We start from the raw sequence: 230,686 nt of genomic DNA on the forward strand, positions 1-230,686 counted from the left end.
CCCGGAGTTTCAACGCGCGGTACTCGATTCGCTGCGCCAGCCGCTAGAGACAGGCACAGTCAGCGTCGCGCGGGCCAACGCGCACGTCACCTTCCCAGCACGCGTCCAGCTGATCGCGGCGATGAACCCGTGTCGGTGCGGGCACCTCGGCGATGCGAGTCTCGCGTGTGCGAGAGCGCCCAAATGCGCAGCCGATTATCAGGCAAAGGTATCAGGCCCTTTGCTCGACCGGATCGACCTTCACATCGACGTCCAGGCGGTCAGCGCCGCTGATCTGATTCTCCCACCACCAACCGAGGGGTCGGTCGAGGTCTCCGTCCGCGTCGCCGCCGCTCGCGCGCTCCAATCGGAACGCTATCGCGACCACCCGGTTCGTACGAATGCAGAGGCCGATGGCGCGTTGCTCGATGTCGTGGCCACGCCTGACGACGCCGGTCGTCGATTGCTCGCACAAGCGGCCGAAGCGATGCACCTGACCGCGCGCGGCTACACGCGGATCCTCCGCGTCGGTCGCACCATCGCCGATCTTGCCTGCTGTGAAACCGTCGGCCGACTCCATATTGCAGAGGCGCTCAGTTACCGTCGCCAACCTCCAAAAAATTGACCGCTGCGTTTTCCGATCAAGACGGCTTGCGGTGGACGAACGCTTCGTCTAGCCAACCCGCCGCTGCCCCTGTGGCGAAATTGGTAGACGCGACCGACTCAAAATCGGTTGCCGCAAGGCATGCTGGTTCGATTCCGGCCAGGGGCACCAACCACTAATTCCAACGCATCCCGACCCGTCCCAAAAGGGGCGGGTTTCGTTGGTTTTGCGGGGTTGTACGCGGTCCCGTCGCGTCCCATTGTTACCCAATGCAGCGACGATTGTTTGGGGGCACTTCGGGGGCACTGGTTTCCGTGCTTGGGGGCACCGGATGCTGACGGATACGGCTATCAAGAAGGCGAAGCCGAAGGAGAAGGCTTACAAGCTGGGCGACTCCGGCGGGCTATATTTATTTATTATGCCGAGCGGCTACCGCAGCTGGCGCATGAAATTCCGTTTTGGCGGCAAGGAGAAGCGTCTGGTGTTCGGTTCGTATCCGGACACGACGTTGATCCAGGCGCGCGCCATGCGGGAGAACGCGGCGAAGCTATTGCGCGAGGGCATCGACCCTTCCGTCCACAAGGTGCAGCAGGCTGCGGCGCAGGTTGCGCGCGTCGGTGCCACGTTCAAGACGATCGCCGAGGATTGGTTAGCCAGCCAGGACGCGACCTGGTCGAAGCGATATGCGCAGAACGTGAAGAACAGCTTCGTGCAGGACGTCTACCCGAAGCTCGGGCATCTGCCGATCGACGCGATCACTACGCCGCTGGTGCTGAAGGTTCTCCGTCCGGTCGAGGAACGCGGGGCGGTCGAGACGGCACATCGTATCCGACAGCGGATCTCGGAGGTGTTTGCCCGCGCGATCGGGAGCGGCATCGTCGCGGCGGATCCCGCTGCGGTCGCGCAACGCGCGTTGTCACCGATCAAGCGTGGCAAGCAGCCAGCCGTACGGACCGTCGAAGCCGCGCGTATCGTGCTGCGCAAGGTCGAGCAGCAGCCAGCCCATCCGCTAACCAAGCTCGCGTCGCGTTTCCTGTCGCTTACAGCGGTACGGTCGGGCGTGCTGCGGATGGCCGAGCCGAAGGAATTCGAGGGCTTGGACGGGCCGGAGCCGCAGTGGCGTATTCCTGCCGCCAAGATGAAACTGGTGGTGGATCAGAAGGAGGATGCAGCCTTCGAGTTCATCGTTCCTCTGTCGCGCCAGGCGGTCGAGACGATAAAGGTCGCGATGGAATTTGCGGGGAAGGGGCCGCTGATCTTTCGCAGCGTGCGCCATCCCAGAAGGCCGCTCAGCGACAGCACGCTGAGCAAGGCGTATCGCGAGGCTGGATTTACGGGGATCCACGTTCCGCACGGCTGGCGGTCGACGTTCTCCACGGTGATGAACGAGCTGGCGGGCGTGGAGAGCAGAGTCGGGGATCGCGCGATCATCGATCTGATGCTGGCACATGTGCCGGGCAACACCGTCGAGGCCGCGTACAATCGTGCGGCATACATGCCGCGCAGGCGCGAGCTGGCGCAGGAATGGGCGGATATGCTGGTCCAGGACCTCGCGCCGCTGGAATCGTTGCTTGCGGGGCTCAGGCAACACGCCTGATCCTGGAGGGGGCAGTGGCATGACCGCGCGCTCCCTTTTCAAGATCGTCGGCGGTAAAGCCGCGAAGGGGCATCGCACAGGGCAACCCGTACGCCGCAGCAGCTATCGCGCCGGCGAGCGCGAGCAGCGGTACTGGAGGCCATTCAACAAGGCAGAACGCAACGCGCGCATGCGCGCTGCCGAAACCTACGACCGAAAGCACAAGATCGCGGGCAAGCGTAACGGTCCGCTGGGCGCGATCGGCGTCGACGTGCTGCGCGAGCTGATGCGAATGATCGACTTCAAGACGGGTAGGCTCGAACCCGCCATCGCAACGCTGGCCGATCGGTTGCGCCGTTCGCGCGGCGCGATCGTCAGCGCGCTCGCGCGTCTCAAGGATCACGGTTTCATCAACTGGATCCGGCGGTTCGAACCGATCGAAGACCCCGACGCCTTCGGTCCCCAGGTGAAGCAGGTGACCAACGCGTATTGGTTTGGCCTACCGAAGGAAGCGGCCGACATGGTCCGCCGGATGATGGGCAAGGGGCCGATGCCGGACGACGAGGTAACCCGTAGGAAGGCCAACGAGGAGGAAACCGCGGCGATGCTGGCGACGATCTCGGCCGAGGACCTGGCGGCATTCCGTGCCGGCAACGAGTCCCCTCTCGCGAAAGCTCTCGCTTCGCTAGGCCGTCGCGTCGACCTCTGTAACGCGAATTCACTGGGTGGTCAGAACCCGACCCTACAAGGTTAAATATAATAGGAACGCCGTTGGCGTGCGCAGATTTCCTGCTCCACCAAGCCCCGAGGCCCCGAACCCAACAGGTTCAACATCCAGCGACCGCGGGTGAGCGTGCCGGCTTGCGCCGTCCCGTGCATCCTGGGGAGGATGCGCAAAATCGGTGCCAGATCGGCAACGCACGTCGGGCTTGCTGAAACGCTCGAGGTGCATCAAAACGCAACAGGCCGGACGACCCAGACCAGCCGTGGAAGCCACGGTTTCACGCCGTGCTGCATCAATCCCGCCGACTGCATCGAAAGCCACACAAAAAGCTCGCGGGCGAGGCGGGGGTTCTTGCGCGGTATTTGGGGTAATGAGACGAGAGAGCCACGAGGCGGCCTAGGAGGGGGGGGGCGAGGTGAGGGGATTGATTCGACACGCGGGGCCGGGGTGCCAGTGTCGCTGGGGTGCCGGGGCCTTGCCCAAACGCCTCGCGACTCCCACTCCCCACAAGCTGTACCCCGGCCACAACCAAAGTGCACCAAACTGCACCCACGCCGCGCCGGTTCTAAACGCCGCGCGCCCCAGGACCTGGGCCGGCTTCCGGCCGGTCTGGGATTGCACCTTTTGCGACACAGAAAGTACGCGGGCGAGGCGGGGGGATAAGCGTGTTAAATGGGGGTTGCGGGTGCATCGGTTCGCATCACCGCAGGATGAATCATGGCGCCGTGGGGGCCAAGTGTTTATTCCGCCGCGCATCAGATACCCCGACTGCATCAAAAGGCACATGGCAAGCTAACGGGCGAGGCGGGGGGCTTGCGCCGTATGAGGGTGTGCAACTTGGAACCGACGAAATTGGTGGAAAGCGGCCTGTCCGGTTTCGGGCGGCGATCGGCATGAACGGACGTTCGTTCAGGCGGTGGGGCAGGGGCGCATCCGGCCGCTTGCTGGTGGACACCCGCCCGTCCGCTATCGGGCGACTGCTACCGTAAACAGTCGTTCGTAGAGCGGGCGCGGCGCCAGATACAGGAGGTGGGAGAGGTCCGAACAGCTTCTTTGGTCTGTAGTCTTCGACGATTTGATCGCCCGCAATGTAACTGCTGGGTTACGAATTCGTCGAAATTCGAAGCGATCGGCCGATCAGGGAAAAGAATGCGCGACTGGCGTCGCTGACCGCGACATCCCATTCGGGATGCCATTGAACGGCGACGACGTCACCGCCGCAGGGCCGCGCGGAGAAGGCCTCGATCAGGCCGTCGTCGGTCGCAACCGCCTCCACGCGGAGCCCCCCACCAAGTCGGTCGACGCCCTGGCGATGCACCGACGTCACCGTGACGCTCGACCGCGCCATCGCCGTTTCGAGCAGGCCGCCGGTCTGCAAGGCGACATCGTGGACATGATCGAACAGCGTTTCATACGCCGTCGCGTCGCCGGTCTCACGGTGGTGCCCCGCTTCGGTATCGGTCAGCGTGCCGCCGAACAGAACGTTCAGTTCCTGCAGTCCGCGACAGATGCCGAAGACCGGTCGGCCCGCCTCGATCATCCGCGCGGCAAGATCGAACGCGACGGTATCGCGGTCAAGATCGAGCGCATTATCCTCTGCGTCGATCCCGCCATAGCGATCGCCCGCCACATTCGACCGGGATCCAGTGAGCAACAGGCCATCGAGCCGCGTCGCCAGCGACCGGGAGTCCAGCGCATCCGCGACTGCGGGCACCAGCAGCACCGTCGCGTTTGCATATTGCACGAGCGGATCGATGAAGCGGGTGGCGACCGTCTGGATCGGACGATCGGCGACCTCGTTGCAGCATACCACGCCGATCACCGGGCGCTCGGGTTCCGCATCGTGACGGCCGGAATCACGACACGAGGGAAAGAAGCGCGTCATGCCGAGCGCCCACGCAAGGTCTCGTGCAACTGAGTGGCGGCGTCGCCCTTGAGGTTCACCGCGGTCGGCTGCGCCACGACGCTGTCGGGCGGTACATCCTCCAGCAGCCAGACATTGCCACCAATCGTCGCGCCGCGTCCGATCGTCACGCGCCCCAAAATCGTTGCGCCCGCATAGATCACGACGTCGTCCTCAACGATCGGATGGCGGGCCAATCGCTCGCGCACGGACATGTCCGTCACGCCGAGCGGGCTGCGCGCGCCGAGTGTCACATGCTGGTAGATCTGGACCCGGTCGCCTACGATCGCGGTCTCGCCGATCACCACGCCGGTGCCGTGGTCGATGAAGACACCCCGCCCGATCGTGGCGCCGGGATGGATGTCGATGCCGGTACGCGTGTTGGCGAGTTCGGACACGATTCGCGCAACGATCGGCGCTCCCAGATTGTAAAGCGCATGCGCGATGCGGTGATGGAGCATCGCGACAATACCGGGATAGCAGATCAGGATTTCATCTGCGCTGCGTGCCGCCGGATCGCCGAGAAACGCGGCCCGGACATCGGCGTCGACCAATTCTCGGATCGCGCCGAGTTCACCGACGAAGAGGCGGACGATCATCGCCGACTGGCCGGGATCGAACGCTTGCGCTGACTCCTCCTGCCAATAGGCGAATTCGCTTTCGACCTGTCGCTGCAAGATCGTTAAAGCGCGGCGCAACGCTGCGGCGACGAACCTGTCTTCCCCCGCGCTATCCCCGGCATAGCCGCCAAGTCGCCCGGGAAACAGCGCGACGACGAGATCGCCGATCGCGCGCTCGACCTCGATGCGCGACGGGAAATGAGCGACGCTGTGTCGTCCACCATCTTCGCGTCGCCAAGCGGCGCGTGCGGCGCGCAGGTCCGCGATGGCGTCATCGAGATCGGGCACTTGGTGATGCGGCGCAGCGGTCATCGCAGGTCCGGATAGCCGAAGCGGATCGCGGTCTGCTCCAGCGCGCGGATCGGGTCCAGCGCGTCGGCGTTTGCCGTGACGATACCCGTTAGCCCGAGCATGGCGCGATCGTCCGCGAGACGAGAATCCGTCATGACCTGCTGCAAGGCCCGCCGAAGCGCTGCAATCGTCTCGATGCTCGTGGCCGCGGACGTCACGAATGGCAGCGTCGGCGAGGCGGGGCTGCGCGCGACGATCTTGAACGGGGCGGTCAGATCGGGCTCGCGCCGCACCAGCGTGGCATAGGTGACGGCGTCGATCGCGGCGATATCCGCGTCCCCGGCAGCGATCGCCGCGACACTGGCGCGGTGGGATCCGGTCTGCACCACGCCGGCGAAGAAGACATTCATCTCGGCGATCGGCGCCAGCGTCGCGCGGAACAGGTTCATGCCGGTGTTCGACTGCGGATCGTTGATCGCGGCGCGGGTGTCGCGGTAATCGACCAGCGATCTCCGCCCATCGTTCGCGCGCGCCACCAGCACGCTGGCATGCATCGCGTCGCCACTCGTCGACCCCGACATAGCGTAGATCGGCAAGGCGATGACTTGCAGAGCAAGGCTATCGTCGGCGATCAGCGGATAGCCGCACGCCTGCCCGAACAGCAGGTTCGGGTCCCGCCAGAGGTCATGAACGTGGCGCGCCCGGTCGAGGACATCGGGCACCTCTTCTACCCCGCATGTGCGCAGGATACGGACGATTGCGGACCAGATTCGGTCGTTCGCGCCCTGTTGTGCCGGGTGATCGTACATCCCGAGCGAAGCGACTAGTCGCGTCATGCTGACTGTGCCCGGTGATCGGGATGAAGCATGTCGTCATGCGATCGAAACGCGAACCGCCGGATGATCTCACCATAGCCGCGATAGATGGGCGCTCCCTGTTCGACGAACCGTTCACGGTGGCTGTTGTGATAGGACGGCAGGCGATACCAGGCCAGCCGCGGACGTTCGTGGTGGGCGGCATGAAGATTGTTATTTAGAAACAGCACTGCGAGCAGGCCCCCGCGCTCGACGATGGCAGCCCGTCCAGGGCTCGCCAAGTCGGCGCGATGCTCCGCGTACGACCGTAACATCGTCAGCGCGGTGCCTGGATAGACGAATGCGATCAGATAAGTGGCAAGGTTCATTCCGACATGATCCAGCCACCACAAAACCGCGGCTACGCCGATCAAATGCGGTGTCCAGTCTTGTGCGACGGCGGCAGGGCTGCGTACGGCACGTCGCGCCTCGCCGATCAGGAATCGGCCGATCGACAAGGCCGGGCCGAAGATCACCTGGCCGACCAGGGTCGACTGCAGTGAAGCGGCGAGGGCGCCGTGCCGCGATAGACGGTAACGCGATTCGGGATCGTGTCGGGGATCGGTGATCACTTTGGCGCCATGATGCGCGAGATGGCTTCGGCGATACAGCCGGTACGGCAGCCAGAGCGACAGGGGCGCAAAGCCGATCGCGCCGTCGATCCAGCCGATCGCGGTCGGATGGCCGTGGATCGTCTCGTGTTGCAGCGATCCCTGCCAGGCGATCAGCCATCCGCCGAGGACGACCAGCACGGGTAGCGGAACCTGCGCGTGAAACGCGGTAAGCGCGATCCAGCCGGTGTAGATCAGGATCGCGACCGTGAGCGTGGGCCACTCGATGACGGTCATCCTTGCGACGAAATCTCGCATATCCAGCTCCTTTGCTCTGGCAACATCCCCTGGATCGATGGGAATTGAAAGCAAGCAAAGGTGCGCCGCTGGAATAGGTTTGCTTCGTCATGAAGTTACGGACGCGAGCCGCCCCAACCGTGAAGTATGGAGATTTCCCACAGCGTGCTCACATTGCCCGATTTTAGGCCGGTCTCACTTAACGGCCGCCGTGCAGCTAGGCGTCACCGATTGCCTGGATGATACGATGCGCGGCAACGACGTCGCGATTGACGACGGCGGAAGTGAAGCGATCGATGATGGCGCGTAGGCGGCTGGTCGGCGCCATCGCCGCATTCAGTAGCGGGCCATCGATGAGGCGACTGCCCCATTCCACGCCCAAACGCTGCGCTTCGTCATCGGCACCTACGACGATCGACGGGAAGGGCAACCCGATTTTCGGTGCCGCAAAATGACCGTGATGCGAGCCCGCGCCTTCGGGGGCGACCAACAGGGCGCCGGCAACGTTCGCGGTATAGGTTCTAGGCGACAGTCGGGCCCACCATGCGGCGGCCGCACAGGCACTACCCTGTGCCAGGAGCATGACGGCACGATCGGACGCCGATACGGCGGCATCAATCCGCGCGGCCAGCGCCGTTCGCTCAGCAGCGGTACGACTGTGAACAGCGATATGCTGCGCATCGCCAAACCGCGGAAACTCCCGGATCCGCCCGAATATAGAGACGGCCTTGTCGGGGACGAGTGCGATGAGCGTCAGCCGACGGCTATCCAGGATAGCAACAGACACAATCGGTCTCCCTTTGCGTGAGCGGTTGATGCTGCCTTCATCCGGTCAGTGGCGCAACGTAGCTGCTCAGATACGCGCCAGACCGTTCTATCTTGGGCCTCGACCGATCTCAGGACCGCTGGATTACGCTGCGATATGACTGTCCTGGCCACCAAATCATGCAAAGCGGCGCTGTCCACCTTCGGGCTCAGTGAGGTCCTTCAGCGTGAAAAGGCTTTTCGGGGTGCATGAAGAACGACAGACCGGCGCCGACCAAGAGTAGCGCCAGCGAGGCGCAGAACGGGATCGACCAGCTGCCAGTCAGGTCTACCGCCGCGCCGAACACCAGCGGAGAGAGGATACCGGCAATGCCGAAGCCGAAGTTCATCATGCCGCTGGCGGTGCCGGCATATTGCGGCGCGATATCCATCGGGACGGCCCAGATCGGCGCCACCACGAGCTCGGAGAAGAAGAAGGCGAGCGACAGGCATATGGCTACCGTCGTCAGATCATGGGTGAGGACCACGGGCACGAGAAACACGAAAGCGCCGACCATCCCGACAATGATCAGATTGCGCCTCGCCGCCTGCAGGCTGCCGGTCTTGCGGTAGATATAGTCACTGGCTGCTCCACCGACCCAGTCGCCGATCACGCCACCCAACAGCACGCCGCCCGAGAACAGCGCCGAGTGCTTCAGGTCGAGACCATAATTTTTGAAGAAGAACGAAGGGAGCCAGGTCAGGAACACCCACAACGTCCAGCCATAGCAGAAATCGACGGCCGTTACGGGCGCGATCCGTCGCGCGAGCCGCCACCACGGGACGGGAGGCGTGCTGGCAGCCTGTTGCGCGGCCGGGGCCAGTTCGGCGCGTTCCTCGTCGGACATGCCGGGGTGGCGTTCAGGGTTCTCCCGCGCGACCACCAGCCACAGGACCACCCAGACCGCGCTCGCGACTCCGAGCACCACGAATGCCCCCCGCCAGGATACGAGGGCCATCAAACCGACCAGCAGCGGCGGGGTCAGCGCATTGCCAAGCCGCGCTGCGGCGTGCGTGATCCCTTGTGCAAAGCCCCAGCGCGCCGGTGGCAGCCATGTCGCCATGGCGCGCGTCGCAGCGGGAAACGCGAACCCTTCGCCGATGCCGAGCGCGAGACGCAGCGCAAACAGCGACGCCATCCCGCCGACCAGCCCCGTCAGCACCGTCGCCACGCAGACGATGGCGCCGCAGATCACCAACATGCGCCGCGGCCCGAAGCGGTCGATGACCCGACCACCGAAGAGCTGGATGAGTGCGTACGGATAGGAGAAGGCGGAGATCGCCAGGCCGAATTGGGTGTTGCTCATCCCCAGTTCGGCGGTCATCCGCGGCCCCACCGTCGCCAGGTTCACCCGGTCGATGTAAAGGACCAGATACATCAGGCAGAGCACCGCGAGGATGCGGTTCGGGATGCTCATCCACCGCGGTACGCGACGCGCGACCGCGTCGGACCGGTTCAGGCCATGCCCTGTCATGCAGGTCGGCCCGTCCCCTTGATCTGCGTCCTGTGCATCACGCGCCGTGCGGCCGGATCGAACGCATCACGCCGGTGCATCGTGCACCGATTGTCCCACAGCACCAGATCGCCCTTGCGCCAGTGATGGCTCCAGCCGAACCGGTCGCCGTCGACATGATCCCAAAGCTCGTCGAGCAGCGCTTCGGACTCGGCCAGATCCAGACCATCGATATACGCATTACGGCGGCGGCCGAGATACAGCGCGGGGCGACCGGTTTCCGGATGCGTGTAGACCAGCGGGTGCAAACTACCCGGCGCCTCGCGCGGATCGTCGCTTGGCGTGACGCCCTGGCGCAGGAAACCACCGCTATTGTAGGTGCCGTCGTGCTTGACGCGGCGTCCGGCGATGCGCGCCTTCAAGTCATCGGGCAGCGCCTCGTACACGGCGTACATATCGATAAAGCTCGTATTGCCGCCCGTCGGTGGCACTTCCAGCGCATAAAGCGCGCTCGCCTGGGGCGGGACTTCGACATAGGACATGTCCGTGTGCCAGACCGCTTCGCCGTTGCCGAGGCTGCCGATCGGGACGCCGCCCTCGACCACGTTAGAGACGACATAGAGTTCGGGCAGTCCCTCGACGAAGCGGCGGCCGGTCTCCTGGATCGGCGCGAGATCGAGGTCCCCGAACCGGCGGCTGAAGGCGATCAGATCCGCGTCCGAAAGCGACTGGTCCCGGACGAGCAGGACCAGATTGTCGAGCCAGGCCTGGTGCAGGTCGGCGAACTGTTGGTCATCGAGCGTCCGAAGATCCATACCGCGAACCTCCGCGCCGACGCCCTTCCCCGTTTCGACCAGGTCGAGGCCAAGTCGATTTTCCAGCAGATCGCCCATCATCCCGTACTCCATCATCGCACGTTAGCAGCCGACGAGGGTCAACCGCCGCATAATCGTTTTAACGATTGACCCCCGACGTGGACCGCAAAGCATTTGTTTGGGCCGGTCAAACGGGGCATATTTGTGTGCTGCAGTGGCGCAAATTGGCCGCTGCTTTGATCGCTGAAGGCGGTAGAGGCATTTCCACATGGGTCATGATCCCGACCAGCCTCACGCCGATTATCCGTCCTCAATGATACCGGTCCATACTAAGGAACTTTGCATGGTGCGCATCACGCTTGAACTTGCCAGCAAGATTATCACAGCGACGCTGGAGAGGAGGGTGGAACTGGGTTTAAAGCCGCTTTGCGTGACAGTGCTCGACGCCGGTGGGCACCTCGTCGCACTGCAGCGTGAAGACGGAGCCTCGATGCTGCGACCTCAGATCGCGATTGCCAAGGCGAGCGGGGCGCTCGCGCTCGGAATCTCAAGCCGGAAAATTGCCGAGATGGCGTCGGAGCGACCAACGTTCGTCGCGTCGCTCGGGCCAATCTCTCCGCACGGCGTCGTGCCTGCGGCGGGGGGCGTGCTCGTTATCGACTCAGACGGCCAGTTGGTCGGGGCAGTGGGTGTGACCGGCGACACCTCGGATAACGATGAAGCATGTGCGCTCGCAGGTGCCGCTGCCGCCGGGTTGTCAGCCTTGGATTGAAATCCGCAAACTGGTCGTGATGACTGCCTCCATCCCACTTGGGCCGGCTGACTTTGCGAACGAAGCGGCAATTCGCGGTTACGTGGACGGGATCGCCACGTTCGATCGATCAGCCCGCTATCGCAGTAAGCGCGAACGTTCCCACCCAAAGCGCTATATCAGGAATGCTTAGGATTAGTTTGCTACCGTCGGCGATAATGGCTTTGGCGGATGAAGCTGAGAATCGTGCCAGAGATGTTCAAAGCGTCCGCTCTCCACGTCCGGTAACCGAACGTCTGCTGCCAGCAACCAGCCAACATGAGCCAAACTCTGTAGCTGAATGAACGGCAGAAATCGGGAACCTGCGAGTGGCGCGTGAATGACCGACTCTGGGTCTGGCCGGAAGCCGTAGGGCAGGGCGTGCTCGCCCAGTTTCGGCCATCCCAGAATTTCATCCACGTTCCTGATTGCGGCCATTCGTTCCGGAGCTAAAACGCGGGCGGAGCCTAAAATTTGGGTGTGTGGCACGCGTAAGGGCGTCCGTCTGGTGGCATGAGACGTTGCCCGTGATTTTTTAAATACGGAAAGTAGATCGCTCAGCATTTTCGTTGTTTCGCCGACGCTGGATGTTGACCGTATCAAATTTTTGATTTGGATTGGCGAGACTGATAACGGTGTAAAAGCTGCCTGTGATCAACGGTCTGGAGGATTTCTGATGAAGTACAGCGTCCTGTTAGTTGCTGTTGCGTTGACGAGTTGGCCGGCGTCGTCACAAGTTCGCCGGTCCATGCCATATCCGACAACTGCGCAGCTTAAGGCGGCCGGCGATTCTTATCAGTTTCAATCGCGTCAAGATGGTCTTTCGCCACTTGATTTTTCCAAAGATCGGCGTGATCGGCGTGAATGCCTTACCCGCCGCAAGACGGGACGCGTCGAATGTAGGACACGCGAGCAGTGGCAGCGGCTTGCAGCCCGTATAGGCACCCAAGATCACTAAGCGCAATTTCCTCATCGGCGGGCCTATCGACGCGGGCGTCTCGATCGCCATTCTCAACCGACACTAAAGCTGATCTGGACCGTTCGTTGATCTAAACAGCCGATGTAGTTGGTAGAGTATGCAGTGCCGATTTTCCTAAAGTAGACCTCGACAGCGGAACGTCTGCTTCCTTCCCGTATCGGCCGTTTAGCTCGTCGGCTCGCCAGCCCGAAAGCAGCCATTTTCAGGGAGATCTTTCCCACCCCGGTCATTCCTGATGCAAAAATCAAAAGTATTGCATCAGCCCCGATACGGTCAGCCACGTTGCTCACCGACCTCGACGAATGATCTCGAAACGGCCTAGAAGAACGATATATCTACGTCGGAGGAACGTGAGAATGATGCGCTTTGCTGCGGTTGGCATAACAGGTCTGGCGACGCTTGTTACCCTGAAGGCGATAGGCGTGGCGGTTTCGCCGGCAGCCGTAGGAGTAGCAGTGGGTGTGATCATTGCTTTGATTCTCGGACGTCGAAAACGGAAGCTGCTATCTAAAGGCACGTTGGCCTAAAGCGGGCTGACGACCAGTATCTGCATCGAGTTGATGCAAAGATCACAGGTTTTGCATCAACAGGGCACCATAAATTATCTGTCGACTGATGCTCATTTGGGGGCGGAATAAACCACGTCGATCGCGCGGACATGATAGCGTCCAGGCGGCAACAGCAAGCCGATGTCCTCACCTGGCCGGATTGCTACTCGATCAATCGGGACCGAGGTATCCGGCTCACCCAAGGGGCGGGCCTCGATCACACGCCACCCCTTTGCCGGTCGCAATTTGCGGGGAATGGTAATGATCCTGTCGCCTGCCACCTTACGCCAATCCGGCCGTCCGCGAGTGAACCGCTCGGTTGGATGGTCGATGATTAGATCGAATGTTCCGGCGGGATGGTCCGAAGGTAAGGTCGCGAGCCGCATGGTTTCGCTACCGCCCCGGCATGTCGTTTGTGAGATAGTAAGAGGATCAATACCGGTCTTTTCTTTAAGCCGTGCGGCCATCCATTTCTGACCATCGGCCCGAGGAACTTCGGTTGCATGCGAATAGCCTACATGAATCAACAGCTTGGCGGCCGGGTGACTCTTTAGGAATGCCGCTAGGGTGTTCGCCTGGGCTTCTTCTCGAAGAGCAATCTGCTCGCTCTGACTGACACCTTTGCTCGGCTCGTTGTGTGTGTTGTCCTCATAAGGCAGCAGGCGATAGCCAATGGCCTTGGCTTGCCGCCCGAGCCGCCCGTAGCCCGCCTCTGAAGAGTAGTGGCCGTCGTCATCGGAAAGATAGGGCAGGTCCGGATGGCCAAGAAGCGAGGGTAGATACCGCTGCGGTACAGTAGCCGGCGGATTAGATAGCGTTTCCAGCCCCAACGTATCGTAACCCAGTGGGCGCAGGCGTCGTGCTACTTCCGCAGTAAACCAGCGGTGACGCGATCGTTCGTGGCTTTCGTTGATAATGACTATGGAAGTCCGCCCGGCTCTACGCACGACTTCATCGACAGCCGCTGTCGCCAGCGCAGATGGTGAGCAGTTCGTGGGTTTATAATCGTCGCTAGATGCTGCGATTAGGTCCTCACGCCCGAACAGGCTGAGGGTCTGTGTGTCGCCATCCGATACAATGGGATTGTCTGGATCGATTTCCGACAGGCTCTCCAATTTCCAAGAGATCATGGAAGGCAGACTATTTGTTTGAACGATCTCGAATGGCTGTGAGAGTATTACGCGCTGCCCCGAGACATCGGGTTGGTCTGTTGCACACGAGCTAAGCGAGGCAACAAAAATTGCCGCAATGAGCATTGGTGAACTCAGATCTGGAATAAGTATGCGCATATCGAATGCTACCGGTCGCCTTTTTCGATTTCAACTTTTTTGGCGAGAGTGAGAGCTCCCGCGTTTTCAAGCTTCTGATGCAAAAATCACGGATTTCGTATCAGCCCAAGGACGGTAGGAAACCAACGGGGCCGGCAATGCAAAAGACTGATGCAACTGGGATACCCATTTAGTGGTCGGTTTCTTGGGGTGGGTGCCCCAAAGCAGGCCGTCCGCTTTCCTCCCATCCCGGCCATTCCCAAAATTCGATCCCAATCGGGAACGAAAGAAGCGTTGTCGTTATTGCGGAATGCAGATTGATCAGCCCAAAATTGCAAAGTCCGAGAGGCCAGATGCCAATGTATCGAACACCGCTCGACACCTGCTGCTGGTCCGAAGGTCCTCATGCATCACGAGCCAAAGCGGAAGGTCGAGACTGAATGCCTCGGGTAAGACGCGGACCAGTCCATCGTCCCGTGCAGCGATCATGGTCTGACATATCCCGATGCCGAAGCCAGCGCGCAGCATGGCAAGCTGGACCAGATTGCTGTCGACACGCATGGCGAAGTCGGCATGGCTCACTCGCGGAAGCATCCCCATGATCGCCTGGCCGGTAGTCGATAGCGTATCCATACCGATCAGGTCGTGGGCGGCAAGGCTGACCACATCGGCCGGTCTACCTCGGCGTTCCAGATAATCCTGCCGCGCGAACAGCCCGAGCGTCACCTTGCCAAGCCGGCGTGCAATAAGGGCGTGCTGGGTCGGATCGGTCATGCGCAGCGCGATATCCGCTTCGCGCTGAAGCAAGTTGGTGACTGCGTCTGTAGGTGCCAGCTCGATCGACAACGCCGGATGTTTGCGGCGCAGTTGCGCCAGCAGCGGTGGCAGATGCTCGGCCGCGAACACCTCGGCCGCCGTCACGCGGACTGTGCCGGCGACCTCGTCGTCCGCTGCCGAAGCTGCGCGCAGCAACGCATCCGTCGTCTTGACGAGTTCGTCGGCGAACGGGCGCAGGGACAAGGCGCGATCGGTAGGCGATAGTCCGCGCTGCGACCTTAGGAAGAGCGTGCCGCCAACCGCCTGTTCCAGCGTCTCGACATGGCGTGCGACGCTGGGCTGGGTGAGTCCTAGCAGACGTGCCGCGCCCGACATAGAGCCCGTCCGCATCACTGCGGCGAACGTCCGGTACAGATCCCAGCTCGGCCTTGTGTTCATTCATTATCGTATACCTATGCGCCGTTTTTCGTCAATTCCGTGGTGATCGCCTCTGCTCCATCTTCCGGCAGCAATATGGAGGCGGTAATGACACGAACGGCTTTAGTGCTGGGCGCAACGGGTGGGATCGGAGGCGCGGTAGCGCGCCGGCTGATACAATCGGGCTGGTCCGTCCGCGGGATGGTCCGCGACGGCGGTGCAAAGCGTCTTTCTGCAGGCGTACTACCGGTCATCGGCGATGCCTTGGATGCGGCTGCGGTCGCGAAGGCCGCGATAGGGACTGAGTTGATGGTGCATGCGGTCAACCCACCCGGCTATCGCAACTGGCGCCAGCTGGTCCTGCCGATGCTCGACAACAGCATTTCTGCGGCTAGCGCAGCCGGTGCACGACTTCTCCTTCCTGGAACCGTCTACAATTACGGACCCGACGCATTCCCGGTCATTGGCGAGCAGGCGCCGCAGCGACCCCGGACGCGCAAGGGCGCGATCCGTGCCGAGATGGAACTTCGCCTTCGCGATGCCGCTGAGGCCGGCGATCTAACGTCGTTGATCGTGCGAGCGGGCGATTTCTTCGGACCCGGCGCCGCCAACAACTGGTTTAGTCAGGGATTGGTGAAGCCCGGTACGCGTCCGACGATCATCCATAACCCCGGTGCACGGGGAGTGGGTCATCAATGGGCCTATCTGCCAGACGTCGCTGAGACGATGGTCCGCCTCGTCGAGGAAGCCTCGCTGGCACCGTTCGACACCTTCCACATGGATGGTCACTGGGATGCGACCGGCACGACGATGACGAACGCGATTGTGCAGGTTTTGGGCGATCCAACCATGCCGGTTGGGCAGCTTCCCTGGGGGCTGTTGAAGATCGCAGGACTGTTCGCCGCCACCCCGCGTGAGCTCGTGGAAATGCGCTACCTGTGGCGCGACCCGGTTCGTCTGGACAATGCTCGCCTGCTGGCGACGCTCGGGTCGGAGCCCCGCACGCCTCTCGATGACGCGGTGCGAACGACGCTAAGTGCCATAGGGTGCCTTCCAAGTTCTCGAATGAACAACGGCAGCGGGCTTTGATAATGCTAAAACTTTCCCAAAACTCGATCCTTTTCAGGAAAGGGCGGCCGCGCCGGTAACGTCCGCTAACGCCATCTGCCTCCCGAATAGCTCCCGGTCCGCTTTCCTTCCCATGCCGGCCATTCCGCTTACGCCCACACCCGGACGTTCACGCTGACGATCCGGGCGTCCAATAACGGCCATTCGTTCAGCGCGATCTTTCCCGTTTCTCCGTCTCCGATTGGCCATTTTGGGAAAAAGCAATCGGGAACAGATTTTGGGAAAGCGAAACCCGCAGGCATCCGTCAGCGCGATCGAAGCGGCGAGATTCCCGCCTGACGTTCCCTTGTGGGAAGCGGCTCAACCTGCTGGCGACGAGCCTTGCTGCATGCGCTCGGTCCTGTCACGCTGAAGCTATGAGCATGATCGGCTTTATCCTAGCAGCGGCAACGTCCGTGAATCCGTGTGCACCGATGCCTGGCGCAGTCGAAATTGTAGATCAAACCCGCACCAAATGGATCATGCTGGGTGAGATGCATGGCACTGTTGAGATGCCGGTAGCCGTAACAGATTTTACCTGCTCCGTAGCGGAGAAACGCGGTCCGTTGACAGTGGCTGTAGAGCAGACGACTGACAATCAGCAAGGCATCAGCGACTTCATCAAGTCGAACGGTGATGCCGCCTCTCGCGCGGCGTTTACTAAAGCTCCCATGTGGCAAACGAAGGGCAAGGACGGCCGATCGAGCGTAGCCATGTTCGAAATGTTTGACCGTCTTCGTGTCCTTTATCATGCTAAGAAGATTACTGGAGTGGTCGCAATCGACCCGATCGTCTCTAACAGCTCAGCCGACCGGAATGCGAAAATGGCGGAAAATCTCCTCGCCATCAAAGTAAGGGCGAACGGTCTGGTACTTATTTTGATTGGGGGTCTTCATGCCCAGAAGGCCGATATTATCGTTCCAAGCGGGCGTTGGCCGTCCACGGCCAGCCTCATGCCGAAGGATCGTACGGTCACTCTGATGATGATGGGAGGCGCTGGTACAGCTTGGGTCTGCTTCGAAATCTGTGGTTCTCACCCAATCGGCGAACCTCGTGACAAACCGCGAGGTGTGCAGATTGCACCGATGACCGGGGACTTTCCTTTTGACGGGACACTAGAGATCGGGTCGGGAACGTCGGCTTCTCCGCCTTGGATTAATGCAAAATAGGCAATTGGGGTGTGCTAAGGGAAGCTCTGACGCTCCACCCGACCGTTCATTTGCGAGATCACGCTGTGTGGGTTACTTGGTAGTGTATGTCGATGTGGCTGACCATGGCCTTGCAAACGGCGCAGCCGCTGCCCGATGCCGCCTCATTTGATCTGGCAAAAATCGATAAGTCTCGCGAAATCAGCAATATGTCGGTAATCGCAAGATGTAGCGATTCCACATCATCAAACGAGATCGTTGTCTGCGGGGCACGACAAGATCGATATAGGTTGCCACTCCCAGTTGAGCGTCCAAGTGCAGAACGAGGGCGGGGTGAAGCCCAGACTGGTACGGCTGCGCTCACCCCAGCGGCTCCGTGCGGCATCTTTGAAGGTCAAAGGCGGTGTTCGAAGAAGGAAGCAGCTCAGTATGGATATGGCAGCGGACGCGACCCAATTACGGTGCTAAGCCGCATTGCTGGAAAGATATTTGATGCGGACGATAACTAGACTCTGCGTCCCTCACCTTTTGCGCTGGCTAGCAAGCTCTTCTATCAGAGTGACCCGCTTACTGGAAACACAGGTAGAAAGATCACGCTTGACGCTTTCCTTCATCGCAAGACGCGTATCTTTCGGAAGCGAATTTTCATCGGTCGCGGTGATTTGGGATGCCAACTGATCGGCGCAAGCATCAAATGCTTTGCAGCCAAGAGCGTCTATATCCCGATCACCGCTCGATGATTTGGTCGAGCAGCGTAGCTTGCTCCCGCGAATTGCGTACTTGCCTGTCCAATGTGATAGGCGCTGTCCAATGACCACGATTTCCGTTTCTTCGGGTGCGCTCATAGCTTGTTGAGCCACGAGCAAAGCGGTCATTAGGATCAGCATTTACCTTCCAGCTTCGCACGCCTCTTGATCATAAGCGACGACACAGAGGACCATATCAGGCTCGGGATCGAAAGCCAGCCATCCCGATATTCGATCCTTTTTGGGAAAGGGCGGCTGCGTCAGGGACGTCCGCTAACGCCCTTCGCCTTCCCAATAGCGGACGGTCTGCTTTCCTTTCCAACCCAGACATTCCCGAATTCGATTGGTTGTGGGAACGCTCGCGCGAAGATCGACAATCCCGCGATCTGATCGCTACGAAGGGCTATGTCCGTGCCCAGCCACTATAAGAGGCAGCGCCCGTCGTCATATCGATCACAAAGGTGTCACCGCCGATCCGGCTTGCATAAAATCGTCCTTCGATATTGCTTATGGCGGAGAAGGTGTCGGTCGCGGGGCGGGTCGCATCGAACTTCCGGTGCATGTCGTCCGTCGCGCCTGGTTCCGGTGCGATCTGCCAAACGGGCCGGTTGCCGGCGTCGAACAAGAACACCTCTCGCCCCCAGATTTCGCGGTGAATGACATCCCTCGTCGGATACGCTTCGAATAGAACCAGACGCCCCGAGCCGGGCACCGGTAAGATCATGCCGATAGGGTAAGACTGCACAGCCTGATCCGATATTCTTGTTCCACACACCACAATACGAGGCAGCGGTTAATTCCTCAAACTCGATCCTTTTCGGGAAAAGCTGAGCCCCGCAATGTCGGCTAATGCCACCTGCCTTCCCGAAAGCTGCCGTTCCGCTCCCCTTCCCCATCACGACATTCGCGAGCGGCTAGCCGGGCTTCAAAATCGGGCATTCGCAAAGATGAACCAGCGTCCGAAGTTGGGGAGCGAGGGAAGGGGCGTGAACGTCCGCAACTGGGTCCGCGCCGCCACGCCGCTGACGGCAGCTCTCGACCAACTCAAGCCGTTCGTGACGCGAATTGCGAATGGCAGCTTCGGACGGAACCCGTTATTCGACGAGGCCATAGCGATCGGCGGTCGCCTATCCTTGCAACCGAGCGTGTCTGGTAACCCGTCTTGAACACCGTCGTTCCTGAGGTCACTGGGCAGCAGCAGCGAGACGATTGGCGATGGGCCATTGCCAACGGGCAGATATCTAGCACCTCGGTACGGATAGCTGACGTACGTAGGCCTTTCCTGCACATTGTTTTCCGAACCGGTTGATGAACATCGGCCCGCGGCAAAAGCCGGCTCTGGCCGGCCCGTATGCGGTGTTCGGAAAACGGCCGTTTTCTGCACACCGCTGCCATCAGCCGATTCTCAAACGGGATCGTAAATTTAGAAGGTTGGCCTCGGAAATCTCAAACTAGCCAACTCTGACATATCCTTTATGCTGGATATATGGAAAACGATACGGCCATTGCTGCACTTAGCGCTCTCGCACAAGGCACACGCCTCGACGTGTTTCGCCTACTGGTCCGGCACGAACCAGATGGAATGGCGGCCGGCGAAATCGCCCGTCAGCTCGACGTGCCGCAAAACACTATGTCAGCGCACCTTGGCATTCTCGCGCGTGCCGGCATCGTCCGTTCCGAACGACATAGCCGCTCGATCGTCTACCGCGCCGATCTGGACGGGCTGCGCGCACTGACCCTGTTCCTCGTCAAAGACTGCTGCGCCGGCTCACCCGAACTATGTGCGCCACTCCTAGCCGAACTCACCCCATGCTGCTGAAAGGACGTCCCGTGGCCGTCGATATCGTGATCTATCACAACCCCGAATGCGGCACGTCGCGCAACACGCTGGCGATGATCCGCAATGCCGGCATCGAGCCGCATGTGGTCGAATATCTGAAGACACCGCCTGCGCGCGCGCTGCTGGTCGAACTGATCGATCGCGCTGGGATCACGCCCCGCGATCTGCTGCGTGAGAAGGGGACTCCTTATGCGGAGTTGGGCCTGGGCGACACGTCGTTGTCCGACGAAGCGCTGGTGGACGCGATGATGGCGCATCCGGTCCTGATCAACCGGCCGCTGGTCGTCTCGCCGCTTGGCGTGAAACTGTGTCGTCCGTCCGAAGCGGTCCTCGATCTACTGCCTGAGCCGCAACAGGGTGCGTTTGCCAAGGAGGACGGCGAACAGGTCGTGGACGCCTCGGGCCAGCGCGTCGCCTGATGTTGCTCGCGCTCGCTATCTTCGTCGCCACGATCGCGCTCGTCATCTGGCAACCGAAGGGCCTTGGCATCGGGTGGAGCGCGACGGGCGGCGCGGCGATCGCGCTGCTCGTCGGGGTCGTCTCGCTCGCCGACGTGCCGGTGGTGTGGGGTATCGTCTGGAACGCGACCGCGACATTCGTCGCGATCATCATCGTCAGCCTGTTGCTCGATGAAGCCGGGTTCTTCGAATGGGCGGCGCTCCACGTCGCGCGCTGGGGCCGGGGGCATGGTCGCAGGCTGATCGTGCTGATCGTGCTGCTCGGCGCGGCTGTGTCGGCGCTGTTCGCCAATGACGGCGCAGCGCTGATCCTAACGCCGATCGTCATCGCGATGCTGCGTGCGCTGGGATACAAGGACAAGGCGACGCTGGCGTTCGTCATGGCGGCGGGGTTCATAGCCGATACCGCCAGTCTGCCGTTGATCGTCTCCAACCTCGTCAACATCGTGTCGGCCGACTTCTTCCGGATCGGCTTTGCCAATTATGCTTCGGTGATGGTGCCCGTCGATCTGGCGTCGATCGCCGCGACATTGGTTGCGCTGCTGCTGTTCTTCCGGCGCGACATACCGGCAAGCTATGACGTGGCGCAGCTTCGTACGCCTGCTGACGCAATCCGCGATCCTGCAACGTTCAAGGCAGGCTGGGTCGTTCTGGCCCTGCTACTCGCCGGCTTCTTCCTGCTCGAACCTATCGGCGTGCCGGTCAGCGCCGTTGCCGCTGCCGGCGCGGTCCTCCTGCTCGTCATCGCCGCGCGCGGCCATGTCATCCAGACGCGCAAGGTGCTGGCCGGTGCGCCCTGGCAGGTCGTGATCTTCTCGCTCGGCATGTACCTGGTCGTTTACGGTCTGCGGAATGCTGGCCTGACCAACCACCTTGCCAGCTTGCTCGATCGCACCGCGCAAGGCGGCGTGTGGGGTGCGGCGTTCGGCACCGGCATCATCGCCGCGCTGCTGTCATCGGTGATGAACAACATGCCGACCGTGCTGGTTGGCGCGCTGTCGATCGACGCGACGCACGCCACGGGCCCGATCAAGGAAGTGATGATCTACGCCAACGTGATCGGGTGCGACCTTGGCCCGAAGATCACGCCGATCGGTTCGCTCGCGACGCTGCTCTGGCTGCACGTCCTCGGACAAAAGGGCATTCGGATTGGCTGGGGCTATTACTTCAAGGTTGGTGCGACACTAACGATCCCGGTGCTGCTGGTGACACTCACGGCACTCGCGATCAGGATCAGCATGGTATGACGGCACTCGTATATCTGGCCGCGTCGCTCGCGGAAATCGCGGGCTGCTTCGCCTTTTGGGCATGGTTGCGGCTGAGCAAATCTCCCCTGTGGCTGGCTCCAGGCGTGGTCTCGCTTATGCTGTTCGCCTGGCTGCTGACACGGGTGGATAGCGATGCAGCGGGGCGGGCCTATGCGGCCTATGGCGGCGTCTACATCTGCGCATCATTGATCTGGCTGTGGGCTGTCGAAGGGGTGCGGCCCGATCGCTGGGATGCTGGTGGAGCGGCACTCTGCCTGATCGGCACCTGTATCATTCTGCTTGGCCCAAGGACTGCCTGATGCCGCTCCGCACTATCTCCGATCCTGATAATCTGCCCGCGCTCGATCGGCGCTATTCGCTCAATCGTCCTGCCCTTGGGCTGGGCGCTGGTGATCCGCCTCCGCGCATCCTGTTGCTCTACGGCTCCCTGCGGGAGCGGTCGTTCTCGCGACTGTGTGTGGAAGAAGCTGCTCGCCTGCTGCAATTCTTCGGCTGTGAAACGCGGATCTTCGATCCTTCGACCCTGCCGGTACCCGACCAAGTGACGGGCGACGATCACCCGGCCGTCCACGAACTGCGCGAACTGTCGATGTGGTCGGAAGGGCATGTGTGGTGCAGCCCCGAGCGGCACGGCCAGATTACCGGGATCATGAAGCTGCAAGTCGATCACCTGCCGCTGTCGATGGGGGGGATGCGCCCGACGCAGGGCCGCACGCTCGCCGTCATGCAGGTATCGGCCGGGTCGCAGTCGTTCAACAGCGTGAACACCCTGCGCGTCCTCGGCCGTTGGATGCGAATGGTGACGATCCCCAACCAATCCAGCGTCGCGAAGGCGTTTGCCGAGTTCGAAGAAAACGATCGAATGAAGCCTTCGGCCTACTATGATCGGATCGTGGACGTGATGGAAGAATTGGTACGCTTCACGGTCCTGCTACGCCCGCACACCGCCCAACTGGTCGATCGCTATTCCGAGCGAAAGGAGGCAGGCGTGCCGATCGATAGCGCCACGGACCTTTCGAGCATCGCAACCTCGCCAACGTACCGGAAAGGCGAGTAAAGTCAACTTAGTGTGGCAAACCGCTCCTGCGGCATTGTACATGACTGAGGGTGCTTCTAGATGCATCCGATGAAACGCCGGGCTCGCCCACTATCCAAGATATTGCATTCCATGGCGTTTTTCGTCCTGGCGGTGATGTTGCTGGTCCGGCTTGGCCCGATCTGCGAGACGATGGCGATGGCCGCGCCTCCGGCTGCTTCCGCGATGATGGACTGCGCCAGCAAATCAGCAGGCGCTCCCATCAAAAAGGCCCCTGCGTCGGCCTGCGCCATACCGTGCGTTGCTGTTGCCGGCGAAACCGTCGAGCATATCGGGCTGGTTCCGTCCTCCCGTCTATCGCCTTGGCCGGCTCCACAGACCGGCCTTTTGGGCATGGCATACGCTCCGGCCACACCCCCTCCGCAAACCGTGTGACGTCGAACACCATCACACGTAAATTTCGGAGAATATCATGACCAAGTTCAAGCTCATCAGCGCTGCCTTCGCCCTCACCCTGTCGACTGGCGCATTCGCCGCTGTCGCCAATTGCTGCGCCGACATGGCGTGCTGCAAGGACGGTGCGGACTGCTGCAAGGATGGCGCAAAAGCCAAGGCTGCTGACTGCTGCGATCATGCCAAGGGCGGCATGAAGCACGGCTAAAGGATGGATAGGGGCGGGCAACCGCCCCTATTTTCTAGTCTACGTCTACTCGGCGCGGCACGCCGTCCCGCCACGGTCGCTGCGACGAGCGAAGAGTTACCCGCAAGGTTGAGGCTCTCCCCCGAACCGCATCCATCGTTCGTCCCATCTCGCGCGCGATTACCGCCAGCGTCTGCCTGGCCTCGATACGCCGACGAAGCTCGGCATTATCATCATCGGTCCAGGACGTTCCACGTCGAGCGGTCAGCCCAATACCTCCTCAATCAGGAGCAATCCCAGAAACCCGATGAAGAACATCGCGCTGATAAGCGGGGTGTCAGGCTTCTCGTGCGCCTCGACCAATAGCTCCTCCGTCACGAGGTAGAGCAGCGCCATCAGACCGAAACTGAGAAACCCGGCGATGACGACGGGCGGAAACGTCGCAACAGGCGTCGCTATCGCCGCGCCGATCGGCAGCAACAACGCGATCCCCATCGTAATCCCGATGATACGTGCCTTGGACTTGATCGTCTCACCCAACTCGGTCGTTACGGTCAGTCCGAGAAACAGCACCTCCAGCGTCAACGCGATCGTCAGCAACACGCCGGCCTTCCCGCCAGCGACGAACGCTAATCCGAGAACAAGCCCGTCGATCAGGATATCGACTGCAACTGCCCCGAGCATAGCGATCGGTCCACTGGCGCGACCCTCAAGAGCTTTGAGCGACAGCATCACGAGAATGCCAAGCGCGCCGCCAGTGAATGTCGCGATCGGTGAACCTTCGTGCATCACCTGGGGCAGGATCTCGGCTGCCGCTGCGGCGAACACAACGCCTGCCGCCAAGTGCTGCATGGCGCTTACGAAGGCATCACTTGGCCGTCTCGATACCGCGAATAGCGAACCGATCAGTACGGCAACGACGGGAATGAGAGTGAAGGCAACGGCCTGCATAGCTTAGGCCCTCGCGCTGTCATGAGCCAAAGGCGGCAGTTCGATGTGTCCCCCTGATGGGACTGGCAACTCGCGCCGTCCGAAACGAGCGTAGAGCGTCGGCAGCACGAACAAGGTGAGCAGAGTTGCGGATATCAGACCACCAATGACGACGGTCGCCAGCGGCTTTTGCACCTCTGCTCCAGCACCATGACCAAGCGCCATCGGCACGAAGCCAAGCGACGCAACGAGAGCCGTCATCGCAACCGGCCGGAGCCGCGCCAGAGCGCCTTGATGCGCCGCTACCGCACGATCCATGCCTTGCCGCATCAGATCATGGATGGACGACACCATGACCAGCCCGTTGAGAACCGCGACACCTGATAACGCGATGAAGCCGACTGCCGCTGAAATGGAGAACGGCATGCCTCTTAGCACCAGCGCAAGGATGCCTCCGACCAACGCCAGCGGAACGCCGGTAAACACGATCAACGCATCCCTGACGGAGCCTAGCGCGCCGTAGAGCAGGAACATGATGACCACGAAACAGATCGGCACCACAACGCTGAGCCGATCGCGGGCGGATGCCAGGTTCTCGAACTGACCGCCCCATTCGAGGTACGTGCCGGCCGGCAATTTCACCTGAGCGTCGATGGCTGACCGGGCATCAGCCACAACGCCGGCCACGTCTCGATCGCGCACGTTGGCCTGCACCACGACACGCCGCTTGCCGTTCTCGCGACTGATCTGGTTGGGACCATCGACCACGGCGATATCCGCCACAGTCGATAACGGTACGAAGCCGCCACTGCCGGTCGGTACCGGGACCTGAGCAACCGCCGTCAGATCGGATCGTGAGCTTTCCGCCATCCGGATCACGACCGGGAAACGACGATCGCCTTCAAAGATCACGCCCGCCTGTCGGCCGCCAATGGCTGCGGCAACCGTGTCCTGCACGTCACCGGCCGTTACCCCGACGCGGGACATGGCAGTGCGGTTCGGTCGGATATCGAGCATCGGCAAGCCTTCGGTTTGCTCAACCCGCACGTCCGCTGCACCCCGCGTCTTTCGCAGGATGCCGGCGATCCGATCTGCGGTCGCGTTCATCTCGCCAAAATCGTCGCCGAATACCTTGATCGCGATATCGCCGCGTACGCCTGCAATCAGCTCGTTGAACCGCATCTGGATCGGCTGGGTGATCTCATAGGCGTTGCCCGGCAGGGTAGAGAGACGCTTTTCAAGCCGCTCCACCAGCTCTTCCTTGGACAGGCCGGGGTCGGGCCACTCCTTCTTCGGCTTCAGGATGACGAAGGTGTCGGTCGCGTTAGGCGGCATTGGGTCCGATGCAATTTCAGACGTGCCAGTGCGGGAGAAGGCAAACCGTACCTCCGGTGCCTTGGCGAGCGCCTTTTCCACCTGAAACTGCATCGCCTGGCTCTGATTGACCGACGTGCCGGGGATGCGGACTGCCTGCACGAGGATGTTGCCCTCATCGAGCTGCGGCAAGAACTCCTGCCCCAATGTCGTGAAAGCGGCACCGGCAAGCGCCAGCGCGCCGATCGCGACGCCGATGGTGAGGGTGGGCCGGCGCATTGCCGCATCGAGTCCCGGCTCGTAGCGCTGCCGGAGGAATGTGACGACGCGGCTTTCCTTCTCTTCGACCCGCTTGCTGAGCCAGATCGCAATCGCTGCCGGTATGAAGGTCAGTGACAGGATGAAGGCGAACACCAGCGCGATGATGACCGTCAGCGCCATCGGCTCGAACATCTTGCCTTCGACGCCCGTGAAGGTGAGCAACGGCGCATAGACAAGGATGATGATAGCCTGCCCGTACACCGATGGCCGGATCATCTCGCGCGCCGATGCCGCGACAATCCCGAGACGTTGCTCGATCGTCAGCACGTCACCCCGACCATGCTGCGCCTCGCCCAAACGCCGTAATGCGTTCTCCACGATAATGACCGCGCCATCCACGATCAGACCAAAGTCGAGCGCGCCAAGGCTCATCAGATTGGCCGAAACACCCGCCTTCAACATGCCGATGCTGGTCAACAGCATCGTGATCGGAATAACGCAGGCCGCGATCAGCGCCGCGCGGAAATTGCCAAGCAGCGCAAACAGAACGACGATCACTAGCACCGCACCCTCGGCAAGGTTGCGGGCAACCGTGGCGATCGTGGAGTTCACCAGCTCGGTCCGGTTCATAACCGGCTTCACGACAACATCGACCGGCAACGAGCGGCCGATCTGCGTCAGCCGTTCGGCAACGCCCGTCGACACCGTGCGGCTATTCTCCCCGATCCGCATGACCGCGGTGCCGACGACAACCTCATGTCCGTTTTCCGACGCCGATCCCATGCGTAGCGCCTGCCCGGTGCGAACGGTCGCGATCTGGTTGAGCAGAATCGGAACGCTCTCGCGCGTGGCAACGACGGTACGGGCCAGCTCGTCGGCGTTGCGGACACGCCCATCTGATCGAACCGCTAACCCTTCGCCGTTGCGGTTGACCACGCCAGCGCCCGCGCTGGTATTGCTGCGCTGAAGGGCGGTGGTGAGATCCTGAAGCGTCAGCCGCATTGCCGCCATGCGCTGTATGTCCGGAATAACGAGATATTCTTTGGTGTAGCCACCAAGGGAGTCGACGCCAGCAAGCCCGGCCGTGCTTTTGAGCTGCGGCGTGACGATCCAATCCTGCACGGTGCGCAGGTAGGTCGCCTTGTCGGCGTCGCTGACAAGGTGATCCCCCTCGGGGGTGATATAGCTGGCATCGCGCTGCAAGCCGGGTTCGCCGTTGCGGTGGTGAACTTGGTCCAGCTCGCGATATTCGACCGTCCACATGAAGATATCGCCGAGGCCCGTGGCGATCGGCCCCATCTCGGGGTTCACACCTTCGGGAAGGTCCTCCTCAGCGGTTCGCAGACGTTCCGCGACCTGCGCTCGCGCAAAGTAGATATCGGTCTTTTCACCGAAAACCGCTGTGATCTGGGCAAAGCCATTGCGACTTAGCGAGCGGGTATATTCAAGGCCGGGAATGCCCGCGAGCGCGGTTTCGACCGTGAACGCAACCTGCTTCTCGATCTGATCGGGGGAGAGGGCAGGAGCAACGACGTTAATCTGCACCTGGTTGTTGGTGATGTCGGGTACGGCGTCGATCGGAAGCTGACGCAGCGCGCCAATCCCGAGCAATGCAGCCGCGATGGTGAGAAGCAGGACGAGCCAGCGCTTCTCGACGGAGAGGGTGACGATGCGACCGATCATGGCTCAGTCCTCATCCCCGCCCGCACCCTTGCCGAGTTCGGCTTTGAGCGTGAAGCTGTTGGTGGAAGCGATGCGCTCCGAGCCGGTAAGGCCTGCCGTTACGGTGACCTGCCCGCCATTGGTGCGGCCAAGCGTCACCGGAATTGCCCGGAAACCTGTCGCGGTCCGGACGAACACGAACGACTTGTCCTCGATCATCTGCACTGCGGCCGATGGCACGGCGACGGTGCGGTCCCCGGTCGCAGGAACAAGGATCGATACGTTGACCGTCTCACCAACACGCCATGTGCTGCCGGCGTTGTCGAGGGTAGCGATCACCGGCACCAATCGCGTCGTCTCGTCCAGAATGGGGGACACGAACGTGACGCGCCCCTCCTGACGCCGCCCCGGTGCCGTCACTTCGACACGCACGCCAGGTTTTACCCGACCGGCATCGGTGGGGACGAGTGATGTGGTGACAGTCACCTTCGACAGGTTGGCGACACGGAACAGCTCTGCATCGGCCGCGACGGCCTGCCCGAGGGTCGCCGATCGCGCGATGACCTGGCCGGCGATCGGCGAGCGGACCGCGATGCGGTTGAGCGCGCCGCCTCCGCTGCCCGTCGCTGACAACTGCTGCTGCGCCAGGCGAAGGGCAATACTGGCCTCCGTTGCGGCCGTTCGCGCTGCGACCAGATCCTGCTCTGGCGAAACCCGTTCAGCGAACAAACGCTGTTCGCGGCGAAGGTTCGATTGGGCGAGTGCGGAACGCGCGCGCGCGGCTTCTACCTCCGCTTTCAGTGATGCCGCTTCCCGGCTTTCGATGATAGCCAGCGGGTCCCCCCGGCTGACTGACTGCCCAAGATTGCGGGTGAGGGAAACGAGCCGACCGCCTACGGAGGTGGACACAACCTGCACACCCTGAGGATCGCCCTCGATCGTTGCCGATAGCTCGATCGCTCCGGCCACGCCGCCTACTGTAGGTCGCGTAACCTCTATCCCGGCATCCGCGATCTGCTGCGCGGACAGGGTGACGATATCCTTTGGACCCTCCTTGGCTTCGCCGGCCTCGGCACCTTCGGTCTTCTCGGCTCCGGCCTTCTCACCGGCCTCGCTGTTGCCACCCCCGCCGCACCCGGCAAGGAGGATAGCCAGGGTCACAGGCGCGAGCGCCCGTATGATAATCTTCGTCATTGATTGGTTTCCTCGGGCGAGGGCGCTGCGGCAACGAGCCGTTCGAGGCGTGCCTTGGCGTCGTGATAGGTGGCGAGCGCATCGATCGCGGCGGTTCGTGTTTCGGACAGGGTACGTTCGGCATCGAGCAAATCGAGCTGCCCGAACTTGCCCTCCCGGTAGCCGATCCTGGCAATACGAGCGGCTTCGCTTGCCGATGCCAATGCCGGCCCGCTGGCGTTACGAGCGGTCGTCGCAGCATTCGCGACGTTCGCCTGTGCGCTTGCGATATCCTGCGCGGTATCCAGCTCGGCGACGCGACGTAGCGCCTGCGCCTGATCGGTCTGCGCCCGCGCCTGCGCCACTGCCGCCTTACCGTTGTTGAACAGCGGAAACGGGATCGACAGCCCGAACACTGCTGCCACGTCGTTCGTAGCCTCAAGCCGGCGTGCGCTTGCGCTCAGTGTCACGTCGGGAATGCGCTGCGACCTGGCAAGCCGCACCTGTGCCTCTGCCGTTGTCACGTCCGCGCGCGTCGCCGCCAATGCCAACGTCCCTGCGGTCTCGATCGGCCGCGCTGGACCAAAGCCCTCGACACGGCCGAACCACGCCAAATCCAAGGGTCCTGTGAGAGGTTGGCCGATCCGTCGAGCAAGATTGCTCCGCGCAACCTCGGCAAGCCGTTCTGAGCGCTCCACAGCTGTTTCGGCGTTGATCCGCAATACATCGGCGCGCTGCTGTTCGAGCGGCGATGCTCGCCCCGCCTGAACACGGACACCGGCTGCGCGCGATGCCTCACGGGCGATGCCGGCCTGCTCGCGCGCTGTCACAAGTCGGCGTTCCGCTGCTGTCGCTTCGATGTAGAGCTGAGTGACGGCAAGCCGTAAATCAGCCTCGGCCAATGCCGTGCCTATCCGCGCTCGATTACCAATCGCATCGGCGACGGCGATCCGTGCCGATCGTTTGCCACCCAGCTCGATCGGTAGTGCCAGACCGGCCGTTGTCTCCGCGCTGCGAAGACCGCGATATTGACCGCTGCCGGCAATGTTCTCGGTCTCGGCGACGATCGACGGGTTCGGCCGATAGCCGGCAACCGTGCGGCCTGCTTCTGCTGCCCGGACGCCAGCCGTGGCGGCCTCAAGGCTGGGGGCGCTGGCTCCGGCAAGTGAAAGCGCCTGCTCAAGAGTGAGCGGGGGACTGGTCGATGTTGGATCGGCTGACTGCGCCTGTGCGATCGACGCGCACGACGCCACGGCCAATAAGGCCGCAATAAAACGGTGCATGGGTAACGGACTCCTGACGAACCTTGGGCGTCCGCACGGGCTTTCCCGGCGGAATTAGGCGTTGGTCAGGCTTGGGGAGGACGTAGGGCTGGGTCCGACGCTACCGGGGCCTTGGGCGCATTGCGCCACAGCGATGCAGTCATACGAACGCTGCTAGCTGGTCCGGTTGAATCGGACGCGATCGGCACGCCGACATGATGGCCGTGGCAACCGCCATGATGGTGAGGATACGCCTTGTCGGCGTCTGCCGGCACTTGGTCGGCATCACCGTCGCAATGATCGAGGGAGCTGACCGCTGTGGTATCAACGCACGTCACGCCTTCGGTCGCATGCGCAACTGATCCAAGCCCGAGCATAAGCACGAGCATGAAACTGAGGAACAGGGCGGAAAGGCGGTGCATCGGCCCGCGCCTTAGCAGCTTACCGACTGCCATGTAACGACTGCTGGTAAGTAGCGGGGGCGGGTGAGGGCTCGCTACGCATTTCGGCGCGCGCCTGCCGCATGATCTGAAAACCGCCCGATATTCCCAACACCGCCATCAAGGCGGCGACGGCAAGATCAGGCCACGCACTGTTGAGGCCGAACACGCCGCCTGCGGCCAGTACGACGGCGATGTTGCCGATCGCGTCATTGCGCGAGCAAATCCACACGGACCGCATGTTCGCGTCACCGCTTCGGAAGCGGTACAGCATGACCGCGACGACAAGGTTCGCGATCAGCGCCGCGATGCCGACCACGCCCATAATCTCGGCATGGGGCGTTGCGTCGTGGAGCGCTCCCCATCCCGCCGCGAACAGGACATAGACGCCTAGCAAAGCGAGCGTCGCCCCCTTCAACATGGCCGCGCGCGCGCGCCAGGCTATCGCCATCCCGGCAACGCCAAGGCTGATCGCGTAGTTCGCCGTATCCCCGAAAAAGTCGAGCGCGTCGGCTTGTAGCGCCTTTGATCCGCCCGTGATGCCGGCAACGATTTCGATAACAAACATGGTGGCATTGATGGCGAGCGCGATCCATAGCGCCCGCCGCCACTTGGGGTCGTTGAAAGTGCCCGCCTTGTCGGACGCGCAGCTTGTGCAGGCCATGTTCGCCACCTCGATGGAATCGATCTGACAGCCTATATGCACCCTCTAGTCGCTAGAGGGTCAAGCGCTGTGTCTGAGAAACTGACGATCGGAAAACTGGCCGGTGCGACCGGTACGAAGGTCGAAACGATCCGCTACTATGAGCAGATTGGCTTGCTGCCGGCACCTGCGCGATCGGCGAGTAACTATCGGACCTATGAGGGCACGCATCTGCGCCGCCTGTCCTTCATTCGGCGTGCGCGGGATCTTGGCTTTTCAATCGACCAGGTGCGCGAGTTGATGGGGCTTGCCGATCACCGCGATCAGTCGTGCATCGCTGTCGATGTCGTTGCCAACCAACACCGCGACGCGATCAGGCGCAAAATCGCAGACCTCACCGCGCTTGCTGGTGAACTCGACGCGCTGATAGATTCCTGTAGCCGCAACACCGTCGCCGACTGCCGGATAATCGAAGCACTTGCCCCTTCCGCATAACGCCTTGCGACTGACCAACTCTCAAAAGGGAACGTCGACCGGGAAACCTGACCCGTCGATCCGACTGACAGCCGCAGACGGGTGCGCTTTCTCAAAATCTTTTCCCAATTTGAAATTCTCGAAATTGCGAATTTTCACGGCAAACTGGGAAAGCTGCCGATCGCTCTTGGGCGGATATGGGGTGACGTCTATACCCAAACCTGAAGCCCGGTGCTGATGTACACAACACCCTCAGCAGCATCGTCCGCGTATGTTCAACAAACGGGTGGGCGCCTGTGAACAGTTCAACGAGAGTGGTTGCTAACGACGGGCAACGCGGAAAACCGGTCCGATCGCACCTACCCTAAAGGCGCTGCCGAGGCGGCCACATCCGAGCGTTTGCCGTCTGGAGACCCCCTGCTGCGAGCGTCTGCTTCTATCCGATCCCGCCGTTCGCGCCCGACGACTTCAAAGACCGCTTTGTCCCACTTCTCGCCGTTTCCAGCTTCGTCGGCTGTCCCTCCGACTTCTATGAACCGACGTGAACGAACGTCCGCGGTTGGGCAGCGGGGCGTGGGGGGGGGCTGAATGGCGACTTATGGGTCTCGCCGGCCCCAACCGGCCGGGCCATCAAGGACCGATTGTCGACGTTCGCGGCTGGCTGATCCAGAGAAAATTACGGTAGCAGGCAGGCGTAAGCTACGAAGAACGAGATCGTCATAGTGACAAGCACGATGCCTATCTCGAGCCAACCATTGAGAGGTGGCTTCTTCGAGGTGCTGGCTTCGCGAGATGCCTTTGTCATGCGGCGGCTACAGGCTCGAGCGGCTTCCGACGAAACCTAAGCCGGGGTTAAGGGCTGTTCCATCCTGTGCGGATGATGCAAAATTCAAATCTGCGTCAGTCGGCTGTGGCGAGCTGTGCCATCATGAGTTGGCGAGCTGTGCCATCATGAGTTGGCGCACTGCCTCGGGACGAGAAAGTAGGCTCGGCTGGCGGTCGATCCATGCATCCAGCGCGGCGAGTTGATCAGGAGCCAAGCGCAAGTTGATGGGTGTCGAACCCACTTGCGGCCTTCCGCGACCTCTTTTGTTGGTGCCAACAATTGACATGGTTAATAGTTGATGCCAGATATGACGAGCTGACGCAAGGCTTAGGACCCTCGCGCCAGCTCTGACCACAACCGATCGAGTGGAGATCGAATATGGCTGCTGAAGCCCCTTATAGGGGTGTGCGAACCCGTGCACCCGAAATTGATGTCGCCGACGTCCCTTTGATCGAAATGGCCGACCGCGACATAGTCATGAGCGGTTCCAGCGACGTCCAAGAGGGCGGAGACTCGATCAACGCGCTGATACTTGGCGTCGAGGTTTTGATCGAGCGGCAGCGTGGAATTATGCGTCATCAGCACGCCGACGCCTTCCTGATCGATAACGAGCTTTGGGGTGCAATTGCGTCGTTGCTTACGATGGTCCGGACCAAGGCAACCGAGATCGTCGACGTCGGTGGGGAAATGGAGAAGGCCGGCCAGCGTTTGCCAAAGGGCATGGCAGCGTGAGGGCCGCGTTGCAACGGAAGGCCGCAGATAGCTTGGTAAGGGAGGGCGAAGTGTTCGCCGTCGCTAAGTCGGTTGCGCCGGCTGCGCTCGAATGCGTCGACGGCATCCGGATTGGCAATCTGATCGAAGCGTTGTTTGGATTGCTTAACCAAGCCGCAGGCGATCCGGACTTGAAAGACGGAGACCTAGACCGCGGCACGGCGGGCGAAGACGGCCCAATAGCAGAAGCGCGGCTCGATCCCCTTTGGCAGAATGCAGCGTGACAGGCACCGGCTTTCCAAATCGTCGCTTGCGGAGTGATCTTTAGTCACTTAGGAATGAGAGCCAGTCGAAAACAAGGATGGCCGATGCCAACCAAAAAGCCGATTCTACGCGGCGATATCATGGCCAAGGCTGAAATCCCTAGGGACGTCATGACGTTCTGGGTTAGGGGCGGCGTGCTGCGCCCGATCGACGCTCCGAAAACGGGCACCGGCTTTAAGTTGCGGTTCGAATGGTACGAGGCGAACATCGCCGCGATCATGAACCAACTCCGCATCCTTGGCGTCAGCATCAAAGGGATGCTGTCGGTCTGCAAGGTCTATCGCGACGCTATTGCGTTCTTCGATGGTCGCGGCGCGACTCGCGACGAAGTTCACGCCATGTGGACGCTCGACATGATCGAGCGCAACGTGATCGCCCGCAGGGTGAAGCGCTGGGGGTATCGCGACATAGTTGAAGCCCCCGGCTTCGACCCAGAAACGAACCCACGGATTGCCGCAGAAGCGGCCGATAATATTTCCATGGAAGACGAGCTTTGGGCCGAGATCGTGCCGTGGACCGCTGAAATCCACGGCGCGCAGAAGGTAACGGTGCGCGTCATGGAGTTGTGGGAAGGGATGCCGCGCGAGGAATTTCGCCGCCACCTCGATCCCTATGTGAACATCACCGAGCAGGCCGAGGTGAGCTATGCGCCCGACGGCGTTGCATCCCCCGAGGAATTGACCTTTTTCTGGCGGGTTGGAGAGACTGACGACTACCGCTTCAGATGGGGTCCCGACGCAGGCAAACTGGCGCGCGCGGATGGCGCAAAGTCCATGATCGCGATCGACGTCTCCGCGGTTCTGCGATCGGTCTGGCACACACCAGAAGGCGGAGCTTCCGCATGATCGCGATGCCTCGCGAACCGGCCGACCTCTACGCTCCGCTGGAGACGGTGCCGAAGCCCCGTCCGATCGGCGAGGTTTTCCAGGTCTTATTGGTCCGCTGGTGGCTGACGCTACTGGTCGAGGCGTACCGCGTGACCAGTAAGCCGCGCCTGCGACCGCCCAAGGCCAAGCGCACCCGCTAATTTCGACACATCCGCCCTACCCCATCGCTCGGAACGCGCTTCCGAGAACGCCACCGCCTTGCCGGAACGCATCTGATGATAAACGCCAAGCCTGTAGCCGCTCCCGCAGCGGCTTCCATTGCAGCCAACGACAACCGGCAGGCTCCGCGTATCGGACCGCCGCGCATGATCGCGCAGCCAATCCCTCACGACGTCGGGATCGCTCTGTTCATGAGGGGGGGGCGGCGTGTCGATGGGTGTGATCGCCGCGACGATCGCTCCGCAATGGCAGCCGAATCTCCACCAGTGGGATATTCATGATGAGCACTGCAGCGACTGTTGAAACCCACGTGAATGAACCATCGAAGCAGCTAGCTGCCTGTTCCCCAATTCGGGAACAGGGCCGCACTTCAGCTGGGAGTGCCTTAAGGCGGGAACAGGTAGCATTCCCTATCGAGGTCGTGCGGATGATGGGCCTGGATACCGCAGTGGGGTTGATGGGTAAGGGCCGCCGTGCAGACGAACTCTGCACCACCGTTCGCGCACTTAATTACAAAATCAGCGGCGAGCGTGGCGCGTCCGATGCCGACATCAGGTCTGCAGCGGCCGCCCGCGAGGGAAGGGGCGAACGGCTCCTCCCCCATGCACGCAGGCTTCGCGCCGTACTCGCCCGCCTATTTGAACACGATTGCCTCAAGGAAGCCGCATGACCGCTATGACCCTCGCTACCGCCAGACAACGCGGCGCGGCCAGCTCCGGCGGTCGCTTCCTGCGCGTACCTGACGTGATGAAGACCACAGGCCTTGGTCGATCGACGATCTACCGCATGGTCGCGGCCGGTACGTTCCCTCAGCAAGTGAAGCTGACCGTGCAAGCCAGCGGCTGGTGGCAGGCCGACATCGATGATTGGATGCGTGAACGGCTAGCAGCGTGCCCCCTACGCCCCTGAGGATGGGGGCACTTAAGGGGGCACATCGTAAATCTACCAGCTATGAAAACGCAGGAAAAACAATATCATGATCGGCGAAAATCGGCGGAGGCCAGGGGCACCATTCACGCATTTTACTGCATCTCGGCAATGTCACATGCGGCGGGATGTAGCTGAGCTCGCCGCTTAGGAGCGGCGACTTGTTGCTATTTCGTCCGGGGTCGGTGATCGAACGACGGACAGCGCGTTCCCAGCCAGAATGATCAGGCCCATCTCGGCGAACGCGTCAAGCCAACCGTGCATCGGCCAGATTCCCCAGATTTTGCGAAATTGCCGGGCGTTGTGGACTATGTCGGCAAAATGCTGGAGCGGCGGGTCGTAGGTTGCGTGATGCTGATGACACGCGATTGCGTCGCCAACGAAAAATAACCGTACGCCAGCCGCATCCGCCCGGAAGCCGAAATCGGTGTCCTCTGCACCATACCCCGAAAAGCGCTCGTCGAAGCCCCCTAATCCCGTAAACCGCTGTCGGCGAATCGCGAACGCCAGCGACCAGAAGAGACCAGGGTTTGGCTCCCAGCGAACCCCGGAGCGGGGGAAGTCGCGGACCGGGTGCGGTGTACCGGCGGCAAGAAGATCGTGTTCGGTCCATATACCGCGCGCATCGTTGGGGCCAAGATAACGGACGTTTGCGCACAACAATGCGTCTTGGTCGAGAAGTATGTCGTCCAGCGTGGCGAGGCAGGAGTGGAGGGGGATGCAGTCGACGTCGAGGAAGATCAGGCGGAAGCCGGTGCTCGCCGCCACGGCCAGGTTGCGCGCGGCCGCCAGGGGAAGCCCATCGGTTTCCAGGCGGACCATCTTCACGGGAAAGTCCGTGTTCGGGGCGGCCAGCGGCGTGTCGCTCATGTCGACCACGACCAGTTCGGCCGGCTGACACGACGAACGGCGAAGGCCCTCGACCAAATTGGCGAAATGCGCACTTCGGTTGCGGACGATCGTGAGAATGCTCAGCCCGGCGCGATGCTCGGTCATCGACGCCGCCATAGGTCCAGCCGATAGCAGTCCGTCCGTTCGGCATGCTCGACGGCAACGGCACCACCGACCGCGTCGTGAAGCTTGGCCACGGCGGCGTCGCCGGTCTGGGGATAGTCGGTGGCGCCAACCCAGTGGACCAGCAATATGCGTCCACCCGCGGCAACGTGCGTCCGCAGCCATGCCCCCGCGGTCAGCAGGTCGGCATCGCTCCAATAATAGACGACTTCGGACAGCATGACGAGATCGAGCGGTCCCACCACGGGAAGCGCGCCCGGGAACGCCTTTCGCTCAAACCGGACCTGGGGCAACATGCGGCAGCGCTCGCGGGCGTAGGCGATGGCCTTTCCGGCAATGTCGATCGCAAGCAGGTCGGCACAGAGCGGCGCGAGCTGCCGGGTGAGCACGCCGTGCGCACAGCCGATCTCCAACGCCGATGCATAGCGGCGGTCGTCGAGCACGGCGATGGTGCGCGCGAACTTCGCCGCTTCGTAGGCGCTGCTCGCCAGCGACCAGGGATCGTCGTCATGCGCGAAGATCCCGTCGAAATAGCCGGCATCGAGACTGGCATTGGCGGCGCGGTGGTCAACGGGCATCGGCGATCCTGCTCAGGTGAAGAACGTCGCGCGACGGCATCCGCCACGCGGCGCGGGCGAGCCGGAAGCCCGGACCGTAAGCTGCGCTTGTCTGACTGCGATGCGCCAGCAATGCGTGACGCCGCTGGCCCGGCGGGATCGCGCGGGTCGTCAACGTCGTCCGGGCAGGCGGTAGCGCCGGATCGGTCCAGACACGGTAGTCGAACAGCGTCACGGGTCGGCGCGAAACGCGGAGCGCCGCACGCGCGAGCGCATGGAATGCGGCGTGATCGCAATGCGGTTCCTCCGCACCGGTCACGGCGACCGCGTCGACGCACCGGGCGCGAAAAAGCGCGGCCAGACGACGCACCGTCCTGCGCCAATCCGCGCTGCCCGGCTGATGCGGGTGCGCATCGGGCCAGTCGAGGAACACCGGACGAGGGGCGTCGGCGCCCGCGAGCCTGCGTCCCGCCAGTGCCGCCTCGCGGTGTCGCAATCGGGCAAGCCATGTGCCGCCATCGTCGTGTGAGCCGGCGCCATCGGTGAGATAGATCGTGCCGGCGAAGCGCCCTGCAGCAGCCGTCTCGGCGATGAGCGCGCCTGCACCCAATGTCTCGTCATCGGCATGTGGGGCGAGCACCAGCCAGCGGGCGCCGGCGAACCGGCTCGCGTGCAGGGGGCGGGCGATGCTCACCACAAGCGATCCTCGCCCCAGCAATCATGGTCGAGCCAGTCGCGTATCGCGGTATCGCGGACCTGGTCTGGTCCGGCCTGGCGCAGATAGAGTCCGAGATCGCGAATGATCTTGTCGACCCGCTGCCCCTCGAAACTGCTCCGGGTGCCGATCAGTCGGGCGGCGTGCTCCATGACGTCGAGCCCGGCGCGTTCGACCACCCCGCGGGTCATGCGTGCGAACGCGGCGGCATCGGCGTCCTCGCGCGCGGCGCGTATCGCTGCCTCGCGCACCCAGAGACCAGCGGTGCGGGTCCCCACGATGGCATGTCCCAAGGCGGCGCGCGCGAGCGGATCGGCGCGGGCGGTGTCCGACAGCGCGGCGCGCGTTTCGGCGAGCAACGCCTCGATCCCGCCGAGCTGCACGGCGGTGAAACGCCATGCCCCGCTGGTGAAGCGCGGTTCGCGGTCGTAATCGCCCGGCTGCCCCAGCAACGCGGCCTCGTCGATCGGATAGCCGGTCAGGTCGTAGCTGCCGCTCATGCTCGCGCGCATGCCGCGGACACGCCAGCCGCTTGCGTCGGTGCGGGCGACGTCGTCGGCAGCGACGATCGCCAACCGACGGTCGCCATGTTCGGGCTGGACGGTGACGATCGCGTAGCGGATTCCGCCGGCGCCGCTGGCGAAACTCTTCGCCCCCAGCAACGAAAGGCCGTTCGCGGTATCGACCAGCGCGACACCCGGTGCGGGCTCGGTCGCCCATACGCCGAACGTCGCACCGCGATCCAGGACGTCGCGCAACCATGCCTTCTGCGCGGCGGTCGCATACCAATCGAACAGCGCCATCGCGTTGACATGCCCCTCGTAGAGCCGGCCGACGCTCAGGTCGCCGCGACCGATCCGGCGCAGCGAATCGAACATGGCGTGGTGTCGGGCGGCGGCGTCGGCGAAGCGATCGCCTCCGGACTCGACCGGTGAATATCGTCGTAACAGCCCGGCCTCGGCTAGCCGTTCGATGCTGTCGGCGGGGTGCGCGCGAACGGCATCGTAATGGTCACCGAGCCGCGCGAGATCGCGGACCAGCGGATCGTCAAGCACCGGCATCATCGTCTCGCTCATCCGCGGTCTCCATCGGCCAAGGCTATCACATAGGCGGCGAGACGGTCCGCGCCACGGGGATCGTCGAGCGCGGCTTGCGCAGCGGGATCGCGGTGTTCGACCTTGGCGAGCAGCGACGGCCAGTCTGCCGTCGCGGGATCGTTGCAGGACAGCGCCGCCCCCGCTGCAACCAATTGGCGCGCTTTTGACCGTTGTTCGTCGAATGGTCGATCCTCGGGCAGGCAGACAAACGGCCGCCGCGCCGCCAGTACCGCGCCGACGACGCCGTCCCCGGCGCTGCCGACGACGATCGCTGTCCGCGCGATCCGCGCGGCCGCGTCGTCGACCCAACCGAAACGTTCAAGATTGCCCGGCGGATCGACGATCGGCGTGCACGCGCCGATGACGCGCCAGGTCCGGTCGGGCGTCGCGCGGGCGGCGCGCGCCCACACCGCGCTGTCGATCGGTGATCCGCCGCCCCCGCCAACGACGAGGACCGAACCGGGCTCGACCGCATCCGGATCGGCGCGGTTGGTTACGCCGGGGCAGTATCGTGTCTTGCGTCGTACCCAATCGGGTGTTTCCGGATCATCCAGCGCAGCGGCGAACGGCGCGACGATCGCCGTCGCGGCGCGGAAGGCATCGAGGTGCGGGATGTCGTTGCGGACCCCGTTCAGCCTGACGAACACGGTCGGGACCGATGCCAGCCGCGCGAGCATGGCGATCTCGCAGGAGACATCGACGACCATCAGCGCTGGCCGATGTTCGGCGATCCACTGCGTGACGGCGGCGACCCGGCGACGGATACCGTCATGATCGAGCGGGGCGTAATGCAGTGCCGCGGGACGGTCTCCGCCCGAATCGTCTCCGTCGAACGCCGCATGCAGACGATCGTCGGGAAGATCGACATAGGCATGCGAGCCGGTCTGCCCGGTCAGGTTCGTGCCGATCAGCGTGACGCGGCCATCGGCACGCTCGGCGACCGCCAGCGCGCGTGCGCGGTGCCCGGCGCCGTGGTGATGAACATAATAGCCGACCGGTCGGGTCATCGCGACACTGCCGCGCCAGCCGGGACCGACCCTGGCAGCGCCATGTCTGCCGGCATCGGTGGCAGCGTGGCCTCGTGCGTCAGCATCGCCGCGACGCCATGGGCTGCCCGCTCGGCGCGGCGCCACTGCGCCCGCGCGCGCCAATGTTCGAAGGCCGGTACCTGCGGCGCGGTGCCGTCGGCCAGCGTCGCGGCCAGATCGGCCATCGCGACGGCCATGCCACCCTCAGCGCGACCATCGGTGCGTGCCGATACGCGCGTCCACACCGATGGCGGGTGGACCAGTCGCCCGCCCGCCGCGACCGCGTCGATGACCATCTTGCGATCCTCGCCGGACGCAATCGGCGTGACTCCGCCGATCGCGTGGAACAGCGCGGCGTCTATCGCAATGCTCGCGCCGGTGTGGTCGCCGTGACGCGGCGCCGGATCGTGAGGGGCGGGGTCGATCGCATCCTCGATCGCGCGCACCGCCGCCCAATAGTCATCGAACCGCGCCCGCAGCGCGACGACCGCCGGGGCGATCGGCTCCGCATCGTCGAGGACGATCCGCCCGCCGACAATGTCCGCTCCGGCATCGATCGCGGCCAGATTGGCGGCGATCCAGGTGGCGGGCGGGCGGCAATCCGCATCGGTCGAGATGAGTACGCCCTCTCCGTCGAGCCAGGCATGCCCCATCGCCATCGCGTGCCCGCGGGCACTACCGGCATGGGCACGCGGTGGAGGGAATGTGCAGGCCTCGGCCCGGATATCCAAACGCCCGCGGTGACGCAGCGCGGCGTCCTGCGCCACCGCGAGGCTGTCATCGTCGCTATTGTTGATGCAGACGGCTACCCGGATGCGCTCGCGCACGGCCTGCGCGGCCAGCGCGTCGAGCAGGATCGGCAGACGCTGGACTTCATTGCGCGCTGGCACGCAGACGCAGAATGCGGGGGTGGTCATCCCAAGCGTGCGCCGGTCGCCGGTTTGATCCCGGCCATGCCCCCGCGCGCGGGCCACATCGCGGACATCGCCGCGGCGGCCGGCTCGGGGATCGGCACGGGGCGCGCCGTCATCTCGGCGTAGAGCGCCTCATAGCCGTCGATCATCGTTTCGGCATCGCAGATCGCCTCGGCCCGCGCGCGGCTGTCCGACCGGTCGAGCCGCATCGCCTGGATCGCCGCGTTCGCCAATGCACCGACATCGTCGGGATCGGCGAGCACGCCGCTCGTGGCGTCGAGCAGCGTCGGTATCGCACCACGCGCAAAGGCCGCGACCGGCGTCCCGCACGACAGCGCTTCCGCGACCACCAGGCCATAGGGCTCGTCCCAGCGTGGCGTGCACAGAAACGCCCGCGCCCCGCCGATCAAATGCGACAGGTCGGCATGATCGAGATGGCCGACATAGCGGATCGCGGCATCGAGGTGCGGCGCGATCTCGGCGGCATAATAGGTCGGATCGGAAATCGGGCCGGCGATCCGCAACGGCAGACCGATGTGCCGTGCCGCCGCGATCGCCAGATGAAGGCCCTTCTCGGGAACGATCCGGCCATACCAGACCAGATATGCTTCGGCATCGGGCTGCGCGCGATACGGGAAGCGATCGAGATCGATGCCGTTGCCGACCACGCGATCGATCGGCACGATCGGCGACCACATCGTGCGGATCGCCTCCGAGACCGCAACGAACCGGGTCGCTTCGGCACGGCACAGCCGGATCCCGCTTTCGAGCCAGCAGAAGGGCGGCGTGTGCAGTGTCGTCACCATCGGCATCGGCAGCGTATCCGCCATCGCCACGGGCAAATAATGCAGCGAATTATTGTGGACGATATCGAACGCGCCCCGGCGGAGTTCGGACATCAGCCTGAGATAGGCATGATGTTCGCGAAAGAACGCGATGTCGGTCGCCTCCGCAACGCCTGTCGCCATCAACGCGGTTTCGTCGCAGATCGCGGTCAGCCCGGTCGCCGGATCGGACCGCGTCGAAGCGAACAGCGTCACGTCATGGCCGCGTGCGCGCAGGCGGGTCGCGAGCAGGTGCGTGTGCATCTCGAGCCCGCCCGCAAACGGTTCGACGATGGCATGCTTGAGATGGGCGATGATCGCGATACGCATGATCGGACTGAACCATCCACACAATAGTTGAGCGGACGTAACGACCGTGGAGCGCCACTGGGTCCGTATACTATTGCAAAATCGTGCTGATAGGGATCAAGCGTTGCACTATACTATTGGCCGGCCTGGATATTCGATGCCCGCGCAACAGGGTCGCTCGAAAGCTATGCCCGGGTTCCATGCGCCTGGCGCACTTCAAATACGACACGCGTAGCACTGGCAGGTCGATTAACCCGGTCGCGCCACTTGTTGCCGATCAATGGGACGAATAGTTGGTCTGACGTTCGACCGGTGCCGGGCAATCGGCCGCCCCGCTCTGCTCCGTCAGCTCGATGGCATGCTGAAGATGACAGGCGGCGAGAATTTCCAAGTCGCGATCTAGCAACGCGAGCGCCATTTTCATCAAAGACAGGGCGGTTTCAGAACGTCTTGGCATGATCCATGTTAGAATAATGCAGAATGCGAGACAAGGGAAAGCCGCGTGGGGAAAGGGCTTTCAACGGGTTTGGATATGATTCTTCGGTCGCAGAGCCGCTGGCGCGCGCATGCACGTCAGTTCAGCATGCCCGCATAGCTTTGGGGTGGCGCCTGAAGCGTCATGCGTGCGGCTGTCCCGGCGACGATCACCAGCAGCAGCGCGGCCAGGCCGACGATCACCACGCGCCGCGGCGGTGCATGATCGGCGAGCAGGACGATGGCGATGGCGGTCGCGATCATCGGCCACAGATGATAGCGCAGATCCGAGGCGATGCTGAGGACGCCGAAACTGGCTTCCAGCGCGAGCGCGGACACAAGCAGCGCGATCGCCAAACGCCGCGGCGCGTCGTCGGGGCGTGCCAGCGCCGCGGCGAGCGCGACGATCGCAAGCACGATCCAGACGATCGGCCAGCCGAGCGGCATCTCGACGATCGCAGCGGTCACGGTTTCCCAGCGCTGCGCTGCTGGGTTGGGGCTATCGAGACCGAGCGTGTTGGGCTCGGATGCGGCCGGCGGCGCGGCACCGGGCCAGTGGAACGGGACGAGCCAGCGGTCGGTCGAGTTCAGATGCGCCAACCGATGCGCGGCATAGGCGACCGGATGGTGAAGTGCCGCAGACGCGAGCGTCAGGTAGAGCGACGACGCGGGCAGCGTATGCAAGCGTGCCATCGTCGGCGCACAATGCTCGTCGTCGCCAAGCGGATCCCAGAAGAACGGCTTTGCGCAGTGGCGGGCGACGATGGCGGCGGATTCGGACGGGGTCAGGCCTGTGCTCGTGCTGTCGGGCGCGCGGGCGGCGATGCCGGCAAGATCGTAGAGCGCCTGGGTCGCCTCGACCCCGCTGTGGTTCGCGCGGAGCACCTGGTGGTTCACGAGGGGGGCGACGCCCAGTATGACGATGACCGCGATGCAGGCCGTGGCGAGTTTGGCGCGCGCACGCGCGGGGCGGGGCGACAGCATCACGCTCAGCGGCACGACGATGAAGACGGCGTTCGCGCGAACGAGCACGGCATAGACGAGCAGCAACGCGACCGGGATCATCGCCGAAGCCGGTGTCGGTCGGTTGGCGAGACGCCACCAGCCGACGATACCGACCGCGGCGAGCAGCGCGCCGACAAGTTGCGCATCTTTGAGCACGACACCCTGCCAGCCGAGGAACGGCGGCAACACGCCGATGACGAGGATCACCACCGCGCTGCGGGTGCGTCCGGCACGGGCGAGTGCCGCGGCGAGCAGGCCGAGGCCGAGCCAATAGGTGGCGAGCTGGAGCACCAGCATGGGCGTCGCGCCGGGTCCCAGCGTGGCGAGCAGCGCCCAGATGCGCGCCATCGCGGGCGGGTGCCAGTCATCATACACGCCCGACAGGACCTGACGATATTGCGCGACGGTGTCGTACATCGCGACCCCGGGCCAGAACAGTGCAAGCGAGGCGATCCACAGCGCACTCGCGACGAGGGCGATGTGGCGCGGTTTGAGACGGGACGCAGGTTCGATCGACATTCGCGGGTCCTGCACCGATGGGCGATACGTCGCGGATCCCGCGAACGGGGAGGCGTGACGCGGCGACCTTGCGGGGCCGTCCGCCTAAGGGTCAAGGGCGATAGGGCCGAAACGAGACGGTTTGCCCGGCGCGGTCGATCGGCCGGGTACCGGGATGGTCGATGACGCTGCCGGATCAAGGCATCGCTGGATCACGCGAGTGGTGACTTTGCCGACGGCGGGCATGCTGCGTAGCGAGCACCCGGGTCCTGCCTCCGCCCCGATGGCGGGGAGGGCAGCCCGATCGCCGGCACGGATTCTTACGCATAAGGGGGGCCACTTGGCAGGCGGAGGGGGCGGGAAGCAGCCACGTCTGCGCCGTGTTCCCCCTCCGACACCTCAGCGACCGCCCCCTTGCGGGGGAGGATACCGCGATCAGTAGTGGATCGACCGGCCGTAGGCGCCGAGGACGCTCTCGTGCATCATCTCGCTGAGCGTCGGGTGCGCGAACACCGTCTCCATCAGCTCGGCCTCGGTCGTCTCGAGCTGGCGCGCGACGACATAGCCCTGGATCAGCTCGGTGACTTCCGCGCCGACCATGTGCGCGCCGAGCAGCTCGCCGGTCTTCGCGTCGAACACCGTCTTCACGAAACCCTCGGCCTCGCCGAGCGCGATCGCCTTGCCGTTGCCGATGAACGGGAATTTGCCGACCTTGAGCTCATAGCCGGCTTCCTTGGCCTTCGCCTCGGTCATGCCGACGCTCGCGACCTGCGGGCGCGAATAGGTGCAGCCGGGGATGTTGGCCTTGTCCATCTGATGCGGCGACCCGCCCGCGATCTTCTCGACCGCGATGATGCCCTCATGGCTGGCCTTGTGCGCGAGCCACGGCGCGCCGGTGACGTCGCCGATCGCCCAGATGCCGTCGACATTGGTGCGGCCATATCCGTCGGTCTTGATGTGCCCGCGGTCGGTTTCGACGCCGAGCGCTTCCAGCCCGATATTCTCGGTGTTAGGGACGATGCCGATCGCGACGATCGCGTGGCTGAACGTCTCCTCGACGACCTTGCCGTCCTTGTGCTTGATCTTCGCGGTGACGCCGCTGCCCGATGGCGCCAGACCTTCGAGTCCGGTGCCGGTCAGCAGCGTGATGCCCTGCTTGGTCAGCGCCTTGTCCATGAACGCGGAGACTTCCTCGTCCTCGACCGGCAGGATCCGCGGAAGCATCTCGACGATCGTCACGTCGGCGCCCATGTCGTTGTAGAAGCTGGCGAACTCGACGCCGATCGCGCCCGATCCGATGACCAGCAGCTTGGTCGGCATTTCGGTCGGCACCATCGCGTGACGATAGGTCCAGATAGTCTTCCCATCGGCCTTGGCGAACGGCAGGTCGCGCGCGCGCGCGCCGGTCGCGACGATGATGTTCTTGGCTTCGAGCTCGACGGTCTTGTCGCCCTGCTTGACGCTCAGCTTGCCCTTTGCGGTCACGGTGCCGACGCCTTCGACGACGGTCACCTTGTTCTTCTTCATCAGGCCCTTCACGCCCGCGTTAAGCTGGCCCGCGACCTTGCGGCTGCGGTCGACGACCTTGGCGAGATCGAAGCCGACATTGTCGGCCTTTAGGCCATAGCTCTCGGCGTTCTGCATGTAGTGATAGATTTCCGACGTACGCAGCAGCGCCTTGGTCGGGATGCAGCCCCAGTTGAGGCAGATGCCGCCCAGGCGCTCGCGCTCGACGATCGCGACCTTCAGGCCGAGTTGCGACGCGCGGATCGCGGCGACGTAGCCGCCGGGGCCCGAGCCGAGGATGACGAGATCATAGGTATCAGCCACGGTAGAGTCCTTTGGATTAGTTGGTTGCTGCTTAGCTAGAAGCGGGCGGCACGGGCCGCGGTTTGCGGTCGTCGTCGACCGCCACGAAGATGAAGCGCGCCTGGGTCACCTTGCAGCTGTCGTTGCTGTGCCGCGCGCGGCGCCAGGCCTCGACCTCGATCGTCATCGAGGTGCGACCGACCGCGAGCAGATGCGCGTAGACCGACACCTCGTCGCCGACGACGACGGGCATGTGGAATTTCATCGCATCCGCCGCGATCGTGACGGCTCGGCCGCCGCTCCGCCTGGATGCGACCGAGCCGGCGGCGAGATCCATCTGGCCCATCAGCCAACCGCCGAAGATGTCGCCATAGGGGTTGGCGTCGGCGGGCATCGCGGTGACGCGAATGGTAGGAGCCTTTTCAGGCGGTAGTTCGGTCATGCTTCAGTCCTGCGGGTCGCCTGATCGAGACGGCGGGCGCGACGCAGTGGCCCAGCGCCCATCAGCAAGGTCGCGACCATTGCCGCGGCCCCGCCCGCCCAGATCACGTCTCGCCCGAGCGGATAGGACCATGCCGCCGCCCAGGTAATTGCGACCGCCACGCCGAGCCCGGCGAGAATGTGAAAGATCTCGATGGTCGTCTTCTTCATGTCGAACATCCCCCTAAACCGTTCGTGTCGATCGCAGTCGAGGTCCATGCGTCTCATGTCCTTCGACTTCGCTCAGGGCGAACGGAGTGGGAGACGTGACGTCCATGTCCGTCAGCTTACGCCAGCATGCCCAGCGGGTTCTCGACGAGGTGCTTGAACGCCTTCATGAACTGCGCGCCGTCCGCACCGTCGATCGCGCGGTGATCGAAGCTGCCGGTCGCGGACATCACGGTGGCCACGGTGAGTTCGTCGCCGACGACGTACGGACGCTTCTCGCCCGCGCCGATCGCGAGGATCATCGCCTGGGGCGGGTTGATGACCGCATCGAACTGCGTGATGCCGAACATGCCCATGTTGCTGATCGACGCGGTGCCGCCCTGATATTCCTCGGGCTTCAGCTTGCCGTCGCGGGCGCGGGCGGCAAGGTCCTTCATCTGCGTCGAGATCGACGACAGCGAGGCGGTGTCCGCACCGACGATGATCGGCGTGATCAGCCCCGATGGCGTGCTGACCGCGACCGAGATATCGGCGCGCTGGAAGCTGATCAGCTGGTCTGGCGTGAACATCACGTTGCAGGTCGGCACCTGCATCAGCGCGACGGCCTGTGCCTTGATGAGCAGATCGTTGACCGACAGCTTCACGCCACGCGCTTCGAGGCTCTTGTTCAGCTCGCCGCGCAGCTTGAGCAGCGCGTCGAGACGGATGTTCACCGTCAGGTAGATGTGCGGAACGGTCTGCTTCGATTCGGTCAGACGACGCGCGATTGTCTTCCGCACGTTGCTGAGCTTGGTCGCCTCGTGCGGGATATCCGGCACGGTCGCAGGCTTGGCGGCAGGCGCGGGGGCTGCAGCAGCGGCAGTCGGCGCAGCGTCGGTCCTGGCAGCAATAGGTGCCGCACCTGGCTTTGCGCTCTCGACGTCGGCCTTGACGATGCGACCCTTGGGCCCCGAACCCGAGACAGAGCCAAGATCGATACCCTTGTCGGCGGCCAGGCGGCGGGCGAGCGGGCTCGCCTTCACACGGTCACCGCTGGCGGGCGCGGTTGCAGACGCAGTGCCCGCATCTGCGGGACGACCGTGATCCTCGGCCGAAGCCTCCGTGCGTTCGACCGGCTTGGCCTCGCTGCCGGTGTCGTTGGGATCCTTCGGATCGGGCTTGGCTTCCGATTCCTTGGCGGCCGGCTCGGGCGTCTCGCTCTTGGTGGGTGCGGACACCGACGATGCGTCCTCGCCCTCTTCGGCGATGATCGCGATAACCGTGCCGACCTTCACGTTGTCGGTACCCTCGGCGACGAGGATCTTGACGACGGTGCCCTCATCGACGGCTTCGAATTCCATCGTCGCCTTGTCGGTTTCGATCTCGGCCATCAGGTCGCCGGATTTCACGACGTCGCCTTCCTTGATCAACCATTTGGCGAGGGTTCCCTCCTCCATGGTCGGGGACAGCGCAGGCATCTTGATCTCGATCGACATGGATTTCCCCAGGGCGTGATGTAACGGCATGCCTACTCGCGCCCTCGTCCGCTCGGGTCAACCCCGCCGCACTTGCGTATCGACCCGCTGCGGCCCAATTACCGGCAATAACGGGGGCGAAAATGCGCATTTATCTGGTGGTGATCGACGACAGTCCCGAAGCGGGCATCGCGTTGCGGTTTGCCGCGCGGCGAGCCGTGAAGACCGGCGGCGGCGTCGAGATACTCACCGTCATCCCGCCGCAGGAGTTCATCGCGTTCGGCGGCGTCCAGGCGACGATCGAGGAGGAGGCGCACCTCCATGCGCAAGGCCTGGTCGCGGCGGCGGCGGGCACGTTGTTGGAGGAATCGGGGCTGCGTCCATCGATCACGGTGCGCGAGGGCGAAGGCCCCAAGATCATTCGCGCGATGATCGCGGCGAACCCCGAAATTGCGGCACTGGTGCTCGGCGCTGCCGCAACGGGCGCGCCGGGCGAGTTGATCGCGCATTTCACCGGCGCCGACGCGGGCGCGCTGCCAGTGCCGGTGATGATCATCCCGGGGTCGCTGACACGCGAGGCGATCGATCGGCTGAGCTGATCGTCAAACAGGCGATCACGCCGCCGTCTCGGCCGGCCGCTCCTGCAAAAGACGCTCGACGCGGCGAATACCGGTCGGCGAGAGCTGGACGGCGTTGCGGAGTGAATCGACCGGCTCGATCAGATCCCTGCCAAGCAACACGCGAAGCCAGCGTTCTACGGTTGTCGCCGGGAGAGCAAGATGGTCGGCGATTGCCGGAGGCGTCGCAATCCAGCTTTCGGCCTCGGATAGATAGATCAACAGCAACATTCCCCAGGCATGATCGGCGAAGATGTCGGCGCCCAGCGCGGCGTCGCGCGCGCGCATGACCCCAAGCAGATCCTTGGCCCGCAGCCACAGGCGTTGGGGGATCTTGTCGGCATTGGCGACGAGATCCGCCTGGTTGACGGTGGCGAAGGTACCCACAAGATAACTCGAATCGCCATTGCCGAGACGGGACACCTGCACATCCAGCGTGATGATCCCGCCCTCTCCGCCGATATAGCGTTTGCGTATCATCGACGGGCCGCCATTGGTTTGCAGTGCCGCGACCCGGTTCAGGCTGCGGGCCATATCCGCTGCATGCGTAATCGCCAGATAGGACAAGCCGATGAGATGCTTCTGCGTGCGCTGCAACAGCATCGCGACGGGCTCGTCAATCGCTTGGAGGATCCCGCTGGCATTGGAAATGGAATGCCCGATGATCATCTCTAAGTCCCGATTTTTGCACTATATCATGTAGTAGAAATACGTATCTCCCTCAAACCTGGATCATACATCACGATAAATCATACTGATCTGCATCAACATGTGGCGAATAATCTGAATTAGTAAGGCTGGGTGCGATTGCTTACCGCGATCGGCAACAAGACGCTTGAGCAGGCGCGCCGATCGCGTCACGATAGGCGATGATCGTTCTCGCTCTTCCGTTGCTCGCCGCCGCTGCCGCCGCAACGCCGCCGCTTCCCGCTCCCTCCGCCGACCGATTGAAAGCGGACGTCGCGACGATGGTCGGGTTCGGCACGCGCCATACCGCATCAACGACCACTGATCCCAAGCGCGGGATCGGCGCGGCGCGCGATTGGGCGGCGCGGCGCTTCACCGCGATCGGTGCGACCTGCGGCGGGTGCATCACGGTCGACCGGATTTCGCGCAGGTTCACCGGACCGCGCGCGCCGACCGGGGTGGTCGTCGAGGATGTGCTGGGCATCCAGAAGGGCCGCGACCCGAATCGCGTCGTGATCGTCGGCGCGCATATCGACAGCCGCGTGACCGACGTGATGAACGCGACCTCCGATGCACCGGGCGCTAACGACAACGCATCGGGTGTCGCGCTGGTCCTCGAAGCGACGCGGCTGCTGGCGCAGCGCAAGTTCGACGCGACGATCGTCTACGCCGTATTCTCGGGCGAGGAGCAGGGGTTGTGGGGTGCCGAACTGCTTGCCGACACCGCCAAGGCGCGCGGATGGCAGGTTTCGGCGATGCTCAACAACGACATCGTCGGCAACACGGTCGGGCAGGGCGGTGTGCGTGTCGCCGACAAGGTCCGGGTGTTCTCCGAAGGGATTCGCGCCTCCGAAGATCTGGTCGCGCAGCAGGGCCGACGCGCCGAAGGCGGTGAAGACGATGGTCCGAGCCGCGCACTCGCCAAGGCGATCGACGGGATCGCTGCTGGGATCCCCGGCGGTCTCGACGTGATGCTCGATCGCCGCCCGGATCGGTTCGGGCGCGGCGGCGATCACGAACCGTTCCTCAAGCTGGGCTACCCGGCGGTGCGGTTTTCGGTCGCGGCCGAGAATTGGGACCGCCAGCACCAGGATCTTCGGTCCGAGCAGGGCGTGGTCTATGGCGACACGATCGAGGGCATGGATTTCCCGTATCTCGCCAAGGTCACTGCTATCAACGTTGCGACGCTCGCCCGGATCGCAGGGGCGCCCGCCGCCCCCGAGGACGTTGCGATCGCTGGCGCGCTGTCGCGCGACACCACTGTGAAATGGTCCGCGGTCGCGGGCGCGGCCGGATACCGGGTCCGCTGGCGTAGCAACGATGCGCAGGACTGGACGCAGACGCGTGACGTGCCGGGGACGAGCACGGTGCTGGTACAGGTCCCGGTCGACGATAATTTCGTCGGCGTCTCCGCGCTATCGGCTGATGGAGCGGAAAGCGTGGTGAGCTTTGCAGGGCGCGACCGGCGTCGGTGATGCGGCTTGAGGGCCGGTGGCGGTGATGCGGCTTGAGGGCCGGTGGCGGTGATGCGGCTTGGTAGCCGGTGGCGGCCCCTGCAGTGCGATCAGGCGGCCGCCGCCTCCTTCCATCCGCGATTGGCGAGCGCGCGTGCCTCTTCGGGGGACATCGGGCGGCCGAAGTAGAAGCCTTGCACCCTGGTGCAGCCCAGGTCGTGAAGCGCCTTATATTCGACTTCGGTCTCGACGCCCTCGGCGGTCGTCGCCATGCCGAGGCTGTCGGCCAGCGCAATTCCCGCACGGACGATCGCGACTGCCTCGCGGAGCCCGCTGGCGGCGTCGCGGACGAAACTACGGTCAATCTTGAGCGACGAGAGCCGGGTGCGCCCGAGATAGCCCAGCGAGGCGTAGCCGGTGCCGAAGTCGTCGAGGCTCAGATGCACGCCAAGCTCGGCGACGCGATCGAGAATCTGCGTTGCGCCAAGACCTTCGTGCATGAACACGCCTTCGGTCACTTCGAGTTCAAGCCGCTCCGCCGCCACGCCGGTATTGGCCAGCGCGGCCGCGATCGTCGTCACAAAGCTCGGGTTGCGTAGCTGATCGGCCGAGACGTTGACCGCGATCCGCATCTCGGACGGCCAGTGCGCGGCTTCCTCGCAGGCGGCGCGGACGACCCAGGCGCCGATCGGTCCGATCAGTCGCGTTTCCTCGGCAAGCGGGATGAACTTGGTCGGTGACACGCTGCCGAACTCGGGGCTGGTCCAGCGCAGCAACGCCTCGAACCCGCACAGCGTCTCGCTGCCTGCCTTGACGATCGGCTGGTAGACGAGATGCATCTCGCCCTTCTCGATCGCGCCGCGGAGCGCCATTTCGAGGACGCGGCGCTCTTCCGCCTGGACATGCAACTCCGGCTCGTAGCGGCGGAAGACGCCGCGGCCCGCGTCCTTGGCGCGGTACAGCGCGAGATCGGCGGAGCGCACCAGCATGTCGGCGGTGCGACCGTCGCGCGGACCGATCGCCAGGCCGACGCTCGTGCCGATGTGCAGCGTATGCGCGTCGATCTCATACGGGCGTGAAAGTGACTCGATGATCCGTTCGGCGAGCTGTTCGACCGCGGCCAGATCGCTGGCATCGCGAACGACGACCGCGAATTCGTCGCCCCCAAGACGTCCGCAGGTTTCATTGACGCCCATCAGCTGGTTCAACCGTTCCGACACGCGGCCGAGCAGCCGATCGCCGATCGGGTGGCCAAGCGTATCGTTGACCGCCTTGAAGCGATCGAGATCGAGCATCATGAACGCATAGCGTCCGCCCCAGCGATCCGCGTCGGCCATCGTCTTGACCAGCGTTTCGTTGACCATCAGCCGGTTGGGCAGCCCGGTCAGCGTATCGAACCGCGCCATCCGGTTGACCTTGTCCGCCGACGCGCGCTGTTCGGTGACATCGGAGCCGACCCCGCGAAACCCGATGAACTCGCCGTGATCGTCGAAGCGCGGCGCGGCGGCCAGGTCCCACCAGCGTTCTTCGCCGCCGATCTGGACCGGTAGGCGCAGATTGCGGAAGCTTTCGCGACGTTTCAGGCGGTCCGCGAGCGTGTGAAGTCCGGTATCGAATTCGCCCGTTTCCCAGCCTGGCCCGGCGAGCAGCTGCAAGAGCGGCATGTTGTCGATGCTGGCAGCATCGACCCCGCACGCGAACGCGAACCGCGCGCCGGGCTTGACCACGCGCCGCGTCGCATCGGTCTCCCAAAGCCAGTCGGCGCCGCCCCCCTCGAACTCGCCGAGTAACAGACTGACCGTCTCGTCGCGATCGTCGAGCACGATTTCGCCGGCGCGGATCAGGACCAGTGCGCGCGCGCGGTGGAGACAGGCAGTCATCAGCAGCAGTGTGAACAACAAAAGACCGGCGGCGGCGGCAAACGTCCCGGCAAAGGAGAGCTGGACGACGATCGCCGCGCCAAGATACCCGAGGAATATTAAAGTCGCGAGCGCGAGCGGCGCCATTGCCAGCGCGACGGTGGTCATGAGCACCGCGAGCGTCAATCCCAGCCCGGTCGTCGTTCCCGACGATGCGTGCGTGCAGAACACGACCGGCACTGCCGACCAGACAAATGCGAGAATGCAGCCGTCCGACACGGTGGTGCGGAGATCGCGCAGGCTGGCATAGCCGTCGCCGCGATCGTGCGTTGCGAGCCGGCGGAAGCCGACCCATACTGCCGCAGCGATCACCAGCGCTTCCCAGCTGGCGATCTGCCAATGCGGGATCTCCGCACGCAACAGGAACGCGATGACCAGCGAGGCCATGACGTTTGTTGCCAACAGGAATAGCGCGGCCCGACGGACGGCGAGCAATTGCGCGGCGCGTATCCGGCCCCAGACCATCGGATCCTTACCCTCGCGCAGTCCCAACAGAGTCGGGATGGCTACGGAGATACGAGGCGGGAGGGAGGGGGGGATCTTGGACACGGCGGAGAGATAGACGCGCTCTGGTTAGCAGAACGTTTGCACTGCACCGATTTGGATCCAATTCCTGTCGTTTTTTGGGGTAATATGTCGCCGGCGCCGTTGGTCCCGGCTGACTATGCCCGTCAGGCAGCGATATCGTAGGGTTTTATGTCGCCACTGAGATACAGGTTGCGCGCCTTGGCGCGGCTCAACTTGCCCGACGAGGTGCGCGGCAGCGTGCGCGGCGGGATGAGTTCGATCAGGCAGTTCATGCCCGTGACCGAGCGGACCCGCTCGCGGATCTCGTCGCGCAGACGCAGCCGCTCGGACTCGTCCGAGCTGCGGCACTGGACCAGCACGGCGGGGGTCTCCTCGCCGCCAGGGGTGGTGATCGCGAACGCGGCAATGTCGCCCGCCTTGAAGCCCGGCAGCTGTTCCACCGCCCATTCGATGTCCTGCGGCCAGTGGTTCTTGCCGTTGACGATGATCATGTCTTTGGCGCGGCCGACGATGTAGATATAGCCATCGGACATATAGCCCATGTCGCCGGTATCGAGCCAACCGTCGGCCATGCACGCCTGCGTCGCGGCATCGTCGCGGAAATAGCCGACCATTACCGACTTGCCGCTGCACCAGACCTTGCCGATCGCGCGGTCGGGGAGAGGGGTGCCGTCCTCTTCGCGGATCTCGATCCGCATGTCGCGGACGGGCTTCCCGCAATTGACGATCGCGCGGTAGCGTTGCGGGCGGTCATTCCCACGGCTGCCGCCCGAAAGCTGCGTTTCCTCGACGAGTTCGACGCGGATGCCTTCGCCCGGCGGCATCAGCGAGACCGCGAGCGTCGCCTCGGCAAGGCCGTAGCTCGGCAGGAACGCGGTGGCCTTGAAGCCCGCATCGGCGAACGCGTCGACGAACGACTGCATCACGTCGGGGCGGATCATGTCGGCGCCATTGCCCGCCACGCGCCAGCGCGACAGGTCGAACCGGTCGCTCGCCTTGGTCTGCGACGACATGCGGCGCGCGCAGATATCGTAGCCGAAGGTCGGCGAATAGCTGAGCGTCGTGCCGGTGTTGCGGCTGATCAGATCGAGCCAGGCGAGCGGACGCCGCGCGAAATCCTCGGTCTTGAGGTAATCCGTCGAGACCTGGTTGGCGATCGGCGACAGGAAGCAGCCGACCAGCCCCATGTCGTGATACCAGGGCAGCCACGAGACGCAGCGATCGGTGCCGCAGACTTCCATGCCGTAACTGTGCGCGGCGAGGTTGTTGAGCAACGCCGCGTGCGTGATGACGACGCCGTGCGGGAACCGCGTCGAGCCGCTGGAATATTGCAGATACGCGATGTCGTCGGGCTTTGCCTCGGGCAGCGTCGCGACGGGGGCTTCGCGGGTGGCGAACTCGGACCAGTCGATCCCGACGGTGCCCGATAGGCGTGCGGCCTCGCCCGCCATCTGCGCGAGTTCGGGCGGGAAGATCAGCATCTTCGGGTCGCAACTGGCAAGCTGGACGCGAAGCTGTTCGATGTAGGAATCGCGGCCGCCGAACGAGGTCGGCAGCGGCAGCGGCACGGGCCAGGCGCCGGCGTAGACGACGCCGAAGAAGAGCGCGGCGAATTCGGGGCCGGTTTCGGCGACCAGTGCGATGCGATCGGCAGGGCCGACGCCCGCGGCGATGAGGCGATCGGCCATTGCGCGCGCATCGGTGCGCAGCTGTGCATAGGGATAGGGCTGCGACAACGTGCCGCGCGCATCATGGAAATTAAGCCCGCGGTTACCGGTTGCGGCGTAATCGAGCGCTTCGCCCAGCGTCGCGAAATCGGCGAAACGGCGCGGCAGCGCGTCCTCGGTCGGCGTCGCGACGATCGTCGCCGCGGTCTGGCCGTCCTTGTGAAGCGTTTCGGTCGTCATCGCAGTTCCTGTCTCTGGCATCGTGCCCGGCATGGCGGCTGAACGCACCACCCCTAATCTCAACTCTAGCCGTTCAACTTCGGGTGTCAGTGTGGCACAATGATGGCGTGTCCGACGATGACGACCCCGATCAGACGCCTGGGCGTCGCGAAAACCGCGGTAACGCGCGTCCCGCCGGGCGTGGTGGCGCGCGTGCTGGCGGACGTGGTGGGGGCCGTGGCGGCGAGCGGGCGCCGCCCAAGCCGCTCGACGCCGCGGCGCTGGAGCGGCTGGCGCTGCGCTATGTCGAGCGGTTCGCGACGACACGGGGGCGGCTGACCGACTATCTGGTGCGCAAGATCCGCGAGCGCGGCTGGGACGACGGCGCGGCGGCGGCACCGGCCGATCCCGCCGAACTCGCACAGCGCATGGCCGATCTGGGGTATGTCGACGACCGTGCCTTTGCCGAACAGCGCGCGGCGGCGATGCAGCGCCGCGGGCTGGGCGCGCGGCGTGTCGCGGGGGCGTTTCGCGAGGCCGGAATCGACGAGGGCGATGCGGATGCGGTCGCGCCCGCGATCGCGGATCGCGCGGTCGAATCGGCGCTCGCCTTTGCGCGGCGCAAGCGAATCGGGCCCTATGGCAGCGGCGAGGGCGACCGGAAGCTGCACGACAAACAGCTCGGCGCGATGCTGCGCGCGGGGCACCGTTTCGATCTCGCCCGCAAAATTGTTGCGATGCCACCGTCCGATGCGCCCGAAACGGTGGTTTTCGACGCCGATTAGCAACGGATTCATTGCGACCGCGACGAAGCGTGCTAGCAAGGGGATCAGGGGTGTAACAATGCGTAGACGCAGCAGGATGCGGACATGATGACGCAGACCGGATCGGCGATGGTCGCGGTTGGCCACGACCTCGGGGGCGACCGTGTGGGCGAATTGGGGGGCGAGCCAGGGAGGGCCGTCCCGGAGACCGCCATGCCCGCTGGCGACGTGCGTGCGATCGGCGGCGTGATCAAGTGGTTCGACGTGACGCGCGGGTTCGGCTTTGCGGTCGCGGACGACCCGACGGTCGGCGATATCCTCGTGCATTTCTCGGTATTGCAACCGCATGGCCGTCGCAGCCTGCCCGAGGGCGCGCGCGTCGAGACGCTGTCGGTCCAGCGTGGCCGCGGGTTCCAGGCGCGCGAGATCGTCTCGATCGACATGACCAACGCGGTCGAGGAGATCGTCCGTGTCGCGGCATCGCCAGACCGGATCGATCCGATCGCGATGATCGACGCCGCCGGACCGTTCGAGCCGGTGTCGGTCAAATGGTTCAACCGGTTGAAGGGCTATGGCTTTCTGGTACGAGGGTCGGATGGCAGCGACATCTTCGTCCATATGGAAACGTTGCGTCGCGCCGGAATCGAGACGGTCGAGCCCGAGCAGCCGCTGCGCGCGCGCGTCGTCGCGGGACGCAAGGGGCCGCTCGCCGTCGCAGTCGAAGAGGGCCTTGGATGAGTTTGGTTGCGAAGGCCGTCCTGGCCGGGATGCTGGCGCTGGGCGTCGGCGCCGGAAGTGTGGCGTATATGAACGGCAGCGATGAATCCGAAGCGGCCAAGGTCGCGACGCTGAAGCTGACGATCAAAAGTACAAACGGGACGCACGCGTTCACCGTCGAGCGCGCCAGGACGCAGGACGAGCAGGCGCGCGGGCTGATGTATCGTACCGACCTGAGGCCCGATGGCGGGATGTTGTTCTGGCCTTATCCTTCGACTGGGGGTGCGCCGGTGGATGCGAGCTTCTGGATGAAGAATACGCCGAGCTCGCTCGATATCCTCTATATCCGGGCGGATGGCACGATCGCGCGGATCGCGGAGAATACGGTGCCGTTCTCGGAGACGCCGGTACCGTCGGGCGAGCCGGTCGGGGCGGTGCTCGAGCTGATGGGTGGCCGGTCGGCCGAACTGGGGATCGCCGAGGGCGACCTGGTGACGTGGTACAAGCGCTCGGACTAAGCGGGCGGACTAAGCGCTCGGACTAAGCGGGCGGACTAAGCGGGCGGGCGAATACGTTTTATCGGCTGGGTATCGGCTGGGCCGCGCTCCCGATCACGGAGTTTCCCGCCCTGCCGCATCATCATGGTTGAAGCCCGCCCCCACTCGGGTTAAGCGCGGCGCATGGGCTTTCTCGCATCGACTTTCACGTGGTGGAACGGCGCCACCCTCGGCACCAAATTCGGCCTGCGCAGCATGGCGAAGATGGGCGAGGACGCGCTCGGCAACGTTTATTACCAGGGCGGCAAGGACACGTCAGGTAATCCGCGCCGCTGGGTGATCTATCAGGGCGCCACCGACGCGAGCCGCGTGCCGCCCGCGTGGTTCAGCTGGCTGCATCACCAGGTCGACGACGTGCCCGAGCGCGCGCTGCCGCCGGTGCGCGCGTGGCAGAAGCCGGCCGTGCCGAACATGACCGGTACCGCGCTCGCCTATCGGCCGTCGGGTGCGCTCGAAAAGGGTGGCAAGCGCGCCGCCGCGACGGGTGACTACGAAGCCTGGACGCCCGAAGGGTGATCATGCGCTGGCTCGCCGCGGCCGTGTTGGTCGTGGTGCTGGGGGTGGGCGGCTGGTTCGGATACCGCGCGCTCACCACGCCCGTGGCGACGGTGGCTGCGGTCCAGCAGGAGCTGCCGGGCGCCGATGAGCCGGCGAATTCCTCGATCGAGACGATCGACGCCGGTGCCGCGACGATCGCCACCGGCGGCACGCCGATGGCGCAGCGCGTGGCCGTGCTCGGCCTGCTCAACAAGCGGAACGGCGAAACCCGAGCGGTGACGCTCAGGCCCGGCCAGGCGACCCGGATGGGCGATGTCGTGCTGCGGCTACGTGCGTGCGAACAGACCGCGCCATGGGAGCAGGAGCAGCTGACCGGCGCGTTCGTCCAGGTGCTGGTGCGCGGCGTCGATGCGAAATGGCGGCGGAGCTTTTCGGGCTGGCTGTACAAGGAACGCCCCGCGCTGAACGCGGTGCAGCATCCGATCTACGACGTGTGGACCAAGAGCTGCGCGATGACTTTCCCCGCGACCGGGCCCGATACGGCGCCGGTCGCCGAGGCCTTGCCCGCCAAGCGATCGAGCGCGCGGAAATCGCCTGCTGCTGCGACGCCGGCGGCCGACGACGCGGGGCCGAGCGCGCCGTCTAGCGCACCTGCCAGCAACGCTACGTAATCCGCGCGGTCGATCTCGATCGCGCCGAGCGAGGCGAGGTGCGAGGTCTGGAACTGGCAATCGAGCAGGGTGAACCCGCCGGCGCGCAGCCGCGCGACGAGGTGTGCCAGCGCGACCTTCGATGCGTCGGTGGCGCGGCTGACCATGCTTTCGCCGAAGAACGCGCGGCCTAGCGCCAGGCCATAGAGCCCGCCGACGAGCTTGCCGCCGTCCCAGCATTCGACCGAATGCGCGAACCCCATCGCGTGCAGCGTCTGAAAGACGCGTTCGATGCCGTCGTTGATCCATGTCTCGGGCCGGCCCTCGACGCTTTCGGCGCAGAGCTGGACGACTCGGTCGAACGCGGTGTCGATGGTGATCTGGAACCGGTCGGCGACAATCGTCTTCCTGAGCGAGCGTGAGAGCTGGAAACCGTCGAGCGGCAGGACGGCGCGGCGGCGCGGCTCGACCCAATAGACGCTGGCGGCGTCGCGGCTGTCGGCCATCGGGAACACGCCGACCGAATAGGCGCCGAGCACGATCTGCGGATCGAGGATGTCGCTCATGCGGTAAGCGTGTGTTCGATCCGGCGCCACAGATCGGCGAACGCCTGCGCGGCGGCCGACCGGGGCGCGAACACGCCGACCGGCGCGCGCCTGACCGCCATCGCTTCGATCCCGCTGGCCATCGGAATCACCGGCCAGTCGGGGTGCCGCGCGAGTGCCTCGGCATGGAGCGCACGGCGCTTGTCGACCATGACGTGGACGGGGAGCAGCGCGGTGCGGCCGCCGAGATGCTGGACGACCGCGTCATAGGCGCGCGTCGAGAGCGGGGAGGGGATGACGGGGATCACGATCAGGTCGGCGGCGCGCATGACCTGGTCCGCGGTCTCGGTCAGCCCGGGCGGGCAATCGAGGATCACGCGGTCATAGCCCGCGAGCTCGCCCAGCAGCTTGGCGAGGCGCTTCTTCTTGTCGAGATCGTGGAACAGCTGGTCGAGCCCGCGCAGCGACGCGTCGGCGGCGATCAGGTCGAGATGGCGATAGGCGGTCGGCCGCGCCTGCTTGGCGACGGCGACGTCCTTCGAGAACATCGCCTGCGCCTGGTCCGCCTTGCCGGGGCCGCCGAGGACCCAGGTCGACGCGGCCTGCGGGTCGAGATCCCAGAGCAGGGTCCGCCGGGCCGATAAGGTCGCGGCGCACCACGCCAGGTTCACCGATAGCGTCGTCTTCCCGACGCCGCCCTTGAGGCTGTAGATCGCGACTGTTGCCATCACGCTACGGTGCCGGTCCGGGGCGGTAAGGGCAAGAGCGCGCGGCACAAAGAAAAACGGCCGGCGGATGATCCGCCGGCCGTTTCAGAAACCATCGCGATCGATGCTCGACGCGGTGCGGGTCCGCTTACGCGTGGCAGATCTGTGCCGACTTGCCCGGCGCGGTCAAAGTCACGCTCGTCTCGGTGCCGGTCATCGACCAGCCGCCCTCGGCGGTCTTCGGCGCGCCGGCGACGTCCGACTTGAGCGTCGTCGCGGTACCGTCCTTCTTGGTGCGGACGACGGCCTGCTTGTCGCCCTGGAAGAACGTCACGTAGAGCAGGCTGTTGTCCTTGCAGCGCAGCGTGGCCTCGGACTTGATCGAAGGCGGCAGTTCGACCGGCGCTGCGTTGGCGAGCGTGTTCGCCATCGGATCCGGATTGGTGTCGACCACCTCGGGCGAAGCAGGCTTGGAGTTGCAGGCGGCCAGCACGAGCAGCGCGGCGGCGGCGGAGAGGGGGAGGATTTTCATAGCGGAACCTCGCTTCGCGCATGCAGCATGGAGCGTCAAGGACTATGGCCTTTCATTCATGCGGCGTTCGCCCGGCGGGTGTGTGAGCATGACGAACCGTTCTGCACGTCGGATACGCGACCGACTACTTGCTGTCGGCCGTGTCGTCGCTCTCCGTCACGATGACGATGCCGGCGATGATCGCGGCAGCGGCGAGAATCGCGACGACGAAACCACCGCCGCCCGCCAGCCTGTCGCGCGACGTCGCCTGTCCGCCGGTGCGGATCGATTTCGCGAGCGACAGCCGCGCCGCCGACTGGCTCACTGATGCGCTAGCTGTCGTCCGAGGCGCAGTCGCGGACGGCGCCGCCATGGCAGGCGATACCGACAGCGCAGACGTCGTGATAAGCGTGGTAACTCTGGCCAGTCTCATGCTGCCGTTGCCTCTCACAAGATGAGCCACGCTGTCACGCGGAAAAAGCCGGGGCAAATAGGAATACCTGCAAACCGGTGAGGCGAGACACTTTCGGGGCAAGGCGAAGCGAGGGCAAAACTGCGTGATGCCGCGCCGGTATTGGTAGGCGGTTATTGATGGCGACGGAGGAACCGAGCTTCGCGCGCAGCGGGCGATTTGGGCGTGACAAAGTTTCGCTCGCTTGCCCGGTGCGGTCTGCGAGGCCACATAGCCGCGATGCACACTATATCCGACACGCTCGCCCTGATCGGCAACACGCCGCTTGTCCGCCTGAAAGGTCCCAGCGACGCGACGGGCTGCGATATCTTCGGCAAGTGCGAATATGCGAACCCCGGCGCGTCGGTGAAGGATCGCGCGGCGTTGTTCATCGTCGAGGATGCCGAGCAACGCGGTTTGCTCCAGTCCGGCGGCACGATCGTCGAGGGGACTGCGGGCAATACCGGGATCGGCTTGGCCTTGGTCGCCAACGCGAAGGGCTACAAGACGATCATTGTCATGCCCGAGACGCAGAGCCGCGAGAAGATGGACACGCTTCGCGCGCTGGGCGCCGAACTGGTGCTGGTGCCGGCCGCCGCCTTCTCGTCGCCATGCCATTTCGTCCATACCTCGCGGCGGATTGCCGAGGAGACGCCGGGCGCGATCTGGGCCAATCAGTTCGATAACATCGCCAATCGCCGCGCGCACATCGTCGGCACCGCCGAGGAAATCTGGGCGCAGATGGACGGACGGATCGACGGCTTCACCTGCGCGGCGGGGACCGGCGGGACGATCGCTGGCGTCGGTCTCGGGCTGAAGGCGAAGGACGAGGCTGTCTGTATCGCGCTGAGCGATCCGCATGGTGCCGCGCTGTATAACTATTACGCGCATGGCGAGCTGAAGTCCGAGGGATCGTCGGCTGCCGAGGGGATCGGGCAGGGCCGGATCACCGCCAACCTGGAGGGCGCGCCGATTGACACGCAGTTCCGGATTTCTGACCAGGAAGGCTATGCCTGGGTCCGTCGCCTGCTCGACGAGGAGGGCCTGTGTCTCGGGTTGTCGTCGGGGATCAACGTCGCCGGGGCGGTGGCGTTGGCGAAGCATCTCGGGCCCGGCAAGCGCATCGCGACGATCCTGTGCGATACCGGATTTCGCTATCTCTCGACGCTGTACGACCCGACGTGGCGCGCGGCGAAGGGGCTTGGTTGAGTGGCGGCATGAGCGGGAATCGACAGAGGCGCGGTGGTCAGGTATCTTGGCGCGGCAAGATGAAGTTACACCATGAACCCTCGCAAAGCCTGCAGCGCATCAAGGTCGGCATGATCGGCCTCGCCGCGGTCGTGCTGCTGATCGGATTGGCCAGCGCGATCATCGGTTCGGCGAGCCGCGAGCGGCCAGTCGCGACCGCCGGCGCTGCGCAGGCGGACGTGGTCGCGAACATGGGAGTTTCGAACGTCATCGATGCCAAGAGCGCGGGAGAGCCGCTGGCCGAGATGGGCGTGGCGCCGAGCGCCAATTCCCAGGCACCCGCACCGTAGGTAATCCGTCCTCGTCGTGAGCTCGTGTCCGGCTTCTCCATTCAATTAACCAAAGCGCAGGGCCCGTTGGAGGGATGTGCCTCATATCCTTGCACAAAGTCCCGGCTGTCGCCAAAATGACAGTATCGACAAGGTGAGGACATCGACGGCATCGAAGGTGAGTCTGCTCGATACAGCCGCGGATGACGTCCACGGGCGCCAGCTGGTGAAGATATGGGCCTATCCCCAGATTTCCCGCATTCAGATCCCCGTTGATGCGCCGATAAAATCCGATCTGCTCGCAATTCGCTCCGAACCGACGCGCGAAACTCGTCGCAAAAACCCGAAATCCCCAAAAATCCCGTTGCGTCCCCGGACCTCTATGGTAGATGGAGGTTAATACAGGGGCACGTTCACCGTTAGCTGTTAGCGCGGTCGGATCGCGGCGAGGGCCGTGGTCCGAGATGGTGAGGCGTGTGCGCCATTTCGAAGGGTTTTGGCGTGTCGGTACGGGGTCGCTATCAGGGAGACGGTATCGGCCTTGTCGACGACAAGGGCCGGGTAGCCATCCCTTCGGCGCTTCGCACGACCCTTTCCGCAAATGCGCCCAAGGCGAACGGCAAGGACGGCGGGACCATCATCATCGGCGCGCATCAGAAGAATCGCTGCCTGGTGGCGTATGATCCGGGCTATGTCGACATCCTCGCCGAGCGCCTCGACCGCCGCGAATCCGAGAATACGTCCGAGAACGGCGAGTATGATTACAACATCAAGCGCGCCGCGGCATCGGGCGAAGCCGTCCCCTTCGACGGCTCCGGTCGCTTCATCATGCCCGCGTTCCCGCGCTTCTATGCAGGCATCAAGGGCCATGCGTTCTTCTATGGCGTGCTCGACTATATCGAGATCTGGGACCCCGCGACGCTGATCGCCACCGACGGCATGCCCCCCGTCGTCAAGGAAATGGCGCGCTTCTACATGGCCGAGAAGGGGATCCAGCTGTGAGCGGTCCCGACGCGCCGCATATCCCCGTCCTGCTCGACGAAGTCCTGGCCGCGCTCGCCCCCGAGCCCGGTGAGACGATGGTCGACGGCACGTTCGGCGCGGGCGGCTATACACTGGCGTTGTTGAAGTCCGGTGCTCGCGTCGTCGCGTTCGATCGCGATCCCGATGCGATCGCCGCCGGCCGCGGAATCGAGGAGGCCGAAGACGGGCTGACGCTGATCGCCGCGGACTTCTCGGCGATGGCGTCCGAGCTCGAGACGCGCGGGTTGGCGCCGGTCGATGGCGTGACGCTCGACATCGGCGTGTCGTCGATGCAGCTCGATCAGGCGGAGCGCGGCTTCTCGTTCCAGTCGGACGGCCCGCTCGACATGCGGATGGCGCAGGCCGGCATGTCGGCGGCGGACTTCGTCAACGAGGCGGACGAGAACGAGATCGCCGACGTGCTGTATCAGTATGGCGACGAGCCCAAGTCGCGGCGCGTGGCGCGCGCGATCGTCGCGGCACGCCCGCTGACGCGGACCGGCGAGCTGGCGCACATCGTCCGCCGCGCGCTCGGCTACAAGGCGCACGACAAGAAGGACCCCGCGACGCGCGCGTTCCAGGCGATCCGCATCCACGTGAACCGCGAGCTGGGCGAATTGGCGGACGGATTGCTGGCCGCCGAACGCGTGCTGAAGCCCGGTGGCCGGCTCGCGATCGTGACTTTCCACAGCCTCGAGGACCGGATGGTGAAGCGCTTCCTGCGCACCCGTTCCGGAGGCTCGCCTTCAGGTTCCCGTCATCTTCCGCAGGTGAAAGCCGTTGCGGAACCTAGTTTTTCTCATGTCGGCCGCGGTGTTCGCGCCGGCGAGGCCGAGGTCGCACGCAATCCGCGCGCGCGCTCGGCGACATTACGGACGGCGCGGCGGACCTCCGCGCAACCCTGGACGGAAGAGGTGACGACATGACGGCGGCGTATCGGATGAAGGGTGTGGGCTGGTTCGGGGGCTGTGTCGCCGTCGTGCTCGGTTTCTACCTCGTGTCGCTGCAGGTTGCCGCCGAGCGCAAGAAGCTGGAGGCGGTCAATGGTCAGATCCGGTCAGCCGAGCGCGATATCCGCGCGTTGGAGACCGAGTTCGACACGCGCGGCAACCTCGCGCAGCTCGAACGCTGGAACGGCGACACGCTGGCGCTGTCGGCGCCGACCGCGGGCCAGTTCGTGGTAAGCGAGGCCGCGCTCGCGGCGCTCGACGTCGACAGCCTGCGCGCGGACGGGGTCCAGACCGCCGCGCTGCTGGTGCCGTCGGGGGCCGGGTCGGTCGTGTCCACGCCGGTCGTTCCGGTGACCGCGGCGCCCGCCGTCGTGAAGCTCGCGCCCGCGCCGGTCCAGATGGCGCAGGCGAGCGCGCCGCGCGCGATGAACGTCGCGATCCAGGCCGCATCGAAGACCGCGCTGAAGCCGGTGGTGATCCGTGCGTCGGTGGCGACGCCGCGGTCGACCGAGGCAGCGCTCGTCCGCGCCGCCAAGACCGATCGTCTCGCGGCCGTCGCCAAGGTCCGGCCGCAGGCGGTCGCGATGCTCGACCGCAAGCTGCTGTCCGATACGACTCTGGGTGACATCATGAGCGGTGCGCGCTCCGAGAGCGGCCGGCGGCGGTGACGGCCTTGGTCGCCCGGCCTGTCGCGCAACATCGTAGCGCCAACCAGCGTCACGCGCTGGTGGCGACCGCGCACACGCGCCTGATGATGCTGATGTTCCTGTTCGGCGCGGCGGTGCTGGTGGTGATCGGGCGGCTGGGGATGCTGGCGGTGCAGGCGTCGCTCGCCGATCCGCAGGCGCGGGCGGCGACGATCGCGGCGCGCGGCGACATCGTCGATCGCAACGGCGCGCCGCTGGCGCGGACGATCGATGCATGGACGATCGCGGTCCACCCCAAGAAGCTGATCGGCGATCCGACCGAGGTCGCGAGCAAGCTGGCCGCGCTGATGCCCGAGGCGGGCGACCAGGCGCATTATTATGCGCTGCTGACGTCGGGCAAGAGCTTCATCTATCTGCAGCGGCGCGCGTCGCCCGCGCTCGTCGAGCAGGTCAATGCGATCGGCGAGCCCGCGATCGTGTTCGACCGCGACACGCAGCGCCTGTATCCGCAATCGACGATGGCGGCGCATGCGCTGGGCTTCCTGTCGACTGCGGGGCACGGGATGAGCGGGATGGAGCGCGTGCTCGACGAGCGGCTGACCAATCCGGCGCTCAACGGCACGCCGGTTGCGCTGTCGCTCGACAACCGAGTCCAGGCGGCGATGGAGAGCGAGCTTGGCCGCGCGATGACGACCTTCTCGGCGCGTGGCGCGGGTGGGATCGTGCTCGACGTGGCGACGGGCGAGGTGATCGCGATGGTCTCGCTGCCGACCTTTAACCCCAATCGCGTCGGGATGGCGGGTAGCGAGGAACTGCGCAACGTCACGACGCAGAGCGTGTTCGAGCTGGGATCGACGTTCAAGCCGATCACGATGGCGACCGCGATGGATACCGGCGTCGTCACGTCGTTCGCGCGGCGGTTCGATGCGACGCACCCGCTGCAGGTCGGCCGCTTCACGATCCATGACGAGCGGGGCGACCCCAAGCGCTGGCTGAACATGGCCGAGACGCTGATCTATTCGTCGAACATCGCCACTGCGCGCGTCGCCGACGAGGTCGGGCCGGCGCGGATGCAGACGATGTTCAAGAAACTGGGCTTCGATACCAAGCCCGATATCGAGCTGCGCGAGAAGGGCCGCCCGTTGTGGCCGAAATACTGGGCGCGCACGACGACGATGACGACCGCCTATGGCCACGGCATCGCGGTGACCCCGCTGCATCTCGCCAGCGCCTATGCGGCGTTGGTCAATGGCGGGATCTGGCGGCCGGCGACGTTGCTCAAGGTCGCGCCGGGGCATGCGCCGGTCGGGCGTCGCGTGATCAGCGAGCAGACGAGCGCACGGATGCGGCAGATGCTGCGGCTGATCGTGCAGCGCGGCACGGGGCGCAAGGGCGATGCGCCGGGCTACCGCGTCGGCGGCAAGACCGGCACGGCCGAGGCGGCGGTGTCGGGCGGCTATGACCATTCGCGCAACGTGGCGACGTTTGCCGCCGCGTTCCCGATGGATGCGCCGCGGTACGTAGTGCTGGCGATGCTCGATTCGCCGCTCGGCACGAAGGAAACCGGCGGGTGGAAGACCGCGGCGTGGAACACCGCGCCGGTGGTGGGCCGGACGATCTCGCGCGTCGGCGCGATGCTGGGCGTGGTGCCCGATGCGCACCGCGACATCGACGTGTCTGACATCGTGCCGACTTTGTGGCAGGACCCGACCCGCACGCAGCCAACCGGGCAATGAGGACGACCAGATGAAGCTGTCAGCGCTGACCGACGGGACGGAAGAGGCGCAGGTGACGGGGTTCGCGATCGATCACCGCAAGGTTGCGCCGGGTACGGTATTCGGCGCGTTCGAAGGTGCGCGCGTCAACGGCGAAGACTATATCGCCGACGCGATCCGCTCGGGCGCGATCGCGGTGGTCGCGCGGCCCGGGCTGACCGTCGAGGGTGCCGCCTATATCGCCGACGACAGCCCGCGCGAGCGGTTCGCGCAGCTGGCGGCTAAGTTCTTCGCGCCGTTTCCCGAGACGTCCGTGGCGATCACCGGGACCAACGGGAAGACGTCGTGCGTCGAGATGACCCGGCAGCTGTGGCGGATGGCGGGCTTTCATGCGGCGTCGATCGGCACGCTGGGCGTCACGACCGCCGACGAGCGCGTGACGACCGGGCTGACGACTCCCGACGTGGTGACGTTCCTGTCGAACGTCGCGGGGCTGGCGCGCGAGGGCGTGACGCATCTGGCGTTCGAGGCGTCGAGCCACGGGCTGACGCAGTACCGGACCGAGGGGCTGAAGGTGGCCGCGGCGGCATTCACGAACCTCAGCCGCGATCACCTCGACTATCATGGCGACATGGCGGCGTATTTCACCGCCAAGATCCGGTTGTTCTCCGAAGTGCTGTCGACCGATGGCACCGCGGTGGTGTGGGCGGATGATCCGCAGGCGGCGCGCGTGATCGACCTGGCGCGCGAACGCGGCAACCGGCTGATGACGGTCGGCACGCAGGGCGAGACGCTGCGGCTGGTGGGACGCGATCCGACGCTGCTGGGGCAGGGGCTGACGATCGAGGCCGAGGGGCGGACGTACAAGGTGACGCTGCCGCTGATCGGGGCGTATCAGGCGGCGAACGCGCTTGTGTCCGCGGGGCTGGTGATCGCGACGGGCGGCGATGTGGCCGCGACGATCGCGAACCTGGCGCGGTTGCAGCCGGTGCGCGGGCGGCTCGAGCGCGCGGTGATCGCGAAGTCGGGCGCGCCGGTCTATGTCGATTACGCGCATACGCCCGACGCGCTGGAGGCCGCGATCGCCGCGCTGAAGCCGCATGCGGGCGGCAAGCTGATTGTCGTGTTCGGCGCGGGCGGCGACCGCGATACGGGCAAGCGCGAGACGATGGGGCAGGTGGCGGTGCAGCATGCCGACCGCGTGATCGTGACCGACGACAATCCGCGGACCGAGGATGCGCGCGCGATCCGGAACGACGTGCTGAAGGGCGCACGCGGGGCCGAGGAGATCGGCGACCGGCGCGCGGCGATCGCGGCCGCGGTGCGCGAGGCTGGGCCTGAGGATATCGTGCTGATTGCGGGCAAGGGGCATGAGCAGGGGCAGATCGTCGGCGATATGGTTCTGCCGTTCGATGACGTGAGCGTGGCGCGGGAGTGTGTTGCGTGAGGGGGGCTAGATCTTCATTCCCCTCCCGCTTGCGGGAGGGGCTAGGGGAGGGCGCGACGTACGTACTGGCGTCCGGCCTGTTTGGTCAGCCCCTCCCCCGACCCCTCCCGCAAGCGGGAGGGGAGCAGTGAGTCTGTGGACTTCGGCCGAGATCGCCGCCGCCACTGGCGGTGTGGCGTCGGGGGACTTCTCCGTTTCTGGCGTCGCGTTTGATTCGCGCGAGGTTGGGCCCGGCGATCTGTTCGTGGCGATGAAGGGCGAGGCGAGCGACGGCCACCTGTTCGTCGACCAGGCGTTTGCGCAGGGTGCCGCGGGGGCGATCGTGTCGGAGCCTTGCGACCACCCGCATGTCCTCGTCGCGGACAGTTTCGTCGCGCTCAACGCGCTTGGCGCCGCGAGCCGCGCGCGCAGTGGCGCGACGATCATCGGCGTCACGGGATCGGTCGGCAAGACCAGCGCGAAGGAGGCGCTGTTCGCGTGTCTCGAGCGGGCGGCGCCGGGCGCGGTGCATCGCTCGGTCAAGAGCTACAACAACCATACGGGCGTGCCGCTGAGCCTCGCACGGATGCCGCGGGACACGACGTTCGGCGTGTTCGAGATGGGGATGAACCATGCCGGCGAACTCGCCGAACTGACTCAGCTGGTGCGGCCGCATATCGCGATGATCACCGCGATCGCGCCTGCACATACCGCCTTCTTCCGCGACGAGAGCGCGATCGCGGATGCCAAGGGCGAGATCTTCGCCGGGCTGATGCCGGGCGGCACCGCGATCGTGCCTTATGACAGCCCGCATCGCGACCGACTGCTCGGCCATGCCGCGGCGCATGCCGCGCATGTCGTGACCTTTGGCAGCGAAAAGGGGGCCGACGTGCGCGCGATCGAGGCGATGCGGCTGCCGACGGGCGGGACGTTCGTCACCGCGCGGATGGGGCAGGCCGCGGACCACGAACTGAGCTTCACGATCGCGCAGCCGGGCGCGCACTGGGTGTCGAACGCGCTGGGCGTGCTGGCGTGCGTGCAGGCGGCGGGGAGCGATCTCGGGCTCGCGGGGCTGGCGCTTGCCGAGCTCGGCGGGCTGCAGGGGCGCGGCGCCCGATCCATGGCCGCGGTCGGCGACGGCGAGATCCTGGTGATCGACGAGAGCTACAACGCGAACCCGTCGTCGATGCGCGCGACGCTCAGCGTCCTGAGCCACGAAGCGGGGCGACATATCGCGGTGCTCGGCGAGATGCGCGAACTGGGCGACGCCTCGGCGGACTATCATGCCGGGCTTGCCGAACCGATCCTGGCGGCGCGCGTCGAAATGGCGCTGTTGGTCGGTGAAGCGATGGTACCGCTTGCGCAGGTGCTTGAGGGACAGATCGAAACCGTCCATGTGGGCGACGCTGCGACCGCGCTGGCTACGCTACGGACGCTTGTCGCGCCGGGCGACGCCGTGCTCGTCAAGGGATCGAACGGGGTTGGGCTCGCTCGGGTCGTGGCAGGTCTCTTGAGCGGGAAAAACTGAATGCTGTACTGGCTCGCCGAGCATCTGGGGTTTCCCGGTCTGCTGAATCTTATCCGGTACCAGACGGTGCGGACCGGCGGTGCGGTGGCGACCGCGCTGATCATCGGCCTGATCATCGGGCCCAGGTTCATCGGCTGGTTGCGCGTGCGGCAGGGCAAGGGCCAGCCGATCCGCGCCGACGGCCCGCAATCGCATCTGGCCAAGCGCGGCACGCCGACGATGGGCGGGCTGATGATCCTGACATCGATGTGCCTTGCCATCTTCCTGTGGATGGACCTGAGCAACCCCTATGTCTGGGCGTGCCTGTTCGTAACGCTCGGCTTCGGGACGATCGGATTCATGGACGACTATGACAAGGTGCGGAAGGCGAGCACCGCGGGGATCAGCGGGCGGACGCGGCTGCTGCTGGAATTCGCGATCGCTGGCATCGCGGCCACGATCATCATGTCGCAGAACGGGCCGCATCTGTACCTGCCGTTCACGTCGCGGCTGTACCTCGATCTCGGCTGGTTCTTCCCGGTGTTCGCTGCCTTCACGATCGTGTCGTTCGGCAATGCGGTGAATTTGACGGACGGGCTCGATGGGCTGGCGACGATGCCGGTGATCATCGCGAGCGTCGCGTTCATGGTGATCGTGTACTTGGTCGGGAACGTGAAGTTCGCCGATTATCTGGGCATCCCGCATGTGCCGCGCGCGGGCGAACTGGCGATCTTCTGCGGGGCGATCGTGGGGGCGGGGCTTGCGTTCCTGTGGTTCAATGCGCCGCCGGCGGCGGTGTTCATGGGCGATACCGGGAGTCTTGCCCTTGGCGGCGCCTTGGGGACGATCGCGGTCGTCGCGCATCACGAGATCGTGCTGGGGATCATCGGCGGGCTGTTCGTGATCGAGGCGCTGTCGGTGATCATCCAGGTGTTCTTCTACAAGCGCACGGGCAAGCGCGTGTTCCGGATGGCGCCGATCCACCATCATTTCGAACAGCTCGGCTGGGCGGAGGCGACCGTCGTGATCCGCTTCTGGATCATCGCGCTGGTTCTGGCGCTGGTCGGCCTCTCGACGTTGAAACTGCGGTGATCGTCGCGAAGGCCTGGCGCGGGAAGCGCTATGCGGTGCTGGGGCTCGCGCGGTCGGGGGCGGCGACGGTGCGGGCGCTGGTGGCTGGTGGGGCGAGCGTCGTTGCGTGGGATTCGGACGAGGCCAAGCGTGAGGCTCTGGCCGACTGCGTTCAGGAGCAGTGGGTCGATCTGGACTACGTCGATGTTCGGTTTGATTCGTTGGACGATCTGGCAGGGTTCGACACTTTGGTCGTGTCGCCGGGGGTGCCGCTGAATACGCATCCGCTCGCCGCCGTTGCGCGCGAGGCTGGCACGGCCATCATTGGCGATATCGAGCTGTTCGCGCAGGCGCGTGCCGACCTGCCGCCGCACAAGGTCGTCGGGATCACCGGGACCAACGGCAAGTCGACGACGACCGCGCTGGTGCACCACATCCTCAAGACTGCCGGCATTCCCACGCTGATGGGCGGCAATATCGGGTTGCCGATCCTCGAGCAGGAGGCGCTGGCCGAGGGCGGGGTCTATGTGCTCGAGCTGTCGAGCTACCAGATCGACCTGACGCAGACGCTCGATTGCGACGTCGCGGTGCTGCTCAACATCACGCCCGATCATCTCGACCGGTATGACGGGTTCGAGGGCTATGCGGCGTCCAAGGCGCGGCTGTTCGCGATGCAGTCGGCCGGGCATGACGCGATCATCGGGATCGGCGATGCGCCGTCCGCCGCGATCGCGCGCGGGCTGTCGGCCAGGGCTGAGCATCTGACCAAGACCGCGCCCGGCGTGTGCATGTTCCAAGGCGACTGGCCTGCGCTGCAGGGGCCGCACAACGCGCAGAACGCGCTCGCCGCGATCGCTGTCGCCAAGGCGCTGGGCGTGAGCGAGGTCGATATCGATCGCGGGCTCGCCAGCTTCACGGGGCTGCCGCACCGGATGCAGCAGATCGCGTCCTATGGCGGCGTCGCTTATGTCGACGACAGCAAGGCAACCAATCCCGAGAGCACCGCGCCCGCGCTCGCCGCGTTCGAGCGGGTCCACTGGATCGTCGGCGGGCGCGCGAAGGGGGACGACCTCGACGCGTGCCGGCCCGCATTCGGGCATGTCGTCTGCGCCTACACGATCGGCGAGGCCGGACCGATGTTCGCGGAGATTTTGCACGATTCGATGCCTGTCGAGAATGTCGGCACGCTCGACGCGGCAGTCCGCAGCGCCGCCGCCAACGCCAAGCCCGGCGACACGGTGTTGTTATCCCCCGCTTGTGCTAGCTTCGACCAGTTTCGCGATTACGAAGCGCGCGGGGCGGCGTTCCGTGCCGCGGTAGAGTTGCTGGCATGACCGATTTGCGCGCTGGAACCATGGATATGGGTGTGTCCGGACAGAAGAACGGGATCGTCGCGAAGATGAAGCGGCGTGGCGGGCGCGGCGATCAGTCGCCGCTGGGCACGTGGTTCTGGGATATCGACCGGATGCTGCTGCTGCTGACGCTGTTCCTGATCGCGATCGGGCTGATCGCGGTGGCGGCGGCGTCGCCGGCGAGCGCGGTCCGCTATTCGGGCGAGCATCACAAGATCGCGCCGCTCTATTATTTCTGGCGGCAGCTGATGTGGGTCGGCGTGTCGTTGCCGGTGTTGATCGGCGTGTCGATGATGCCCGTGTCGATGGCGCGGCGGATGGCGATCGGCGGGTGTGCGCTGTTCGTGCTGATGCTGATGGTGACGCCGTTTATCGGCGTCGAGGCGAACGGCGCGCGGCGCTGGCTCGGCGTCGGCTTTGCGCAGTTCCAGCCGTCCGAGTTTCTGAAACCGCTGTTCATCGTCACGGTCGCGTGGCTGTTGTCGTTGCGCGCGAAGGATTCGGAGTTGCCGACGGTGCTGATTACCGGCGCGATGACCGCGGGCGTCGCGGTGCTGCTGATGCTGCAGCCCGATTTCGGCCAGACGATCATCTTCTGTTCGGTGTGGATGGCGCTGCTGATGATCGCCGGGACGCCCGCCAAGGTGCTGATCGGGCTGATCGCGATGGCGCCGGCAGGGCTGGTCGCGGCCTATGTGTTCTACGGCGTGGCGCGATCGCGGATCGACGCGTTCCTGTTTCCGGGCGTCGAGGGCGAGGGCGCGGGCGATCATTTCCAGACCAACGCGGCGCATAACACGCTGACCGCGGGGGGCTGGTCCGGGACCGGGCCCGGCGCGGGCGCGGCGAAGTTCGGACTGCCCGAGGCGCATACCGATTACATCTTCTCGGTGATCGGCGAGGAATTCGGGCTGATCGCGTGCTCGGTAATCGCGGTGATCTTCCTCGCGATCGTCGTGCGCGTGTTCGTCAAGCTGCTGGACGAACAGGATGAATTCAAGCTGCTGGCGTCGGCCGGGCTGGCCACGCAGTTCGGCGCGCAGGCGCTGGTGAGCATGGCGGTGAACACCGGGCTCGCGCCGTCGAAGGGGATGACGCTGCCGTTCATCAGCTATGGCGGGTCATCGATGATCGCGCTTTCGGTCGGCATGGGGTTGCTGCTGGCGTTCACCCGGCGCAATCCGTTTCTCACGCGGAGCCCCTATGTCGTCCGCTGGAGTGGTGAATGACTAAGCATTATGTCCTCGCAGCCGGTGGCACCGGGGGACACATGGTCCCGGCGGCGGCGCTTGCAGCCGAACTGACCAAGCGCGGCCACCGCGTCGCCTTGGTCAGCGACGCGCGCGGCGTCCGCTTTCCCGGGCTGTTCGACGAGATCCAGACGCATGTCCTGCCCGCAGGACGCTTCAGCGGCGGGCCGCTCGGCTGGGCTAAGGCGACGCGCGAGATGTGGCGCGGGCGGGCGATGGCACGCGAACTGTACGCGACGTTCAAGCCGGCGGCGGTGATCGGGTTTGGCGGCTATCCGGCGCTGCCCGCGCTGCTGGCCGCGTTTGCGAACAAGATTCCGACCGCGGTGCATGAGCAGAATGCGGTGCTGGGGCGCGTCAACCGCTTCGTCGCGGGGCGCGTCGATGCGATCGCGACCTCGTCCGAGCCGACCGAGCGGCTCGCCGCCAAACTGCTGGGCAAGACGCATCTGGTCGGCAATCCGGTGCGCGAGGCGGTGCTGGCGCTGCGATCGCGGCCCTATCCGCTGCTCGAGGAGGACGGGATCTTCCGCGTGCTTGTGACCGGCGGCAGCCAGGGCGCGAGCATCCTGTCGCAGGTGGTGCCCGATGGCCTCGCGATGCTGCCCGTCACGTTCCGGCGGCGGCTGCAGGTGACGCATCAGGCGCGGATCGAGGATATCGATGCGGTGCGCGCGAAATATGCCGAGCATCAGATCCCGGCCGAGCTGGCTACGTATCTTCCCGATATGCCCGAACAGCTCGCCTGGGCGCATCTTGTGATCGCACGCGCGGGTGCGTCGACGATTTCGGAACTGACCGCGGCGGGACGTCCGGCGATCCTGGTGCCGTTGCCGAGCGCGACCGACGATCACCAGACCGTGAACGCGCGCGAGATGACTCGGGCCGGCGGCGCGCGGACGATCGCGCAGGGAGACTTTACCGCAGTGGAACTGGCAAAGCAGATGCAGAAACTCGGGCTCGACCCGGCCGCGTTGCAGAACGCGGCCGGACGCGCGCGCAGTTGCGGTCGACCCAATGCCGCGAGCGATCTGGCCGATCTGGTCGAGAGCCTGGACGCGCCCGTGTCGCGGATTCCGGTCGGTGCGCCGTCCAAGCCAAAGGCGCAGTTCGCATGAAGGGTGTCGCAACGGATATCGGCACGATCCATTTCGTCGGCATCGGCGGGATCGGCATGTCGGGCATCGCCGAGGTGATGAAGAATCTCGGCTACCGTGTGCAGGGGTCGGACGTGGCCGAGGGCTATGTCGTGCAGGGGTTGCGCGACAAGGGGATCCCGGTGGCGATCGGCCATGCCGCGGCCAATATCGGCGATGCCGCGGTGGTCGTCGTGTCGACCGCGATCGTGCGATCGAACCCCGAGGTCGAGGCGGCGCTGAACGCGCGTGTGCCCGTGGTGCGGCGTGCGGAGATGCTTGCCGAGCTGATGCGGCTGAAGTCGACGGTTGCCGTGGCGGGGACGCACGGCAAGACCACGACGACGTCGATGGTGGCGGCGTTGCTCGATGCCGGTGGCGTCGACCCGACCGTCATCAACGGCGGGATCATCAACTCCTACGGGTCGAACGCGCGACTGGGTGCGAGCGACTGGATGGTGGTCGAGGCGGACGAGAGCGACGGCAGCTTTCTGCGGCTCGATGGGACGATCGCGGTCGTCACCAACATCGATCCCGAGCATCTCGATCATTACGGATCGTTCGACGCGGTGAAGGATGCGTTCGTCGAGTTCGTCGAGAACGTGCCCTTCTACGGCGCGGCGTTGCTGTGCCTCGATCATCCCGAGGTTCAGGGGATCCTGCCGCGCGTGCGCGACCGGCGGATCGTGACCTATGGCTTTTCGGCGCAGGCGGATGTCCGCGGTGTCGAGGTGACGCCGATCCCGGGCGGCAACCGCTTCGACTGCGTGGTGCGGACGCGCGACGGCGCGACGCGGACCATCCACGGCATCGAGATGCCGATGCCCGGGCGGCATAACGTCCAGAACGCGCTGGCCGCGATCGGCGTCGCGCTGGAGCTCGGCATCGAGGATGCGACGATCCAGCAGGGCTTTGCCAAGTTCGGCGGCGTGAAGCGGCGGTTTACCAAGGTGGGCGAGGTTCCGGTCGAGGGTGGCGGCGTGGCGATCATCGACGATTACGGGCATCACCCGGTCGAGATCCGCGCGGTGCTGGCCGCCGCGCGCGAGGGGGCGAAGGGGCGCGTGATCGCGGTCGTGCAGCCGCATCGTTATTCGCGGCTCGGCAATCTGATGGAGGATTTCCAGACCGCGTTCAACGACGCGGACCGGGTGCTGGTGACGCCGGTCTATGCGGCGGGCGAGGCGCCGGTCGAGGGCGTCGATGCGGCGGCTCTGGTCGAGGGGCTGAAGCGGCGCGGGCACCGGTTTGCGGGCGTGGTCGCGGATGCGGATGCGCTGGCGGTCGAGCTGGCGGCGACGATCGCGGCGGATGACATGGTGGTTTGTCTTGGTGCGGGCGACATTACCAAGTGGGCGGCCGGGCTGGCGGATGCGATCGCGGTCGAGCGTGCGACGGTGTCGGCGTGAGTGATGGCGCACAAATCCTCCCCGGTACGGGGAGGGGGACCATGCAGGGCATGGTGGAGGGGGCTGGCCACGGGCGTGCCGTTTCGGGCGGGCCCCCCTCCACCGCCTTCGGCGGTCCCCCTCCCCGTGCCGGGGAGGATTTGCGGGGGTCTCTGACTCCGAATGGCAGCCTGGCGGACTTCATCTGGTTTCGGACCGGTGGGGCGGCCGAGTGGCTCGTGCGGCCTGCGGATGTCGAGGATCTGGCTGGGTTGTTGAAGACGCTCGATCCTTCGACGCCGGTTCTGCCGGTCGGCGTCGGCTCAAATCTGATCGTTCGGGACGGTGGCGTGCCGGGGGTCGTCGTCCGGCTGCCCAAGGCGATGGCGAAGGTGTCTGTGCAGGACGGTCGCGTTCGGGCCGGGGCGGGGGCGATGGGGATCACCGTCGCCAGCGCCGCGCGCGATGCGGGGATCGCCGGGCTCGAGTTTTTGCGCGGCATTCCGGGGACGGTGGGCGGCGCTGTTCGGATGAACGCGGGGGCCTATGGGCGCGACGTCAGCGATATCCTGATCGAGGCGACCGTCGTCACGCGCGACGGCGCGATCGAGACGTGGCCGGCGGCGCGGTTCGGCTATGTGTACCGGCATTCTGACCTACCGGCGGGGGCGGTGGTGGTCGAGGCGGTGTTTTCGGGCACGCCTGGCGAGCCTAGCGTCATCGGTGCGGAGATGCACCGGATCGCCGCCGAGCGCGAGGCGTCGCAGCCTCTGCGATCGCGTACCGGCGGATCGACGTTCAAGAATCCCGAGGGGCACAAGGCCTGGGCGCTGATCGATGCGGCCGGGTGTCGTGGGCTGACGCGCGGCGACGCGCAGGTGAGCGAGAAGCATTGCAATTTCCTGCTGAACCTCGGGTCTGCGTCGAGCGCGGAGATCGAGGCGCTGGGTGAAGAGGTACGGGACAAGGTGAAGGCGCATTCTGGGGTGACGTTGGAATGGGAAATCCAGCGGGTGGGTGAATACCTCCCCTCCCGCTTGCGGGAGGGGTCGGGGGAGGGCGGTCTGGATACCGGCATCTCGCATCAACCCCTCCCGCATGCGGGAGGAGAGGCATGACGGCGCCTCTTCACATCGCGGTGCTGATGGGCGGCTGGTCGGCGGAGCGTGAGGTTTCGCTGATGTCGGGCAATGGCTGTGCCGATGCGCTCGAATCGCTCGGGCACCGGGTTACGCGGATCGATATGGGGCGCGACGTCGCGGCCCGGTTGGCTGAGGCTCAGCCCGATCTCGTGTTCAACGCGCTGCATGGGACGCCTGGCGAGGATGGCTCGGTGCAGGGGCTGCTCGACCTGATGGGGGTGCGCTATACGCATTCGGGGCTGGCGACGTCGGTGATCGCGATCGACAAGGTGCTGACCAAGTTGCTGCTGGTGCCCGCAGGCATCCCGATGCCGGGCGGGCGGATCGTCAAGTCGGCGGAGCTGTTCGAGGGCGATCCGATGGCGCGGCCTTATGTGCTGAAGCCGGTCAACGAAGGGTCGTCGGTCGGCGTCGCGATCGTCACCAATAGCAGCACTTACGGCAATCCGATCGCGCGCGACAGCGTCGGGCCGTGGATCGATTTCGAGGAGCTGCTCGCCGAGCCCTATATTCGCGGGCGCGAGCTGACGACGGCGGTGCTCGGTACCCACGCGCTGGGCGTCACCGAGTTGAAGCCCAAGACGGGCTGGTACGACTATGAGTCGAAATATACCGACGGGATGACCGAGCATGTCTGCCCGGCGGAAATTCCCGACGAGATTGCCAAGGCGTGCAAGAGCCTCGCGCTTGAGGCGCACCGGTTGCTTGGCTGCAAGGGCGCGTCGCGGTCGGATTTCCGCTGGGACGACGAGCGCGGTGTCGACGGGCTGTTCCTGCTCGAGGTGAACACGCAGCCGGGGATGACTCCGCTGAGCCTCGTTCCCGAACAGGCGCGGCATATCGGCATGAGCTATGCCGAACTGGTGCAGGCGATCGTCGACGAGGCGATCGCGGACAATCCTTCGCCATGAGCCGGACGATCAAGCGCGGCCCGCCGCCCAAGCGGCCCGCCCCGCGGCGTAAGGTCGCGGTCAAGAAGGTGTCGGCGATGGACCGGCTGGTTGGGATGCTCCCGGTCAGCGAGGACACGCTGCGCAAGATCGCGACCTGGTCGATCCTGGGTGCGGGCGGTGCGGTGGCGATCGCGGCGGCGACGTGGATCGGCATTCCGGGCATGATCGGTGCGGCGGTGGCCGAAGGCGCCGGGCGCGCGGGCTTCAAGGTCGAGCAGATCGAGGTGACCGGCCTCAAGCGGATGGACCGGATGTCGGTCTATGCGGTCGCGCTGGAGGACAAGCAGAACCAGACGTCGATGCTGTCGGTCGATCTGGAGGCGGTGCGGCAGAAGCTGTTGCGCTATGGCTGGATCGCGGACGCACACGTCTCGCGGCGGCTGCCGAACACGATGCTGGTCGATATCGTCGAGCGGACGCCGGCTGCGGTGTGGCAGGACAATGGCCAGCTGACGCTGATCGATTCGTCGGGCGTGCTGCTGGAGCCGGTTCAGCCCGAGGCGATCCCGAACCTGCCGCTGGTGATCGGGCCGGGCGCGGATCGGCAGGAGGCGTCGTACCAGACGCTCCTCGCCGCGGCGCCGGCGCTGAAGCCGCGCGTGAAGGCGGCGACGTGGGTTGGCAATCGGCGCTGGGACCTGACGTTCGAGAGCGGCGAGACGTTGGCGCTGCCCGAAGACGGCGCGCCGCGTGCGCTGGTGAAGTTTGCCGAGCTGGATGGGGCGCGGCCGTTGCTGGGGCGCGGCTGGATCCGGTTCGACATGCGCGACCCGACCAAGCTGGTCGCGCGCAAGCCGGGCGCGAGCTTGGCGCACAGTGTCGACGTGCCGGCGCCAGCTAGTGCGCCGGAAACGGGCGAAACTACGACTACCCCGTCGCAATCGGCGGGCGCGAACGTAACGGGCGGGGAGGGATGACATGGCGAAGGTGGCACCGGAAGGGCTGATCACGGCGCTCGATATCGGGTCGTCGAAGGTTTCGGCGATGATCGCGCAAAAGGGGGACGGGGGCGAGCTGATCGTGCTTGGCACCGGCCAGCGCGAGAGCCGCGGCGTCAAGCGCGGCTATATCGCCGACATGGCGACGACCGAGGCGGCGGTGCGCGAGGCGGTCGAGCAGGCCGAGCGGATCGCGGGGATCAACATCGAGAATGTCTGGGTCGGCTTCTCGGCCGGCGGGCTCGTGTCCGACGTCGCCGAGGTCGAGTTCGAACTGGGCGGCCACCGCGTCGAGCAGCAGGATATCGATGCGTTGCTCGCCGCCGGGCGCAACTCGATCGATCCGCAGGGACGGATGGTGCTGCACGCGCAGCCCGCGCTCTATACGCTCGACGGGCTGACGGGGGTGAAGACGCCGCTCGGGCTGCATGCTGACCGGCTTGGCGTGCATATCCATGTGGTGGCGGCGGACGGGTCGCCGGTGCGCAATCTCGATCTGTGCGTGCGCTCGGCGCATCTCGAGGTGAAGTCGATCATCGCCTCGCCGGTCGCGACGGGGCTCGCCTGCCTGAGCGACGAGGAGCGCGAGCTCGGCGTCGCGCTGGTCGAGATGGGGGCGGGGATCACCAACGTGTCGCTGTTCGCAGGCGGCATGCTGGTTGGGCTGACCTCGATCCCGATCGGTGCGCAGGACATTACCGACGACATCGCGAGCGCGTTCGGGACTCGGCGGCAGAATGCCGAGCGGATGAAGTGCTTCCACGGATCGGCCAACGCGTCGCCGCGCGACAATCACGACATGATCCCGGTCATGCCGATCTCGGCCGAGGATGGCGCGGGCGAGGGTGCGCAGATCACCAAGGCGCAGCTGATCGGCGTGATCCGCCAGCGTTTGGAGCATCAGATGGGGGAGGTACGCAACGCGCTGACCAAGCTGAAGTTCGAGGGGCCGGTCGGGCGGCAGGTCGTGCTGACCGGTGGTGGCGCCGAGCTGAAGGGGGTCGCCGATTATGCGCAGCAGGCGCTCGGACGCTCGGTCCGGATCGGTCGACCGCGCGGGTTGACCGCGCTGCCGGAAGCGCATGGCGGACCGGCGTTCGCGACGCTAGCGGGGTTGGCCTTCTATGCGGCGACCAACCCGATCGACCTTCGCGGGCTCGCGCCGCAGCGGACGACGGTGCACCGACCAAAGGGCATGGGCATGGTCCGCAAGTTGATTCAGGCGGCACGCGCGAATTATTAAGAGTTTCGAGGGTGCTGGCGTTATTTCGGCTGGAACAGGCCGTAACGTTGGTGCACACAGATTAATCAGGGGCCCGGCCGTAGCGTATCTACCGGGTTGTGCGGAGAACGGCGATGAGCATCGAATTCCTTAGTCCCGAAGTGGACGATCTGGCCCCCCGCATCGCGGTGATCGGCGTCGGCGGCGCTGGCGGCAACGCGATCGCCAACATGATGCGGGCCGACGTCCAGGGCGTCGACTTCCTCGTGGCGAACACCGACGCGCAGGCGTTGAAGCAGTCGACCGCGCCGCAGCGGATCCAGCTGGGCACCAAGATCACGCAAGGGCTCGGTGCCGGCTCGCGTCCCGAGATCGGCCGCGCCGCCGCCGAGGAGACGATCGACCAGCTCGCCAAGATGCTCGAAGGCGCGCACATGTGCTTCATCACCGCCGGCATGGGCGGCGGTACGGGCACGGGCGCGGCGCCGGTCATCGCCAAGGCGGCGCGCGACATGGGCATCCTGACCGTCGGCGTCGTGACCAAGCCGTTCGCGTTCGAGGGCAACCGTCGCGCCAAGTCGGCCGAGGGCGGCATCGACGAGCTGCAGAAATATGTCGACACGCTGATCGTCATCCCGAACCAGAATCTGTTCCTCATTGCCAACGCGAACACGACCTTCAAGGAAGCGTTCACGATGGCAGACGAGGTCCTCCAGCAGGGCGTCCGCAGCATCACCGACCTGATGGTGATGCCGGGCCTCATCAACCTCGATTTCGCCGACGTCCGCTCGGTGATGCAGGAGATGGGCAAGGCGATGATGGGCACCGGCGAGGCGAGCGGCGACAACCGCGCGCTCGAGGCTGCACAGAAGGCGATCTCGAACCCGCTGCTCGAAGGCGTCAGTATGCGCGGCGCCAAGGGCGTCATCATCTCGATCACCGGCGGCGACGACATGCGCCTGCTCGAGGTCGACGAAGCCGCCAATCACATCCGCGATCTGGTCGATCCCGATGCGAACATCATTTGGGGTTCGGCGTTCAACCAGGAGCTCGAAGGCAAGATCCGCGTCTCGGTCGTCGCGACCGGGATCGACGCCGATGCGCGTCCGCCCGAGGTTGCGCCCGAGCCGACGCGGTCGTTCAGCTTCGGATCGCGCAAGACCGACGAAAACACGTCGTTCCGTCCGAGCGAGCCATCCGCATCGGCTCCGGCCGCTGCCGCACCCGTCGAAGAGCCGCTTGACCTGACCGCGTCATCGGAGGTCGAGCCATCGGCGTCGGACGACGAACTGGTGCTCGGTGCCGAGACCATGGTCCCACAGGCTGCCCCGGCACCTGCGCCCGCACCGGCGCCCGCACCACAGGGTCACAGCGCGCAGGTCCATGTTCCGCAGGCGCCGCGCACCTATGCCGACGAGCCCTATGGTCGTGGCCCGATTGCGCGTCCGGCCTCCGCCTCGCCGGTGCCGCCTGCACGCGCGCCGATCGCGCCGGCGATCCCCGTGCCGACCCCGGCTGCGGACGAGGGTGGCGCGCGTCGCCGCTGGCTCGCGCCGGGCGCCGAGGCTGCCCCCGAGGCGGTGCCGGCCGCACCGCGCGTGAAGCTTGGCGGTACGCTGTTCGAGCGGATGTCGAATGCGGCGCGGGGCGCAGCGAAGGAAGAGGGCGATGCGGCACCGCAGGATCCGCTCGACATTCCGCGCTTCCTGCACCGGCAGAACAACCAATAAGGTTGGACGTCGTTCTCTCGGTCTGGCGGGGAACGGCGGGGCCAGATGGATTGGTGGAGGTATCGTCCTCCAACATAACCTCCCCGGCGGAGGCCGGGGCCAGTTGGCAAGGTTGATGTAACGGAGCGCGTTCCATCGGTATTTCCGTCTGCCAACCGGACTCCGGCCGCCGCCGGGGAGGCGGCGTTTCAGCGTGAACGATTTTTCAAGATTAATTATGACGAATCCGCAGATCGCAACCCTCGCCCGTTACTTGCTCCTTGGTGCTGCATTCGTCGTTGCCCCGGCCCGGTTCGCCGCGCGCGCGCGTCGCGGACATTGCCGGTTCGGTCGGGCTGGGGTCTAGACGGATGATCCTCATGACCCGCTCGTCCCATCATCTCCTGACTGCTGCGCTGGCGCTCGTGCTGGCGGCGGTGCCGTGCGCGGCGTCCGGACAGGCGATGATTCAGGCGATCCCGGGGACGACCGATGCGGACCGCTTGGGCGACGAGATGCGCAAGCTGGCCAGCAACCCGCGTGACATCGACGCGCTGATCCGGGCGGGCGACCTGTCGATGGGGCTGGGCGACCTGAGTGGCGCTGCCGCGCTGTTCGCGCGTGCCGAAAAGGTGAACCCGCGCGATGGCCGCGCGAAGGCGGGGATGGCGTCGATCTTGGTGCGGTCCGAGCGGCCGGGCGAGGCGCTGCGCTATTATGCGCAGGCCGAGGGCTTCGGGCTCGATCCACGCACGTTCGCGGCGGATCGCGGGCTGGCCTATGACCTGATCGGGCAGCAGGACCGGGCGCAGCGCGACTACCGCGTCGCGTTGCGCGATGCTCCCGATGACGAGACGACGCGGCGCTATGCGCTGTCGCTCGGGATTTCGGGCAAGCAGGAGCTTGCGTTGCAACAACTCGGTCCCTTGCTGCTGAAGAGCGATCGGGGTGCGTGGCGGTCACGCGCGTTCATCATGGCGATGAACGGCGATGTGGCGGGCGCGGCGAAGATCGCGACGACGATGATGCCCGCGGGGACCGCGCAGGGGCTGCAACCCTTTTTCCAGCGGCTGCCGACGCTGCCGGCGAGCGACCGGGCGTTCGCGGTGCATTTCGGCGAAGTCCATGCGACGCCGGCGCGGCTCGCGGATGCTCGGATGGCGCCGCCGATGGGGATGCTCGCGGCGGATCCGACCGCGCCGGTGATGATGGCCGCGGTGACGCCGCAGCCCGTGACCACGGCGACCTCGGGCAAGAAGGGCAAGCGCGATCGGCGCGACAAGCCCGAGCGCGTCCAGATGGCGGCGGTCACGCGATCGGCGTCGACTCCGGTGCCGATAACGGCGACGATCGCGCCGGCGCCCAGCCCGGTGCGGAGCGCGCCGACGGTTCCGGCGACCATCTACGCGGCCCCGGTCCAGCTTGCGGCGGCGCCGATGCAGATGGCGCAGGCTCTGCCGCCGCGGACGGTGCCTTCGCCGCAGCCGAGCTATGTCGCGAACAGCGCGGTTCAGACTGTGCGCACGAGCCCAGCCGCTGAAGCCAATTCCGTGGTTGCCGCCACCGTGCGGCCGAGCGTGTCGCCCACGGTTCCGGTGACCACGACGGCGCGTGTCGTGCCGGCGCCAGCGACGGTGGGGACGACGGTGGGGACGCTGCCGCAGAACGTCGCCACGCAAATGGCGGTGATCCCGGCGGGACAGGGGCGGACCGATCCGACTCGCTCGGCCAATGCGCTTGCGGCGTCGGCGGCGGCTTCGGTGCCGACGCAGCAGGCATCTGGTCAGCAGGTCCCTGTTCAACAGGTTCCGGGCCAGCAATACGCGCCGGTCCAGAGCGCAAGCGCAGGTACGCCGACGCCGGGCTTCTCCAGTGCCCCGACCCAAAGCTTGGCCAGTACGTCTACGCCATCACCCGTTACGCCGGTCCGAGCCATCCCGACACCCGTTGCCCCGACGACCGTGGCCGCCGTCGCGACGCCCCGGACTCATGCGGTGGCGGCCAGCGAGGATTCGATCCTTGCGCGGATCGTCGCGGGGCTCTCGATCCCTGCGTCCGAGCTCGACGTCGCGCCGATGCGTCCTGCGCCGGTCGTGACGCCTGGCGTCCTGCCAGCGGCCTCGCCGATGTCGGAGGAGGCCGGGCGCGTGCTGGCCGAGGCGAACGCCAAGGCCGAGCGCGATGCCGCCGCCAAGGCGATTGCGGCAAAGACGCTGGTGGCGGACAAGCTGGCGGCCGACAAGAAGGCGGCCGCGGACAAGAAGGTCGCCGCACGCAAGGCCATCGCCGACAAGAAGGCGCTGGCCGAGAAGAAGGCGGCGGCGGCCGAAAAGCTAGCGGCGGACAAGGCTGCGGCCGAGGAGAAGCGCATCGCGCGCGCCAATCCGGAACGCGTCTGGGTGCAGGTGTCGACCGGCGCGACCGAGGGCGACCTGCCCAAGGCGTGGAAGAAGGCCAAGGCCAAGGCGCCGACCGTGTTCGGCAGCCGCGGCGGCTGGACCGCGCCGTGGAAGGCGACCAACCGCGTGCTCGCCGGGCCGTTCAAGACCGATGCGGAGGCGCGCACCTTCGTCAATCAGCTCGCCAAGGAAGGCGTTCCGACGTTCACCTTCACCAGCGATCCGGGCGAGATAATCACGAAGTTGCCAGCGAAGTGAGCTACCGCGCGCCCTGGGCTTCGGACCCGGCGCGCAGCAAAGGACGGCTTCAGGAAGAACAGAACGGGTCCGTCCGGGGGCCGCGCGATGCGTTCCAGCGCGATCGCGACCGGATCATCCACTCGATCAGCTTCCGTCGCCTGCGCCACAAGACGCAGGTCTTCATGGCGCCCGATGGCGATCATTTTCGCGTCCGCCTGACGCACAGCCTGGAGGTGGCGCAGATCGGCCGGACGATCGCGCGGACGCTGGCGCTGAACGAGGATTTGACCGAGGCGCTGTGCCTGGCGCACGACATCGGCCATCCGCCGTTCGGCCATGCCGGCGAGGATGCGCTGAAGGCGGCGCTGATGCCGTCGGTCGAGGACGGCGGGCAGGGCGGGTTCGATCACAACGGTCATACGCTGCGCACGTTGATGACGATCGAGCGGCCTTATCCGCTGTGGAACGGGCTGAACCTGACCTGGGAGACGCTCGAGGGTCTGGCCAAGCATAACGGGCCGGTGCGGAACCCGGGCTGGGCGCTGGCGGCGGCGGATGCGGAGTTTCCGCTGGCGCTGACGAGTTTTTCGTCGCTGGAGGCGCAGGTCGCGGCGATCGCCGACGATATCGCCTATGACAATCACGATATCGACGATGGTCTGCGCGCGGGGTTGCTGACGCTCGATCAGATGCTGGCGGTGCCGTTGGTCGCGCGCGGCTGGGACGATGTGCGCCGCCGCTTTCCCGATGTCGCGCCGAAGCGGCTGGTGGGCGAGCTCGTCCGCACGCAGATCGGGACGATGGTCAACGACCTGATCGCCGAGACGCGCGGGCGGATCGCCGCGAGCGGCGTGACGAGCGTCGATGATGTGCGCGCGGCGGGACAATGCCTGGTCGGGTTCTCGCCCGAAATGAGGGATGCGGAGCGCGACCTGAAGCGCTTCATGTACGCCAACCTGTATCATCATCCGCGCCAGCTGGCGGCGGCGGATGCGGCGCACGGGATCGTGTCGGGGCTATTCGCGGTCTATCGCGAGGATTTGGCCACGATGCCGGAGGAATGGCGCGAGCGGTTGCCCGCGGCGGAGCCCGACCGGAGCCGGCATATCGCGGACTTCATCGCGGGGATGACCGACCGGTATGCGGTGTCGCGGTATCGCGAGCTGGTCGGGCCGATCGATCTGCCCGAGGGGTTTTGAGGGTCACGGACTGTCATCCGTGGTCCTAACTTTTTGCTGTTGGTTTGGCCTTCTCCACCTCCCGTCATCCTGACGAAAGTCAGGACCCAAGTTACCAGGCGCTGCGCGTGATGGCTCTGGGTCCTGACTTTCGTCAGGATGACGGAGGCGGATGAGGGGATGGCCACGTAACGCAAGACGGCGGCCGGACCGAGGTCCGACCGCCGTGTTAGTAGTCCGTACGACAGCGTAAGGTCAGCGCGTGACCGACGCGATGCCGCCCGCTGCGCCGGTGGCTTCGGCGGTCTTGAACGTGACCGGAACCCCGCCCGACACGCCCGAGACGCGATTGCCGCGGACGATCAGGTGAAACTTCTGGCCCGATGGGTAGCGACGACCATCGATGACCTGACGGCCAGCGTCTTGCGTCGTCGTGTAGACATAGGTGCTGCCTTCGTGGACGAAGCTCTGCTTTTCGTCGGCAGCCATGCCGATCGTCGAAGTGAGCGCGGCGGCGGCGGCGGCGATAATCTTGAAGGTAGTGCGCATGATCGTTTCTCCCGCGTTGTGCGTCGAGCCGGATCAGGTCTTCTCCCAACTCTCGAGTTAGAGAAATATTGCAGTGCAGCATGAGTCGCAATTGCAAAGCCTTCGATTACGGTTGCGTGCGGCGCAACGATGGGCCGACCTGTCGATGCGATGAGCCGCTCTGCCGACATAGTTGCGCGACAAATCGGGCGCAGACCGGTCGGGAAGGAGAGGGTCGGTGTCCGTTTCCAGTATTGCACTCAATCGGTTCGGTCTCGGTGCGAGGCCCGGTGACAAGGTTTCAGGCGATCCGGCGCGATGGGTGCTCGCGCAGTGCGATCGGTTCGATGCGCGGCCCGCCGCGATTGCGGGCGCGCCCTCGACCGCGAGCGTGTCGGTGGGGCTTTCCGCGTATTTCGCGGAGCAGAGGGCGATCCGGGCGCAGTTCGGTCCGCGGGGGCCGAAGCCTGCGACGGAACCGGCTCCCGCGTCGATGGCGACGCCAGGGCCCGCCATGGCTGTTGCCGATCCAGGCGAAGCGGCGCGTCAGGCGGCGCGGCAACGGGCGGGCAAGCTCAGCCGCGACGATTATGGGGCCGCGGTCGCTGCGCGGACGATCGCCGCGCTGACGAGCGACGCGCCGTTCGTCGAGCGGCTGGTGCACTTCTGGGCGAACCATTTCGCGGTCTCGACCGACAAGCTCGAGGTCACCGGGCTCGCAGGGCCGATGGAGTTCCAGGCGATTCGCCCGCATGTGCTCGGCACGTTCGCCGACATGCTGAACGCGGTCGAGCGGCATCCGGCGATGCTGCTCTATCTCGACCAGGCGGTGTCGGTCGGCCCCGACAGCGCTTTCGCCGCGCGCCGGGCCAAGCGCCGGTCGGGCCTGAACGAGAATCTCGCGCGCGAGATCATGGAGCTGCACACGCTCGGCGTCCGCAGCGGCTATACGCAGGCCGACGTCACCGAATTCGCACGGGCGATGACGGGCTGGACGGTGGCGGGGATCGGCCGTGGGCCGGGCGCGCGCGTGCAGGACGATTCGCGGGCCGGCGCGTTCGTGTTCCTGGCCGACGTGCACCAGCCGGGCGACCGGATCGTGATGGGCAAACGCTATCCCGCGGGCGGCGAGGCGCAGGCGCAGGCGGTGCTCGCCGATCTCGCGGTCCATCCCGCGACCGCGACGCATATCGCGACCAAGCTCGCGCGGCACTTCGCGAGCGATACGCCGCCGCCGGCGATGGTGGCGCGGATCGCGGCGGCGTTCCGGACATCGGGGGGCGACCTGCCCACCGTCTACCGCGCGGTGGTCGCATCGCCCGAAGCGTGGGTGACGCCGCCGGTGAAGTTCAAGTCGCCGTGGGAATGGTATGTCTCGACGCAGCGCGCGCTGGGGACGACGACGGTCCAGCCGGGCGTGACGGTGGGCATGATGAACCAGCTCGGCCAGCCGATCTGGAAGCCGGGGCAGCCGGTCGGCTATGACGATATCGCCGCCGCCTGGGCCGGGCCTGATGCGATCCTGCGCCGGGTCGAGGCGGCGGAACGGTTCGCGGCGCGCGCAGGGCCGGTCGATGCGCGCGCGCTGGCCCCGGCGCTGTACCCGGGGGCGCTGAGTGCCGCGACCGCGCAAGGCCTCGCGCGCGCGGAGAGCCCGGCGCAGGCGCTGGCGCTGCTGCTGGTAGCCCCCGAATCGTTGCGGAGATGATCATGCTTGACCGTCGTTCCTTTCTCTCGACCGGTACGCTCGGCGTGCTGGGGTCCGCCTTCGTGCCGCGCATCGCGTTTGCACGCGCCGCGACCAACAAGCGGTTCGTGTTCGTCATCCAGCGCGGCGCGGCCGACGGGCTGGGCATGATCGGCGCGGTCGGCGATCCTGCGTTCGCCGGCGTGCGCGGCGATCTTGCTGCGGATCTGGCGGCGGGCACCAAGCTCGACGGCATGTTCGCGCTGCACCCGGCGATGGTGGCGAGCGCGGGGCTGTACACACAGGGCCAGGCGCTGTTCGCGCATGCGATCGCGTCGCCCTATCGCGATCGGTCGCATTTCGACGGGCAGAACGTGCTCGAGACGGGCGGCGCGAGCGCGTATCAGGTGCGCGACGGGTGGCTGAACCGGCTGCTCGGCGTGCTGCCCGCGGACCAGGCGCGCGCGATCGCTGTGGCGGCGACGGTGCCGATGGCATTGCGCGGGCGGCGCGAGGTGGCGTCCTATGCGCCGTCGAACCTGCCCGATGCATCCGACGACCTGCTGCAGCGCGTGACGATGCTGTACGAGGGCGACGCCCAGTTGCACGGTCTGTGGAGCGAGGCGATGGCGACGCGCCAGCTGACCAGTGATCTGGGGCAGGACGGCGGCCGCAATGCCGCCGCGACCGGTGCGCTCGCCGCGCGGTTGCTCACGCCCGACAATGGCGCGCGAATCGCGATGATCGAGACGGGCGGGTGGGATACGCATACCGGCCAGCGTGGTCGGCTGACCGCACAGTTGAAGGGTCTCGATGCGATGATCGCGGCGCTGCAGGCGGGGCTGGGGCCGTTATGGGCGGACACGATGGTGCTGGTCGCGACCGAGTTCGGGCGGACCGTCGCGGTCAACGGCACGGGCGGCACGGATCACGGCACGGGCACCGCGGCGATGCTGTTCGGCGGTGGGGTGAAGGGCGGGCGAGTCGTGTCTGACTGGCCCGGGCTCGCCGCCGCCGCGCTGTACGAGGCGCGCGATCTGAAGCCGACGATGCAGCTCGATGCGTTCATCGGCGGCGCGGTGTCGGCGCATTTCGGGGTCGAGCCGGCGCGCGCGATGGCGGCGTTGTTTCCGGCGAGCGCGCGGACGGCGGCGATCGAGGGGCTGGTGCGGGTGTGAGGCGGTCGCTGCGGGCTACGCGTGGCGCGGTCTCGGCGCGAGCCAGGCCTCACTCTGCGTCATCCTGACGCAAATCAGGGCTCCGGGTCAGGATGGCTACCCCCTGGTACCCTGGGTCCTGACTTTCGTCAGGATGACGGAGGGGCGGGCCGCGGGCGCGACGGGATTAAAATTGAGCGCCACACGGCTTTGGTCTAGAGCGCGCGTTTCCTTGACGTACCGGGACTGCCATGACGCTCTATACCCGTTTCGCCGCGCATATCGATGCGGCGCTCGACACGCTGACCGCGGCGGGGACGCTGCCGGACGGGCTCGATCGCAAGAATGTGACGGTCGAGCCGCCGCGCGACACGAGCCATGGTGATCTCGCGACCAACGCCGCAATGGTGCTCGCCAAGCCCGCCAAGACCAATCCGCGCGTGCTGGCGGATGCGCTGGTCGCCGAGCTGTCGAAGCTCGAGGACGTCGCGTCGGCGAGCGTCGCAGGGCCCGGTTTCATCAACATGAAGCTGACCGACGACGCGTGGCGCGCCGAGCTCGCGGCAATCCCGGCGGCGGGCGCGGATTACGGCCGGTCGACGCAAGGCGCGGGGATCACGGTCAATATCGAATATGTCTCGGCCAACCCCACGGGGCCGATGCACATGGGGCATTGCCGCGGCGCGGTGGTCGGCGATGCGCTGGCCAGCCTGCTCGAATTCGCCGGGCACCGCGTGATCCGCGAATATTATGTCAACGATGCGGGCGGCCAGGTCGACGTGCTCGCGCGCTCGGTCCACCTGCGCTACCGCGAGGCGCTGGGCGAGACCGTCGAGATCCCCGAGGGGCTCTACCCCGGCGATTATCTTGTCCCCGTCGGCCAGTCGCTCGCCACCGAATATGGCGACCGGTATGTCGGCGCGCCCGAGAGCGAATGGCTGGCGATCTTCCGTACGCAGGCGGTCGCCGCGATGATGGTGATGATCCGCGCCGATCTCGCGCTGCTCGGGATCGAGCATGAGGTGTTCGCGTCCGAAGCCGAGCTCCAGGCGGCCAAGAAGCCCGAGGCGGCCGAGGCGGAGCTGCGGTCGCGCGACCTGGTGTATGACGGCGTGCTCGAGGCGCCCAAGGGCGAGACGCCCGACGACTGGGAGCCGGTCGAGCTGCCGCTGTTCCGCTCGACCCAGTTCGGCGACGACCAGGATCGCCCGATCAAGAAGTCGAACGGATCCTGGACCTATTTCGGCGCCGATCTCGCCTATCATTTCCAGAAGAGCCAGAGCGCCGATCAGCTGATCGACATCTGGGGCGCGGATCACGGCGGCACGGTCAAGCGCATCGTCGCGGCGGTCGCGGCGCTGACCGGTGGCAAGACCCGGTTCGACGTGAAGCTGGTTCAGATGGTCCGGCTGTTGCGCAACGGCGAGCCGGTGAAGATGTCGAAGCGATCGGGCAATTTCGTCACGCTGGCCGATGTCGTGCGCGAAGTCGGCAAGGACGTCGTGCGCTTCACGATGCTCACGCGGCGGTCCGATGCGCAGATGGATTTCGACTTCGCGAAGGTGGTCGAGGCGTCGAAGGACAACCCGGTTTTCTACGTCCAGTACGCGCATGCGCGGATCGCATCGCTGCATCGGCGCGCGGAAGAGGCGGGAATTACGCCGATTTCGGCAGATTTGTCCCGGCTTGATACGGACGAACTGGCGCTGGTGCAGCTCGCAGCACAGTTCCCGCGGCTCGTCGAGATCGCCTCCACGGCGCGCGAACCGCATAGAATCGCGTTCTATCTCTATGACTTGGCGGCGGCGTTTCATGCGCTGTGGAATGTCGGCAACGACCGTCCCGATCGCCGTTTCCTGGTGATCGAGGATCCGCAGGCGACCGCGGCACGTCTTTTCTTAGCGTCCGCAATAGGGCAGATTATTCATAACGGCCTCGCCATCATGGGTGTCGAAGCGGTTTCGGAGATGAAGTGATGGCCGAAGACATGGATCTGCGCGAGGAAGACCGGCTCCCCTGGCTCGAAACCGTCGAGCCCGACGATGAGGACACGGTCGGCATCGGCCGCGTGATCGCGCTCGTTGTGCTCGGCCTTGCGGTGCTCGCGGCGATCATCTTCGGCATCTACAAGCTGCAGCAGCGCGCACCCACGGGTGACGGCCAGCTGATTGCCGCGCAGGAGGGCGACTACAAGGTCAAGCCCGAGGACGCCGGCGGCATGAAGGTCAAGGGCGAGGGCGAGTCGGCGATCGCGACGAGCGCTGGAAAGACGGGCAACGGTGCGATCGACCTTCGCGGCGTGCCGGAGAAGCCGGTGGCCGGCAAACGCGAAACCGCCCCCAAGGCGACCGGATCCGCCGGCCGAAACGCGGTTGCGCAAGTGCCGGCATCTGGCGGACGACTCGTTGCCGATGCGCCGATGGCGCCATCGCGATCGGCGGGCGCAGGTACGGCCAGCGGCGGATCGCTGGTGCAGCTCGGCGCATATCCGAGCGAAGCGTCCGCCAATGCCGCATGGACGAACTTCTCGAAACGGTTCGGATACGTCGCATCGCTCGGCAAGTCGGTGCAGCCGGTCGCGACGGGCGGCCGTACATTGTACCGTCTGCGCGTCAACGCGGGCAGCGCCAACCAGGCGGCAGATATATGCGGCCGGTTGCGCGTCGCGGGCGAGACCTGCTTCGTCGCAAGCTGATCGGGCCAGATCCGAGAGCGGTACTCGCTGCCGGGGGCGAACCCCGGCGAGTACTTCACGCGCAGGGTCTCCGTACGCTTGCGGGTTTCGCGCCGGCATCTGGCCGACCGCCCAGCCAAGACGCCGTGCTGCTACCTGGCGCGCCGGCTCGGCATCCTGGCGCCATGCAACGGTCCATCACGGCAATGCTGACGAGCTGCCGGCGTCGCAGCGCATAAGGAAGCGATCCGCCACCGCTGCGCGCGACGCTTGAAGATGTGGGTGGCGACACCATCGAGATCTTGATGTGACACCGCCGAGGGGCCCTGGCGTGCTGGCCGCGGCTGACATTGGTTCACGCTCTTTGCAGATACCTCTGCGCTCGCCGCTGAGGCGCTTTGCGCTGTTCCACAAGATACCGGAAACGCGTTTGGGGTCAGCGATAAGGCGCCGTCTTGCCCGCCCGCTAGATGGATCGGTGCGTCGGCGACGGCTCTGGCAGCGCGGTTTATCGTGCAATTCTTATCGCTTGCAAGTTCGAGGAGAAGGCATACTCTCGCTGGCAGTGGATTAAGGAGAGCCACCATGGCGACATACCCGGAACTCGAAGCCAATCCCGAGGATAAGAACCTCGTGATATTGCAGAGCCTGATTTGCCTGTTGCGTGAAAAGAACATCCTGTCGCGCGCGGATATCGAAGAGCTATGTGACACGGTGCAACGCCGCGCACGCGACCATGCGAGCGATCCGCTCCCGTGCCAGATGAACGGCGCGCGTGCAGCCGCGGCAGAGGTCGCGCAGATCGGCAATTACATCGGCCGCAAATATGGTGGCAAGCATCGCCGTACGCTCTGATTTCAGGGGCCTGGACGAAGTCGGCCGAGGGGGCATTTCTTTGGCAGCGGCTTGAGTGCGCTGGACGCATTCGACCCAGGCACCGTGTTCGCGACCAGGCATGTTTTGATTTGGATTGCTATTCGTTGCGGGAGAGCGACCACACGCCGAGCGCAATGCTGTCGATGAAAATGGCTGCAAATCGACAAAAGAGCGGCGTTTCGACGAAAAGGGGGTTGCAGGCCCCAAAGAGTCTGCTAACAGCGCGCCTCCAGCAGCGGGGCGCCACACCAAGGCGTCACTCAAACCGCCCCGGAATGGACGCATAGCTCAGTTGGTAGAGCAGCTGACTCTTAATCAGCGGGTCCTTGGTTCGAGCCCAAGTGCGTCCACCACTTCCCCTAAAAACGCGAGATCTGGTGGCATTGCTGGAATGCCAGCGTTGAGAATGCCTTGTCGCAGCGTTTATTGCGTGAGCGAGCTTAGCGGCAGAGTGAAGCGGGCTATGTGAACGCGCCGCGATGCCCGTCGGTTTTTTGACCGCATGAAACGATTACAATGAGGGGATGGGCATTTGGGCCGTCTCCGGCGCTAAAAGCACCAACCGGGGCATTTCGATCTGCGGCGTTCAAAGGCGCAGTCGGTCAGCGTTGAGGTGTCCGATCTTGCCGGTCATTGGCCCCCCACGGCAGCACGAAGTTTGATCGCTGCCTGGCAAGTTTCCGTATGTCCTACCGACCCTTGCCGAGCAGTCGGAGTTATCTGCCACTCTGCCTTTCGAGTATCCAGCGGGGGAGGCCATGCACCTCGTCACGCTCATGAACCTTGATGCCTATGAGGGGCGGACTGCTGAGGTACACGTGGCTCTGATGGAAGGCAGGGGGTGGCAGATGCTGCGTTGACTGGGCAGACGCAGACGTCGTGCTTTGATGGTCCAGCGGCCGCCTGACGATGTCCTGTGGTCTTGATCGTGGCGGGCTCGACCGTCTCGATCAGGCGTGGTCCGATCGCGTGCCTGTGGGGCCAGGCGGCGTCGATCAGGAGCCGACCGATCAGAAGGCTGGTTCTGAGCCAGCCACTCCGCCATTTGGGCGGCGTGCCGCGCCTCGTCGGCGGGTGGCATCACGGCATCGAGATCGCGGCTCGGCGCTGGGACGTGCTGCAACAGAAAGCGCCCCCTTGTGTGGCTTTCTACGGTTCAAGCGGGAAGGGTTCGACACGCCCCCTTTGCCCTGACGGGTCCACGTCTGTCGTGCAGGTCTCCAAAGGGATCAGACTTCATATAATCTATCCTGACAGGGGCCAATTGCGCTGAAGTACTGATAAATATTCCATGTCAGCCGCTTGGCAGGGGGGCTCAAAATGGATCAATTCAAAAAAAGCGCCTTTAGCGCAGCGATGATGCTCGCCTCCACGTCGGCGAGGGCACAGGATGTTGCGGACGCTATTCGGGTCGTCCGAACATTGGGTCGATAATGCCAGGCGGTTCGGCCACGGCGGATGAATTCTCACCGTCGTGATCAGGCCGTATCAAATCCAGGGGTCTGCTAGGGCGACCACTATTGCGCTTATCTCCGTAACCACGCCCCTTGGGGAGCCACGGCGTTGTGGATGATGCGGTGACGGCGGATAGGGGAAGACCGACAGCGAAGAGACCATGGTCGCACACCATGCTACTTCGGGGGGCATGTGCTGGCTGGGTCATTATCGCCTCTAGCAACATCCAGGTTGCGATGGCCCGGCTTCGCAGTACAGCGCCGCGCGCGGTACGATACCGAATGGTAATAACAGATAGCCGGCGCGCCAAGTGCGGCAGAGCAGCCACGCTGCACGGCAGATGATCGATGGCGCGATCGCATAGGCTGGATACGGCTTGATCGCCGGCCATGCCGCAGCTTTTTGCCGCGTGGTGCCGGGCGCAGATAAAAGTCTGTCGTTCAGGCTCGGCGCCTGCGATCTGACTGAAGACGCGCGATGATTCGACCGCGACCGTGACTTTGCGCTGCGTGCGCTGGATCGTGCGATGAAGCCCGATGCGCAACCCCGGTGTCCCCAAAGTGCCCCGACGTGGAATGCCCCGGACTGGCGCCCGACCTTTCCGACGGTCGAATATAGGGGGCGGTCTTGCAAGCCTCGGCGGCTTTGTCGGCACCCTCGTGAACGAGGAAATGGCTCCCTGAGTAGGATTCGAACCTACGGCCACTCGATTAACAGTCGTAAGGTTTCCGTTATTTTTCAACGGACCTTATCACATGTTCTCGCTCTACCCCCTCACGGGTATCTGCGGCGTTCAACGGTTTGTCATAACGGCGCGACTCGCGAAACGGGTGTCTGGATCAGGCGCGCGCGTGGCGCCGCGCGCGTCGCGCTCGGCGAGATGCTATGCGGTGTGTTGAGCAGCCGATCGGGTGGGCCCGGCACCTATCGAACTGACGCCCTTGGGGCGCGTTCGGCGGCGGGCGAAATACCCCCGGCGATACCCCCGCACGCGCTTGGTTGCGGAGGGCTGGTCTGATGGCGATCGATAACCTGTTCGCCCGCGGTGCCCGGATGATTCACGAAGATGCCGTCGAGATGACGCTCGCGTCGCTTCGCGCATACTGGCACCAGCATGAGCATGTCGCAGTCGCCTATAGTGGCGGGAAGGACAGCACGGCGACGCTTACGCTGATCATCCACCTGATCGACGCCGGTGAACTGCCCCAGCCCGAGCGGCTCTACGTCCTGTACGCCGACACGCGGCAAGAGCTCCCGCCCATCCAGGCTGCCGCCGAGATGATCATGGCGAAGCTTGCGGAGCGGAACTGGATTGAGGTGATCGTCGTGCGGGCGCCGATCGAGAAGCGGTTCATGCCGTACATCCTCGGGCGCGGTGTCCCGCCACCCAACAACAACACGCTGCGCTGGTGCACGCGCCAGATCAAGGTCGACCCGATGGCCGCGGCGATGAGCGAGGCTCTGGAAAGACTGCCAGGAACACTGCTGACGATCACCGGGGTGCGCGAAGGAGAGAGCGCAGTACGCGACGGCCGGATCCGTATGTCATGCTCTAAGGATGGTGCGGAGTGCGGGCAGGGCTGGTATCAGCAGGTCCTGCCGAACTCGCCCGGCATACGCGGCCGGATAGCGACGCTGGCGCCAATTCTGCACTGGGGCGTCTGCATCGTCTGGGATTGGCTCAAGGTCTATGCGCCGCGCGAAGAGTTCGGCGGCTGGCCTACGGCGATCTTGGCGGACGCTTACGGCGGCGATGATGTTGTCGAGGTCAATGCTCGCACGGGGTGCACCGGCTGCCCGCTCGCAGCGGAGGATACCGCGCTGGCCGTCATTGTCGCGACCCCCGGCTGGACGCATCTGACGCCGCTGCTCGAGCTCCGGCCGATCTATCGGTGGATGCGGATTCCCGCCCAGCGCCACCGGAAGTCCGGCCTCGAGCGGCTGAAAGACGGGTCGATCGCGAAAAACCCGCAGCGGATGGGTCCGCTGACCCTCGAAGCGCGAGCGGTCGCGTTGGAGCAGATCCTCGACATCCAGCGACGGGTCTACGCCGGCGCCGTGGCGGCCGGGACGCCAGAGCGCGGGATCGACCTGATCAACGCCGAAGAAGAAGCGCTGATCCGTAGGCTGATCGCGGAGAAGACCTATCCCGATAAATGGCAGGGCGACGAGCCTAGCGCCGCGGCGTGGCTGGACAGCGTCTACGGCGATGGCACCGAGCAGCCGATCCTCTTCCGAGATCTAGTCGGTGCATGATTGCCGCAACCTGCAACCGACGGCTAGGGTTGTATCGCGTTCTCCTTCGCGTCGACCCTCCCTTGAAGCGCGGCGTTGAAGGCGACGCGATCTGTGCCGTAGTGCGCCCGGCGGTGGCAGTTTGGACAGATCCCGCCCACATGGCGGGGGTCATCAGGACCGCCATCGCTTAGGCGCCGGATGTGATGAGCCTCAAGGTACGGCCTGCCGAACGCGGTCGTGAACGGTGCGGCTTCGTCACACGCCTCGCAGAAACCATCGGCACGAGCGAGCACGTAGTCTCGGACGTCACGGCTGCGAACGAAAACCGTAGCTGCAGGTGACGCCTGCTTGCCCGCCGCCGGGGCAGCCGCCGCCAGCGCGCGCTTACGCAGTTCGGTAAGTGGCATCGCGGGGGCGGGCGCAAGAGCAACGTCCCCGGCTTCGATCTCAAGCTCCCGAAGCGGGACCAGGTGAAACACGATTGCGTCACGCTCCACGCCGTCCCGCCCGTTCTGCCGCTCGATTTCCCACCCTGCGCAAGAGAACAGACCTTCGAACCGGACCAGGCCTCCTCGTTTCTCCTGCCTAAATAATAGTAGGTCTTTGCCGTTCGCTGCGTGGTCGCGGATAGCTGCGTTGCCCGATACCATCTGCATATCGCCGACCTGGCCTTCGCCGGTATATCGGAGCGTTCCGTCAGGCTCGGTGCGGTCCTTGTAGCCGATTTGACCGGCCGCATGCCCGGTGAACAAGAAAATGCCGGGGACTGCGCGTGGCGTGGATATGCCTCCGTACTGCTGGCCCTTGTAGGGCGCGTGAATATCCGCTCGCCGGACGTAGGTTTGATGAACGACAAAGGGCCAATGCATCTGTGTACGATGGTCAATCTCTCATCCGGCGCAACCGATTTATCCGCCAAGACGCCCTCTGCTCGTCCGTTGATTCCTGCATGATCATCGACACCCTCTATTTTAGATGCAGGAGTGCTGCTTCGACCCCGCTCACACACAGAAAAACGGCGGGCCACGCGAGATTGTAGCCGCGTAATCGACACGATTGGCAGACGGATCTAAGATCCGGTGATGAATCAAACCCCGCAAAATCTCACGATCTTTAGAAGATTCGTTCGTGCAATGAATAGTTCTCCGACCTGGCGCGAGGCGGATGATCGCGATTACAAGCGCGTTGACGGTGTATTTTTTGGGCTGGCGTCGCTGGCCGCCGTCGGTGCTTACTCGTTCCAATACGTACAACCCTTCGTTGATCCTCAAGCCATGTTCGGTGGCGGGTTGTTTGTTGTTATGGGCCTTGCGACAAGGATAGCGATGCCCACGGAGGGGCGGGCGGCCTGGATGCTGTGGTTGCCGCTCATAATGGTTGTTGCGGGGGGCGGGATCTTGGGATCGGCCGGCTTCCGAGGGCTTGATGCTGCTCAGTGGAACGACCGGCGGTGCGCGGAGATACAGACCTCAATGCTCAAACCTGTCACAACCACACGGTCGGAACTGGCATCGGTGTTCGAGGCAATGAAATGCCGCCCGCAAGGCGCTACGCCCCGCGATCCGACTTTACGCGTTACTTCGCCCAAATCGGGCTCTCCGTTTACAGTCGCTGAACTGGCCGCACACCAAGCGTTCTTGCGCAAGGCACTGTCTGACGAACTGTCACTGACCGTGCCAACCGCCGCTTCGCAGCCGTCTCTGGGGACGCCCGCAGCGCCGGCAGCCGCGTCAAAGGCTAATACGAGCGGAGTGCATAGCGATGACGCACGCAGGTGAGCGGCCGGAAACGCTGGCCCCACCTCGAGCAGATGGTCGGCACCGGGAGCCCTCTTGGGAAGGATGCTGAACCAATGCAGTGGGCGAGACGCGGCAAGGGCGCTACAGACGAGCCCATCATGAGCAGCGACATCCCCGGCATCAGTTCAGTGCAGACCGAAGTGTTGAGACAGTGGGCGTCCGGCAACCCCCGGGTTGCGGCGCTGACCATCTTTGGCAGCCGGGCGCGGGGGACGCATCGTCCAGGAAGTGATCTCGATGTCGCTATCGAGCTCACCGAAGACACCCGTGAGACTGCCGCGGGCATTTGGACCTTGAAGCGCCAAGGGTGGAACGGCACTTTAAGCGAGCAGATCGGGTTAGACGTTCGGCTCGTCCGCCTTACCGACGACGACGATGGTGGTATAGGTGCTGGCGTCTCTGCTGACGGGATCGAAGTGTTCCGGCGCTAAGCCCCGAACTCCGGCGCTTCCTCATCGGGATACAGCTCAGCAACGATATAAAGACATCTTTATATGTAGATATGACGGCGATGTTTTTGGGTAACGGTTAGGAACTAATTCACTTTCTGTTCCTGCGAGCAGAGTTTGCCCTCTCGACTCATCACCACGGACCAGCCAAACCGGTCGCGACGGCCCGCCGTCATTCTCCTACCTGCCCCTTGGTGCTCTGAACGGCGCGGGGCGCATGGGGCGTCCCGGAGCCCAGGGCTCACACCCTGGACCCCGAGGAGAATGACATGCGTATGTCTTGCTCTTGGCCGAAAGCGGTGTCTGTGGTGGACTACTGGCGCTTTCGGTTCGGTCGCTTTGAGTACGTACGTACTCATTGCAGGTCTTACCCTAGCTAACCGCTAGGCTTGATCACACCGTGCGGCGGGTCGTCACCTATAAACTCCGGTTGTAGAATTTTGGCAAGCCGAATTCGGCGTTCATGCCTACTCCCCCAACGATCAAGCCCCGAACTCTGGACCATCCTCGTCCGGGTAAAACGCGTGTGGGTCGTACACCTGCCGCGGCCCAGATCGCGCCTGACGGGGAGGCTGAGGCTTCGGAACATCAGGGACCGGGTCGGGCAGGGTAGGTAACCCGCCTCCGAACCGGATCCGGATATAGGCCCCGCTACCGTGCATCGCCTGGAAGACCGCGGTTGCCTCGTCTTCCTTCATCCGCTTGCCAATCAGGGGCGCACGTTCGGCGCTGACGTAGCCCAGCTGCGTGCCGCGGTCGGACCAGACGGCAACGGCGTTCGCGTCGAACGGGTTGGTCGGCTCGAGGCGTAGCTCGACGACGTCACCCGGGGCGCAGAGCATGCACTCCATGCGCCTGTTGCTCTTCGACTTGTCCTCGTTCGGAAAGTCGATGCCGACAATGGAGGTGGTGAGTTCGCCCATGTGATCGATGTATCCGCCGGCGTCAGATATTGAAAGGGCGGCCCTTTGAGGGACCGCCCTTCTGGTCAGGCTGCGAGCTTGACGGGTGACGGGAATTCCTGCGCCAACCGTGTGAGCCCCTTCGGCGTTATGCGCGCCTGGGTGATAATCTTCTCCGAGCCGTCAGAGCGGTGCACCGTGGTCGTCTTGTGCTCCATCAGCCCCTGCTGCAGCTTGGTTGCATAGGCGATGTCGCCGCGGCCGCCGTGCGGCTGATAGATCCAGCCATGCGCGCGGAGAAATTCGAACAACGACTTCGGGCGTAATTGGAGGCTTTTCGCTGCGTCGGTGATACAAAGACTGCCCTCGGCACTGGCGATCCGGTCGAACGCCTCGAGCTTCGGCGCCGCAGCGGCCAGCCGATCCGCGAGTTTCATGCGCTCCTCAACATTATCGAGGAGCAGCGCACGGAGGGTCGTGGGATCGTTCAACGCGAGAATGGGTGCAGAAGCCTGCTGCTGTGCTTCGAGATCCTGCCACCGATCAATGATCGCCGCGCGCATCGTCAGGTTGTACCCGCTGACCAGAATAAGGCTCTCCCTCTTGGGCAGGCGGTAGATCGGGTAGGTCTGCCCGTTCTGCTCATTGCGCTGGGTGTCCTCAAATTTGAGGATACCCCCAGCGCCGTGAAGCTGGACCAGCATCTCGCGCGCGTCCCGCATCACGTTGTCGTGGCGCTTGCCTGTGAGGTCCGCAATTTCGCGGCTAGACATCGTTGGCGTACTTGATCGCGATGCATGAACCAGAGAGGCGGACACGGTCGGTTCGAGGCCGATGAAACTCCCGGTTTGCCGGTGCGAGGTATTCAGGTTATCGAGTGACTCGGTCATGGTGATGCATGGCCTTCCATGGTGCATGGGCGGCAGTCTCAGCCTCCGCCCTTCGCTGAGGGAGAGCGACCGAGAGGGATGCTTCTCAGGGCTAAATGCCCTCTCGGTCGTCCACGGCGCTGGAGATCCCTGCGCCGATTACCACTGCGGAAACCGCGTGGCGGGAACTAGTCAGGTCGGGGTTTCCAACCAGAATATGATACCGGTCATGATATACCGGATATCAAAGGGTAGGGACAAGCGGGCCGACCCTTCTTCGCAAGAACATATTCCGAACATCCGGCACCCAGACTGTCAAGACGCGTGTGCCGTTCGAGAACTGTTGATGCCGTATGGTGCGACGAGTTGAGCAGATCGCAGTCGGAAGCAGCAGATAGTTTGCCCGAATCGGTCGGCCGCGCATAGGCTCCGCGGATGATGACCGACCGCGACGTATGGGTGAAAGCGGCCACGATCCTTGCCGAGCATGGCGAAATGACTGCCGACTATATCATCGACCAACTGAGCGATGCCCTCGACGACGAGGTTGCAGTCGAGGACTGGCGCCGGGTCGCTGCTGCGGTCGACGCGATCACTGATGCCGGATCATCTGGTGCCAATTGAGAACAAACGCGGAACGGTGTAGCCCGAGGCTCTGACGAATCGGAGCCGTGTCGCCGTGTCCAAGCCCAACCGAACGACGTTCATCGCCCTGGTGGTGCTCGACGATGCGATCAGGAGGCTGCAATTGGACGGCCCGTTGCAGCCTCCGCAGCACGGCCTCCGCTTGGCGCTGGCATACCTGTACTCGACCTGCCTTTCGAAGAACCGTGACCCGTTCGACAGCCTCTGGCTGACGTTGCTCGGGCGAGATCGCCAGCCACGGGACTTCCGGGTTACGTGGGCAGGCACGCAATTCTCACGCATCTGCCATGACATCGGCGTTCCTCACGACATCAACCTGATCGAGGCCCTGGCGAAGGGGTCATATATACGTGATTGACCCAACTCCGAATGCGGGGGGGCTATGACGAAGAAAACCCCGACGCCAACTAACGAAAAAGCCCGGCCTAACCAGCCGGGCTTTTGTTTTAGACTAAACAACTGAATCTATTCATCCCAATTACGCTCTGGCGGCTCGTCTATTGAGCCGTCCCATTCTGGGGTCTCTTTGGGGGTTTCAATGTCGCCCCAATTTAGCTCATTCTCGTTGAGGTATTCCTCTTCACTCTCATCGTTTTTCGGACCGCTGAAGGCTGATGCGATCGAACTAAAAAAACCCGGTCCCATTCCAAATCTCCCCAAGCGCGTCAGGCGCTAAGGCATTGCTCGGCCGAAATTAGAAATCGTGCAATTGTTTTCGCGGAAACCGGCACCCCGCTAACTGGGTCAAGCAGGTATATAGGTCCCCTGGCGAAGGGGAGGGCGGACCCTAAGCCCAACCCCCAGCGACCAGCGCTGCCTGGAACGACATAGCGTATCCGGCCACCTTCTCCGCGCGATCGATCCCATTGATGATACGCCGCGCCGACGTGAACTGCGCGACTGTTCCGCGCCCCGTCGCGGGCAGGTAGCTGGCGAAGCGTTTACCGGTGAACCAGCCTTCGGTCATGCCGAAGACCATGATCTGCGCGGAGATCTCCGTCTCCAGCGCGCGATCGTAATTCGACTTCAGCGCGCCCTTCAGGCCGAGCTCGTTGTCTGCGCGCTCGTAGTTATAGTCCCACGTCAGCTGGACATCGCCGCGGCCGTAGGCGACCTGGCCGCCATGCTTGCCCGGTTTGCCATATGGATAGTTTCGGCCGCGTCCGATCTCTGGAATCGGCTGCATGCGCTGGGCGGTTTCATGGAACGAGGTGGCGAGCCCGTACGCGACATGTGCCAGGGGCGAGCCCTGCACAGCGAACGCCGCAAGCTTCGCCTGGATGCCCTCCACCTGCGCCTGCGTCATTGCCCCGAACAGCGGGCGAATCGACGCGAAGAATCTGTCCGGCGACGCCAGCCCGTGCGCAGGACGCGCGGGGCCGGTCGCCGGCTTTGATGCCGTCGTCATGGTAGTTTTCCTTTCGGGGTCGAGTCTTTTTAGGTGAGGATTACGTATCTGTCGGTCCGCGGCGCGGTTTTGCTCCCACGCTGATCCGTCGCGAGGCTCGAAATGTGAGCTCCCGAGGCGGTCGGTCTATCCATTTTCCTCAGCAGTTTTGTGGATGGGCTGGCCGCTGCGGGAACATGTTCGACGGCATGCGTTACGCCGATGTCGGGCAACTTTCCCCCCGCTCGACCGGCCCGCCCCGCGTTACACGGGCGCTTGAGGCGGGCCGTTACTCTGCCGGCTTGTCGTCCGGTCCCAAGCCCAACACCGCGCGCAACTTGTCGATGCGCTGAGCGGCAAGCTTGAACACACCCTCACCAAGGATGCCGACACCGCCGCCATAGAGCAGCGCGCTCAGCGGTTCGGGATGAAGGCTTATGACCAGACCGGCCGCGAGCGCGAGCGTCATGCTCGACACCGGTGCATCGAGGATCCAGCGGTGTTCGCGTCGCGCCATCTCGCCGGCACCAATCCAGAATCGCGCGGAGACGCAGCCGAAGAGGGCCGAGATCATCCCGGCCGCCTCGAAGGGGTAGCCGAGGAAAAACCAAATCGTTGGCGTGGAAGTCGTCACGGTAGCCCCTGTTTTCGCAACAGCCGCCGCAGCGACCGGAAGTACCGCGGTCGCGGTTGCCCCCAACCGCCACATCATCGCGTCGACACCACGCCGATCGCGGCGACGAACGTTAGGAGGCCGAGGCGGAGCATGCGTTTCACCATCGGCCAGGCCAGCCACATGTCGACTGGGAACGGAATCTTGCGCTGCTGCTCGATCATGCCGGGCTCGGACAGGATGTATGTCATGAGACCGGCGATACCGCAGGCGACAGCGACCGGATCGACTAGGCGCTTTGTGGTCAGGTAGATGCCTGTCGCGATCGGATCATGCGGGTTCCAGCCCCAGAGGTTCACGGCCTCCGCGCCGCAGCGCAGAGTGATGCCGGTCGCAAACAGGATGCCGAGGACGCGGTAGATGCTGGCCGGGGAAAGCCAGACGTCCCGGCCGCGCCACTTCACCCAGTCGCCGACGAGCTTCACGATGACCATGATTCCGATCAGCGTCGCGATCGTCATCACGGCGAGGTTGACGACGACGAGCCAGCCCATGCCGTTGAAGCTGGGTGGCGCAAGCGTCTGCGGTCCTTCCGCGACCGCCTGGGCCGCGAAGCTGCTGTTCGTCATTCGGAGATCCTTTCGGGACGGCTGTAAGGAAGCGATCCTCGCCAGAGGCGGTGAGGGGTTTACAATCTGTCCGCATTGGCCGCTTGGGGCAGGACAAGGAGATCAGACATTGCGCCTAGTTCAACTCGACTGGACCGCTGACTCGACAATCTTGCTCGTAAGCATGTTCGTCGCGTTGCTTCTCGCCACAATGTTTCTGGATAGAACCAGCAAAAAACGCAAAAACCGCGGCAGCAAGGAAAGCCTCGGTGAAATCATCGAGTGAAACCAAACTGTTCTATTGAGTAGTAAACGGTCCGAACCGAGTTAATCGGCCTTCGACGACTTCGGGACGATCAAGGCGGGCCTTCAGGCCCCCACCTACGTTAAATCACGATGCTCTTGGTGGCGAGCAGCGCCTTCGCCCAGGCATAGGCAGCGGCACGCTCGACGTCGGTCAGTACACGCGACCAACATATTGCGAGGGACTCGTCGCCAGTGCCGCCAATGATCGTCCCGTTGAAGCTGCCGATACATACCGGTTGTCCGTTCGCGACCCGGCTGTATCCATCATTCAATGACCCCACCGCCTGCGCGCCGGCCGTCATGTTGTACAACGTGGGGTTGTCGAGGGTCGAGGCCGTCACCCCGACCTGGGCAGCCGAGGCAATGAGACAGGCGAAGGAACTAGGCGTCGGGAGGTTGGCAGGAGCCGTGACAGGGCTTCCGTTCGTATATGTCCCGGCGAGGCGCGTGGTGGTGGCATCCGCCGTGTAAATGTTGAGCCCGCCGCCGTTGCCGACAGCGCTCCCCATAAACGCGAAACGGGTTGCATCTGCGGTGCTTGCCGACGAACTCCGGCCGACAACCAGGTACGTTCGATCGCCGGCGACATCTAGAAAACCCGATCGAACATAGTCGACCCCCGAACGAAGGGATAGGAAGCCTGCGCCGGCCACCGGGTTACCGACCTTAGTCCCGTTCGGTTTGCCGTCAGCCCAGTTGCGCAGCGAGCCGTCGACGCCGGCCGCGAGGATGTGAAGAAACTCTAGTCCGGTCGCGAGGGTCCCCGGCAGCGTCAGCCGAGCGGCGCGTGGCATGATCGCGACGGCACCAGTTGTCAGTTCGAGCAGTCCAGCCATGGTCTTTTTCCTAAATGATGTTGGCGATAGCGGCGGCGAGCGCCTCGTTGGCTTGCTCGCGTGCGACATCACCCGGATGAACGATGTCGCTCAGGGTGGTGGACGTGACGCCCGTGGCCGGATCGAGCGTTCCTGTTGCAGTGGACCAACCGGCCTCCGCACTCTGATGCGCCCACGCCGAACAGAGATGAAGGTTGGCGTCGCCCGCTGCACGTCGCGTGCTCACGATGTTGACGATGGAGGCCAAGATTGCTCGCCACTCCGCCCACTCTCCATCGGATGCAGCGTCGACCGGGATCATGGTCGCCCAGATCACGATCTTGACCACAGGCAGGACACGCCGAATTTCGTCCAATACGTAGCCGTAAGGTTCGCATCGAGGACGAGGTCTGGCCGACCTTCGACCCGTGGCCGGTCTACGAGTTCGAATGCCCGGTGCTCAACACCCTCGCCAACGGCCACATCAACGTCATCTCGCCGAGCGGCAAGGTGAAGGCGGTTCAGGCCAACGGCTGGATCGCGAAGCCTAAGCGCACGGCGAGGGGAGGGTGGTGACTCTGCCTCTCTCGCTGGCCCCGGTGCCCGACCTCTGCGGTCGCGTCAGTCCCGAAGCCCTCACCGAGCTCATGCTCGCAATCCTCAACCGTGGAGATCGTCGATGACGTGGAACCTGTTCATGCACGGCCTCGGTATCGTGTCGCTGGTCGTCATCGCTGCGATTACGGTCGCAATCCTCGTCGACTCGCTCGTGCCCAACTGGCGCCGCATCTGGGACACCGCCTGCGGGCGACCCTGGCCGATCGCGCGCCACCCCGTTTCCCCGACTGCCTCGGTCCTGCCCCTCAAGACGTCTGTTCCCGAGCTGCGTGCGGACGAGGCCCGCGCCCAGCCAACCCATGAGGCTGCGTGATGGCACAGTGGCGCCGGGTCGAGCTCGCACCCGATCACTCCCTTCTTGCTCGTATCGCGCTGGGATCGCCCAGCGACGGGGACCGGGTGCTCGTCAGCGTCAGGGGCAGGGGCCGCATGTACGTGCCGGCCGCTCGCTGGAACGCCGCGGAGGTGCACCATGGCTGATGTAGCCGACATGGCGAACGACGTCGCGCAGGCGGCGCTAGAGCGCAGCATCCGCGCCGCGCGCGTGCCGATCCCCACCGGCGTCCCCGGCGAGTGCAGGGAGTGCGGCGACGACAGCCCCCGCCTGGTGATGGGCCGCTGCGCCCGCTGCCGTGAACCCAAGAAGGGGTATGCCCGGTGACCGCATTACGGATCAACGCGATCGCCTCGCACCTCTCAGAACCGGCGGTGACCGCATCATGAGCGCGCTTGCGATTGCACACATGCCGGACTGGCCCGCCGCAATGTCGCGTGACCTGGCACTTGCATACACCGGTGTCGCCGAGGCGCAGCTTCGCGCATGGGAACGGGGCGGCAAGGTGAATTTCCGCGCGCGCGGCCCGCGAGGCGGGATGCTGGCGCTGCGCTCCGATCTCGATGCCGCCCTGGCCGAGATGTTCACGTCGACCGTCGAAGAGGATCTCGACTTTGGCTGAGGTTCGCCTTCCGTCCTATGTCCAGAAGCACAAGCTTGCGGGCAAGGCTACCGGGTATTTCTGGGTGCGCCCCCAGTGGGCGAAGCCGCCGGCGATGCGTCACGGCCAGCTTTGCCCGGTGCAGTCGACCCCGCTGGGCACCGACGTCGCGAGCGCGATCACGAAGGCGAACGCGATCAACGCGGCGTTCAAGGAATGGCGCGACGGCAGCCAGTCGAAACTCGTACCGGGATCGGTGATGTGGCTGTTCGACTGGTACCGCGGGACTGAGAAGTTCACCGGGCTCCGGCACGTCTCCCGCACCGGCTACAAGCTGGCAATGGACATGGTCGTCGCGATTGAGATGAAGGTCGGCCGCTTCGGCACCCGGCAGGCCAAGCTGATCGACGCGACCGCCTCCGACGCCCTCTACAAGAAGGCGAGGGACAAGCACGGGGAGCGTCAGGGCTCCTACATGATGCAGGTGTGCCGACTGGTCTGGAATCAGGCGGCGCGGCACCACAAGACGACCGGGGTGAAGGACAACCCGTTCTCCGGCATGGGCATCAAGAGCAGCAGCGGGGCAGGCCGGGGTAACCGGGCCTCCACGCGCGCCGAATACGAGGCGTACAAGCTCGCCGCGGCCGAGATGGGCAAGCACAGCATGGCCGCCGCCGCCGCGATTCTGTTCGAGGGATGCCAGCGCGTCTACGACGCCTTCGGGTTCGAGGATCCGGACGGCTACGTGCGCGGCGTTCGCTGGGGCGGGTACCGGCCGGGCGAGAGCATCGGCCTGATCCAGTCGAAGACCGGCAACGTCGTAGACATCCCGATCGTCGATCGCATCGATGGCGAGGTCGTCGTGCTGTACCCGGAGCTCGAGGCGGTGATCGGGGCGCTGACGCGCGGCGCTGACGACGACCTGATCGTCCGCGACGAGCGCACCGGTGCCGCCTACACGAAGGATTACATGAACAAACTGCACCGGCGCATCCGCAAGAAGGCGGGGCTGCCGGACGATCTGAAGTTCACCAGCTTCCGGCATGGCGGCATCACCGAGCTCGGGGATAGCGGCGAGGTCGATGTCCGCGCCGTCAGCGGTCACAAGACGCTCAACGTCACCGGGATCTACAACAAGGCCAGCCAGGAAAAGGCGCTGCGAATTGCCGCCCGCCGGCGCGAGCACATCACGACCTTGGTCGGTTCGCTGGCCGCGGTCGAAGGCGAGCCCGATGTCGAGTGACGCCGCTCGACATTACCCCGATTCGAGTGTCGCAAATCGGCCCAGCAATCTCGCGAGAACGAACCGCGAATGTCATAACGCGTATCATAATCAGTGTGATAACGGCGGGGCGTTGCCACCGGCCAACCTCAGCAAAAAGCGAGGGTTTATGCGGCTTAGAAATGGCTCCCTGAGTAGGATTCGAACCTACGGCCACTCGATTAACAGTCGAGAGCTCTACCGCTGAGCTATCAGGGAACGTTGCCGGAGGCGGCTCTATAAACGGCCAGTCGGACGATGCAAGCGGGTTTGTCGCAAAAAAATGAAAGTCGGCGACGAACCGCGGGTCAGGAAACGAATTGTTCCATCGTGATCCGGTCGTCGAGCGCGTGCTCCGGATCGAACAGCAGCGTCAGTTCGCGCGCGCGGTCCATGCAGATGTCGACCTGCGCGACGTCGCGGATCTCGCGTTGGTCGGCGACGGCGGAGACCGGGCGCTTGCTCGGATCAAGCACGCGGATGCGGATGCGCGCCTTGTCGGGCAGGATCGCACCACGCCAGCGGCGGGGGCGGAATGGGCTGATCGGGGTCAGCGCGATCATGCCCGAGCCGAGCGGCAGGATCGGGCCCTGCGCGGACAGGTTGTACGCGGTCGAGCCCGCCGGCGTCGCGACGAGGATGCCGTCGCAGGCGAGTTCGGGCAGCACGATACGGTCGTTCACCGTTACTTCCAGGTTGGCGGTCTGTCGCGTCTCGCGGAGGAACGAGACCTCGTTGATCGCGGGCAGCGTGTGCGTGCGCCCGTCGACGCCGAGCGCGGTCATGCTGAGCGGGACGACCTTGAACGGTTTGGCGCGCTCCAGCCGGTCGGAGAGGCCGTGGTGGCGCCATTCGTTCATCAGGAAACCGACCGTGCCCAGGTTCATCCCGAAGACCGGCACGGGCGGCTTGCGGCGCTCCAGCATGGCATGGAGCGTCTGGAGCATGAAGCCGTCGCCGCCGAGCGCGATGATCACGTCGGCGTCCTCGACTGGCACCCAGTCGCCCATGTCGGCAAGTTCCGCCTCGGCGGCACGAGCGGGCGGGGTGTTGGACGCGACCAGCGCCCGCCGCTCGTATCGGCTCATCCGCCGGTGACGCTCATGTGACGTGCCACCGCGGGCCCCTCGCCCTGGCCGATGCGGAAGTCGTGCGCCTTCGGCTTGGCGAACAAGCCCGCGTCGATCGCGGCGTCGAGGCCGGCGGTGCCGCCGTCGCGCAGCGCCGCCTTGAGATCGACCTGGTCGTCATGACCAAGGCACATGTACAGCTTGCCTTCAGTCGTCAGACGGACGCGATTGCAGCCGTCGCAGAAATTGGCGGTCAGCGGCGAGATCAGACCGAGCCGGGTGCGCGTGCCATCGACGTTCCAGTATCGCGCAGGGCCGCCGGTCTTGTGCGAATCGCGAGCCAGCATGAATTTCTGGCCGAGTTCGTCGAACACCTTGGTCAGCGGCAGGAAGCGGTCGGTGCGGTCCTCGTCGATCGCGCCGAGCGGCATCGTCTCGATCAGCGAGAGGTCGAAGCCCTCGTCACGACACCACGCCAGCATCGGCGCGATCTCGTCCTCGTTGAAGCCCTTGAGCGCGACCATATTGATCTTGATCGCAAGGCCAGCGTCGCGCGCGGCGTAGATCCCGCCGATCACCTGCGCGACGTCGCCGTGGCGGGTGATGTAGCGGAAGCGCTCGGGGTCGCGGCTGTCCATGCTGACGTTGACGCGGCGGATGCCAGCGTCGACCATCGCCTCGGCATGCTGCGCCAGGCGCGTGCCGTTGGTGGTCATCGTCAGTTCTTCGAGGCCTGACCCGATATTGTGTCCAAGGCGCTGCACCAGTTCTGCAACATCGCGACGGACCAGAGGCTCGCCACCGGAAAGACGGATCTTGGTGACGCCGCGCGCGATGAAGCGTTCGGCGATGATCGCGATCTCTTCGAGGCTCAGCAGCTTCGACCGCGGCAGGAACGTCATCTGCTCGGCCATGCAGTAGCGACAGCGCAGGTCGCAGCGATCCGTCACGGAAATACGCAGATACTTGATCGTGCGACCATGCGTGTCCTGCAACGGTTTCTGTTTCAGGGCGGGCACCAACGTCATCGCCTCAGAGCTAGGACCTGACTGTCCCGGGAACAAGGCCGGATCGGCTGGTAATGGATTGGCGGGGGGCGACTGGCTCGCTAGGCTCGCACCGATGGGGCAGGGTGCGACGGATATGGAAGACATGCAGACAGCAACGACGCTGTTCGCGGTATCGTTCCGTCAACGCGGTGAAATCGCGGAGATTTTGGCGTGTGCGGGGGCGAGTGTGGAATGGCATGCGCAGGTCCTGAGCGATGCCCAGGCGATCGAAAGCCGGTTTCTGGCGAGCGGTGCGGCGGTGGCGCTGATCGACGCGCGCGGGGCGCTCGAAGAGGGGCTGGCGGCGACGTTGGCGCTGGGCGGGCTAGTTGCGACCAATGGTGCCGCGCTGCTGGTGCTGGTGTCGCGCGGCGATGTCGGCGCGGTCGGCGAGTTCTTCGATGCCGGCGCGACGCAATTTCTCACAAGCCCGGCGAGCGACGGCGAACTCGTCCAGGCGCTTCGGTTTGCCGGGCGTCACGCGGTTCGCACCGCGGGCAGTGCGATCGATCGGCGACGGATTCCCGGTGTGTCGCTGTACGATCGCGAGACCGGCGACGTCCGCCGCTGGATCGTCGGGCGGATCGCGACGGACCTGCCGGTCGCGGTGGTCCTGGTGTCGTTGTCGCGGCTTGATATCGTCAACGCGGCGCATGGCCGGCCCGCGGTGGATGCGCTGATCGAGGCGGCGGTACGACGGACCGAGACGGTCGCGCATGCCGCGATCGGCGTCGATTCGATCGTCGCGCGGCTCGGTGGGTCGGAGTTTGCGCTGGCGATCGAGGCATCGGGTGCAGCGGTGACGGCGGCGATCACGGCGCTCGACGCGGCGCTCGCGCGGCCGTTCCGGGTGGCGGACACGCGTGCGGTGCTCGGCTGCCGGTTCGGCGTGGCGCAGCGCCAGCCGGGCGACGATGCGGCGGCGTTGCTGCGCCGCGCCAGCGAAGCGCTGGCTGAGGCGAAAGCAAGCGACGGGTCGGTGCTGCACGTCGCGCTCCCCGATGGCGTCGCGCCGATCGATGCGCTCGCGATCGACCTGCATCACGCGATCGAGCGCGACGAGATCGATCTGCGCTGGCAACCGCAGGTCGAGATTGCGAGCGGCAGAATCACTGGCGTCGAGGCGCTCGCGCGGTGGAACCACCGGACGCTGGGGCCCCTCGGCGCAGATACTCTGTTCGATGCCGCTGATCGCGCGGATCTGGGGATCGCGCTTTCGGATCATATTCAGCGACTCGTCCTCGCGCGCGCCGTTGCGTGGCCCGAGGTGCTCGGCACGCTGAGGGTGTCGCTCAATTTGACCGCGGCGGATATCACGCGGCCGGGATTCGCGGCGCTGTTCCTTGCGCGGATCGACGAGAGCGGGTTTCCGCGCGGCCGCCTTACTGTCGAGATCACCGAAACCGGGCTGATCGAGGATCTCGCGGCGGCTTCGGCACTTCTGGCGGAGCTGCGCGGGGCGGGATGTCGCGTTGCGATCGACGATTTCGGGACGGGCTATTCGAGCCTCGCCTACCTCAAGTCGCTGCCGCTCGACTATGTGAAGATCGACAAGTCGCTGGTGCGGGACATCGACGGCAGCGCGCGCGACCGCGTGGTGGTGGCGGGCGCGATCACGATGGCGCGCTCGCTCGGATTGGCCGTGGTTGCCGAAGGCGTCGAGACGCCGTCGCAACTCGAATTGCTCGCCGCAGGGGGGTGCAGCCTGTATCAGGGGTTCCTGCTGTCCGAACCGGTGGGCGAGGCGGGGTTGCTCGATTTGATGGCGAGGGAATGATGCAGGCGATGATCGTTCCCATTGCGCTGATGGCCGCCGCCGCGGTGGTGGCGCCCGCGCCTGCCGACATTGCGATCCGTCAAGCGATGGCGGCGAGCGCGGCGGGGTGGAATACGGGCGATCTCGCGCGGTTCATGGAGGTCTATGCCGACGATGCGGTGTTCGTAACGCCGAAGGGCTTGCTACGTGGCAAGCTGGCGATCGCCGACAAATACCGGTCTAGCTTCCGCGGTGTCGGCAATGCGCGCGGTACGCTGTCGTTCGCGTTCCTGGAGATGCGCGGGATCGATCCGCGTCACGCGATGCTGTTCGCACGCTGGACGCTGACGGGACCGTCGACGACCGAGTCGGGCATGACGACATTGGTCTTCGAACGGCGCGGTGCAGCCTGGAAGATCATCGCCGATCACAGCAGTTGATTTGCCCCCGCCCGGGCGGGGCGTGGCGCTTCGTGCGCCCCGGGCGGGGAGAATTTTCAGTGCTGGCGGGTTGCGCCGGCGGCGCGGACGTCGGAGATCGTCGGGTAGCCGTTGACCGCCATCAGCAGATCGGCCTCCGCAAGTAGGCATTTCAAGACGTGCGCCGCCCCCGTCGCGCCGCCGAGTGCTAGCCCATATGCATAGGGCCGTCCCACCCCGACCGCCGTGGCCCCGAGCGCGAGTGCCTTCACCACGTCTGTGCCCGATCGCACGCCGGAATCGAACAGCACCGGCACGGAGCCCGACGCGGCGACGACGCCGGGCAGCAGGTCGATCGCGGCAATCCCGCCATTCGCCTGTCGCCCACCATGGTTCGAGCAGTAGATCGCGTCGGCGCCGGCATCGATCGCGCGGCGTGCATCATCGGGATGGCAGATCCCCTTCAGCACCAGCGGCAAGTTGGTGAGCGAGCGGAGCCACGGCATGTCCGCCCAGGTCAGCACTTTGCCGAACACCCCCCCCCAATGTCGCACCGCGACCGCTAAATCCTCTTCGGGCGGGCGCTCGAGTGACGCGCGGAACACCGGATCGCTGAAATAATTGGCGAGGACATGGCCGCGCAACTGAGGGAAGTTCGCCATGTTGAGGTCGCGCGGGCGCCAGCCGGTCACCCAGGTATCCAGCGTGACGACGATTGCCTTGTACCCGGCGGTCTCGGCACGGCGAATCAGGCTTTCGGTCAGCGCAGCGTTCTTCGGCGTGTAGAGCTGGAAGAAACCCGGTGTGTCGCCAAGCTGAGCGGCGACGTCCTCCAGCGGATCGTTCGACAGCGTCGACTGGCATAGCGGCACACCGGTCACCGCCGCCGCCCGCGCCGCCGCGAGATCGCCGTGGCCGTCCTGGGTGCAGATGCCGTTGATCCCGACGGGGGCCATGAACAAGGGCGTCGGCAATGTCATGCCGAACAGGTCGACCGACACGTCGCGGCGGCTGCAATCTACCATCATCCGCGGCGTCATGCCCCAATGCGCGAATGCATCGGCATTGTGGCGCTGGGTATGCTCGTCGCCGCACCCACCCTGGAGATATGCGAGCGTCGCGGGCGGTAATGCTGCCGACGCGCGTGCCTCCAGCGTGGCGAAATCAACCGGCATGCTCGGCACCACGCCGTTCAACCCGGCGAAGTAGATCGCGTTCTGGTAATCACCGAAATGGGACGCGTTCTTAGGGGGCACGGCCATCATCCTCTCCTATGTTTTGCGGGCCTTATACGGCGTGACCGGTGACGAAGTCATTCCTTGTGCCTAAGGATGCGCGACCGATTACAGAAAGTCCGATGATGTCCCTTCGCCTGCCGCTTCTTGCTTTTCTCGCGCTGTCGACGAGCGCCATCGCGCAGACGCCCGCCGCGGACCCGAATGCGTATCTCGAAGACATTCACGGCGCGCGCGCGCTGGAAACGGTCAAGCGGTGGAACACGCAATCGCTCGCCGCGCTGGAGGCGAAACCCGGCTTTGCGCGCTACCGCCAGCGTGCACTCGATCTGTTGCAGGCGGATCGCCAGATTGCGACGCCCGATCAGATCCTCGGTGATCAGGTGCTCAACCTCTGGCAGGACAAGACGAACGTACGCGGCCTGTGGCGGATCGCGTCGCTGGCGTCGTTCACCGGCGGCAAGCCGGTGTGGCGGACGCTGATCGACGTCGATGCGCTGGGAAAGGCCGAGGGCAAGAGCTGGGTGTGGAAGGGCGCGACGTGTCGTTCGCCCTCGTACGATCGCTGCATGGTCGCGCTGTCGAACGGCGGCGGCGACGCGGTGGTCGAGCGCGAGTTCGATATTCCCTCGGGCAAGTTCGTGACCGACGGTTTCGTCGTGCCGATGTTCAAGACCGGGGTGAACTGGGCCGGGCCGGACGCGCTGTATGTCGCGACCGATTTCGGCCCGGACAGCCTGACCACCTCCGGCCTGCCGCGCACTGCCAAGCTGTGGCGGCGCGGGACGCCGCTGACCGCCGCGACCGCCATCGCCAGCGCGGCGAAGAGCGATGTCGGGATCGATACGACGGTCTTCACCGAACGCGACCGGCGTTATGCGCTGGTGTCGCGCGACACCGATTTCTTCCATGCGAAGCGGAGTCATGTCGCCGCCGATGGTCGGCTCGTGGCGACGCCGCTGCCCGACGATGCGGTGATCAACGCCGTGCTCGACGGCCGTCTGATCGCGACGCTATCGTCCGACTGGCGCGGCATCCCCGCCGGCGCGGTGGTCGCCTATGCGATCGCCGACGTGCTCGCGGGGCGTGCTCCGACGATCGAGCGCGTGCTGGTGCCGACCGCGACGCAGGCGGTAGAACAGGTCGATTCGAGCAAGTCGGTGCTGTGGGTGAAGATGCTCGACGACGTGTCGGGCCGGCTGGTGTCGCTGACGCGGGGCGCGGATGGTGTCTGGACGCCCTCGGTTGCAGCGTTGCCGACCGCGTCGACGATCCATCTGGAGGCGACCGCCGGCAAGGACGATACGGCCTTTGCGCTGGTCGAGGGGTTCCTGAGCCCGCCCGCGCTCTACGCGGTCCGGCCGAACGCGTCGCCGACCGCGGTCGACACGCTGCCGGCGCGATTCGACGCCTCGACGATGCAGGTCGAGCAGCGGTTCGCGACGTCGAAGGACGGGACGAAGATCCCGTATTTCCTTGTCCGCAAGAAAGGGACGCCAGGATCCGGGGCGGGTCCGGTGCCGGCGCTCGTCCACGCCTATGGCGGGTTCCGCAATGCGCAGACGCCGACCTATCTGGTCGACCAGCCCTATCGGTCGGGCCCGGCGGGGCTGTTCTGGGTCGAGGAGGGCAATGCGTTCGTGCTCGCCAACATTCGCGGCGGTGGCGAGTACGGCCCGCGCTGGCATCAGGCGACGTTGCGCGAGAACCGGCAAAAGGCGTATGACGATCTCCACGCGGTCGGCGACGATCTGGTGCGGACGGGCGTCAGCGCCAAGCGCAAGATCGCCGTGTCGGGCCGGTCGAACGGCGGCCTGCTGGTCGGCGTCGCGATGGAGCAGCGACCCGATCTCTACGGCGCGATCGTGATGGGGTCGCCGTTGCTCGACATGAAGACCTACTCGCACCTGTCGGCGGGCGCATCGTGGATGGGCGAATATGGCGACCCCGACAAACCTTCCGACTGGGCGTTCATCTCGCGCTATTCGCCGTACCAGAATTTGAAGCGCGGCGTGAAATACCCGGTGCCGTTCATCTATACCTCGACCGAAGACGACCGCGTCCATCCCGGCCATGCGCGCAAGTTCGCGGCGCGGCTGGAGGCGTATGGCGACCCGTTCTTCTATTACGAGAACCCCGAAGGCGGCCACGCCGCCGGCGCCGACCGAATCGAGGACGCCAAGCGCGCCGCACTCGTCACCGTCTATCTCAACACGCAGCTCGGCACCGCGCCGCAGCGCTGATCGTCAGGACCTCATGATGCGTAATTTCCGTCTGCTGTTGGGCGCCGCGATCCTGGCGCTCCCCCTATTCTCGATCCCTGCGCCCGCGCTGGCCGCGCAGACCGAGGCCAGCGCGTTCGCGTCGATGTCGAAGCGCTATGTCGATGGCCTCGCCCGGCTCAATCCGTCGTCGGCGACCGCGCTCGGCGATCACCGGTACGATACGCAGGTGACCGACATGTCCGCCGCAGGGCGTGCCAAGCGCGCGGCGTTTTCGAAGGCGATGCTGGCGGATCTCGGGCGCATCGACCGGAAAGCCCTGCCGCGCGAGGAGCAGGTCGATGCGGCGCTGCTCGACAATGCGCTGCGCTACGACATCTGGGATAGCGAGACGCTCGGCGGCTGGGCGTGGGATCCGCAGGTCTACAACGACATCGCGGGAAGCTCGCTCTACGCGCTGGCCGCACGCGATTTCGCGCCGTGGCCGCAGCGGCTGAAGGCGGCGACCGCACGGATGGAGGCGCTGCCTGCGTTGCTGGCGCAGGCGCGCTCCAACATCGTGTTCGCGCGCGTGCCTTCGATCTACGCGACGACGGTGGCGAAGCAGAACAGCGGCATCGTCGACATCGCCGAGAGCATGCTCGCGCCGCACAAGACCGAGCTGTCGGCAGCGGATGCCAAGCGGTTCGACGCGGCGCTCGCCACACTGAAGGCGGCGGTGGCCGAGCATCAGACTTGGCTCGACAAGACGCTGGTGCCGGGCGCGAAGGGCGATTTCCGCCTGGGCGCGGCGCTGTACGACACAAAGCTCGGGTTCGCGCTGCAGTCGGACCTGACACGGGCAGAGATCAAGCGCCGTGCGCAGGCGGCTATCGTCGACACGCGCGCGCAGATGTACGCGATCGCCCGGCAGATCTTCGGCGCCAAGCCCGGTGCGCTGCTGCTCCCCGACACGCCGTCAGACGCGCAGCAACAGGCCGCGATCCAAATGGCACTCGAACTGACCTACGCCAGACGGCCTGCGCGCGACGGCATGATCGACGCCTCGACCAAGGCGTTGGCGCAGGCGACCGCGTTCGTCCGCGACAAGGGGCTGGTCGGGATGCCCGATGGCCCCGTGAAGATCATCACGATGCCGAAGTTCCAGCAGGGCGTCGCGGTGGCGTATTGCGATTCACCGGGACCGCTGGAGAAGAACCTCGGCACGTTCTTCGCCGTCTCGCCGGTTCCCGACGACTGGACCGAGGCGCAGGCGACGTCGTTTCTCAGCGAATATAACGACTACATGATCCACGATCTGGCGGTGCACGAGGCGATGCCGGGGCATTATCTCCAGCTCGCGCATGCCAACGCGACACAGTCGACGCTGCGCGCGGTGCTCGGCTCGGGGCCGTTCATCGAGGGCTGGGCGGTGTACGCCGAGGGGATGATGGCAGACGAGGGCTATCTGAACGGCGATCCGCTGTTCAAGCTGACCGTGCTCAAGATGCGGCTACGGTCGATCGCGAACTCGCTGCTCGATATCGGTATTCATACCGAGGGCATGACGCGCGACCAGGCGATGCAGCTGATGACGCACACTGCCTTCCAGCAGGAGCGCGAGGCGGCGGGCAAATGGGTCCGCGCCTCGCTCGGCTCGACGCAGCTGTTGAGCTATTTCACCGGCTATTCGGAGCATATGGCGCTGCGCGACGAGGCCAAGAAACGGCAGGGCGCGGGTTTCGACCTGAAGCGCTATAACGACGCGCTGCTCGCGCATGGTTCGCCGCCGGTCCGCTATATCCGCGAACTGCTGCTCGACCTGCCGATCGGGTAGCGTTGGTCGCTTGACCGGGTTTGCGAATGCTGTGACGCTGCGCCGATAAGAAACCATCGGAGAGGTGTCGTGGCGGCAGGATATGATCTGCGCGGTATGCGGTCGCGGCGTTGACCGGCCCGCTTGCCGGCATCCGGATCGTCGAGCTTGCCGGGATCGGGCCTGCCCCGTTCGCGTGCATGATGCTGGCCGATCATGGCGCCGAGGTGATCCGGATCGAACGACCGGGCGCGAAAAAGGGCGGGCCGGGCGGCGATCCGACGAAGGACATCCTGCAGCGGTCCCGCAAGACGATCGCGGTCGATCTCAAGTCCGCCGCGGGAATCGGCGTCGTCCACAATCTGGTCGCGTCGGCGGACGGCTTCGTCGAGGGGTTTCGGCCTGGCGTGACCGAGCGACTGGGCCTCGGGCCGGAGACTTTGCTGAAGGTCACCCCGCGGCTCGTTTATGGCCGGATGACCGGCTGGGGGCAGGAAGGGCCGTACGCGCAGGCGGCGGGGCACGACATCAACTATATCGCGCTGGCGGGCGCGCTCCATGCCTTTGGGCGTGCAGGCGAGAAGCCGACGCCGCCGATCAACATGGTCGGCGATTTCGGCGGCGGCGCGATGATGCTGGCGTTCGGCATGGTCAGCGCCTTGCTCCATGCGCGGACGACGGGGCAGGGGCAGGTGATCGACTGCGCGATGACCGATGGTGCCGCGCTGCTGATGAGCATGATCTGGAGCTTTCAAGGGCAAGGCCTGTGGCGCGACGAGCGGGGCGTCAACCTGCTCGATAGCGGTGCCCACTTCTACGACACATATGTCTGCGCGGATGGGACATACGTGTCGATCGGCGCGATCGAGCCGCAATTCTATGCGGTGTTACGCGAAAAATCGGGGCTTTCTGCAGAGCCCGCATTCGATCGCCAGATGGATCCGCGCGGCTGGCCGGAACTCAAGGAGAAGCTGTCCGCGGTGTTCGCGACGCGGACGCGCGATGAGTGGTGTGCGATTCTCGAACACACCGATGCCTGTTTCGCGCCGGTGCTGTCGATGGCCGAGGCCCCCGCGCATCCGCACAATGTCGCGCGTGGCACGTTCGTGGAGGTCGGCGGTGTCGTTCAGCCAATGCCGGCGCCGCGCTATTCGGCAACACCGACGGTCGCGCCGCGGATGGCGGATGACCAGTCCGATACCGAGGCTCTGTTAGATGGCCTCGGCTATGCTCCAGACGAGATCGCCGCGCTGAAAGCTGCCGGAGCCGTTGCCTGAGCCTATCGGCGGACTGGCGTTACGGTCCGCGGGGGGATGGGGCCGATGCGCTAGCACCGGCCCCGACCGTCAGTTGCTGTCCGAATCGTCGCCGTCGTCGATCGCGAGATACAGACCGCCGCCCACTGCGACCGCTGCGAGCGCGACGATGATGAAGCCGCCGCCGGCAAGCTTGCTCTTCTTCGCGGCCGACGTGGTCGTGCGGACCGACTTGGCAACCGACAGGGTGGCGGCGGGGTTGGCCGGTGCCGCAGAGGCGGCGACCGGTGCGGCAACCAGCGCGAGGCCGGCCGAAGCCATGGCCAGAGATTTGATAAACATTACGCGTCTCCCGATACCGCGACGAAGATTGTCGCGGCCTTCGAAGCATTGGCACATGACGGTTCGTCCATAAACCGCGAAAGTGGATCAGTTATGCGCGCGGGGTATGCAGCGGTGTGTGATCCGGCGGCGGGGTGGCGGGAGGGTTGGTGGGCCCGGCAGGAATCGAACCCGCAACCTAGCCGTTATGAGCGGCCAGCTCTAACCGTTGAGCTACAGGCCCCACCGGCGCCTGCGTTAGCGCACGCGGCCACTTCGCAAAAGAGCGCAACATCGTCGACACAAATAAAAAAGGGCGCTCCCGAAGGAACGCCCTTTTCCGACAATAAAATTCTATCAAGCGCGAACGCCCGAAAGAATTTTAGTTCATGTTGTCGGTCTTTTCGTCGGCAGCGTCACGGACGTTGTCGGCGGCAGCGTTCATGTTGTCAGCTGCGTTCTCGAGCACGTCGGTCGCGACTGCGTTCGAGGTGTTGTCCGCCATCGCGTCCATGTTGTCAGCCTGCATTTCCATGTTGTCAGCCAGCATGTCCGCGTTGTTCTCAACGGCGGCGGCTTCTGGCGACTTGCTGCAGGCTGCGACGGACATCAGGCCGGCGGCAGCAGCGATCAGAACGATCTTCTTCATTCGAATGCTCCCAAGCATAGTTTCACTCGCGGCCGACCCGATTGCCGTCGCGAAGTCACGTCAAATAGCGGACCCCGGCGGGCGGTCAATCCGCTAAATTCATCTCTCCGCAAGGTTTGCGGCAGAACGATGACGTTTCGGTTGCTGCAACTGGTCACTTTTCAGGCACGATCGGGCCGATTTCTTCGGGTGCATTGGCCACCGTCGCGATCATCGCGGTCCATGCCGCGACGTTCTGGCGAAGCTGTTCGGGATCGATCCGATCAAGCGTATCCTCGGGCGTATGATGATAGTCGAAGTAGCGCAGACCCGACTGGTTGAGGTCGATTCCGGCAACACCCGTGGCGATCGTCGGTCCGACATCGGTGCCGCCGTGCGGGACCCCGGCACCGCGGATGATCCCGAGCGGCGCGAGCGCGACCGCGAGGCGATCGACGACCGGCTTGGCGGCGTCGGGCAGCCTGCTCTCGAACCGCCAGACGCGATCGGCGCCGAAGTCCGATTCGGCGGCGGTGGCATGACGCTCGCCGGCATGCGCCTTGGCATAGGCTATTCCGCCGAACCCGCCGCTCTCCTCGTCGCCGAACCAGACGACGCGGATCGTCCGGCGCGGACGCTGGCCGCTGTCCATCACGATCTTGGCGGCGGCGGCGGTGATCGCGACGCCCGACGCGTCGTCGATCGCGCCGGTGCCGAGGTCCCAGCTGTCGAGATGCCCGCCGACGAGGACAACGCCGGCCTTGGGGTCGGTGCCCGGAACCTCGGCGACGACGTTGCCGGAGTCGCGCATGCCGACCTGCTTGTCCTCCAGCACCAGCTTCATCGTCACGGGCTTGCCCAGCTTTACCAGTCGCTCGACATGCTCGGCGTCCGCCACCGACAGCGCCGCTGCGGGGATCGGCGTCACGCCCGCATCGAAATTGGTGTTGCCCGCATGCGGCCCGCGGCCGTGATCGGTGCCGATCGACCGGATCACGATCGCCGCCGCACCCTTCCTGGCAGCGACGTTCGGCCCGACGAAGCGCGCGGTGCCTTGGGATCCATAGCTCGACCCGTCCTGCGTCGGCTGCATCGCGTTCGACACGAACGCGATTTTGCCCTTCAGACTGCGGTCGGCGGCGAGTGCCAAGTCGTTATAAGTTGCGAAATACGCGATCGGCAGCGTCAGCCCGCCCGCAGGTGTCGCGCCCGAATTGCCGAGGCCGACCAGATGCAGTGCCTGCGCATAGGGCGCGACGAGGTCGCCACTTTCCGTTCCGCGCGACCAGACGGGCAACTGGTATGTCTCGACCCGGACATTCTTGAACCCCAGCGCCTTGAGCTTGGCGACCGACCAGGCGCGCGCCCGCGGCGCTGCCTCGGTGCCGGTCATCCGCGGACCGACCTCGGTCGTGATGCCCTCGACGATCTGGTACGCGGTGTCGTCGGTCAGCGCCTTGTCGCGCAGCGCGGCGACCTTCGCGTCGACGGCGGTCGCAGGCGCGGCGGCACGTTGCGCCGCTAGAGGAGAGGTGAGGGCGGACGCGGCCAATACCGCGAGCAGGGTGCGTTTCATCATGGGGGTAGCCTATGGTGCTGCTCCCCGTTTGCCAACGGCTCGCCGCATCGCTATCTGCGCACGTCAAATCCCGCCTCATTCAAGCATGGAGCTCGGCACCCACATGGCCGTCCAGTATACCTACGTCATGAAGGGTCTGTCGAAGACCTTCCCCGGTGCCAACAAGCCCGTTCTCAACAACATCCACCTGCAGTTCATTCCGTCGGCGAAGATCGCGATCATCGGCCCGAACGGCTCGGGCAAGTCGACCTTGATGAAGATCATGGCGGGCATGGATCCCGATTTCACCGGCGAGGCCTGGGCGGCCGAAGGCGTCAACGTCGGCTATCTTGCGCAGGAGCCTCAGCTCGATCCGACCAAGGACGTGATGGGCAACGTGAAGGACGGCGTGCGTCCCGTCGCGGATCTCGTCGACCGGTTCAACGCGATCTCGGCCGAGATGGGCGATCCGCAGGACGACACCGATTTCGACGCGCTGATGGAGGAGATGGGCGAGCTTCAGGCCAAGATCGACGCAGTCGACGGCTGGGCGCTCGACAGCCAGCTCGAACAGGCGATGGAGGCACTGCGCTGCCCGCCGGGCGATGCGTCGGTGGTGAACCTGTCGGGCGGCGAGAAGCGCCGCGTCGCGCTCTGCAAGCTACTGCTCGAGAAGCCGCAGATCCTGCTGCTCGATGAGCCGACCAACCATCTCGACGCCGAAAGCGTGTCGTGGCTGGAGAACTACCTCAAGGAATATACGGGCAACGTCATCCTCGTGACGCATGACCGCTACTTCCTCGATAATGTCGTCAACTGGGTGCTCGAGCTCGATCGCGGCCGCTATTACACGTACGAGTCCAACTATTCGGGTTATCTGGAGAAGAAGGCGCAGCGCCTGAGCCAAGAAGAGCGCGAAGAGGCCGGCAAGCAGAAGGCGATCGCCGACGAGCTGGCGTGGATGCGCCAGACCCCCAAGGCGCGCCAGACCAAGTCGAAGGCGCGTATCCGCGCATTCGACGAGCTGATGGAGAAGCAGGAGAATCGCGTCGCCGGCAAGGCCGCGATCCTGATCCAGCTGCCCGCGCGTCTCGGTGGCAAGGTGATCGAGGCGAAGGGCCTGACCAAGTCGTACGGCGACAAGCTGTTGTTCGACGGTCTCGACTTCACATTGCCCCCGGGCGGCATCGTCGGCGTGATCGGCCCGAACGGCGCGGGCAAGTCGACGCTGTTCAAGCTCATCACCGGGCAGGAAACCCCCGACGAGGGCACGATCGAGGTCGGCTCGACCGTCAAGCTGGGTTATGTCGACCAGAGCCGCGACGATCTCGATCCGAACAAGAACGTCTGGCAGGAAATCTCCGACGAGCTCGAGATCTTCCGCTTCGGCAAGCAGGAGATGGGGACGCGCGCCTATGTCGGCGCGTTCAACTTCCGCGGGCCCGACCAGCAGAAGAAGGTCGGCCAGCTGTCGGGCGGTGAGCGCAACCGCGTCCACATGGCCAAGATGCTCAAGGAGGGTGGCAACGTCCTCCTGCTCGACGAGCCGACCAACGATCTCGACGTCGAGACGCTGCGCGCGCTCGAGGAGGCGCTGGAGACGTTCGCAGGCTGCGCGGTGGTCATCAGCCATGACCGCTTCTTCCTCGATCGCCTCGCGACGCACATCCTCGCGTTCGAGGGCGACAGCCATGTCGAATGGTTCGAGGGCAATTACGCGTCGTACGAGGAGGACAAGCGTCGTCGCATGGGCGACGCCGCCGACCGCCCGACTCGCCTGGCCTACAAGAAGCTGACGCGCTGAGGGCAATGCCGGTTATCGAACACTCCCCCGGCGGCGATGCCCCGCCTGGCGCAGGCGAACTTCAATATCGCCTGCGCCAGCAGTCTATCCTTGCCGATTTCGGGATCGAGGCGCTGCGTGCGCGCGATCTCGAACCGATGCTGCAGCGGGCGACCGAGCTGTGCGGCGAGGGGATGCGTTCGAAATACTGCAAGTTCCTGGAATATCGCCCCGAACAGGACAGCTTGCTGGTGCGTGCTGGCATCGGCTGGGCGCCGGGCGTGGTCGGGTCGACCGAGATGCGTACCGATCTCGCCTCGCCCGCGGGGTTCGCGCTGGAGACCGGCGAGCCGGTGATCTCGAACCATCTCGAGAATGAGGACCGTTTCCGCACGCCCGCATTCATGGCCGAGCACAAGATCCGCCGCGCGATCAACGTGCTGGTCGAGACGTCGGGCAAGCGCTTCGGCGTGCTCGAGGTCGATAGCCCCGACGAGGGCAAGTTCGAGCCCGCCGACCTCGCCTTCATGCAGGGCTTTGCCAACCTGATCGGCGTCGCGATCGAGCGACAGCAGGCCGAGCAGCGGCTGAGCGATGCGATGGAGCATCAGGAACTCCTCACGCGCGAGGCCAGCCACCGAGTCAAGAACAGCCTCGCTCTCGTCTCCGCGATGCTCAACCTGCAGATGCAGGAAGATGACGATCCGCGGATCACGCGGCTGCTGGGTGACGCGCAGGCGCGGATCACCGCGATCGCGCAGACGCATGACCAGCTCTGGCGTGGCGAGCAGGTCGGCATCGTCGCGCTCGACGATCTGGTCTGCGGGATCGCCACGGGATTGGCCGAGCAGGCACCGAACCACTGCATAGAGTGCGATATCGACGCGATCCTGATCAGCGCGGACACGGCGATCCCGGTCGGCCTGCTCGTGACCGAGCTCGTCACCAACGCGATCAAATATGCCTATGACGACGCCGGCGGCGCGATCGCGGTGACGATCCGCAGCGCTGACGGACGGATCGTGCTGACGGTCTCGGATACGGGCGCGGGGCTGCCGGCGGATTTCGATCTGAAGGCCGCTTCGCGGCAGAGCCTGGGGATGCGGATGATCGGCAGCCTCGCGCGGCAGCTGCGCGGGACGATCGTGATCGAGAATGGCGTGGTCGGGACGTGCGCCACGCTCGATATACCCGATCCGCGGGTAACCTCGGCCGCCTAGCCTATCGTGCGACCGAACTACCGCGAGCGACCAACCTTGTGTCCCCGCGAATGCGGGGACCCAGACTGGGCTCCCGCCTTCGCGGAAGAACAAGGAGGGGGGTGCCTCGCTTCGGATCAGGCCGGCGCCATCACCCGGATAATTCCCGCCGCCACCTTCGCCGTCACCGGAGTACGTGCCAGCACCTCGCCATCGATCGAGATCGGCAGCGGCGGGATGGTGTTGATCTTCAGGCTCTTGCCGCGGAAATCACGGACCTTCTCGTGACGCGACTGCAGCCGGAACACGCTGGAGAACCAGTTCTGCACGAGCCGGCGCTTCACATGGCCCATCACTGCCTGGACGACGATCTCGCCCGAATCGACCGCCGCGGCGTCGACCAGTTCGGTACCGCCATGATAGGGCCCGTTCGATATCCGCACCTCGACGACGCGGATCTTCACCGCGGTTGGGCCTTCGCCGACGATCAGCGTGAACGGGCGGAAGCGGAGATACTGATAGGCTGCCCAGCTGAGATAGCCGACCTTGCCGAGGATCTTCTTCAACCCGTGCGGCACCGTCTCGGCGATCTTCGGGCTGATGCCCATTGCGGCGCAGTTCGCGAAATAATCGCCGTCGATCATCCCCAGGTCGATCCGCCGCGGCTTGCCGGTGCGGATCACCTCGACCGCACCCTCGATGGTCAGCGGGATACCCAGCGTGCGCGCGAAGCTGTTCGCGGTGCCCAGCGGCAGCACGCCGAGGATCACGTCGTGGCCGACCATCAGGTCGACCAGTCCGCTGACCGTGCCGTCCCCGCCGCCCAGGATCAGCAGATCGGGCTTCTTGGCGAGCGCGCGCAGCACGGTCGCCTCGAGGTCCTTCGGATCCTCGACTGCATGTGCGTCGACCTGATAGGGAAGTCCCGACATCGCCGCGCAGGCGCGCTTGAAGAGCTTTTGTCCCTTGCGCGACTTGGCGTTGACCACGAGCGCGGCACAGGTGATCGTATCGTTCGACATAGGGCTCCCAAACGCACGACAGGCGGTTCCGCACGCGTAACGCGTGTGGGGTAACGCTTGATCCGTCCGCGGTCATCCCGCAAAGCCTTGCGCATGACCGCAAGCTATCCCGCGCTTCGCCTTCGTCGCACCCGCGCCTCCGCTTGGAGCCGCCGCCTCCATGCCGAGACCGTGCTGACTCCCGCCGACCTGATTTGGCCGCTGTTCGTGTGCGAAGGCCCCAGTTCTGGCGGCATCATCGAGCAACCGATCGCCAGCCTGCCGGGCGTCTCGCGCTGGTCGGTTGACGGGATCGTCGCGCGCGGCCGCGAGGCGCGCGACCTCGGCATCCCGTGCATCGCGCTGTTTCCCTACACGCAACCCGAACGCCGCACTGATGACGGGCGCGAGGCGCTCAACCCCGACAATCTGATGTGCCAGGCGATCCGCGCATTGAAGGACGCGGTGCCGGAGGTCGGCGTGCTGACCGACGTCGCGCTCGATCCCTATACCAGCCACGGCCATGATGGGCTGGTCGACGCGGCGGGCTATGTCGTCAACGACACGACCGCCGAGATGCTGGTCGCGCAGGCGCTCAACCAGGCGAACGCGGGCGCGGACATCATCGCGCCGTCGGACATGATGGACGGCCGGATCGGCATGATCCGCAGCGCGCTCGAGGCGGACTCGCACCACAATGTGCAGATCATGTCCTACGCCGCCAAATATGCGAGCGCGTTCTACGGCCCGTTCCGCGATGCGGTCGGCAGCCGCGGGCTGCTGAAGGGCGACAAGAAGACCTACCAGATGGACAACGCCAACGCCGAGGAAGCGCTTCGCGAGGTTGCGATGGATCTGGCGGAAGGCGCCGACACGGTGATGGTCAAACCGGGCCTGCCGTATCTCGACATCATCGTCCGCGTCCGCCAGGCGTTCGAGGTGCCAGTGTTCGCGTATCAGGTGTCGGGCGAATATGCGATGATCGAGGCTGCGGTCGCCGCTGGGGCGGCCGAGCGCGACGTGATGGTCCTCGAAACGCTGATGTCGTTCAAGCGCGCGGGCTGTTCGGGCGTGCTGACCTATCATGCGGCGCATGCGGCCAAACTGCTCGGCGGATGATCGAGACCGAGCGGCTGACCTTGCGCGGCTGGCGTGACGACGATGCCGCCGCGCATCACGCGATGTGCGCCGATCCGGCGGTGATGGCGTATCTCGGGCCGCCGCCCTCGCTGGCCGATTCGGCGGCGGTGGTGGTGCGCCAGACTGCGATCCTCGCCGACTATGGCGCGTGCTTCTGGGCGCTCGAACGGCGCGATACCGGCGCGTTCATCGGCTGGTGCGGGCTCAAGCCCGGCCCGGTCGGTACGCCGATCGACAACAAGCCCGAGATCGGCTGGAGCCTGGTCCGCGCTGCGTGGGGGCAGGGGTACGCGCGCGAAGCCGCCGAGGCCGCGCTGGCCTGGGGCTGGACCCGGCTCGACCTGCCAACGATCTGGGCGATCACCGTGCCCGCCAACCGGTCGAGCCGTACGCTCATGGAGCGGCTCGGCATGACCCGCGTGGTCGATGGCGATTTCGATCATCCCAAGCTCGCCGAAGACGATCCTCTCCGCCGCCATATCCTCTACCGGATCGACCGTCCCGCCTATGTCCGATAACCCCTTGGGCGAGCATCGTCCGTTGATGGCACGCTGGTGCCGGACGATGTTCGTCGCGACGATCCTGACCGGCTCGTTCCTGCTGTTTCTCGTCCAGCCGATGGTCGCGCGGATGGCGTTGCCGCGGCTGGGCGGCGCGCCGGCGGTGTGGAATTCTGCGATGCTGGTGTACCAGGCGCTGCTGCTCGCGGGCTATGCCTATGCGCATTGGCTCGGCCGCGTCCGGCCGCGGGCGCAGGCGGCGATCCACCTCGGCGTGCTGATCGTCGCGGCGTTGTGGCTGCCGATCGGGCTGGTCGCGATGGCGCCATCGGCGGAGGCGCAGCCGGCGCTCTGGGTGCCGTGGCTGCTCGGGCTGTCGATCGGGCCGCTGTTCTTCGCGGTCTCCGCGCAGGCGCCACTGATCCAGCGCTGGTTCAGCGATGCGAGCGGCGGCGGCGATCCCTATGCGCTGTATGCCGCCTCGAACCTTGGCAGCTTTGCCGGGCTGATCGCCTACCCGCTGCTGGTCGAGCCGCTGATGGCGGTTCGTGGCCAGAGCCTGTTGTGGAGCGGCGGCTATGTCTTGCTGATCGTGCTGGTGCTCGCCTGCGCGACCCGCCTGCCCAAGACCGCGGCGGTCGACCATGTCGCCGCGACCAGCGCGCCGCCGGGCGCCAGACGGATCGCGCACTGGATCGCACTGGCGCTGGTGCCGTCGGGGATGATGCTGGCGACCTCGACCTATATCACCACCGATATCGTCGCGATGCCGCTGCTGTGGGTGATCCCGCTCGGGCTGTATCTGCTGAGCTTCAGCGTGGCGTTCGCGAACGACCGCTGGCTCGCCGACCTTCTGACGCGGATCGCGCCGATTACGATCCTGCTGTTCGGCGGGATCATCATGGGCGGCGTGAACGAGCGCCCCTTCTTCAGCGCGGGGATCGCGCTGGTGCTGCTGTTCATGATCTCGGTCGCGCTGCACACCGCGCTGTACCGCACGCGGCCTGCGCCCGATCGGCTGACCGGGTTCTATCTGGCGATGTCGGCGGGCGGGGCGCTCGGCGGGGTGTTCGCCGCGCTGGTCGCGCCGGTGGTGTTCGACTGGACGTACGAATATCCAATGCTGATACTCGCCGCGGGTGCGCTGGTGCCGCAAATGTATCTGCTGGGCCGGTTCCGCACCGTCTGGATGGCGAAGGGGCCGGCCAAGTGGATCGCGCTGGCGGCGATCACGATCGCCATTGCCGTCGTCGCCGGGTTGCGGATCACCGATCCCGGCGGCGTGTTCGGCGAAAGCCGGCAGGGGCTGGCGTTCCTGGTCATCGCGACGCTGGGCTTGGTCGCGATCGGCGCTCGCCTGCCGTACCTGATCGTGCTGGCGGGCGCGCTCGTGCTGTTCGGCGGGTATCGCAGCCTGGCACTCTCGATCGAGTCGGGCGCGCGCGTCCGCAGCTATTTCGGCGTGTATACAGTGCGCGACGAGCCGGGCCCCAATGGCGGCACGCGCGAGCTCGATCACGGCACGACCGTCCACGGCATCCAGTTGCGCGGATCGGCCGCGCGCGAGCGGACGCCGACCACCTATTACGCAGCCGGCTCAGGCGTCGGGCAGGCGATGCAGGCCGCCCCGGCGCTGTACGGCCCCAGCGCGCGGATCGGCGTCGTCGGGCTGGGGACGGGAACGCTGTCGTGTTACGCACGGCCCGGCCAGCGCTGGCGATTCTACGAAATCGACCCGGCGGTGGTACGCATCGCCCGCGATACCGGCCAGTTCACCTATCTGTCGCGGTGTTTGCCGAACCCGGAGATCCGGCTCGGCGATGCGCGCGTAGCGCTCGGGAATGACCAGTCGAACAACCTCGACCTGCTCGCGCTCGATGCGTTCTCGTCGGACTCGGTGCCGATGCACCTTATGACCAGCGAGGCGTTCGCGACCTATGGCCGGGTGCTCGCGCGCGATGGGTTGCTGCTCGTGCACATCTCGAACCGGTTCATCGATCTCGAACCCGTGATCGCGGCCGCCGCGCGGCAGGGCGGTTGGATTGCGGTCGAGATGAAATACCGCCCGTCGAGCCTGCTCGTCGACCGCGCGTCGGCGTCCGACTGGGTGGCACTGTCGCGCGATCCGCGCGCGATCGCGGCGCTACGTGCGACCGATCTCGACTGGAAGCCGCTACGGGCGCGCAAGGGGTTCACCGGGTGGACCGACGATTACTCGACGATCCTGCCGCTGCTGAAGGGGTTCTGATCGGCACTATCCTCCCCTTGGCGGGGGAGGATATGAGCGTGGCTGCTACGCCGCGGGCATGCTGGCCTGGATCCGCCCGATCGTGGCGCCCTGCCGATCGGTCTCTGCCTGCGCCTTCGCGCGGATCGTTGCGAGCGCCGGATAGTCGGGTTGCAACTTGGCAGCCCGGTCTGTCGCCAGCGCCTCGATGTCGGTGACTAACGACGAACTCTGCGCGCGCCAGTCGTCGAGCCCCGCCAATGCGCTCTGCGCCTCGATCCACGCGTCGCTCCCGACTGCCGCGCCACGCGCCGACCGTGCCAGCGTCTCCGCCTTGCCCGCATCGCGCGTAAAGCCCGTCGTGATCGCGGCGAGCTTGCCGGCGATCGCGGCGATATCTGCATCGAGTGCTGGATCGGGTGCCGCCACCGCCGTCTTTACCTCGGGTTCGGCGAATCCCAACGTCTCGACCGGTCGCAGGCCGAGCGAGGGATAGCTGTTCGTATCCGCGCTGCACGCCGCCGTGGCGAGGGCGACGAGGATGGCGGCGAACGCCGCGAGGCGAGGCGAGGGGGCGTGTTTCATGCCTGTCGCTCTATGCCGCCAATGCTTTGCGCACAACTTTCTCGCGGGAGACCCTTGCGCCTCCGAAAATGCCTGCTATCAGCGCCCCTCCAGTGCACCCATAGCTCAGCTGGATAGAGCATCAGACTACGAATCTGAGGGTCGGGCGTTCGAATCGCTCTGGGTGCACCAGGATTTTCCGCTTCATAGCGGGCTTGTCGAACCGGACACGGGACGGCGATGCACCCATAGCTCAGCTGGATAGAGCATCAGACTACGAATCTGAGGGTCGGGCGTTCGAATCGCTCTGGGTGCACCATTCTTCCTTATCGGCTTTTGGGTCATGCGACGATGCGATCGAGCCGCTGCGCTCTTGCGTCGATGTGACTGTCGATACGGGCGGATCCTCAATCCGCCTGCTGACTTGCGAACGTCCCGAGTCGCGTTTGGGCGTATGGATCCACCGGCGCATCTCCTTCGCTGATCGGACGTTCGACGTGGGGGCGGGTTCCGCGATAGACGCGCTGCGACTTTGGACATGGTCGCGCGTTCGGCGCACAGATAAGCTGAAGGAGATGGTAATGAGGCGGACGAGCAAAGGGTTGATCGGTGGCGCGCTGTTCACAGCGGTGTCGGGGCTCGCGCTATCGTTGTATTCGAGCCGGATCGCGCGCCGCGCGGAGGCGCTGGTGCCCGCGGAGGGCCGTTTCCTCGACGTCGCCGGCGCTCGACTACATTATATCGACGTCGGCAGCGGCCCGACGATCGTCATGGTGCACGGGCTTGGCGGGCAGTTGCGCAACTTCGGCTATGCACTGGTCGATTTGCTAAAGGACGAGTACCGCGTGATCGTCGTCGATCGGCCAGGATCGGGCTATTCGACCGCAACGGGCGCCATGCCCGGAATCGTCGCGCAGGGTGCGATCATCGCCGACTTCATCCAGAAGCTTGGGCTCGATCGCCCCTTGCTGGTGGGGCACTCGCTGGGCGGCGCGATCGCGCTCGCGGTGGGGCTTGAATACCCGCACCTGGTCCGCGCGCTCGCGCTGATCGCGCCGCTTACCCGCCCGCAGGAAACTGTCCCCGAAAGCTTCCGTGGGCTCGCTCGTGTGCCCGCGCGCGCACGGCACGGGTTCGCGCAAGTCCTCGGCACGCCGCTCAGCCGCCTGACTTCGGCCAAGACGCTCGAAGGCATTTTCGCCCCCGAGGCGGTGCCGGAGGATTTCGCAGTTCGTGGCGGTGGCGCATTGTCGCAGCGACCGATCGCGATCGCGGCGGCGGCGGCGGATCTTGGCGGCGTGAACGACGACCTGACGCCGATGACCGAACGCTATGGCGAAATCGGCGTGCCGACGCGGATCCTGTTCGGACGCCAGGATGCAATCCTCGATCCCGCCTTTAACGGTCACCGGACCGCGGCGGCCATCCCAGGGGCGAAGATCGATACGATCGAGGGCGGCCACATGATCCTGGTGACCGCACCCGAAGCCTGCGCCCGCTTCATCCGCGCGGCCTTCGCCGCGGGGTGACGGCCGCGGCGAAGAATGCGCCTCGCTCCGCCCTTCAAGGCACCGAATCGTGAATACTGCCCGGCTCCCTGTTCTTCCGCACAGGCGGTAGAACAGGGGCGGTCGCAGAAACGCCAAGGCTGGGGGTCAGCCCGCGACGGGCAGCTTTACCCGGTTCGCGTCGTCGCGTTCGAGCGGGCCGTAGGACAGCACCGTCTCCAGCAGGAGTGGGCCGTTATAGAGGTGCGGAAACATTTGTCCGCCGCGCGACCCTTCCCATCTCACATCGTCGCCGATGGCCTCGAGATCGATCGCGGCGACGTGGAGGTCGCTCTGGCCGGCGAAATGCTTGTCGACCGTCTCGGTCAGCTGCGCTGCCGTCGACAAATGGATATAGCCATCAGCCAAATCCACCGGCGCACCGGCGAAGCTGCCGCTCTCCAGCGTCGCCAACTGCTCGCCGGTCAGTACCTTGTAAGCGATCGGGTCGCGGCTCATTCGCCGTCCCCCTGGCCGTCGTTCGGATCGCCCGCTGCCGTGTCCTCGCCGATCGTGGCGCCGGTGTCGGGCGCGAGCTCTGGCGTTGCGTCGGCCAGGTTGATCTCTGCGTCTTCCTCGGTTTCTTCGATCCGCGCGGCGGAGACGACATGCTCGCCCTTCGCCACGTCGAACAGCTTCACGCCGGCCGAGTTGCGGCTGATGACGCGCAGCGACGCGAGCGTCGTGCGGATCAGCTTGGCCTGGTTGGTGACCAGCATCAGCTGATGCCCCTTCGCTGCGGCGAAGCTCGCCACGACGGGTCCGTTACGCGCGATGTTGTCGATGTTGGTGATGCCCTGGCCACCGCGGCCGGTCTGGCGATAATCATAGGCGCTGGACAGCTTGCCATAGCCGTTCTCGCAGATGGTCAGGATGAACTGCTCGCGCTCCTTCAGATCATTGTACCGCTCGGCACCCAGATCATGCTCGCCCTCGCGCTCGCCCTTCCAGGGGGCGAATTTGAGGTAGGTCTCGCGGTCGGCGGGGGTCGCCTCGACGCGGTGGAGGACTGACAGCGAGATGACCTCGTCGTCGCCCTTCAGCGTCACGCCGCGCACGCCCGTCGAGGTGCGGCTCTGGAACTCGCGGACGTCGTCGCCGGCAAAGCGGATCGCCTTGCCGAGCCGCGTCGCGAGCAGCACGTCGTCATGTTCGGTGAGCAGCGCGACGCCGATCAGCTTGTCCTCTGAGCCTTCCTCGAAGCGCATCGCGATCTTGCCGTTCGACGGCACGTTGGTGAACGCATCCATCGCATTGCGGCGGACGAGCCCGCGCTGCGTCGCGAACATCACGTGCAGGCGGCTCCACTCGCTGAGATCCTCCGGCAGCGGCAGCACGGTCGAGATCGTCTCGCCCGGCGCCAGCGGCAGCAGGTTGATCATAGGCCGGCCGCGCGTGGCGGGGCCACCCTCGGGCAGGCGCCAGACCTTGTAGCGATAGACCTTGCCGAGGTTCGAGAAGAACAGCACCGGCGTGTGCGTCGACGTGACGAACAGCTCGGTGACGACATCCTCATCCTTCGTCGACATGCCCGCGCGACCCTTGCCGCCGCGTGCCTGTGCGCGGAACGTGTCGAGGCTGGTGCGCTTGATATAGCCCTGCATGGTCACGGTGACGACCATGTCCTCGCGCTCGATCAGATCCTCGTCGTCGATGCCGTTCGCGGCCGCGGCGATCTCGGAGCGGCGCGGCGTGGCGAATTCGTCGCGGATCGCGATCAGCTCGCCGCGCATCACTTCATACAGCTTGGCGCGATCACCGAGGATGTGGAGCAGCTCGGCGATCGAGGCCGCCAGCACCTTCAGCTCGTCGCCGATCTCGTCGCGGCCGAGCGCGGTGAGGCGGTGCAGACGCAGATCGAGGATCGCGCGGACCTGCGGCTCGGACAGCTTGTAGATGCCCTCCTGCTGCTTGTCCTCGACCGCCTCGACGAGTGCGATGTAGGGCGCGATCTCCGCGACCGGCCATTCGCGTGCGAGCAGCTTGCCGCGCGCTTCGGCGGGGCTCGACGAGCCGCGGATGATGCGGACGACTTCGTCGAGGTTGGTGACCGCGATGACGAGGCCGAGCAACAGATGCGCGCGCTCACGTGCCTTGGCGAGCTCGAACTTCGAGCGGCGGGTGATGACCTGTTCGCGGAAGGTGATGAACGCGCCGATGATGTCGCGCAGGTTCAGCAGCTCGGGACGGCCGCCGCGGATCGCGAGCATGTTGGCGGGGAAGCTCGACTGCGCAGGCGTGTGCCGCCAGAGCTGGTTGAGCACCACGTCGGGGGTCGCGTCGCGCTTCAGGTCGATGACGATGCGGACGCCCATGCGGCTCGATTCGTCGCGAATGTCGCTGACGCCCTCGATGCGCTTGTCCTTGGCGGCCTCGGCGATCTTCTCGACCAGGCCGTTCTTGCCGGTCTGGAACGGGATCTCGGTGAGGACGATCGAGCGACGGTCGCCCTTGCCCTCCTCGACGACGTGGCGCGAGCGGACGATGATCGAGCCGCGGCCGGTCTCGTAGGCGGACTTGGCGCCTGCACGGCCGAGGATGATCGCACCGGTCGGGAAATCGGGACCGGGGACGATCTCGAACAGTTCCTCGGTCGTGATCGCGCCGTTGTCCATGTACGCGAGGCACGCGGCGATGACTTCGCCGAGATTGTGCGGCGGGATGTTGGTCGCCATGCCGACCGCGATGCCGCCAGCGCCATTGACGAGCAAATTGGGGAAGCGCGCCGGCAGCACCGAAGGCTCGCGCTCCGAGCCGTCATAGTTGGGCGTGAAGTCGACCGTGTCCTTGTCGAGATCGCCGAGCAGCGCGTTGGCGACCTTGCCGAGGCGCGCCTCGGTGTAGCGCATCGCTGCGGGCGGATCGGGGTCCATCGAGCCGAAATTGCCCTGACCATCGATCAGCGGCACGCGCATCGACCAGTCCTGAGTCATGCGGGCCAAGGCGTCGTAGATCGAGCTGTCGCCGTGCGGGTGATATTTACCCATCACGTCACCGACGATACGCGCCGACTTGCGATAGGGCTTGCCGGCGACGAAGCCGCTCTCGTGCGCGCCGTACAGGATGCGGCGATGGACGGGCTTCAACCCGTCGCGGACATCGGGCAGCGCGCGCGCGACGATGACGCTCATGGCATAGTCGAGATAGCTCGACTTCATCTCGTCGACGATCGAGATGGTGGCAATGCCGGCTGGCTCGCCGCCGGTGGGTTCGGCGAGCATGGTCTCGTCGGTCAAATCTGAAGGCTTTCGGCTTGTTTCGGTGTTGTGACACACCTTAGCCGAGGGGTCGGCTGCTTACTACCCCCGCGCACGCGCACGCACGCGAGGGAGAAGGGTTTCATCGTGAATTCGGGGTTATTTGCAGGCGGCCTTGGTCTTGTTGCCGGCGAGCGCGCAATTGTACGTGACGGTTTTGCCGTTCGCGAGCTTGGCGGTGACCATCCGGCCCTTGGCGACCGTTGTGGTGCGCCTGGCGACGCGGGCGTTGCCCATCGGCGTGGTGGTCTTGGTCGTCGTGGTATGCGTCGCGACGGTCTTGGGCTGGACGGTCTTAGCTTGGGTCGCGGCGATCGCGGCGGTGCCGGACAGCAGCGCGCCGCCGGCGAGGATCGCGAGGGGGAGGGACTTCTTCATGCGGGTATCCTCTCTGTTTCGACCTTGGTGGACGATGCGCCGAGAGTGGGCGCGGGCACCTGAACGCAGGGTGGCGGACAGGTGAAATCCGCGTCATGCGCCGAGAGAAGAGGCGATCCTCCCCCGCCAGGGGGAGGTGGCGCCGAAGGCGACGGAGGGGGCGGACACGGAGCGGCGGTTTCCCTTTCCTCCCCCTCCGTCTGGCAAGTGCCAGCCACCCCCCCCCCTGGCGGGGGAGGATTGTAGGTGGCTACGGCGTGACCTCGACACCGTCCCAGGCGAACAGCTTGCCACTGTCGGGGGCGCGCAGGCCGTCAATCACGTCGAGTAGCTGGACTGCTGCGCGGTCCGGCTTGAAGAGATTGCCCGGCGTCACATTGCCTTGGAACGGCGCCGACAGCCCGGTGTCCACCGTCCCCGGATGCAGCCCCACGACGATGCCGCTGGAATTGCGGCGCTTGTCCTCGATCGAGATCGTCTTCACGAGCTGGTTCAACGCCGCCTTTGACGCACGATAGCCGTACCAGCCGCCGAGCCTGTTATCGCCGATGCTCCCGACCCGCGCCGACAGCACGGCGAACACGATCCGCCCCGCCTTTGGCATGGTCGGCAGGAAGTGCTTCGCCACCAGCGCCGGCCCGATCGCGTTGATCGCGAAGTTGCGCGCCATCCACACGGGGTCGAGCTCGCGCATCGCCTTTTCGGGGCCTTTGTCGCCGTCGTGGAGCAATCCCGTTGCGACCACTACCAGCGTCGGCGACCCGACACGTGCGGCCGCTGCGGCAATGCTCGCCTCGTCCTCCAGATCGAGATGCCGGTCGCCGCTCTCCGACCGTGCAAATCCATAGACCCGATCGAACGCGCCCTCCTCGATCAGCGCCTCCTCCAGTGCCTTCCCAATGCCGCCCGAGGCGCCGATGACGACCGCGCTGCTCATTTGCGTACGAACCGGAACTGCGTGTCGCTGCTGCCCGCCGCGTCATAGGCATAGCCGTCGCTGTCGAACCCCTTGATCCCCTCGATGTCGTCGATCCGGTGCTCGACCAGCCAGCGCGCGACCATGCCGCGCGCCTTTTTGGCGTGGAAGCTGACGAACTTCTGCGCCTCGCCCTCGCGGAAATCGATCGCCACGACGCGGATCGACGCGGGCAGCTTCCCCTGCGCCGCCGCCCAATATTCCTGGCTGGCGAGGTTCAGGATCGTCCCCGCCCCCTCCGCCTCGACATCGGCGGCGAGCAGCTTGGCGATCCGGTCGCCCCACCAGTCGGTCAGCTTCGTCTTCCGCGGCGCCCAGCGCGTGCCCATCTCCAGCCGATAGGGGCGCATCAGGTCGAGCGGCCGCAACAGGCCGTACAGCCCCGACAGCAACCGGACATGATCCTGCGCATACGCCACCGCCACCTCGTCGAGCGTCTTGGCCTCGAGGCCAGTATAGACGTCGCCCGCGAACGCGAACATCGCCGGCCGCTCGGGCAGCGTGTCGAAATCGCGGAATCTGTCCGCGTTCAGCTTCGCCAGTGCGGGCGAGATGTGCATCAGCTCGGCCAGCTTCTTCTGCGTCAGATGCGCCGCGGCATGCGCCAGCGTCGTCGCCTCGGCGGCAAAGCGCGGTATCGTCGGCTCGAGATTGGGCAGGGCGCTCTCGTAATCGAGCGTCTTGGCGGGCGATAGGACAGCGATCATCGCCGCGATCTAGCGAGCGCGGCGAGTGCGTTCAATCGACGTTCACGCGCTAATTTGCAGGGGGCTAATTTGCAGACGGGGGATCCGGACCGCTTGCTTGAACGTATGCACCACGGACCATATAGCGTCGCGGCGCGCCACCGAGGTGAGCGGGCTGACGCAGAGGGAGAGTTTCCGCATGAAGACCATTTCCAAGCTTGCACTGGTTGCGGCGTTCGCCACCGGCGTGAGCAGCATGGCGCTCACCACGCCCGCCTTCGCCAAGGACAAGAAGGCCGATGCCGCGGCGACCGTGAAGCTGAGCCCCGAAGTCCAGAAGCCAGGGCTGGCTGCGCAGACTGCGCTGGCAGCCAAGGATTATCCGACCGCGCAGACCGCGATCGACCAGGTCGATGCCGCTGCTAAGTCAGATTACGAGAAATATATCGGCGCCGCGCTGCGTTATCAGCTCGAATCCGAGAAGCTCATTGCGGCACAGACCGCGAACCCGAATGCACCCATCAACGAAACCACGCTGGCGACACCGCTCGACGCGCTGATCGCCAACCCGGCGACGCCGGCTGCCGACCGCGGCCGCTACGCCTATCGCCGCGGCGCGCTCGCCTTCAACGGCAAGCAATACCCGGTCGCGCTGCAGTATTTCGCCAAGGCCAAGGAACTCGGCTACACCGATCCGAACCTGCCATTGCAGATTATCAAAGCAAAGATGGATAGCGGCGATGTCGCCGGGGCCACCGCCGATCTCGATGCCGCGATCACGCAGATGACCGCGTCGGGCCAGAAGGCACCCGAGGAATATTATCGCTACGCAGTCGCCAAGTCGTATGCCGCCAAGCGCAAGCCCGAGACGATGGCATGGCTGAAGAAGTGGATCACCGCCTATCCCTCCGCCAAGAACTGGCGCGACGTGCTGATCCTGTCGGGCATCCAGAAGGACGCGCTGATCACGCTCGACGAGCCGCAAAAGGTCGATATTTTCCGCCTGATGCGCGCAACCAACTCGCTCGCCGATCAGACCGACTATCTGCAATATGCAGACAGCGTAAACCGTCGTGGCCTGCCGAGCGAAGCGCAGGCCGTAATCAAGGAAGGTCTGGCATCGGGCAAGATCCCGGCGTCCAACACGATGGCCAAGAGCCTGCTGGCAGATGCGACCAAGAACATCGCCGCCGATGGTCCGTTGTCGGGTCTGGAAAAGCGCGCTGCGACGGCACCGAACGGCAAGCTGGCCGCAGGGACCGCGGATGCGTATCTCGGTCAGAACAACTACGCCAAGTCGGTAGAGCTCTATCGCCTGGCGCTGACCAAGGGTGGCGTCGATGCCGACGACGTGAACCTGCATCTGGGTATCGCGCTTGCACGCTCGGGCGACAAGGCAGGGGCCGCGACCGCGTTCTCGGCGGTGAAGGCATCGCCCAAGGCGGACGTCGCGGGTCTGTGGACCACGTGGCTCGGCGCACCGGCCGCCTGAGCGACCGGCGTCTTGTGAAAGGGAAACAGGGCGGCAGCGATGCCGCCCCGTTTTCGGTCGGGGGATTAAATCCTTCCCGGCTAGAAAATGGCGCCGAAGGCGACGGAAGGGGGAGGGCGCGGAACAGCAGTGTCCGGTTCCACGTCAGCTTCGGCAGCCCTTCCTCGGAGGGATCGGCCAGGGTCGTAACGTTAGTGAGCAGGCGCCCACCGACGACGCGTCAGTCCACCACGACCGGGATCCCCGACAGCGCCTTGGCGGTCCGGATCGTCAGCGATGTCTTGACGCTTGCCACGTTCGGCGCTGGCGTCAGGTGCGTCGTCAGGATCTCCTGGAAACTCTTCAGATCCGCCGCGACGATCTTCAGGATGAAGTCGATTTCGCCGTTGAGCATGTGGCATTCGCGGATCTCCGGAATGTCGGCGATATGATGCTCGAAGGCGGCGAGGTCGTGCTCGGCCTGGCTGCGCAGCGACACCATCGCGAACACCGTGATCGGGAAGCCCAACCGGCTCGCATCGAGGTCCGCGTGATAGCCGCGGATCGCCCCTGCTTCCTCCAGCGCGCGGACGCGGCGCAGGCAGGGCGGTGCCGTCAGGCCCACCTGGTCGGCCAAGTCGACATTGGTCATCCGACCGTCGGCCTGCAACAGCGACAGGATCTGCCGATCGATCCGGTCAAAACTCATTTCGTGCAACTCCCGATAGGCATCGCAAACCAAGCGATTCATTCCTCATAGCGATAAGATTGTTGCGGCGAAACGCAATTGTCCCACTATGCGACGAACGTTCTCGGGCATCGAAATGCGCAGTTCCGTCATCGGGCCGGCGGCGTTAATGAATCGGTACGGAGAGCGTGGTAGGCCCAGCCAAACCGGGGAACGATGTGCGGTTCGACGATAGCCTGAAGACGATCCTCGCTGCCGATATGGCCACCGGTTTCGGCGCGCAGTCCGCGTGGCGGCAGCTCGTCGACCTGATGGGACGCGGGCGCGCGGCGGTCGACGAACCGGCGATCGCACGGCTGCGTCTGTTACGCCAGGCGGTGCCGCTCGAGGTCCGCGCCGCCAGCGCGCGCGCGCTCGCCTTTGCCCGCCCTGATGCGAAGCTGGTCGGGTTCTTTGCGGAGGACACGCTGGCGATCGCCGCGCCGGTCCTGCGGACCGCCACGCTTGAATCCGACGATTGGCTGGCGATCCTGCCGCGTTTGACACCCGAAAGCCGTTCGGTGCTGCGGCACCGGCGCGATCTACCCGCGGAGGTTCAGCGCGGCTTGCAGAGCTTCGGCCCGGTCGACTTCGTTTTGCCGCAACCCGACCTGCCCGCCGACCAGCCGGTCGAGGCGGTGCCGATCACCGTCGTAGACCCAATTGTCCTGGATACGGCGGTAGTTGTCGATCAGTCGGCTCCGTTCGTAGCGGAGTCCGTTCCCGAGCCCCAACGCCGTTCAGAGCCGGTATCTGAGACGGTTCCCGGCGCAAGCCCCGACCCGCACCCCCTCACAGCGCCGCTCGGCGAGACGCCGTTTCTCGCGCTCGGCGCCGTCGCGCGCGGTCTTCCGATCGTCGCGGAGGCGCTGCGCCACGCCAAGCTTGCCGAAGCCGAGCCCGTGGTTGTCGAGCCAGCAACCGCGTCGCCAGCAGATCGATTCGAGATTTCCGACCTCGTGGCGCGGATCGAGGCATTTAACCGTGACCGCACCGTCGATAACGCCAAGCCCGTAGCGGCACCCGCCGAAACCGAGACCTTCCGGTTCGAAACCGATGCGCAAGGCATCATCCGCATGATCGACGGCGTATCGCGCTCGGCGCTGGTCGGCGTCTCGCTGGCTTATGTCGCACAGCAGGGTGAGGCGCAGCTCGATGGCGTCGCAGCCGGCGCGTTCCGGCGCCGTTCGCGGTTCAGCGATGCGCGGCTTGAAGTCGGCGGGTTGTCCGACGCGTTCGGTGCCTGGCGACTGTCGGCCGTGCCTGCGTTCGACCACGCCTCGGGCCGGTTCATCGGCTTTCGTGGTACAGCGCGCCGACCACGCCGCGACGAGACCGCCGCACCCGTCCAGGCACCCTCGCCGGTATCCGATTCGCTACGCCAGCTCGTCCACGAGCTGCGGACGCCGACCAATGCGATCGCTGGGTTCGCCGAACTGATCGAGACGCAGCTGCTCGGCCCCGTCTCGCCGACCTACCGCGACCGCGCCACGATGATCCGGACGCAGGCGGGCGACCTTCTGTCCGCGATCGACGATCTGGACACCGCCGCGCGGATCGAGGGTCACGCTCTCGATCTACGACCGACGACAGTGCCGGTCGGTGCGTTGCTCGACCGCGTGACGAAGGAGCTGCAACCGCTCGCGACGTTGCGGGGGACGAGCCTGTCGGTCGCGATGCCCGGCGGAGACTGCGGTATCCTGGGTGATGATCGTGCGGTTGAGCGGCTGGTCGGGCGTCTGCTTGCTGCCTTGGTATCGGCCGGGCGGCAGGGCGAGCAGCTCGGCATCGTCGTCCGCCCGGTCGCCGACACCGTGACGATCGCGTTCGATCGCCCCGCCTCACTCGCGGCGCATGCGACCAATATCCTGCTCAGCATCGATGCCGAACAGGAGAGCGAAGACGGCGCGCCGTTGCTGGGGACTGGTTTTGCGCTGCGTCTTGCGCAGAACCTCGCGGTCGAACTGGGTGGTGCGCTGACGATCGGGCTCGACCGCCTGATGCTGCAACTTCCCGCGGCAAACGTAGCGGAAGCGGAGCGCGCCGCCGACGACCGGCGGTGAGTTATCGCCCGCCGCGGCCCACCGATGCTCAACGGGTGACCTGGCCCGAGGATTTCGGCACCCGTTTTACCGTCTTCGTGGACGTCGAAGAGGAATTCGACTGGCGCGCCCCGCTCGACCCCCGCAACCGCTCAACCACTGCGATGACGGCATTTCCCGAAGCCCACCAGCGGTTTGCAGAACGCGGGGTCGCGTTGGCCTGCATGGTCGACCATCCGATCGCTACCGACCCGGTCGCCGTCGCCATCCTGTCGCGCGTCGTCGAGGACGGACGTTCCGAGATCGGCACGCAGTTGCATGCCTGGGTCAATCCGCCGTTCGAAGAGGACCCTGCGACCACATATGCGGGCAATCTTCCGCTCGCGTTGGAGGCGGCCAAGCTCAGGTCTTTGACCGGGGCGATCGCGACGGCGTTCGGATCATCGCCCCGCGTCTATCGCGCCGGCCGCTATGGTATTGGCCCGCGCAGTTTTGCGCTACTGGCCGCGCATGGCTACCGGATCGATAGCTCGGTCCGACCCGGCTATGATTACCGGGTCGATGGCGGGCCTGATTTCTCGACGGCCGACGCCGGAGCGTACCGCGCAGGAGACATCGTCGAACTGCCGCTGACCACGGTCTTTACCGGGCATGCGCGACGGGGCGGTGGCAGGCTGTACCGCACGCTCGGGCATGTGCCGAAGGGCAGGGGTGTATTTGCCCGCGCGGGGCTTCTATCGCGGATCGCGCTCACCCCTGAGGACATGCCGATCGCCGATGCCCTCGAAGCCGTCGCAGTCGCGGCGGGTGAGGGATTGCGGTTGTTCAATCTGTCGTTTCACTCGCCCTCTCTGGCACCTGGGCACACGCCCTATGTCCGCGATGCCGCCGACCTGAAGCTGTTCCACGCGTGGTGGACGACCATGCTCGACGAGTTCGACCGTCGCGGCATCGGCAACGCCTCGCTCGACGAGATCATCGTGGCGCTGGGGTAAGGCAGGCTGACGTTCACCCGTTCGGCCAGACGTGATCCGGCATCCACCGTTCCACCAGGTCGACAGCGTTGCGAGCGCGGAGAGCGGCGGGTTCCGCGATAAGTCGGGACTGACGGGGGCCGAGCACGCCGTGCTAGGTCCTCAAAACCAGAAAGGGCGGCCCGTTGCCGGACCGCCCTTCTGATATGCAGATACTGAAAGCGAGATTAGCGCTTCGAGAACTGGAAGCTACGACGGGCCTTTGCCTTGCCGTACTTCTTACGCTCGACGACGCGGCTGTCGCGGGTCAGGAAGCCTGCGGCCTTGACCGTGCTGCGCAGCACCGGCTCGAAGCGGGTCAGTGCCTGGCTGATGCCATGCTTGACCGCGCCGGCCTGGCCCGAAAGGCCACCACCCTTGACGGTGCAGACGACGTCGTACTGACCTTCGCGCTCGGTGATACCGAACACCTGGTTGATGACGAGACGCAGCGTCGGACGTGCGAAATACACCTCCTGATCACGACCGTTGATCGTGATCTTGCCGGTGCCGGGCTTGACCCAGACGCGCGCGACGGCGTCCTTACGACGGCCGGTCGCATAGGCACGGCCCTGCTTGTCGAGGATCTGCTCGCGCAGCGGCATGGGCTCGCGGACCGGCTCGTTCGAGACCGGCGCTGCGATGTCGCCTTCGCTGGTCGGCAGCGTCTGTGCGGCGGGGGCAGCCGGCGCGGGCTGGTTGGTCAGGCTCGCGAGATCGGCGAGCGACTGGCGGTTGTCGGACATTATGCGCCCACCTTGTTCTTGCGGTTCATGCTGCCGATGTCGAGCACGGCGGGGTTCTGTGCCTCGTGCGGATGCTCGGTGCCCTTGAAGATACGCAGGTTGCGCATCTGCTCACGGCCGAGCGGGCCGCGCGGGATCATGCGCTCAACGGCCTTTTCGAGAACGCGCTCCGGGAAGCGGCCGTCGAGGACCTTGGCAGCCGTGATGCCCTTGATGCCGCCGGCGTAACCGGTGTGCTTGTAATAGATCTTCTTCGCGGCCTTGTTGCCGGTGAAGCGGATCTTGTCGGCGTTGATCACGACGACGTTGTCACCGCAATCGACATGCGGGGTGAACGACACCTTGTGCTTGCCGCGCAGGACGTTGGCAATGATCGATGCGGCACGACCGACGACGAGACCTTCCGCGTCTACGATATGCCACTGCTTCTCCACCTCAGCCGGCTTCGCCGACTTGGTGGTCTTCATGAGCGCCTTCATGGGCGTTAGACCTTCCAGATTGAAATCCACGCAGCGGCCGAATCCGGACGCCGCGAATGGAGGGCTAATGCTGAAGGGGGGCGTCTAAGTCAAGCTTTCCGCCGGTTTGCTGACGGGTATCATCATACCCGTCGTTGCAGCCGGGGGGCGCTGCCGACCGCGTGCGCAGCGAACATCGCGGCGATGAGCAGCAACGCGGCGTTGCCCTGATGCGCGACCGCGACGTCGATCTGCACGCCGGTCATAAGAGTTGCGATGCCGAGCATGATCTGCAGCGTGACCAAGCCGACGACGAAGAACCCCGCGCTGCTGCCGGCCTTGGTCGCCTTGATCGCAAGCCAGACGAGGCCCGCGGCGGCCGCGAACGCGAACCAGCGGTGGATGAACTGGACGACGATCGGGTTGTCGACCGCGTTGCTCCAGGCAGGGTTCACCATCGGCACGTCGGCGGGGAACAGCCCGTCGCCCATCAGCGGCCAGCTCGCGAATGCATAGCCCGCATCGAGACCGGCGGTGAATGCGCCATAGACGAGCTGTACGAACAGCAGCGCGAGCGCGACGATCGGGACCGTCGCCATGCGGGCAGGCGCGGCGAGCGGGTTGCGATACAGCGCCATCAGGTCGAGCGCGGTCCATACGATCCCCGCAAGGATCGTCAGCGCGGTGAGCAGGTGCACGGCGAGTCGGATATGGCTGACATCGGTCCGCACCGACAGCCCGGAGGCGACCATCCACCAGCCGATCGCCCCCTGGAACGCGCCGAGCGCCAGCAACGCCGACAATCGCCAGCCATAGCCGACCGGTATCCGCTTGCGCACCGCGAACCAGATCAGCGGCACGGCGAAGACGAGGCCGATCACCCGACCCCACAACCGATGGAGATATTCCCAGAAGAAGATCGCCTTGAACCCGGACACAGTCATGTCGGCGTTGAACGCGGCATATTCGGGGATGCGCTTATAGGCGGCGAATTCGGCCTGCCACTGCGCGTCGTTGAGCGGCGGGATGATGCCGCTGATCGGCTTCCACTGCGTGATCGAAAGCCCCGACTCGGTCAGCCGCGTGATCCCGCCGATCACCACCATCGCGACGATCAGGCCGGCGACGGTGAACAGCCACAGGGCTACCGAACGAGGACGGGCTTTGGTGAGGAAGGCGGCGCTGGGCTGAAGCATGGCGTTGAGATAGTGGTTTGCGCGGCGCTGCGCCATCGCTTCGTGGAGTGCCATTGCTTCATGTTGCCGGAGAATGTTGCCGGAAATGCCGCAGGTGGGGACATGGCGTTTGATTACGTCTCCGTCATCCTGACGAATGTCAGGACCCAGGGTAACGCACGCTGCCGCTTGAGGCGCTGGATCCTGACGTTCGTCAGGATGACGGAGGCAAAGCGGGTAACGGTCGACCAAAACCGCTAAAGTTCGACCAAAGATTCGGCAATGTAATGTTGTATCCTGTCAACGTGCCGTCTATATCAAGTGAACAATGACGCCCTCGGCCACGCATACCCACCGCTTTGCCGGTCTCGATCGCTATGCGATCGGCCTGTCCGGGCTGTGCATGGTGCATTGCCTGGCCACCTCGGTGCTCGTTGCACTGATGTCGACCGCGGGCGGGTTCCTGCTCGATCCGATCTTTCATGAGGTTGGGTTGACGGTCGCGATCGGACTCGGCGCGTTGGCGCTCGGCCGCGGCGTGCTCAACCATGGCTATATGATGCCCGCCGCGATGGGCGCGCTCGGGCTTGGCATCATGGCCGGTGCGATGACGCTGCCACACGATAGTGGCGGGGGCGAGACGCTGTGGACGATCGTCGGAGTCGGCCTGCTCGCGTTCGGCCATGATCTCAACCGCCGCGCGGACAGTTAAGTCGGGTTGCTGGAACCCCTCCGGCATCCTACTTCATCGGCATGGCGCACGCTCACACCCACACCGAACCGCAAGGCGCCGATCTCACCATCGCGGCACAGTCGACGCTCGAGAAGGCGGGCGAACAGTGGACGACGATGCGCGCCAGCGTGTTTGCCGCGCTGGCCAGCTTCGAAAAGCCGGCGTCGGCGTACGACATCGCCGAAGCCGTCTCGAAGGCCGAGGGCCGCCGCGTCGCCGCGAACAGCGTGTACCGCATCCTCGACCTGTTCGTCGGCGCCAACCTTGCGCGGCGAGTCGAGAGCGCCAACGCCTATGTCGCCAATGCCCACCCCGATTGCCTGCACGACTGTATCTTCCTTGTCTGCGACTCGTGCGGTCAGACCACGCATCTCGACAACGACACGATTACCAAGGGCGTCCGCAATGCGGCGGAGGCGGCGGGCTTCTCCCCCGTCCGCCCCGTGATCGAAGTCCGTGGTCGCTGTGCGGAGTGCGAGGCGAAATAGCCTCTGCCGCTGCTCGATCCTCCCCCTAGCGGGGGAGGATCGAGTTTAGGCCAAGTCCTTCCCCATGCGGACCATTGGTACCGGCACCGGCCCTGGCGTCTCGATCCGCTCGATCGGTAGGTACCCGCAGGCCCGGTACAGCGGCTCCCCCGCCAGCGTGGCCATCATCTCGGCCCGCGCAAACCCCGCTTCGCGTGCGGCCGCCTCGCAAACCGACAGCACCAGCCGTCCGACACCCCGCCGAACGAACGCCGGATCGGTGTACATCGCGCGGATTCGCGCCGCATCGCATGCCGGATCGAGCAGCGCCGCATCGCGCAACGCCATGCTGTGATCGCCGCCGTAGAGCGTAGCCCGCCGGCTCCACCCGCCACACCCGGCGAGCCGTCCGTCCGCCTCGACCAGCAGATACGTCCCGTCCGCGATCAACTGTGTATCGAGTCCCATGACCGCGCGGCTCGATTCGACCTGCGCGGGTGTAAGAAACCCGTCCTGCAACGCACCGATCGCGCGCGCCATCAACGCCGCGATCGCCGGGATATCCGCCACGACGGCAAAACGGTGGGTAAAGTCCATGATTGAGCACTTCCCGAGTGATTTCAGCGCGAATGCTACGTCAAGACACGGTAACAATCGACACGATACGCGCGCTGCATTAAGCCGGTGGGATGGCCGATCTTCCCGCGACCCCGCTGCTCGACACCGTTTCGACTCCCGACGACCTCCGCAAGCTGCGCCCAGACCAGCTCCGCCAACTCGCCGACGAACTGCGTACCGAGACGATTTCCGCTGTCGGTACCACCGGCGGCCACCTTGGCTCGGGCCTCGGCGTGGTGGAGTTGACCACTGCGATCCACTACGTCTTCGACACGCCGCGTGATCGCCTCGTGTGGGACGTCGGCCACCAATGCTATCCGCACAAGATCCTGACCGGACGTCGCGACCGCATCCGGACGCTGCGCCAGGGCGGCGGGCTCAGCGGCTTCACCAAGCGCAGCGAGAGCGAATACGACCCGTTCGGCGCGGCGCACTCGTCGACCTCGATTTCGGCGGCGCTCGGATTTGCGGTCGCCAACAAGATCGCCGGCACGCCTGGCAAGGGCATCGCGGTGATCGGCGACGGCGCGATGTCGGCGGGCATGGCATATGAGGCGATGAACAACGCCGCGCAGGCGGGCAATCGCCTCGTCGTGATCCTCAACGACAACGACATGTCGATCGCGCCGCCGGTCGGCGGGTTGTCGGCGTATCTGAGCCGGATCGTCTCCAGCCGCGAGTTCCTCGGGTTCCGCGATCTGGCACGGAAGATCGCCAAGCGGCTGCCCCGGCCGATCGCCAGCGGGATGCGCAAGACCGACGAATTCGCGCGCGGCATGACGATGGGCGGCACGCTGTTCGAGGAACTCGGCTTTTATTATGTCGGCCCGATCGACGGTCACAACCTCGACCATCTGATCCCGGTGCTCGAGAATGTCCGCGATGCGGAGGAGGGCCCGATCCTCGTCCATGTCGTCACCAAGAAGGGCAAGGGCTATGCCCCTGCCGAGGCCGCAGCGGACAAATATCACGGCGTCCAGAAATTCGACGTGATCTCGGGCGTACAGACCAAGGCACCGCCAGGGCCACCGCAATATCAGAATGTCTTCGGCGCGCAGCTCGTCGCGGAGGCCGCCAAGGATGCGCGGATCTGCGCGATCACCGCGGCGATGCCGTCGGGCACCGGGCTCGACGCGTTCGCCAAGGCCTATCCCGACCGGTTCTTCGATGTCGGTATCGCCGAACAGCACGGCGTGACCTTCGCCGCGGGCCTCGCTGCGCAGGGCCTCCGCCCGTTCTGCGCGATCTACTCGACGTTCCTGCAGCGCGCCTATGATCAGGTCGTGCATGACGTGGCGATCCAGAACCTGCCGGTCCGCTTCGCGATCGATCGCGCGGGCCTGGTGGGGGCGGACGGCGCGACCCATGCCGGGTCGTTCGACGTCACCTATCTCGCGACCCTGCCGAACTTCGTCGTGATGGCGGCGGCGGACGAGGCCGAACTCGTCCATATGACTCACACGGCCGTGCAGTATGACGACGGCCCGATCGCGCTGCGCTATCCCCGCGGCAACGGCACCGGCGTCGCGCTGCCCGAGACGCCGCAATTGCTCGAGATCGGCAAGGGTCGCGTCGTGCGCGAGGGCAAGACCGTCGCGATCCTGTCGCTCGGCACGCGTCTCGAGGAGGCGCTCAAGGCCGCCGCGATCCTCGAAGCCAAGGGCCTCAGCACGACGGTCGCCGATCTTCGCTTTGCCAAGCCGCTCGACGTCGACCTGATCCGCAAGCTGCTGACGACGCACGAAGTCGCGGTGACGATCGAGGAGAATTCGGTCGGTGGCTTCGGCGCGCACGTCCTGACGATGGCGTCGGACGAAGGGCTGATCGATGGCGGGCTCAAGCTGCGCACATTGCGTCTGCCCGACATGTACCAGGATCAGGACAAGCCCGAAGTCCAGTATGCCGAAGCTGGCCTCGACGCGACCGCGCTGGTCGACACCGTGCTCAAGGCGCTCCGCCACAATTCGGGTGGAGTCGCCGAAGCGCGCGCATGACCGGCCCGACCAAGGCCATCGTGATCATCGCGCTCGCGGTGATCGTGATGGTGTCGCTGAACATCGCGATGTGGCGACGGATGCGCGGTGGCCTTGCCGCCGCCAAGGCCGAGCAGGTGGCTGACCCCGAGCTGTTCGACGAGGACGGGTTTCGGATTTCGTGATTGGCGCACCACCCCGGCGAAAGGTCGGGATGGTACAGCGTACGACTGGTTGTCATCCACCCAGATAGTGCGTCTGCGCGGCATCGGTCGCACTCACCGCCAGGATCGAGCGTGCCGTGCTCGGCGGCAAGGTCTGCCCCCGCCCATCGCCGCTCGCCGCGATGACGCGTTCGAGCAGATCCTGCCCCTCGCGCCACCAGCCGATCCCGCTCGCAGCGTTCAGATGCCCCTGCGGCCCGGCGTCGACGAAGTGGCTGCCCCAGTCCGCCGCCATGCTGTGCGCGCGCTCGGGCGAGACCCACGGGTCGTCGCTGCTCGCGACCACGATCGAGGGGAAGGGCAGGGGTGTTCGCGGCGTCGGCGAAAAGCCCTTCAGTTCGGCCTGTGCGCCGCCGCGATCGACATCCGCCGGCGCCACCAGCAACGCGCCTGCGACCGGCCAGCCATAGGGTTGCGGACTGAGTTCGGCCCACCACGCGACCGCGAGACAGCCCAGGCTGTGCGCGGCGAGGATCACCGGCGCGTCGGCGCGGCGGATCGCCTCGTCGAGTCGCGTCACCCAGGCGTTGCGGTGCGGGGTGTTCCACATGCCGAGTTCGACGCGCACGGTGTCGGGCCGCGCGTCTTCCCACAGTGTCTGCCAATGCGAGGGGCCTGAACCGCCCAGACCCGGCACGGTCAGGATGGTCGGCTGGACGGAATCATACGGTGCGAAACTACCCACAGCGCTTCTCCTTCTCCAAGTCCCCGTTTCGGGGTGGAAAGCGTGACCGGGGGGACGCTCTAGGGGACGCCGGCTGATCACGCTTCCCAAGCCTCAACGTAATCCCACTGGATCGGTAGGCAATAGCATTGCGGCGAAAGGAAGGCAGCTTGCGGCGATCGGATCGGACGGCGATAGCGGGCGGATGGTGAAGGTAGGCGCAGGGTGAAGGTACGGGCATGGTAAAGCTCCGGGCAGACCAGATGCTGGTCGACAGAGGCCTTGTCGAGTCGCGGACGCGCGCGCAGGCATTGATCATGGCGGGACTCGTGTTCGCGGGGACGAAGAAGGTCGACAAGCCCGGCCAAACGCTTCCCGACGACGTGCTGCTCGACGTGCGCGGTCGCGATCACCCCTGGGTCTCGCGCGGCGGGATCAAGCTCGCGCACGGCCTCGCGCATTTCGGCTGGAATCTGGGCGGGGCGGTGGCGATCGACGTGGGCTCGTCGACGGGCGGGTTCACCGACGTCATGCTGAAGAGCGGCGTGTCGCGCGTCTACGCGGTCGACAGCGGCACCAACCAGCTCGCCTGGTCGCTCCGCCAGGATGATCGGGTGATCGTCCACGAGCAGACCAGCGCGCGCATCCTGACGCCCGCGCACATCCCCGAACCGATCGACCTGATCGTGTGCGATGCGAGCTTCATCGGGCTGGCCAAGGTTCTCGAACGCCCGATGAGCTTTGCCAAGCCCGACGCGAGGCTAATGGCGCTGGTGAAGCCGCAGTTCGAGGCAGGCCGCGAGGAAGTAGGGAAGGGCGGCGTCGTCCGTGATGCCGCCATCCACCAGCGCGTCTGCGACGAGGTCAGGGCATGGCTGACCACGCAGGGCTGGCACGTCGAGGGCGTGGTCGAGAGCCCGATCACGGGTCCCGAGGGCAATGTCGAATTCCTGATCGCTGCGCGGCATACGGCGCCGTCGTTCGCCCCCACCGTGCCGGAATGAACCACTAGCGGAACGATTCTCGGCGACGCACGGTTTACCGATCGCAAAATGCGCGGCAGGACGAGCGCGCGTCGAGACGGAAGGATGTGTGTGGGCGGTATCGCTTCGAAGGGCCAGTTGAGGATGTCGTTCCTCCGCTGGGCGGTCGTGACCGTGCCCCTGATCCTGCTGCTCGGGTTAGTCTCCGGTCGATCGGTCAGCGTCGGCAGCGACAATGCGTGGTACATGGCGCTTGCCAAGCCCGCGCTGAACCCGCCGGGCTGGGTTTTCCCGGTCGTCTGGACGACGCTCTACATCCTGATCGGTCTGGCACTCGCCATGATCCTGAACGCGCGCGGCGCGCGGTTGCGCGGGCTCGCGGTCGCACTGTTCGTCGGGCAGTTCGTGTTCAACCTCGCCTGGACGCCGATGTTCTTCGGCGCGCACCGGATCGGTGCATCGGTGTTGGTAATCGTCGCGATGCTCGCCTTGTCGATCGCTGCGACCGTGGTCTTCGCGCGCATCCGCCCCGCGGCCGCATGGCTGATGGTGCCGTACATGGTTTGGATCAGCTTTGCCGGCGTGCTCGCGTTCAGCATCGGTCAGTTGAACCCCGATGCCGAAACCCTTGCACCGGCGTCGCATACGTCCCAAATGCTGTGATGCAGCAGTCACGCCGACCGTTACTGCGATAGTCTCTGGGATTTTGAAGCAATGCAGTCCGAAAACCGCGTGTTCGACGATATCGTCAAGGTCTTGAACGGTGCGGCCGGTACGCTTGCGGGCGTTGGTCGCGAAGCCGGTTCGGGCGCGCGGGAACGCGCCCGCGAATGGCTTGGCGGGCTCGATTTCGTCAGCCGCGAAGAATTTGACGCGGTCAAGGCCATGGCCGCTGCCGCACGCGACGAGAACGACGTGCTGAAGGCGCGTCTCGACGTGCTCGAAGCCAAATTTGCTGCACAATCCACAGTCCATGCGCCGTCCGGGGCGTCGGTCGACTGACTTTTCCACAGTTTTCCGCAGAAATGGGTTCGGTGGGGTTGCCGTGGCGTTTTTGCCTCGGCACCCTCTGTTGTGCGATAAGGACCGCCAGGACCCTATGATGCTCGACCAAGTAGATCACGACCACGAAGACGCCGCCCCGATCGACATGCTCGAGAGCTATTACGCTGCGCATGGCTGGGAGCATGAGCGTCACGAGGACGAGATCGTCGCGACCGTCAAGGGCAGCTGGACGACGTACGAGTTGCGTGCGTTGTGGCGCGAAGACGATAGCGTGCTGCAGTTCCTCGCCTTCCCCGACATCAAGGTGACGGATGAACGCCGTCAGGCGGTGTACGAGACGATCGGTCTGGTCAACGAACAGCTCTGGATCGGTCATTTCGAACTCTGGTCGTCGAGTGGCATCCTGTTGTTCCGGCACGCAGCGATGGTCGATGGCGGTGACGAGGGGACGATGTCGCTGGAGGCGGCCGAACTGCTCGTCGAATCGGCGATCGAGGAGTGTGAGCGCTTCTACCCTGTGTTCCAGTTCGTGCTGTGGGGCGGCAAGACCCCCAAGGACGCGCTCGCCGCGGCGCTGATCGAAACGCACGGCGAGGCGTGAGCGCGGGTTTCCCTGACGGTCCGCTGTGGCTGATCGGCTGCGGCAACATGGGCGGCGCGATGCTGCGGCGCTGGATCGCCGCGGGGCTCGATCCGGCGACCGTGACGGTGATCACGCGAAGCGGGAAGGGGGCGCCCGACGGTGTCCGATCGCTGACCGCCTTGCCTGACGAGGCCGCGCCCGCCACGCTGATGCTCGCGCTCAAGCCGCAACAGATCGTAGCGGCGCAGGCGTTGCTGGCGCCGTTGCGCGGGGTGCCGGCGCTGTTGCTGTCGATCCTCGCAGGGGTCGATCATGCTGCACTGTCGGCGCGGTTCTCGGCGGAGCGCATCGTCCGCGCGATGCCCAACCTACCGGTGGCGATCGGCAAGGGTGTGACGTCGCTCTACACGGTCGGCGGACCGATGACGGCGGCAGAAGCGTTCGCAGCACCGCTCGGTCATCACGAATGGATCGCCGACGAAGCGCATTTCGATGCGGTGACGGCGCTGGCGGGGTGCGGCCCCGGCTTCGTGTTCCGCTTCGCCGACGCGCTTGCCAAGGCCGGCGCTGCGCTGGGGTTGCCGGCCGACCAGGCCGCGCGTCTCGCCATCGCCACGTTGGAGGGCTCGGCGATCATGGCCGCCGATGCGGACGTCTCGCCCGCCGTTCTCGCCGACCGCGTTGCCAGCCCGGGTGGATCGACTCGAGAGGGTTTGAATGTCCTCGACCGCGACGATGCGCTGGTGCGGTTGCTTACCGAGACACTGGCCGCCTCCGAGCGTCGCAATGGCGAAATGGCCGCCGCGGCGCGCTGATTTACGGCGTCAGCCGCGCAGACCGAATACCTGCGAGCGATCGCTTTCGGGTACCAGCCCCTCCAGCACCGCCCAGAATCCCGAGACCGCGCTCTGTCCGGCGCTGGCATAGGCCGCGGCCATGCGAACCCGCGCTGACTCGAACAGGTCGCGCTCCATTGTCGCGCCTTCCTCGGTCAGCCTGAGCAACCGCTGGCGACGATCGCGCTCGCCCGGGCGCGTTTCGACCAGCTTGCGGTCGGCGAGTTCGTTGAGCACCCGGCCAAGCGATTGCTTGGTGATCGCCAGCAACGACAGCAGCTCGCTGACCGTCAGATCGGGTTTGCGGGCAATGAAATACAGCGCACGGTGGTGTGCCCGCCCGAGGCCCTGTTCGGCCAGCCCTTGGTCGATCGACCGCGTCAGATGGCTATAGCCGAAATACAGCAGCTCCATCCCGCGGCGGAGCTCGGGTTCCCGCAGGAACAGGGGTGAGGCAGAAGACGCTGTGGCAGACATGTTGACCGGTTTAGCCATCGCCCGTAGTCGTCGGCAACCCGCCACGAGAGAGATTTTCGATGTCCGCTCCAGCTTCTACCGCGCCCTCCGCCTTTCGGCACGAACCGAACGCGACTCCGGTCGAGGCGAATGAGCGGGCGAAGCGGCTGATCGATCCCGGATTCGGGCGTGTCTTCACCGATCACATGGCGATGATCCGCTATAGCGAGACCAAGGGCTGGCATGACGCGCGGATCACCGCGCGCGCGCCGCTCACGATCGATCCGGCATCGTCGGTGCTGCATTACGCGCAGGAAATCTTCGAGGGGATGAAGGCGTATCGCCTCGCGGACGGCGGCACCGCTCTCTTCCGTCCCGAGGCCAATGCACGCCGGTTCCAGGATTCGGCCCGGCGCCTCGCGATGCCCGAACTGCCTGAAGACCTGTTTCTCGAATCGGTCGAGCGGCTGGTCAAGACCGATGCGAACTGGATCCCGGAGAGCGACGGCGGCGCGCTGTACCTGCGCCCGTTCATGTTCGCGTCCGAAGTCTTCCTCGGCGTGAAGCCGTCGGCCGAATATCTGTATATGGTGCTCGCGTCGTCGGTCGGCGCGTATTTCAAGGGCGGCGCGCCCACGGTGTCGATCTGGGTTAGCCAGCAGTACACGCGCGCCGCGCAGGGCGGCACCGGTGCGGCCAAGTGCGGCGGCAACTACGCAGCCAGCCTGCTCGCGCAGTCCGAGGCGATCCGCAACGGCTGCGACCAGGTCGTCTTCCTTGACGCGGCCGAGCGGCGCTGGGTCGAGGAACTCGGCGGCATGAACATCTTCTTCGTGTTCGACGACGGCAGCATGGCGACGCCAGCGCTCACCGGCACGATTCTTCCCGGGATCACGCGCGACTCGATCCTGACGCTTGCGCGGGCGCAGGGAATCGAGGTCCGCGAAGAGGGCTATACGATTGATCAGTGGCGCGCTGATGCGGCCAGCGGGCGGCTGGTCGAGGCGTTCGCCTGCGGCACGGCAGCGGTCGTCACGCCGATCGGTACGGTGGCGAGCCCCGAGGGTCGTTTCACGATCGGTAGCGGTGGCCCCGGCCCGATGACGCTGCAGATGCGCGACGCGCTCGTGTCGATTCAGCGTGGCACCGCACCCGACGACAACAAGTGGCTGCACCATCTCGCCGATTGACGCGCGCAAGGGCTTTTCACGCGGCGCGGCCCCGCTATAAGGCCGCCTCTGTTGGGGCGTCGCCAAGTGGTAAGGCAGCGGCTTTTGATGCCGCCATGCGCAGGTTCGAACCCTGCCGCCCCAGCCAATCCGTCTGTTTATGGCTTCAGGAACGGCGGAAATTCGTCGACTCAGCTGGAGAATGCGTGGCTGGGTCGGGACTGTCCCAGCGCTGCCTCAAGTGTTTGTTACAGGCGCATGAGACCAAACATGCCGATCGCCGGGCTCGATCCCCGGTTTCCCTGGGGGCCGATTACGGTTTTGTGCCGGCGGTGGGGGACTGTTCCAGGCCCGCGCGTCCCGCTTGGATACAGGACAAAGTGGCAACGGATGGACCCGTGCCAGCATCTGCGTCGGCGCACGCGTCCGGGCCGACAGCGGTGCGCTCACGAGTGTTGCGCCATGGTACGCCGCGCAGCGCTGTGCCACGATCACGGCACAGCGCTGCGCGCGCGACCGAGGCGTGGCGCGTGATGGCCACATCTCTGCGCCAGAGCAGCCGCTGACCATGGCAGATCTTGATACCGCCCCGGGGGCATGGTGTCGGTACGAGACGATCATCGCCTTGGGCGAGAAGCGTGCGATCTCTCCCACCAGTCATCGGTAAACCGCCTCCGCCGAAAATCGTAAGGACGAGCGGCGGGGAAGCGCTGCCGCGTTGCGATGCCTTTTGACAAGGCCGCCGGGTGTGCCCGTGCCGACCCCGCTTAGGAAGACGCAGGTCGCTAACGGGTACCGGAACTGAGGCTGGGGTGGCGCCGCTGCGGGATCGGCATCGTCCTGACGCCCGCACATTCGCCACCTGCATGTCCATGGACTGTTCGGGAACCACGCAGCCCGGCAGAGCCGCAGACCCCGTCGACCCGTCAGGCCAGGTCAGTCAACAACGACGAAAATGGATCTAATGCGTGTTGCCGATAATCAATATGCGAATTATCGTTTACCAATACATCGCGGGGGACAAAGCTGGTGGGTGAGGGGCGCCGATCAATAATGGAAAAGGATCGCGTTCTGACAGGTGCGACGATCCTGCTACGGTTGTTGCTAGTCCTGAACATCGTTCTGCTGGTGATGCTCATGGTAGCATTTGCGCTGTCCTGGCCACTGGGGCACGCGCTGGCGCTGCGCCTCGGTGCGAAATACGGGCCGTCGCTCGATGTCGCGGACGCGGTGATGGCAATGCGTCTGATGATGGCGTTGGGGATCGCCTGCGCGCTTGCGATCCATCCGATCTTTGCCAGCCTGCTCCGGATCGTCGCGACGGTGCAGGCAGGCGATCCGTTCGTCGACGCGAACGCCACGTTGCTTGGCAGGATCGGTTGGGCCCTGCTGGTCCTCCAGTGCCTCGATCTCGTGCTGGGCGCGCTGATGCGCTGGATCTCTGCTCTCAAGCTCGACTCGACCGGCTGGAGCCCTTCACTCGGCGGGTGGATCGCGGTTGTCATGATCTTCGTGCTCGCGCGTGTTTTTCGGATCGGCACCCGGATGCGCGACGACCTGGCAACGACGGTCTGATGCCCGTCGCGGTCAGCCTGGACGACATGCTCCACGCGCGGCGCATGACGCTGACCGAATTGTCCGAGGCGGTCGATATCACGCTCGCCAATCTGTCGATCCTGAAGACGGGCAAGGCCAAGGCGATCCGCTTTACGACGCTGGAGGCGATCTGCCGCGTGCTCGAGTGTCAGCCCGGCGACCTGCTCAGGGTGACCGACGAAACACCGGACGAAACGACCGCGACGAAGGAAACGGGGAAATAGCGAATGGACGCACTGGTTCTCGACGACGTGACGAAGCGATTTGGTGAGCGGGTAGCCGTCGACGCGCTCAGCTTCACGGTGAAACCGGGGGAGATCTTCGGGTTCCTCGGCGGCAACGGCGCGGGGAAGACGACATCGCTGCGCATGGTTCTTGACATCCTAAGGCCGACATCGGGCAGAATTGCGGTGCTGGGGTGCCCGCCGGGGCGCGAGAACGCAGCCGATATCGGCTTCATGCCCGAGGAACGCGGGCTGTACCGCGGGATGTCAGCAATCGATACAGTGACCTATTTCGGCCGGCTGAAGGGCATGACGACCGCCACGGCGCGCGCCAAGGGGCACGATCTGCTCGAGCGGTTCGGACTGGCGGGCTCGGCCAAGATGCAGATCGACAAATTGTCGAAGGGCATGGCGCAAAAGGTTCAGCTTGCCGCCACCCTCGTCAACAGTCCGAAACTGCTGCTGCTCGACGAGCCGTTCTCGGGGCTCGACCCGGTGAATCAGGGATTGCTCGAGGATGAGATACTTGGCGCCGCGTGCGGTGGTGCGACGGTGATCTTCTCGACGCACGTCATGCAGCATGCCGAGCGGCTGTGCGATCGGCTGCTATTGTTGGCGCAGGGGCGCAAGGTGTTCGAGGGTACGCAGGCCGAAGCGCGCGGGCGGTTGCCGGCACGCCTCGGAATCGTGTCTCGCGAGACGCCGATGCAATGCCCCGGCGTGGAGCGCGCGGAGGAGGTCGCGAGGGATGCGGGCGGTTGGCGAACGTACGACGTGACGCTTGCCGAAGGCATCGATCCCGGCGACGTCCTGCAATGCCTTACCGAACAAGGCATCACGCTGCGCCAGTTCGACCAGCACCGGGTAAGCCTGCACGAGGTCTTTCTGAACCTCGTGGGGCCCAACTCAGCCGATACGCAGGGGCGGCCGTCATGATTCACAACATCCTGCTCGTCGCGATGCGCGAGTTCCGGCAGATTACCGGTATGCGCAGCTTCTGGCTGACGCTGCTGATCCTGCCCGTCGCGCTCGCCATCGGACCGATAGCCACCAGGCTGATGGGTTCCGATAAGGTCCAACGCGTGATGCTGATCGACCCCGAAGGCCGGGAGGCGCTAGCGATCCGCGCACGGCTCGACAGCGATCTGCAGCGGCGCATCCTCACTTCGCTCTCACGCCATGCGCAACGCTATGATCTCGACCGGGCAGACCCCGCGGCGCTCTGGGCGCAGCACGACCGGCTCTACAGCGATGCGGAGGTCGCGGCGTTTGTGAAGGCGGGCGGCATGCCGGCCGCACTGGCAACGATGAAGCGCGCGGCGACCCCCGAAACACCCGCTTTCGATCCGCCGGAACCAGACTTCACGGTCGTCCCGACCCCGCCGGCGATCGCCAAGGCCGATCCCGCTACGCTCGATCGTCTGCTCAAGCCGCTGATCCAGCCGGGCGAGTTTGGCGACAAGACGACCAAGCCACTCGACTACGCCGTGTATATCCCGCGTCGGTTCGGGACCAGCACGACTGCCGTCCGCCTCTGGTCGAGCGAACAACCTAGCGCGAACTTCATCCAGCCATTGCAGTCGGTGCTGACGTTGCGGTTGCGCGCCGCGTATCTCCAGTCGACCGGTCTATCTCTCAACGAGGCGGCGGCTGCGACCACGCTGGTGCCGGCAATCGCGATCTCGACGCCGGCGCCGGGCGGCGGCCGCGAGCGGATGCTGGTACGCTCGATCGTGCCATTGCTCAGCGCGTACATCCTGCTGATGTCGCTACTGCTGTCGGGAAACTGGATCCTGCAGGGGCTGGTCGAGGAGCGGTCGAACAAGCTGATCGAAACCGTGCTGGCCTGCATCAGCCCGGACGAGCTGCTGTACGGCAAGCTGGCGGGGACGGTCGCGGTGGGATTGACGATGGTCGTGGTCTGGGTGCTGTGCGCGGCCGGGGCAGCATTCGTCACGCAAGGCGCCGTCGGCACGTTCCTGCGGATGGCGCTCGCCCCCCTCGCATCGCCCTGGATCATCCTGGTGATGCTGTACTTCTTCCTTGCGGGATATCTGATGGTGTCGATGATCCTGCTGGCGATCGGGGCTATGAGCGATTCGATGCGCGATGCGCAAAGCTATCTGACGCCGGTGCTGATGGTCATCGCAATGCCGTTTACGATCGTCGCGCAGGGGATCCTGTCGAACACCGGCGCCACCGCGCTCAAGGTGCTTACCTGGATCCCGCTCTATACCCCGTTTACGATGCTGGCGCGGCTCGGCGGCGGCGTGTCGGTGCTGGAAATCGTTGGCAGCGCGCTGACGCTCGCGGTGTTTATCGCAGTAGAGTTCGTCTTGCTTGCGCGCGTGTTTCGCGCCAGCCTCTTGAATGCGGGACAAAAGCCCAATCTCACCGCACTCGCCCGGCTGATGCGGCGAGAGGCCGCCTGAATGTCTCTCATGTGGTATAAAATCATCTATCCAAAAGGAGTTGCGATGCCGTTCAACCATTTCTCCCGCCTGTCGCTAGGCGTCGCCACGCTGGCGTTGTCCGCGTCCGCCCTGGCCCAGACCGCCCCCATGGCGGCCACCACGTCGACGGCGCCGAGCGGCACTCGCTATGGGACATTCGGGATCGACCTGACTGCCGCCGACAAGTCGGTGAAGCCCGGCAACGATTTCTGGACCTATGCCAACGGGAGCTGGAACAAGCGCACGGAGATCGCTGCGGATCGCACCTCGGCCGGTGGTAGCGTCATCCTCGCCGACCAAGCCGAGCAGCAGGTTCGCACGATCCTCGACGATGCCGCGCGCGATCCCGCCGCGGTTGGTCCCGGCGCCAAGCAATTCGGTGATCTCTATGCCAGCTTCATGGACGAGGCCGCGATCGAGCGTGCCGGTGCCGCGCCGCTCAAGCCCTATTTCGCCAAGATCGACGCGGCAAACGACAAGCAGAAGCTGCAGACACTGTTCTCGACGGTCGGCTACGCCGCCCCGGTCGAGGTCGGCCAGCTGCCCGATCCCGCCGATCCCAAGCGCTATGCCGTTGCCGCAGGCCAGGGCTCGCTCGGCATGGGCGGCCGAGACTATTACCTTGAGCAGGGTCCCAAGTACGACACCTTCCGCACCGCGTATCGCGCCTATGTCGAGAAGATGCTGGCGCTATCGGGTATAGCCGACGCCTCGGCCAAGGCCGACCGGATCGTCGCGCTGGAGACCGCGATGGCCAAGGTCCATTGGTCACCGGTCCAGTCGCGCGACCTGAAGGCCATGCTGAAGCCGATGGATGCGGCTGGCCGCAAGGCGCTGGCACCCGAGTTCGACTGGCCACTGCTGCTCTCGACCGCGGGATACGGCAATTTCCCGGTCGTCTACATGACCAATTCGACTGCGCTGACCGAGCTCGGGAAGTTGTTCTCCGCCACCCCGGTCGCGACCTGGCAGGACTGGATGAAATTCCGCCTCGCATCCGCCAGCGCGAGCATGCTGCCCAAGGCGTTCGATCAGGCGACGTTCGATTTCTACGGGAAGACGCTCGCGGATCAGCCGCAACAGCGTGCGCGCTGGAAGCGCGGCATCGCGCTGGTCAACGGCACGATGGGCGAGGCCGTCGGCGAGGTCTACGTCAAACGCCATTACCCGCCCGAGAGCGAGGCGAAGATGGGCGAACTGATCGCCAACCTGCGCGCCGCATACAAGGAGCGGATCGGCGCGAACGGCTGGATGGACCAGGCGACCAAGACGCAGGCGCTCGCCAAGCTCGCCGCGTTCGATCCGCGGATCGGCCATCCGGTCAAGTATATCGACTATGCCTCGCTTCAGGTCGTACGCGGCGATCCGCTCGGCAACGGGATGCGGTCGGGCGAGTTCCAGCATCGGCTAGACCTTTCGCGTTTGGGCAAACCGGTCGATCGTACGCTGTGGGGCATGACGCCGCAGACCGTTAATGCCTATTACGATCCGCTCAACAACCAGATTACGTTCCCCGCCGCGATCCTGCAGCCGCCCTATTTTGATCCGAAGGCGGACGCGGCGGTCAACTATGGTGCGATCGGCGCGATCATCGGCCACGAAATGGGTCACGGCTTCGACGATCAGGGAAGCCAGTTCAGCGCAACGGGCAAGTTCGAGAATTGGTGGACGCCCGAGGCGCGTACCGCTTTCACGCAGCGCACGGCTGCGCTGTCGAAGCAGTATGACGCGTACGAACCAATCCCCGGCGTGCACGTGAAGGGTGCGCTCACGCTTGGCGAGAATATCGGCGATCTCGGCGGCGTCGAAACGGCGTATTCCGCGTACCAGAAGTACCAGGCAGTGCATGGCAAGGCACCGGTAATCGGCGGGCTGACCGGCGACCAGCGGTTCTTTCTCGCCTATGCACAGGCGTGGCAGGCGAAGTTGCGCGAAGGTGCTGCGCGTGCGCGCCTGCTGACCGATCCGCACTCGCCGCCCTTCTACCGGGTGAACGGCATCGTCCGGAACGTAGACGCCTGGTACACGGCGTTCGACGTCAAGCCCGGCGATGCGCTGTATCTTGCCCCGGCCAATCGGGTCCATATCTGGTAAAATCAAAGGGCGCGCAGCCAGCGCGCCCTTTGTCCGTCATCCGCAATGTCCGCGATCAACTGAGCCTGCCCAGCGCCGTCAGCGATCGCTGAGGTTCGCGGACGCCGCGCGGCGCCGGCCGTGCCCAACAGTAGACGGTAGGCCGGGTATCTCCATTGCGCGCCGTGGTGAGCGACGCCGGCGTTGGCGACGAGCCGGTGGCCAGGTTATTTGTGCGGCTCTGCCCACTGAATGGCGCTATCGTTTGTCGGCCGCATACTGATACTAGTCGATCGAACAAGACGGCGACGGAAAGATCCACTGAATTGACGGTCAAAAGGCGGCACATCGCCATCATCGCGCCGCCAACCGCGGGCCATATCAATCCACTAGCCGCATTGGGAACATCGCTCGTCGAAGCGGGCCATAGGGCCACGATAATCCACATGGCTGACGTCGCCTCGCTGGTGCCCGACTGTAGCGTGGACTTTGCGGCACTCGACCACCCTGCGGACTGCCAAGGCCTGTTGGCAGAATATTATCGGAGGCTGTCACAGCCATCGGGGCCTGTCGGGCTACCGCGGATGATCCGCGGCACCGCATCGATGACGGAACTGCTTTTGAAGGCGCTCCCGACGGCAATGGCTAGGCTGGGGGTCGACGCCGTGCTTGCCGACTCGGTCGAACCGGCAGGGGCACTGGTGGCACGACATCTTCGTTTGCCGTTCGTGACCGCCGTTACAGGACTGCCGCTACTCAGGGAGCCGGCGGTGCCGCCACCGTTTCTTGGGTGGGCGTATCGTCCAGATGCGGTGGGGCGAAACCGCAACAGCGGCGGATACGCGGTCAGCGATCTGCTGATGCGGCCGATCAGTACCATGGTTTCGACCTATGCGCGCCGTTGGGCACTCGACCCTCACCCCCGACATCAATGGTCCGCCCGCCTGCAGATCGCGCAATGCCCGGTCGGCTTAGACTTTCCGCGTCTGGCATTGCCCGCGAGCTTTCGATACGGCGGGCCATGGCGACGGGACGAGCCCGACGCGATCCTGCCGGAAAACGACGGACGGCCGTTGATTTTCTGTTCGCTAGGATCGCTGCAGGGTGCGCGCCGATCACTGTTCGCGGCGATGACCACGGCCTGTGCTGCGGTGGGTGCCCGTGCCGTGGTGGCGCATGGCGGCGGGCTGAGCGACCGTGAGGCCCAGTCTCTCCCTGGACGTCCGCTGGTCCGGGCATTCTGGTCTCAGACCCGCGTCCTGCCACTGTGTTCGGCCGCGATCCTGCATGGCGGCTTCAACACGGTATTGGACGCGTTGGCTGCCGGCCTCCCGATCGTTGCGGTGCCGTTGGCTTTCGAACAACCGGCAACCGCGGCGCGATTGAAGCGGATTGGGGCCGCGCGCGTCGTTTCTGCCGCAGAAGCCGGCAACGGTGGCCTCGAACCGGCGTTGCGGACTGTGTTGCGAGAGCCACAATATCGCCGTGCATCTCGGCTGTTGGCCACGGATATGGCGGGGGGCGGGGGTGCAGCCGAGGCGGCAGCGATGGTCGATGCGGCGCTTCGGAGCGATAGCGATCTCAGGCCGGCAGGGCCGAACCCATCGGATGGGAAGGCCGCCTGCGCTGCGTAAGGTGGCGCGCCGCAAGGATGGCTGGTGGCGCGAGAAGGAGCCCCATGATGACGTCGATTCCGTAATGACCGCCGAAGACCGGCGTCGCGATGATCGTCAGTATCGCCCATGCCCGGCCCGGTAGGGCAATACGCGGCAAGGCGGCGAACGCCCAGATGAAGATCGCCGCGAGAGTCGCATGGAAACTGGGAAAGCTGACAATCCCCATGAGCATGGTGAGATCGAGCACGCGTAACGATCCATCTCGCAGCCCGGATATCAATTCTTGTTCCAACCACGCTATGGACGGCCAGAGATGCACGTAGTGGGATGGATCGAACAGATTGCCCCGTGCTGGGGTAAGACCCGAAATCAATATCGTGACGAAACCGGACATGATCGCGGCGCAGACCATCGTCCTCAGCGTGTCGAATTTCGCGGTTCCGCTCAACGCTACGATGACGACGACCATCTGCAACGTGAGGCTGTGATACGCCAATCCGAGGAGCCAGATGGCAGGAGGGCATGTGTCGAGCACCGCGAAGACAACCGGCCAGTTGAAGCCGACCGCGTGATCCGCGGCCGCTAGACGGATATCCCACAACCGTCCCGAATTCGCTGCCAACGCATACGCCAGCACGACGCCGCACAGCGTGAAAAGCGTCATCTGCAGGAAGGCCGTAGCGCCAGCCGCCAAGCGCGGTCGCGCGGTATACTTGCCGATCGCCCGCGCGCTACCGAGCGCCATCAGCGAGGCTAGCGCGGGAACCGCGCGGATCGGATCCACCGTGAAACGGTGGTGATATTGGGCCGCGAGAAAACTCATAAGCATCGCTGCGATCAACAGCCACGAGGGCGTGTCGGGGTGGTTGGCGCGGAGCACTGGGGCGATCATATCGGACGAACGCAGATCGCCGCCACGCGGTGCCCAGCGTAAGCGCGCTTAAGCATTTTACCGGAACATCCAATCGCGCGGGTTCGGGCCACCGCACCGGAGTGGCGGCGAGAGGCGGTTATCGCTAAGCGACCTCGAGGCGATGCCGCCCTGAAAGCAGCGCCGGCGTAGGCGTCACCGACCCCAGAATTTGTAGCGGACCGCCCTCGCATCGGCTGCCGGTAAGGGTTATGTATGCATCATGTTGATTCCTCTGCACACGGTCATCGGCAATTTGTGCGATCGATTTACGTGACCTGGTTCGAGAAGCTCGCCATCGTCGTCTTCATGGTTCTGTTCATGGAGTGCTTTGCGTGGGCGGCGCATCGCTATGTCATGCACGGCTGGGGTTGGGGCTGGCACAAGTCGCATCATGAAGATCATGAAGGCTGGTTCGAAAAAAACGACCTTTATGCGGTCGTGTTCGCGATCGTGCCGATCATGTTGTTTATCGTCGGGCTCGCATGGGAGCCGCTTTGGTGGGCCGCGCTCGGCATCACCGTGTACGGCGGCATCTATGCCTTCGTGCACGACATGCTCGTGCATCAGCGTGGTGGTTTCCGCTGGGTGCCCAAACGAGGGTATTTCAAGCGCCTGTTACAAGCGCATCGCCTCCACCATGCAGTTGAAGGCAAGGACGGTACCGTCAGTCATGGTTTCCTCTTCGCCCGCAAACCTGCAGTGCTGAAGGCGCAATTGCGTGCGAACGCGAATCCGCCGCTGCGCGACGGACCTTCAGCTAAAACCGGAAACCCAATCTCGGCAAATGCAAAGACGTGAGCGTGACGGCTCCCCAATCGGCGGCGATGCGGCGTCAGACGCGGATCGGCGTTGCGCTGGCTGGCGTAATCGTTGCAGCCTGGCTCGCAATCCACATAACCGGCATTTTCTTCTGGCGGTGGGGCGTCGATACGATTGCGTTGGCGATCGTGCTGGTCGTCCTCCAGACATGGCTGAGTACCGGGCTGTTCATCGTCGCGCACGACGCAATGCACGGAGCGTTGGCACCCGATCACCCACAATTGAACCGGGTGATCGGGGCAACTTGTCTATCGCTATACGCCTGCCTGTCATATGCCGCACTGCTGCCAAGGCATCATTTGCATCATAAGGAAACGGGCCGGGCCGGTGATCCGGATTTTCATGGCGGCGATCCAAGCCTTCGTGGTTGGTTCCTTCAGTTCTTCAAGACCTACTATTCTCACGGGCAGATCATCCGGATAACGGTGGTAGCGCTGCTCTATATATTGCTGCTTGGTGCGCCGCTCGGCAACATCGTCATCTTCTGGGCATTGCCGGCCTTGGGGGCGGTGGCGCAATTGTTCGTCTTCGGGACGTGGCTGCCACATCGAGAGCGCGAAGTTCCCTTCGCGGATGCCCACCGTGCACACAGCATCGACGTGGGGCCGCTATTGTCTCTGCTGACGTGTTTCCATTTCGGCGGGTATCATCATGAACATCATCTGTCGCCGGGAACACCGTGGTGGGGGCTCCCCGCGGTACGGCGTGCGCACACCGGGCGCGCTGCCGATCATCGCGGTGTCGAGGATCACGTATGACGCTCGCCATCATTTTGTCCGCCGTCGCGATGACGGTCATCGTTGGCGTTCGCTATCTCCTCGTTTCGGGCGCGTTCGCCTGGATCACGATACGCAAGCATCCCGGGTTGTATCTCGGGCTGGACCCGCAGGTCCGTCGCGAAATCATCTGGAGCCTGGCATCGGCCGCGCTGTACGGGATACCGGCTGGCGTCGTCGCTTGGGGATGGCAGCATCACGGCTGGACCCAGGTATATGCCGACATTCATGCCTATCCGCTCTGGTACCTACCGGTTTCTGTGCTCGTGTACCTCCTGCTGCATGATACCTGGTTCTATTGGACGCATCGCTGGATGCATCGACCAAAACCGTTCAAACTGGCGCACGCGCTGCATCATGCGAGCCGCCCTCCGACGGCATGGGCGGCGATGGCGTTCCACCCGATCGAGGCGTTGACCGGCGCGGTCGTCATTCCCTTGCTGGTCTTTTTCGTTCCGATCCATATCGGCGGTCTGGCCATTGTCCTGACGATCATGACGATGATGGGTGTCACGAACCACATGGGATGGGAAATCTTCCCGCGGTTCATGTGGACCGGTCCGCTTGGCGGATGGCTGATCACAGCAAGCCATCATCAGCGGCACCACGAACTCTATGGCTGCAATTACGGGCTGTATTTCCGCCATTGGGACCGGCTTTGTCACACAGACCGCGGCGTCGGCGACTTTACCCGTGAGCACGCCCGTGCGGCGCGTCGCTCTGCGATGGTACGCTCCTAGCCAGCGTTAGTGCGAGCGGAAAGGCAAGCTGAGGCGGGCGCGCCGCTCTACGATCCCGTCCTAAGCCGGTCGAAGGGACGCATCCGTAGGACCTGCTGTCAGAACAGCGGTGACGCCCGCCGTGCACCAGGAAGCGGTTGCGGATCTCCGGATGGCGCTAAGACTAAGCGAGCGGCGGCCGGAAGCCGTTTTTGGGGCGGATCGCACCAGCATGCGGTACCACGCGTACCGGGGGATGATGACGACCTGCGGTCGCGTTTGTGCGAGCAGGCTGCGTCGAGCGAGTAAAATCGAGGGTAACGCGGCTATCGGCACCTGATAGGCCGGCTATGGCGATGAATGGAGAGCAGAGAAAAAGACCATGGGTTCGGTAGCTCTGGGTGTGAGATGAATCTACCAGCTCCGGCGTGTAGCGGGTACCGCCCCCTTGCAGCCGTTCGCGGCGGCGACCAGGATGCCCGACCGAGCTATGAAAAGCGTCCGATCAACTGGGGAGGCCCGTCCGCGATCGTGCTGATGACGCCGGTGGCGCTGATCCTTTTTGACACTGGCATGATGGCGGGTGGCGGATGCGAGGGACGGGATCCGCCCTGCATGGCAACTTCACGCCTATAAGGATCATGGTGGCGCTGGAGTTGCGGTTGCTCTTGGCTTGGCCTTCGCAATCACCGTCTTCGTTGCAAACGCCTGCTTATGGCGCTGGAAGCGGACCGGCGGCTAACCTAGCCTTTCACGACAGTCACGACAGTCACGACGGTCGCTCGGACGCCGACAAAATAAGCAGCTCGGACATGACCGCGTCTCTCAAATTGCGGAGCAAGGAAGGGCGCACGCGTGTCAGTACGTCAGTGATCGCGCTCGCGCTTCAATCCGTCTTGCCCGCGACTCGTCGACGACTGCTTCAGTCTAGAGTGTCCCACGGATCCTTACCAACCGATGCACCGCCAGCCGCGTTCAGGTCCAACATCGGTTTAGCGCCGCTATCATAGGCCGGCCATATGGGCTGCTTGGCGCTCTTGGACGCACGGCGCTCGTTCGGGTCGCCAGTTTTCACGAAGTTTACCAGATAGCGGCTTGCAATCCGCGAGGCTGAGCGGTCGGTAGCACTCGTGTCGGCGCCATATTTGATCGCGGCGGTATCGAAGAAGAACGGGATGTCCGTCGCATGCGCGGCGCCCTTCGTTTCCGCCGTACGCGCCGACGTGGCTACGTACGAGAAACGGTAATAATAGACGGGCGCGTTTTGTGCGGCGAGGATGCCGGCGATCTCGCGGGCACCGACCGTCATCGGTCCATTGCGTCCGCCAATATCATCGCTGGTCGCGCCGACCATCATCGGCACTTTAGTGAACACTCCCGCGCGGTAGGCCACAAGACTGTCCACGGCATAGCGACCATCGACGATCGGCGGGCTGTACGTCACCGGACTTGTTTTCGGTCGGTTCGCCAGGTTGAGGCCGTCCGTCACGGCATCCGCCGACAAAGCGCGCAGCTTCTCGAGTGCGTGCGTATCGTCGGGGGCGATGCCCTTGCTGGCGGCGAACGCGACCCCCGCTGCCTCGGCCGCCGCGGGGGTCGCTTCGCCCAGCGCGATCGGCCCACCGGACTGCACCACCGCGCGCGCGAAGAGCCCCTTGGCGATCGGGCTCGTCACGAGCGCATGCACCGAGATGCCGCCGGCGCTTTCACCGACGATCGTCACGCTGGCGGGGTCGCCGCCGAACGCGTCTATATTGCGTTGCACCCAGCGCAACGCTGCGACTTGATCCATATAGCCGAAGTTCGCGGACGGTGCGCCATCCTCGCGCGCGGCATTCAGTTGCGGATGCGCGAAGGTGCCGAAGCGGCCCAGACGATAGTTGAAGCTGACGACGATGATCCCCTGCTTGGCAAGCTCGGTCCCCGCATAGGTTGGCGGTGACGACCCGCCATTGACGAACCCGCCGCCATAGATCCAGACCAGTACCGGCAGCTTGCGCTTACCCGCCACCGGTTTCCAGACGTTTGCGTAAAGGCAGTCCTCGGTGGGCGGCGTACCCAGTGGCGCGGCGTCGCTGGGAAAAGGGAGCTGCATGCAGTCATGACCATAGGCGAGCGCGTCGCGCACGCCGGCCCAGGGCGCGACCCGTTGCGGGGCGCGCCATCGGAAAGGCCCGACGGGTGGTGCGGCGAAGGGGATACCCTTCCAGACAAGGACGGTGTCGGCAGTCGCGCCGCGCGTCATGCCTGTGTCGATCGTGACGATTTCCGGCTCGCTGCGCGCCGCAGCGCCGCTGGCGCAGGCAAGGGCCAACAGGCTCATCCAGCGGTAAGATGCCATACCCATTCTCGTCTGCCCGTTCTCGTACGCCAGCGTGCTGCCTGCGATGGTCCGTCTTTAGCGCGTTTCGGTAAGCGGCACGACCCGCGTTTTCGGTCGCGATCCATTTCGGGAAGGGGCAGGCCGTGCACGAGGTTTGGTACCTGCATTCCCGTCTGCCGCCGCCATGCATGAATGACCGAAGCCGGCGTCGCGAGAATGTCCTGCGGACGTCCGGAAACGAGGCGTCTTCTTGCGTCGGGGCGGTCCCGCCCGATTGCATCCACGCGCATGATCGTTCGACCTCGCAGCACGCCAAGCGATCGCCGTCGAACGGGCGTTTCTAGGTCATGCCAGCCGTGCCGGCGCCTCGATGATCAAATGTCCCCGAACGCCCGGATCGATGCGTCGCTGCCTTTACGCACGATCGCTGCCGCGGGCGCGAGGCATCGTACAGAGATTCGTTGAAGATTTTCGCCCGACTTTATAGGTGCGCAGGGTTGCTTACGGCAATCGCCCTGCGCTGGGCAACCGCGCCCAGCGGCGCGCATGACGGTAGAGTGTCAGGATTTTGAGTCGCAATGAATTATCGCCATTCCTTTCATGCTGGCAATAGTGCCGACGTCGTAAAGCACAGCCTGCTGATCGCCCTCGTGCAGGCCTTGCAGCAAAAACCGGGCGCGCTGACGCTGATCGACACGCATGCCGGTTGCGGGCTGTACGACCTTGGCGGTGAGGATGCCCGCCGCACGGGCGAGTCTATAGATGGGGTGTTGCGGGCCTTTGCCGATTCGAACCCCTTGCTGAAGGACTATCGCGCTGTCGTCCAGGCGGTGAATGTCGGGGCGGAGCTGCGCGTCTACCCCGGTTCGCCGCGGATATTGGCGCAGCTCCTGCGCCCGCAGGATGTCCTGATTCTAAACGAAAAACATCCAGAGGACGCCTATACGCTGCGCGGCGTGATGCGCGACACACCTGCTGCCGTGCACGAGCGCGACGCCTACGAACTTTGGCTGGCGATGCTGCCGCCCAGAACCGCGCGCGGCGTGGTGGTGGTCGACCCGCCGTATGAGCAGCCTGACGAGCGTGCACGTATCACAGCCACCCTCGCTGCCGCCCACCGTAAATGGGCGCATGGCGTGACGGTGATCTGGTTTCCGCTGAAAGACCGCGGCACACAGTGGCGATGGAAGGATCAGTTACGCAGGCTCGGTATCCCGAAATTGCTTGGGGTGGAGCATTGGCTGTACGATGACGATCAGCCCGGTCTCTATAACGGCGCCGGCCTGTATATCGTAAACCCACCCTACGCGTTCATGCAGGTTTTGCCGCCCATGCTGGACGCTTTGCGTGCCGTACTGGCGCCGGCAGGGCATAGGGGCGAGATCGCGGCTGAATGGTTGGGGGATTAAGGTCATCCTGCAACGCTCGTCCCTCCCGGCATGAGTGGCGCAGTACCGCTTGCGACCGCAGCATCGCGCTAGGCGCGCTCGCTGTCGAATTTTGACCGGCCGCCAACATTGCGCGCGCGGGGACGACCACCTTAACGTTGAAGGTGACGAAGAGGCATATCACCTGCCGCATATGTCTGCACTTCTACGCCCGTGGCGGGAACGACGGTCTCAATTGGAACGCACATCTGATATCGATGTCGCGATGACTGAAGGGCGGAGCTTGGGATAAGGGAGGGTGATCAACTGCTAATCAATACGGCAGAAAGCTCTCGACGAAAACAGGGCGGCGACGGGGCGCCGCCCTGTATCATGTTATGCGACGCTATGCTTCAGCGCGCTCATCTTGTCATGGCCCTCGCGTACGGATGCGAAGCCGGTGGTAATGGCTTCGAGCGTTGCGGGCGCCAGATTGGCGTCCTTCATCGCATCTTCGAACTTTGCCTTGATATGATCCTCGCCGCGCTCGACTTCCTGAATGATCGCCTTGTCGTCCTTGCCCGTAATCGCCTGCTTTAGGTCCATGAACGTACGGTGCGCAGCAGCCAGCATGCTGGAATCGAGTTCCGGTTCGCCGCCTAGCCTGCGGACCTCGTTTTGCAGGTCGGCTGCGACCTTTGCACGATCCCGGGCGAAGTCCGCGAACATGGTCGCATATTGGGTGCTCTCTGCATCCTTGGCGGCGTCCTCGTAGCCCTTCATGCTGTCGAGCGTGGTCTTGATAAGGCCGTTTAGGACGGACACGTCGTTGTTATCGGTCATGGAAGTCTCCGGTCGAGGAGCTTGCACAACGATCCCCTGCCGAAAAGGACCCATGCCGAATGTTTGCACCTATGCCGCGTCGGCATCTCCCTCTTCGACAACGCCCTGCCGGTGAGTCGGGCCGTGCCATGCGCGTGCAGCAAGGCGGGCATTCGTGATCGAGCAACAAGACGTTCTTGAACGTCCGGATTGAGCAAGAGTAGACGAAGGGCCGTTGGTGGGGCCTGCAGCGTGGAGGCGATCGCTGGCCGATCGCGCGTACTTCTGTCGACGAACTCGATACCGACATGGACGAAGTTCCGCAGGGCTGCCGTCTGATATCAGGTCCACCCAGGTTAGCCGGGGATGCCCCAGTTAGCATCCTCGTTGGCCGCCTTCGCCGTACGAACTAGATGCTCGACATAATTCTGGAAGACCGGAACCGTGAACGTCACCAGCGTCGGCTCGCCCTTGGGCTCCTTGAACGTCAGCACGACGAAGCGGCCGCCTTCCTCGTCAAGTACGAGGCCGGCCTCCATTGCGCCGGGGCCGCTTGGGGTAATGATAGTCGCGGTCATCTGTGTCTTTCGCTGCCGGTTGCGGCGTACCGCTTACGCGACGCCCGCGCACGTCGCCAAGGATTTCTGCAAACGTAGGCACTTGGCAACGCTTGCCCGCATCTCCCCAACTTTGGCGGCCGGGCCGATGTGAGGGGTTTGGGTCGAATAAATCGTCCTAATCCACGTCAACTTGCGAGCGGAGACGCTCAGCGCAAATGCACTGAACTGATAGTGCGCAGTTAGACAAATCACGATGCGAACAACCCATGTTGCCAGGATCTCGATTATCTTCTGGATCCGTGGACGAGGTTGGTCGTTATGGGTGCAAAACAAACGGAGCCGCCTTGTTCATCCTGCATATCGCACTGGGAGGATGCCTTCGCGCGCCGCCTGTCACATTTGGAATTACGGCGGACACCGGTGGCCATATTGCCTATGTAATCGAAGCCGCGCTTGCTCAAGGCGGCGAGAGTAATGTGAGCCGGGTATCGATCGTTACGCGCCTTTTTGAAGATGTCGGACTTTCGCCAATTCACGGAACCCGAAGAGAGCGCTTAAATAGCAAGGTTACTATTGACCGCATCGCGACAGCGGACCGTCGATATCTGGAAAAAGAGGCGCTGGCTGCGGAGGTTGTTGCGTTTACCGATGCGTTTTGCCGTCATATTGATGGATTGGCACAAAAACCCGATGTCATCCATGCGCATTTCGCGGATGCGACGATGGTCGCATGCGAGGCACGGCGGCGGTTCGGTATCCCGGTCGTCTATACGCCTCATGCACTTGGCATAGATAAGCGAGCGCAGGGATGTGCCGGGGAGGATGCCCGCGCGCGGATTGATGCCGAGCGTCACGCCATCGTAGAGGCGGATGCGATCATCGTGTCCAGCCGCGATGAAGCCGAGCGGCAGCTCATCGCGTACGGCGTCGACGTCGACGATCGTATCCACTGTCTGCCTCCTGGCGTACCACAACGCTCCTTGCCACATGGGGCGACGACGCTGGCGGATCGACTTGGCGAATGGTTGGACGTGCCGGAAAAGCCGATCATCCTGACTATTGCGCGACCGGTAATGAAGAAGAATCTCGCCGCGCTGATCCGGGCTTTTGCGCTGGTGCCGGCGCTGCGGGAACGGACGAACCTGGTGATCCTTGCGGGCCAGCATGATAGGCCGTGTTCGCCGGAGGAACGGGCCGTGTTGGCTGAGATGCGAACGCTGTGTACGGACCCCATCCTGCGTGGCCGTGTCGCCCTGCCACCCGCGCACGATGCCGACGATGTATCGGCGCTCTATGCCCGAGCAGCGAAGGGCGGCGTCTTCGTCAATCCCGCACTGCACGAGCCGTTCGGCCTGACCCTGATCGAGGCGGCCGCGATGGGCGTGCCGGTCGTCGCAACCAGAAATGGCGGTCCGGGCGAGATCATCGACACGATCGGCCACGGGCTCATCGTCGATCCGCGCGACGACGATGCGATCGCACAGGCCTGCCTGAAGATCGTCGGTGACGCCGTGCTGCACACGCGCTTGAGCAAGGCCGCGCTGGCGCGGGTCGGCGCCTATGACTGGGCGCGCTATGCGAGCGCCAGCGTCGCCGTTTATTCGTCGATCGGCACTATCCAGCCCGCTTTGCTCGCGTGTGACATCGATAATACGCTGACCGGCTGTGCAGACGGCGCGCGCGCGTTCGCGGAGTGGCGTGCGCACAGTGCGCTGCCTTTCGTCATTGCCACTGGTCGGTCGTTCGATGCGGCCCGCGCAGTGCTGCGGGAATGGCAGTTGCCCGACCCGGACGCCTATATCGTCGATGTCGGTACGCGGCTTATGATCGCTGACCCCGCAGGGCACTGGCAGATCTGCCCCGAATACGACGCGATGCTGGACACACACTGGGACCGGGAGGCCGTTGCCCGGTCCCTCGCCCCGCTGCGCATCGAACCACAGCCGGTGGAAACGGACGGTCCCCACAAGCTCAGCTTTTTTGGCACCGACGCCGATGCCGTGCGGATCCGCGAAACGCTGCTGGCGTCGGGGCTAGGCGCACGCGTAATCTTCTCGCATGGTCGCCTGATCGACGTGGTCGCGCCGATGGGGGGCAAGGCAGCCGCCATCGGCGCCTATGCAGGACGGCGGGGCCTGTCGCTGCGCCAGTGCGTCGCTGCCGGCGACAGCGGCAATGACGCCGATATGCTGGAAGCGTGCGGGCATGCCATCGTTGTCGCCAATGCCAGCGATGAACTGGCTGAGCTGACGCCGCGCGCTGGTCTTCACCGCGTTCGGTCGCGTCACGCGGCGGGCGTGATGGAAGGGCTGGACCTGCTCGGCCTGACCCATCGCGCTGCGGTCGCGGCATGACGCAGCCTTTCGGCTATTTCGTCCATCATCAGGGACGCGGCCATGCCGAACGCTGCGCAGCGATCGCCAATGCGCTGCCGGTGACGCGACCGCTGACGATCTTCTGTGCACGCGATGATATCTTTCCTGCGCTGCCCGCGCATGTCGATATCGTCCGTATCCCCTCGCTGTTCGAACCGGTGGGGGATGAGGCTGGGACGATGGATGATATCGCGACGCCCGCAACGCTGCACTGTGCGCCGCTCGGTTGGCCGGGGATCCGCCACGCGATGGCGACGATCGCGGGGTGGTTCGATACCGCGAACCCCGCCTTGATGATCTGCGACGTCTCTGCCGAGATCGCGCAACTCGCCCGGATCTGCAGCGTCCCGCATGTGAAAATCGTGCAGCACGGCGACCGCGGCGATCAGGGTCACCGCGCGGCCTATGATGGGGCGGCCGGTCTGCTCGCCGCGTTCCACGCCGGGCTTGCCCAGCCCGAATGGGACGCGGCGATGCTGGCCAAGACCTGTTTCGCCGGCGGACTCGGCGTCGACACACGCGTGCCGGAGCGCGAACTGGCCCGCCAGCGCATCGGCGTCGGCGCGGATGAAGAGATGATCCTGGTCCTGTCGGGCGGGGGGGGGGACGGCTTCGGCCAGGCGCCGCTTGGCGTCGGTGCACGGGCAAGGCCGGATGCGCGGTGGATTAGCATTGGCCCCGTCCAACGCGACTGGCACGCGACCGAGCCGTCAAATATCGAGCATCGCGGCTGGATCGACAATCCAGCCGATTACGTGGCTGCGGCGGATCTCGTCATCGCCTCGACCGGTAATACTACTTGCCAGCAGATCCTGGCCGCCGCGCGGCCTTGGCTGGCGATCCCCGAATGGCGGTACTTTGACGAGCAGCATCGCAAGGCCGGCGCGCTGGCTGCCGCGGGGGTCGCCTGCGTGCGCCCGCATCTGCCCTCGTCTGCCGATGCCTGGAAAGCCGCGCTGGCCGAAACCATCGCGACGCATCGCCCCGATGCGCAGCGCGCGATGATCGACGATACCCCGGCGGACGATGTCGCAGCTTGGCTCGAAGGGCTGGCTGCAAAGCTGTGGACGTCCGCCCCAACCATCATTTCATCTCCCGATCTCACCGGAGCCTGACCGTATGAATGCCGTTTCCGTTGTCACGCTCGCCGGGGGACGCCCGGACCATCTGCACAATCTGGTGCTCGGACTTAATCGTCAGACGCAATTGCCCGTCGAACTGATCGTTGCCGTCCTGCAGACCGAGCCCTACGTCCTGCCCGACGCACCGTTTCCGGTGCGCCAGATGATGATGGCGACGCCCGAACTGGCGCTTGCCGCTGCCCGCAACGCGGCGGCGCGCGATGCGACCGGCGACACGATCGTCTTCCTCGACATGGACTGCATTCCCACCCCCACGCTGATTGCCGATTACGCGCGCCGGCTGGACGAGCTGGACGGATTGTTGATGGGGGAGGTGATGTACCTGCCGGGCGGCGCCACACAGGCGGCGTGGTCGTATGACGCGTTTGCAGCCATCGCGGTGCGCCATTCCGACCGGCAGGGACCACCCGCCGAGGGTATCCAGATCTGCACCGATTATCGGTGTTTCTGGTCGCTAAACTTTGCCATGCGCCGCGCGACGTTCATCGACAGCGGCGGGTTCGACGAGCGCTATGTCGGCTATGGTGGCGAGGATACCGATTACGGCAAGACGATCGATCAGGCCGGTATTCCGATTGCGTGGATCAAGGGCGGCCTCGCCTATCACCAATATCATCCGCACCACATGCCACCCGTCCATCACCTCGACAGCGTGGTGCGCAATGCCGAAGTGTTCGAAGCCAAATGGGGCTATCGCACCATGGGGCATTGGCTGCATGCCTTCGCGCTGATGGGGCTGGTCGACCACGCACCGGGTCGGCCGATCCGCATCCTGCGTCGTCCCGATAGCGATGACCTCGCGCTGACCGGGCAACAGAGCCACCAACCCTATGCCAACACCGCTACGGTCATCCGCATTCTCGAAGAGCGGGTCGCGGCGTGAGGATCGCGCTGCTGGCGCATGTCCGCCAGCGGATCGCGCAGCCGTTCATGGGCGGCATGGAATCGCATAGCTGGTATCTCGCGGACGGACTGGTCGCGCGCGGACATGACGTGGTGCTGTTCGCAGCGGGGGACAGCGATCCGCGCTTCACGATCGATCCCGTCGTGGCCGAGCATTACGAGCGCACCTTCCCTTGGGCGGAGCACCGCGGATCGGCACCGCTGATCGCGCATCTCGACGCCGGCTATGCAGCGGCGTGCGACCGGATCGCGGCCGGTGGCTTCGACGTGGTGCACAACAACAGTTTGCACCGCTTTCCCATCGAGCCACGCCGCACCGCACAGGTGCCGACGGTCACCTCGCTGCACGTCCCGCCCTATGACGCGCTCCACTGGTTCGTAAAGGCAAGCGCGACGCCGGGCCATCACCTGACGGTTACGTCGGGGCGGCAAATGGCGGCATGGTGGCCCGACGGTGCGCCGGGCCGGGCGTCCGTGCTGCACAACGGCATCGACTTGGCGGCGTGGCCGTACGTCGCGTCGGGTGACGAAAGTGCGGTGTGGTGCGGTCGGATCACGCCAAACAAGGGTACGCATCTCGCGGTCGAGGCCGCGCTCATGGCCGGCGTTCCGCTGACGCTGTTCGGACAGATCGAGGACTCTGATTATTGGGCTGCGCAGGTCGAGCCGCTGCTCGGCGGGGATATCCGCTATGGCGGACATCTGGACGGGGCAGCACTGGCTGCCGAGATGGGCCGTGCCTCCGTGTTCGTCTTCACGCCGTGCTGGGACGAGCCGTTCGGCCTCGTTGCGATCGAGGCGATGGCCTGCGGCCTGCCCGTTGCCGCATTCGACATGGGGGCCGCGCGCGAGGTGATCGGCGAGGGGGGCCGCTTTGCTCCCGCGAACGACGTCGCTGCATTGGCCGACACGATCCGCGAGGCGATGGCGATCCCGCGCCATACTGCCCGTCGGCGCGTCGAACGCCTGTTCACCCGAGACCGCTGGCTCGACGCGTGCGAGGCGCTGTATGCCGAAGTCCAGGCCGTAGCCGCATGATTGGCATGGCAGATGCTATCACAACGCAGCGTAGCGCGCTCGACAGGCTCTACCGTCGCCATGTCGGGCCCGGCAGTACGTATGCGCTGGTCGACTTCCCTGATCATGCCAATGTCGGCGACAGCGCCATATGGCTGGGCGAGGCCCGAATGCTGCGCACGGTGACCGGGCGGGAGCCGGAGTATGTCTCGACCTGGGCAGATTTCGACGAGGCGGCGTTCCGGCGCGCGTGTCCGGACGGCGTGCTCTTCCTGCACGGCGGCGGTAACCTCGGGGATATCTGGCCGCACCATCAGGCGTTCCGCGAATCCATTCTGCGCACCATTCGCGATCGACCGATCGTGCAACTGCCGCAGTCGATCCATTTTCGCGATGCCGGCAGGATTGCGCCGTTCGCGGCTATCGTCGCGGATCATCCCGATTTTCACCTCTACGTCCGCGACCGGCAGAGCCGGGATTTTGCAGCCCGGCATCTGCCCTGCGCGACCGATCTTGCACCCGACTCAGCGTTCGCGCTGGGTCCGCAGTCACGCTCGGTTCCGGATTGCGACGTCATGATGCTGATGCGCACCGACGAAGAGCGCCGTCACGAAGACCGATCGGCCTTGACGGATATGCCGGGTGCGGTGAGCCTAGACTGGCTCGATGACGAAACGCTGCCCGATACCACGGGCCACACGAAAGCGCAGGCCTATGACGGCATCGCCACCGCGCGCCTCAAACGCGGCCTGCGCCTCCTGTCACGTGGGCGGACGATCGTGACCGACCGGCTACATGCGCATATCCTCGCGACCTTGCTCGACATTCCCCACGTGGCCCTGGACAATGACTACGGCAAGATTTCCGCCTATATCCACTGCTGGACGGGGACCTGCGTCGGCGTGCGCACGGCCTCATCGGCCAGGGAGGCAATCGCGCATCTCGGTCTGCGCGCATGACCGACATCAGTCTATTACTATGCACACGCAACCGCGCCGCGACGCTTGCCGCGACGCTCGCATCCATCGAGTGCGCGATTGGCACCGTAGCCGATCTCACGATCGAGATCCTGATCGTCGATAACGGATCCATCGACGATACCGCCGACCAGCTGGGGACATGGGGTGCCAACCGGTCCTTTGGTGTTCGCCTGCTCCACGAACCGCGCCCAGGTCTGGCCCGGGCGCGCAATACCGGGTTGGTGCACGTGAGTGGCCGGATCATCGCAATGACCGATGACGATTGCGTCCTCCACGCCGATTATTTTCACCAGCTCGCGACGTGTTTCGCCGAAGTGACCGGGCCGGCAATAATCGGCGGACGCATCCTGCTGGGAGATCCCGCCGATCTGCCGGTTACGGTGAAGCTGGAAGATCATCCGATGATTGCCCCGACCAATGGTTTTCCCGGTGGTTTCGTCATGGGCGCTAACCTCGCCATGACGGCCGACGCGATCGCCCGCATCGGGCCCTTCGACGAACGGTTCGGTGCCGGCGCGCCATTCGTGTCGGCGGAGGATACGGATTATTTGTTTCGTGCATTGAGGCAGGGTATTCCGGTCCGGTACGACCCCCGCTTTACCGTCGACCACCACCACGGGCGACGCTGTCCCAAAGAGGTCGTGACGCTGCTCGCAGGTTATAGTTTCGGAGACGGCGCGCTATACGCGAAACACGTTCGCCATTTTGCCCGCATCGGAGCCATCATTGCAGGCGATCTGCAAAATGTGATGAAGGACTTTACCACTCCGGTTACCCCGTGCGCGGGCATCCGCTATTTCTATCTGTTCCGTCTACGCCACAAGATCGCGGGATTTCTCGCCTATGTCGGCACGGGCAAGGGCTCGCGTGTTTCCCGGCAAGATCAGCTCGCTGAAATTGGTCGGTAACGACGCGATGGATCGGTGGCTCCGCGCTGCCACACCGATCTCATGCTGCCATCTCCACCCGCCCGTCTGTAACAGCGTAATGGTCTCGTTCTGAATATCGCTCGACGGGGCGCGGTATCGGCGCACCCCGTCGGAGTTCACCGTACCGGCGCGAACGAAAACAGCTGCGTCCTGATCGACGCGGGTGCACCCGGCTTGAACCAGTTGGTGTCCTGGATGTGGCTTGCGGTCACGTAGATGCGGCCATCGGGTCCCTCGGAAAACGTATCGGGCCAGCGCAGGCGGCGGTCGGTCAGCACCGGTTCGGTGCGGTTGCCGACGAGGCGCGAGATGCCGTCGTTGGTGGGCGAGGTGATGTAGAGCGTCCCCGCCTTGCTCATCCACAGGCCGTCGGCGACATGCGTCTGCGCAACGGTCTTCACGCCCGCCGCACGGTCCGCCTCGCTGACGCCGGCGCGCAGCAGCGCGGTGTCGATCGAATACAGCGTCCTGCCGGTCAGCGCCTGATAGTAGAGCGTCTTGCCGTCGTTCGATATGGCGATCCCGTCCGCGGCGAAGGCCGGCTGGCGACCGTCGGGGCGGACGAGCGGCTTGCCGTCGGTGACGACCGTCACCGCCTTGTCGATCTGGGTCGAGCCATGGCCGTCGAGCGTACGGAAGCCCTTCCCACTCTCGAGATCGATGACGATGATCGCGCCGCGCGTGCCGCTGTCGGTGATGTAGCCGGTCTTGCCGTCGGGCGAGAAGCGGATGTCGTTGAGATAGGTGCCTTGAAGCGCGACATCGAGCGGCACCTTGATGACCTTGGTCACGCGGTTGGTCTTGAGGTCGATCTTGACCAGCTTGGGCGCGCCCTCGATGATCTTCTCGTTGCCCGGTGCGCCGGGGTCGAGCACCCACAAATTCCCGTGGCCATCGGGGACGATCGACTGGACACAGACGAAATAGTCGCCGACCGGCAGTTCAGTCGCGCGTGCGTTACGCCAGCTGTTCCATTTGGCGTCGGGATAGGGCTTGAGGCTGCCGTCCTTCTGCACTTCGGCGACCGAAATCGGCGCGTCGTCGGTCCAGCGCGGGAAGTTGACAAAACGGCGTCCGTCCGCGGTGACCGCGACGCCTGTCGCCTGATGGTCGAATTCGGCGACCTGCGTCAGGCCGCTGGTGGCGGTCAGGGGCCGGCTCTGCGCTTGCGCGATACCAATCGCGGCGGCGGCGATAACGCCGATCGCGGCGGCGCCGGCGAGGAAGGGCTTGGCTTTGGTCATGGTGGGGCTCCGGTGGGTGGTGTCGGCGAGTGTCGTGGGGTCGCCCGTGAAAAGCTGGATCAAATGTTGCGCAACCGCGCGCGGGTTCTCGCGCTGCGGGAAATGGCCGACGCCTGTAAGCGTCACGAAGGCGAACGGGCCGGCAAACTTGCTCGGCACGGCCTCGGCCGCGCTGGGCGGGTTCACGCCGTCCTCGGCGCCTTTGATGTAGATCGTCGGCACCAACAGCGTCGCGGTCGCCTTGACCTTGTTCTCGAGCCATATGCTGCGCGGATCGGGCTCCGCCTCGTCCCAGCGCGCACGATAGCTATGGAGCGTGACGTCGGCCCAGTCGGGGTTCTCGAACGCACGCGCGACCTGCGCGAACGTCGCCTCGTCGAACCAGCCCGGCGGCGACCAATTGACCCAGTGGATATGCGCGAAGCCCTTGGCATCGTCGCGCACGGCGCGTGCGCCACGCGCGGTCGCCATGAACCAGTGGTACCATTGCCGCTGCGCCTGCTCGAACGGCGGGGTCGGCATGCCGCCGAGGCGGGGCGGGGTGGCGAGCATCGCCATGCGTTCGACGCGGTCGGGCCATCCGACCGCGATCGCCTCGGCTGTGTTAGAACCCCAGTCATGGCCCGCGACCATGAAGCGATCGATCCCGAGCCCATCCATCAGGGCGATCGCGTCGATCGCCAGGATCGCACTGTTACCGGTGCGCGGTTCGCGGTCGCTGGTGAAGCGCGTCGCGCCGAAGCCGCGCAGCGATGGCACGATCACGCGCAACCCTGCGGCGACCAGCGATGGGATTACCGCGTCCCAGCTTGACGTATCGTCAGGCCAGCCGTGAATCAGCAGGACTGGCGGATCGGATGGAGTGCCGTGATCGGCATAGTCGATGATGAGGTACTGTGTTCGAAGTGCAGGCATGGGCGGTGACCATTATGGTGAATACGGTCCCAAACCAAATCGCCCCGCCGTCGTTCCATCGTCAAATAGTTGATTGATTTGAATTAATACTCGAGCTGGCCATCTGTGGACCTCGCCGAACGCCGGTATTGGCGTGCATGATCAGACCAACAGGGCCGCAGACGTCGCAGGCCGAAACGCCACGAAGCAGGCGAAGGCCTAGCGCGGAACCAAACTGAACGAATGGCCGGAGTTTGGGCATGGGGACGCCGTCCGGAGTGTGGAAAAGGGTCTTTCAGGTAAGGCCGCGGGCGTACCGGGGCTCGATACCTGGCCGAGACCGCGGGTCCTTGGCAGCCGGGATTTTGGAGCTTGGCTGCGGCGGCGTAGCGGCATGAGATAGGCGTCGCCGTTTCAGTGCCGCGAAACGGCTACGACATTGTCGTCACCGTTACGGTCCACATACATGTTGTAGGGATCGACCCCGGCAAAGCCCGGCTTCTTGCGGGTCACGATCCGGATCGTCTGTATGCCCGAGATGATCGGTCGACGTTCCTTCGATATCACGTCCTGCGCGGCGAAGCTGCCGAGGTCGGGACGTCGGTCGAAGACGCCGACGTCGATCATGTCGGCAAGCGGCGCCGCTTTCTCGACGCCGGTGCCGTTCGCATAGAATTTGGCAGCGTCGATCGTCAGCAGAGTCTCGAAATTGCCGTTCGGCAGCTTGCGCGTGGTCGCACCGGTAGCCTTCAGGTCGTACACCGTGATGCGATCCAGCAGATCGAGCACGAGCCGGCGTTCCGCGGGGGTGCGGGCCAGAGAGAGGAAGCCAGCGACGAGCTCGAGCGAACGCGGATAGGGCCTTCCCTTGAAGCGATAGCGGGCAAGCAGACCGCGCAGCATGGCGTTGACGCGCGCTTCCCCCAAACGATCCTGCAACAGGTACATGACCAGCGAGCCCTTGCGGTAATGAATGTAGCCCTGGTTCTCGACCCGATCGAGCGGCACCTCCTCGACCACGTCGCCGCCGCGCGACCGCAGGTAGCTGTCGAGTTCGTATTTGAGAAAACGGCGGATCTTGTCGTCGCCATATTGGTGCTTCATCACCATCAGCGCGGAATACTGCGCCATGGTTTCGACCAGCATCGATCCGCCCTGCATGTCGGCGCTGACCAATTGATGGCCCCAATATTGATGCCCCAATTCATGCGCGGTGACGTAGCTGACATAATCGATCCTGTCGGGATTACGCGTGTCCGCCACGAAGCCGATACGTTCCGAATAGGGGATCGTCCCGGCGAAAGCCTGCGCGTAGCTGGCATAGCCCGGAAATTCGAGAATCCGCGCATAGTCGAACTGATAAGGCCCGAAATTGGCACGGTAATAGGCAAGCGAGCGCTGCATCGCGTCAAGCATGCGATCGACGTTGAAGGCGTGTTGCGGATCGTAGAAGACCGTCAGGAGCGTGCCATCGACGGTCCGCGAACGTTCGGCATAGGCAGCGGACTGGACCGAGAAGAAAGCGAGAATTGGTGCCCGCGAGACGAACCGCGCGGTCCTGCGCCCGCCCGCTATCGTGTCGGCGATCTTTCGGCCCGGCGCCACCGGGACCTGGCTGGCGATCGTCGAGACGGTGATGTCCGATCGGACCCACGACGCGTTGTTGATCAGGTTGCGCGCCTCGGCCGAACGATCCTCCAGCTTGGCAGGGCGCAGTTCTGGCGACAGGCCGTATTTGCGCCGCTTGGCGCGATCTTTCAGCAGGCCGTTCTGGCTCATGCCGAACTGCGGCGCGAATTCGTCGTTTTGCAGGAACGTCCCGTTGCCGACAACGCGGGTATCGTCGTTGTTGGCGACCAGCCCACGCTGCCAGCGCGTCGCCTCGAACGCCATCGTGCCGCGTGCGCCTGGCGCGAGCGGCGTCCGGAACCGATATATGCGGTAGTGAAGATCGCTGTCGTCCATCACCAGCCGAGCGCCGGGGATGACGATTTTACCCAGCCGGGTCTGGTCGTTCATCAGGCGGACGTGCAGGTCGGATAACGGCGCGCCGGTATCGTTGACGAAGACATAGGTCCCGCTCGTCTCCATGCGCCGCTGGTCGGGGTAGAGCGCGACTGTCAGCCGCATGTCGGTGACCGATGGTTGTTTCAGCGTCGCATATTTGAGATATTTCTTCTCATAGGCGGCCAGCCGGGCCTCGCCCTCCTGCGTGGTGCGATAGCGGTTGATGACGTTCATGTCGTGATACAGATACGCACCGCTCGCCGTAGTCGCGATCAACGCACCAGCGAGCACGGCGCCCGGCGCCCCGATCAACCGGCGTGGAACCTGGGCGAGACGAACCCCGAGCCGTGTTTCCGTGCCACGCCGCCAGAGCAGGTGCGCGAACACGCAAAGCGCCAGCGCGATTGATCCCCAATAGAGTCTGAGCCACCACGCGCGCGGTCCACCGATCTGCGCGCCGTTCATGTCCGAAAGCTCGACCGTGCCGGTGCTGCCATATTGATAGAGCGGGTGTTCGAAGCCCATGTTGGTCAGCGTGATCGTGCCGACGAGATAGACGACCATGATCGCCCAGCCGATATACTTGTTCGGGCTCAAAGCCTGCACGAACACGGCCAGGACCGCCAGGATAACCGCGTCCGCCGTCATCGGCAGGACCCACCAAGCAAGATAATGACCAAGCGCGAGGTCGGTCTGCCCGCGCGCGAGCTGGACGATGCACGCGGTCAGCGCCGCTGTCACCGCAGTCGCGAACAGGACGCCGGTGATGGCGAGCACCTTGGGCACCAGATACGCCCAGTTCGGCAGCGAGGTCGCGTCGACGATTTCGTGCATGCCGCGTTCTCGATCGCGCCAGACCAGTTCGCCGGAATAATAGATCGCGATGATCAGCGGGACGATGCTGAACGTACCCTCCAGCGTGGCGATCACCGCGAACGTGAGCTGGCGGATCGGCGCACCGTACATCTCGTTGGCGAACAGCATCCCGCCCAACGTGTTGAAAAGCCCGATCAGCAGCAACACGACGAAGGCGGGGCTACGGAACACCAATGCCATTTCGAACTGGCACCGCGCGATCATCCGCGTGCAATTTGCCTCGTTCGGCCGGGCTGCCGGCAGACGCGGGACGATAAGCGGCATTGTCGCCGCCAGCTTCGAGGTAGCACGCATTTGCCTGCGCAACCTGCGCTTGGACACGCCGCGTTCGGCAAACGAGAAGCGTGCGTAGGCGACCGCCATGGCCACCACCCCGGCGCCGATCGCAATCACGCGGTTCCACAACAGCACGCCGAAAAAGGCAGGCATCCCGGCATTTGCCTCGCTCGCGGTCCAATACCGTGTCGTGCCGCTGAATGCGCTTATCCCGAACAGCTCGAAATAGCTGCCTGTCAGCCGCCATTCCGGCCTGGCGCGCAGGATCGAGGTCATCGCCAGATACAGCATCAGGAACACGACGACGCCGAGATAGGAATACATCATCGATCGCGTCATCGTCGCCACCGCGAAGAAGATTGCAGAGGTCAGAAAGACGTTGGGCAATGCCAGCAGAAAATACGCATAGGCGAAGTCGCCCAGCCGGTTCGGCCCGAGCGTCTCGGGATCGACCCACGGCATCAGCGAACCGAGCCAGATCGCCAGCGGAACCGCGGCAAACGCCAGCGCCGCCGCCACGAACGCACCGAGGAAGCGCGCCATCAGATAGTCGAACTTGGCCACCCGGGTCGATCGTACCATGGGCCCGAACCCGCTCTCGTCGTCACGCACGATTACGTTGGCGACGAACGCGGTCGTCACGAACATGAAGAAAATCGACATGATCTGGTGGATCTGCGCGATCGCCATCGGCGCGTTCCTGTGAATGTTGGCGCCGCTGCCAATCTTGATCTGATCGATCGTCATCGACCCGAAGGTCAGAAGGAAGAACAGGATCGCGACCGTCCAGAAGACTGGATTGCGCAACTGATAGCGGAGTTCGAAGCGCGCGATCTGGCCGAACATTGCGCTCAGGCCGCGATCGAGGCGGAAGGGGCGTCCGCCGCCGGCACGCGTCGTGACCGCGCAAGCGTGGAGAAATACACGTCTTCCAAGCCACCGCGCGCGGCCGCAAAGCCATCGCCTGGATCGTCCGGGGACAGGATGTGGATGATCGTCCGGCCGGCAAACAAGCGTGTCGAAATCACCTCGTAGCGCTGCCGGCTTTCATCGAGCTCATCGCGGCCAATCGTCTTGGCCCAGACGTTGCCGCGAGTCCGCTCGATAAGGTCCAGGGGGGCGCCCTCGAGCTGGATCCGACCCGCCGCCAGGACGGCCATCCGCGGACACAGGTCGGCAACATCCTCGACGATGTGAGTCGACAGGATCACGACGACATTCTCACCGATCTCCGCCAAGAGGTTGAGAAACCGGTTGCGCTCCTCGGGATCGAGGCCAGCAGTTGGTTCGTCGACGATGATCAGCGCGGGGTTGCCGATCAGCGCCTGTGCGATTCCGAAGCGTTGGCGCATGCCGCCCGAAAAACCTGCAATCGCTTTTTTGCGCACGCTCCACAGATTGGTTTGGTTGAGCAGCGTCTCGACCGTTTCCTTACGCTCGCGTGTCGAGGCAATGCCCTTTAGCACCGCCATGTGATCGAGCATGTCATACGCCGATACGCGCGGGTACACGCCAAAATCTTGGGGTAGATAGCCGAGCGTTTCACGCAGCGCTTCGGGGTTCGCGATCACGTCGATGTCGCCAAAACGAATTTTACCGGCTGTCGGCGTTTGCAACGTGGCAATGGTCCGCATCAGCGTTGATTTGCCGGCACCGTTTGGGCCGAGCAGCCCGAACATTCCGTTAGGTACGCTTAGCGACACATCGTCGAGCGCCCGCGTGCCGTTGGCATACACATGTGTGACATTGGTAAGTTCGAGCATCGTTCATCCCCCGTCAGGATAAGCTATCAGGTGTATTGCCAGTGTAAAGCAGGTAAACCTCGTTTAGCGTCGCGCAGACGTGGATCCCCAGGAACTCAATGGTTAACGACGTCATCATTGCAGCGGTTTGCGGGCGGACGCATAGCAGAACGCTTTGAACCGACACGCTTTCTGATTGATGCTGCTCTCGAACTGTCTGGGATTTACGGGGAAGGCAAGTCTTCACCATATCGGCGGGCACGGTGGCGCTCTCGGTCCAAACGAGGCAGGGCGTATCGCGAAGCATCGCCGCAGCTTGCTCCTTCGAGCAATGGGGGCGGGCGAGCGATCCTTACGGGATGACTGCCGTCGCTTCTGATCGGCCTGATCAAGTGAAGGCGGCCGCCTTTATTGCCGAAAGATTTGATACGGGTAACGGCACCGATGGACCGTCGAAGGACCACGGGACGTGTCATCGCCGTGATCACGACGGTGGCTGCCTGTTCGGGATAAGGGATGACGGGAACATATGACCGACGTTGGGGATGCTGGTACCGCGCTCCATCCTGTTTGCCGGTCTGTACGCTCACCTGTAGTTCAGACGGTCCATGGTGCGCAGGTCGGCGGCACAACGTGAGGCTGGACTATCGAGAATGGGCCGGTCCGTGTTTCTCAGGCGGTAACCAGGTTGAGCGTCTGGGCGGCGGGGCCGATCTTGACGTTGCGGCCCCAGTCGAAGGTGAGGAAATCCTGTTCGATGCCGTCGGCGAAGATCACGCCGCCATCGTTCATTCGCGAGGTTACGCCGAGCGGCGCGGTCGCAAGCTTGCCGGCGCGCAGACTCGTCCCGGTGGCGATGCTGGGAAACGGCTCGCGCACGAAGAACGCGACGGCGCGTTCCTGCGGATCGAGCGATAGCGCTTCGTGCGTCGCTTCCATGATCGACCGTGCCCAACCGGTCGCGCCGGTCCCCGAGGCAACGATCAGCCCGCTCGACGAATGGTCCTCAGCCCGGTCATCGCAAGCGATGTGATAGCGCGCGGACTGGTGACTGTGATGGCCGACGAATACCTCGTTGAGTGCGAGCAGGCGTTCGCCGCTGTCAAGCTGCGCCTCGACCATCGTCCGCCGCTCGGTCGGCGCCGCGCCCGCGACGCTCGCCGGGAGCAGCCCGCCCAGGCGGGCAAGCGGCACGCGCACCAATACGCCGTCATACAGGTCTGGCGCGGGGTTGAGCCCCAGCACCGGCTGGCCGTCGAGGTATTTCGCGACGTTGGCGACGAGCCCATCCTGGCCGACGACGACGATCACGTCCTCGGGACCGAACAGGAACCGGTCGAGGTCGGCGCGCCTGACCTCGGCCTGCCGCCAATCGCCCGGCACCGCGGCGCGCCCGGCGCGGAGCGTGGCATGCAACTGGCGGTGACGATCCTCCAGCATGTCGATGTCCTGCCCGCGCGTCTCTAGGAAGAACCTGGCCTGCCCGCGCGTGGCGTGGCGCGCGAGCAGCAGCTCGTAATCGGTCTCGCGGGTGACGAAGACCGCGCGTGGGGCATTGCTCGACATGCGATCAGCCTCGCGGCAGCGCAGGCGCGTCGCGGCGGAACTCGCCAAGCACCGTGGCCAGCAGGTCGGGCGTGATGTTGAGATGCTCAATCGTATCGAGCTTGCCCGCCAGCTCGCGCGCGGCCAGGCCCAGCATCACCGACGGCGGCAGGTCGCGGTAGATCGTCATCCGCGCCTGCTCGGTCTCGGCCTTGGCGCTTTCGACCGTGCGGATCCGCTCCGCCTCGGCGGCGGCTTCGATCTGCTGTGCCTCGGCATGGCCGGTGGCGCGGTTGCGGGCATTCTCCGCCTCCTGCGTGATCAGCAGCATTTCGCGCCGGGCAAGCTCGGTCTTGTTGCCGAGTTCGTTTTCGGCGATCGCACGCTCCTTCTCCACCGCCAACGCGCGCCGCTCGAAGGTCGCTTGGTCGGCCTTTTGCTGCAACCCCTCGAAGGTTGGTGTCTGGAGTGCGCGCTCCAGTTCGCTGGAGGGCGCGAGATTGGTGAGCCGCACCGCCGTCACCGCGATACCGATCTCACCGAGCGCGGGATCCCCGGCCAGGATCGCCTCGAGCTGATGACGCAGCGGCTCGGGGCCGCCGTCGAGCAGTGCGCGTACCGGGGCCTGCGCCAGATATTGCAGCGCCGCCTGATTGACGAGGCCGGCAAGCCGCGTCTCGATGCGCTGGATCGGCTCGCTCTTGTAGGCGCCGGTGACGAGGCCGAGGCTGAAGTCGACGCGGGCGGCGAGCAGCTCGGGATCGACGACGTGCCAGGTCAGCGTGCCCTGGATCGCGACCGTCTGGAAATCCTGGCTGCGGCCTTTGACGAACAGCGCCATCTCGCGGTCGTCCATCGGCAGCTCGGCGATGCTGGCGGTCTCGGGGCGGAACCAGAAGACCAGCCCGCGCCCGCTCTGCCGGACCTTGCCGCTGCGATAGCGGATGACGTGGTTGCTGGCGTCGCTGCGTAGTTGCGCAATTAAGCCGATGTTCTTGATCGATGCCATGATCGTTCTCCTTGTGCTGTCTGGTCAGGCGCCGGTGCGGTGGCGATAGAGTTCGGCGGGGCGGAAGGACGCGCCGCTTTCGCGCTCGCCGGTCGGCTCCAGCCAGCCGCGGTCGAGCATGCGACGGCGAAACGCCGGCTTGTTGAGCTTCGTCCCCAGGATGGCCTCATGCACGTCCTGAAGGGCGCGCAAGGTGAAGCGCTCGGGCAGCAGCGCGAACGCCACGCCGGAATAATCGAGCTTGCCGCGCAGCCGCAGCATCGCCAGCCCGAGCATGTCGGCATGGTCGAACGCGAGCGGCAGCGTTTCGCCGTCAGTCGAGCACGCCTCCACCGGTCCGCCGACTTCGCCACGCCATGGTACGATCAGCTCGGCCAGCGCCAGTTCCGGTTCTGCCTTCAGGGCAGCGGCGAAGTCCGGCGACGGGAGCAACGCGAAATAGGCGACGCTGATGATCCGGGTTCGGGGATCGCGATTCACTGCGCCGAACGTGTAGAGCTGTTCGACATACGCATCCTTCATCCGTGCCTTGTCGGCGAGCAGGCGGCGCGCGGCATCGTCGAGGCTCTCGTCGATCGCCACGAAGCCACCGGGTAGCGCCCATCGGCCGAGGTGCGGATGGTCCTCACGCCGCACCAATAGCGCAGCAGGCGTGCCGTCGATCACGCTCATCAGAACGAGGTCGACCGCAACCGATGGCCGTTCATAGGCCGAGGGATCATAGTCGCGCAGGAATTCATGCTCGCTCATGCGACACCCATATATTCAGGATGCATCTTACTAAGACGCGAAGTGGATATATGTCAATCCCATATTAGTTGAGGCGGGTACGGCAGCAGAGAAGGGTCGTGATCAAAGACGGCGCCCAACGCGCAGCCGGTGCCTCTACGGATTACTGTCACCTGTTTGAGCAGCGACACTGCGCCTCCAGAGCATCCATGCCATTGCGGCGAGCAGGGCAGTCGCTGCCAAGAGAACACTCCACAGCAGGATCTGGCGCCGGACTGCGGTCGCATCGCTCACCGGTGCAAGCCGCAGCACATCCTGCGGGCCGATGGCCGTGGCTGACAGTACGGTGCCGCCGGACGCCTGGCTCATGATGGTTTCGGCCGGCAGGTACATATCCGGCGCATTCGCTCGGCCGCTTGTCAGGCGGTAGGGTGGCTTGCCGGCGGAAAGGAACAGGATCGCGCGCGGCGAGAATCCCAACCTGATGGCGGGCGGAGCGGTGAAGCCGGGGGATCGCGGATCTGCCTCGATCCGTACCGTGCGATACCGTCGCCCGTCCAGCGCGATGCCCTGGGGCGGGGTTGGCCCGGCGCCTGCGCGTACGGCCGTCCCGGATCCGATGGGCGTCCAGGGCTGTTCACGGTCGTCGCGACCAAAGACGTGCACGGGCAGGATCATGTCGTTGCCGGTCGGGACGATCTGGATCGTGTCGAACGCATTTGCGGAGGGCCATTCGAATTCGACCGCGTGGGCGTCGGTCAGCGCTGGCAGCGACGCAGCGATCGACACGCTGGTCGCGGCGGCCGGATGCATGACCAGCGCCGCCTTTCGTATCGATACCGGCGATAGCAGCCGCGACGCTGCGCGCCATGTGATGCGGAGATAGTCGTCGTCCAGCACTGCGCCGCCAAGCTTCAGCGGACCCACGGCGTTGCCAGCGGTTCGGTAAACGACCGCTGTGCCAAGCGGTCGCCAATCCTTGAGATCGGCGCTCGCTTCGACGGTGAAGGTCACCGGCTGCGCGCGCGGCACGTCTGCGTCGAGCATCAGCATGTCTGCACGTCCCGCCACTGCGCGGGTGTCGAGCAGCACGCCGAGTGTGATCGCCTCCGCAGGGCGACCTGATAGCTTGCCGTCGATTTGTGCGACGCGGGCGGTGCCGGCGCCGTCGAGGCGGAGGGAAACGCCGGTTACTGTCAGCGCATCGGCGGCGCCGAGCATCGGAAGCGCGGGCACGTCGTAACGCTTCGCGAGGCCCGCGGCGGACGCGATGCGGGCGATCGGCATCGGCCGGCCGGTGGCATCGAAGACCCTGACATCGGACAGGTTCGCGGTCCTCGATGCGGCGAGCACCGCGGCGGGCATCGCCAGTCGCTGCACGGTCGAACCGGGCGCGATGACGATCGGCACGTGGCGCGCATAGGCCCGTGGATCGTCGTCGGAGCCAGCCGGGGCCGCGGCGATAAGTACACCCGTCGCCAGTGCAAGGCCGGCACGCCTAAGGACGCTCCTCATGCCACGACCCTGTCGTCGATAGGCGTCGCCTTGGGCGGCAGCGGCGCGAGATAGCCGACGACCAGCATCAGGACGCCGACCACGATGAACGTGATGATCCTTGCACCGCCGCCCGCGGCGTTCAGATCGACGAGCAGCAACTTGATCACGGTCAGCGGAAGCAGTCCGGCGCCCACCAGCCACAGGCTGCGCTGTGCCCGGCGGGACGCCAGCACCATCAACGCCAGTGCGAGCGACGTCCACAGGATCGCCAGCCCGGTCTGTACGACCACGCTGTCGAGCAGCGCATCGCCGCTCCACGAGATCCCGAGCATCTGATGCGTGAACCGCAGCCAGACCGTGTTGACCATGACGAAGGCCAGCCCTGCCAGCGCGGCAAGCATCCCGGTGTCGCGCAAAGCGGCGGATCCCGGCGGCATCGGCACCGCCGCCACAATGGTACGCCGCCACAGCTCGAGCGCGGCGAGCGACAACCCCAGCGTCAGATCGACCGGGTTGAGCAGCGGCAGATAGGGCAGGGGCGCCGCATTGCCCGACGAGATCACCGCCGTCAGCAGTGCGCCGAGATAGACCAGCGCCGCGATCGGGACCGCCGCGTACCAGCCATAGGCCTGAGCATGCCGATCAAGCGGCCACCGCCGCCCGCCCATCGCATCGTCCTGCGCCGCCGCGGTGTGCAGCGTGCGACCCGCCCACATCGTCAGCGCCACCAGCACCGCCACGGTGGCGAAGAGCAGCGTGACTTGCGCCCAGGCGGTGTTCCACAGCCGCGCGGTCTCGATCGCCAACCACAGGCCGTCCGCGAGCATCGCGGTCGCAAACCACACCCCGCCGACATGGATGACGCCGAGCACTGCGCGCAACTCGGTCGCCGTCTGATCCTGGTCGTTGCGGTACAGCATCCGCAGGTGCAGCAGGATCGCGGCGGTCCACAGCAAGCCGTCGGGCATCTGCAGGACATGGTGGCCTTGGCCGGCCGTGACGATGAACGTCAGCACCAACGCCATCAGACTGGTGTAGCTGGGCCGGGTTGCGACCGGCCAGCGCCAGCGCCGCCCGGCATACTGCGCCGCCCATGCGCTGCCGACAAAGGCGAGCAGCATCAGCAGCGGTTGCAGTCCGGGATCGAACGCCGGCGCGATTCGCAGACCGGCGGCGCGCGGCGGGGTCATGCGCGTGATGTCGGCGAACCATGCCAGGAACCAGAAGAAGAAGCCGAACACGAACGCCGGTGCCGCCATCGTCGTCTCGTATCGCGCATAGGCGTTTGCCCACCGCGACCGGCTGTGCGGCAGTGGTTCGCGCAGCCACCACGCGGTCGCCAGCCCGGCCAGCGCGATCAGCATCGCGCCGATGAAGCCTGGATTGGCGAGCGGGATGGCGGAGACGGTGTCGGACAGCCCGCCAAGGTAGATCAGCGCCGCCACGAGTAAGAGCAGGATCCCGAACAGCCGCGGCATCCAGCGCGCCTGTCGCAGGCCGACCCAGAATGCACCTGCACCTTCGAGCGCCCAAGCGGCGGACGTCCAGCGTGCGCCGAGCGCCAGCGGTACCGCCAGCGTGACGAAACCGATGCCGATCGCCAGCATCGTCTCGTTCATCACGCGGAACGTCTCGCGACGATACCGCATCGTCCAGGCTGCCACGCCCAGGTACAGCGCCGCAAAGCCGATCGCGGCGAACGCGCTGCCGAAGGGGCGATCGTGGACCAACCCGACCTCCAGCCCGAAGCCCGCCAGCGCCGGTCCAAAGAGCAAGGTGGTATCGACCATATTGCCGAGCCGCCCCGGCGTCGCCCGAGCATAGAGAACCGCGGTTGCGACGTAGATCAGCACCGATGCGATCAGGAAGCCCTGCGCGGCGACGAAGTCGGTCGGCTGGTAGCGTGTCGTGCCCCACAGCGTCGCCACGCCGAATGTGGCGAAAAAGCCGAGCAGGTTGAGGACGCGCCACGCCTGTCGCTGGGCGATGACCAGGATCGCTAGATTGAGAATGGTATAATAGACGAACACCACGGCGATGCTGCCACCACCGCCCGCGAGCAACAGCGGCACCGCAAAGCCCCCCGCGAACGCGGTGACCGCGAGCGCTTGCGACCGCTGCAACAGCGCCAGCGTGCAACCGAGCGCGCAAACCACGATCATCAGCACGAACGCAGCCATGATCGGAAACAGGGCATACAGCTTTGCTGCGGCGAACAGGGCCAGATAGATCGTTGCGATCCCGCCGCCTTGCAGCGCCAGGCCGAAGCCGGGGCGTCTCTCTCGCGTACGGAAGCCGACCGCGAGCAGGGCGATGCCGACTGCGACGACCAACGCCAGACGCAGCTCGATCGGGAACAGTCCGGCCGACGCCGCATAGCGCGCGAGGAACGATAGCCCGACGAACAGGATGATCAGGCCGACGCGAACGATCGTGTTGCCACCGAATAGCCAGTTTTTCGCTGCGGTCATGACAGGCGTTATGATCGCTCCGACGACGCTCGGTTCTGCCGGCCCTGCGGGTGTTGCAAACGCCGGATTGCGCCGCAAGGTCGCGCCGATCGGGGAGGGTGGCGGCGTCGCCCAGGGGCTGGGTGTGGGTTCATCGGCGGCGGCGCGCGCTGTCGATGACAGGCCGACGTCGGTTACGGGTGGCGCCGGTGCCGCCGATCGTCCCCTCTCGGATGGGCCGCGTGCGGTCAGGCTGTCGATCTGGTCCTGCAGTGCGCGCGTCGCTCGCGCCACTTCTGTACGGACGCTGTGTCGTAATCCGACGCCGACGACGAGGCCGATCAGCCCCCCGATCACGAGTCCGTACGTTTCAAGATCGGCGAAGAGCCAGCCGATCAACGCGCCGACAATCCCTGCCCAGACGATCATTCCTACGCGTCCCCCTGCGGCATTCCCGCCAAGCTTGGCGTGTACATGGCGCACCTAAACCGACGGGTCGAGGGCGATCGCGCATTGGCGACAGATGCTGTGTGGATCACATCTTTGCAAACTTGCGTAGTCCAAGGATTGGCTAACGCGCCTCAAGCCGGCGATGTGGTGCCCGCAGCGTCAGGACAGGGGCGAGCGAATTAGGCATTTTAGCTTTACTTCAGAAAGATTTGCCGAGCGACTGCCGATGCGTTCGATCGATAATGGATCGAAGTCAAAGATCTGGCCCCGCAGTGGGTGCGAAGTCCAGTCTCATATATCCGGAGGACCGTATCTGATAGCAACGCTGCGCTCGTCGCTAGCCGCTATTTCTGCGTTCGTCGCGAGGGTGAATGCGGTCATCACCGGGTTTCGTCTGGACTAGCGCGTCCTGATCCGTATCCTGTCAGGGGGGAGAGCGGGCATGCGATTTGCTAGACTGTGGGCGGCGCTCGCGATCGTTGTTGCACCGGTTGCCGCGTTCGGTGGCGGTAAGCCGCATGTGACGCTGGCCACGCCCAACCTATCGGATGGCGCGATCGCCCGGTTTACCGTGCGGTTCAGCGATGCGATCGTACCGTTAGGTGATCCGCGTGCCGCTTCGCCGCTCAAGGTCGAATGCGCGGTGCCGGGCGAGGGGCGCTGGGCCGATCCGCAGGCCTATGTCTGGGAGTTCGCGCAACCCTTGCCCGGTGGTACGCGCTGCACGCTGGCGACGCGCGATGGCCTCAAGAGCGCTGCGGGCTACGCGGTCGATGCGGACAGTTTCACCGTCGATGCAGGCGGCCCCGTCGCGCGCGCCGTGATGCCGGGCTATGGCGATATCGAGGAGGACCAGGTCTTCCTCGTCGCCGCGAACATGCCCGCGACGCGGATGTCGATCGCGGCGAACGCCTATTGCGCGGTCGACGGGATCGGCGAGAAGATCGCGGTCGACGTGCTCGCGCCCGATCTGCCGGCCAAGCTGCTCGCTGGCATGGGCGATGCCTATCAGCTCGGCAATTTCCTCGACAGTGCAGGGCTGCCCAAGACGCTCCCCAGCGATCCGGCGCTCAGCCAGCGCGCGCTCGCCGGCGTCACCGCGCTCAAATGCCGTCGACCGTTGCCGCCGGGCCGTGACATGGCGCTGGTCTGGGGCGCCAATATCGCCAGCGGGGGGGGCAAGCTGGCCGGCGCGGACCAGCGGTTCGATTTCACGGTTCGCAAACCCTTTACCGCGCGCTTCGAATGCTCGCGCGTCAACACCGCGGCTGGATGCAGCCCGGTCGAAAAGGCCTATCTCCGCTTTTCCGCACCGATCCCGATGAGCGCCGCGACCGCGATCCGCTTGACGCTGGCGGATGGCAAGACGATCGCACCGGTCTTTGCCGACGACGACAAGCGCCGCGCGACGATCGAACAGGTGACCTTCGCCGCGCCGTTACCAGTCGCGACGCGCGCCACGTTGTCGGTGCCGGCCGATCTTAAGGACGAGAGCGGCCGTATCCTTGCGAACCGCGAGCGCTTTCCGCTCGAGGTAAAGTTCGACGAGGCACCGCCGCTGGTGAAATTCGCGGCCGACTTCGGCATCCTCGAGGCGAAGCAGGGTGGCGTGCTGCCCGTCACCGTCCGCAACGTCGAACCCTCGTTGCAGGGGCAGGCCGCGGGCATCGGTGGCCAGCGGTTGCGCGTCGCCGGCACCGATGGCGAGATCGCCGCGTGGCTGCGCCGCGTCGAGGATGCCGGCAAGACCGACATCCAGACGATCGAGCGCAAGGGGGCCGAGCCGCTCCTGATCAACCATACCGGCGAGAAACCGATGTTGTTCGGGGGCGGCAGCGGAGTCGGCAACGGGGGCGGGGGCGCGGGCGACCCGTTCAAGCTGGACCTGCCGGGCAAGGGCAAGGATTTCGAGGTCGTCGGCCTGCCGCTCGGCAAGCCCGGCTTCTACGTCGTCGAACTCGCGAGCCCGACGCTCGGTCGCGCCCTGCTCGGGCGCAACGTGCCGCGCTACGTCGCCAGCGCCGCGCTGGTTACCGATCTCGCGGTCCATTTCGAATGGGGCCGCGATCGTTCTCTCGCCTGGGTCACGCGGCTGTCGACCGGCAAACCGGTGGCGAACGCGGTGGTGCAGGTCAGCGACAGCTGCACCGGCAAGCCACTCGCGCGCGGTGCGACCGACAAGACCGGCGGCCTGATGGTCGCACGCGGCCTGCCCGAGCCGGAGACCTATGGCAGTTGCAAAGGCGAGGGCGGGGCGCATCCGTTGATGATCTCGGCGCGCAGCGGCGACGATTTCAGCTTTACCCTGACCGACTGGGGCGAGGGCATCCGCCCCTATGACTTCGACCTGCCGTACGGCTATTCGGCGGCGACCGACATGATCCACACCGTGTTCGATCGCGCGCTGGTTCGCCAGGGCGAGACGATCCACATGAAGCACATCCTGCGCCGCCCCGACGCGCGCGGCTTTTCGCTGGCGCCGGGCTTCACCGGCACGCTCAGGCTGTCGCATCGCGGATCCGACACGCAGTTCGAGATGCCCGTGACGATCGGCGCGAACGGCACCGGCGAGACGGTCTGGACCGCCCCCAAGGGCGCGCCGATGGGCGATTACGACCTCGTCTTCGTGGTCGGCGATACCACCACCGAATCCGCCCAGTCGTTCAAGGTCGACGAATACCGCCTGCCGACGATGCGCGCGAGCGTGACCGGGCCGAAGACTGCGCTGGTCAAACCGCGCACGGCGCAACTCGATCTGTTCGCCGGGTATCTGTCGGGCGGCGGCGCAGCGAACCTGCCGGTCAACGTCCGCATCGGTTGGTTCGCGCATAGCGCCACGCCGACCGGCTACGACGCATACAGCTTCGGCGGCGATGCGATCGCGGAAGGCGTCAAGCAGCTCGACGGCGAGGGGGAGGATGCCAAGACGCCTCTGCCGCCGACCCAGATGCTGCCGGCGACGCTCGGCACCGACGGCACGCGCCGGATGACCGTCGACATGCCGCAGACGCTGCCCGGCACCGCGGACATGCAGATCGAGATGGACTATCGCGACGCGAACGGTGAGACGCTGACCGCGTCGAAATCGATCCCGGTCTATGCCGCGGGCGTCCAGCTTGGCGTCGCGGCCGACGGCTGGATGATGCGCGCGGACGATCTGCGTCTGCGCTTCGTCGCGCTTGATACCGATGGCAAGCCGATCAAGGGGCAAAAGCTGTCGGTCGCGTTCTACAGTCGCCAGATCCTGACCGCGCGGCGGCGGTTGATCGGCGGGTTCTACGCCTATGACAACCGGATGCGGACGACCAAGCTGTCCGCGTCGTGCAGCGCCACGACCGACGCGCAGGGGCTTGCGCAGTGCAAGGCGGACCCCGGCGTCTCGGGAGAGATCTATGCGGTGGCCACGTCCACCGATGCCGACGGCAATGTCGCGCGCTCGGTCAAATCGGTGTGGCTCGCGGGCGACGACGATTGGTGGTTCGGCGGCGACAATGGTGACCGGATGGACGTCGTCCCCGAAAAGCTCGCTTATGCATCGGGCGAGACCGCACGGTTCCAGGTGCGGATGCCGTTCCGCGCGGCGACCGCACTGGTCAGCGTCGAGCGCGAGGGGGTGTTGTCGAGTTTCGTCACGGAATTGTCGGGCAAGGACCCGGTGATCGAGGTGCCGATGGACGCGGCCTATGCGCCCGACGTCTATGTCTCGGTGCTGGTCGTGCGCGGCCGTGTCGAGAGCGGGTTCTGGAGCTGGGTGCACCGTATCGCGCGGACGCTCGGCCTGTCGGACACGCCCGAGGAGGCGCAGGAACCGACTGCGTTGGTCGATCTCGCCAAGCCCGCCTATCGCCTCGGCATCGCCAAGGTGAAGGTCGGCTGGGAAGGCCATACGCTCGGCGTCGCGGTCAAGGCGGACCGCGAACGTTATGCGCCGCGGGGTACCGCCAACGTCCTCGTCCAGGTGAAGAAGCCGGACGGCAGCCCGGCGCGCGAGGCCGATGTCGCGTTCGCGGCGGTCGACAAGGCGTTGCTCCAGCTCGCGCCGAACGACAGCTGGAACATCCTCGAGGCGATGATGGGCGATCGTCCGTTGTCGGTGCTGACCGCGACCGCGCAGATGCAAGTCGTCGGCAAACGCCATTATGGACGCAAGGCACTCGAAGCAGGCGGCGGCGGTGGTGGCGGCGACCTGTCGGGGCTCAACCGCGAAAACTTCCAGCCGGTGCTGCTGTGGAAGGGGCATGTGCCGCTCGACGCGCAAGGGCGCGCGCGCATCGCAGTGCCGTTGTCGGATGCACTGTCGTCGTTCCAGCTCGTCGCGATCGCCACCGATGGCGCGCAGGCGTTCGGCACCGGCAGCACCGATATCCGCACCGCGCAGGATCTGTCGCTCTATGCGGGTCTGCCGCCACTGGTCCGATCGGGCGATTTCTACGGGGCGCGGTTCACGCTGCGCAACGGATCGGACCGCCCGATGACGGTGACCGCGAGCGTCGACGTCGTCCCGCGGATCGCGCAGGGCAAGCCGCTGACCGTCACCATTCCAGCGGGCGGCGCCGCACCGGTCGCCTGGAACCTCACCGCGCCCGCCGGGATCGACACGCTGCGCTGGCGGGTCAGCGCGAAAAGCGACGATGGCCGTGCCGCCGATCAACTGACGGTCACGCAAGACGTCATTTCGGCGGTGCCGACCGAGATCTGGGCGGCGACGCTCGCGCATGTCGGCGACGATACGATGATCCCGATCGCACCGCCGGCCGGCGCGTTGCCGGGACGGGGCAGCGTCGACATCCGCCTCGCCGATACGCTGGCGCCGTCGCTCGCGGGCGTGCGCGATTACATGGCGCGCTATCCGTTCAACTGTTTCGAACAGCGGCTGTCGCGGATCATCGTGCTGGGCGACATGGCGGGCTGGACGGGGTTGGCAGGCGAAATTCCGACCTATCAGGCGCCCGACGGATTGCTGCGCTATTTCCCGGGTGACAGCCTGCAGGGGTCGGAGGCGCTTACCGCCTATGTCCTGTCCATCGCGGGGGCGGCAAACCTGTCGCTGCCGCCGGTGCAGCGCGCGCGGATGATCGAGGCGATGAAGGCGGTGCTCGATGGACGGCTGCGTCGCGAGGATTATGGCGATGTCCGCCTGACCAAGATCGCGGCGCTGTCGGCACTGGCGCGGCAGGGTGAGGCGACGTCGGCGATGTTCGGCCAGATCGGGATGACGCCCGCCGACATGCCGACCGCGAGCCTGGCCGATTATATTGCGGCGCTCGATGCGATCCCCGGCACCTCGACCGAAGCGAAGGCGCAGGCCGAGGCGGTGTTGCGGACCCGGCTGGTGTTCGAGGGCACCCGGCTGGATCTGTCGGATTCGGCCAACGCGTCCTGGTGGCTGATGTCGTCGCCGGACGAGGCCGCGAACAAGGTCACCGCCGCGGTGCTCGGCCGGCCCGGCTGGCAGGACGATGCGCCGCGGCTGATGGTCGGCACGGCGCTGCGCCAGTCGCGCGGGCATTGGGACACGACGACCGCCAATGCGTGGGGGGCGATCGCCGCGCGTCGCTTTGCGCAGATCTATCCGGCGCAGGCCGTCACCGGTGCGACGATGCTGTCCTATGGCGGGCGCAGCATCGCGCGCGGCTGGCCCTTGGCGGAGGCGGCACGGTCGACGGCGTTCCCGCTCGCGGCGGCGGGGCCGCTGCGGCTGGCGCAGGCGGGCGGCGCGGGGCCATGGGCGACCGTATCCGTCTCGGCGGCGGTGCCGCTCAAGCAACCGCTGTTCGCCGGGTATCGCCTGACGCGGAAGGTCGAGGTCGTGCAGGCGCGCAACAAAGCGCGGCTGACGACAGGCGACGTGCTGCGCGTGACGCTGACGGTCGAGGCGAGCGCCGAGCGGAACTGGGTTGCGATCAGCGATCCCGTGCCCGCGGGTGCGACGGTGATCGGCGATCTCGGCGGGCAATCGCAACTGCTCCAGCAGGGCGGCGACAGTGAAGGGGGCGAAAGTGAAGGCGGCGGGCCGAGCTATGTCGAGCGCGGGCGCGATACGTGGCGCGCCTATTTCGCATGGCTGCCCAAGGGCACCGCCACCGTGTCGTACACGCTGCGGTTGAACGGCGCCGGTCGGTTCCAGATGCCGCCGAGCCGGGTCGAGGCAATGTATTCGCCGGCGATCCATGCGGCGGTGCCGAATCAGACGATGGTCGTCGCGGATCGATGACGCAGCGCGCGGCGCTCGCCGGATTGCTGGTGCTGATCCTCGTGGCGGTCGGGTGCGACTGGGCGACGTTCCCGCCGCCCCTGCCGGGCTATGCGCAGGTCCGCGCGGCGTGGAAACCGTCCGAGGCGTGGTTGTACGATCGTCACGGCGTGCTGATCGACAGCGCGCGCGTCAATTTCGCGGCAAGGCGCTTGGCGTGGGTGCCGCTCGGCCAGATCGCGCCGGTAGTGCCCGCCACCGTGGTCGCGGCAGAGGACGCGCGGTTTCGTAGCCATGGCGGGGTGGATTGGCTCGCAGTGCTCGGGTCGCTCCGGTCGCGCGCGAAAGGGGAGCGCGGCAGGGGCGCGAGCACGCTGTCGATGCAGGTCGCCGCGTTCCTGTCGCCGACGCTCGCCATGCCCGGCGCGCGGGGCTGGCGCGACAAGCTGCGCCAGATGCGCGCGGCGCAAGCGCTGGAGATGACCTGGAGCAAGGACCAGATCCTCGAGACGTATCTCAACCTCGCGCCGTTCCGCGGCGAGGCGCAGGGGATCGGCGCGGCGGCACTGTCGCTGTTCGGCAAGACCCCGGCGGCGCTGGCGCGCGACGACTCGCTGCTGCTGACCGCTTTACTTCCCGATCCGCAGGCGTCCGCGGACCGGATCGCCGCGCGGGCGTGCAGGATCGGCGGCGAGGGCGATTGCGCGCGGTTTGCCAGCGAGGCGGCGTCGATGCTCGGACCGGCGCGGACGTTGGCGCTCGATCCCGGTCTCGCGCCGCATCTCGCCGATCGGCTGCTCACCAAGCCGGGGCTGCGGATCACGACGACGCTCGATGCCGCGATCCAGCGCCGTGTCGCCGCCGCGCTGCGTCGCCAGCTCCAGGGGCTAGGCGGGTCGCGCGCGCGCGACGGCGCGGCGGTGGTGATCGACAATGCGACCGGCGACGTGCTTGCCTATGTCGGCGGGATCGGCGGCGCATCGACGGCGCCGGCGGTTGATGCCGCGAACGCGTATCGCCAGGCGGGATCGACGCTGAAGCCGTTCCTCTACGCGCAGGCGATCGAGCGCGGCTATCTGACGCCGGCCTCAGTGCTCGACGACTCGCCGGTCCAACTCGACACCGCATCGGGGCTGTACGTTCCACAGAATTACGATCGCGGGTTCAAGGGGCGTGTGTCGGTGCGCAGCGCGCTGGCGGGATCGCTCAACGTGCCCGCGGTGCGGACGCTGCTGCTCGTGGGGGTTGAGCCGTTTCGCGACCGGTTATGGGATACGGGGTATCGGGGCCTGGTCGAGGATGGTGACTATTATGGGTTCAGCCTCGCGCTCGGATCGGCCGAAGTGACCTTGCTCGAACAGGCCGACGCGTACCGATCGCTCGCCAATGGCGGACGCTGGTCGCCGCTACGACTGACGGTCGATGCCCCGCGCAGCACCGCCCGCCGGGTCACGACGCCGGCGGCAGCCTGGATCGTCGCCGACATGATGGCCGATCCCAACGCGCGGGCGGCCACGTTCGGGCTGGATTCGGCGCTCAGGTTGCCGTTCTGGACCGCGGTGAAGACGGGCACGTCGAAAGGCATGCGCGACAATTGGTGCGTTGGCTTCTCGCAGCGCTACACGGTCGCCGTCTGGGTCGGCAACGTCGAGGGCGATCCGATGCGCGCGGTTTCGGGTACGAGCGGCGCGGCGCCGGTCTGGCGCGACGTCATGCTCGCGCTCGATCGCGACGAAGACGCAGGCCCGTCGATGCCGGCCGGCGTCGAGCGCCGACGCATCGCCTTTGCCGACGCGATCGAGCAGCCGCGGCTCGAATATTTCCTGCGCGGCACCGGTCAGTCGCTGATCGCCGCGGCGCCCGCCACTGCGCGCCGTGCGCGGATCGTCAATCCCGCTTCGGGTAGCGTCTATGCGATCGACCCCGATATCCCCGCCGGCCGTCAGCGTCTGGCGATCGAGACGACCGGCGATGTCCGCGCCCACCACGTCTTCCTCGACGATCGCGACCTCGGCCCCGCCGCCCAGCAATTGCTGTTCTTTGCCCCGCCGGGCCGCCACCGGCTGCGACTTGTCGACGCCGCCGGTCGTGCCGCCGATCAGGTCATCGTCACGATCCGGTAAAGTTTCGTCTGGCCAGCGACGCTGCGCCCGCTGCACGCGTTGCCGCAGACCGCGCTCACTGCCGACATCTGCCGGTGATGCGCGACCGGCGGTGATGTTGACGCCAGCCGATCCCACATCAGCGTGATCGACATCGAGGTGCTGACCCGGCATCACATCGCGGTCCAGCGGGCAATCGCACAGGCTTGATGCCCCTGTGCTGCTCAAAAATTCTTGAAGTCAGGCCGGCTGCAGGAATGGATATGTCGAGCACCAATCCGACGAGATGGAAACGGCGGTGGCGCGCATAGTTAAGCGCCTGAGGGACCGGCGCTGGCCTGCTATCCGCCATGACCGCTGCCCGGTCGTGTCGCTAGTCTTCGTCGCCTACGCGGCGATCCGACATATACGCGCTTTGGCCGATACGTGCCGAGCCTAAGCGATCACCCGGCGCGCCTCGATGCCCATTGCATATTCCGTGTCGCGTTGGGCCTGATGAATCAGCGCACGCGTGGCATCGCGTGCGCCGATCGCATCGCTATTGGCGATCGCCTCGAATAACGCGCGGTGTTCCGGCAACGGGTCGCGCGGGTGTTTTTCATGTCGATATTTGAAGAACGTCGTCCAGCGGACTGCGGCGGCGATGCTTGCGGACAGGCTGACCAGAAGTTCGTTCTCGGTTGCTTGCAGGATCAGGGCATGGAACTCGTAGTCGGCCGAACGGCCCGTCTCGCTCGACAGTCCGTGCTGTGCCATCGTTTCGAGGGCGTGGCCCATTCCCGACAATTGCCGCGCGGTGCGGCCGGCCGCTGCAAGTTCCGCCGCGGCAGGCTCGACGATCAGGCGCAATTGAAACAGGCTGCGTACGAACGGGAGCGGCGGCTCGCCATCGAACATCCAGCCAAGCATCTCCGGATCCAGCAGATTCCAATCATGCCGCTCACGGACTTTCGTGCCGATTTTTGGCCGACTTTCGACCAGTCCTTTGGCGGAGAGCATACGCAGCGCTTCTCGGATGACGCTGCGCGACACGCCGAAACTTCCGGCTAGATCGATTTCGCCCGGCAACAGGCTTCCCGGCTGATGCCGACCCGTGACGATCGCAACGCCGATGCTCTGTGCCAGCTTAACATGCGCCGGACGACCTCGTTTCCCAGCAGTCATCACGTCTCCAAATTTAACGAGACTTACGCAGAGCCAATGGTGCGACGCAAGCGCGAGACGAGTCCGAAAACGCGCCCGACACACTTGCACATTAAAAATCGGTTGCTATTGTCGGACAAGACATGGAGAAAATCCATGAAATGTGGGGAGGAGAGTGGCATTGCGCCAACCGTCGATCTTGGCTGGCGTGGCCGCGACCGCGCTGCAGAACACCGGCTCCGCGTTGGCTGGGGCGGTGAGACTGCAAGCCATACATATCGAGCCGGAGCGAACCGATTGGCAGAATTCTGCAGGCTTTTGGCGCGGCAAACCGCGCGCGACTGGAACCCTGCTTACATCCGGCCGCGGCAAAACGCCGACACAGTCGACGTATGCGGGATGTAGGCATCGATCGTGGGCAGGGGCGCGCATCTTGCAGGCGAGAGATCGATCGTGATGAACATGCTTGCCTTCTCCTATGACGATCTCGGCCGTTACTCGCCGGGCGGGCGGAAATCGACGAGGGGCGTGCCGCATGGACGTCGCACGCTATTGGCTGGCTGCGAGCAACCGGCGGTCGACGGCAACTCCCCATGCAGCGCGTTCAGCGATCCGCTTGCGAAATCCCGGACAATGTCGTCGCTTGGGCCGATATCTGGGCCAACGCCTAGGTATCTCGCCCTTCACCTCACCCCGCTTACCGGCGAGCAAACCACCCTCGACAAGGCGCGCCCGGCGCGCGCATCGGAGACTGAATAATGCGAATGATGTTCACCGCGATTGCGCTCGTGCTTTCCAGTCCTGCACTGGCCCAGCAGGCGCCTCCCGTCGACGGGGCACCGGCGGCGGTCACGGTGCACGGCGACAAGCCTGCGCCGAAATTCGACAAGCGGATCTTCGGTCAGTTCGCAGAACATCTCGGTACAGGCGTCTATGGCGGCATCTGGGTCGGCAAGGGCAGCCGTATTCCCAACGTCAACGGCTACCGCACCGACGTTCTCGACGCGTTGAAGGCGATCCGCACGCCGGTGATCCGGTGGCCGGGCGGGTGCTTCGCCGATGAATATCACTGGCGTGAAGGCATCGGTGCTCCCGCCAAGCGCAAGGTCAAGATCAACACGAACTGGGGTGGCGTGACCGAGGACAATGCGGTCGGTACGCACGAGTTCATGAACTATTCCGAGATGGTTGGTGCCGAACCGTACGTGTCGGGCAATGTCGGCAACGGCACGCCGAGCGAAATGGCGGAGTGGGTCGAGTACATGACCTCCCCGACCGGCTCCAGCCTGGCCAAGGAACGCGCGGCCAATGGCCGAAAGGCACCGTGGAAGCTGCCGATGTTCGGTATCGGCAACGAGCTTTGGGGCTGCGGTGGCAATATGCGACCGGAATATGCGGCCGATGTCACCAGGCGGTATTCGACGTTCGTCAAGATGCCCGAGGGCCAGCGTGTGATGAAGATCGCCAGCGGTGCCAATGCGGATGATTATAACTGGACCGATGTGATGATGCGCGATGCCGGCGCGCACTTCGACGGCATCGGTGTTCATTACTACACAATTCCGTACGACTGGGCGAAAAAGGGTGCAGCGACCGGCTTCGACGAGGATCAGTGGGCGCGGACGCTCGCCAAGACCGTCAAGATGGATGATTACATTACCGAACATGCCAAGCGCATGGACAAGTATGATCCGGGCAAGCGCGTCGCGTTGCTCGTCGACGAATGGGGCACTTGGTACGATCAGGAACCGGGCAGCCATCCTGGCTTCCTCTACCAGCAGAACTCGCTCCGCGATGCGCTGGTGACCAGCCTCAACTTCGACATCTTCGCCCGCCACACCGACCGCCTGCGCGGCGCGAACATCGCGCAGATGGTCAATGTGCTGCAGGCGATGTTGCTGACCGACGGCAACCGGATGGTGCGCACGCCGACCTATTGGGTCTTCGACATGTACAAGGACTATCAGGACGGCGTCGTCCTGCCGGTCGACGTGCAGTCGCGCTGGTACAACAAGAACCAGTGGACGCTGAAGGCGGTCAGCGCGAGTGCGGTGCGCGGCGTCGATGGCGCGGTGCACATGGGCCTGACCAACGTCGATCCCAACCAGCCTGCGACGGTATCGGTGAAGCTCGATGGCGTGACGGGGGCCGGTATCACGGGCCGCATCCTGACCGCGTCGGCGATCGACGCACACAACACGTTCGATGCCCCCGATGTCGTCAAGCCTGCGGCATTCACCGGTGCGACACTGGCGAACGGAACGCTGACGGTGACGCTGCCGCCCAAGTCGGTCGTGATGCTCGACATCCGATGATGCCGGCGACGATGCAGGCTCGTGGTTCGGTTCGTCCCGGCAGGGTCCGTGCGTTGGTGATGCACCTGTCGAAGGCCGTCATGACCTGCGGCTTGGCGACCGTGGTCGTGATGGGCGCTGCAGCAACGGATGCAGCGCCCCCGGCCGCCCAGAAAACGGGCAATCGGCAGCTGACCATCGTCCCGCGCCTGGGGGCGGCGCGCGGGGCAGCCGCAGTCGGAAAGCGATCCGCGTATCTGCTCGTCTATTTCAAAGACGATACGCATTCGATCTATTTCGCCACATCGCGCGACGGGCTTGCCTTCACCGACGTGAACGGAGGTCGACCGATACTCGCGGGGCGGTCGATCGCCGATCAGAAGGGGGTTCGCGATCCTCATATCACGCGCGGGCCCGACGGCGCCTTCTACATGGCGATGACCGACCTGCACATATTCGGGAAACGGGAGGGCCTGCGGACGACCGAGTGGGAACGTCCCGAAAAGGAGTATGGCTGGGGCAACAACCGCAACCTCCTGCTGATGAAGAGCGTCGACCTGCTCCACTGGACGCTGGCGAAGGTCGACGTGTCGCGGCTGTTCCCGGCGTACAAAAACGCGGGCAACGCCTGGGCACCGGAGATGATCTACGACCCGACTACCCGCCGTATGATGGTCTATTTCACCACGCGGATCGGCAACGGGCCCAATTTCATGGTCGCGTCCCAGGCTGATGACGCCTTCACGACGCTGACAACGGTCCCAAAAAAGGTCCTGGAATATCCGCGATCGGAGGTGAACACGATCGACGCCGATATCACGCTCGTCGGTGGCAAGTACCGGATGTTCTACGTCGCGCACGAAAAGCCCGGCAGCATCCGTCAGGCGGTATCGGGTCGGGTCGATCGCGGTTATGTTTACGACCCCCGCAAGATCGATCCGGAGACGGTGGCCGCCGAAGCCCCCAACCTCTGGCGCAGATACGGCACGAATACGTGGGTGCTGATGTACGACGTCTTCGGGGTGACACCCAACAATATGGGGTTTGCGGAGACAACCGACTTCGTCACGTTCCGCAACATCGGTCGGTTCAACGATCCCGGGTCGCCGATGAAGGCGACGAACTTCGCCCAGCCCAAGCACGGCGCGGTGATGGCGGTCACCCCGGAGGAAGTGAAGCGTCTCGAACGTTATTTCGGCGGACGTCGATGACACGGCCGGGCCGTAAGACGTCGGCAGCGAAGATCGGAACGGCGACGATTGACTGGCGTTCGAGCGCCATATCCTGCCTCGTCGTCGCGGCGTTCTCGCTCGTGAGCGCGACACCAGTGCCGCCGTCGCTGAACGATCGGCTATCCGGTGACATCGTGCCGGCGCATGATCCCGTGCTGATCCGAGAGGGCGACAGCTATTATTCCTATTCGACGGGACAAAATGGTCGGTTGCCGATCCTCGCGCGCACGTCGCGCGATCTCGTCACCTGGCGCGCGCTGCCGGGACCGATCGCGGCGATCCCGGACTGGGCGCTCGCGGCGGTGCCGGGCGCAAAGGATATCTGGGCGCCCGATATTGCCTACGCCAACGGACGGTATCGGCTGTATTATTCGGTTTCGACCTTCGGCAAGCAGCGGTCGGTGATCGGACTGCTGACAAGCCCGACGCTCGATCCGGCCAAGCCCGGCTATGGCTGGCGCGACGATGGGCTGGTGATCGCGTCGAAGGACGGCCACGACTATAACGCGATCGACCCGAATTTCGCGCGCGACCGGCAGGGTGGGCAATGGCTCGCCATGGGCAGTTATTGGACCGGCCTGAAGCTCGCCAGGCTCGATCCCGCGACCGGCAAGCTTGCCGTGCCGGGGGCGCCGCTCATCCCGATCGCGCGCCGTGCGCCCGGACCCAATACCGCGATCGAAGCGTCGTTCATCGTCGATCATGGCGGCTGGTACTGGCTTGTCGCGTCGTTCGACCATTGCTGCCGGGGTGCCAAGAGCGACTACCACCTCGTCATCGGCCGATCGCGTGCGATCACCGGGCCCTATGTCGACCGCGCCGGCGTCGCGATGCGCGACGGCGGCGGGACGGTTCTGCTGCAGGCCGATGCGGCCGGCAAGGATCGCTTTCGCGGCCCCGGCCACGCCGGCTTCCTGCACGACCGCGATGGTCGCGATTACCTGATCTACCATGCCTATGATCGCGACAGGCACGGCGCAGCCACCCTTCGTCTGGCGCGGATGCGCTGGTCGCGGGACGGATGGCCGGCGCTCGACAACTGAAAGACGATGCCGATGAATATCCTGACCCGCCGCAGCTTCGTCGCCGGCGCCGCTATCGCCGGACTCGCGCACCCGCTGCTGGCGCGGCGGCCTCGCGACGGAGCGATCGTCAACCCGCTGATCCGCCAGCGCGCCGATGCGCAGATCGCGCTTCAGGCCGACGGGCTCTACACGTTTACGGCGTCAGTGCCCGCCTATGACCGCGTCATCCTCCGGCGGGCGACGACCATCGCGGGGCTTGCCGATGCGCCGGAGACGGTGCTGTGGCGTCGGCCTGCATCCGGCAAGATGGCCGGCCACATCTGGGCGCCCGAGATCCACCAGATCGACGGTCGCTGGTATGTGTATGTCGCGGCGGGTGACGGCGACGATGTGTTCCGCATCCGCACCTATGTCCTGCAATGCGACGGGAACGACCCGGTGACGGGATCCTGGTCGGTGCTGGGTGAGCTTCAGACGCCGTGGGATACATTCACGCTCGATTCGACCACCTTCGTCAACCGCGGGACACGGTATCTCTGCTGGGCGCAGAAGGAGCCGGGGATCGACACGAACTCCAATCTCTATCTGGCGCCGCTGGCGACGCCCACGACGCTCGCTACCAAGCCTACCCGCTTGACGGTGCCGACGCTGCCCTGGGAAATCCAGGGTTTCAAGGTCGCCGAAGGCCCTGCACCGCTGATCCGCAACGGCCGCGTGTTCATGACCTATTCGGCGAGCGCGACCGACTCGCGATATTGCCTCGGGATGCTGACGGCCCGCGACGATGCCGATCTCCTGGATCCGGCCAGCTGGACCAAATCCCAGACACCGGTCTTCAAGACGTCACCCGAACGGCGGATCTACGGGCCTGGTCACAACAGCTTCACCGTGGATACGCGGGGGAATGATCTCCTGGTCTTCCACGCGCGCGATTACGACGCGATTACCGGCGACCCCCTATACGACCCAAACCGGCATACGCGTGTCCAGCGCTTCCGCTATCGCGCCGACGGCACCCCCGATTTTGGAGTGCCGGTCGGGAACGGGCCGCTATCGATCTGACGGCGTAGCGACTTCGGCGGTGGGACGCACCGCCTGTTTCGCCAGGATCGCAGGGTCGCTTGCCAAGGCGTGGAGATAGGCGTGACGCTCGGGCGAGCCCAGGCGTAATCGACCCAATCTCCCGCTTTGGTCACTGGTGAGCGTGAACCGGTGATAGCCGAGGCGTGTGAGACACAGTTCGGTCGCGGTCAGCATCACGCCCTGCGCCTCAGCCAGCTTCTTGGCAGGGCTTAGCCGTCGCGCCATCAGCGCCTGTTCCAGTGCCGGATCGCTGCCGGCGATCGATGCGTTGAGATTGCGTTCGGTAAATTGCTCGGCGGCGACGATAGCCTGCGTCGCAGGCTCCTTGGAGATGTCGGCATTGGCACCGAGCTTGCCGCACTCGACCGCGTCGGCCCGGTACTGCACGAGTGAAACGCCGGCCCGGCCCCAACTGATCACTGCCGCGTCTGCCGAAGCCGGTATGGCGACCGCAACAATGCTGAAAACCCAACGCCTGATCGTCATCGAAGACATGTGCCGTCATCCTTAGAAACCGCGGCGAATCTCACCAGGTCCTCGTAGGGGGTGAGCTCGCAGGGATTTGACCCACATTTGAAATAGCGCAAATTCCGGGTTTCAATAAGAGTGTCTATCGACATTCGTTGGGAATGCCTTGACCTGTTTCCCTAAGTCAGACAAATGGGATCAACGGTGAGTTCCACGGTAACAGCTGGGCCGCTTGCATTGGGAGAGGGGAAAATGATGAAGCGCTTCGCATTGTTTGTTTCGGCAGCACCATTCGCATTGATGACCACGGCGGCGTGGGGGCAGGCTGCGACGGTTGCGGAGCAGCAGCAGGCAGCCGCTCCGGACGCATCACTCGAAGAGCAGGCCCCCGTTGCGCAGGAACGCGCGACGAATGCAGCAAAGGGCAAGAGCCCCGGCACCGAAGCAACCCAAAATCTGCCCGTGGCTGACGATGTCGCGCAACCTGTCGATACTGGCCCGACCGCGTCGACGGACGATATCGTCGTCACCGGCTATCGCGCCAGCCTCGGCAGCGCGCAGGCGATCAAGCGAAACTCCGACGCGATTCTCGATGCCGTCGTTGCGCAGGATATCGGCAAGCTGCCCGACAATACCGCGGCCGAGTCGATCGCTCGTATCACTGGTGTCCAGGTCAATCGGTCCAGTGACGAAGTAAGCCAGGTGATCGTGCGCGGCCTTCCCGACGTCGCGACGACCTTCAACGGCCGTGACATCTTTACCGCTGAGGGACGGCGCTCGGCGCTGCAGGATTTCCCTGCCGGCGCCCTGGCCGGTCTCGAGGTTTACAAGTCGGGCACCGCCGACCTGCTCGAGCCGGGTCTTGCCGGCTTGATCAACGTGCGCTCGCGCCGCCCATTCGATTTCACCGAGAAGTTCGTCGTCGCGGGCGGGATCCGCGGGACCTATAACGACCAGAGCAAAAAATACGATCCATTGGGCAACATCCTGGTCAGCGCGCGTACGGACACCGGGATCGGCGAAGTCGGCGTGCTGATCAACGGGTCCTACGCCCAGTCGCAGTACCGGAACGCCGTGCGCTTCGCGAGCGGCTTTGTTCCGACGACGATACCCGACAACGTCACGGTGAGCCCGAATTCGGTCGGACGTGCCTTTCGCATTCCGGAACGGATCGGTGTCTATAACGATAGCGGAAAACGCTGGCGTCCCGCGGTCAATGCCAGCGCACAGTGGAAACCGGCGTCGAACCTCGAATTCTACTATGACTTCCTGTATCAGGGGTATCGCGGTCGCGGTGCCAACGACGAGTTTGAAGCGTCGCTTCTCAACAACAGCGCCGTGTTGTCGAACGTCGTCCTGCGCGAAGGGAAGTCGGACCAGGTCCAGACGCTGACCAAGACGGGCGGCGAACGCGGACAGGCATATCGCAGTACCAACAACAACAATACCGACACCTACCAGACGGCGGGCGGGTTCAAGTGGAATATCGGCCGCGCGCATATCTCGAGTGATCTCGCTTATACCCGCAGCCGTTACACCTCGAACGAATATAGCTTCGACATGGCGCAGACCACCGCGCCGACGATGGACGTGAATTTCTTCGTCGACGGCGGCACCGCGTTCAGCCTTCCCGGTTATGACCGCGACAATCCCGCCAATTACAAATGGCGCGGCTATTTCGAGAGCGTGTATCGGGTGAAGGGTGCCGGCTGGCAGTGGCGTGGCGACGTCGACCTCGACACCGACGTCTCCTTGTTCCCCAAGCTGCAATTCGGCGCACGATTCACGGATCGCGACGCGTCGCTCAAGCGTGGCAACCGGTATGCCTATACCGAGAACCTGAACATCCCGCTGGCCGACACGCCCGCGGGTGCGCTCGAACTCACGCAGGATGCGTTTCGCGGAAACACGCAAGGCTGGACGAGCTGGCTGATGCCGACCCGCGCCGGAATCGAAGGCAATGCCGCTGCACTGCGCCAGTTCTCGCTCGCCCAGCTTCAGAAGCTCGTCGCAGCCAATCCGAACGACGGCGGATATCGCGACGCCCTTCGCCTGTTCTCGACCGCGAACGTCCAGCTCGATCCGTTACAGGCGTTCCTTGCGAAAGAGCAGACTTACGCCTTCTACGGCCAGGCCAAATATGAATTCGATATCGGCTCGGTCGGGGTGGACGGTCTGCTCGGCGTCCGCGTCGTCAACACCGTCGGCAAGTATAGCGGCCAGGGGACGGTACCCGTCGTGGTCAATGGCGTCATTCAAACCGATGCCAACGGCAGTGTCGTCACGGCGACCCAGCCGGTCACGACCAATGCCAATTATGTCGACATCCTGCCGAACGCCAGTTTGCGCATTCGTCCAAACGACAAGCTGCAAATCCGTTTCGCATTCACCGAAACGCGCACCAAGCCGGAATTCGGCGCGCTCAATCCCGCAGTGACGTTGACACCCAACGTCTCGCCGACCGTGAACGCGGATGGTACGCCGGTCACGATCCTCAGCGATCCGCGGTTTGCCGCGAATCTTCAGGGTCGCCCGAACTATTATGGCAATGGCGGCAATCCGAACCTCGTTCCGCTCACATCGACAAACTATGATGCGACGATCGAATATTACTTCTCCAAGAATGCTTCGCTGACCGCATCCTTCTTCTATCGCGACCTCTTCGGCTTCCTGTCGGGATACACCCAGCGTTTTCAGGATCCGCTCTATGGCTTGATCGAGGTGAACGCCCAGGCCAATGCCGGGGCCGGCAAGATCAAGGGCGTCGAAGTCGGCGGGCAGACGTTCCTGGATTTCCTACCGGGACTGTTCAGCGGCTTCGGCGTGCAGGGAAATGTGACCTATCTCGACGGGAGTCAGCGATTCCCGGTAGATTTTAGCCCTGCGAACACGTCGCCGCCGTTTGTCGGCATTCCGGGGCTGTCGAAGTGGAGCTACAACGCGGCGCTATTCTACGAGAAGGACACGATATCGACCCGGTTGTCGTATAACGGCCGGTCGCGATACCTGAACGGCAACCAGATCGTCGATGGCGTGTATTTTGGCGAAGGTACGGAAAACGTGACCCGCCTCGACTTCTCGTTCAACTACACGCCCATAAAGGCCATCACCCTGACGTTCGATGCGGCCAATATCCTCGCGAAGCCGTTTCGGAATTACGCACAATATGGCGATGACCGGTCCTACCCCCGCGATGTACGTGACGAAGGACGGTATTTAGGCGTAGGCGCACGGTTCCGCCTCTAGCCCGCCTGATGCGGCGGATGGTGGAATACCATCCGCCGAGATGCGGTCTACTGGGCCGATGAGGGAGTCGAACTATGCGCTTCGTGCTACGTTGCTTGGCCATCTCCGGGATACTGGGTTTGCCGGCTGCCGCCGATGCCCGCGACCTGTGGACCAAACAGGCTGCCAACGCCTGGTATGCCCGCCAGCCCTGGCCCGTCGGGGCGAACTACGCGCCCGCGACCGCGATCAACCAGCTGGAGATGTGGCAGGCCGCGACGTTCGATCCTGGTACGATCGACAAGGAATTGGGGTGGGCCGAAGGGCTCGGCATGAACACGATGCGCGTGTTCGTCCACAATCTGCTCTGGGAGGAGGATCCCGAGGGGTTGAAACAGAGGATGGACGCGTTCCTGGCGATCGCGGCGCGCCATCATATCCGGCCGGTGTTCGTGCTGTTCGACAGCTGCTGGGATCCCCACCCGGTCTCTGGGCCACAGCATCCGCCGATACCCGGCGTGCATAATTCGGGCTGGGTGCAGGGACCCGGCGCCGCACGGCTCGCCGACCGGGCGGGCCATCCGAAGCTTATGGCCTATGTCAAAGACATCGTCGGCCGGTTCGCCAAGGACGATCGCGTGCTGGCATGGGACGTATGGAACGAGCCGAATAACGAGGGTGGCGGGAATTACGCGCCGACGCCGGGCAAGAAGGCGCTGGTTGCCGAGCTGATCGCGCAGGCGTTCACCGCGGCCCGTTCGGCGGATCCGGACCAGCCGCTGACCAGCGGGCTGTGGATCGGCGACGATTGGGACAAGCCGGCGACGCTCGATCCCGTCGAGCGCATCCAGGTCGCGAATTCGGACGTCATGAGTTTCCACGACTATAGTTGGCCCGAAAAGTTCGAGGCCCGGGCACGGCAGATGCTCAGCTATGGTCGCCCGGTTTTCTGCACCGAATATATGGCGCGGGGGGCAGGGTCGACCTTCGATGGTTCGCTGCCGATCGGTAAGCGGCTGAATATCGGCATGGTCAATTGGGGCTTCGTCGACGGCAAAACGCAGACTCGGTTGCCATGGGACAGCTGGAAGAAGCCCTATACCTCCGACGAGCCTACGGTGTGGTTTCACGAGGTGTTACGTGCCGACGGCACGCCCTATCGCGCTGCCGAAGCAACGCTGATCCGCGTACTGACAAAGCCGGCCAGTGCCGGGCGAGGTCGAGCCCGGACAGCGAATGACGGGCAATAGCAAGGCGCGTCGGTCAAGCGTCCGGAACGGAGAACGCCGTAATCAGCGGGGCCGGTATCTTCCATTGTCCTACAGCCGTCCATGGCTGAACTCCGTCGACCGGAGTGCGACATGGCATTGCGCGGCGATCGAGATCGCGTGGTTCGCGCCGCAACCTTAACAAGTTACGGCGCGCCCGGTTACGCCGGCTGACCGTTGCCGCCGGTCGATCCAAAGATCTGGCCGGTCGAATAGCTCAGCGACGGATCGGCTGCGGCAACGTACAGCGCCGCAATCTCGGCAGGTTGACCCGCCCGAGCCATGGGCGAGTCCCCGCCAAAGCTCCGTAGCTTCTCGGGCGTCGCCCCGCCGCTGACCTGCAGCGGCGTCCAGAACGGACCGGGCGCGACCGCGTTCACGCGGATACCGCGGGACGCGACCTGCTTGGCCATGCTCTTGGTGAAATTGAGCACCGCGGCACGCGTGAGGGCATAGTCCACGATATCGGGCGAAGGATTTCCCGCCTGCTCGGAGGACGTGTTGACGATCACCGCGCCCGCGCTCATGCGCTCGAGCGCCGCCTTTGTCAGCCAGAACGGCGCGTAGACGTTGGTTTTCATGGTATCGTCGAAGTCCTGGCTCGAGATATCCGCGATACCGGGACGCGTCTGCTGACGCGCTGCATTGTTGATCAGGATATCGAGCCCGCCGAGCTGCTCGCTCGCCTGCTGCACCAGTCGGCGGCAAAAGCGTTCGTCTCGCAGATCGCCCGGGATGGCGACCGCCTTGCGGCCCTCGGCGCGGATCAGCGCAACGACCTCGCGGGCGTCGGGTTCTTCGGCGGGCAGGTAGTTGATCGCGACATCTGCCCCCTCTCGCGCATAGGCGATCGCCGCCGCGCGACCGATGCCGCTGTCTCCGCCGGTTATCAGCGCCTTCTTGCCCAGGAGCTTGCCCGAGCCCTTGTAGCTCGTCTCGCCGTGATCCGGCCGCGGGGTCATCTTCGACGCTAGTCCTGGCCAAGGCTGGCGCTGTACGGGGTAGGGAGGCTTGGGATAAGCGGCGGCGGCGGGTGTCGTCGCGGCATTACTGCCACCGTTTGGCTTCGCCGCGCTTGAGGCCGTCGCGGTGATCGCGCCGGCGGCAATCGCTGCCCCCGTCACGAAGGTGCGGCGTGTGGTATCGGTCATTGTCCTAGCTCCCGGAATGATCAAAACTCCAAGCGCTAAACGATTGCTTCTGTTCCAAAACAGGTCGTCACACCGTCCCAGTCGTTCGGCGCTGTCAGGCGTCGCTGTTTACGCATGACGACCGTCCCGAACGCCGCTATCGGGCAAGGATGGCGGAGCCTCGTGGCTGATCCCATCCCCGGCAGGCCGCGCATGTGGGCGGGGAGGGGGTAGCCTAACTGGCGGCGGGACCTAAAGAAGCATCATGGCTGGCCTGATCAATCGCTTTATACCGGCTAAACGCTGGACACCGTCACGGTACAGAGCGTTGCTGCGCGCGCGAGGTCCGCGATCGACGCAGTTTCGGACGCGCGTGGCGATCCTGACGGGTGCGATCCTCATAGGCATCGTCGCGACCCTGTTCGCGGAGGCTGCCGACTGGGCAGGCGCGGTCTTCGGCCGTTTTGCCGCGACCTGGCACTGGCTGCCGCTGATCTCGACGCCGCTCATCTTCATGGGACTGGTCTGGATGACCCGTCGCTATGCGCCGCTCGCGCGGGGATCCGGTATTCCCCAGGTCATTGCGGCGCAGGGCAATCCGAACGACGCCACCGGAACGCTGATTTCGATCCGGACGGTCGCGGCAAAGGCGGTGCTGACCATCGGCGCAGTGCTGGGCGGTGCATCGGTCGGCCGGGAAGGGCCGACCGTCCAAGTGGCGGCCGCGGTCATGGGGGTGACGCACCGAATCGTCCGCGTGCCGTTGCGCGGTGGCGTTGTGATCGCCGGCGGTGCGGCGGGCGTGGCAGCCGCCTTCAACACGCCGCTTGCCGGGCTGCTGTTCGCGATCGAGGAACTCGCCTCCGCGTATGAGCAGCGCGTGACGCTGCTCGTCCTCGCCGCGATCGTTATCGCCGGGATGGTCGCGCAGTCGGTGCAGGGCGACTATATCTACTTCGGGGCGATCGGCGCGCATATGCCGCTGCTGTCCGCGCTGATCGTCGCCCCGGTCGCCGGAGTCGCGGGTGGCATGACGGGCGGGCTCTTCTCGCGCGTTCTGCTGGCGATGGCGGTCAGCCGCAATCGGCTGACGGGGTGGGCCCGTGCGCATCCCGTGGCGTTCGCCGGCATTTGCGGGGGTGTCGTCGCGGTGCTGGGCGTCGTGACCGGGCTGACTTGGGGAACCGGCTATGCGTCCGCGCGCGCGATGATCGTCGGCGTGGATGCCCCGCTCTGGTTTGGGCCGGCCAAGCTGATCGCCACGGCCGCGACCGCGATCGCCGGCCTCCCGGGCGGGATCTTCGCGCCGTCGCTCGCCGTCGGCGCCGGCGTCGGCAACCTGCTGCGCGAGGTATTTCCCGGCGAGCCGGCGAGTGCGATCGTGATCCTCGGTATGGTCGCCTATTTTGCAGGGGTCGTCCGCGCGCCGCTGACCGCGGTCATCATCCTGTCGGAGACGACCGCCAGCCGGGGCCTGATGCTGCCGATGTTCGCAACGGCTTTCATCGCCGATGCCGCCAGCCAGTGGGTGTGCCGCGAAAAGTTGTACCACGGCCTGTCGAAGACCTTTTCGATGACATAAACGAGCAGATCCGCCTGAGTCTGCAGGAACCCGTCGCACGCGCCCGCACGTGGCATGGCCACGATAGACGGTCATGAGATACGCGTGCTGCGACGGCGCTGCCTTTGGAGGTGGCCAGCGCGGTGGCGCTGTCGACCGTGCCGGCCCGCCCATCGCTGGCTTTGACGCCCGTCGTCGGTTCAGACGCCCGTCGCTGATCCCGACGTTTGCAAACGCAAGCGGTGCAGGCGGCGGCAGGGGGGCGAGCCTGCCTTGCCAAGCTTCTGGAGCGAGGCCAATGTTGCGCGAACGATGGAGAGGCCAGCTATGTCCGACGAGTACGCGCGCGGGCGACGGGATGGATTGCGTCTGGCGCTCTCGATCCTGGAGGCAGAAGAGACGAAGTGGGAGGCGCTGCTCGGTGAGAGCGCATCATGGCGAACCAACGCAACGCGCGCGATCCGCCACAAGGCATATCAGGTAGCGCGCAAGCGTGTGCAGACCGTGTTAAACCGATTATTGCCAACGTCGCAGTCCGAGCTGCCGATCGAGGTCGCAACGATGATCGATCGAGCCGGATTTTAGCGGATGCCTCTCGCAAGCCCTACTCTCGGGTTTCGACAGCGACCGGGACCGTGCCCCTAAAATCCGACCTGCCTGGCCCCTTGGTGTCGAGAGGCGGCAAACCGCATTGGAACGACCAGACATTGTTCCCCCCATAAAGGACAGAATGGCAATTTCATCCCAGCCGCTAAGCCACTCGAATGCTAAGGGACATTGCGTTGTCCCGGTTGCCCGCTAGGCTTGGACGGGTTTGGTTGGCTGGTTTTTAACCCCGGGGGAAGTATGGCAAGGCAGGCCTCGAGGGGCATCGTCGAGCGCATGTTTGCGCGCAAATCGATCGCGCAGGTTCAGCGCGAAACCGCCGCAAGTGAACTGAAGCGAACGCTCGGCAAATGGAACCTGCTGATGCTCGGCATCGGGTGTATCATCGGCGCGGGCATCTTTGTGCGGACCGGCTCTGCGGCCGCGCTCCATGCAGGTCCTGCGGTGCTGCTGTCGTTCGTGGTGGCCGGTATGGTCTGCGCGTTTGCCGGCCTGTGCTACGCCGAATTGTCGTCGACACTGCCAGTGTCCGGCTCGGCCTATACCTATGGTTATACGACGTTGGGCGAATTCGTCGCGTGGACGATGGGCGCGCTGCTGCTGCTCGAATACGGGCTGGCCGCGTCGGTGGTGGCGGTCGGCTGGTCGGGCTACGTCATCAGCCTGTTGGGCGATTTCGGCATCCATATTCCCCCGCAGTTCACCGGGCCGGCCGGGTATCCTCTGATCCGCGGCGGCGTGCCGGTTGTCGTCGATGGTCGGCCGGTGACGACGATCTTCAACCTGCCGGCCTTCCTGATATGTCTGGCGCTCGCCGCGCTGCTGGTGCGGGGCGTGGCGGAATCGGCGAAGGTGAACACCATCATCGTCGCGATCAAGGTCGGCGTGCTGGTCGCCTTCATCGCGGTCGGCGGCGTGATCGTGCTGTCGCATCTGAACGAACTGGTCGCGCGCAACTGGACGCCGTTCATTCCCGCCAATCAGGGCGCCGGCAAGTTCGGCGTCGACGGCGTCATGCGCGCCGCATCGATCGTGTTCTTCGCCTATGTCGGGTTCGAGGCGATATCGACCGCGGGGCAGGAGGCCAAGGACCCCAAGAAGGACATGCCGTTCGGGATCATCGGCGCGCTGATCGTGTGCACGGTGATCTACATGCTCGTCGCGGCGATCATGACGTTGCTGGTGCCCTATACCGCGCTCAATGTTCCCGATCCGGTCGCAGTGGTGGTCGACAGTTTCGGCCCCGCCTGGGGGTGGCTGGCCAAGCTCATCAAGATCGGTGCGATCATCGGGCTGACCTCGGTGGTGCTGGTGCTGATGTATGGCCAGACGCGGATCTTCTACACGATGGCGCGCGACGGCCTGCTGCCACGCGTGTTCGCGACCGTGCACCCGACGTTCAAGACACCGTATGTCAACACCGTGCTGGTCGGCGTCGTCACGGCAGTGGCGGCGGGATTCTTCGACATCAACGTGCTGGGGGACATGACCTCGGTCGGCACGCTCGCGGCGTTCTCGATCGTCTGCCTGTCGGTCATCTACCTGCGCCGCGCTGCGCCCGACCTGCCGCGCGGGTTCTCCGTACCGCTCTATCCGGCAGTGCCTCTCCTGGGCATTGCGTCGTGCGTCTATCTCATCACGACGGTGCCGATGAAGGTCTTGATGTTTTTCGCCTGGTACATGGTCGGCGGTATCCTGCTCTATTTCGTCTATGGCATCCGTCACTCGCACCTGCAGCGGGGTGAGCCGCAGGACGATGCGCCGGATATGGGGGAATATGTGGCGCCCGTTGGCGAGCAGCCCTAGGCGCCGCCAGATAAAGGACCGTTCGAAGCCGGGATCGCGGCGAGAGGGCGTCGATGGCCGGTTCTGCGCTGTCCGATTGCGCTCTGCCGGTTCAAACGCTTGATACCGGAACGGATCGGTGCCGCCGGTCTGGAAAAAGGCGCTCGCGCCACCGTCGGCCGTGGATGGGACGGCGTTGGGGCCATGCACGTGCCCCTTATCGCGTTCTGACTGTCACACAGGGTTAAGATCGCTGCCGTAGCGCGCTGGCCTATGATCCATGGAATTCCCAAACTCTGGTCGCGAAGCATGGTTGCGCGGCTGATGGTGCCGGTCGCCATCATGCTAGGACTGGTCTGCGTGCTCGGCTCGATCGGGCTGGGAACGCGCAGTCGCGTCCAGACTGCGCGCGATGCCGCCAATGCGGCGCAGGTCGTGCGGATCCACCTGGTCGAAGTGCGCTCGCTCAGTCGCTCGCTCCAGCGCGATGCGCTCAATCTGCTGCTCGAGCGCGATCCGCGCGAACGAGCGATCATCCACCGTAAATTTTCTACGCGTTCGGACCAGATGCGCCTGCAACTCGCGCAACTCGTTGGTACTCCCGCGGCTCGGTTGACCCCGCACAGTCGCTACATCGAGAGTCAAGCGGTCGTCCTAGACCGCCTGGCGATCGTGGCCGCGGCGGCGAGCAATGGAGGGCAGGCACGCGCATGGGCGATCTTCCGCCGCGACGTCCGCCCGAACGAACGGATTGCCTCAACGATCGCCGATACGCTGATCGGCGCCCAGGAAGCGCGGGTCGAACGCCTGTTCCGCCATGCCTACGACCTCGAACGGCAGGAGGTGACGATCAGCGTCCTCGCAAGCCTCGTGCTGTTCTCGCTCGCCGCCTGCGGTACGGTCCTGATCGTCCAGCGCACGATCATCCGCCCGTTGCTGCAGATCGAGCGAACGATGGCGGCGATCGCCGGCGGCAACGCCAAGGGCCGAACGCCGCATGCCGGACGGCGCGACGAGATCGGCCGGATGGCGCGCGCGATCGAAGTCTTTCGCGCCTCGGTGGTCGAACGCGAACACCTGCACGCCGAAGCAGGTCGCCAGCAAATCGCCGAGGTCCAGCGCGAACGGCAGGTCGAGATCAGGCGCCGGTCGTTCGAAGACGCCGAGGCCGAGCGCAACCGTATCGTGCGACAGGCGGCAACGATGCTGGAAGACGAGATCGCCGATGTGCTCGCAGGCCTGCGCGGATCGGCGCACCAGCTCACGGTGACGTCGGGCGACCTCGAGGATCACTCGACCGCAGCGACGCGCGAACTCGGCGACGTCGGCGTTGCGGTACGGCGGGCGCTTGACGGCGCGACCGATATCGCCGCCGCGACGACGCAGTTCATGGGCGCGATCCGGCAGTCGAGCGACAGCACAAGGCGGACCGCCGATCTCAGCGCACAGGCGGCGGACCGTGCGGCGGAACTCGCGCGCGACATGGCCGGCGTGCAGGACGATGCGCGTGCGATCGGCGCGATCGTCGGGCTGATCGGCAGCATCGCCGCGCGCACCAAGCTGCTTGCGCTGAACGCCGCGATGGAAGCGGCGCGGGTTGGCGACGCGGGCAAGGGGTTCGCGGTCGTCGCAGGCGAGGTACGGATGCTGGCGACGCAGACCGCGGATGCTACCGACGAGATTGCGCGCCAGATCGCCGGCATGCAGCGCGGCACGCACGCCGCGTCCACCGGGTTGACGCAAATCCGCGGGCTGGTGGACGAGATGGCGCGCGGCGCCGATGCTCTGGCGTCGAGCATCGATGAACAGGCGCAAAGCGGCCAGACGATCAACCGCAACGTCGATGGCGCTGCCGACGATCTCGATCTCATCGGCCGCCTCGTTACCGAGGTCTCGGTTGCGACCAGAGGCACTGCCGGCATGGCGTCGCTAGTCCGCAGCGACTCGCGACGGGTCGAGGATGGCGCATCCTCGATCGATGGGGCGCTGTCCCGCTTCTTCGGTCAGCTTCACCTGGCCTGAAACGCGGTCGCTGGCGCGTGTCTCAGCCTGGATCGCTGCGGCGGGGGCGGCGGGATTAGTGTCGCTGCGCGGTCACGCCGTGCCGCCGCGTGCCGGATGCGCCTATCGGTACGATCGGGGGTCGGCGGCTTGCAGTTCGACGACACGTCGTTCCAATCGTTCGGCAAGCGAATCGCGGACCGGATCGCCGACCCGCAGCTTTCGCCACGTATTGTAGCTAATGCCATAGCGCATCATGAGCGCCGAGCCGGTCTCGTCGCGCATGTCGGCCAGCATCTGGCTGACGATATGCGCGGGCACGGGGCGCATGGCGATACGGGGTTTTCGCATTCGTGTACCTCCTGCAAAGGGTCGATAACGCTCAGAACGAGACGCGAACGCCGAGCGTGGCATAGCGGCCGATCGGGTCATAGGCGCTGCTCGCCGCGGTGGTGAACGTCGTCACCGGCGGTGGCGACAGCGGCGGATCGCGGTCGAACAGATTGGCGATCGACAGATACACCTGCTGCTTCCCCCCGCCGATCCGCAGATTATAGGTGCCGGTCAGGTTGGTGTAGAACACCGCGGGCGTCGTGTTGTCGTTGATGTCGACGCCCTCGACCCGCGTGGCATCGAGCTTGGCCGCGCTGATGAAGCGTTCCTGCACGAACAGCGAGAACGCCTCGTTCGACCAGGTTGCCTGCAGGATGCCGCTCCATTTCGGCGTGGTCGTCTCGCCCAGCGCCTCGCGCACCGCGGAGCCCGGCGTCTCCGAATTATTCTGCGTCGCGTGGTTGCCGACGAGCCGCAGGTTCAGGTCGCCGCCGGCGACTTCGGTCTTGTAGCCGAGTTCGAAATCGATGCCGGCGACGGTCTGCTGCGCCAGATTGAGGTTGGGGCGCAGGATGCTGAGCGAGCCCGAGGGCAGGACGGTGATGTTGGCGCACTGGGTCTGGTTGCCCGCGGCGCATTCGTCGACCACGCGCTGCTCGGCCAGTGTGCTGATCGCGTCCTTCAGCGTGATCTTGTAATAGTCGACCGAGGCCTGGAACCCGCGCAGCCAGCCGGGCTGGTACACGCCGCCGAAGGTGATCGTGCGGGCGCGTTCGGGCTTCAGATCGCGGTTGCCGGTCGCAAAATTGACCTGGGGCGTGGTCACGCCGTTGAACACGACGTTGCCGTTCAGCTGCGTCGCGGGGTTGAACAGTTCGAGCAGGTTGGGCGCGCGAATGTCCTGCGACCAGGTGCCGCGGAAGCGCAGGTCGTCGACCAGCTGCCAGCTGGCGCCCAGCTTCCACGTCGTGACCCCGCCCGACGTGCTGTAGTCCGCGTGACGGATGGCGCCGTTCAGGTCGAGCGACTGCGCGATCGCGCTGTCCTTGAGCACCGGCACCGCGACCTCGAGATAGCCCTCGCGGATGTCGTATTCGCCGGAGAACGGCAGCGGGTTGAAGAAGCGATACGGTCCCTGCCGCCCGGACAGCGCCGAGGGGCCGCCGCGGATGCCGGTGAAGTCGATCCGCGTCGGGGACAGCGCATCGGTGGTCTGGCGCGCGGTCTCCTTGCGATATTCGACGCCAGCCGCGACCGCGATCGGCCCTGCCAGCTCGATGCTGTCGCCCAGATCGCCGCGGATATTGGCGGACACCACCTGCTGGCGCAGACGCAGGTTCAGCACATTGTCGCCGGTGACATAGTCGGTGATCGCCTGGTTCGACGCTTGCGGGCCGAACAGGTTGCGCGGCGTGCAGCCGGGATCGAGCCCGGCTAGCGTCGAGCGGCACACGATCTGGCCGGCCGAGTTTCGCACCGCGTCGGCCGAGGCATAGAGGTTGCGCGCAACCGTCAGGTTGTTCGACCGCAATTCCTGGTCCGACTGACCGAAATTATACGAGGCGTCGTATTTCCACGGACCGCCGAGATCGCCGCGGACGCCGACCGATGCGTGATAGACGTCGATCGTCGATTCATTCTCGACCAGCGGCAATTCGCTTTCGAACCGGCCGAGCTGGAACGACTGGACGTTCGCCGCGACCATACGCGCCAGGATGTTGGCGGGGAGGTACGCGTTGTCGCGATAGATGGTGTAGGCGGCATTGGAGCCGACATTCTGGCTGACGAACGCGCCCTGGTTGGTATGGCTGCGCGCATACAACCCCTCGACGAACACCGTTGCGACCGGGGCGATCTCGAATTCGGTGCGTGCAAACGCGTTGTAGCGTTCCTGCGTCGGCTGCAGCCCGATATTGGCGCGCGCGCCGTCACCCCCGCTCTGGAACGCGGTACCGGTGATCGTGCCATAGTCAAACGGCGCCGAGCCGCCGCCGGCGAGGAACTGCGTCCCGCGGAGCGGACCCGCGCTGATCAGACCGCCGATCGTGCCGAGCGAACTGCGGATCGACGGAATGATCAGGTTCGTCGGCCGCGCGCCGGATACCGGGTTCACGATCTGCCCGGCATTGTCGTCGAACCAGTCCCGCCCGGTGTCCTGGTCGGCGCGAAGGCCCTTCTGGTAGAAATAGTCCACCCCCGCGACGAAGCGCAGCCGGTCGTCCATGCCCGACGTGCCGAACGCCAGCGATCCGCCGGCGGACGGCAGGTCGCCATGCGTCGAGACGCCACCCAGCGCCTCCGCCTTGAACCCCTTCAGCTTGGTGTCGAGCACGAAATTGACGACGCCGGCGACCGCGTCCGATCCATAGGCGGCGGATGCGCCGCCGGTGACAACGTCGACGCGGCTGACCAACCCTTGCGGAATGATGTTGATATCGACCGATCCGCCACTGTTGGTTGCGGGCAGGCGGCGACCGTCGAGCAGGACCAGCGTGCGCTGTGCGCCGAGGCCGCGCAGGTTGAGCAGGTTCTGCCCGCTGCTGCCGCCGCGGCTGTTGGTGGTCGATGGACTGGACGTCTTGGTGCTGCCGTTGAAGGCTGGCAGCTGGTTCAGGCCGTCCGCGAGGTTGGTCGGCGCGGATTCGCGCAGCTGCTCCGAACTCGCCATCGTCACCGGAGTGGGGGTCTTAAAGCCAGTGGCGACGCGGCTGCCAGTGACCACGATGTCGCCGCCTGGGTCGCTCGCGGGCGCATTGCTTTCGGCGGACTTGAGATCGCCCGTGGGTGTTTCGGGATCTGCCGGCGGGGTGGTCGCAGGTGCGTTCGGCATCGCCGAGGCGTCCTGCGCGCCGGGCGTCGGCACCTGTTGGGCGGCGGCCGGCGTCGCCAGCATCATCGCGAGCGGCACCATGGCAGCCCCGCACGCGAGCATCGTCTTCCTGGTGTTCCAGGTCATCGTCTCTCTCCCAAATGTTCGTTTCTTGTTGTTTTTTTTGTAGGTCTTAGGTCGTCGGTCGTAAGGTTTCGGGGCGGGTGATCGTCGGCGGCGCGGGGCCGGGATCAGCCATGCGCCTCCGCGTGCCGGTTGACCCGGCTGCCGATGAGCAACGCGAGCAGCGAGAGCAGCGCGGCCGCGGCACACCATGCGCCGGGGATCGCCTTGTCCCCGGTCGCGCCGATCAGGGCGGTGCTGATCGCGGGCGTGAAGCCGCCGAAGATTGCGGTCGCCATGCTGTAGGCGAGGCTGAAGCCGACGGTGCGGACGTGTGCCGGGATCGCCTCGGTTAGGTAGACGATGAACGCGCCGTTATAGGTGGCGTAGATCGTGGCAAGTAGGAGTTCGACGGCCAGCAGCTTGCCGAAGCTCGGGCTCGCCACGAGCCAGCTCATCAGCGGATAGGCAAGCACGACGCCGAGCACACTGGCGGTGATCAGCAGCGGGCGGCGGCCGACCTTGTCCGATAGCGCCCCCATGACCGGGAGCAGGATGAAGTTGGTGAGGCCGACACAGGCGGTGACGAACAGCGCCTCGCCCGGACCCAGGTTCAGCACCTTGCTGCCGAAAGTCGGCGTGTAGGCGGTGATCATGTAGAAGAAGACGGTCGTCATCACCGCCATCAGCGCGCCCTGCAGGACGATCCCCCAATTGGCCCCGATGATCCGCACGATCTCGCCGATTTTCGGATGCTCCTTGCGGTTCAGGAAGGCATCGGTTTCCTCGACGTGACGGCGGATGATGAACAGGAAGGGGATCATCACGCAGCCGATGATGAAGGGAATGCGCCAGCCCCAGGCCTGCATAGTCTCGGGCGACAGGCTGGTCGACACGAGCAGGCCAATCAGCGCGGCGAACACCACGGCCGCCTGCTGGCTGGCGGACTGCCACGACGTGTAGAAGCCCTTGCGGTGCGGCGGTGCGATCTCGTTGAGATACACCGAAACGCCGCCGACCTCGACGCCCGCGGACAGGCCCTGCACGAGCCGCCCGGCGAGGATGATAAGCGGCGCGGCGAGGCCGATCTGGTCGTAGGTAGGGGTGATCGCGATGGCGAGCGTCCCCAGCGCCATCAGACCGAGCGTCAGCAGCAGCCCCTTGCGACGGCCATGATGATCGACATAGGCGCCCAGCACCAGGGCGCCGACGGGCCGCATCAGGAAGCCCGCGCCGAACGTCATCAGCGTCAGCAGCAGTGATACGAACTCGCTACCGGTCGGAAAAAAAGCCTTCGATATGTAGGTGGCGTAATAGCCGAACACCATGAAATCGAACATCTCGAGGAAGTTGCCGCTGGCGACGATGAAGATCGACTTGAAGGCCGATTTCTTGGTCGCCGCTGTGGCAGCGTCGCCGGACGGCATCGCGCGGGCGGGGAGGGTGTCGGCGGTCATGGGCGTGCCTTTCGCGGCGCCGGCTCGAGCCCGCTTGCGCGGATCGCGGCGTCGGCTGAGGGGGAGGAGAGATAGGTGAGAAGCGCGCGCGCCTCGCGCAAACGCGGCGAATAGGCGACGATGCCGCCCGAGAAGACGGTGACCTTTTGCAGGCTGTCGGGCAGCAGGCCGACGATGCGGATCCCCTTGACCGGCTGCAGTTCGGACAATTGCTGGAAGCCGATCTCGGCATCGCCGCGCGCGACGATCTCGCCGACCGGGGTCGCGGGAATCATCCTGCCCTTTGGCGTCACCTGATCGGCGATGCCCAGGCGCGCGAGCATCGATGTCTGGATATAGACCCCGCTCGCGCTGTCCGACCACGCGACCGATTTCGCCGCGATCAGCGTCGCACGCAGCGCGTCGGGCGTCGAGATGTCGGGAACGGCCGCGCCGGCGCGAACCGCCACCGCGATCTTCGACAGGCCGAGATCGATCTCGGTCCCGCGGGCGACCTTGCCGTCGGCGACCAGTCGGTCGAGCCCCGAGCGCGCGAGGATGACCACGTCGGCGGCCTCGCCGCGTGCGAGCCGCGCGGGGATCGCGTTCGGCGTCTCGCCCATCGACGGCCCGTGGCCAGTGACGATACGCGTCCCGGTCTCGGCGGTGTACCGCGTCGCCAGCGTATCGAATGCAGCGTTGAAACCACCCGAGGTGACGACGTTAAGCTCGGACGTGGCGGCTGGACGGGCGGGTGGCAGCGACTGGCAACCGACCATCAGCGGCGCGACCACGCCTGCGATCAACGCGCCAAACGTCGAACGACGCGTGATCATAGCCGTCATTCTCACGCGTTCTGGTCCGGTTGCCGATCCATCGTCGTCCTGCTCCTCGATTGGCATCACCTCTTTGGGCGATCGCTGCGTCGCGACGTCGGGCAAGACGTCGCGGCCGTTTGACGATAGAAGCGGTTCGCGACCGATCTAACAATTGCAACGATCGGAGCGTTTGATGCGTGCGGCGCATGAAAGGGGCGGGGTGCGGCTGTTTCGTCAGCTCTATGTGCAGATGATCCTTGGCATCGTGCTGGGGACGATCGTCGGCCATGTCTGGCCCACGATCGGCGTCGAGCTTGCCCCGCTCGGTATCGCGTTCGTCAAGGCGATGCGGATGATGGTGCCGCCGATCCTGTTCTGCACGATCGTCGACGGCATCGTGCTGCACGGCGGCGCCCGCCGGACCGGTTCGACCATCGCGCGCGCGATCCTGGTGTTTATCGGCATCACGATCGCCGCGCTTCTCGCGGGGGCGGTGGTCGCCAGCCTCATGCGTCCAGGGGCGGGGTTGCGCATGCCGACATTGCCGGCCGGAATCGACCTCGATCGACAGCTCGGTGCGCGGCATATCACCGGGCCGGGCGACTTCCTGTTGCGGATGGTGCCGGACACCTTCTTCTCCGCCTTCACCGCGGGCGACGTGCCGCCGGTGCTGTTCATCGCCGGGCTCGTCGGGTTCGGGTTGATCCGGATCGGTCGAGCGGGTGAGCCGATCGCACGGGCCATTCGCGGGCTGACGCAGTTGCAGTTCGCGATCTTTGGCTTTCTCATCCGCGCCGCGCCGATCGGTGCGTTCGGGGCGGTCGCGTTTACCGTCGGCGCCTATGGCATCGGTTTCATCGGCTCGCTGGGACTGCTCGTCGCGACGCTGGCGGTGGCGTGTGCTACGCTTGTCGCGCTCCTCTTGGGGGCCGTGCGCGCCGCGACCAGCATGTCGCCGATCCGGATCCTGCGCCATTTCCGTGACGAACTGGTCATCGTGCTAGGCACGTCGTCGAGCGAAGTCGTATTACCGCGGCTGATGACCAAGCTGGAAGCGCTGGGTGTGCCGCCGGCGGTCGTCGGGCTGATCGTGCCGCTTGGCTACACGCTTAACCTCGCCGGCACCGCAGTCTATCTGGTGGTCGCGACTCTGTTCCTGTCCGAGGCGCTAGACATAGCGCTGCCCCCCGACCGGCTCGCGCTGTACCTCGTCGTCATGCTCGCGACGTCGAAGACCGCGGCGGGGGTGACGGGCAGCGGGTTTTCCGCCTTGCTGCTAACGCTGTCGCTGCTGCCCGACGTGCCCGTCGGCGCGGCGGCGATGCTGATCGCGGTCGACCGCATCCTGTCGACCATCCGCGCGCTGACCAGCGGGCTCGCCAACATCAGCGCGACGTTGCTTGTCGCGCGCTGGGACGGCGCGGTGCTCGTCATGCCGTCGCCCACGCCGCGGTCAGCAACGTGACGAGCCGGGCGGCGGCCGGCGAGATCGGTGCGGCCGGACGCTTCAGCAGCCCGATCGTCCGCGCGATCACCGGCGCCCCGAGCGGCCGCCAGACCAGATCGCGAGCCTCGGGTCCTTCGCATGCCAGACGCGGCAGGACCGATGGCCCAAGCCCCGCATCGACCAGCGCCAGCGCCGACGTCAGTCGCGTCACCTCATAGAACCAGGTCAGGGTGATGCCCGCTGCGGCAAGCCCCGCCTCCAGCGTCGTCCGGTTGCCGCTCGCGCGGTGGATCGTCACCAACCGCTTGCCGACCAGATCCGCCCAAGAGACATCGGGCATGGTCGCCAGCGGATCGTCCTTGCGACAGATCAACCCGTACGGATCGTCGTGGAGCGGGGTGTATGATAGGTCGGAATCCGCCGCGACCGGCAGCGACAGCCCGAACTCCGCCTCGCCCGTCCGGACCGCTTCGGCGCACTCGGACGCCGAGCGGTCGAGGATGCGGACGCGGGTATTGCGGTAATCCTCGGCGAAGCGTTGCAGCACCTGCGGCAGGAAGCGCACCGTGGCGCTCGGCACGCTCGCCAGCGTGATCCGCCCCGCCTGCCGTTCGCCCTGCGCCATCAGCCCGACGAGCGACCCGTCAATCTCGTCGAGCACGCGTCGGATCAGCGGTACGACCTGCTGCCCCGCGGGCGTCAGCCGGACGCTCCGCGTGCTGCGCTCGATCAGGCGCGTGCCAATCACCTGTTCGAGCTTCTGGATGCGCCGGCTGAGCGCTGGTTGCGACAGGTTGAGCTGCTGCGCCGCACGATGAAAGCTGCGTCCGTCTGACACCGCGATGAGCGCGCGCAGGTCGAGAAGCTCGCAGTTCATCGGTCGAGAAGCTCGCAGTTCATCGTCAGCATGGCATGACCATTCGTCCTCGATCCCGTGCGCCGGTCCCATTAATACCCACAGCCATTGCGGACATCCCGCGGCCGAAGCGCAATCCCTATTTTGTGCCATGACCCGTTTCAAAAGAAACTGCGCCCTGTTTCTGTGCTGCGTGGCAAGAGCCGAAGCGCATTTTCAGACCACCCAAGGCGCGTGACATCGGGTTTTGGCGCATCGTGGGGAGACGCGGCGCAGTGGACGGACGCCGGTGGTCGTCGGGATGCCGTCGTCGACGACACCGCCGCCGCGGTCCGACGACTGGCGCAGCGTTTGCTACGCTGCCGATCATCGTTGACGGCGGGCGGGCCAAGCAGCGGCTGGGTCCGCGGCGAAGCGCTGGTCTTCGACGATACGACCGAGCACGAGGCGAACAACGGCAGCCTTCAGCCGCGCGTCGTCCTCACCGGCGATGCTTGGCATCACGGTACGATAACAGTGGACCGCTGGGCATTCACGATATTGGTCGCAGCAGTTGTGCCCTCGAGCGTCGGCTTCCAATCGACCGTCCGTCCGGGGAGGGGGCTGGCGTTGGCGGCACGATCGCTGTTTGGAAAGTGGGCAAGAGGGCACTTGGCCATGGGCGCGACGGGCGTCGGCAAGGTGCTGCCGCGTCCGGGGGCGGGGGCGGGGAGGCGTGGCGGCCGTTCGTGATCACTAGGTAGCATTGCTGTCTTAGCAAGTCGGCCAGACCATAGTAGTCGGACTGAGCCATGGTTGGGTCAGCGCGCCTTGCTCCAAAAGCTGCCGAACGCTAGGCGGAACGCATCGGCTTCGCGGCCTGCCAAGGCCCGGGATCCACCGGCATGCAACACGAAGTGTTCAGGTTCTTCGGCTTACCATCTGCCGGTCGCCGAAGAACACTACTCAAGGACGATCGATGCGCGCGCCCCTGTTTCTCCGCTTGTTTCTTTCCGGTTTAGCGGCAGCCACCCTTATTCCGGCACCGGCGGCCGCAACGTCCCCCGAACTCATCGGGCTTGAGCGCGCGCTGAGCAAGCTGGTTGCCGAACGGCCCGGCGACTATGGCATCGCGGCGCTCGACCTTCGCGATGGCTCGGCGGTTTCGATCAACGGCGACACGCCTTTCCCGATGGCAAGCACGGTCAAGATCGCCATTGCCGCTGCCTATCTCGCCGAGGTCGATCAAGGCCGACGCGGCCTCGGCGACATGATTGCTGGCCGACCCGCGGCGAAAGTCATGGCGCTGATGATTATCCGCAGCGACAATCAGGCCACCGACCAGTTGCTTGCCGCGCTTGGTGGCCCCGTCGCGGTCCAGCAATGGCTGTCGTCGCACAACATACCGGGCATCCGGATGGATCGCACGATAGCCCAGTTGCTGCGCGAGCGCGGCCACCTTGCCGACAGCCGGGACGTCTCGACACCGGTCGCCATGGTCACGCTGTTGAACAAGCTCGACAACGGTACCGTTCTGACGGCGCAAAGCCGCGCGCTTCTGCTTGACCTGATGGGCCGATGCGCGACAGGCACGCGGCGGATTCGGGCGCTGCTCCCCGCGGGAACCCGGGTGGAGGACAAGACCGGGACGCTCGATGGTATCACCAACGATGTCGGGTTCATTACCATGCCCGACGGCCGGCGCGTGGCAGTTGCCGTATTCGCACGCGGCGGACGCGATCGCCAGCCTGTCATCGCCGAGGTCGCACGCGTAATCTACGACCGGTTTGCGGATAGCGTCCGCAATGCCGTCGCGGTGTTCATGCAAATGCGGTAACCAGCGGTTAGCGGCGCGGCGGTCGCCGATAGCCCGCTGGGTTTTCATGTGGAACGGGGCGGCGTTACTGTCCGTCGGCCCCAAATCCCGTCCTGGCGTTCGGGGCGTCATCGCTCCAGCCTATGCGAGCTTGATCTTGCCGTTCACGCCGGGCGAGTCCTAATACCCGACGGCGCCACCGCCATACCAATATTGCTTCGGGGCTTCGGCGAGCGGGGCGCCGGTCCGGAGCCGCTTGACGCGGTCGGGGGTTGGCGAGGAAGGGGCGGCCGAAGCTGAACAGATCGGCTTTGCCGTTCGCAAGCGTCTTCTCGGCGAGATCGAGCGTGTACCGGTTGTTGGCGATATACGCGCCGGCAAAGCGCTTGCGCAGTTGCTGGAAGTCGACGCCGTCCGGCACGTCGCGCGTATGCTGCGTGACGCCTTCGATATCGTGGATGTACAACAGGCCGATCTCGCACAGTGCGTCGACGAAGGCATCGAAGGTGCGCCCGACCTGGCTATCGAGCGGCGTCTTGCCGGGCTCGGTCGTTGCCGGTGGTATGCGGATGCCGACGCGGTTTGCGCCCCAGACTTCGACCACCGAGCGGACCACGTCGAGCGGGAACCGCTGACGGTTCTCGATCGCGCCGCCATAGTCGTCGGTCCGCTGGATGGTGCTGTCGCGGATGTACTGCTCGGGCAGATAGTTGTTCGCGACGTGGACCTCGACGCCATCGAATCCGGCGGACTTCACCTGTTCGGCGGCATGCCGGTAATCCTCGACGATCGCGGGAATCTCGTCCGTCTCCAGCGCACGCGGCGTGACGAAATCCTTCATCCCGTCGTTTGTGAACGCCTATCCGTCCGCAGCGATCGCGGACGGCGCGACGGGCAGCGCACCGCCATGCAGATCGGGGTACGAGATGCAGCCGGTGTGCCATAGCTGGAGAAAGATCCTGCCGCCACGTCGGTGCACAGCATCGACGATCGGCGTCCACGCGCCGACCTGCGCGTCCGACTAGATCCCAGGCGTCATGGCGTAGCCACGTGCCTGCGCGGAGATGTTCGTCGCCTCGGTGATGATGAGGCCGGCGTCCGCGCGCTGCGTGTGAGAGGCGCCATGACGATACGGTTTTGCAGGTGCAAATCGCCGACCGTAACGGGCTGCAGGACGGGGCTGGGGGGAGGCCGGACATGGCTATATCTTCCGGTGAGAAAACGAGAATGCGGGGGCGTAACGCTCGAGCGGCGGCTCGATCCCAAGGTAATACCGAAGTGTTGGCCGATCCCGGCATCGCGGGGCCACTCGCGCGTATCCAGTTCGGGCACGCCGCTGTTGCGGTTGGCATAAGCGGCTAGGAACATCGGACTGCGCAGCCAGCGCTGCCAGAACGCATCGATATGCTTATAGCGCTCGTCGAGCGGCATCGCGTTGACCACGAACTTCGAAAACGCGATCACGGTCGCCAGCGTGATGTCCGAGAAGATGGGGGCGTCGCCCCCGAGCAGCCAGTCGCGACCATCGGCCAGATGTCAGTCGATCAGCGCGATATGCGCCAGCGCTTCCTTGCGGCAATGCTCGCCCCATGCGGCGTTGGCGGTCAGTTCGAGCTTCGGAGTTTCCCCCCCAAGGATTCATCTTGAGATGCTTCCACTGCCGCTGCTCGCCGACCGGTGCCATGTCACAGACTGCTCGTCGAAGCGGTCCGCGATCCGCTTTTCATGGAGGAAGATGCGCAGGCGCTGCGGATTGGGGAAGGCGGCGGGCGAGGTGAACAGTCGAAGCTTCGCGGTCGATGGCGGCGTCAGGGTCGTCATGGTGCATCCCTACCGAGTGACCGGTAGCCTGGTGAATGCGAGCTTGCCTCGGGAGCGTCCAGGTCCCTCTACCAGTTGGTCGGTTCCATGATGGACGATGCGTTTGGGGACTTCGAACTCCAGGGAAGCGGTGCTTGCCGCGGCGAAGCGCAGCGCGATGGGGCGCGGCTATGACGGCTTCGACTTTCGCGATATCGCCGCCGAGGTCGGGATCAACGCGCCGAGCATCTATCATCATTTCCCAACCAAGGCCGATCTTGGTGCGGCGGTGGTGCGGCGCTATTGGGAGAATGCGGTCGCGCAACTGGCGGCGATTTCGAACGCGGAGCTTGATCCGCTCGCGGCGCTGCGCCGCTATCCCGACATCTTCCGCCAATCGCTATCGAACGACAACCGCGTCTGCCGGTTGAGCTTCATGGCGGCGGAACATGACGATCTTCCGGAGCCGGTGAAGGCCGAGGTTCAAGGCTTTGCCGGCGTCAACGTGACCTGGCTCGGCACGCTGCTCGTCACTGCCGACGTCGTCGGCCCCGACGAAAGCGAGAACAGGGCACGTGCCATCTATGCGGCCGTCACGGGCGCGCAGCTTTTCGCAAGGGATTGCGCCCATATCGCGCTGTTCGACACGATGATCGATAGCTACCGCAAGGCCGGGCTCTTGCCGGGGTAAGCCCCTGCCGCTGCGACGCGCTCAGCGTTCCGGCTTCAAGCCGGGAATACTCCGGTGGATTAGACCCCTTGGCGAGGCTCGAACGCGGACCTGGCGTCAGCGGCGAGGCCGATCTCGGCATAGGCCAGTATGCGACCGCTGACATGACGGTTGCATAATGGGGTAGGGCGGGCATCCCAATACGAGAACCCTTCGCACGAGCGTCACCTACCGAATTTGGGCGGCGCTGACGGCCGGTGCCGGAAGGTAACGATCGAGAAATTGCTGGTGCATTGGCATGCCGGCGACCGCGTCCGCGATGGTGCTGCGGATGTTGG

208 protein-coding genes, 7 tRNA genes and 3 pseudogenes (2 of these 218 only partly in view) are annotated in these 230,686 nt (G+C 65.1%); 124 read left to right on the forward strand and 94 right to left on the reverse strand.

The window, feature by feature from the left end:
- The 4 genes and pseudogenes from ASF00_RS13305 to ASF00_RS13320 all read left to right on the forward strand — a co-directional run.
- Positions 1–604 (forward strand): annotated as a pseudogene (locus ASF00_RS13305) (ATP-binding protein) (its annotated part extends 77 nt beyond the left edge of the window); the annotation flags it as partial.
- A gap of 65 nt (positions 605–669) precedes the next feature.
- A tRNA-Leu gene (locus ASF00_RS13310) sits at positions 670–754 on the forward strand.
- Positions 755–914: 160 nt separating this feature from the next.
- Positions 915–2,180: a tyrosine-type recombinase/integrase gene (locus tag ASF00_RS13315; RefSeq protein WP_055879864.1), complete on the forward strand. Its 1,266-nt coding sequence runs from the start codon at positions 915–917 to the stop codon at positions 2,178–2,180.
- Positions 2,181–2,199: 19 nt separating this feature from the next.
- Positions 2,200–2,913, forward strand: a complete 714-nt coding sequence (locus tag ASF00_RS13320; protein ID WP_055879866.1) for a hypothetical protein — start codon at positions 2,200–2,202, stop codon at positions 2,911–2,913.
- 1,072 nt (positions 2,914–3,985) lie between these two features.
- Here ASF00_RS13320 and ASF00_RS13325 read toward each other — a convergent pair.
- The 7 genes from ASF00_RS13325 to ASF00_RS13355 all read right to left on the reverse strand — a co-directional run bounded on the left by ASF00_RS13325 (position 3,986) and on the right by ASF00_RS13355 (position 10,565).
- Positions 3,986–4,768 carry a gamma-glutamyl-gamma-aminobutyrate hydrolase family protein gene (locus ASF00_RS13325; protein ID WP_199848889.1) on the reverse strand — a complete coding sequence of 261 codons (783 nt, stop codon included), beginning with the start codon at positions 4,766–4,768 and terminating at the stop codon, positions 3,986–3,988.
- On the reverse strand, positions 4,765–5,718 hold the full coding sequence (gene epsC, locus ASF00_RS13330; protein ID WP_055879869.1) for a serine O-acetyltransferase EpsC: 954 nt from the start codon (positions 5,716–5,718) through the stop codon (positions 4,765–4,767). Before epsC ends, ASF00_RS13325 begins: the two co-directional genes overlap by 4 nt.
- Complete coding sequence (locus ASF00_RS13335) at positions 5,715–6,533, reverse strand: phosphate/phosphite/phosphonate ABC transporter substrate-binding protein (RefSeq protein ID WP_055879872.1); 819 nt, start codon at positions 6,531–6,533, stop codon at positions 5,715–5,717. The genes epsC and ASF00_RS13335 overlap by 4 nt, the downstream gene beginning before the upstream one ends.
- The gene (locus tag ASF00_RS13340) at positions 6,530–7,420 is read right to left on the reverse strand and encodes a fatty acid desaturase (RefSeq protein WP_055879874.1); all 891 of its coding nucleotides are present in this window, start codon (positions 7,418–7,420) and stop codon (positions 6,530–6,532) included. Before ASF00_RS13340 ends, ASF00_RS13335 begins: the two co-directional genes overlap by 4 nt.
- Before the next feature lie 196 nt (positions 7,421–7,616).
- Positions 7,617–8,186 carry an alpha/beta hydrolase gene (locus ASF00_RS13345; protein ID WP_055879877.1) on the reverse strand — a complete coding sequence of 190 codons (570 nt, stop codon included), beginning with the start codon at positions 8,184–8,186 and terminating at the stop codon, positions 7,617–7,619.
- Between the two features lie 187 nt (positions 8,187–8,373).
- Positions 8,374–9,678 (reverse strand): MFS transporter, encoded by a 1,305-nt coding sequence (locus ASF00_RS13350; protein WP_082463430.1) that lies wholly within the window; start codon positions 9,676–9,678, stop codon positions 8,374–8,376.
- Positions 9,675–10,565: a TauD/TfdA dioxygenase family protein gene (locus ASF00_RS13355; RefSeq protein ID WP_055879880.1), complete on the reverse strand. Its 891-nt coding sequence runs from the start codon at positions 10,563–10,565 to the stop codon at positions 9,675–9,677. The genes ASF00_RS13350 and ASF00_RS13355 overlap by 4 nt, the downstream gene beginning before the upstream one ends.
- Positions 10,566–10,630: 65 nt before the next feature.
- On the opposite strand from ASF00_RS13355, the gene ASF00_RS18725 reads away from it, so the two are divergent.
- The 3 genes from ASF00_RS18725 (at position 10,631) to ASF00_RS18555 (ending at position 12,768) form a co-directional block, all read left to right on the forward strand.
- Complete coding sequence (locus ASF00_RS18725; RefSeq protein ID WP_162233586.1) at positions 10,631–10,789, forward strand: hypothetical protein; 159 nt, start codon at positions 10,631–10,633, stop codon at positions 10,787–10,789.
- A gap of 26 nt (positions 10,790–10,815) precedes the next feature.
- A complete protein-coding gene (locus tag ASF00_RS13360) occupies positions 10,816–11,244 on the forward strand; it encodes a GlcG/HbpS family heme-binding protein (RefSeq protein ID WP_055880553.1) in 429 nt (142 codons plus the stop codon).
- Between the two features lie 1,353 nt (positions 11,245–12,597).
- Entirely contained in the window at positions 12,598–12,768 is a 171-nt protein-coding gene (locus ASF00_RS18555; protein ID WP_156348347.1) for a hypothetical protein, read from the forward strand.
- A gap of 92 nt (positions 12,769–12,860) precedes the next feature.
- Here the strand turns inward: ASF00_RS18555 and ASF00_RS18085 are convergent, their stop codons facing one another.
- Both ASF00_RS18085 and ASF00_RS13365 read right to left on the reverse strand, forming a co-directional pair.
- The gene (locus ASF00_RS18085) at positions 12,861–14,078 is read right to left on the reverse strand and encodes a hypothetical protein (protein ID WP_156348348.1); all 1,218 of its coding nucleotides are present in this window, start codon (positions 14,076–14,078) and stop codon (positions 12,861–12,863) included.
- Positions 14,079–14,378: 300 nt separating this feature from the next.
- Positions 14,379–15,272 carry a LysR family transcriptional regulator gene (locus tag ASF00_RS13365; RefSeq protein ID WP_055879881.1) on the reverse strand — a complete coding sequence of 298 codons (894 nt, stop codon included), beginning with the start codon at positions 15,270–15,272 and terminating at the stop codon, positions 14,379–14,381.
- An 87-nt stretch (positions 15,273–15,359) separates the two neighbouring features.
- On the opposite strand from ASF00_RS13365, the gene ASF00_RS13370 reads away from it, so the two are divergent.
- On the forward strand, positions 15,360–16,340 hold the full coding sequence (locus ASF00_RS13370) for an NAD-dependent epimerase/dehydratase family protein (protein WP_156348349.1): 981 nt from the start codon (positions 15,360–15,362) through the stop codon (positions 16,338–16,340).
- A gap of 401 nt (positions 16,341–16,741) precedes the next feature.
- Positions 16,742–17,527: a hypothetical protein gene (locus ASF00_RS13375; RefSeq protein ID WP_156348350.1), complete on the forward strand. Its 786-nt coding sequence runs from the start codon at positions 16,742–16,744 to the stop codon at positions 17,525–17,527.
- A 500-nt stretch (positions 17,528–18,027) separates the two neighbouring features.
- On the opposite strand, the gene ASF00_RS18560 is transcribed toward ASF00_RS13375, so the two are convergent.
- Complete coding sequence (locus ASF00_RS18560) at positions 18,028–18,393, reverse strand: hypothetical protein (RefSeq protein WP_156348351.1); 366 nt, start codon at positions 18,391–18,393, stop codon at positions 18,028–18,030.
- A gap of 262 nt (positions 18,394–18,655) precedes the next feature.
- Positions 18,656–18,976 carry a hypothetical protein gene (locus ASF00_RS13380; RefSeq protein ID WP_055879890.1) on the reverse strand — a complete coding sequence of 107 codons (321 nt, stop codon included), beginning with the start codon at positions 18,974–18,976 and terminating at the stop codon, positions 18,656–18,658.
- A gap of 762 nt (positions 18,977–19,738) precedes the next feature.
- Here ASF00_RS13380 and ASF00_RS18090 point away from each other — a divergent pair.
- The 5 genes from ASF00_RS18090 to arsH are packed head-to-tail and all read left to right on the forward strand — an operon-like array spanning position 19,739 to position 22,875.
- On the forward strand, positions 19,739–20,071 hold the full coding sequence (locus ASF00_RS18090) for an ArsR/SmtB family transcription factor (RefSeq protein ID WP_082463432.1): 333 nt from the start codon (positions 19,739–19,741) through the stop codon (positions 20,069–20,071).
- A gap of 11 nt (positions 20,072–20,082) precedes the next feature.
- Positions 20,083–20,511 (forward strand): arsenate reductase (glutaredoxin), encoded by a 429-nt coding sequence (arsC, locus tag ASF00_RS13385; RefSeq protein ID WP_235525809.1) that lies wholly within the window; start codon positions 20,083–20,085, stop codon positions 20,509–20,511.
- Positions 20,511–21,797 carry an arsenic transporter gene (locus tag ASF00_RS13390; protein WP_055879895.1) on the forward strand — a complete coding sequence of 429 codons (1,287 nt, stop codon included), beginning with the start codon at positions 20,511–20,513 and terminating at the stop codon, positions 21,795–21,797. Before arsC ends, ASF00_RS13390 begins: the two co-directional genes overlap by 1 nt.
- On the forward strand, positions 21,794–22,117 hold the full coding sequence (locus ASF00_RS13395) for a YnfA family protein (RefSeq protein WP_055879898.1): 324 nt from the start codon (positions 21,794–21,796) through the stop codon (positions 22,115–22,117). Before ASF00_RS13390 ends, ASF00_RS13395 begins: the two co-directional genes overlap by 4 nt.
- On the forward strand, positions 22,117–22,875 hold the full coding sequence (gene arsH / locus ASF00_RS13400; protein ID WP_055879901.1) for an arsenical resistance protein ArsH: 759 nt from the start codon (positions 22,117–22,119) through the stop codon (positions 22,873–22,875). The genes ASF00_RS13395 and arsH overlap by 1 nt, the downstream gene beginning before the upstream one ends.
- 56 nt (positions 22,876–22,931) lie before the next feature.
- Here the strand turns inward: arsH and ASF00_RS19070 are convergent, their stop codons facing one another.
- On the reverse strand, positions 22,932–23,147 hold the full coding sequence (locus ASF00_RS19070) for a hypothetical protein (protein WP_055879905.1): 216 nt from the start codon (positions 23,145–23,147) through the stop codon (positions 22,932–22,934).
- 179 nt (positions 23,148–23,326) lie between these two features.
- On the opposite strand from ASF00_RS19070, the gene ASF00_RS13410 reads away from it, so the two are divergent.
- Positions 23,327–23,515, forward strand: a complete 189-nt coding sequence (locus ASF00_RS13410) for a hypothetical protein (protein WP_041394287.1) — start codon at positions 23,327–23,329, stop codon at positions 23,513–23,515.
- A 243-nt stretch (positions 23,516–23,758) separates the two neighbouring features.
- On the opposite strand, the gene ASF00_RS13415 is transcribed toward ASF00_RS13410, so the two are convergent.
- The 5 genes from ASF00_RS13415 to ASF00_RS13435 all read right to left on the reverse strand — a co-directional run bounded on the left by ASF00_RS13415 (position 23,759) and on the right by ASF00_RS13435 (position 31,200).
- Complete coding sequence (locus ASF00_RS13415; protein WP_055879907.1) at positions 23,759–24,445, reverse strand: ZIP family metal transporter; 687 nt, start codon at positions 24,443–24,445, stop codon at positions 23,759–23,761.
- Positions 24,446–24,448: 3 nt separating this feature from the next.
- The gene (locus ASF00_RS13420) at positions 24,449–27,682 is read right to left on the reverse strand and encodes an efflux RND transporter permease subunit (RefSeq protein WP_055879910.1); all 3,234 of its coding nucleotides are present in this window, start codon (positions 27,680–27,682) and stop codon (positions 24,449–24,451) included.
- A 3-nt stretch (positions 27,683–27,685) separates the two neighbouring features.
- The gene (locus tag ASF00_RS13425) at positions 27,686–28,855 is read right to left on the reverse strand and encodes an efflux RND transporter periplasmic adaptor subunit (RefSeq protein WP_055879912.1); all 1,170 of its coding nucleotides are present in this window, start codon (positions 28,853–28,855) and stop codon (positions 27,686–27,688) included.
- On the reverse strand, positions 28,852–30,117 hold the full coding sequence (locus ASF00_RS13430; RefSeq protein WP_055879915.1) for a TolC family protein: 1,266 nt from the start codon (positions 30,115–30,117) through the stop codon (positions 28,852–28,854). Before ASF00_RS13430 ends, ASF00_RS13425 begins: the two co-directional genes overlap by 4 nt.
- A gap of 420 nt (positions 30,118–30,537) precedes the next feature.
- Complete coding sequence (locus tag ASF00_RS13435; protein WP_055879919.1) at positions 30,538–31,200, reverse strand: cation transporter; 663 nt, start codon at positions 31,198–31,200, stop codon at positions 30,538–30,540.
- A 69-nt stretch (positions 31,201–31,269) separates the two neighbouring features.
- Here ASF00_RS13435 and ASF00_RS13440 point away from each other — a divergent pair, with 69 nt between their 5' ends.
- From ASF00_RS13440 to ASF00_RS13470, 7 genes are all read left to right on the forward strand, one after another.
- Positions 31,270–31,674: a MerR family transcriptional regulator gene (locus tag ASF00_RS13440; RefSeq protein ID WP_235525811.1), complete on the forward strand. Its 405-nt coding sequence runs from the start codon at positions 31,270–31,272 to the stop codon at positions 31,672–31,674.
- Positions 31,675–32,857: 1,183 nt separating this feature from the next.
- The gene (locus tag ASF00_RS13445) at positions 32,858–33,211 is read left to right on the forward strand and encodes a hypothetical protein (protein ID WP_133018849.1); all 354 of its coding nucleotides are present in this window, start codon (positions 32,858–32,860) and stop codon (positions 33,209–33,211) included.
- 50 nt (positions 33,212–33,261) lie between these two features.
- On the forward strand, positions 33,262–33,474 hold the full coding sequence (locus ASF00_RS13450; protein ID WP_133018850.1) for a hypothetical protein: 213 nt from the start codon (positions 33,262–33,264) through the stop codon (positions 33,472–33,474).
- 84 nt (positions 33,475–33,558) lie between these two features.
- A complete protein-coding gene (locus ASF00_RS13455; RefSeq protein WP_055879931.1) occupies positions 33,559–34,359 on the forward strand; it encodes a hypothetical protein in 801 nt (266 codons plus the stop codon).
- The gene (locus ASF00_RS13460; RefSeq protein WP_055879933.1) at positions 34,356–34,541 is read left to right on the forward strand and encodes a hypothetical protein; all 186 of its coding nucleotides are present in this window, start codon (positions 34,356–34,358) and stop codon (positions 34,539–34,541) included. The genes ASF00_RS13455 and ASF00_RS13460 overlap by 4 nt, the downstream gene beginning before the upstream one ends.
- A gap of 299 nt (positions 34,542–34,840) precedes the next feature.
- Positions 34,841–35,230 carry a hypothetical protein gene (locus tag ASF00_RS19075; protein WP_235525812.1) on the forward strand — a complete coding sequence of 130 codons (390 nt, stop codon included), beginning with the start codon at positions 34,841–34,843 and terminating at the stop codon, positions 35,228–35,230.
- Complete coding sequence (locus ASF00_RS13470; protein ID WP_107952245.1) at positions 35,227–35,469, forward strand: helix-turn-helix transcriptional regulator; 243 nt, start codon at positions 35,227–35,229, stop codon at positions 35,467–35,469. Before ASF00_RS19075 ends, ASF00_RS13470 begins: the two co-directional genes overlap by 4 nt.
- A gap of 165 nt (positions 35,470–35,634) precedes the next feature.
- On the opposite strand, the gene ASF00_RS13475 is transcribed toward ASF00_RS13470, so the two are convergent.
- The 13 genes from ASF00_RS13475 to ASF00_RS13530 all read right to left on the reverse strand — a co-directional run bounded on the left by ASF00_RS13475 (position 35,635) and on the right by ASF00_RS13530 (position 47,854).
- Complete coding sequence (locus ASF00_RS13475; RefSeq protein WP_235525817.1) at positions 35,635–36,495, reverse strand: glycosyltransferase family 2 protein; 861 nt, start codon at positions 36,493–36,495, stop codon at positions 35,635–35,637.
- On the reverse strand, positions 36,480–37,079 hold the full coding sequence (locus ASF00_RS13480; RefSeq protein ID WP_055879938.1) for an SAM-dependent methyltransferase: 600 nt from the start codon (positions 37,077–37,079) through the stop codon (positions 36,480–36,482). The genes ASF00_RS13475 and ASF00_RS13480 overlap by 16 nt, the downstream gene beginning before the upstream one ends.
- A complete protein-coding gene (locus ASF00_RS13485) occupies positions 37,069–37,752 on the reverse strand; it encodes a PIG-L deacetylase family protein (protein ID WP_235525818.1) in 684 nt (227 codons plus the stop codon). The genes ASF00_RS13480 and ASF00_RS13485 overlap by 11 nt, the downstream gene beginning before the upstream one ends.
- Positions 37,749–38,849 (reverse strand): acyl-CoA dehydrogenase family protein, encoded by a 1,101-nt coding sequence (locus ASF00_RS13490; protein ID WP_200910542.1) that lies wholly within the window; start codon positions 38,847–38,849, stop codon positions 37,749–37,751. Before ASF00_RS13490 ends, ASF00_RS13485 begins: the two co-directional genes overlap by 4 nt.
- Complete coding sequence (locus tag ASF00_RS13495; RefSeq protein WP_055879941.1) at positions 38,846–39,877, reverse strand: glycosyl transferase; 1,032 nt, start codon at positions 39,875–39,877, stop codon at positions 38,846–38,848. Before ASF00_RS13495 ends, ASF00_RS13490 begins: the two co-directional genes overlap by 4 nt.
- Positions 39,874–40,815, reverse strand: a complete 942-nt coding sequence (locus tag ASF00_RS13500; RefSeq protein ID WP_055879943.1) for a glycosyltransferase — start codon at positions 40,813–40,815, stop codon at positions 39,874–39,876. The genes ASF00_RS13495 and ASF00_RS13500 overlap by 4 nt, the downstream gene beginning before the upstream one ends.
- Positions 40,812–41,966 carry a glycosyltransferase family 4 protein gene (locus ASF00_RS13505; RefSeq protein ID WP_055879946.1) on the reverse strand — a complete coding sequence of 385 codons (1,155 nt, stop codon included), beginning with the start codon at positions 41,964–41,966 and terminating at the stop codon, positions 40,812–40,814. The genes ASF00_RS13500 and ASF00_RS13505 overlap by 4 nt, the downstream gene beginning before the upstream one ends.
- A 256-nt stretch (positions 41,967–42,222) precedes the next feature.
- Positions 42,223–42,402, reverse strand: coding sequence for a hypothetical protein (locus ASF00_RS18565; RefSeq protein ID WP_156356864.1), 180 nt, complete (start codon positions 42,400–42,402; stop codon positions 42,223–42,225).
- Between the two features lie 116 nt (positions 42,403–42,518).
- A complete protein-coding gene (locus ASF00_RS13510; RefSeq protein ID WP_055879948.1) occupies positions 42,519–43,943 on the reverse strand; it encodes a hypothetical protein in 1,425 nt (474 codons plus the stop codon).
- 414 nt (positions 43,944–44,357) lie between these two features.
- Positions 44,358–45,752: a dihydrolipoyl dehydrogenase gene (gene lpdA, locus ASF00_RS13515; RefSeq protein WP_055879951.1), complete on the reverse strand. Its 1,395-nt coding sequence runs from the start codon at positions 45,750–45,752 to the stop codon at positions 44,358–44,360.
- Positions 45,753–45,783: 31 nt separating this feature from the next.
- On the reverse strand, positions 45,784–46,173 hold the full coding sequence (locus ASF00_RS13520; RefSeq protein WP_055879954.1) for an acyl-CoA thioesterase: 390 nt from the start codon (positions 46,171–46,173) through the stop codon (positions 45,784–45,786).
- Positions 46,170–46,382 (reverse strand): hypothetical protein, encoded by a 213-nt coding sequence (locus ASF00_RS13525; protein WP_235525819.1) that lies wholly within the window; start codon positions 46,380–46,382, stop codon positions 46,170–46,172. The genes ASF00_RS13520 and ASF00_RS13525 overlap by 4 nt, the downstream gene beginning before the upstream one ends.
- A 116-nt stretch (positions 46,383–46,498) precedes the next feature.
- The gene (locus ASF00_RS13530) at positions 46,499–47,854 is read right to left on the reverse strand and encodes a pyruvate dehydrogenase complex dihydrolipoamide acetyltransferase (RefSeq protein ID WP_055879956.1); all 1,356 of its coding nucleotides are present in this window, start codon (positions 47,852–47,854) and stop codon (positions 46,499–46,501) included.
- 122 nt (positions 47,855–47,976) lie between these two features.
- On the opposite strand from ASF00_RS13530, the gene ASF00_RS13535 reads away from it, so the two are divergent.
- Positions 47,977–48,432 carry a universal stress protein gene (locus ASF00_RS13535; RefSeq protein WP_055879958.1) on the forward strand — a complete coding sequence of 152 codons (456 nt, stop codon included), beginning with the start codon at positions 47,977–47,979 and terminating at the stop codon, positions 48,430–48,432.
- 15 nt (positions 48,433–48,447) lie between these two features.
- Here ASF00_RS13535 and ASF00_RS13540 read toward each other — a convergent pair whose 3' ends face one another.
- The gene (locus ASF00_RS13540) at positions 48,448–49,119 is read right to left on the reverse strand and encodes a hypothetical protein (RefSeq protein WP_055879961.1); all 672 of its coding nucleotides are present in this window, start codon (positions 49,117–49,119) and stop codon (positions 48,448–48,450) included.
- Positions 49,120–49,319: 200 nt separating this feature from the next.
- On the opposite strand from ASF00_RS13540, the gene ASF00_RS13545 reads away from it, so the two are divergent.
- Positions 49,320–50,612: a M28 family metallopeptidase gene (locus ASF00_RS13545; protein WP_055879964.1), complete on the forward strand. Its 1,293-nt coding sequence runs from the start codon at positions 49,320–49,322 to the stop codon at positions 50,610–50,612.
- A gap of 89 nt (positions 50,613–50,701) precedes the next feature.
- Here ASF00_RS13545 and ASF00_RS13550 read toward each other — a convergent pair whose 3' ends face one another.
- Both ASF00_RS13550 and ASF00_RS13555 read right to left on the reverse strand, forming a co-directional pair.
- Positions 50,702–53,059 (reverse strand): putative bifunctional diguanylate cyclase/phosphodiesterase, encoded by a 2,358-nt coding sequence (locus tag ASF00_RS13550; protein ID WP_055879969.1) that lies wholly within the window; start codon positions 53,057–53,059, stop codon positions 50,702–50,704.
- A 122-nt stretch (positions 53,060–53,181) separates the two neighbouring features.
- Positions 53,182–54,945 carry a fatty acyl-AMP ligase gene (locus ASF00_RS13555; protein WP_055879971.1) on the reverse strand — a complete coding sequence of 588 codons (1,764 nt, stop codon included), beginning with the start codon at positions 54,943–54,945 and terminating at the stop codon, positions 53,182–53,184.
- 107 nt (positions 54,946–55,052) lie between these two features.
- On the opposite strand from ASF00_RS13555, the gene ASF00_RS13560 reads away from it, so the two are divergent.
- The 5 genes and pseudogenes from ASF00_RS13560 to ASF00_RS19240 all read left to right on the forward strand — a co-directional run.
- On the forward strand, positions 55,053–55,709 hold the full coding sequence (locus ASF00_RS13560; RefSeq protein ID WP_082463463.1) for a regulatory protein RecX: 657 nt from the start codon (positions 55,053–55,055) through the stop codon (positions 55,707–55,709).
- Between the two features lie 192 nt (positions 55,710–55,901).
- Positions 55,902–56,426 carry a cold-shock protein gene (locus ASF00_RS13565; RefSeq protein ID WP_055880575.1) on the forward strand — a complete coding sequence of 175 codons (525 nt, stop codon included), beginning with the start codon at positions 55,902–55,904 and terminating at the stop codon, positions 56,424–56,426.
- 68 nt (positions 56,427–56,494) lie between these two features.
- Positions 56,495–56,923, forward strand: coding sequence for a DUF192 domain-containing protein (locus ASF00_RS13570; protein WP_443024417.1), 429 nt, complete (start codon positions 56,495–56,497; stop codon positions 56,921–56,923).
- A 162-nt stretch (positions 56,924–57,085) separates the two neighbouring features.
- Entirely contained in the window at positions 57,086–57,478 is a 393-nt protein-coding gene (locus ASF00_RS13575; protein WP_055879979.1) for an NADH:ubiquinone oxidoreductase subunit NDUFA12, read from the forward strand.
- 197 nt (positions 57,479–57,675) lie between these two features.
- Positions 57,676–57,909, forward strand: a pseudogene (locus ASF00_RS19240) (DUF2155 domain-containing protein); the annotation flags it as partial.
- Positions 57,910–57,944: 35 nt separating this feature from the next.
- Here the strand turns inward: ASF00_RS19240 and aat are convergent.
- The 4 genes from aat to ASF00_RS18570 form a co-directional block, all read right to left on the reverse strand.
- Positions 57,945–58,676, reverse strand: coding sequence for a leucyl/phenylalanyl-tRNA--protein transferase (gene aat, locus ASF00_RS13580; protein ID WP_055879982.1), 732 nt, complete (start codon positions 58,674–58,676; stop codon positions 57,945–57,947).
- Entirely contained in the window at positions 58,673–59,383 is a 711-nt protein-coding gene (locus ASF00_RS13585) for a ParA family protein (RefSeq protein ID WP_055879986.1), read from the reverse strand. Before ASF00_RS13585 ends, aat begins: the two co-directional genes overlap by 4 nt.
- 127 nt (positions 59,384–59,510) lie before the next feature.
- Positions 59,511–59,894: a hypothetical protein gene (locus ASF00_RS13590; RefSeq protein WP_055879990.1), complete on the reverse strand. Its 384-nt coding sequence runs from the start codon at positions 59,892–59,894 to the stop codon at positions 59,511–59,513.
- Between the two features lie 124 nt (positions 59,895–60,018).
- A complete protein-coding gene (locus tag ASF00_RS18570) occupies positions 60,019–60,198 on the reverse strand; it encodes a hypothetical protein (RefSeq protein ID WP_055879993.1) in 180 nt (59 codons plus the stop codon).
- 366 nt (positions 60,199–60,564) lie between these two features.
- Here ASF00_RS18570 and ASF00_RS13600 point away from each other — a divergent pair, with 366 nt between their 5' ends.
- From ASF00_RS13600 to ASF00_RS13695, 20 genes are all read left to right on the forward strand, one after another.
- On the forward strand, positions 60,565–61,533 hold the full coding sequence (locus ASF00_RS13600; RefSeq protein WP_055879997.1) for a cysteine synthase A: 969 nt from the start codon (positions 60,565–60,567) through the stop codon (positions 61,531–61,533).
- Between the two features lie 59 nt (positions 61,534–61,592).
- Complete coding sequence (locus ASF00_RS13605; protein ID WP_055880001.1) at positions 61,593–61,862, forward strand: hypothetical protein; 270 nt, start codon at positions 61,593–61,595, stop codon at positions 61,860–61,862.
- A gap of 453 nt (positions 61,863–62,315) precedes the next feature.
- Positions 62,316–62,843: a division/cell wall cluster transcriptional repressor MraZ gene (locus ASF00_RS13610; protein WP_235525821.1), complete on the forward strand. Its 528-nt coding sequence runs from the start codon at positions 62,316–62,318 to the stop codon at positions 62,841–62,843.
- The gene (gene rsmH, locus ASF00_RS13615) at positions 62,840–63,790 is read left to right on the forward strand and encodes a 16S rRNA (cytosine(1402)-N(4))-methyltransferase RsmH (RefSeq protein ID WP_055880004.1); all 951 of its coding nucleotides are present in this window, start codon (positions 62,840–62,842) and stop codon (positions 63,788–63,790) included. Before ASF00_RS13610 ends, rsmH begins: the two co-directional genes overlap by 4 nt.
- Complete coding sequence (locus tag ASF00_RS13620; RefSeq protein WP_055880008.1) at positions 63,787–64,482, forward strand: hypothetical protein; 696 nt, start codon at positions 63,787–63,789, stop codon at positions 64,480–64,482. The genes rsmH and ASF00_RS13620 overlap by 4 nt, the downstream gene beginning before the upstream one ends.
- Positions 64,479–66,197: a peptidoglycan D,D-transpeptidase FtsI family protein gene (locus tag ASF00_RS13625; RefSeq protein WP_055880011.1), complete on the forward strand. Its 1,719-nt coding sequence runs from the start codon at positions 64,479–64,481 to the stop codon at positions 66,195–66,197. Before ASF00_RS13620 ends, ASF00_RS13625 begins: the two co-directional genes overlap by 4 nt.
- Before the next feature lie 10 nt (positions 66,198–66,207).
- On the forward strand, positions 66,208–67,623 hold the full coding sequence (locus ASF00_RS13630; protein WP_055880014.1) for a UDP-N-acetylmuramoyl-L-alanyl-D-glutamate--2,6-diaminopimelate ligase: 1,416 nt from the start codon (positions 66,208–66,210) through the stop codon (positions 67,621–67,623).
- A gap of 127 nt (positions 67,624–67,750) precedes the next feature.
- Positions 67,751–69,130: a UDP-N-acetylmuramoyl-tripeptide--D-alanyl-D-alanine ligase gene (locus ASF00_RS13635; RefSeq protein ID WP_055880018.1), complete on the forward strand. Its 1,380-nt coding sequence runs from the start codon at positions 67,751–67,753 to the stop codon at positions 69,128–69,130.
- Positions 69,131–70,201, forward strand: coding sequence for a phospho-N-acetylmuramoyl-pentapeptide-transferase (mraY, locus tag ASF00_RS13640; RefSeq protein WP_055880020.1), 1,071 nt, complete (start codon positions 69,131–69,133; stop codon positions 70,199–70,201). It begins immediately after the preceding gene.
- Positions 70,198–71,514: a UDP-N-acetylmuramoyl-L-alanine--D-glutamate ligase gene (murD, locus tag ASF00_RS13645; RefSeq protein WP_055880023.1), complete on the forward strand. Its 1,317-nt coding sequence runs from the start codon at positions 70,198–70,200 to the stop codon at positions 71,512–71,514. Before mraY ends, murD begins: the two co-directional genes overlap by 4 nt.
- Positions 71,515–71,579: 65 nt before the next feature.
- A complete protein-coding gene (locus ASF00_RS13650) occupies positions 71,580–72,761 on the forward strand; it encodes an FtsW/RodA/SpoVE family cell cycle protein (RefSeq protein WP_156348374.1) in 1,182 nt (393 codons plus the stop codon).
- Positions 72,758–73,900 (forward strand): undecaprenyldiphospho-muramoylpentapeptide beta-N-acetylglucosaminyltransferase, encoded by a 1,143-nt coding sequence (gene murG, locus ASF00_RS13655; RefSeq protein ID WP_055880026.1) that lies wholly within the window; start codon positions 72,758–72,760, stop codon positions 73,898–73,900. Before ASF00_RS13650 ends, murG begins: the two co-directional genes overlap by 4 nt.
- Complete coding sequence (gene murC, locus ASF00_RS13660; RefSeq protein ID WP_055880030.1) at positions 73,897–75,327, forward strand: UDP-N-acetylmuramate--L-alanine ligase; 1,431 nt, start codon at positions 73,897–73,899, stop codon at positions 75,325–75,327. Before murG ends, murC begins: the two co-directional genes overlap by 4 nt.
- A 41-nt stretch (positions 75,328–75,368) precedes the next feature.
- A complete protein-coding gene (gene murB, locus ASF00_RS13665) occupies positions 75,369–76,424 on the forward strand; it encodes a UDP-N-acetylmuramate dehydrogenase (RefSeq protein ID WP_235525823.1) in 1,056 nt (351 codons plus the stop codon).
- Complete coding sequence (locus ASF00_RS13670) at positions 76,421–77,359, forward strand: D-alanine--D-alanine ligase (protein ID WP_055880035.1); 939 nt, start codon at positions 76,421–76,423, stop codon at positions 77,357–77,359. The genes murB and ASF00_RS13670 overlap by 4 nt, the downstream gene beginning before the upstream one ends.
- Positions 77,356–78,318, forward strand: a complete 963-nt coding sequence (locus tag ASF00_RS13675; RefSeq protein WP_055880039.1) for a cell division protein FtsQ/DivIB — start codon at positions 77,356–77,358, stop codon at positions 78,316–78,318. Before ASF00_RS13670 ends, ASF00_RS13675 begins: the two co-directional genes overlap by 4 nt.
- A 1-nt stretch (position 78,319) precedes the next feature.
- Positions 78,320–79,582, forward strand: coding sequence for a cell division protein FtsA (gene ftsA, locus ASF00_RS13680; RefSeq protein WP_055880042.1), 1,263 nt, complete (start codon positions 78,320–78,322; stop codon positions 79,580–79,582).
- A 113-nt stretch (positions 79,583–79,695) separates the two neighbouring features.
- A complete protein-coding gene (gene ftsZ / locus ASF00_RS13685) occupies positions 79,696–81,291 on the forward strand; it encodes a cell division protein FtsZ (protein WP_055880045.1) in 1,596 nt (531 codons plus the stop codon).
- A gap of 359 nt (positions 81,292–81,650) precedes the next feature.
- Positions 81,651–83,927 (forward strand): tetratricopeptide repeat protein, encoded by a 2,277-nt coding sequence (locus tag ASF00_RS13690; protein ID WP_082463467.1) that lies wholly within the window; start codon positions 81,651–81,653, stop codon positions 83,925–83,927.
- Positions 83,924–85,108 (forward strand): deoxyguanosinetriphosphate triphosphohydrolase, encoded by a 1,185-nt coding sequence (locus ASF00_RS13695; protein WP_055880058.1) that lies wholly within the window; start codon positions 83,924–83,926, stop codon positions 85,106–85,108. The genes ASF00_RS13690 and ASF00_RS13695 overlap by 4 nt, the downstream gene beginning before the upstream one ends.
- A 234-nt stretch (positions 85,109–85,342) precedes the next feature.
- On the opposite strand, the gene ASF00_RS13700 is transcribed toward ASF00_RS13695, so the two are convergent.
- Complete coding sequence (locus tag ASF00_RS13700) at positions 85,343–85,636, reverse strand: hypothetical protein (protein ID WP_235525827.1); 294 nt, start codon at positions 85,634–85,636, stop codon at positions 85,343–85,345.
- Positions 85,637–85,853: 217 nt separating this feature from the next.
- Here ASF00_RS13700 and ASF00_RS13705 point away from each other — a divergent pair, with 217 nt between their 5' ends.
- The 7 genes from ASF00_RS13705 to ASF00_RS13735 all read left to right on the forward strand — a co-directional run bounded on the left by ASF00_RS13705 (position 85,854) and on the right by ASF00_RS13735 (position 95,720).
- The gene (locus ASF00_RS13705; RefSeq protein ID WP_055880061.1) at positions 85,854–87,323 is read left to right on the forward strand and encodes a DUF1800 domain-containing protein; all 1,470 of its coding nucleotides are present in this window, start codon (positions 85,854–85,856) and stop codon (positions 87,321–87,323) included.
- Between the two features lie 2 nt (positions 87,324–87,325).
- Positions 87,326–88,480, forward strand: coding sequence for a DUF1501 domain-containing protein (locus tag ASF00_RS13710; RefSeq protein ID WP_055880586.1), 1,155 nt, complete (start codon positions 87,326–87,328; stop codon positions 88,478–88,480).
- A 230-nt stretch (positions 88,481–88,710) separates the two neighbouring features.
- A complete protein-coding gene (gene argS, locus ASF00_RS13715) occupies positions 88,711–90,435 on the forward strand; it encodes an arginine--tRNA ligase (protein WP_055880064.1) in 1,725 nt (574 codons plus the stop codon).
- Positions 90,435–91,154, forward strand: a complete 720-nt coding sequence (locus ASF00_RS13720; protein ID WP_055880067.1) for an SPOR domain-containing protein — start codon at positions 90,435–90,437, stop codon at positions 91,152–91,154. Before argS ends, ASF00_RS13720 begins: the two co-directional genes overlap by 1 nt.
- A 564-nt stretch (positions 91,155–91,718) precedes the next feature.
- Positions 91,719–91,988 (forward strand): hypothetical protein, encoded by a 270-nt coding sequence (locus ASF00_RS13725; RefSeq protein ID WP_055880070.1) that lies wholly within the window; start codon positions 91,719–91,721, stop codon positions 91,986–91,988.
- A 298-nt stretch (positions 91,989–92,286) separates the two neighbouring features.
- A tRNA-Lys gene (locus tag ASF00_RS13730) sits at positions 92,287–92,362 on the forward strand.
- Between the two features lie 2,119 nt (positions 92,363–94,481).
- Positions 94,482–95,720 (forward strand): phosphoadenosine phosphosulfate reductase domain-containing protein, encoded by a 1,239-nt coding sequence (locus ASF00_RS13735; protein ID WP_055880075.1) that lies wholly within the window; start codon positions 94,482–94,484, stop codon positions 95,718–95,720.
- A 23-nt stretch (positions 95,721–95,743) separates the two neighbouring features.
- Here ASF00_RS13735 and ASF00_RS13740 read toward each other — a convergent pair whose 3' ends face one another.
- Positions 95,744–96,571 (reverse strand): HNH endonuclease, encoded by an 828-nt coding sequence (locus ASF00_RS13740; RefSeq protein ID WP_055880078.1) that lies wholly within the window; start codon positions 96,569–96,571, stop codon positions 95,744–95,746.
- A 213-nt stretch (positions 96,572–96,784) separates the two neighbouring features.
- On the opposite strand from ASF00_RS13740, the gene ASF00_RS13745 reads away from it, so the two are divergent.
- Positions 96,785–97,480 carry a hypothetical protein gene (locus ASF00_RS13745; RefSeq protein WP_156348353.1) on the forward strand — a complete coding sequence of 232 codons (696 nt, stop codon included), beginning with the start codon at positions 96,785–96,787 and terminating at the stop codon, positions 97,478–97,480.
- A gap of 119 nt (positions 97,481–97,599) precedes the next feature.
- Entirely contained in the window at positions 97,600–97,932 is a 333-nt protein-coding gene (locus ASF00_RS13750; protein WP_162233588.1) for a nucleotidyltransferase family protein, read from the forward strand.
- A gap of 500 nt (positions 97,933–98,432) precedes the next feature.
- On the opposite strand, the gene ASF00_RS13755 is transcribed toward ASF00_RS13750, so the two are convergent.
- Both ASF00_RS13755 and ASF00_RS13760 read right to left on the reverse strand, forming a co-directional pair.
- On the reverse strand, positions 98,433–98,873 hold the full coding sequence (locus tag ASF00_RS13755; protein ID WP_055880087.1) for an HIRAN domain-containing protein: 441 nt from the start codon (positions 98,871–98,873) through the stop codon (positions 98,433–98,435).
- A 65-nt stretch (positions 98,874–98,938) separates the two neighbouring features.
- On the reverse strand, positions 98,939–99,742 hold the full coding sequence (locus ASF00_RS13760; RefSeq protein ID WP_162233589.1) for a phage antirepressor KilAC domain-containing protein: 804 nt from the start codon (positions 99,740–99,742) through the stop codon (positions 98,939–98,941).
- A 417-nt stretch (positions 99,743–100,159) separates the two neighbouring features.
- On the opposite strand from ASF00_RS13760, the gene ASF00_RS13765 reads away from it, so the two are divergent.
- Both ASF00_RS13765 and ASF00_RS13770 read left to right on the forward strand, forming a co-directional pair.
- Positions 100,160–100,345: a hypothetical protein gene (locus tag ASF00_RS13765; protein ID WP_162233590.1), complete on the forward strand. Its 186-nt coding sequence runs from the start codon at positions 100,160–100,162 to the stop codon at positions 100,343–100,345.
- A gap of 55 nt (positions 100,346–100,400) precedes the next feature.
- Complete coding sequence (locus ASF00_RS13770) at positions 100,401–100,724, forward strand: hypothetical protein (RefSeq protein ID WP_055880099.1); 324 nt, start codon at positions 100,401–100,403, stop codon at positions 100,722–100,724.
- 107 nt (positions 100,725–100,831) lie between these two features.
- On the opposite strand, the gene ASF00_RS18575 is transcribed toward ASF00_RS13770, so the two are convergent.
- The 6 genes from ASF00_RS18575 to ASF00_RS13795 all read right to left on the reverse strand — a co-directional run bounded on the left by ASF00_RS18575 (position 100,832) and on the right by ASF00_RS13795 (position 104,471).
- Positions 100,832–101,011, reverse strand: a complete 180-nt coding sequence (locus ASF00_RS18575) for a hypothetical protein (RefSeq protein ID WP_156348354.1) — start codon at positions 101,009–101,011, stop codon at positions 100,832–100,834.
- A 142-nt stretch (positions 101,012–101,153) separates the two neighbouring features.
- A complete protein-coding gene (locus ASF00_RS13775; RefSeq protein WP_200910543.1) occupies positions 101,154–101,774 on the reverse strand; it encodes a hypothetical protein in 621 nt (206 codons plus the stop codon).
- Positions 101,775–102,042: 268 nt separating this feature from the next.
- On the reverse strand, positions 102,043–102,387 hold the full coding sequence (locus tag ASF00_RS13780) for a hypothetical protein (RefSeq protein ID WP_235525829.1): 345 nt from the start codon (positions 102,385–102,387) through the stop codon (positions 102,043–102,045).
- 74 nt (positions 102,388–102,461) lie between these two features.
- Positions 102,462–102,995 (reverse strand): hypothetical protein, encoded by a 534-nt coding sequence (locus tag ASF00_RS13785; protein ID WP_055880107.1) that lies wholly within the window; start codon positions 102,993–102,995, stop codon positions 102,462–102,464.
- A gap of 365 nt (positions 102,996–103,360) precedes the next feature.
- The gene (locus ASF00_RS13790) at positions 103,361–104,116 is read right to left on the reverse strand and encodes a hypothetical protein (RefSeq protein ID WP_055880109.1); all 756 of its coding nucleotides are present in this window, start codon (positions 104,114–104,116) and stop codon (positions 103,361–103,363) included.
- Positions 104,117–104,126: 10 nt separating this feature from the next.
- The gene (locus ASF00_RS13795) at positions 104,127–104,471 is read right to left on the reverse strand and encodes a hypothetical protein (protein WP_162233591.1); all 345 of its coding nucleotides are present in this window, start codon (positions 104,469–104,471) and stop codon (positions 104,127–104,129) included.
- Positions 104,472–104,774: 303 nt separating this feature from the next.
- Here ASF00_RS13795 and ASF00_RS13800 point away from each other — a divergent pair, with 303 nt between their 5' ends.
- From ASF00_RS13800 to ASF00_RS13815, 4 genes are all read left to right on the forward strand, one after another.
- Positions 104,775–105,026, forward strand: coding sequence for a hypothetical protein (locus ASF00_RS13800; RefSeq protein WP_055880117.1), 252 nt, complete (start codon positions 104,775–104,777; stop codon positions 105,024–105,026).
- Between the two features lie 159 nt (positions 105,027–105,185).
- On the forward strand, positions 105,186–105,374 hold the full coding sequence (locus ASF00_RS13805; protein ID WP_055880120.1) for a hypothetical protein: 189 nt from the start codon (positions 105,186–105,188) through the stop codon (positions 105,372–105,374).
- A 58-nt stretch (positions 105,375–105,432) separates the two neighbouring features.
- The gene (locus tag ASF00_RS13810) at positions 105,433–105,669 is read left to right on the forward strand and encodes a hypothetical protein (protein ID WP_055880125.1); all 237 of its coding nucleotides are present in this window, start codon (positions 105,433–105,435) and stop codon (positions 105,667–105,669) included.
- A complete protein-coding gene (locus ASF00_RS13815) occupies positions 105,662–106,891 on the forward strand; it encodes a hypothetical protein (protein ID WP_055880128.1) in 1,230 nt (409 codons plus the stop codon). The genes ASF00_RS13810 and ASF00_RS13815 overlap by 8 nt, the downstream gene beginning before the upstream one ends.
- Positions 106,892–107,053: 162 nt before the next feature.
- Here the strand turns inward: ASF00_RS13815 and ASF00_RS13820 are convergent.
- From ASF00_RS13820 to moaA, 3 genes are all read right to left on the reverse strand, one after another.
- Positions 107,054–107,128 (reverse strand) — tRNA-Asn (locus tag ASF00_RS13820).
- Positions 107,129–107,217: 89 nt separating this feature from the next.
- Positions 107,218–107,997, reverse strand: coding sequence for an NAD kinase (locus ASF00_RS13825; protein WP_055880131.1), 780 nt, complete (start codon positions 107,995–107,997; stop codon positions 107,218–107,220).
- Entirely contained in the window at positions 107,994–109,007 is a 1,014-nt protein-coding gene (moaA, locus tag ASF00_RS13830; protein ID WP_055880135.1) for a GTP 3',8-cyclase MoaA, read from the reverse strand. The genes ASF00_RS13825 and moaA overlap by 4 nt, the downstream gene beginning before the upstream one ends.
- 124 nt (positions 109,008–109,131) lie before the next feature.
- Here moaA and ASF00_RS13835 point away from each other — a divergent pair, with 124 nt between their 5' ends.
- On the forward strand, positions 109,132–110,805 hold the full coding sequence (locus ASF00_RS13835; RefSeq protein WP_327196362.1) for a bifunctional diguanylate cyclase/phosphodiesterase: 1,674 nt from the start codon (positions 109,132–109,134) through the stop codon (positions 110,803–110,805).
- Positions 110,806–110,813: 8 nt separating this feature from the next.
- Complete coding sequence (locus tag ASF00_RS13840; protein ID WP_235525834.1) at positions 110,814–111,224, forward strand: YybH family protein; 411 nt, start codon at positions 110,814–110,816, stop codon at positions 111,222–111,224.
- A gap of 56 nt (positions 111,225–111,280) precedes the next feature.
- On the opposite strand, the gene ASF00_RS13845 is transcribed toward ASF00_RS13840, so the two are convergent.
- Positions 111,281–112,465, reverse strand: a complete 1,185-nt coding sequence (locus tag ASF00_RS13845) for an alpha-hydroxy-acid oxidizing protein (RefSeq protein WP_055880138.1) — start codon at positions 112,463–112,465, stop codon at positions 111,281–111,283.
- 95 nt (positions 112,466–112,560) lie between these two features.
- On the opposite strand from ASF00_RS13845, the gene ASF00_RS13850 reads away from it, so the two are divergent.
- The 3 genes from ASF00_RS13850 (at position 112,561) to ASF00_RS13860 (ending at position 117,732) form a co-directional block, all read left to right on the forward strand.
- Positions 112,561–114,681 (forward strand): prolyl oligopeptidase family serine peptidase, encoded by a 2,121-nt coding sequence (locus ASF00_RS13850; RefSeq protein WP_055880140.1) that lies wholly within the window; start codon positions 112,561–112,563, stop codon positions 114,679–114,681.
- A 16-nt stretch (positions 114,682–114,697) separates the two neighbouring features.
- Positions 114,698–116,476, forward strand: coding sequence for a DUF885 domain-containing protein (locus ASF00_RS13855; RefSeq protein WP_055880594.1), 1,779 nt, complete (start codon positions 114,698–114,700; stop codon positions 116,474–116,476).
- Between the two features lie 110 nt (positions 116,477–116,586).
- Positions 116,587–117,732 (forward strand): CaiB/BaiF CoA transferase family protein, encoded by a 1,146-nt coding sequence (locus ASF00_RS13860; RefSeq protein WP_055880142.1) that lies wholly within the window; start codon positions 116,587–116,589, stop codon positions 117,730–117,732.
- Between the two features lie 69 nt (positions 117,733–117,801).
- Here the strand turns inward: ASF00_RS13860 and ASF00_RS13865 are convergent, their stop codons facing one another.
- From ASF00_RS13865 to ASF00_RS13880, 4 genes are all read right to left on the reverse strand, one after another.
- Positions 117,802–118,053 (reverse strand): hypothetical protein, encoded by a 252-nt coding sequence (locus ASF00_RS13865; protein ID WP_200910544.1) that lies wholly within the window; start codon positions 118,051–118,053, stop codon positions 117,802–117,804.
- Positions 118,054–118,200: 147 nt separating this feature from the next.
- A tRNA-Ile gene (locus ASF00_RS13870) sits at positions 118,201–118,276 on the reverse strand.
- 138 nt (positions 118,277–118,414) lie between these two features.
- On the reverse strand, positions 118,415–118,681 hold the full coding sequence (locus ASF00_RS13875) for a hypothetical protein (protein ID WP_031393308.1): 267 nt from the start codon (positions 118,679–118,681) through the stop codon (positions 118,415–118,417).
- 154 nt (positions 118,682–118,835) lie between these two features.
- Positions 118,836–120,239 (reverse strand): M20/M25/M40 family metallo-hydrolase, encoded by a 1,404-nt coding sequence (locus tag ASF00_RS13880; RefSeq protein ID WP_055880147.1) that lies wholly within the window; start codon positions 120,237–120,239, stop codon positions 118,836–118,838.
- Positions 120,240–120,342: 103 nt separating this feature from the next.
- Here ASF00_RS13880 and ettA point away from each other — a divergent pair, with 103 nt between their 5' ends.
- Together ettA and ASF00_RS13890 are read left to right on the forward strand one after the other, a co-directional pair.
- On the forward strand, positions 120,343–122,022 hold the full coding sequence (gene ettA, locus ASF00_RS13885; RefSeq protein ID WP_055880597.1) for an energy-dependent translational throttle protein EttA: 1,680 nt from the start codon (positions 120,343–120,345) through the stop codon (positions 122,020–122,022).
- A gap of 5 nt (positions 122,023–122,027) precedes the next feature.
- On the forward strand, positions 122,028–123,221 hold the full coding sequence (locus tag ASF00_RS13890; RefSeq protein ID WP_082463438.1) for a sensor histidine kinase: 1,194 nt from the start codon (positions 122,028–122,030) through the stop codon (positions 123,219–123,221).
- Between the two features lie 116 nt (positions 123,222–123,337).
- Here the strand turns inward: ASF00_RS13890 and ASF00_RS13895 are convergent, their stop codons facing one another.
- The gene (locus ASF00_RS13895; RefSeq protein WP_055880150.1) at positions 123,338–124,222 is read right to left on the reverse strand and encodes a diacylglycerol/lipid kinase family protein; all 885 of its coding nucleotides are present in this window, start codon (positions 124,220–124,222) and stop codon (positions 123,338–123,340) included.
- Between the two features lie 93 nt (positions 124,223–124,315).
- Between ASF00_RS13895 and hemB the strand changes: the two genes are divergently transcribed.
- From hemB to ASF00_RS13910, 3 genes are read left to right on the forward strand one after another with little or no spacing between them, the layout of a single operon-like run.
- Positions 124,316–125,320 carry a porphobilinogen synthase gene (gene hemB, locus ASF00_RS13900; protein WP_055880153.1) on the forward strand — a complete coding sequence of 335 codons (1,005 nt, stop codon included), beginning with the start codon at positions 124,316–124,318 and terminating at the stop codon, positions 125,318–125,320.
- A complete protein-coding gene (locus ASF00_RS13905) occupies positions 125,317–125,859 on the forward strand; it encodes a GNAT family N-acetyltransferase (protein WP_055880155.1) in 543 nt (180 codons plus the stop codon). Before hemB ends, ASF00_RS13905 begins: the two co-directional genes overlap by 4 nt.
- Positions 125,849–128,089: a fused MFS/spermidine synthase gene (locus ASF00_RS13910; RefSeq protein WP_055880157.1), complete on the forward strand. Its 2,241-nt coding sequence runs from the start codon at positions 125,849–125,851 to the stop codon at positions 128,087–128,089. The genes ASF00_RS13905 and ASF00_RS13910 overlap by 11 nt, the downstream gene beginning before the upstream one ends.
- A gap of 45 nt (positions 128,090–128,134) precedes the next feature.
- Here the strand turns inward: ASF00_RS13910 and ASF00_RS13915 are convergent, their stop codons facing one another.
- Positions 128,135–128,653 (reverse strand): hypothetical protein, encoded by a 519-nt coding sequence (locus tag ASF00_RS13915; protein WP_055880160.1) that lies wholly within the window; start codon positions 128,651–128,653, stop codon positions 128,135–128,137.
- Positions 128,654–128,747: 94 nt separating this feature from the next.
- On the opposite strand from ASF00_RS13915, the gene ASF00_RS13920 reads away from it, so the two are divergent.
- From ASF00_RS13920 to ASF00_RS13930, 3 genes are all read left to right on the forward strand, one after another.
- Positions 128,748–128,824, forward strand: a tRNA-Arg gene (locus ASF00_RS13920).
- Between the two features lie 50 nt (positions 128,825–128,874).
- Positions 128,875–128,951 (forward strand) — tRNA-Arg (locus ASF00_RS13925).
- Between the two features lie 262 nt (positions 128,952–129,213).
- Positions 129,214–130,161, forward strand: a complete 948-nt coding sequence (locus tag ASF00_RS13930) for an alpha/beta fold hydrolase (RefSeq protein WP_235525835.1) — start codon at positions 129,214–129,216, stop codon at positions 130,159–130,161.
- Positions 130,162–130,287: 126 nt separating this feature from the next.
- Here ASF00_RS13930 and ASF00_RS13935 read toward each other — a convergent pair whose 3' ends face one another.
- From ASF00_RS13935 to yaaA, 5 genes are all read right to left on the reverse strand, one after another.
- Positions 130,288–130,638 (reverse strand): DUF952 domain-containing protein, encoded by a 351-nt coding sequence (locus ASF00_RS13935; RefSeq protein WP_055880176.1) that lies wholly within the window; start codon positions 130,636–130,638, stop codon positions 130,288–130,290.
- Entirely contained in the window at positions 130,635–133,415 is a 2,781-nt protein-coding gene (gene gyrA / locus ASF00_RS13940; RefSeq protein ID WP_055880180.1) for a DNA gyrase subunit A, read from the reverse strand. The genes ASF00_RS13935 and gyrA overlap by 4 nt, the downstream gene beginning before the upstream one ends.
- Positions 133,416–133,535: 120 nt before the next feature.
- Positions 133,536–133,814, reverse strand: a complete 279-nt coding sequence (locus ASF00_RS13945) for a hypothetical protein (protein ID WP_055880184.1) — start codon at positions 133,812–133,814, stop codon at positions 133,536–133,538.
- 250 nt (positions 133,815–134,064) lie between these two features.
- Positions 134,065–134,751 (reverse strand): SDR family NAD(P)-dependent oxidoreductase, encoded by a 687-nt coding sequence (locus tag ASF00_RS13950; RefSeq protein ID WP_055880193.1) that lies wholly within the window; start codon positions 134,749–134,751, stop codon positions 134,065–134,067.
- On the reverse strand, positions 134,748–135,497 hold the full coding sequence (yaaA, locus tag ASF00_RS13955; RefSeq protein WP_055880196.1) for a peroxide stress protein YaaA: 750 nt from the start codon (positions 135,495–135,497) through the stop codon (positions 134,748–134,750). Before yaaA ends, ASF00_RS13950 begins: the two co-directional genes overlap by 4 nt.
- A gap of 178 nt (positions 135,498–135,675) precedes the next feature.
- Between yaaA and ASF00_RS13960 the strand changes: the two genes are divergently transcribed.
- Positions 135,676–136,968 carry a hypothetical protein gene (locus ASF00_RS13960; RefSeq protein WP_055880200.1) on the forward strand — a complete coding sequence of 431 codons (1,293 nt, stop codon included), beginning with the start codon at positions 135,676–135,678 and terminating at the stop codon, positions 136,966–136,968.
- 220 nt (positions 136,969–137,188) lie between these two features.
- Here the strand turns inward: ASF00_RS13960 and ASF00_RS13965 are convergent, their stop codons facing one another.
- Complete coding sequence (locus ASF00_RS13965; protein ID WP_055880606.1) at positions 137,189–137,656, reverse strand: Lrp/AsnC family transcriptional regulator; 468 nt, start codon at positions 137,654–137,656, stop codon at positions 137,189–137,191.
- Positions 137,657–137,853: 197 nt separating this feature from the next.
- On the opposite strand from ASF00_RS13965, the gene ASF00_RS13970 reads away from it, so the two are divergent.
- Both ASF00_RS13970 and ASF00_RS13975 read left to right on the forward strand, forming a co-directional pair.
- Positions 137,854–139,737, forward strand: coding sequence for a sensor histidine kinase (locus ASF00_RS13970; RefSeq protein WP_200910545.1), 1,884 nt, complete (start codon positions 137,854–137,856; stop codon positions 139,735–139,737).
- Between the two features lie 35 nt (positions 139,738–139,772).
- On the forward strand, positions 139,773–140,711 hold the full coding sequence (locus tag ASF00_RS13975) for a polysaccharide deacetylase family protein (protein WP_156348355.1): 939 nt from the start codon (positions 139,773–139,775) through the stop codon (positions 140,709–140,711).
- Positions 140,712–140,917: 206 nt separating this feature from the next.
- On the opposite strand, the gene rpsI is transcribed toward ASF00_RS13975, so the two are convergent.
- From rpsI to ASF00_RS13990, 3 genes are all read right to left on the reverse strand, one after another.
- A complete protein-coding gene (gene rpsI, locus ASF00_RS13980; protein ID WP_082463439.1) occupies positions 140,918–141,475 on the reverse strand; it encodes a 30S ribosomal protein S9 in 558 nt (185 codons plus the stop codon).
- The gene (rplM, locus tag ASF00_RS13985) at positions 141,475–141,954 is read right to left on the reverse strand and encodes a 50S ribosomal protein L13 (RefSeq protein ID WP_060524218.1); all 480 of its coding nucleotides are present in this window, start codon (positions 141,952–141,954) and stop codon (positions 141,475–141,477) included. Before rplM ends, rpsI begins: the two co-directional genes overlap by 1 nt.
- A gap of 122 nt (positions 141,955–142,076) precedes the next feature.
- Positions 142,077–143,129, reverse strand: coding sequence for a COX15/CtaA family protein (locus ASF00_RS13990; RefSeq protein WP_055880618.1), 1,053 nt, complete (start codon positions 143,127–143,129; stop codon positions 142,077–142,079).
- Between the two features lie 307 nt (positions 143,130–143,436).
- Here ASF00_RS13990 and ASF00_RS14000 point away from each other — a divergent pair, with 307 nt between their 5' ends.
- Together ASF00_RS14000 and ASF00_RS14005 are read left to right on the forward strand one after the other, a co-directional pair.
- On the forward strand, positions 143,437–143,820 hold the full coding sequence (locus ASF00_RS14000; protein WP_055880215.1) for a MerC domain-containing protein: 384 nt from the start codon (positions 143,437–143,439) through the stop codon (positions 143,818–143,820).
- A 41-nt stretch (positions 143,821–143,861) separates the two neighbouring features.
- Positions 143,862–144,329 (forward strand): Fur family transcriptional regulator, encoded by a 468-nt coding sequence (locus ASF00_RS14005; RefSeq protein ID WP_055880218.1) that lies wholly within the window; start codon positions 143,862–143,864, stop codon positions 144,327–144,329.
- A gap of 45 nt (positions 144,330–144,374) precedes the next feature.
- On the opposite strand, the gene ASF00_RS14010 is transcribed toward ASF00_RS14005, so the two are convergent.
- A complete protein-coding gene (locus tag ASF00_RS14010; protein WP_443024418.1) occupies positions 144,375–144,908 on the reverse strand; it encodes a GNAT family N-acetyltransferase in 534 nt (177 codons plus the stop codon).
- An 89-nt stretch (positions 144,909–144,997) separates the two neighbouring features.
- Between ASF00_RS14010 and dxs the strand changes: the two genes are divergently transcribed.
- Positions 144,998–146,920, forward strand: a complete 1,923-nt coding sequence (dxs, locus tag ASF00_RS14015; RefSeq protein ID WP_055880224.1) for a 1-deoxy-D-xylulose-5-phosphate synthase — start codon at positions 144,998–145,000, stop codon at positions 146,918–146,920.
- Positions 146,917–147,084, forward strand: coding sequence for a hypothetical protein (locus tag ASF00_RS18580; protein WP_156348356.1), 168 nt, complete (start codon positions 146,917–146,919; stop codon positions 147,082–147,084). The genes dxs and ASF00_RS18580 overlap by 4 nt, the downstream gene beginning before the upstream one ends.
- A 52-nt stretch (positions 147,085–147,136) precedes the next feature.
- Here the strand turns inward: ASF00_RS18580 and ASF00_RS14020 are convergent, their stop codons facing one another.
- Positions 147,137–147,808 (reverse strand): RBBP9/YdeN family alpha/beta hydrolase, encoded by a 672-nt coding sequence (locus tag ASF00_RS14020; RefSeq protein ID WP_055880230.1) that lies wholly within the window; start codon positions 147,806–147,808, stop codon positions 147,137–147,139.
- 218 nt (positions 147,809–148,026) lie between these two features.
- On the opposite strand from ASF00_RS14020, the gene ASF00_RS14025 reads away from it, so the two are divergent.
- The 5 genes from ASF00_RS14025 (at position 148,027) to ASF00_RS14045 (ending at position 151,173) form a co-directional block, all read left to right on the forward strand.
- A complete protein-coding gene (locus tag ASF00_RS14025; RefSeq protein WP_055880233.1) occupies positions 148,027–148,791 on the forward strand; it encodes a TlyA family RNA methyltransferase in 765 nt (254 codons plus the stop codon).
- An 84-nt stretch (positions 148,792–148,875) separates the two neighbouring features.
- Positions 148,876–149,433, forward strand: coding sequence for a TspO/MBR family protein (locus ASF00_RS14030; protein WP_235525838.1), 558 nt, complete (start codon positions 148,876–148,878; stop codon positions 149,431–149,433).
- Positions 149,434–149,484: 51 nt separating this feature from the next.
- On the forward strand, positions 149,485–149,772 hold the full coding sequence (locus ASF00_RS14035) for an accessory factor UbiK family protein (protein ID WP_055880240.1): 288 nt from the start codon (positions 149,485–149,487) through the stop codon (positions 149,770–149,772).
- Positions 149,773–149,869: 97 nt separating this feature from the next.
- On the forward strand, positions 149,870–150,376 hold the full coding sequence (locus tag ASF00_RS14040) for a YbjN domain-containing protein (protein WP_055880243.1): 507 nt from the start codon (positions 149,870–149,872) through the stop codon (positions 150,374–150,376).
- The gene (locus ASF00_RS14045) at positions 150,373–151,173 is read left to right on the forward strand and encodes a pyrroline-5-carboxylate reductase family protein (RefSeq protein ID WP_055880246.1); all 801 of its coding nucleotides are present in this window, start codon (positions 150,373–150,375) and stop codon (positions 151,171–151,173) included. Before ASF00_RS14040 ends, ASF00_RS14045 begins: the two co-directional genes overlap by 4 nt.
- A gap of 9 nt (positions 151,174–151,182) precedes the next feature.
- Here ASF00_RS14045 and ASF00_RS14050 read toward each other — a convergent pair whose 3' ends face one another.
- On the reverse strand, positions 151,183–151,671 hold the full coding sequence (locus ASF00_RS14050; RefSeq protein ID WP_235525839.1) for a MarR family transcriptional regulator: 489 nt from the start codon (positions 151,669–151,671) through the stop codon (positions 151,183–151,185).
- 59 nt (positions 151,672–151,730) lie between these two features.
- On the opposite strand from ASF00_RS14050, the gene ASF00_RS14055 reads away from it, so the two are divergent.
- The 8 genes from ASF00_RS14055 to ASF00_RS18105 all read left to right on the forward strand — a co-directional run bounded on the left by ASF00_RS14055 (position 151,731) and on the right by ASF00_RS18105 (position 160,799).
- Positions 151,731–152,840: a branched-chain amino acid aminotransferase gene (locus ASF00_RS14055; RefSeq protein WP_055880254.1), complete on the forward strand. Its 1,110-nt coding sequence runs from the start codon at positions 151,731–151,733 to the stop codon at positions 152,838–152,840.
- Between the two features lie 52 nt (positions 152,841–152,892).
- Positions 152,893–152,967, forward strand: a tRNA-Gln gene (locus ASF00_RS14060).
- Positions 152,968–153,872: 905 nt separating this feature from the next.
- Complete coding sequence (locus ASF00_RS14065) at positions 153,873–154,394, forward strand: DUF2975 domain-containing protein (protein WP_055880257.1); 522 nt, start codon at positions 153,873–153,875, stop codon at positions 154,392–154,394.
- The gene (locus ASF00_RS14070) at positions 154,394–154,639 is read left to right on the forward strand and encodes a helix-turn-helix domain-containing protein (protein WP_055880261.1); all 246 of its coding nucleotides are present in this window, start codon (positions 154,394–154,396) and stop codon (positions 154,637–154,639) included. Before ASF00_RS14065 ends, ASF00_RS14070 begins: the two co-directional genes overlap by 1 nt.
- A 3-nt stretch (positions 154,640–154,642) precedes the next feature.
- Entirely contained in the window at positions 154,643–155,575 is a 933-nt protein-coding gene (locus ASF00_RS14075) for an ABC transporter ATP-binding protein (RefSeq protein ID WP_055880264.1), read from the forward strand.
- On the forward strand, positions 155,572–157,071 hold the full coding sequence (locus ASF00_RS14080) for an ABC transporter permease (RefSeq protein ID WP_055880267.1): 1,500 nt from the start codon (positions 155,572–155,574) through the stop codon (positions 157,069–157,071). Before ASF00_RS14075 ends, ASF00_RS14080 begins: the two co-directional genes overlap by 4 nt.
- Positions 157,072–157,116: 45 nt before the next feature.
- Positions 157,117–159,186 (forward strand): M13 family metallopeptidase, encoded by a 2,070-nt coding sequence (locus ASF00_RS14085; protein WP_055880270.1) that lies wholly within the window; start codon positions 157,117–157,119, stop codon positions 159,184–159,186.
- Positions 159,187–159,353: 167 nt separating this feature from the next.
- Positions 159,354–160,799: a glycosyltransferase gene (locus tag ASF00_RS18105; protein WP_235525840.1), complete on the forward strand. Its 1,446-nt coding sequence runs from the start codon at positions 159,354–159,356 to the stop codon at positions 160,797–160,799.
- Here the strand turns inward: ASF00_RS18105 and ASF00_RS14090 are convergent.
- Positions 160,747–161,661, reverse strand: coding sequence for a phosphatase PAP2 family protein (locus tag ASF00_RS14090; protein ID WP_162233592.1), 915 nt, complete (start codon positions 161,659–161,661; stop codon positions 160,747–160,749). The genes ASF00_RS18105 and ASF00_RS14090 overlap by 53 nt on opposite strands.
- Before the next feature lie 303 nt (positions 161,662–161,964).
- Here ASF00_RS14090 and ASF00_RS14095 point away from each other — a divergent pair, with 303 nt between their 5' ends.
- From ASF00_RS14095 to ASF00_RS14105, 3 genes are read left to right on the forward strand one after another with little or no spacing between them, the layout of a single operon-like run.
- Complete coding sequence (locus ASF00_RS14095; RefSeq protein WP_200910120.1) at positions 161,965–162,492, forward strand: sterol desaturase family protein; 528 nt, start codon at positions 161,965–161,967, stop codon at positions 162,490–162,492.
- Positions 162,489–163,271 carry a fatty acid desaturase gene (locus ASF00_RS14100; protein ID WP_235525843.1) on the forward strand — a complete coding sequence of 261 codons (783 nt, stop codon included), beginning with the start codon at positions 162,489–162,491 and terminating at the stop codon, positions 163,269–163,271. Before ASF00_RS14095 ends, ASF00_RS14100 begins: the two co-directional genes overlap by 4 nt.
- Positions 163,268–164,029 carry a sterol desaturase family protein gene (locus ASF00_RS14105; RefSeq protein ID WP_055880281.1) on the forward strand — a complete coding sequence of 254 codons (762 nt, stop codon included), beginning with the start codon at positions 163,268–163,270 and terminating at the stop codon, positions 164,027–164,029. The genes ASF00_RS14100 and ASF00_RS14105 overlap by 4 nt, the downstream gene beginning before the upstream one ends.
- 901 nt (positions 164,030–164,930) lie before the next feature.
- Here ASF00_RS14105 and ASF00_RS14110 read toward each other — a convergent pair.
- The gene (locus ASF00_RS14110; protein WP_235525844.1) at positions 164,931–166,331 is read right to left on the reverse strand and encodes a carboxylesterase/lipase family protein; all 1,401 of its coding nucleotides are present in this window, start codon (positions 166,329–166,331) and stop codon (positions 164,931–164,933) included.
- Between the two features lie 578 nt (positions 166,332–166,909).
- Between ASF00_RS14110 and ASF00_RS14115 the strand changes: the two genes are divergently transcribed.
- Complete coding sequence (locus ASF00_RS14115; protein ID WP_055880287.1) at positions 166,910–167,740, forward strand: 23S rRNA (adenine(2030)-N(6))-methyltransferase RlmJ; 831 nt, start codon at positions 166,910–166,912, stop codon at positions 167,738–167,740.
- A 354-nt stretch (positions 167,741–168,094) separates the two neighbouring features.
- Here ASF00_RS14115 and ASF00_RS14120 read toward each other — a convergent pair whose 3' ends face one another.
- Together ASF00_RS14120 and ASF00_RS14125 are read right to left on the reverse strand one after the other, a co-directional pair.
- A complete protein-coding gene (locus ASF00_RS14120; RefSeq protein WP_055880291.1) occupies positions 168,095–168,541 on the reverse strand; it encodes a ferritin-like domain-containing protein in 447 nt (148 codons plus the stop codon).
- A gap of 335 nt (positions 168,542–168,876) precedes the next feature.
- On the reverse strand, positions 168,877–169,098 hold the full coding sequence (locus ASF00_RS14125) for a hypothetical protein (RefSeq protein WP_156348358.1): 222 nt from the start codon (positions 169,096–169,098) through the stop codon (positions 168,877–168,879).
- Between the two features lie 326 nt (positions 169,099–169,424).
- Here ASF00_RS14125 and ASF00_RS14130 point away from each other — a divergent pair, with 326 nt between their 5' ends.
- The 6 genes from ASF00_RS14130 to ASF00_RS14155 are packed head-to-tail and all read left to right on the forward strand — an operon-like array spanning position 169,425 to position 176,405.
- Entirely contained in the window at positions 169,425–171,434 is a 2,010-nt protein-coding gene (locus ASF00_RS14130) for an HAD-IIB family hydrolase (protein WP_055880296.1), read from the forward strand.
- Positions 171,431–172,570 (forward strand): glycosyltransferase, encoded by a 1,140-nt coding sequence (locus tag ASF00_RS14135; protein WP_055880298.1) that lies wholly within the window; start codon positions 171,431–171,433, stop codon positions 172,568–172,570. Before ASF00_RS14130 ends, ASF00_RS14135 begins: the two co-directional genes overlap by 4 nt.
- Before the next feature lie 4 nt (positions 172,571–172,574).
- Positions 172,575–173,480, forward strand: a complete 906-nt coding sequence (locus tag ASF00_RS14140; RefSeq protein WP_055880305.1) for a glycosyltransferase — start codon at positions 172,575–172,577, stop codon at positions 173,478–173,480.
- Positions 173,477–174,538, forward strand: a complete 1,062-nt coding sequence (locus tag ASF00_RS14145) for a glycosyltransferase (protein ID WP_055880308.1) — start codon at positions 173,477–173,479, stop codon at positions 174,536–174,538. Before ASF00_RS14140 ends, ASF00_RS14145 begins: the two co-directional genes overlap by 4 nt.
- Complete coding sequence (locus ASF00_RS14150; protein ID WP_235525846.1) at positions 174,535–175,476, forward strand: polysaccharide pyruvyl transferase family protein; 942 nt, start codon at positions 174,535–174,537, stop codon at positions 175,474–175,476. The genes ASF00_RS14145 and ASF00_RS14150 overlap by 4 nt, the downstream gene beginning before the upstream one ends.
- Complete coding sequence (locus tag ASF00_RS14155; RefSeq protein ID WP_055880315.1) at positions 175,473–176,405, forward strand: glycosyltransferase family 2 protein; 933 nt, start codon at positions 175,473–175,475, stop codon at positions 176,403–176,405. The genes ASF00_RS14150 and ASF00_RS14155 overlap by 4 nt, the downstream gene beginning before the upstream one ends.
- 137 nt (positions 176,406–176,542) lie before the next feature.
- On the opposite strand, the gene ASF00_RS14160 is transcribed toward ASF00_RS14155, so the two are convergent.
- From ASF00_RS14160 to ASF00_RS14195, 8 genes are all read right to left on the reverse strand, one after another.
- Positions 176,543–178,585: an L-dopachrome tautomerase-related protein gene (locus tag ASF00_RS14160; protein ID WP_055880319.1), complete on the reverse strand. Its 2,043-nt coding sequence runs from the start codon at positions 178,583–178,585 to the stop codon at positions 176,543–176,545.
- 393 nt (positions 178,586–178,978) lie between these two features.
- A complete protein-coding gene (locus ASF00_RS14165; protein ID WP_055880322.1) occupies positions 178,979–182,569 on the reverse strand; it encodes an ABC transporter permease/M1 family aminopeptidase in 3,591 nt (1,196 codons plus the stop codon).
- Positions 182,570–182,574: 5 nt separating this feature from the next.
- A complete protein-coding gene (locus ASF00_RS14170) occupies positions 182,575–183,486 on the reverse strand; it encodes an ABC transporter ATP-binding protein (RefSeq protein ID WP_055880325.1) in 912 nt (303 codons plus the stop codon).
- A gap of 651 nt (positions 183,487–184,137) precedes the next feature.
- Complete coding sequence (locus ASF00_RS14175; RefSeq protein ID WP_055880623.1) at positions 184,138–185,031, reverse strand: NAD(+)/NADH kinase; 894 nt, start codon at positions 185,029–185,031, stop codon at positions 184,138–184,140.
- 4 nt (positions 185,032–185,035) lie between these two features.
- Entirely contained in the window at positions 185,036–186,019 is a 984-nt protein-coding gene (locus tag ASF00_RS14180) for an SPFH domain-containing protein (protein WP_055880329.1), read from the reverse strand.
- A gap of 24 nt (positions 186,020–186,043) precedes the next feature.
- Positions 186,044–186,769 carry an NUDIX hydrolase gene (locus ASF00_RS14185; protein WP_055880332.1) on the reverse strand — a complete coding sequence of 242 codons (726 nt, stop codon included), beginning with the start codon at positions 186,767–186,769 and terminating at the stop codon, positions 186,044–186,046.
- A 135-nt stretch (positions 186,770–186,904) separates the two neighbouring features.
- Positions 186,905–188,263 (reverse strand): DUF3999 family protein, encoded by a 1,359-nt coding sequence (locus tag ASF00_RS14190; RefSeq protein WP_082463443.1) that lies wholly within the window; start codon positions 188,261–188,263, stop codon positions 186,905–186,907.
- Positions 188,260–191,124, reverse strand: a complete 2,865-nt coding sequence (locus ASF00_RS14195; RefSeq protein ID WP_055880339.1) for a DUF2339 domain-containing protein — start codon at positions 191,122–191,124, stop codon at positions 188,260–188,262. Before ASF00_RS14195 ends, ASF00_RS14190 begins: the two co-directional genes overlap by 4 nt.
- Before the next feature lie 463 nt (positions 191,125–191,587).
- Here ASF00_RS14195 and ASF00_RS14200 point away from each other — a divergent pair, with 463 nt between their 5' ends.
- On the forward strand, positions 191,588–197,359 hold the full coding sequence (locus ASF00_RS14200; RefSeq protein WP_055880342.1) for an alpha-2-macroglobulin family protein: 5,772 nt from the start codon (positions 191,588–191,590) through the stop codon (positions 197,357–197,359).
- On the forward strand, positions 197,356–199,461 hold the full coding sequence (gene pbpC, locus ASF00_RS14205; RefSeq protein WP_055880345.1) for a penicillin-binding protein 1C: 2,106 nt from the start codon (positions 197,356–197,358) through the stop codon (positions 199,459–199,461). Before ASF00_RS14200 ends, pbpC begins: the two co-directional genes overlap by 4 nt.
- Here the strand turns inward: pbpC and ASF00_RS18585 are convergent.
- Complete coding sequence (locus ASF00_RS18585; protein WP_156348359.1) at positions 199,437–199,595, reverse strand: hypothetical protein; 159 nt, start codon at positions 199,593–199,595, stop codon at positions 199,437–199,439. The genes pbpC and ASF00_RS18585 overlap by 25 nt on opposite strands.
- Positions 199,596–199,875: 280 nt before the next feature.
- Positions 199,876–200,604: a FadR/GntR family transcriptional regulator gene (locus tag ASF00_RS14210; RefSeq protein WP_055880626.1), complete on the reverse strand. Its 729-nt coding sequence runs from the start codon at positions 200,602–200,604 to the stop codon at positions 199,876–199,878.
- A 432-nt stretch (positions 200,605–201,036) separates the two neighbouring features.
- Between ASF00_RS14210 and ASF00_RS18590 the strand changes: the two genes are divergently transcribed.
- Genes ASF00_RS18590 through ASF00_RS14230 form a run of 5 tightly spaced genes read left to right on the forward strand, consistent with a single transcriptional unit; the run spans position 201,037 to position 206,196 of the window.
- Positions 201,037–201,342 (forward strand): hypothetical protein, encoded by a 306-nt coding sequence (locus ASF00_RS18590; protein WP_156348360.1) that lies wholly within the window; start codon positions 201,037–201,039, stop codon positions 201,340–201,342.
- The gene (locus tag ASF00_RS14215) at positions 201,342–202,898 is read left to right on the forward strand and encodes an alpha-N-arabinofuranosidase (RefSeq protein ID WP_055880347.1); all 1,557 of its coding nucleotides are present in this window, start codon (positions 201,342–201,344) and stop codon (positions 202,896–202,898) included. The genes ASF00_RS18590 and ASF00_RS14215 overlap by 1 nt, the downstream gene beginning before the upstream one ends.
- Positions 202,898–204,088 (forward strand): glycoside hydrolase family 43 protein, encoded by a 1,191-nt coding sequence (locus ASF00_RS14220; RefSeq protein ID WP_156348361.1) that lies wholly within the window; start codon positions 202,898–202,900, stop codon positions 204,086–204,088. The genes ASF00_RS14215 and ASF00_RS14220 overlap by 1 nt, the downstream gene beginning before the upstream one ends.
- A complete protein-coding gene (locus ASF00_RS14225; RefSeq protein WP_055880350.1) occupies positions 204,085–205,152 on the forward strand; it encodes an arabinan endo-1,5-alpha-L-arabinosidase in 1,068 nt (355 codons plus the stop codon). Before ASF00_RS14220 ends, ASF00_RS14225 begins: the two co-directional genes overlap by 4 nt.
- Before the next feature lie 12 nt (positions 205,153–205,164).
- The gene (locus ASF00_RS14230) at positions 205,165–206,196 is read left to right on the forward strand and encodes a glycoside hydrolase family 43 protein (protein WP_235525847.1); all 1,032 of its coding nucleotides are present in this window, start codon (positions 205,165–205,167) and stop codon (positions 206,194–206,196) included.
- On the opposite strand, the gene ASF00_RS14235 is transcribed toward ASF00_RS14230, so the two are convergent.
- The gene (locus ASF00_RS14235) at positions 206,185–206,712 is read right to left on the reverse strand and encodes a hypothetical protein (RefSeq protein WP_156348362.1); all 528 of its coding nucleotides are present in this window, start codon (positions 206,710–206,712) and stop codon (positions 206,185–206,187) included. The two genes, ASF00_RS14230 and ASF00_RS14235, sit on opposite strands and share 12 nt — an antisense overlap.
- Positions 206,713–206,937: 225 nt before the next feature.
- On the opposite strand from ASF00_RS14235, the gene ASF00_RS14240 reads away from it, so the two are divergent.
- Together ASF00_RS14240 and ASF00_RS14245 are read left to right on the forward strand one after the other, a co-directional pair.
- Positions 206,938–209,931, forward strand: coding sequence for a TonB-dependent receptor (locus ASF00_RS14240; protein WP_235525849.1), 2,994 nt, complete (start codon positions 206,938–206,940; stop codon positions 209,929–209,931).
- A gap of 74 nt (positions 209,932–210,005) precedes the next feature.
- A complete protein-coding gene (locus ASF00_RS14245; RefSeq protein ID WP_055880360.1) occupies positions 210,006–211,160 on the forward strand; it encodes a cellulase family glycosylhydrolase in 1,155 nt (384 codons plus the stop codon).
- Positions 211,161–211,339: 179 nt separating this feature from the next.
- Here ASF00_RS14245 and ASF00_RS14250 read toward each other — a convergent pair whose 3' ends face one another.
- Entirely contained in the window at positions 211,340–212,329 is a 990-nt protein-coding gene (locus tag ASF00_RS14250) for an SDR family oxidoreductase (protein WP_055880362.1), read from the reverse strand.
- Positions 212,330–212,573: 244 nt separating this feature from the next.
- Between ASF00_RS14250 and ASF00_RS14255 the strand changes: the two genes are divergently transcribed.
- The 4 genes from ASF00_RS14255 (at position 212,574) to ASF00_RS14270 (ending at position 218,282) form a co-directional block, all read left to right on the forward strand.
- Positions 212,574–213,890 (forward strand): chloride channel protein, encoded by a 1,317-nt coding sequence (locus tag ASF00_RS14255; RefSeq protein WP_055880364.1) that lies wholly within the window; start codon positions 212,574–212,576, stop codon positions 213,888–213,890.
- A 306-nt stretch (positions 213,891–214,196) separates the two neighbouring features.
- Complete coding sequence (locus ASF00_RS14260) at positions 214,197–214,454, forward strand: hypothetical protein (protein WP_055880366.1); 258 nt, start codon at positions 214,197–214,199, stop codon at positions 214,452–214,454.
- A gap of 297 nt (positions 214,455–214,751) precedes the next feature.
- A complete protein-coding gene (locus ASF00_RS14265) occupies positions 214,752–216,281 on the forward strand; it encodes an amino acid permease (RefSeq protein WP_235525854.1) in 1,530 nt (509 codons plus the stop codon).
- Between the two features lie 252 nt (positions 216,282–216,533).
- Positions 216,534–218,282, forward strand: coding sequence for a methyl-accepting chemotaxis protein (locus tag ASF00_RS14270; protein ID WP_082463444.1), 1,749 nt, complete (start codon positions 216,534–216,536; stop codon positions 218,280–218,282).
- 102 nt (positions 218,283–218,384) lie between these two features.
- Here ASF00_RS14270 and ASF00_RS14275 read toward each other — a convergent pair whose 3' ends face one another.
- The 4 genes from ASF00_RS14275 to ASF00_RS14290 form a co-directional block, all read right to left on the reverse strand.
- Positions 218,385–218,612 (reverse strand): hypothetical protein, encoded by a 228-nt coding sequence (locus ASF00_RS14275; protein ID WP_156348363.1) that lies wholly within the window; start codon positions 218,610–218,612, stop codon positions 218,385–218,387.
- 31 nt (positions 218,613–218,643) lie between these two features.
- Positions 218,644–221,550 (reverse strand): TonB-dependent receptor plug domain-containing protein, encoded by a 2,907-nt coding sequence (locus ASF00_RS14280; RefSeq protein WP_162233593.1) that lies wholly within the window; start codon positions 221,548–221,550, stop codon positions 218,644–218,646.
- Positions 221,551–221,654: 104 nt separating this feature from the next.
- A complete protein-coding gene (locus ASF00_RS14285; RefSeq protein WP_235525856.1) occupies positions 221,655–222,983 on the reverse strand; it encodes an MFS transporter in 1,329 nt (442 codons plus the stop codon).
- Complete coding sequence (locus ASF00_RS14290) at positions 222,980–223,807, reverse strand: substrate-binding domain-containing protein (RefSeq protein WP_235525858.1); 828 nt, start codon at positions 223,805–223,807, stop codon at positions 222,980–222,982. Before ASF00_RS14290 ends, ASF00_RS14285 begins: the two co-directional genes overlap by 4 nt.
- Before the next feature lie 193 nt (positions 223,808–224,000).
- Here ASF00_RS14290 and ASF00_RS14295 point away from each other — a divergent pair, with 193 nt between their 5' ends.
- Complete coding sequence (locus ASF00_RS14295) at positions 224,001–225,245, forward strand: cation:dicarboxylate symporter family transporter (RefSeq protein WP_162233594.1); 1,245 nt, start codon at positions 224,001–224,003, stop codon at positions 225,243–225,245.
- Here ASF00_RS14295 and ASF00_RS14300 read toward each other — a convergent pair.
- Positions 225,211–226,104: a LysR family transcriptional regulator gene (locus tag ASF00_RS14300; protein WP_055880381.1), complete on the reverse strand. Its 894-nt coding sequence runs from the start codon at positions 226,102–226,104 to the stop codon at positions 225,211–225,213. The genes ASF00_RS14295 and ASF00_RS14300 overlap by 35 nt on opposite strands.
- A gap of 213 nt (positions 226,105–226,317) precedes the next feature.
- On the opposite strand from ASF00_RS14300, the gene ASF00_RS18110 reads away from it, so the two are divergent.
- Both ASF00_RS18110 and ASF00_RS14310 read left to right on the forward strand, forming a co-directional pair.
- Complete coding sequence (locus ASF00_RS18110) at positions 226,318–226,815, forward strand: aspartyl/asparaginyl beta-hydroxylase domain-containing protein (RefSeq protein WP_162233595.1); 498 nt, start codon at positions 226,318–226,320, stop codon at positions 226,813–226,815.
- Positions 226,816–227,041: 226 nt separating this feature from the next.
- Positions 227,042–227,899, forward strand: coding sequence for a serine hydrolase (locus tag ASF00_RS14310; protein WP_082463447.1), 858 nt, complete (start codon positions 227,042–227,044; stop codon positions 227,897–227,899).
- Between the two features lie 64 nt (positions 227,900–227,963).
- Here ASF00_RS14310 and ASF00_RS14315 read toward each other — a convergent pair.
- The 3 genes and pseudogenes from ASF00_RS14315 to ASF00_RS18735 form a co-directional block, all read right to left on the reverse strand.
- Positions 227,964–228,857, reverse strand: a pseudogene (locus ASF00_RS14315) (oxidoreductase).
- A 56-nt stretch (positions 228,858–228,913) separates the two neighbouring features.
- Positions 228,914–229,342: a hypothetical protein gene (locus ASF00_RS19080; protein WP_235525859.1), complete on the reverse strand. Its 429-nt coding sequence runs from the start codon at positions 229,340–229,342 to the stop codon at positions 228,914–228,916.
- Between the two features lie 174 nt (positions 229,343–229,516).
- Positions 229,517–229,699 carry a hypothetical protein gene (locus ASF00_RS18735; protein ID WP_162233379.1) on the reverse strand — a complete coding sequence of 61 codons (183 nt, stop codon included), beginning with the start codon at positions 229,697–229,699 and terminating at the stop codon, positions 229,517–229,519.
- A 97-nt stretch (positions 229,700–229,796) separates the two neighbouring features.
- Between ASF00_RS18735 and ASF00_RS14325 the strand changes: the two genes are divergently transcribed.
- Complete coding sequence (locus tag ASF00_RS14325; protein ID WP_055880386.1) at positions 229,797–230,369, forward strand: TetR/AcrR family transcriptional regulator; 573 nt, start codon at positions 229,797–229,799, stop codon at positions 230,367–230,369.
- Positions 230,370–230,576: 207 nt separating this feature from the next.
- Here ASF00_RS14325 and ASF00_RS14330 read toward each other — a convergent pair whose 3' ends face one another.
- On the reverse strand, positions 230,577–230,686 hold the 3' end of the coding sequence (locus ASF00_RS14330) for a tryptophan halogenase family protein (protein ID WP_055880389.1). The gene runs 1,396 nt beyond the window's last position; only the last 110 of its 1,506 coding nucleotides appear in the window; the start codon falls outside the window, past its right edge; the stop codon is at positions 230,577–230,579.

Source organism: Sphingomonas sp. Leaf34, from assembly GCF_001421805.1.
In the GTDB taxonomy this organism is placed as follows: domain Bacteria; phylum Pseudomonadota; class Alphaproteobacteria; order Sphingomonadales; family Sphingomonadaceae; genus Sphingomonas.

Coding starts and splice junctions, on each gene's coding strand:
- ASF00_RS13420 (WP_055879910.1), bottom strand. CDS start 27,682: ATGATCGGTCGCATCGTCACCCTCTCCGTCGAGAAGCGCTGGCTCGTC.
- ASF00_RS14110 (WP_235525844.1), bottom strand. CDS start 166,331: ATGAGCCTGTTGGCCCTTGCCTGCGCCAGCGGCGCTGCGGCGCGCAGC.
- ASF00_RS14165 (WP_055880322.1), bottom strand. CDS start 182,569: ATGTTCGGCCAGATCGCGCGCTTCGAACTCCGCTATCAGTTGCGCAAT.
- ASF00_RS13840 (WP_235525834.1), top strand. CDS start 110,814: ATGATCGTTCCCATTGCGCTGATGGCCGCCGCCGCGGTGGTGGCGCCC.
- ASF00_RS14075 (WP_055880264.1), top strand. CDS start 154,643: ATGGACGCACTGGTTCTCGACGACGTGACGAAGCGATTTGGTGAGCGG.
- ASF00_RS14160 (WP_055880319.1), bottom strand. CDS start 178,585: ATGCCTGCACTTCGAACACAGTACCTCATCATCGACTATGCCGATCAC.
- ASF00_RS14125 (WP_156348358.1), bottom strand. CDS start 169,098: ATGACCGCGACTATCATTACCCCAAGCGGCCCCGGCGCAATGGAGGCC.
- ASF00_RS13530 (WP_055879956.1), bottom strand. CDS start 47,854: ATGTCGATCGAGATCAAGATGCCTGCGCTGTCCCCGACCATGGAGGAG.
- ASF00_RS13425 (WP_055879912.1), bottom strand. CDS start 28,855: ATGACGAAGATTATCATACGGGCGCTCGCGCCTGTGACCCTGGCTATC.
- ASF00_RS14185 (WP_055880332.1), bottom strand. CDS start 186,769: ATGAGCGAGCATGAATTCCTGCGCGACTATGATCCCTCGGCCTATGAA.
- ASF00_RS14065 (WP_055880257.1), top strand. CDS start 153,873: ATGGAAAAGGATCGCGTTCTGACAGGTGCGACGATCCTGCTACGGTTG.
- ASF00_RS18085 (WP_156348348.1), bottom strand. CDS start 14,078: ATGCGCATACTTATTCCAGATCTGAGTTCACCAATGCTCATTGCGGCA.
- ASF00_RS13735 (WP_055880075.1), top strand. CDS start 94,482: ATGGCGATCGATAACCTGTTCGCCCGCGGTGCCCGGATGATTCACGAA.
- ASF00_RS14175 (WP_055880623.1), bottom strand. CDS start 185,031: ATGTCGAGCAATGCCCCACGCGCGGTCTTCGTCACCCGCGAGACCGAT.
- ASF00_RS18565 (WP_156356864.1), bottom strand. CDS start 42,402: ATGCCAAGACGTTCTGAAACCGCCCTGTCTTTGATGAAAATGGCGCTC.
- ASF00_RS13545 (WP_055879964.1), top strand. CDS start 49,320: ATGATCGTTCTCGCTCTTCCGTTGCTCGCCGCCGCTGCCGCCGCAACG.
- ASF00_RS13935 (WP_055880176.1), bottom strand. CDS start 130,638: ATGAGCCGCGACCCGATCGCTTACAAGGTACTGACCGGCGAGCAGTTG.
- ASF00_RS13340 (WP_055879874.1), bottom strand. CDS start 7,420: ATGCGAGATTTCGTCGCAAGGATGACCGTCATCGAGTGGCCCACGCTC.
- hemB (WP_055880153.1), top strand. CDS start 124,316: ATGACCGCAAGCTATCCCGCGCTTCGCCTTCGTCGCACCCGCGCCTCC.
- ASF00_RS14040 (WP_055880243.1), top strand. CDS start 149,870: ATGATGCTCGACCAAGTAGATCACGACCACGAAGACGCCGCCCCGATC.
- ASF00_RS14285 (WP_235525856.1), bottom strand. CDS start 222,983: ATGACCGCCGACACCCTCCCCGCCCGCGCGATGCCGTCCGGCGACGCT.
- ASF00_RS13740 (WP_055880078.1), bottom strand. CDS start 96,571: ATGCATTGGCCCTTTGTCGTTCATCAAACCTACGTCCGGCGAGCGGAT.
- ASF00_RS13670 (WP_055880035.1), top strand. CDS start 76,421: ATGACGGCGCCTCTTCACATCGCGGTGCTGATGGGCGGCTGGTCGGCG.
- ASF00_RS14080 (WP_055880267.1), top strand. CDS start 155,572: ATGATTCACAACATCCTGCTCGTCGCGATGCGCGAGTTCCGGCAGATT.
- ASF00_RS14260 (WP_055880366.1), top strand. CDS start 214,197: ATGTCCGACGAGTACGCGCGCGGGCGACGGGATGGATTGCGTCTGGCG.
- ASF00_RS13410 (WP_041394287.1), top strand. CDS start 23,327: ATGACCAAGTTCAAGCTCATCAGCGCTGCCTTCGCCCTCACCCTGTCG.
- ASF00_RS14000 (WP_055880215.1), top strand. CDS start 143,437: ATGACGCCCTCGGCCACGCATACCCACCGCTTTGCCGGTCTCGATCGC.
- ASF00_RS14005 (WP_055880218.1), top strand. CDS start 143,862: ATGGCGCACGCTCACACCCACACCGAACCGCAAGGCGCCGATCTCACC.
- ASF00_RS14140 (WP_055880305.1), top strand. CDS start 172,575: ATGAATGCCGTTTCCGTTGTCACGCTCGCCGGGGGACGCCCGGACCAT.
- ASF00_RS13835 (WP_327196362.1), top strand. CDS start 109,132: ATGCAGACAGCAACGACGCTGTTCGCGGTATCGTTCCGTCAACGCGGT.
- ASF00_RS13455 (WP_055879931.1), top strand. CDS start 33,559: ATGCCAACCAAAAAGCCGATTCTACGCGGCGATATCATGGCCAAGGCT.
- ASF00_RS13620 (WP_055880008.1), top strand. CDS start 63,787: ATGACGGCGGCGTATCGGATGAAGGGTGTGGGCTGGTTCGGGGGCTGT.
- murB (WP_235525823.1), top strand. CDS start 75,369: ATGCAGGGCATGGTGGAGGGGGCTGGCCACGGGCGTGCCGTTTCGGGC.
- ASF00_RS14195 (WP_055880339.1), bottom strand. CDS start 191,124: ATGATCGTCTGGGCAGGGATTGTCGGCGCGTTGATCGGCTGGCTCTTC.
- ASF00_RS13725 (WP_055880070.1), top strand. CDS start 91,719: ATGGCGACATACCCGGAACTCGAAGCCAATCCCGAGGATAAGAACCTC.
- ASF00_RS14225 (WP_055880350.1), top strand. CDS start 204,085: ATGACACGGCCGGGCCGTAAGACGTCGGCAGCGAAGATCGGAACGGCG.
- ASF00_RS13375 (WP_156348350.1), top strand. CDS start 16,742: ATGATCGGCTTTATCCTAGCAGCGGCAACGTCCGTGAATCCGTGTGCA.
- ASF00_RS13805 (WP_055880120.1), top strand. CDS start 105,186: ATGGCTGATGTAGCCGACATGGCGAACGACGTCGCGCAGGCGGCGCTA.
- ASF00_RS14245 (WP_055880360.1), top strand. CDS start 210,006: ATGCGCTTCGTGCTACGTTGCTTGGCCATCTCCGGGATACTGGGTTTG.
- ASF00_RS13855 (WP_055880594.1), top strand. CDS start 114,698: ATGCGTAATTTCCGTCTGCTGTTGGGCGCCGCGATCCTGGCGCTCCCC.
- ASF00_RS13430 (WP_055879915.1), bottom strand. CDS start 30,117: ATGCACCGTTTTATTGCGGCCTTATTGGCCGTGGCGTCGTGCGCGTCG.
- ASF00_RS13760 (WP_162233589.1), bottom strand. CDS start 99,742: ATGACCGAGTCACTCGATAACCTGAATACCTCGCACCGGCAAACCGGG.
- ASF00_RS14215 (WP_055880347.1), top strand. CDS start 201,342: ATGCGAATGATGTTCACCGCGATTGCGCTCGTGCTTTCCAGTCCTGCA.
- ASF00_RS13525 (WP_235525819.1), bottom strand. CDS start 46,382: ATGAAGAAGACGACCATCGAGATCTTTCACATTCTCGCCGGGCTCGGC.
- ASF00_RS13965 (WP_055880606.1), bottom strand. CDS start 137,656: ATGAGTTTTGACCGGATCGATCGGCAGATCCTGTCGCTGTTGCAGGCC.
- ASF00_RS13495 (WP_055879941.1), bottom strand. CDS start 39,877: ATGACCCGACCGGTCGGCTATTATGTTCATCACCACGGCGCCGGGCAC.
- epsC (WP_055879869.1), bottom strand. CDS start 5,718: ATGACCGCTGCGCCGCATCACCAAGTGCCCGATCTCGATGACGCCATC.
- murG (WP_055880026.1), top strand. CDS start 72,758: ATGACTAAGCATTATGTCCTCGCAGCCGGTGGCACCGGGGGACACATG.
- ASF00_RS13600 (WP_055879997.1), top strand. CDS start 60,565: ATGCACACTATATCCGACACGCTCGCCCTGATCGGCAACACGCCGCTT.
- ASF00_RS13675 (WP_055880039.1), top strand. CDS start 77,356: ATGAGCCGGACGATCAAGCGCGGCCCGCCGCCCAAGCGGCCCGCCCCG.
- ASF00_RS14070 (WP_055880261.1), top strand. CDS start 154,394: ATGCCCGTCGCGGTCAGCCTGGACGACATGCTCCACGCGCGGCGCATG.
- ASF00_RS13700 (WP_235525827.1), bottom strand. CDS start 85,636: ATGCGCACTACCTTCAAGATTATCGCCGCCGCCGCCGCCGCGCTCACT.
- ASF00_RS14290 (WP_235525858.1), bottom strand. CDS start 223,807: ATGACGGCTATGATCACGCGTCGTTCGACGTTTGGCGCGTTGATCGCA.
- ASF00_RS14135 (WP_055880298.1), top strand. CDS start 171,431: ATGACGCAGCCTTTCGGCTATTTCGTCCATCATCAGGGACGCGGCCAT.
- ASF00_RS13335 (WP_055879872.1), bottom strand. CDS start 6,533: ATGACGCGACTAGTCGCTTCGCTCGGGATGTACGATCACCCGGCACAA.
- ftsA (WP_055880042.1), top strand. CDS start 78,320: ATGGCGAAGGTGGCACCGGAAGGGCTGATCACGGCGCTCGATATCGGG.
- ASF00_RS13390 (WP_055879895.1), top strand. CDS start 20,511: ATGTTGCTCGCGCTCGCTATCTTCGTCGCCACGATCGCGCTCGTCATC.
- ASF00_RS14190 (WP_082463443.1), bottom strand. CDS start 188,263: ATGAGGAGCGTCCTTAGGCGTGCCGGCCTTGCACTGGCGACGGGTGTA.
- ASF00_RS14230 (WP_235525847.1), top strand. CDS start 205,165: ATGAATATCCTGACCCGCCGCAGCTTCGTCGCCGGCGCCGCTATCGCC.
- ASF00_RS18585 (WP_156348359.1), bottom strand. CDS start 199,595: ATGTCGATCACGCTGATGTGGGATCGGCTGGCGTCAACATCACCGCCG.
- ASF00_RS14250 (WP_055880362.1), bottom strand. CDS start 212,329: ATGACCGATACCACACGCCGCACCTTCGTGACGGGGGCAGCGATTGCC.
- ASF00_RS13575 (WP_055879979.1), top strand. CDS start 57,086: ATGGGCTTTCTCGCATCGACTTTCACGTGGTGGAACGGCGCCACCCTC.
- ASF00_RS14270 (WP_082463444.1), top strand. CDS start 216,534: ATGATCCATGGAATTCCCAAACTCTGGTCGCGAAGCATGGTTGCGCGG.
- ASF00_RS19075 (WP_235525812.1), top strand. CDS start 34,841: ATGAGCACTGCAGCGACTGTTGAAACCCACGTGAATGAACCATCGAAG.
- ASF00_RS14310 (WP_082463447.1), top strand. CDS start 227,042: ATGCGCGCGCCCCTGTTTCTCCGCTTGTTTCTTTCCGGTTTAGCGGCA.
- ASF00_RS13850 (WP_055880140.1), top strand. CDS start 112,561: ATGATGTCCCTTCGCCTGCCGCTTCTTGCTTTTCTCGCGCTGTCGACG.
- ASF00_RS13605 (WP_055880001.1), top strand. CDS start 61,593: ATGAAGTTACACCATGAACCCTCGCAAAGCCTGCAGCGCATCAAGGTC.
- ASF00_RS13910 (WP_055880157.1), top strand. CDS start 125,849: ATGTCCGATAACCCCTTGGGCGAGCATCGTCCGTTGATGGCACGCTGG.
- ASF00_RS13350 (WP_082463430.1), bottom strand. CDS start 9,678: ATGACAGGGCATGGCCTGAACCGGTCCGACGCGGTCGCGCGTCGCGTA.
- ASF00_RS14265 (WP_235525854.1), top strand. CDS start 214,752: ATGTTTGCGCGCAAATCGATCGCGCAGGTTCAGCGCGAAACCGCCGCA.
- ASF00_RS13745 (WP_156348353.1), top strand. CDS start 96,785: ATGAATCAAACCCCGCAAAATCTCACGATCTTTAGAAGATTCGTTCGT.
- ASF00_RS13540 (WP_055879961.1), bottom strand. CDS start 49,119: ATGATCATCGGGCATTCCATTTCCAATGCCAGCGGGATCCTCCAAGCG.
- ASF00_RS18735 (WP_162233379.1), bottom strand. CDS start 229,699: ATGACGACCCTGACGCCGCCATCGACCGCGAAGCTTCGACTGTTCACC.
- ASF00_RS13590 (WP_055879990.1), bottom strand. CDS start 59,894: ATGAAAATCCTCCCCCTCTCCGCCGCCGCCGCGCTGCTCGTGCTGGCC.
- ASF00_RS13395 (WP_055879898.1), top strand. CDS start 21,794: ATGACGGCACTCGTATATCTGGCCGCGTCGCTCGCGGAAATCGCGGGC.
- ASF00_RS13950 (WP_055880193.1), bottom strand. CDS start 134,751: ATGAGCAGCGCGGTCGTCATCGGCGCCTCGGGCGGCATTGGGAAGGCA.
- dxs (WP_055880224.1), top strand. CDS start 144,998: ATGGCCGATCTTCCCGCGACCCCGCTGCTCGACACCGTTTCGACTCCC.
- ASF00_RS13960 (WP_055880200.1), top strand. CDS start 135,676: ATGAAGACCATTTCCAAGCTTGCACTGGTTGCGGCGTTCGCCACCGGC.
- murC (WP_055880030.1), top strand. CDS start 73,897: ATGAAGGGTGTCGCAACGGATATCGGCACGATCCATTTCGTCGGCATC.
- ASF00_RS13765 (WP_162233590.1), top strand. CDS start 100,160: ATGACCGACCGCGACGTATGGGTGAAAGCGGCCACGATCCTTGCCGAG.
- ASF00_RS14200 (WP_055880342.1), top strand. CDS start 191,588: ATGCGATTTGCTAGACTGTGGGCGGCGCTCGCGATCGTTGTTGCACCG.
- ASF00_RS13990 (WP_055880618.1), bottom strand. CDS start 143,129: ATGCTTCAGCCCAGCGCCGCCTTCCTCACCAAAGCCCGTCCTCGTTCG.
- ASF00_RS13415 (WP_055879907.1), bottom strand. CDS start 24,445: ATGCAGGCCGTTGCCTTCACTCTCATTCCCGTCGTTGCCGTACTGATC.
- ftsZ (WP_055880045.1), top strand. CDS start 79,696: ATGAGCATCGAATTCCTTAGTCCCGAAGTGGACGATCTGGCCCCCCGC.
- ASF00_RS13475 (WP_235525817.1), bottom strand. CDS start 36,495: ATGGCGGCGTCGATGACCGAGCATCGCGCCGGGCTGAGCATTCTCACG.
- ASF00_RS13370 (WP_156348349.1), top strand. CDS start 15,360: ATGACACGAACGGCTTTAGTGCTGGGCGCAACGGGTGGGATCGGAGGC.
- ASF00_RS13690 (WP_082463467.1), top strand. CDS start 81,651: ATGACCCGCTCGTCCCATCATCTCCTGACTGCTGCGCTGGCGCTCGTG.
- ASF00_RS14105 (WP_055880281.1), top strand. CDS start 163,268: ATGACGCTCGCCATCATTTTGTCCGCCGTCGCGATGACGGTCATCGTT.
- ASF00_RS13470 (WP_107952245.1), top strand. CDS start 35,227: ATGACCGCTATGACCCTCGCTACCGCCAGACAACGCGGCGCGGCCAGC.
- ASF00_RS18555 (WP_156348347.1), top strand. CDS start 12,598: ATGATGCGCTTTGCTGCGGTTGGCATAACAGGTCTGGCGACGCTTGTT.
- ASF00_RS18580 (WP_156348356.1), top strand. CDS start 146,917: ATGACCGGCCCGACCAAGGCCATCGTGATCATCGCGCTCGCGGTGATC.
- ASF00_RS13755 (WP_055880087.1), bottom strand. CDS start 98,873: ATGGGCGAACTCACCACCTCCATTGTCGGCATCGACTTTCCGAACGAG.
- ASF00_RS14055 (WP_055880254.1), top strand. CDS start 151,731: ATGTCCGCTCCAGCTTCTACCGCGCCCTCCGCCTTTCGGCACGAACCG.
- ASF00_RS13490 (WP_200910542.1), bottom strand. CDS start 38,849: ATGAGCGAGACGATGATGCCGGTGCTTGACGATCCGCTGGTCCGCGAT.
- ASF00_RS13535 (WP_055879958.1), top strand. CDS start 47,977: ATGCGCATTTATCTGGTGGTGATCGACGACAGTCCCGAAGCGGGCATC.
- ASF00_RS13480 (WP_055879938.1), bottom strand. CDS start 37,079: ATGCCCGTTGACCACCGCGCCGCCAATGCCAGTCTCGATGCCGGCTAT.
- ASF00_RS14050 (WP_235525839.1), bottom strand. CDS start 151,671: ATGTCTGCCACAGCGTCTTCTGCCTCACCCCTGTTCCTGCGGGAACCC.
- ASF00_RS14280 (WP_162233593.1), bottom strand. CDS start 221,550: ATGACCTGGAACACCAGGAAGACGATGCTCGCGTGCGGGGCTGCCATG.
- ASF00_RS13555 (WP_055879971.1), bottom strand. CDS start 54,945: ATGACGACCGAAACGCTTCACAAGGACGGCCAGACCGCGGCGACGATC.
- ASF00_RS13775 (WP_200910543.1), bottom strand. CDS start 101,774: ATGACGACGGCATCAAAGCCGGCGACCGGCCCCGCGCGTCCTGCGCAC.
- ASF00_RS13315 (WP_055879864.1), top strand. CDS start 915: ATGCTGACGGATACGGCTATCAAGAAGGCGAAGCCGAAGGAGAAGGCT.
- ASF00_RS13505 (WP_055879946.1), bottom strand. CDS start 41,966: ATGCGTATCGCGATCATCGCCCATCTCAAGCATGCCATCGTCGAACCG.
- ASF00_RS13750 (WP_162233588.1), top strand. CDS start 97,600: ATGAGCAGCGACATCCCCGGCATCAGTTCAGTGCAGACCGAAGTGTTG.
- aat (WP_055879982.1), bottom strand. CDS start 58,676: ATGAGCGACATCCTCGATCCGCAGATCGTGCTCGGCGCCTATTCGGTC.
- ASF00_RS13445 (WP_133018849.1), top strand. CDS start 32,858: ATGGCTGCTGAAGCCCCTTATAGGGGTGTGCGAACCCGTGCACCCGAA.
- rplM (WP_060524218.1), bottom strand. CDS start 141,954: ATGAAGGCGCTCATGAAGACCACCAAGTCGGCGAAGCCGGCTGAGGTG.
- ASF00_RS13895 (WP_055880150.1), bottom strand. CDS start 124,222: ATGTCGAACGATACGATCACCTGTGCCGCGCTCGTGGTCAACGCCAAG.
- ASF00_RS14275 (WP_156348363.1), bottom strand. CDS start 218,612: ATGCGAAAACCCCGTATCGCCATGCGCCCCGTGCCCGCGCATATCGTC.
- ASF00_RS13930 (WP_235525835.1), top strand. CDS start 129,214: ATGAGGCGGACGAGCAAAGGGTTGATCGGTGGCGCGCTGTTCACAGCG.
- ASF00_RS13585 (WP_055879986.1), bottom strand. CDS start 59,383: ATGGCAACAGTCGCGATCTACAGCCTCAAGGGCGGCGTCGGGAAGACG.
- ASF00_RS13790 (WP_055880109.1), bottom strand. CDS start 104,116: ATGGCTGGACTGCTCGAACTGACAACTGGTGCCGTCGCGATCATGCCA.
- ASF00_RS13365 (WP_055879881.1), bottom strand. CDS start 15,272: ATGAACACAAGGCCGAGCTGGGATCTGTACCGGACGTTCGCCGCAGTG.
- ASF00_RS13325 (WP_199848889.1), bottom strand. CDS start 4,768: ATGACGCGCTTCTTTCCCTCGTGTCGTGATTCCGGCCGTCACGATGCG.
- ASF00_RS13845 (WP_055880138.1), bottom strand. CDS start 112,465: ATGGCCGTGCCCCCTAAGAACGCGTCCCATTTCGGTGATTACCAGAAC.
- ASF00_RS13810 (WP_055880125.1), top strand. CDS start 105,433: ATGAGCGCGCTTGCGATTGCACACATGCCGGACTGGCCCGCCGCAATG.
- ASF00_RS14150 (WP_235525846.1), top strand. CDS start 174,535: ATGATTGGCATGGCAGATGCTATCACAACGCAGCGTAGCGCGCTCGAC.
- ASF00_RS13380 (WP_055879890.1), bottom strand. CDS start 18,976: ATGATCTTACCGGTGCCCGGCTCGGGGCGTCTGGTTCTATTCGAAGCG.
- ASF00_RS13945 (WP_055880184.1), bottom strand. CDS start 133,814: ATGAAGAAGTCCCTCCCCCTCGCGATCCTCGCCGGCGGCGCGCTGCTG.
- ettA (WP_055880597.1), top strand. CDS start 120,343: ATGGCCGTCCAGTATACCTACGTCATGAAGGGTCTGTCGAAGACCTTC.
- ASF00_RS18560 (WP_156348351.1), bottom strand. CDS start 18,393: ATGCTGATCCTAATGACCGCTTTGCTCGTGGCTCAACAAGCTATGAGC.
- ASF00_RS13435 (WP_055879919.1), bottom strand. CDS start 31,200: ATGGCCTGCACAAGCTGCGCGTCCGACAAGGCGGGCACTTTCAACGAC.
- ASF00_RS13355 (WP_055879880.1), bottom strand. CDS start 10,565: ATGGAGTACGGGATGATGGGCGATCTGCTGGAAAATCGACTTGGCCTC.
- ASF00_RS14220 (WP_156348361.1), top strand. CDS start 202,898: ATGCCGGCGACGATGCAGGCTCGTGGTTCGGTTCGTCCCGGCAGGGTC.
- ASF00_RS14115 (WP_055880287.1), top strand. CDS start 166,910: ATGAATTATCGCCATTCCTTTCATGCTGGCAATAGTGCCGACGTCGTA.
- ASF00_RS14120 (WP_055880291.1), bottom strand. CDS start 168,541: ATGACCGATAACAACGACGTGTCCGTCCTAAACGGCCTTATCAAGACC.
- ASF00_RS13915 (WP_055880160.1), bottom strand. CDS start 128,653: ATGAAACACGCCCCCTCGCCTCGCCTCGCGGCGTTCGCCGCCATCCTC.
- rpsI (WP_082463439.1), bottom strand. CDS start 141,475: ATGTCCGACAACCGCCAGTCGCTCGCCGATCTCGCGAGCCTGACCAAC.
- ASF00_RS13650 (WP_156348374.1), top strand. CDS start 71,580: ATGAAGCGGCGTGGCGGGCGCGGCGATCAGTCGCCGCTGGGCACGTGG.
- pbpC (WP_055880345.1), top strand. CDS start 197,356: ATGACGCAGCGCGCGGCGCTCGCCGGATTGCTGGTGCTGATCCTCGTG.
- ASF00_RS13865 (WP_200910544.1), bottom strand. CDS start 118,053: ATGTTTATCAAATCTCTGGCCATGGCTTCGGCCGGCCTCGCGCTGGTT.
- mraY (WP_055880020.1), top strand. CDS start 69,131: ATGCTGTACTGGCTCGCCGAGCATCTGGGGTTTCCCGGTCTGCTGAAT.
- ASF00_RS14325 (WP_055880386.1), top strand. CDS start 229,797: ATGCGTTTGGGGACTTCGAACTCCAGGGAAGCGGTGCTTGCCGCGGCG.
- ASF00_RS13875 (WP_031393308.1), bottom strand. CDS start 118,681: ATGAAGAAGATCGTTCTGATCGCTGCTGCCGCCGGCCTGATGTCCGTC.
- ASF00_RS13320 (WP_055879866.1), top strand. CDS start 2,200: ATGACCGCGCGCTCCCTTTTCAAGATCGTCGGCGGTAAAGCCGCGAAG.
- ASF00_RS13710 (WP_055880586.1), top strand. CDS start 87,326: ATGCTTGACCGTCGTTCCTTTCTCTCGACCGGTACGCTCGGCGTGCTG.
- ASF00_RS13785 (WP_055880107.1), bottom strand. CDS start 102,995: ATGACGAACAGCAGCTTCGCGGCCCAGGCGGTCGCGGAAGGACCGCAG.
- ASF00_RS14030 (WP_235525838.1), top strand. CDS start 148,876: ATGTGTGTGGGCGGTATCGCTTCGAAGGGCCAGTTGAGGATGTCGTTC.
- ASF00_RS13500 (WP_055879943.1), bottom strand. CDS start 40,815: ATGACCACCCCCGCATTCTGCGTCTGCGTGCCAGCGCGCAATGAAGTC.
- ASF00_RS13720 (WP_055880067.1), top strand. CDS start 90,435: ATGGCCGAAGACATGGATCTGCGCGAGGAAGACCGGCTCCCCTGGCTC.
- ASF00_RS14025 (WP_055880233.1), top strand. CDS start 148,027: ATGGTAAAGCTCCGGGCAGACCAGATGCTGGTCGACAGAGGCCTTGTC.
- ASF00_RS18090 (WP_082463432.1), top strand. CDS start 19,739: ATGGAAAACGATACGGCCATTGCTGCACTTAGCGCTCTCGCACAAGGC.
- moaA (WP_055880135.1), bottom strand. CDS start 109,007: ATGACGTTGGTGCCCGCCCTGAAACAGAAACCGTTGCAGGACACGCAT.
- ASF00_RS14235 (WP_156348362.1), bottom strand. CDS start 206,712: ATGTCTTCGATGACGATCAGGCGTTGGGTTTTCAGCATTGTTGCGGTC.
- ASF00_RS13890 (WP_082463438.1), top strand. CDS start 122,028: ATGCCGGTTATCGAACACTCCCCCGGCGGCGATGCCCCGCCTGGCGCA.
- yaaA (WP_055880196.1), bottom strand. CDS start 135,497: ATGATCGCTGTCCTATCGCCCGCCAAGACGCTCGATTACGAGAGCGCC.
- ASF00_RS13825 (WP_055880131.1), bottom strand. CDS start 107,997: ATGAGCCGATACGAGCGGCGGGCGCTGGTCGCGTCCAACACCCCGCCC.
- arsH (WP_055879901.1), top strand. CDS start 22,117: ATGCCGCTCCGCACTATCTCCGATCCTGATAATCTGCCCGCGCTCGAT.
- ASF00_RS19070 (WP_055879905.1), bottom strand. CDS start 23,147: ATGGCGCAGGCCGACGCAGGGGCCTTTTTGATGGGAGCGCCTGCTGAT.
- ASF00_RS13630 (WP_055880014.1), top strand. CDS start 66,208: ATGAAGCTGTCAGCGCTGACCGACGGGACGGAAGAGGCGCAGGTGACG.
- ASF00_RS13880 (WP_055880147.1), bottom strand. CDS start 120,239: ATGATGAAACGCACCCTGCTCGCGGTATTGGCCGCGTCCGCCCTCACC.
- ASF00_RS14180 (WP_055880329.1), bottom strand. CDS start 186,019: ATGGCATCGATCAAGAACATCGGCTTAATTGCGCAACTACGCAGCGAC.
- ASF00_RS14255 (WP_055880364.1), top strand. CDS start 212,574: ATGGCTGGCCTGATCAATCGCTTTATACCGGCTAAACGCTGGACACCG.
- ASF00_RS13570 (WP_443024417.1), top strand. CDS start 56,495: ATGAACGGCAGCGATGAATCCGAAGCGGCCAAGGTCGCGACGCTGAAG.
- ASF00_RS14035 (WP_055880240.1), top strand. CDS start 149,485: ATGCAGTCCGAAAACCGCGTGTTCGACGATATCGTCAAGGTCTTGAAC.
- ASF00_RS14170 (WP_055880325.1), bottom strand. CDS start 183,486: ATGCTCGAACTTACCAATGTCACACATGTGTATGCCAACGGCACGCGG.
- ASF00_RS14210 (WP_055880626.1), bottom strand. CDS start 200,604: ATGACTGCTGGGAAACGAGGTCGTCCGGCGCATGTTAAGCTGGCACAG.
- ASF00_RS13460 (WP_055879933.1), top strand. CDS start 34,356: ATGATCGCGATGCCTCGCGAACCGGCCGACCTCTACGCTCCGCTGGAG.
- ASF00_RS13360 (WP_055880553.1), top strand. CDS start 10,816: ATGGTGCGCATCACGCTTGAACTTGCCAGCAAGATTATCACAGCGACG.
- argS (WP_055880064.1), top strand. CDS start 88,711: ATGACGCTCTATACCCGTTTCGCCGCGCATATCGATGCGGCGCTCGAC.
- ASF00_RS13520 (WP_055879954.1), bottom strand. CDS start 46,173: ATGACCGAACTACCGCCTGAAAAGGCTCCTACCATTCGCGTCACCGCG.
- ASF00_RS18575 (WP_156348354.1), bottom strand. CDS start 101,011: ATGGGACCGGGTTTTTTTAGTTCGATCGCATCAGCCTTCAGCGGTCCG.
- ASF00_RS13565 (WP_055880575.1), top strand. CDS start 55,902: ATGCCCGCTGGCGACGTGCGTGCGATCGGCGGCGTGATCAAGTGGTTC.
- ASF00_RS13510 (WP_055879948.1), bottom strand. CDS start 43,943: ATGTCGATCGAACCTGCGTCCCGTCTCAAACCGCGCCACATCGCCCTC.
- ASF00_RS14085 (WP_055880270.1), top strand. CDS start 157,117: ATGCCGTTCAACCATTTCTCCCGCCTGTCGCTAGGCGTCGCCACGCTG.
- ASF00_RS14155 (WP_055880315.1), top strand. CDS start 175,473: ATGACCGACATCAGTCTATTACTATGCACACGCAACCGCGCCGCGACG.
- ASF00_RS13800 (WP_055880117.1), top strand. CDS start 104,775: ATGACGTGGAACCTGTTCATGCACGGCCTCGGTATCGTGTCGCTGGTC.
- ASF00_RS13905 (WP_055880155.1), top strand. CDS start 125,317: ATGATCGAGACCGAGCGGCTGACCTTGCGCGGCTGGCGTGACGACGAT.
- ASF00_RS14300 (WP_055880381.1), bottom strand. CDS start 226,104: ATGAACTGCGAGCTTCTCGACCTGCGCGCGCTCATCGCGGTGTCAGAC.
- ASF00_RS14240 (WP_235525849.1), top strand. CDS start 206,938: ATGATGAAGCGCTTCGCATTGTTTGTTTCGGCAGCACCATTCGCATTG.